The sequence below is a fragment of the Intrasporangium sp. DVR genome, assembly GCF_040365325.1.
Taxonomy (GTDB): Bacteria; Actinomycetota; Actinomycetes; order Actinomycetales; family Dermatophilaceae; genus Intrasporangium.
On sequence record NZ_BAABZW010000001.1, the window covers coordinates 339,075 to 553,521 of the forward strand.

186 protein-coding genes, 1 tRNA gene and 2 pseudogenes (1 of these 189 running past the window's edge) are annotated in these 214,447 nt (G+C 70.8%); 127 read left to right on the forward strand and 62 right to left on the reverse strand.

Annotated features, from left to right (window positions below; translation table 11 throughout):
- Window positions 1-2,128, forward strand: the 3' portion of a protein-coding gene (locus ABWV20_RS01615; RefSeq protein ID WP_353352998.1) for a glycosyltransferase. The gene continues 1,208 nt to the left of window position 1, outside the view; the window shows 2,128 of its 3,336 coding nt (coding positions 1,209-3,336); the start codon falls outside the window, past its left edge; its stop codon occupies window positions 2,126-2,128.
- Window positions 2,125-3,711 carry a DUF5719 family protein gene (locus ABWV20_RS01620; RefSeq protein WP_353352999.1) on the forward strand — a complete coding sequence of 529 codons (1,587 nt, stop codon included), beginning with the start codon at window positions 2,125-2,127 and terminating at the stop codon, window positions 3,709-3,711. The genes ABWV20_RS01615 and ABWV20_RS01620 overlap by 4 nt, the downstream gene beginning before the upstream one ends.
- A gap of 91 nt (window positions 3,712-3,802) precedes the next feature.
- Here the strand turns inward: ABWV20_RS01620 and ABWV20_RS01625 are convergent, their stop codons facing one another.
- Window positions 3,803-4,246 (reverse strand): metallopeptidase family protein, encoded by a 444-nt coding sequence (locus tag ABWV20_RS01625; RefSeq protein ID WP_353353000.1) that lies wholly within the window; start codon window positions 4,244-4,246, stop codon window positions 3,803-3,805.
- Window positions 4,247-4,320: 74 nt separating this feature from the next.
- Here ABWV20_RS01625 and ABWV20_RS01630 point away from each other — a divergent pair, with 74 nt between their 5' ends.
- The 15 genes from ABWV20_RS01630 to secA all read left to right on the forward strand — a co-directional run bounded on the left by ABWV20_RS01630 (window position 4,321) and on the right by secA (window position 22,104).
- Window positions 4,321-4,752 (forward strand): DUF3499 domain-containing protein, encoded by a 432-nt coding sequence (locus ABWV20_RS01630; protein ID WP_353353001.1) that lies wholly within the window; start codon window positions 4,321-4,323, stop codon window positions 4,750-4,752.
- Window positions 4,753-4,817: 65 nt separating this feature from the next.
- Window positions 4,818-6,278, forward strand: a complete 1,461-nt coding sequence (locus tag ABWV20_RS01635) for a phosphomannomutase/phosphoglucomutase (protein ID WP_353353002.1) — start codon at window positions 4,818-4,820, stop codon at window positions 6,276-6,278.
- Window positions 6,275-6,463 carry a Trm112 family protein gene (locus ABWV20_RS01640; protein WP_353353003.1) on the forward strand — a complete coding sequence of 63 codons (189 nt, stop codon included), beginning with the start codon at window positions 6,275-6,277 and terminating at the stop codon, window positions 6,461-6,463. Before ABWV20_RS01635 ends, ABWV20_RS01640 begins: the two co-directional genes overlap by 4 nt.
- Before the next feature lie 3 nt (window positions 6,464-6,466).
- Complete coding sequence (locus tag ABWV20_RS01645) at window positions 6,467-7,606, forward strand: SIS domain-containing protein (RefSeq protein WP_353353004.1); 1,140 nt, start codon at window positions 6,467-6,469, stop codon at window positions 7,604-7,606.
- Between the two features lie 24 nt (window positions 7,607-7,630).
- Window positions 7,631-8,566, forward strand: a complete 936-nt coding sequence (locus ABWV20_RS01650) for a DUF808 domain-containing protein (RefSeq protein WP_353353005.1) — start codon at window positions 7,631-7,633, stop codon at window positions 8,564-8,566.
- An 89-nt stretch (window positions 8,567-8,655) separates the two neighbouring features.
- Window positions 8,656-10,107: an adenosylhomocysteinase gene (gene ahcY / locus ABWV20_RS01655; protein ID WP_353353006.1), complete on the forward strand. Its 1,452-nt coding sequence runs from the start codon at window positions 8,656-8,658 to the stop codon at window positions 10,105-10,107.
- 158 nt (window positions 10,108-10,265) lie between these two features.
- A complete protein-coding gene (locus tag ABWV20_RS01660) occupies window positions 10,266-10,841 on the forward strand; it encodes a hypothetical protein (RefSeq protein WP_353353007.1) in 576 nt (191 codons plus the stop codon).
- A gap of 142 nt (window positions 10,842-10,983) precedes the next feature.
- Complete coding sequence (gene mtrA, locus ABWV20_RS01665) at window positions 10,984-11,661, forward strand: MtrAB system response regulator MtrA (RefSeq protein WP_353353008.1); 678 nt, start codon at window positions 10,984-10,986, stop codon at window positions 11,659-11,661.
- A gap of 40 nt (window positions 11,662-11,701) precedes the next feature.
- Complete coding sequence (gene mtrB / locus ABWV20_RS01670) at window positions 11,702-13,510, forward strand: MtrAB system histidine kinase MtrB (protein WP_353353199.1); 1,809 nt, start codon at window positions 11,702-11,704, stop codon at window positions 13,508-13,510.
- Window positions 13,511-13,599: 89 nt separating this feature from the next.
- The gene (locus tag ABWV20_RS01675; RefSeq protein WP_353353009.1) at window positions 13,600-15,396 is read left to right on the forward strand and encodes an LpqB family beta-propeller domain-containing protein; all 1,797 of its coding nucleotides are present in this window, start codon (window positions 13,600-13,602) and stop codon (window positions 15,394-15,396) included.
- A gap of 93 nt (window positions 15,397-15,489) precedes the next feature.
- Window positions 15,490-16,299 (forward strand): ComF family protein, encoded by an 810-nt coding sequence (locus ABWV20_RS01680; RefSeq protein WP_353353010.1) that lies wholly within the window; start codon window positions 15,490-15,492, stop codon window positions 16,297-16,299.
- 111 nt (window positions 16,300-16,410) lie between these two features.
- Window positions 16,411-17,046: a ribosome hibernation-promoting factor, HPF/YfiA family gene (gene hpf, locus ABWV20_RS01685; protein ID WP_353353011.1), complete on the forward strand. Its 636-nt coding sequence runs from the start codon at window positions 16,411-16,413 to the stop codon at window positions 17,044-17,046.
- A gap of 108 nt (window positions 17,047-17,154) precedes the next feature.
- Entirely contained in the window at window positions 17,155-17,862 is a 708-nt protein-coding gene (locus tag ABWV20_RS01690) for a response regulator (protein ID WP_353353012.1), read from the forward strand.
- A 9-nt stretch (window positions 17,863-17,871) separates the two neighbouring features.
- Window positions 17,872-19,080: a winged helix-turn-helix domain-containing protein gene (locus ABWV20_RS01695; RefSeq protein WP_353353013.1), complete on the forward strand. Its 1,209-nt coding sequence runs from the start codon at window positions 17,872-17,874 to the stop codon at window positions 19,078-19,080.
- 189 nt (window positions 19,081-19,269) lie between these two features.
- Window positions 19,270-22,104, forward strand: coding sequence for a preprotein translocase subunit SecA (gene secA / locus ABWV20_RS01700; RefSeq protein ID WP_353353014.1), 2,835 nt, complete (start codon window positions 19,270-19,272; stop codon window positions 22,102-22,104).
- An 85-nt stretch (window positions 22,105-22,189) separates the two neighbouring features.
- Here secA and ABWV20_RS01705 read toward each other — a convergent pair whose 3' ends face one another.
- Both ABWV20_RS01705 and ABWV20_RS01710 read right to left on the reverse strand, forming a co-directional pair.
- Entirely contained in the window at window positions 22,190-22,735 is a 546-nt protein-coding gene (locus ABWV20_RS01705; protein ID WP_353353015.1) for an Rv3235 family protein, read from the reverse strand.
- Window positions 22,732-23,541 (reverse strand): LysM peptidoglycan-binding domain-containing protein, encoded by an 810-nt coding sequence (locus tag ABWV20_RS01710; RefSeq protein WP_353353016.1) that lies wholly within the window; start codon window positions 23,539-23,541, stop codon window positions 22,732-22,734. The genes ABWV20_RS01705 and ABWV20_RS01710 overlap by 4 nt, the downstream gene beginning before the upstream one ends.
- A 190-nt stretch (window positions 23,542-23,731) precedes the next feature.
- Between ABWV20_RS01710 and ABWV20_RS01715 the strand changes: the two genes are divergently transcribed.
- Entirely contained in the window at window positions 23,732-24,295 is a 564-nt protein-coding gene (locus ABWV20_RS01715) for a hypothetical protein (protein WP_353353017.1), read from the forward strand.
- A gap of 24 nt (window positions 24,296-24,319) precedes the next feature.
- On the opposite strand, the gene ABWV20_RS01720 is transcribed toward ABWV20_RS01715, so the two are convergent.
- A complete protein-coding gene (locus ABWV20_RS01720; protein ID WP_317180512.1) occupies window positions 24,320-24,547 on the reverse strand; it encodes a helix-turn-helix domain-containing protein in 228 nt (75 codons plus the stop codon).
- A 373-nt stretch (window positions 24,548-24,920) separates the two neighbouring features.
- On the opposite strand from ABWV20_RS01720, the gene ABWV20_RS01725 reads away from it, so the two are divergent.
- Window positions 24,921-25,532 (forward strand): CpaB family protein, encoded by a 612-nt coding sequence (locus ABWV20_RS01725; RefSeq protein WP_353353018.1) that lies wholly within the window; start codon window positions 24,921-24,923, stop codon window positions 25,530-25,532.
- Window positions 25,529-27,040: a CpaE/TadZ family protein gene (locus tag ABWV20_RS01730; protein WP_353353019.1), complete on the forward strand. Its 1,512-nt coding sequence runs from the start codon at window positions 25,529-25,531 to the stop codon at window positions 27,038-27,040. The genes ABWV20_RS01725 and ABWV20_RS01730 overlap by 4 nt, the downstream gene beginning before the upstream one ends.
- On the opposite strand, the gene ABWV20_RS01735 is transcribed toward ABWV20_RS01730, so the two are convergent.
- Both ABWV20_RS01735 and ABWV20_RS01740 read right to left on the reverse strand, forming a co-directional pair.
- Window positions 27,001-28,359 carry a hypothetical protein gene (locus tag ABWV20_RS01735; protein WP_353353020.1) on the reverse strand — a complete coding sequence of 453 codons (1,359 nt, stop codon included), beginning with the start codon at window positions 28,357-28,359 and terminating at the stop codon, window positions 27,001-27,003. The two genes, ABWV20_RS01730 and ABWV20_RS01735, sit on opposite strands and share 40 nt — an antisense overlap.
- A gap of 9 nt (window positions 28,360-28,368) precedes the next feature.
- Window positions 28,369-28,746, reverse strand: coding sequence for a hypothetical protein (locus tag ABWV20_RS01740; protein WP_353353021.1), 378 nt, complete (start codon window positions 28,744-28,746; stop codon window positions 28,369-28,371).
- A gap of 40 nt (window positions 28,747-28,786) precedes the next feature.
- Here ABWV20_RS01740 and ABWV20_RS01745 point away from each other — a divergent pair, with 40 nt between their 5' ends.
- From ABWV20_RS01745 to ABWV20_RS01780, 8 genes and pseudogenes are all read left to right on the forward strand, one after another.
- Window positions 28,787-30,208: a WS/DGAT/MGAT family O-acyltransferase gene (locus ABWV20_RS01745; protein ID WP_353353022.1), complete on the forward strand. Its 1,422-nt coding sequence runs from the start codon at window positions 28,787-28,789 to the stop codon at window positions 30,206-30,208.
- Window positions 30,208-30,657 carry a DUF6912 family protein gene (locus ABWV20_RS01750; protein WP_353353023.1) on the forward strand — a complete coding sequence of 150 codons (450 nt, stop codon included), beginning with the start codon at window positions 30,208-30,210 and terminating at the stop codon, window positions 30,655-30,657. Before ABWV20_RS01745 ends, ABWV20_RS01750 begins: the two co-directional genes overlap by 1 nt.
- A gap of 72 nt (window positions 30,658-30,729) precedes the next feature.
- Window positions 30,730-31,254: an NUDIX hydrolase gene (locus ABWV20_RS01755; RefSeq protein WP_353353024.1), complete on the forward strand. Its 525-nt coding sequence runs from the start codon at window positions 30,730-30,732 to the stop codon at window positions 31,252-31,254.
- 48 nt (window positions 31,255-31,302) lie between these two features.
- On the forward strand, window positions 31,303-31,899 hold the full coding sequence (locus ABWV20_RS01760; protein WP_353353025.1) for a TetR/AcrR family transcriptional regulator: 597 nt from the start codon (window positions 31,303-31,305) through the stop codon (window positions 31,897-31,899).
- 59 nt (window positions 31,900-31,958) lie between these two features.
- Window positions 31,959-32,933: an alpha/beta hydrolase gene (locus ABWV20_RS01765; RefSeq protein ID WP_353353026.1), complete on the forward strand. Its 975-nt coding sequence runs from the start codon at window positions 31,959-31,961 to the stop codon at window positions 32,931-32,933.
- An 86-nt stretch (window positions 32,934-33,019) separates the two neighbouring features.
- Window positions 33,020-33,733, forward strand: coding sequence for an SGNH/GDSL hydrolase family protein (locus ABWV20_RS01770; RefSeq protein ID WP_353353027.1), 714 nt, complete (start codon window positions 33,020-33,022; stop codon window positions 33,731-33,733).
- A 105-nt stretch (window positions 33,734-33,838) separates the two neighbouring features.
- Window positions 33,839-34,240, forward strand: coding sequence for a DUF4870 domain-containing protein (locus ABWV20_RS01775; protein ID WP_353353028.1), 402 nt, complete (start codon window positions 33,839-33,841; stop codon window positions 34,238-34,240).
- A 119-nt stretch (window positions 34,241-34,359) separates the two neighbouring features.
- Window positions 34,360-35,819 (forward strand): annotated as a pseudogene (locus tag ABWV20_RS01780) (aldehyde dehydrogenase family protein).
- Between the two features lie 130 nt (window positions 35,820-35,949).
- Here ABWV20_RS01780 and ABWV20_RS01785 read toward each other — a convergent pair.
- From ABWV20_RS01785 to ABWV20_RS01795, 3 genes are read right to left on the reverse strand one after another with little or no spacing between them, the layout of a single operon-like run.
- Window positions 35,950-36,447, reverse strand: coding sequence for a DUF2505 domain-containing protein (locus ABWV20_RS01785; protein ID WP_353353029.1), 498 nt, complete (start codon window positions 36,445-36,447; stop codon window positions 35,950-35,952).
- Window positions 36,448-36,503: 56 nt separating this feature from the next.
- Window positions 36,504-36,992 (reverse strand): hypothetical protein, encoded by a 489-nt coding sequence (locus ABWV20_RS01790; protein ID WP_353353030.1) that lies wholly within the window; start codon window positions 36,990-36,992, stop codon window positions 36,504-36,506.
- A complete protein-coding gene (locus ABWV20_RS01795; RefSeq protein WP_353353031.1) occupies window positions 36,989-37,333 on the reverse strand; it encodes a hypothetical protein in 345 nt (114 codons plus the stop codon). Before ABWV20_RS01795 ends, ABWV20_RS01790 begins: the two co-directional genes overlap by 4 nt.
- Window positions 37,334-37,614: 281 nt before the next feature.
- Between ABWV20_RS01795 and ABWV20_RS01800 the strand changes: the two genes are divergently transcribed.
- Window positions 37,615-42,708 (forward strand): NAD-glutamate dehydrogenase, encoded by a 5,094-nt coding sequence (locus ABWV20_RS01800; RefSeq protein ID WP_353353032.1) that lies wholly within the window; start codon window positions 37,615-37,617, stop codon window positions 42,706-42,708.
- A gap of 137 nt (window positions 42,709-42,845) precedes the next feature.
- The gene (locus tag ABWV20_RS01805) at window positions 42,846-44,330 is read left to right on the forward strand and encodes a sensor histidine kinase (protein ID WP_353353033.1); all 1,485 of its coding nucleotides are present in this window, start codon (window positions 42,846-42,848) and stop codon (window positions 44,328-44,330) included.
- Window positions 44,331-44,440: 110 nt separating this feature from the next.
- On the opposite strand, the gene ABWV20_RS01810 is transcribed toward ABWV20_RS01805, so the two are convergent.
- Window positions 44,441-44,689: a WhiB family transcriptional regulator gene (locus ABWV20_RS01810; protein WP_013493302.1), complete on the reverse strand. Its 249-nt coding sequence runs from the start codon at window positions 44,687-44,689 to the stop codon at window positions 44,441-44,443.
- Between the two features lie 360 nt (window positions 44,690-45,049).
- Here ABWV20_RS01810 and ABWV20_RS01815 point away from each other — a divergent pair, with 360 nt between their 5' ends.
- On the forward strand, window positions 45,050-45,499 hold the full coding sequence (locus ABWV20_RS01815; RefSeq protein WP_353353034.1) for a hypothetical protein: 450 nt from the start codon (window positions 45,050-45,052) through the stop codon (window positions 45,497-45,499).
- 93 nt (window positions 45,500-45,592) lie between these two features.
- Here the strand turns inward: ABWV20_RS01815 and ABWV20_RS01820 are convergent, their stop codons facing one another.
- From ABWV20_RS01820 to ABWV20_RS01840, 5 genes are all read right to left on the reverse strand, one after another.
- Entirely contained in the window at window positions 45,593-46,420 is an 828-nt protein-coding gene (locus tag ABWV20_RS01820; RefSeq protein ID WP_353353035.1) for a GDSL-type esterase/lipase family protein, read from the reverse strand.
- A 3-nt stretch (window positions 46,421-46,423) separates the two neighbouring features.
- A complete protein-coding gene (locus tag ABWV20_RS01825; RefSeq protein WP_353353036.1) occupies window positions 46,424-46,597 on the reverse strand; it encodes a DUF6104 family protein in 174 nt (57 codons plus the stop codon).
- A 198-nt stretch (window positions 46,598-46,795) separates the two neighbouring features.
- Window positions 46,796-50,731 (reverse strand): multifunctional oxoglutarate decarboxylase/oxoglutarate dehydrogenase thiamine pyrophosphate-binding subunit/dihydrolipoyllysine-residue succinyltransferase subunit, encoded by a 3,936-nt coding sequence (locus ABWV20_RS01830; RefSeq protein WP_502901744.1) that lies wholly within the window; start codon window positions 50,729-50,731, stop codon window positions 46,796-46,798.
- Between the two features lie 183 nt (window positions 50,732-50,914).
- Window positions 50,915-51,718, reverse strand: a complete 804-nt coding sequence (locus ABWV20_RS01835) for an ABC transporter permease (protein WP_353353038.1) — start codon at window positions 51,716-51,718, stop codon at window positions 50,915-50,917.
- Window positions 51,715-52,770 (reverse strand): ABC transporter ATP-binding protein, encoded by a 1,056-nt coding sequence (locus ABWV20_RS01840; RefSeq protein ID WP_353353200.1) that lies wholly within the window; start codon window positions 52,768-52,770, stop codon window positions 51,715-51,717. The genes ABWV20_RS01835 and ABWV20_RS01840 overlap by 4 nt, the downstream gene beginning before the upstream one ends.
- Before the next feature lie 196 nt (window positions 52,771-52,966).
- On the opposite strand from ABWV20_RS01840, the gene ABWV20_RS01845 reads away from it, so the two are divergent.
- Genes ABWV20_RS01845 through larC form a run of 3 tightly spaced genes read left to right on the forward strand, consistent with a single transcriptional unit; the run spans window position 52,967 to window position 56,694 of the window.
- On the forward strand, window positions 52,967-54,313 hold the full coding sequence (locus ABWV20_RS01845) for a hemolysin family protein (RefSeq protein WP_353353039.1): 1,347 nt from the start codon (window positions 52,967-52,969) through the stop codon (window positions 54,311-54,313).
- Window positions 54,306-55,343 carry a hemolysin family protein gene (locus ABWV20_RS01850; protein ID WP_353353040.1) on the forward strand — a complete coding sequence of 346 codons (1,038 nt, stop codon included), beginning with the start codon at window positions 54,306-54,308 and terminating at the stop codon, window positions 55,341-55,343. The genes ABWV20_RS01845 and ABWV20_RS01850 overlap by 8 nt, the downstream gene beginning before the upstream one ends.
- Window positions 55,344-55,371: 28 nt before the next feature.
- Window positions 55,372-56,694 (forward strand): nickel pincer cofactor biosynthesis protein LarC, encoded by a 1,323-nt coding sequence (larC, locus tag ABWV20_RS01855; RefSeq protein ID WP_353353041.1) that lies wholly within the window; start codon window positions 55,372-55,374, stop codon window positions 56,692-56,694.
- 6 nt (window positions 56,695-56,700) lie between these two features.
- Here the strand turns inward: larC and larB are convergent, their stop codons facing one another.
- The 3 genes from larB to gnd are packed head-to-tail and all read right to left on the reverse strand — an operon-like array spanning window position 56,701 to window position 59,808.
- Complete coding sequence (gene larB / locus ABWV20_RS01860; RefSeq protein WP_502901738.1) at window positions 56,701-57,480, reverse strand: nickel pincer cofactor biosynthesis protein LarB; 780 nt, start codon at window positions 57,478-57,480, stop codon at window positions 56,701-56,703.
- Window positions 57,473-58,345: an ATP-dependent sacrificial sulfur transferase LarE gene (larE, locus tag ABWV20_RS01865; RefSeq protein ID WP_353353042.1), complete on the reverse strand. Its 873-nt coding sequence runs from the start codon at window positions 58,343-58,345 to the stop codon at window positions 57,473-57,475. The genes larB and larE overlap by 8 nt, the downstream gene beginning before the upstream one ends.
- A gap of 26 nt (window positions 58,346-58,371) precedes the next feature.
- Window positions 58,372-59,808: an NADP-dependent phosphogluconate dehydrogenase gene (gene gnd / locus ABWV20_RS01870; protein WP_353353043.1), complete on the reverse strand. Its 1,437-nt coding sequence runs from the start codon at window positions 59,806-59,808 to the stop codon at window positions 58,372-58,374.
- Window positions 59,809-60,097: 289 nt separating this feature from the next.
- On the opposite strand from gnd, the gene ABWV20_RS01875 reads away from it, so the two are divergent.
- Window positions 60,098-62,455: a glycoside hydrolase family 3 protein gene (locus ABWV20_RS01875; protein WP_353353044.1), complete on the forward strand. Its 2,358-nt coding sequence runs from the start codon at window positions 60,098-60,100 to the stop codon at window positions 62,453-62,455.
- A 103-nt stretch (window positions 62,456-62,558) separates the two neighbouring features.
- Here the strand turns inward: ABWV20_RS01875 and ABWV20_RS01880 are convergent, their stop codons facing one another.
- A complete protein-coding gene (locus ABWV20_RS01880) occupies window positions 62,559-63,617 on the reverse strand; it encodes a LacI family DNA-binding transcriptional regulator (RefSeq protein WP_353353045.1) in 1,059 nt (352 codons plus the stop codon).
- A gap of 118 nt (window positions 63,618-63,735) precedes the next feature.
- Between ABWV20_RS01880 and ABWV20_RS01885 the strand changes: the two genes are divergently transcribed.
- Window positions 63,736-64,809 carry a LacI family DNA-binding transcriptional regulator gene (locus tag ABWV20_RS01885; RefSeq protein WP_353353046.1) on the forward strand — a complete coding sequence of 358 codons (1,074 nt, stop codon included), beginning with the start codon at window positions 63,736-63,738 and terminating at the stop codon, window positions 64,807-64,809.
- Here the strand turns inward: ABWV20_RS01885 and ABWV20_RS01890 are convergent.
- Window positions 64,710-66,011 (reverse strand): lactate racemase domain-containing protein, encoded by a 1,302-nt coding sequence (locus ABWV20_RS01890; RefSeq protein WP_353353047.1) that lies wholly within the window; start codon window positions 66,009-66,011, stop codon window positions 64,710-64,712. The genes ABWV20_RS01885 and ABWV20_RS01890 overlap by 100 nt on opposite strands.
- 98 nt (window positions 66,012-66,109) lie before the next feature.
- Here ABWV20_RS01890 and uxaC point away from each other — a divergent pair, with 98 nt between their 5' ends.
- The 3 genes from uxaC to ABWV20_RS01905 all read left to right on the forward strand — a co-directional run bounded on the left by uxaC (window position 66,110) and on the right by ABWV20_RS01905 (window position 70,517).
- Window positions 66,110-67,534 (forward strand): glucuronate isomerase, encoded by a 1,425-nt coding sequence (uxaC, locus tag ABWV20_RS01895; RefSeq protein WP_353353048.1) that lies wholly within the window; start codon window positions 66,110-66,112, stop codon window positions 67,532-67,534.
- A 92-nt stretch (window positions 67,535-67,626) separates the two neighbouring features.
- Window positions 67,627-68,967, forward strand: coding sequence for a mannitol dehydrogenase family protein (locus ABWV20_RS01900; protein ID WP_353353049.1), 1,341 nt, complete (start codon window positions 67,627-67,629; stop codon window positions 68,965-68,967).
- Window positions 68,964-70,517 carry a gluconokinase gene (locus tag ABWV20_RS01905; protein ID WP_353353050.1) on the forward strand — a complete coding sequence of 518 codons (1,554 nt, stop codon included), beginning with the start codon at window positions 68,964-68,966 and terminating at the stop codon, window positions 70,515-70,517. The genes ABWV20_RS01900 and ABWV20_RS01905 overlap by 4 nt, the downstream gene beginning before the upstream one ends.
- 23 nt (window positions 70,518-70,540) lie before the next feature.
- Here the strand turns inward: ABWV20_RS01905 and nhaA are convergent, their stop codons facing one another.
- From nhaA to ABWV20_RS01930, 4 genes are all read right to left on the reverse strand, one after another.
- The gene (gene nhaA / locus ABWV20_RS01910; protein WP_353353051.1) at window positions 70,541-71,812 is read right to left on the reverse strand and encodes a Na+/H+ antiporter NhaA; all 1,272 of its coding nucleotides are present in this window, start codon (window positions 71,810-71,812) and stop codon (window positions 70,541-70,543) included.
- Window positions 71,805-73,130, reverse strand: a complete 1,326-nt coding sequence (locus ABWV20_RS01920) for a TRAP transporter large permease (RefSeq protein ID WP_502901739.1) — start codon at window positions 73,128-73,130, stop codon at window positions 71,805-71,807. The genes nhaA and ABWV20_RS01920 overlap by 8 nt, the downstream gene beginning before the upstream one ends.
- A gap of 12 nt (window positions 73,131-73,142) precedes the next feature.
- Entirely contained in the window at window positions 73,143-73,649 is a 507-nt protein-coding gene (locus ABWV20_RS01925) for a TRAP transporter small permease (RefSeq protein WP_353353052.1), read from the reverse strand.
- A gap of 168 nt (window positions 73,650-73,817) precedes the next feature.
- Window positions 73,818-74,864, reverse strand: coding sequence for a TRAP transporter substrate-binding protein (locus ABWV20_RS01930; protein WP_353353053.1), 1,047 nt, complete (start codon window positions 74,862-74,864; stop codon window positions 73,818-73,820).
- A 356-nt stretch (window positions 74,865-75,220) separates the two neighbouring features.
- Here ABWV20_RS01930 and ABWV20_RS01935 point away from each other — a divergent pair, with 356 nt between their 5' ends.
- Complete coding sequence (locus ABWV20_RS01935) at window positions 75,221-75,490, forward strand: hypothetical protein (RefSeq protein ID WP_353353054.1); 270 nt, start codon at window positions 75,221-75,223, stop codon at window positions 75,488-75,490.
- 68 nt (window positions 75,491-75,558) lie between these two features.
- On the opposite strand, the gene ABWV20_RS01940 is transcribed toward ABWV20_RS01935, so the two are convergent.
- Window positions 75,559-76,170: an ASCH domain-containing protein gene (locus tag ABWV20_RS01940; RefSeq protein WP_353353055.1), complete on the reverse strand. Its 612-nt coding sequence runs from the start codon at window positions 76,168-76,170 to the stop codon at window positions 75,559-75,561.
- Window positions 76,171-76,246: 76 nt separating this feature from the next.
- Window positions 76,247-76,891, reverse strand: a complete 645-nt coding sequence (locus ABWV20_RS01945) for a hypothetical protein (protein ID WP_353353056.1) — start codon at window positions 76,889-76,891, stop codon at window positions 76,247-76,249.
- A 70-nt stretch (window positions 76,892-76,961) separates the two neighbouring features.
- Here ABWV20_RS01945 and ABWV20_RS01950 point away from each other — a divergent pair, with 70 nt between their 5' ends.
- The gene (locus tag ABWV20_RS01950) at window positions 76,962-77,354 is read left to right on the forward strand and encodes a hypothetical protein (protein ID WP_353353058.1); all 393 of its coding nucleotides are present in this window, start codon (window positions 76,962-76,964) and stop codon (window positions 77,352-77,354) included.
- Window positions 77,355-77,471: 117 nt separating this feature from the next.
- On the opposite strand, the gene ABWV20_RS01955 is transcribed toward ABWV20_RS01950, so the two are convergent.
- Window positions 77,472-77,888 (reverse strand): Hsp20/alpha crystallin family protein, encoded by a 417-nt coding sequence (locus ABWV20_RS01955; protein WP_353353059.1) that lies wholly within the window; start codon window positions 77,886-77,888, stop codon window positions 77,472-77,474.
- Here ABWV20_RS01955 and ABWV20_RS01960 point away from each other — a divergent pair.
- On the forward strand, window positions 77,878-78,162 hold the full coding sequence (locus ABWV20_RS01960) for a hypothetical protein (RefSeq protein WP_353353060.1): 285 nt from the start codon (window positions 77,878-77,880) through the stop codon (window positions 78,160-78,162). The two genes, ABWV20_RS01955 and ABWV20_RS01960, sit on opposite strands and share 11 nt — an antisense overlap.
- Before the next feature lie 322 nt (window positions 78,163-78,484).
- Entirely contained in the window at window positions 78,485-78,940 is a 456-nt protein-coding gene (locus tag ABWV20_RS01965; RefSeq protein WP_353353061.1) for a VanZ family protein, read from the forward strand.
- An 18-nt stretch (window positions 78,941-78,958) separates the two neighbouring features.
- Here ABWV20_RS01965 and ABWV20_RS01970 read toward each other — a convergent pair.
- Window positions 78,959-79,192: pseudogene (locus ABWV20_RS01970) on the reverse strand (inositol monophosphatase family protein); the annotation flags it as partial.
- Between the two features lie 317 nt (window positions 79,193-79,509).
- Window positions 79,510-79,581: transfer RNA gene (locus ABWV20_RS01975), tRNA-Arg, on the reverse strand.
- Between the two features lie 182 nt (window positions 79,582-79,763).
- Between ABWV20_RS01975 and ABWV20_RS01980 the strand changes: the two genes are divergently transcribed.
- The 6 genes from ABWV20_RS01980 (at window position 79,764) to rho (ending at window position 88,074) form a co-directional block, all read left to right on the forward strand.
- A complete protein-coding gene (locus ABWV20_RS01980) occupies window positions 79,764-80,597 on the forward strand; it encodes a DALR anticodon-binding domain-containing protein (protein WP_353353062.1) in 834 nt (277 codons plus the stop codon).
- Between the two features lie 2 nt (window positions 80,598-80,599).
- Window positions 80,600-82,018: a diaminopimelate decarboxylase gene (gene lysA / locus ABWV20_RS01985; RefSeq protein ID WP_353353063.1), complete on the forward strand. Its 1,419-nt coding sequence runs from the start codon at window positions 80,600-80,602 to the stop codon at window positions 82,016-82,018.
- A gap of 106 nt (window positions 82,019-82,124) precedes the next feature.
- Window positions 82,125-83,498: a homoserine dehydrogenase gene (locus ABWV20_RS01990; RefSeq protein ID WP_353353064.1), complete on the forward strand. Its 1,374-nt coding sequence runs from the start codon at window positions 82,125-82,127 to the stop codon at window positions 83,496-83,498.
- Window positions 83,498-84,592 (forward strand): threonine synthase, encoded by a 1,095-nt coding sequence (gene thrC, locus ABWV20_RS01995; protein ID WP_353353065.1) that lies wholly within the window; start codon window positions 83,498-83,500, stop codon window positions 84,590-84,592. Before ABWV20_RS01990 ends, thrC begins: the two co-directional genes overlap by 1 nt.
- Window position 84,593: 1 nt before the next feature.
- On the forward strand, window positions 84,594-85,547 hold the full coding sequence (thrB, locus tag ABWV20_RS02000; protein ID WP_353353066.1) for a homoserine kinase: 954 nt from the start codon (window positions 84,594-84,596) through the stop codon (window positions 85,545-85,547).
- A gap of 406 nt (window positions 85,548-85,953) precedes the next feature.
- Entirely contained in the window at window positions 85,954-88,074 is a 2,121-nt protein-coding gene (rho, locus tag ABWV20_RS02005; RefSeq protein WP_502901740.1) for a transcription termination factor Rho, read from the forward strand.
- Window positions 88,075-88,173: 99 nt separating this feature from the next.
- Here the strand turns inward: rho and ABWV20_RS02010 are convergent, their stop codons facing one another.
- Entirely contained in the window at window positions 88,174-89,121 is a 948-nt protein-coding gene (locus ABWV20_RS02010; protein ID WP_353353068.1) for a putative endonuclease domain-containing protein, read from the reverse strand.
- Between the two features lie 251 nt (window positions 89,122-89,372).
- Between ABWV20_RS02010 and rpmE the strand changes: the two genes are divergently transcribed.
- From rpmE to ABWV20_RS02090, 16 genes are all read left to right on the forward strand, one after another.
- Window positions 89,373-89,588, forward strand: a complete 216-nt coding sequence (gene rpmE, locus ABWV20_RS02015) for a 50S ribosomal protein L31 (protein ID WP_353353069.1) — start codon at window positions 89,373-89,375, stop codon at window positions 89,586-89,588.
- A gap of 90 nt (window positions 89,589-89,678) precedes the next feature.
- A complete protein-coding gene (prfA, locus tag ABWV20_RS02020; protein WP_353353070.1) occupies window positions 89,679-90,755 on the forward strand; it encodes a peptide chain release factor 1 in 1,077 nt (358 codons plus the stop codon).
- Entirely contained in the window at window positions 90,752-91,627 is an 876-nt protein-coding gene (prmC, locus tag ABWV20_RS02025; protein WP_353353072.1) for a peptide chain release factor N(5)-glutamine methyltransferase, read from the forward strand. The genes prfA and prmC overlap by 4 nt, the downstream gene beginning before the upstream one ends.
- A gap of 43 nt (window positions 91,628-91,670) precedes the next feature.
- Complete coding sequence (locus ABWV20_RS02030; RefSeq protein ID WP_353353073.1) at window positions 91,671-92,480, forward strand: L-threonylcarbamoyladenylate synthase; 810 nt, start codon at window positions 91,671-91,673, stop codon at window positions 92,478-92,480.
- Window positions 92,481-92,537: 57 nt separating this feature from the next.
- A complete protein-coding gene (gene glyA, locus ABWV20_RS02035) occupies window positions 92,538-93,818 on the forward strand; it encodes a serine hydroxymethyltransferase (protein WP_353353074.1) in 1,281 nt (426 codons plus the stop codon).
- A gap of 78 nt (window positions 93,819-93,896) precedes the next feature.
- On the forward strand, window positions 93,897-94,994 hold the full coding sequence (locus ABWV20_RS02040; RefSeq protein WP_353353075.1) for a glycosyltransferase family 4 protein: 1,098 nt from the start codon (window positions 93,897-93,899) through the stop codon (window positions 94,992-94,994).
- A gap of 112 nt (window positions 94,995-95,106) precedes the next feature.
- Window positions 95,107-95,547, forward strand: a complete 441-nt coding sequence (locus tag ABWV20_RS02045; RefSeq protein ID WP_353353076.1) for a Cg1360 family ATP-synthase-associated protein — start codon at window positions 95,107-95,109, stop codon at window positions 95,545-95,547.
- 24 nt (window positions 95,548-95,571) lie between these two features.
- Window positions 95,572-95,889, forward strand: coding sequence for a hypothetical protein (locus ABWV20_RS02050; RefSeq protein ID WP_353353077.1), 318 nt, complete (start codon window positions 95,572-95,574; stop codon window positions 95,887-95,889).
- A 148-nt stretch (window positions 95,890-96,037) separates the two neighbouring features.
- Window positions 96,038-96,850, forward strand: a complete 813-nt coding sequence (atpB, locus tag ABWV20_RS02055; RefSeq protein WP_353353078.1) for a F0F1 ATP synthase subunit A — start codon at window positions 96,038-96,040, stop codon at window positions 96,848-96,850.
- A gap of 105 nt (window positions 96,851-96,955) precedes the next feature.
- Window positions 96,956-97,156, forward strand: a complete 201-nt coding sequence (locus ABWV20_RS02060) for an ATP synthase F0 subunit C (RefSeq protein ID WP_272461940.1) — start codon at window positions 96,956-96,958, stop codon at window positions 97,154-97,156.
- Between the two features lie 86 nt (window positions 97,157-97,242).
- Window positions 97,243-97,809 (forward strand): F0F1 ATP synthase subunit B, encoded by a 567-nt coding sequence (locus ABWV20_RS02065; RefSeq protein WP_353353203.1) that lies wholly within the window; start codon window positions 97,243-97,245, stop codon window positions 97,807-97,809.
- A complete protein-coding gene (locus ABWV20_RS02070) occupies window positions 97,809-98,621 on the forward strand; it encodes a F0F1 ATP synthase subunit delta (protein WP_353353079.1) in 813 nt (270 codons plus the stop codon). The genes ABWV20_RS02065 and ABWV20_RS02070 overlap by 1 nt, the downstream gene beginning before the upstream one ends.
- A 114-nt stretch (window positions 98,622-98,735) precedes the next feature.
- Window positions 98,736-100,367 carry a F0F1 ATP synthase subunit alpha gene (atpA, locus tag ABWV20_RS02075; protein ID WP_353353080.1) on the forward strand — a complete coding sequence of 544 codons (1,632 nt, stop codon included), beginning with the start codon at window positions 98,736-98,738 and terminating at the stop codon, window positions 100,365-100,367.
- Between the two features lie 196 nt (window positions 100,368-100,563).
- The gene (locus ABWV20_RS02080; RefSeq protein WP_353353081.1) at window positions 100,564-101,505 is read left to right on the forward strand and encodes a F0F1 ATP synthase subunit gamma; all 942 of its coding nucleotides are present in this window, start codon (window positions 100,564-100,566) and stop codon (window positions 101,503-101,505) included.
- Between the two features lie 29 nt (window positions 101,506-101,534).
- Window positions 101,535-103,004 (forward strand): F0F1 ATP synthase subunit beta, encoded by a 1,470-nt coding sequence (gene atpD, locus ABWV20_RS02085; protein WP_353353082.1) that lies wholly within the window; start codon window positions 101,535-101,537, stop codon window positions 103,002-103,004.
- 89 nt (window positions 103,005-103,093) lie between these two features.
- Window positions 103,094-104,485: an NAD(P)/FAD-dependent oxidoreductase gene (locus ABWV20_RS02090; protein ID WP_353353083.1), complete on the forward strand. Its 1,392-nt coding sequence runs from the start codon at window positions 103,094-103,096 to the stop codon at window positions 104,483-104,485.
- A gap of 185 nt (window positions 104,486-104,670) precedes the next feature.
- On the opposite strand, the gene ABWV20_RS02095 is transcribed toward ABWV20_RS02090, so the two are convergent.
- Window positions 104,671-105,111 carry a DUF6918 family protein gene (locus tag ABWV20_RS02095; RefSeq protein ID WP_353353084.1) on the reverse strand — a complete coding sequence of 147 codons (441 nt, stop codon included), beginning with the start codon at window positions 105,109-105,111 and terminating at the stop codon, window positions 104,671-104,673.
- 179 nt (window positions 105,112-105,290) lie between these two features.
- On the opposite strand from ABWV20_RS02095, the gene ABWV20_RS02100 reads away from it, so the two are divergent.
- Both ABWV20_RS02100 and ABWV20_RS02105 read left to right on the forward strand, forming a co-directional pair.
- Window positions 105,291-105,575 carry a F0F1 ATP synthase subunit epsilon gene (locus ABWV20_RS02100; RefSeq protein WP_353353085.1) on the forward strand — a complete coding sequence of 95 codons (285 nt, stop codon included), beginning with the start codon at window positions 105,291-105,293 and terminating at the stop codon, window positions 105,573-105,575.
- Between the two features lie 9 nt (window positions 105,576-105,584).
- Window positions 105,585-106,022, forward strand: a complete 438-nt coding sequence (locus ABWV20_RS02105; RefSeq protein WP_353353086.1) for a DUF2550 domain-containing protein — start codon at window positions 105,585-105,587, stop codon at window positions 106,020-106,022.
- Between the two features lie 44 nt (window positions 106,023-106,066).
- Here ABWV20_RS02105 and ABWV20_RS02110 read toward each other — a convergent pair whose 3' ends face one another.
- Complete coding sequence (locus ABWV20_RS02110; protein WP_353353087.1) at window positions 106,067-106,696, reverse strand: cob(I)yrinic acid a,c-diamide adenosyltransferase; 630 nt, start codon at window positions 106,694-106,696, stop codon at window positions 106,067-106,069.
- Between the two features lie 73 nt (window positions 106,697-106,769).
- Between ABWV20_RS02110 and murA the strand changes: the two genes are divergently transcribed.
- The 5 genes from murA (at window position 106,770) to ABWV20_RS02135 (ending at window position 111,974) form a co-directional block, all read left to right on the forward strand.
- The gene (gene murA / locus ABWV20_RS02115) at window positions 106,770-108,059 is read left to right on the forward strand and encodes a UDP-N-acetylglucosamine 1-carboxyvinyltransferase (protein WP_353353088.1); all 1,290 of its coding nucleotides are present in this window, start codon (window positions 106,770-106,772) and stop codon (window positions 108,057-108,059) included.
- 157 nt (window positions 108,060-108,216) lie between these two features.
- Window positions 108,217-108,603 carry an STAS domain-containing protein gene (locus tag ABWV20_RS02120; RefSeq protein WP_353353089.1) on the forward strand — a complete coding sequence of 129 codons (387 nt, stop codon included), beginning with the start codon at window positions 108,217-108,219 and terminating at the stop codon, window positions 108,601-108,603.
- Between the two features lie 41 nt (window positions 108,604-108,644).
- Window positions 108,645-110,732, forward strand: coding sequence for an ethylmalonyl-CoA mutase (locus tag ABWV20_RS02125; RefSeq protein WP_502901741.1), 2,088 nt, complete (start codon window positions 108,645-108,647; stop codon window positions 110,730-110,732).
- Window positions 110,733-110,804: 72 nt separating this feature from the next.
- Window positions 110,805-111,152 carry a hypothetical protein gene (locus ABWV20_RS02130; RefSeq protein WP_353353090.1) on the forward strand — a complete coding sequence of 116 codons (348 nt, stop codon included), beginning with the start codon at window positions 110,805-110,807 and terminating at the stop codon, window positions 111,150-111,152.
- A gap of 51 nt (window positions 111,153-111,203) precedes the next feature.
- Window positions 111,204-111,974, forward strand: coding sequence for a DUF554 domain-containing protein (locus tag ABWV20_RS02135; protein ID WP_353353091.1), 771 nt, complete (start codon window positions 111,204-111,206; stop codon window positions 111,972-111,974).
- Between the two features lie 131 nt (window positions 111,975-112,105).
- Here ABWV20_RS02135 and nucS read toward each other — a convergent pair whose 3' ends face one another.
- Window positions 112,106-112,801: an endonuclease NucS gene (gene nucS / locus ABWV20_RS02140; protein ID WP_353353092.1), complete on the reverse strand. Its 696-nt coding sequence runs from the start codon at window positions 112,799-112,801 to the stop codon at window positions 112,106-112,108.
- Window positions 112,802-112,907: 106 nt separating this feature from the next.
- Here nucS and ABWV20_RS02145 point away from each other — a divergent pair, with 106 nt between their 5' ends.
- Both ABWV20_RS02145 and ABWV20_RS02150 read left to right on the forward strand, forming a co-directional pair.
- Window positions 112,908-114,686: a 3-hydroxyacyl-CoA dehydrogenase family protein gene (locus ABWV20_RS02145; protein WP_353353093.1), complete on the forward strand. Its 1,779-nt coding sequence runs from the start codon at window positions 112,908-112,910 to the stop codon at window positions 114,684-114,686.
- Window positions 114,687-114,796: 110 nt separating this feature from the next.
- Window positions 114,797-115,105, forward strand: coding sequence for an Rv1322 family protein (locus ABWV20_RS02150; RefSeq protein ID WP_353353094.1), 309 nt, complete (start codon window positions 114,797-114,799; stop codon window positions 115,103-115,105).
- 98 nt (window positions 115,106-115,203) lie between these two features.
- Here ABWV20_RS02150 and ABWV20_RS02155 read toward each other — a convergent pair whose 3' ends face one another.
- The 7 genes from ABWV20_RS02155 to ABWV20_RS02185 form a co-directional block, all read right to left on the reverse strand.
- Window positions 115,204-116,298 carry a calcium:cation antiporter gene (locus ABWV20_RS02155; RefSeq protein ID WP_353353095.1) on the reverse strand — a complete coding sequence of 365 codons (1,095 nt, stop codon included), beginning with the start codon at window positions 116,296-116,298 and terminating at the stop codon, window positions 115,204-115,206.
- Window positions 116,299-116,348: 50 nt separating this feature from the next.
- Entirely contained in the window at window positions 116,349-117,632 is a 1,284-nt protein-coding gene (locus ABWV20_RS02160) for an AI-2E family transporter (RefSeq protein ID WP_353353096.1), read from the reverse strand.
- 91 nt (window positions 117,633-117,723) lie between these two features.
- Window positions 117,724-119,061 carry a crotonyl-CoA carboxylase/reductase gene (ccrA, locus tag ABWV20_RS02165; protein ID WP_353353098.1) on the reverse strand — a complete coding sequence of 446 codons (1,338 nt, stop codon included), beginning with the start codon at window positions 119,059-119,061 and terminating at the stop codon, window positions 117,724-117,726.
- A gap of 366 nt (window positions 119,062-119,427) precedes the next feature.
- Window positions 119,428-122,340 (reverse strand): FtsX-like permease family protein, encoded by a 2,913-nt coding sequence (locus tag ABWV20_RS02170; protein WP_353353099.1) that lies wholly within the window; start codon window positions 122,338-122,340, stop codon window positions 119,428-119,430.
- A gap of 7 nt (window positions 122,341-122,347) precedes the next feature.
- The gene (locus ABWV20_RS02175; protein ID WP_353353100.1) at window positions 122,348-123,070 is read right to left on the reverse strand and encodes an ABC transporter ATP-binding protein; all 723 of its coding nucleotides are present in this window, start codon (window positions 123,068-123,070) and stop codon (window positions 122,348-122,350) included.
- The gene (locus ABWV20_RS02180) at window positions 123,070-123,693 is read right to left on the reverse strand and encodes a PadR family transcriptional regulator (RefSeq protein WP_353353101.1); all 624 of its coding nucleotides are present in this window, start codon (window positions 123,691-123,693) and stop codon (window positions 123,070-123,072) included. The genes ABWV20_RS02175 and ABWV20_RS02180 overlap by 1 nt, the downstream gene beginning before the upstream one ends.
- Window positions 123,694-123,799: 106 nt before the next feature.
- Window positions 123,800-124,585, reverse strand: a complete 786-nt coding sequence (locus tag ABWV20_RS02185; RefSeq protein WP_353353102.1) for a polysaccharide deacetylase family protein — start codon at window positions 124,583-124,585, stop codon at window positions 123,800-123,802.
- A 123-nt stretch (window positions 124,586-124,708) separates the two neighbouring features.
- Between ABWV20_RS02185 and ABWV20_RS02190 the strand changes: the two genes are divergently transcribed.
- A complete protein-coding gene (locus tag ABWV20_RS02190) occupies window positions 124,709-125,905 on the forward strand; it encodes a glycoside hydrolase family 15 protein (RefSeq protein WP_353353103.1) in 1,197 nt (398 codons plus the stop codon).
- 71 nt (window positions 125,906-125,976) lie between these two features.
- Here ABWV20_RS02190 and mce read toward each other — a convergent pair whose 3' ends face one another.
- Window positions 125,977-126,420 carry a methylmalonyl-CoA epimerase gene (gene mce / locus ABWV20_RS02195; protein WP_353353104.1) on the reverse strand — a complete coding sequence of 148 codons (444 nt, stop codon included), beginning with the start codon at window positions 126,418-126,420 and terminating at the stop codon, window positions 125,977-125,979.
- Window positions 126,421-126,664: 244 nt separating this feature from the next.
- On the opposite strand from mce, the gene ABWV20_RS02200 reads away from it, so the two are divergent.
- From ABWV20_RS02200 to ABWV20_RS02220, 5 genes are all read left to right on the forward strand, one after another.
- Window positions 126,665-127,867: an acetyl-CoA C-acetyltransferase gene (locus tag ABWV20_RS02200; RefSeq protein WP_353353105.1), complete on the forward strand. Its 1,203-nt coding sequence runs from the start codon at window positions 126,665-126,667 to the stop codon at window positions 127,865-127,867.
- A 29-nt stretch (window positions 127,868-127,896) separates the two neighbouring features.
- Complete coding sequence (gene meaB, locus ABWV20_RS02205; RefSeq protein WP_353353106.1) at window positions 127,897-128,865, forward strand: methylmalonyl Co-A mutase-associated GTPase MeaB; 969 nt, start codon at window positions 127,897-127,899, stop codon at window positions 128,863-128,865.
- A 276-nt stretch (window positions 128,866-129,141) separates the two neighbouring features.
- The gene (locus ABWV20_RS02210) at window positions 129,142-129,474 is read left to right on the forward strand and encodes a thiamine-binding protein (RefSeq protein ID WP_353353108.1); all 333 of its coding nucleotides are present in this window, start codon (window positions 129,142-129,144) and stop codon (window positions 129,472-129,474) included.
- Window positions 129,475-129,621: 147 nt separating this feature from the next.
- The gene (locus ABWV20_RS02215) at window positions 129,622-130,605 is read left to right on the forward strand and encodes a hypothetical protein (protein WP_353353109.1); all 984 of its coding nucleotides are present in this window, start codon (window positions 129,622-129,624) and stop codon (window positions 130,603-130,605) included.
- Between the two features lie 14 nt (window positions 130,606-130,619).
- Window positions 130,620-131,594: a tetratricopeptide repeat protein gene (locus ABWV20_RS02220; protein WP_353353110.1), complete on the forward strand. Its 975-nt coding sequence runs from the start codon at window positions 130,620-130,622 to the stop codon at window positions 131,592-131,594.
- A gap of 81 nt (window positions 131,595-131,675) precedes the next feature.
- On the opposite strand, the gene ABWV20_RS02225 is transcribed toward ABWV20_RS02220, so the two are convergent.
- Window positions 131,676-133,433: a S8 family peptidase gene (locus ABWV20_RS02225; protein WP_353353111.1), complete on the reverse strand. Its 1,758-nt coding sequence runs from the start codon at window positions 133,431-133,433 to the stop codon at window positions 131,676-131,678.
- 222 nt (window positions 133,434-133,655) lie between these two features.
- Between ABWV20_RS02225 and ABWV20_RS02230 the strand changes: the two genes are divergently transcribed.
- The gene (locus ABWV20_RS02230; protein ID WP_353353112.1) at window positions 133,656-134,087 is read left to right on the forward strand and encodes a hypothetical protein; all 432 of its coding nucleotides are present in this window, start codon (window positions 133,656-133,658) and stop codon (window positions 134,085-134,087) included.
- A 7-nt stretch (window positions 134,088-134,094) separates the two neighbouring features.
- Here ABWV20_RS02230 and ABWV20_RS02235 read toward each other — a convergent pair whose 3' ends face one another.
- From ABWV20_RS02235 to ABWV20_RS02260, 6 genes are read right to left on the reverse strand one after another with little or no spacing between them, the layout of a single operon-like run.
- Window positions 134,095-134,631, reverse strand: coding sequence for a hypothetical protein (locus ABWV20_RS02235; protein WP_353353113.1), 537 nt, complete (start codon window positions 134,629-134,631; stop codon window positions 134,095-134,097).
- Window positions 134,628-136,274, reverse strand: a complete 1,647-nt coding sequence (gene pgm, locus ABWV20_RS02240) for a phosphoglucomutase (alpha-D-glucose-1,6-bisphosphate-dependent) (protein ID WP_353353114.1) — start codon at window positions 136,272-136,274, stop codon at window positions 134,628-134,630. The genes ABWV20_RS02235 and pgm overlap by 4 nt, the downstream gene beginning before the upstream one ends.
- On the reverse strand, window positions 136,271-138,691 hold the full coding sequence (glgB, locus tag ABWV20_RS02245; RefSeq protein ID WP_353353115.1) for a 1,4-alpha-glucan branching protein GlgB: 2,421 nt from the start codon (window positions 138,689-138,691) through the stop codon (window positions 136,271-136,273). The genes pgm and glgB overlap by 4 nt, the downstream gene beginning before the upstream one ends.
- A complete protein-coding gene (locus ABWV20_RS02250) occupies window positions 138,688-140,130 on the reverse strand; it encodes a maltokinase N-terminal cap-like domain-containing protein (protein ID WP_353353116.1) in 1,443 nt (480 codons plus the stop codon). Before ABWV20_RS02250 ends, glgB begins: the two co-directional genes overlap by 4 nt.
- Window positions 140,130-141,836 carry a maltose alpha-D-glucosyltransferase gene (gene treS / locus ABWV20_RS02255; RefSeq protein WP_353353117.1) on the reverse strand — a complete coding sequence of 569 codons (1,707 nt, stop codon included), beginning with the start codon at window positions 141,834-141,836 and terminating at the stop codon, window positions 140,130-140,132. The genes ABWV20_RS02250 and treS overlap by 1 nt, the downstream gene beginning before the upstream one ends.
- A gap of 3 nt (window positions 141,837-141,839) precedes the next feature.
- Window positions 141,840-144,032 carry an alpha-1,4-glucan--maltose-1-phosphate maltosyltransferase gene (locus tag ABWV20_RS02260; protein ID WP_502901742.1) on the reverse strand — a complete coding sequence of 731 codons (2,193 nt, stop codon included), beginning with the start codon at window positions 144,030-144,032 and terminating at the stop codon, window positions 141,840-141,842.
- A 267-nt stretch (window positions 144,033-144,299) separates the two neighbouring features.
- Here ABWV20_RS02260 and glgP point away from each other — a divergent pair, with 267 nt between their 5' ends.
- Window positions 144,300-146,888 carry an alpha-glucan family phosphorylase gene (glgP, locus tag ABWV20_RS02265; RefSeq protein WP_353353119.1) on the forward strand — a complete coding sequence of 863 codons (2,589 nt, stop codon included), beginning with the start codon at window positions 144,300-144,302 and terminating at the stop codon, window positions 146,886-146,888.
- Between the two features lie 93 nt (window positions 146,889-146,981).
- Here the strand turns inward: glgP and glgX are convergent, their stop codons facing one another.
- Complete coding sequence (gene glgX, locus ABWV20_RS02270; protein WP_502901745.1) at window positions 146,982-149,105, reverse strand: glycogen debranching protein GlgX; 2,124 nt, start codon at window positions 149,103-149,105, stop codon at window positions 146,982-146,984.
- A 136-nt stretch (window positions 149,106-149,241) separates the two neighbouring features.
- Here glgX and ABWV20_RS02275 point away from each other — a divergent pair, with 136 nt between their 5' ends.
- From ABWV20_RS02275 to ABWV20_RS02295, 5 genes are all read left to right on the forward strand, one after another.
- On the forward strand, window positions 149,242-149,754 hold the full coding sequence (locus tag ABWV20_RS02275) for a T3SS (YopN, CesT) and YbjN peptide-binding chaperone 1 (protein WP_353353121.1): 513 nt from the start codon (window positions 149,242-149,244) through the stop codon (window positions 149,752-149,754).
- Window positions 149,754-150,533 carry an enoyl-CoA hydratase/isomerase family protein gene (locus tag ABWV20_RS02280; RefSeq protein WP_353353122.1) on the forward strand — a complete coding sequence of 260 codons (780 nt, stop codon included), beginning with the start codon at window positions 149,754-149,756 and terminating at the stop codon, window positions 150,531-150,533. Before ABWV20_RS02275 ends, ABWV20_RS02280 begins: the two co-directional genes overlap by 1 nt.
- Window positions 150,530-150,931: a YqfO family protein gene (locus tag ABWV20_RS02285; RefSeq protein WP_353353123.1), complete on the forward strand. Its 402-nt coding sequence runs from the start codon at window positions 150,530-150,532 to the stop codon at window positions 150,929-150,931. The genes ABWV20_RS02280 and ABWV20_RS02285 overlap by 4 nt, the downstream gene beginning before the upstream one ends.
- A gap of 183 nt (window positions 150,932-151,114) precedes the next feature.
- On the forward strand, window positions 151,115-151,906 hold the full coding sequence (locus tag ABWV20_RS02290; protein WP_353353124.1) for an electron transfer flavoprotein subunit beta/FixA family protein: 792 nt from the start codon (window positions 151,115-151,117) through the stop codon (window positions 151,904-151,906).
- 30 nt (window positions 151,907-151,936) lie between these two features.
- Window positions 151,937-152,896, forward strand: coding sequence for an electron transfer flavoprotein subunit alpha/FixB family protein (locus ABWV20_RS02295; protein WP_353353126.1), 960 nt, complete (start codon window positions 151,937-151,939; stop codon window positions 152,894-152,896).
- 97 nt (window positions 152,897-152,993) lie between these two features.
- Here ABWV20_RS02295 and ABWV20_RS02300 read toward each other — a convergent pair whose 3' ends face one another.
- A complete protein-coding gene (locus tag ABWV20_RS02300) occupies window positions 152,994-153,452 on the reverse strand; it encodes a hypothetical protein (protein WP_353353127.1) in 459 nt (152 codons plus the stop codon).
- A gap of 67 nt (window positions 153,453-153,519) precedes the next feature.
- On the reverse strand, window positions 153,520-153,666 hold the full coding sequence (locus tag ABWV20_RS02305; protein ID WP_353353128.1) for a hypothetical protein: 147 nt from the start codon (window positions 153,664-153,666) through the stop codon (window positions 153,520-153,522).
- A gap of 22 nt (window positions 153,667-153,688) precedes the next feature.
- On the opposite strand from ABWV20_RS02305, the gene ABWV20_RS02310 reads away from it, so the two are divergent.
- Complete coding sequence (locus ABWV20_RS02310; protein ID WP_353353129.1) at window positions 153,689-154,876, forward strand: cysteine desulfurase family protein; 1,188 nt, start codon at window positions 153,689-153,691, stop codon at window positions 154,874-154,876.
- Window positions 154,873-155,976 (forward strand): tRNA 2-thiouridine(34) synthase MnmA, encoded by a 1,104-nt coding sequence (gene mnmA, locus ABWV20_RS02315; protein WP_353353130.1) that lies wholly within the window; start codon window positions 154,873-154,875, stop codon window positions 155,974-155,976. Before ABWV20_RS02310 ends, mnmA begins: the two co-directional genes overlap by 4 nt.
- 94 nt (window positions 155,977-156,070) lie before the next feature.
- Here the strand turns inward: mnmA and ABWV20_RS02320 are convergent, their stop codons facing one another.
- Window positions 156,071-156,976, reverse strand: coding sequence for a GNAT family N-acetyltransferase (locus ABWV20_RS02320; RefSeq protein WP_353353131.1), 906 nt, complete (start codon window positions 156,974-156,976; stop codon window positions 156,071-156,073).
- Window positions 156,977-157,056: 80 nt separating this feature from the next.
- Here ABWV20_RS02320 and ABWV20_RS02325 point away from each other — a divergent pair, with 80 nt between their 5' ends.
- The 4 genes from ABWV20_RS02325 to ABWV20_RS02340 all read left to right on the forward strand — a co-directional run bounded on the left by ABWV20_RS02325 (window position 157,057) and on the right by ABWV20_RS02340 (window position 161,985).
- Window positions 157,057-158,034, forward strand: a complete 978-nt coding sequence (locus ABWV20_RS02325) for a uroporphyrinogen decarboxylase/cobalamine-independent methonine synthase family protein (protein ID WP_353353132.1) — start codon at window positions 157,057-157,059, stop codon at window positions 158,032-158,034.
- A gap of 192 nt (window positions 158,035-158,226) precedes the next feature.
- The gene (locus ABWV20_RS02330; RefSeq protein ID WP_353353133.1) at window positions 158,227-159,555 is read left to right on the forward strand and encodes an acyl-CoA dehydrogenase family protein; all 1,329 of its coding nucleotides are present in this window, start codon (window positions 158,227-158,229) and stop codon (window positions 159,553-159,555) included.
- 77 nt (window positions 159,556-159,632) lie between these two features.
- Entirely contained in the window at window positions 159,633-160,886 is a 1,254-nt protein-coding gene (locus ABWV20_RS02335; RefSeq protein WP_353353134.1) for an acyl-CoA dehydrogenase family protein, read from the forward strand.
- A gap of 43 nt (window positions 160,887-160,929) precedes the next feature.
- The gene (locus ABWV20_RS02340) at window positions 160,930-161,985 is read left to right on the forward strand and encodes a DMT family transporter (RefSeq protein WP_353353135.1); all 1,056 of its coding nucleotides are present in this window, start codon (window positions 160,930-160,932) and stop codon (window positions 161,983-161,985) included.
- A 24-nt stretch (window positions 161,986-162,009) separates the two neighbouring features.
- On the opposite strand, the gene ABWV20_RS02345 is transcribed toward ABWV20_RS02340, so the two are convergent.
- Window positions 162,010-163,251, reverse strand: a complete 1,242-nt coding sequence (locus ABWV20_RS02345) for a L,D-transpeptidase (RefSeq protein WP_353353136.1) — start codon at window positions 163,249-163,251, stop codon at window positions 162,010-162,012.
- Between the two features lie 302 nt (window positions 163,252-163,553).
- Here ABWV20_RS02345 and ligA point away from each other — a divergent pair, with 302 nt between their 5' ends.
- The 10 genes from ligA (at window position 163,554) to ABWV20_RS02395 (ending at window position 175,949) form a co-directional block, all read left to right on the forward strand.
- Window positions 163,554-165,704 (forward strand): NAD-dependent DNA ligase LigA, encoded by a 2,151-nt coding sequence (gene ligA, locus ABWV20_RS02350; RefSeq protein ID WP_353353206.1) that lies wholly within the window; start codon window positions 163,554-163,556, stop codon window positions 165,702-165,704.
- 219 nt (window positions 165,705-165,923) lie between these two features.
- Window positions 165,924-166,682 carry an ABC transporter ATP-binding protein gene (locus ABWV20_RS02355; RefSeq protein ID WP_353353137.1) on the forward strand — a complete coding sequence of 253 codons (759 nt, stop codon included), beginning with the start codon at window positions 165,924-165,926 and terminating at the stop codon, window positions 166,680-166,682.
- A complete protein-coding gene (locus tag ABWV20_RS02360) occupies window positions 166,675-167,391 on the forward strand; it encodes an ABC transporter ATP-binding protein (RefSeq protein ID WP_353353138.1) in 717 nt (238 codons plus the stop codon). The genes ABWV20_RS02355 and ABWV20_RS02360 overlap by 8 nt, the downstream gene beginning before the upstream one ends.
- Before the next feature lie 131 nt (window positions 167,392-167,522).
- A complete protein-coding gene (locus ABWV20_RS02365; protein ID WP_353353140.1) occupies window positions 167,523-168,776 on the forward strand; it encodes an ABC transporter substrate-binding protein in 1,254 nt (417 codons plus the stop codon).
- 92 nt (window positions 168,777-168,868) lie between these two features.
- A complete protein-coding gene (locus tag ABWV20_RS02370) occupies window positions 168,869-169,738 on the forward strand; it encodes a branched-chain amino acid ABC transporter permease (protein ID WP_353353141.1) in 870 nt (289 codons plus the stop codon).
- On the forward strand, window positions 169,735-170,757 hold the full coding sequence (locus ABWV20_RS02375; protein WP_353353142.1) for a branched-chain amino acid ABC transporter permease: 1,023 nt from the start codon (window positions 169,735-169,737) through the stop codon (window positions 170,755-170,757). Before ABWV20_RS02370 ends, ABWV20_RS02375 begins: the two co-directional genes overlap by 4 nt.
- Window positions 170,758-170,839: 82 nt before the next feature.
- Complete coding sequence (gene gatC, locus ABWV20_RS02380; RefSeq protein WP_353353143.1) at window positions 170,840-171,136, forward strand: Asp-tRNA(Asn)/Glu-tRNA(Gln) amidotransferase subunit GatC; 297 nt, start codon at window positions 170,840-170,842, stop codon at window positions 171,134-171,136.
- A 91-nt stretch (window positions 171,137-171,227) separates the two neighbouring features.
- Entirely contained in the window at window positions 171,228-172,757 is a 1,530-nt protein-coding gene (gene gatA / locus ABWV20_RS02385; protein WP_353353144.1) for an Asp-tRNA(Asn)/Glu-tRNA(Gln) amidotransferase subunit GatA, read from the forward strand.
- A gap of 1 nt (window position 172,758) precedes the next feature.
- Window positions 172,759-174,327 (forward strand): Asp-tRNA(Asn)/Glu-tRNA(Gln) amidotransferase subunit GatB, encoded by a 1,569-nt coding sequence (gatB, locus tag ABWV20_RS02390; protein WP_353353145.1) that lies wholly within the window; start codon window positions 172,759-172,761, stop codon window positions 174,325-174,327.
- Window positions 174,328-174,422: 95 nt separating this feature from the next.
- Window positions 174,423-175,949 (forward strand): glyceraldehyde-3-phosphate dehydrogenase, encoded by a 1,527-nt coding sequence (locus ABWV20_RS02395; RefSeq protein ID WP_353353207.1) that lies wholly within the window; start codon window positions 174,423-174,425, stop codon window positions 175,947-175,949.
- 120 nt (window positions 175,950-176,069) lie between these two features.
- Here ABWV20_RS02395 and ABWV20_RS02400 read toward each other — a convergent pair whose 3' ends face one another.
- From ABWV20_RS02400 to ABWV20_RS02410, 3 genes are all read right to left on the reverse strand, one after another.
- Complete coding sequence (locus ABWV20_RS02400; RefSeq protein WP_353353146.1) at window positions 176,070-176,795, reverse strand: DUF937 domain-containing protein; 726 nt, start codon at window positions 176,793-176,795, stop codon at window positions 176,070-176,072.
- A gap of 109 nt (window positions 176,796-176,904) precedes the next feature.
- Entirely contained in the window at window positions 176,905-178,104 is a 1,200-nt protein-coding gene (locus ABWV20_RS02405) for a PQQ-dependent sugar dehydrogenase (RefSeq protein ID WP_353353147.1), read from the reverse strand.
- Window positions 178,105-178,134: 30 nt separating this feature from the next.
- On the reverse strand, window positions 178,135-178,806 hold the full coding sequence (locus tag ABWV20_RS02410; protein ID WP_353353148.1) for an MOSC domain-containing protein: 672 nt from the start codon (window positions 178,804-178,806) through the stop codon (window positions 178,135-178,137).
- A gap of 42 nt (window positions 178,807-178,848) precedes the next feature.
- Here ABWV20_RS02410 and ABWV20_RS02415 point away from each other — a divergent pair, with 42 nt between their 5' ends.
- From ABWV20_RS02415 to ilvD, 5 genes are all read left to right on the forward strand, one after another.
- Window positions 178,849-179,790 carry a 2-hydroxyacid dehydrogenase gene (locus tag ABWV20_RS02415; RefSeq protein WP_353353149.1) on the forward strand — a complete coding sequence of 314 codons (942 nt, stop codon included), beginning with the start codon at window positions 178,849-178,851 and terminating at the stop codon, window positions 179,788-179,790.
- Between the two features lie 116 nt (window positions 179,791-179,906).
- A complete protein-coding gene (locus tag ABWV20_RS02420; RefSeq protein WP_353353150.1) occupies window positions 179,907-180,986 on the forward strand; it encodes a WD40/YVTN/BNR-like repeat-containing protein in 1,080 nt (359 codons plus the stop codon).
- Between the two features lie 32 nt (window positions 180,987-181,018).
- Window positions 181,019-181,312: a ubiquitin-like small modifier protein 1 gene (locus ABWV20_RS02425; RefSeq protein WP_353353151.1), complete on the forward strand. Its 294-nt coding sequence runs from the start codon at window positions 181,019-181,021 to the stop codon at window positions 181,310-181,312.
- A 133-nt stretch (window positions 181,313-181,445) separates the two neighbouring features.
- Window positions 181,446-181,970 carry a SixA phosphatase family protein gene (locus tag ABWV20_RS02430; RefSeq protein ID WP_353353152.1) on the forward strand — a complete coding sequence of 175 codons (525 nt, stop codon included), beginning with the start codon at window positions 181,446-181,448 and terminating at the stop codon, window positions 181,968-181,970.
- 134 nt (window positions 181,971-182,104) lie between these two features.
- A complete protein-coding gene (gene ilvD, locus ABWV20_RS02435; protein ID WP_353353153.1) occupies window positions 182,105-183,805 on the forward strand; it encodes a dihydroxy-acid dehydratase in 1,701 nt (566 codons plus the stop codon).
- Between the two features lie 89 nt (window positions 183,806-183,894).
- Here ilvD and ABWV20_RS02440 read toward each other — a convergent pair whose 3' ends face one another.
- Window positions 183,895-184,830, reverse strand: coding sequence for a GNAT family N-acetyltransferase (locus ABWV20_RS02440; protein WP_353353154.1), 936 nt, complete (start codon window positions 184,828-184,830; stop codon window positions 183,895-183,897).
- A 314-nt stretch (window positions 184,831-185,144) separates the two neighbouring features.
- On the opposite strand from ABWV20_RS02440, the gene ABWV20_RS02445 reads away from it, so the two are divergent.
- The 11 genes from ABWV20_RS02445 (at window position 185,145) to ABWV20_RS02495 (ending at window position 196,902) form a co-directional block, all read left to right on the forward strand.
- On the forward strand, window positions 185,145-187,013 hold the full coding sequence (locus tag ABWV20_RS02445; RefSeq protein ID WP_353353155.1) for an acetolactate synthase large subunit: 1,869 nt from the start codon (window positions 185,145-185,147) through the stop codon (window positions 187,011-187,013).
- Window positions 187,010-187,522, forward strand: a complete 513-nt coding sequence (ilvN, locus tag ABWV20_RS02450; protein ID WP_353353156.1) for an acetolactate synthase small subunit — start codon at window positions 187,010-187,012, stop codon at window positions 187,520-187,522. Before ABWV20_RS02445 ends, ilvN begins: the two co-directional genes overlap by 4 nt.
- A 112-nt stretch (window positions 187,523-187,634) precedes the next feature.
- Window positions 187,635-188,663 (forward strand): ketol-acid reductoisomerase, encoded by a 1,029-nt coding sequence (gene ilvC / locus ABWV20_RS02455; protein ID WP_353353157.1) that lies wholly within the window; start codon window positions 187,635-187,637, stop codon window positions 188,661-188,663.
- 161 nt (window positions 188,664-188,824) lie between these two features.
- On the forward strand, window positions 188,825-189,418 hold the full coding sequence (locus ABWV20_RS02460) for a hypothetical protein (RefSeq protein ID WP_353353158.1): 594 nt from the start codon (window positions 188,825-188,827) through the stop codon (window positions 189,416-189,418).
- Between the two features lie 115 nt (window positions 189,419-189,533).
- Entirely contained in the window at window positions 189,534-190,151 is a 618-nt protein-coding gene (locus ABWV20_RS02465; protein ID WP_353353159.1) for a copper chaperone PCu(A)C, read from the forward strand.
- Window positions 190,151-191,374 carry a Dyp-type peroxidase gene (locus tag ABWV20_RS02470; RefSeq protein WP_353353160.1) on the forward strand — a complete coding sequence of 408 codons (1,224 nt, stop codon included), beginning with the start codon at window positions 190,151-190,153 and terminating at the stop codon, window positions 191,372-191,374. Before ABWV20_RS02465 ends, ABWV20_RS02470 begins: the two co-directional genes overlap by 1 nt.
- Window positions 191,375-191,604: 230 nt before the next feature.
- Window positions 191,605-193,188 carry a phosphoglycerate dehydrogenase gene (gene serA, locus ABWV20_RS02475; RefSeq protein WP_353353161.1) on the forward strand — a complete coding sequence of 528 codons (1,584 nt, stop codon included), beginning with the start codon at window positions 191,605-191,607 and terminating at the stop codon, window positions 193,186-193,188.
- Between the two features lie 356 nt (window positions 193,189-193,544).
- Window positions 193,545-193,634 (forward strand): 3-isopropylmalate dehydrogenase, encoded by a 90-nt coding sequence (locus tag ABWV20_RS02480; protein ID WP_353353162.1) that lies wholly within the window; start codon window positions 193,545-193,547, stop codon window positions 193,632-193,634.
- Window positions 193,635-193,746: 112 nt separating this feature from the next.
- Window positions 193,747-194,820 carry a 3-isopropylmalate dehydrogenase gene (locus tag ABWV20_RS02485; RefSeq protein WP_353353163.1) on the forward strand — a complete coding sequence of 358 codons (1,074 nt, stop codon included), beginning with the start codon at window positions 193,747-193,749 and terminating at the stop codon, window positions 194,818-194,820.
- Between the two features lie 175 nt (window positions 194,821-194,995).
- Window positions 194,996-196,090, forward strand: a complete 1,095-nt coding sequence (locus ABWV20_RS02490) for a branched-chain amino acid aminotransferase (protein WP_353353164.1) — start codon at window positions 194,996-194,998, stop codon at window positions 196,088-196,090.
- Entirely contained in the window at window positions 196,069-196,902 is an 834-nt protein-coding gene (locus ABWV20_RS02495; protein ID WP_353353165.1) for a Cof-type HAD-IIB family hydrolase, read from the forward strand. The genes ABWV20_RS02490 and ABWV20_RS02495 overlap by 22 nt, the downstream gene beginning before the upstream one ends.
- Window positions 196,903-196,950: 48 nt before the next feature.
- On the opposite strand, the gene ABWV20_RS02500 is transcribed toward ABWV20_RS02495, so the two are convergent.
- Window positions 196,951-198,534 (reverse strand): amino acid permease, encoded by a 1,584-nt coding sequence (locus tag ABWV20_RS02500; protein WP_353353166.1) that lies wholly within the window; start codon window positions 198,532-198,534, stop codon window positions 196,951-196,953.
- Between the two features lie 190 nt (window positions 198,535-198,724).
- On the opposite strand from ABWV20_RS02500, the gene ABWV20_RS02505 reads away from it, so the two are divergent.
- The 5 genes from ABWV20_RS02505 to ABWV20_RS02525 all read left to right on the forward strand — a co-directional run bounded on the left by ABWV20_RS02505 (window position 198,725) and on the right by ABWV20_RS02525 (window position 203,854).
- Window positions 198,725-199,444, forward strand: coding sequence for a FadR/GntR family transcriptional regulator (locus ABWV20_RS02505; RefSeq protein ID WP_353353208.1), 720 nt, complete (start codon window positions 198,725-198,727; stop codon window positions 199,442-199,444).
- Window positions 199,445-199,488: 44 nt separating this feature from the next.
- Window positions 199,489-200,856: a glutamine synthetase family protein gene (locus ABWV20_RS02510; protein WP_353353167.1), complete on the forward strand. Its 1,368-nt coding sequence runs from the start codon at window positions 199,489-199,491 to the stop codon at window positions 200,854-200,856.
- 86 nt (window positions 200,857-200,942) lie between these two features.
- Window positions 200,943-202,316, forward strand: a complete 1,374-nt coding sequence (locus ABWV20_RS02515) for an aldehyde dehydrogenase family protein (protein ID WP_353353168.1) — start codon at window positions 200,943-200,945, stop codon at window positions 202,314-202,316.
- A gap of 20 nt (window positions 202,317-202,336) precedes the next feature.
- Complete coding sequence (locus ABWV20_RS02520) at window positions 202,337-203,104, forward strand: 3-oxoacyl-ACP reductase (RefSeq protein WP_353353169.1); 768 nt, start codon at window positions 202,337-202,339, stop codon at window positions 203,102-203,104.
- A gap of 9 nt (window positions 203,105-203,113) precedes the next feature.
- Window positions 203,114-203,854 (forward strand): gamma-glutamyl-gamma-aminobutyrate hydrolase family protein, encoded by a 741-nt coding sequence (locus ABWV20_RS02525; protein WP_353353170.1) that lies wholly within the window; start codon window positions 203,114-203,116, stop codon window positions 203,852-203,854.
- A 64-nt stretch (window positions 203,855-203,918) separates the two neighbouring features.
- On the opposite strand, the gene ABWV20_RS02530 is transcribed toward ABWV20_RS02525, so the two are convergent.
- Window positions 203,919-204,821: an SGNH/GDSL hydrolase family protein gene (locus tag ABWV20_RS02530; RefSeq protein ID WP_353353171.1), complete on the reverse strand. Its 903-nt coding sequence runs from the start codon at window positions 204,819-204,821 to the stop codon at window positions 203,919-203,921.
- Window positions 204,822-205,226: 405 nt separating this feature from the next.
- Here ABWV20_RS02530 and cimA point away from each other — a divergent pair, with 405 nt between their 5' ends.
- Entirely contained in the window at window positions 205,227-206,807 is a 1,581-nt protein-coding gene (cimA, locus tag ABWV20_RS02535) for a citramalate synthase (RefSeq protein ID WP_353353172.1), read from the forward strand.
- Here the strand turns inward: cimA and bioD are convergent.
- The 3 genes from bioD to bioB are packed head-to-tail and all read right to left on the reverse strand — an operon-like array spanning window position 206,771 to window position 211,081.
- A complete protein-coding gene (bioD, locus tag ABWV20_RS02540) occupies window positions 206,771-208,699 on the reverse strand; it encodes a dethiobiotin synthase (protein WP_353353174.1) in 1,929 nt (642 codons plus the stop codon). The two genes, cimA and bioD, sit on opposite strands and share 37 nt — an antisense overlap.
- Complete coding sequence (locus tag ABWV20_RS02545) at window positions 208,696-210,027, reverse strand: adenosylmethionine--8-amino-7-oxononanoate transaminase (RefSeq protein ID WP_353353175.1); 1,332 nt, start codon at window positions 210,025-210,027, stop codon at window positions 208,696-208,698. The genes bioD and ABWV20_RS02545 overlap by 4 nt, the downstream gene beginning before the upstream one ends.
- Window positions 210,020-211,081 carry a biotin synthase BioB gene (gene bioB / locus ABWV20_RS02550; RefSeq protein ID WP_353353176.1) on the reverse strand — a complete coding sequence of 354 codons (1,062 nt, stop codon included), beginning with the start codon at window positions 211,079-211,081 and terminating at the stop codon, window positions 210,020-210,022. Before bioB ends, ABWV20_RS02545 begins: the two co-directional genes overlap by 8 nt.
- Before the next feature lie 99 nt (window positions 211,082-211,180).
- On the opposite strand from bioB, the gene ABWV20_RS02555 reads away from it, so the two are divergent.
- Window positions 211,181-211,759 carry a TetR family transcriptional regulator gene (locus ABWV20_RS02555; RefSeq protein WP_353353178.1) on the forward strand — a complete coding sequence of 193 codons (579 nt, stop codon included), beginning with the start codon at window positions 211,181-211,183 and terminating at the stop codon, window positions 211,757-211,759.
- A 69-nt stretch (window positions 211,760-211,828) separates the two neighbouring features.
- Window positions 211,829-213,451 carry an RHS repeat-associated core domain-containing protein gene (locus ABWV20_RS02560; protein ID WP_353353179.1) on the forward strand — a complete coding sequence of 541 codons (1,623 nt, stop codon included), beginning with the start codon at window positions 211,829-211,831 and terminating at the stop codon, window positions 213,449-213,451.
- Window positions 213,452-214,447 lie beyond the last annotated feature (996 nt).

Genomic DNA, 214,447 nt, shown 5'->3' on the forward strand with positions numbered 1-214,447 from the left:
CGGACCCGCGTCCGAGGAGACGGAAGCTTTCGGGGTGCTCCCTCCGGCGCTGCCGCAGCGCCTTGCCTCGCATCCGGGATTCCTCGCCGTGGCGACCACGCTCCTCATCAGCGCAGTGGCCTGGCGTGACGCCATTCGCGCCGCGGCGCTCTCCCCGACGCGGACGGGTGTTGCGGGGGGCGAGCTGCGGCCCGTCGCCACCGACGCGTCCGGGCTGTGGAGTGCGTTCCGGGACTCCTGGCACGGTGCCGGGCTCGGCACGAGCGCGGAGTCGGGTCCTCACCTCGCCGTCCTGTCCGGGATCACGTGGGTTGCCGAGCTCCTGCCGGGCATGTCGGAGAGCCGCTCGAGTGCCGGGGTGACCCTCGCCTGGCTCCTCTTCCTCGCACCGACCCTGTCCGCGTGGTCCGCCTACCTTGCGGCCCGCGTCGTGACACCCTCCCGGGTCCTGCGCGCCGTCGTGGCGCTCGCGTGGGCGGCCTCGTCCGTCGTCACGACGGCGATCTCCGAGGGCCGGCTCACCGCCGCACTGGGGCACGTTCTCCTGCCCCTCGTCATGGCCGGCTTCGCGCTCGCCGCCCGCCGGGACGCGACATACACGGCGACCTTTGCCACCGCGCTGGCGGCCGCCGTGCTCGCTGCCGTCGTGCCGCCCTTCCTCGCGGTCTCCTCCGTGCTTGCCCTCGGGCTGTTGCTCTTCGGCCCGGGCACTCGACGGGTCCGGGCACTGGTGCTGCTCCTCGTCCCACCAGCGCTCCTGGGCACGTGGGTCGCAGCGATCGTCGACGACTGGCGGCTGCTCCTCTCCGGTCCCGGGCTGCTGTCCACGGCCGGCGCCACCGAGCCGTGGTGGCTGCTGCTTGGGCACCCGGGTGAGTCGGACGTGCTCTCACTGGCCCGAGCGGGGCAGGAGCTGGTCAGCGGGCTCACGCAACCAGAAGTCGTGGTCTGGGCCACCGTGCCCCTCGTCGTCGTCGGCGTGCTGGGCTTCGCCGTGCGGACCCGCGGGCGGGCCGAGATGATCGGTGTCCTCGTCACGGGCCTGCTCGGACTGGTCGGCCTCGCCGCAGCGCTGACCTCCGGGCGGGTCGCGCTCGGCTCGGCCGAGACCGCCGTCGGGATCTCGGCCCCGGCTCACCTGTGGGCCGGAGTCGGGCTCGAGCTCTGGACCGCAGCCATCCTCGTCGGCCTCCTGCTCGCCGGCCGCGAGGCTGTGGCGGACCGGGCGAACGCTTCGGGCACAGCACGTCCTGACCGGTGGAGGGCGGCGCGCTCGGTCACCCTCGGAGCCACGGTCATCGTGCCCGTCCTCGTCATGCTCGGTGCGTGGGGTGTCTCCGGCGTCGGTCGCACCCTGACGGTGGGCGAGGCCACCCTTCCGGCTGTTGCCGTCGAGCAGTCCAAGGACCCCTCGAGCAACCGGCTGCTGCTCCTGCGCCCGTCCGAGGACGTGGTGGACTTCGTGCTGGTCGGCCGGGAGCCGGGCGACCTCCTGCGTGACCTGGACCGACCGGCGAACGCCGATGGCCGGCCGCTCGTCGATGCCGTGGCCCGTCTGGTCGGAGGTCGCTCAGCGGACGCGCTCGACGCGTCGGAGCTCGCCGACTGGGGCGTCGCCTTCGTCCAGGCCAAGGCTGCCGGCGGAGCCCCGCTCACCCGCCGGCTCGATGCCACCCGTCGACTCAGCCGCCTCGGCACCAGCGAGCAGGGGATCCTGTGGAAGGTGCTACCGCCGCCGGCCGCCCCCGGTGCAGCGACGGCGACCGCACCCTCGAGGCTGCGCATCGTCGACCCAGAGGGGCTCGACCTCACCATGGTCCCCACCAATGGTCCCCACGGTGCCGCAGAGTCGTCGGTCCCGGCGGGATCCGGGGGCCGGCATCTGGTGGTCGCCGAGACCGTCGAGTGGTCCGAGCATGCCGTGGTCACGGTGGACGGCGGCCGCCTGGTGCCCGACGCCGGAGAGCCACTGCCGACCTACGAGCTTCCAGAGGCCGGTGGTCTGCTGCGCGTCGACCTGTCGCCCTCGCACCCCTGGGTGCGCCTGGGCCAGGGACTCGTCCTGGCGTTCGTCGTCTTCATGGCCTTGCCGTTCGGCAACCGTCGGTCGAGGAGGCCGCAGTCGTGAGCCCAGTCCCAACCATCCTCTCCCGACGGCCCCGTCTGCCCCGCTCCTGGAGCCGCGCCGGTCTCGTGCGCGCCGCCGTCATCGCCGCGACGGCGACCGGGTTGACGGTCGCGGGGAGCACGGTCGACGGGACGGTGCGGCTCGCTCGTCCGAGCGAGCTCGCCGGGTTGCCGCAGTCGTCTGCCGGGCTCGTGGACTCGGCCTCATTGGTCTGCCCGGGACAGCAACGGGTCGGCACGCAGGGGATGCGTGACGTGTCAGGCACCGTGCAGGTGTCCACCGCAGGAGCGCCGGCTGCGGCGCTGGCCGGCATCCCCTCCGTGGGCAGGGTGGGCAGCGTGGGCACGGTGGGACCTGCCGGCACCGGACCCGGGCTCGTCTCACTGGCCGGGCCGGGAGGGCAGCTGCTCGCCTCGACGGAGCAGCGGTTCGAGCCGGTGACCGCCCCGACCACCGGGCAGTCCCATGTGATCGCCAGGGGAGAGCGCGGGCTGGCGCCCGGGATCGCGGCCACGCAGGGCTGGTGGCACGTGGGGGACGACGATCGCGGCCTGGCGCTCACCCCCTGCGCCGAGCCGACCGCGGACGTGTGGCTGGTGGGGGGCGGCGGTGGCCCTTCACGCACCGAGCGCGTCGTCATCATCAACCCCGGGGCCAACCCCGTGAGCGTCCGTGTCGAGGTCTTCGGCGCCGAGGGCCCGGTCGCGGCCTCCGACCGGGCGGCCGTCTCGGTGCCGCCGCAGTCCCGGATCTCGCTGTCCCTCGATGCTCTCGCGCCCGATGAGCTGCGGCCGGCAGTGCACGTGGTTGCCACGGGAGGCGTGGTGTCAGCGGTGCTCAGCGATGCGTGGATCGACGGCGCGACAGCTCGTGGCGTCGACGACGCCACGGCGGCGGCGGCCCCGGCTCGGGACGTGCTGGTGCCGGGAGTCGAAGCGGCGGCCGCCGGTCAGGGTGAGACGATCCTGAGGATCGTCAACCCTGGGGCCAGCGAGGCGCTCGTTCGGGCGACCGTGCTCACCGCGAAGGGGCCGCGTCAGCCGGCCGAGCTGCGTGCCGTGCGCGTCGGGGCCGGCTCGACCCTCGACGTTCCGCTCGCCTTGGCAGGGGGCGAGAACGCCGTGCGCCTGACCGCCGACCAGCCGGTCTCCGCAGCGGTCTTCCTCGATCGCCGCCGGCCACCCCGGGCCGGCCCCGACATCGACCGAGAGGGCGACTTCGGCTGGGCCCCAGGGTTGCCCGCGATCCAGGGGACCGGTGGGGTCGTCATCCCCGCACTGGTCCGCCCGGGAGCGACGCGGACCCTCCACCTGGCCGCAGGCGTTGCCGGCGGCACGGTGACCACGACCATCGGCGCCGGAGCCGACGAGCGGCAGGTCACCTCCGAGCTGGCGCCACTCACCTCCGTCATCGTGGCCCTGGGCGACGCCGACCGGGTCTGGGTCTCCACGCAGTCACGCCAGGTCCGGGCTGCCGTGACCGTCACGGTGGTCGACCGAGGAGTTCCGTACTTCGCCGTCGTGCCGATCCGGAGCGCTCCGACGACCGAGACGGCGGTGCCGGTCCGTCAGGTGACCAGCTGACCAGCAGCGCGACCGACCGGGCGCGCCGGCCCGGCACCGTCGCGGACGGTGGTCCCGACCACCAGCGGTGCGATCCGGCCGCTGGCCTGCGTCACTCGCCGAACCCGGGGTCGAGCTCCTCCGGGCTGACCCCCATCAGCCCGGCGACCTGCTCGGTCACGATGTCGGAGACGAGGGCCGCCACGTCTCTCGGATCGGAGACCCGTGTCTCCACCGGCCGACGGTAGACCACGATGCGGGCGGGGCGGCTGCCGGTGGCGGGGAACAGGCGGCCGAGGGGTACCTCGCGGTGCTCCCACGGTGCCGGGCCGCGCGGCACGTCCTCCACGGCGAACTCCACCACCGGGAAGGCCCGTCCACACGTCGCCTCCAGGCGGGCGGCGGCATCGAGGACGAAGTCGTCGAACTGGTCGCGCCGCGTCGTCATCGCCGGCACCGGCGGCCACGCCATCGGCCCGCGCGGACCACGCCCGTGCCGGTCCCGCCGGCGGGACTGCGCCGTCCGGCCCGGGACCTGCCGATGACTCGTGCTCACATCCACACTCTAGATCCGCCGGGTCGGCGTGGTGTGTCGTCACTGCCGCCCGGGCGCGACTAGAGTCCCCAATCGTGGGTCTCACACGTGGTTGCTCCAAGACCGGTTGCGCTCGCCCCGCGGTCGCGACCCTGACCTACGCCTACGCCGACCGGGCCATCGTCCTGGGACCACTCGCCACATTCGCCGAGCCGCACACCTACGACCTCTGCCGCGACCACGCGGAGCGGCTCACCGCGCCGCGAGGATGGGACGTGGTTCGGGTCGGGAGCGAGTTCGCCGAGCCGGTCCTGGCGGCGGACGACCTTCTGGCACTCGCCGACGCGGTCCGCGAAGCGGGCCGACCCGGGTCGCGACGCCCGCCGAGCGCCGGGGCGGGCACCGGCACCGCAGGCCCCCAGCCGCAGGAGCTGCCCACACCCCGTGGCCAGGCCAGCGCGGAGGCCCGGTCCGGGGTCGTGGAGGGGCGCCGTCGCGGGCATCTGCGGGTCCTGAAGGACTCCTGACCCCGCCCGCTGCGCGGCCGAGGTCTGCCGACGTCGCCACCCCAGCTGACCACTAAGGTCGTCCCGTGCCCCGACTCACTGACTTCGTCAAGGCCTACGACGTTCGCGGTCTCGTCCCGGAGCAGCTCTCCGAGGACGTCGCCCACGCCCTCGGGACGGCCTTCGCCGAGGTGATCGCGCTCCCGGACGGAAAGCACCGTGTGGTCATCGGGCACGACATGCGTCCGAGCTCACCGACCTTGTCGGCCGCCTTCGCCGCCGGCGTGGCCGAGCGAGGTGTCGACGTGACGCTCATCGGGCTCTGTTCCACCGACGGCCTCTACTACGCCAGTGGCGCCCTCGACGTCCCGGGCGCGATGTTCACGGCGAGCCACAACCCCGCCAGCTACAACGGCATCAAGCTCTGTCGCGCTGCGGCCCAGCCGGTCGGACAGGACACGGGCCTGACCGAGGTCCGTGACCTCGCCCAGTGGCTGCTCGACGGCAGATCGGGGCTGCCGACCACCCCGAGCGGCCGTGGCACGGTGGAGGCGCGGGATCTCCTCGCTGACTACAGCTCCTTCCTGCGCGGTCTGGTCGACCTCAGCGGCTCGAGACCGCTCAAGGTCGTCGTCGACGCCGGCAACGGGATGGGCGGGCTCACGGTCCCGGCGGTGCTCGGCACCGCCGCCGGGCTGCCTGCCCTGCCCCTCGAGATCATCCCCCTGTACTTCGAGCTCGACGGGACCTTCCCGAACCACGAGGCCAACCCCCTTGACCCCGCCAACCTCGTCGACCTCCAGCAAGCCGTCCGGGCGCACGCGGCCGACGTCGGGCTGGCCTTCGACGGCGACGCCGACCGGTGCTTCGTCGTCGACGCCGCCGGCGAGCCGGTCTCTCCCAGCGCGATCACCGGGCTCGTGGCCGACCGGGAGATCGCGCGAGCCCGGGCCGCGGGGGATCGGGACGTCTCCGTCGTCCACAACGTCATCTCCAGCGCAGCCGTCCCGGAGGTGGTCCGAGAGCACGGTGCGGTCCCGATCCGCACCAGGGTGGGGCACTCCTTCATCAAGGCCGAGATGGCTCGCGCAGGAGCCGTCTTCGGGGGTGAGCACTCGGCGCACTACTACTTCCGGGACTTCTGGTTCGCCGACACCGGGATGCTCGCCGCGATGCATGTCCTGGCCGCGCTCGGGGAGCAGGACCGCCCCCTTGCCGAGCTCGCCCACGGCTATGAGCGGTACGTCTCGTCCGGGGAGCTGAACTCGACGGTCGCCGACCAGGCCGAGGTGCTGGAGCGCATCCGGGCGTGGGCCGTCGTCCGAGGTGCCGGCGTCGACGAGCTCGACGGGGTCACCGTCACCGCCCCCGAGGCCTCGAGGCCGATGTGGTGGTTCAACGTCCGTGCCTCGAACACCGAACCCCTGCTCCGACTCAACGTCGAGGCCGGAGACCGTGAGACGATGACGCAGATCCGTGACGAGCTCCTCGAGCTCATCAGGGCCGAATCCATCTCAGCCGGAGAGCAGCAGGAGCGTCCCGAATGACCAACGAGACCATCGAGCCGTGGCTGCGCGAGATTCTGCGCTGCCCGCGCTGCAAGGGAGTGCTGACCGACGCGCAGGGGCCGAGCGGCCCCGAGCTGTTGTGCCCCTCGTGCAGACTGGCCTACCCGGTCGAGGACGGCGTGCCCGTCCTGCTCGTCGACCTCGCTCGCCCCACCAGCGACTGACACGTGTTGGACGAGGCCCGGCTCGATGATGTCGAGGCGCTCGAGCGCCTCGACTCACGCGGGACCCTGCGTGCGCTGGCGGGAGCCGGCGCGAGTGTGCGTCGCGCGCTCCAGCTGTCCCAGGAAGCGGGACTGGAGCGACTCGGCGACCTTGAGCCGCGAGCGGTCGTGGTCGCGGCAGCGGGCGGGTCGGCGTGTGTCGCCGAGCTCTTCGAAGCGGTCGCGCGCGGGGGAGGGGCCATCCCGGTGCAGAGCTGCACGAGCGCCCCTCTGCCCGGATGGGTCGGCGCACTGGATCTCGTCGTCGCGGTCTCGCAGTCGGGGCGGGCAGCCGGCCCCTTGGCGCTCGCGGCCGAAGCGGCCCGTCGAGGAGCGATGCTGCTCACCGTGGGTGCGCCGAGCTCTCCCCTGGCGGAGATCAGCGCCCGCGCCCGCGGCATCCACGTGCCGCTCGCCGTCCCCGGCTCCTCGTCGCGCACCGCGATGTGGGCGCACGCGACCCCACTGCTGCTGGCGGCCGACACCCTCGGTCTCTCGTCCATCTCCGCCGCGACGGTGACGGCTCTGGCCGATGAGCTGGACCGGCGGGCGCAGGAGGTGGGCCCGTCTGCGGAGTCCTTCGAGAACCAGGCGAAGACCCTCGCCGTCGACGTCGCCGAGTCCGCGACGATCATCCTGGGGTCCGGCCATCTCGGCGCCGTCTCGGCCCGCCGGGCTGTGGCCATGCTCGGGCGGACGGGCCGCGTTCCCGTCGCGTTCGGGGTCCTCCCGGACTCCGCGAGCCAGATCGTCGCCTGTTTCGACGGCCCCTTGGCCGGCGGTGAGTCGAACGGCGACGCCGACATCTTCGCCGACCCGTATCTCGACGGCCCGAAGCGTCCCCCGCTCCGCCTCGTCATGCTCCGGCACGCATCCGAGGCGGGGACCGACCTGCAGCTGCTGGCCGACCGCGTCGTGGCGGCAGCAGAGGACGCCGGAGTCCGCGTGTCCCTCCTCGACGCCGAGTCCGACGACCCGTTGCTGCGCGTGGCCTCCCACGTCGCACTCACCGACTTCGCCGCGACCTACCTGGCGCTCGGACAGGGATTCGACCCGGCGACCTCGCCACACGTCCGCCTCCTGAGGGACATCCCGGAGGACTGAGGAGCCGCCCCTACGATGTAGCCCATGGCAGGTGGACTCGTCGCGCTCCTCGATGACATCGCGGCGCTCGTGAAGCTGGCGGCAGCCTCGGTGGACGACGTGGGCGCAGCGGCCGCCAGGGCGAGCGCCAAGGCCACGGGGGTCGTGGTCGACGACACGGCCGTGACGCCGCGCTACGTCCAGGGCCTCCACCCGGAGCGCGAGCTGCCGATCATCAAGCGGATCGCCATGGGGTCGCTCCGCAACAAGCTGCTCATCATCCTGCCCGTCATCATGGTGCTCAGCCAGTTCGTGCCCTGGCTCCTGACCCCGATCCTCATGGTCGGCGGGGCCTACCTGGCCTACGAGGGTGCCGAGAAGGTCTGGGAGGCCGTGACCGGCCACCACGAGGACGAGGTCCCCGCCTCGCTCGACGAAGCTCAGGAGGACACCGTCGTCTCCGGGGCGATCCGCACCGACTTCATCCTGTCCGCAGAGATCATGGTCATCGCCTTGAACGAGGTCGCCGACGAGGCGTTCGTCTCACGGTTCGTCATCCTCGTCGTCGTGGCCCTGCTCATCACCGGCCTCGTCTACGGCGTCGTCGCGCTCATCGTGAAGATGGACGACCTGGGCCTGCGGCTCTCCGAGCGCGACTCGTCCGCCTCACAGGCCATCGGCCGGGCGCTCGTCAAGGGGATGCCCGCCCTGCTCAGCATCCTCTCCACGGTCGGCATCGCCGCGATGCTGTGGGTGGGCGGCCACATCCTGCTCGTCGGCGTCGACGAGCTGGGTTGGCACGCGCTGTACGACGTGGTCCACCACCTCGAGGAGGCGGTCCGGGGCGTGGCCGGTCTGGGCGGCGTTCTCGCCTGGTTGGTCAACACCGTCGCCTCGGCCCTGCTCGGCCTCTTCGTGGGGGCGGTGGTCGTCGCGATCATGCACCTGCTTCCGCGCCGAGGTGGAGCTGCAGCGCACTGACGGTAGAATCGTCCACTCCGGCGTGGGTGAGGACCCGCGAGACCCAGAGGGGCGCGCCGGGTCAGCACACCAATCCGAGGAGATCTTCCATGTCCTTCGACCACAAGGTGGCCGACCTGAGCCTCGCGACGGCCGGGCGCCACCAGCTCCGGCTCGCCGAGCACGAGATGCCCGGACTCATGGCGCTCCGCGCCGAGTATGCCGACAGCCAGCCCCTGAAGGGGGCGCGCATCGCCGGCTCCCTGCACATGACCGTCCAGACCGCGGTTCTCATCGAGACGCTGACCGCGCTGGGCGCTGAGGTCCGGTGGGCCTCGTGCAACATCTTCTCCACCCAGGACGAGGCGGCCGCGGCCGTCGTCGTCGGCCCGGACGGGACGCCCGACGACCCGAAGGGCGTGCCGGTCTTCGCCTGGAAGGGCGAGACGCTCGAGGAGTACTGGTGGTGCACCGACCAGATCCTCACCTGGCCGGGTGAGGCCGGCCCGAACATGATCCTCGACGACGGCGGCGACGCCACCATGCTGGTCCACAAGGGCGTCGAGTGGGAGAAGGCCGGTCAGGTGCCGCTGACGACCGAGGAGGACTCCGAGGAGTTCGGTGTCTTCAAGGAGCTGCTGCGGCGCAGCCTCGGAGCCGACCCGCAGAAGTGGACGCGAGTGGCCGCGGGCATCAAGGGAGTGACGGAGGAGACGACCACCGGCGTCCACCGGCTCTACCAGCTCGCGGAGGCCGGCGCCCTGCTCTTCCCCGCGATCAACGTCAACGACTCCGTCACCAAGAGCAAGTTCGACAACAAGTACGGCTGCCGCCACTCCCTCATCGACGGCCTCAACCGCGCGACCGACGTGCTCATCGGCGGCAAGATGGCGGTCGTGTGCGGCTACGGGGACGTGGGCAAGGGCTGTGCGCAGTCGCTCGCCGGTCAGGGCGCCCGTGTCGTCATCACCGAGGTGGACCCGATCTGCGCGCTCCAGGCCGCGATGGAGGGCTACCAGGTGCAGCGGCTCGAGGACGTCGTGGGTCAGGCCGACATCTTCATCACGACCACCGGCTGCTACGACGTCATCACGGCCGAGCACATGACCCAGATGAAGGACAAGGCCGTCGTGGCCAACATCGGTCACTTCGACAACGAGATCGACATGGCGGGGCTCGCCCGGGTTCCGGGTGTCACGAAGACCGAGATCAAGCCGCAGGTCCACGAGTGGAGCTTCGCTCCGACGGACGGCCGCCCGGCAACATCCATCATCGTTCTCTCCGAGGGTCGCCTGATGAACCTCGGGAACGCGACGGGGCACCCGAGCTTCGTCATGAGCAACAGCTTCTCGAACCAGACGATCGCCCAGATCGAGCTGTTCACCAAGAACGACGACTACGCCAAGCAGGTCTACACCCTGCCCAAGGTGCTCGACGAGAAGGTGGCCCGCCTCCACCTCGACGCACTGGGGGTCCGCCTCACCGAGCTGACCAAGGGCCAGGCCGAGTACCTCGGCGTCGACGTCGCCGGACCGTTCAAGCCCGAGCACTACCGGTACTGACCGGCGTCGCCGGCCAGCCACCCCGATGACGTATGCCGCTGAGCTCGCCGAGCCCAGCGGCATACGTCATGCTGTGGTGTCGTCCACAGACCCGTGACCGCAACCGAGCGAACGACCGCCGGGCCCGGTGCCCCGGCGCACAGGAGATGAACGCAACGATGAGGAAGCTGGTGACCGGCTCACTCGCCCTCGGCCTTTCCCTGAGCCTCGGCGGGTGCTCGACACTCGAGGAGGCTCTCCTGAGCCCGGGCCCCATGGCGTCGGTGCAGGAGCCGTCGGCCGGGCCGACCCCCACGGCCACAGCGGGGACGACCACCGCGGGGACGACCACCGCGGGGACGACCTCGGACGGCTCGACCGAGTCGGCCACGAGGACGACGACACCGACCGTCCGGCCCGTCGACCAGACCACTCCGGAGGCAGCCATGGAGTCGTGGCTCGCCGCCCTCGTTGCAGGCCAGGGTGAGGACGTCTGCAGTCTCATGGCGAGCGACGGACGGGCCGTGGAGAGCATCAAGGGGGCCGCCGCGGCCTGCGGCGAGGCCCTCACGCCGCTCCTCAGCTCCTTGCAGGAGCTCAACGGCATGTTCGAGGACGTGGAGATCGCCGGTGCGACCGTCGTCGAGGACCTCGCCACGTTCGAGGCGGCCACCACCAAGCCTGCTCTGGCGGCCCAAGTGATCCACCGGTTCAAGGCCGTCAAGATCAAGGAGAAGTGGTTCGTGACGGAATGACGGTCGCTCTGTTTCGCCGCGGCTCGTGGGGCAGCCGGGGTGGGTCGCGGCTCGCCCCTCGGGCCGCTCTGGCGACCGCCGGGCTGTGTGATGATGTCGCCATGAGCTGCGGGCCCACCGGGGACCGCGAAGGGAGAAGGACGTGAAGGGTCGGGTTCTGATCGTCGACGATGATCTCGCACTCGCCGAGATGCTCAGCATCGTGCTGCGCAACGAAGGTCTCGAGGTCACGCACGTGGCCGATGGCACGGATGCGATCGCGGCCTTCCGCGAGGCTCGGCCTGACCTCGTCCTCCTCGACGTCATGCTCCCGGGGCTCGACGGCATGGAGGTCTGCCGTCGGATCAGGGCCGAGAGCGGCGTCCCGATCGTCATGTTGACGGCACGGACCGACACCGTCGACGTCGTCGTCGGGCTCGAGTCCGGGGCGGACGACTACGTGGTCAAGCCGTTCAAGCCCCAGGAGCTGATCGCCCGGATCCGCGCACGCCTGCGCCGCGGCGACGAGCCTGCTCCCGAGAAGCTCTCCATCGGAGACCTGGACATCGACGTCGCGGGGCACTCGGTGAAGCGGGACGGCAAGCCACTGTCCCTGACCCCGCTCGAGTTCGACCTGCTCGTCGCCCTCGCCCGCAAGCCGTGGCAGGTCTTCACGCGCGAGGTCCTGCTCGAGCAGGTCTGGGGATACCGCCACGCGGGCGACACCCGCCTGGTCAACGTCCATGTCCAACGGCTCCGGTCCAAGATCGAGCACGACCCGGAGCATCCGGAGATCGTCGTGACGGTGCGGGGTGTGGGCTACAAGGCCGGTCCGTCCTGACGACGTCAGCGGGCTCGAGGGGTGGGCATGAGTGACTGAGATGGCCGAGATGGCCGAGATGGCCGGGGCCCCGCGGCCCCGGACCCTGCCGAGCCGACTGGTCCACCTGCTCGGCGGGCTGTGGCGTCGACCGCTCCGGCTCTGGCGCGCCTCGCTGGGCTTCCGCGTGGTGGTTGCGACGATGCTGCTCGGGATCCTCGTGCTCACCGCTGTCGGGACCTACCTCTACGGATCGATCGCCCAAGGTCTCGTCGACGGCAGACAGCGAATCGCCGCCCTCGACTCCCAGCGCGACGCGAAGGACACCCAGGACTACTTCCAGTACACCGACAAGGTCGGCTCGACCGCCGAGGTGAGCCAGGGGGCGACCGACCAGATCCGGTCGCTGCAGCGGGACAGCGGGACCGAGATCCGCTACGTCGTGCTGGCGCGTCTCGAGACCAACGACAACCCCAACATCATCGGCCCGATCGAGAGCGGCGTCATCGGCGCCCGGTTCATCCCGGCAGAGCTGTCCAGGGCGGTCGCCGAGAACCCCGACCGGCAGCAGATCCAGATCGCGACCATCGAGCAGGGCGACGGCACCGTCTCGGCCCTGATCGTCGGGCAGCAGGTTGCCCTGCCCGTGGTCGGGCAGTACGGGCTCTACTTCATCTATCCGATGCAGCGTGAACGCGACATCATCAACCTCGTCGGGCGGACCTTCCTCTTCGGCGGGATCGCGCTCATCCTCCTCGTCGGCGCGGTCGCGTTCGTCGTCACCCGGCTCGTCGCGGACCCGGTGCGTCGCGCCGCGATCGTCGCCGAGCGGTTCGCCGAGGGCAAGCTCAACGAGCGGATGAGGGCCCGGGGTGAGGACGACCTCGCTCGGCTCGGCAACTCCTTCAACGCCATGGCGGCCTCCCTGCAGCAGCAGATCGCGCAGCTCGAGAACCTCTCCCGGGTCCAGCAGCGATTCGTCTCCGACGTCTCGCACGAGCTGCGCACACCGCTGACGACGATCCGGATGGCGGCCGACCTCATCCACGGTTCCAAGGCGTCGTTCGACCCGACCGTCGCGCGGTCCGCCGAGCTGCTCATGGGTGAGCTGGACCGGTTCGAGTCGCTCCTGACGGACCTGCTGGAGATCTCCAGGTTCGATGCCGGAGCCGCGGTTCTCGACCTCGAGGCCAACGACCTGCGGCGGTGTGTCGAGCGCGCGGTCGACGCCCATCGCACCCTGGCCCAGCGCAAGGGCACCCAGCTGGTCGTCCACGAGCCCAGCGCGCCGGTCGTCGCCGAGACCGACTCACGCCGGATCGAGCGAGTGCTGCGCAACCTCATCGCCAACGCGATCGAGCACGGGGAGGGCCGCCCCGTCGAGGTGACCCTCGGCGCCAACGACTCAGCCGTGGCCGTGACCGTCCGGGACCACGGCGTCGGCCTGCGGCCCGGGGAGGCCGCCCTGGTGTTCACCCGCTTCTGGCGCGCTGACCCGGCCCGCACCCGGACGACCGGCGGAACGGGCCTCGGGCTGGCCATCTCGCTCGAGGACGCCCGGCTCCATTCCGGCCGCCTGGAGGCATGGGGGGCTCCGGGGGAGGGCTCGTGCTTCCGCCTGACCCTGCCCAGGCACGCCGACGCGACGATCACGAGCTCACCGCTGCCGCTCAGCCCCGTCGCGGCCGAGGCCGCGCGGGACTCCGACGGGACCGACGACCTCGATGGCCCTGGTGGTCCGAGCGGTCGCCGCCGGCGCGCGAGCGAGGACACCGTCAAGCTGCGCCGGATCACCCGTTCCGAGGCGTCGCTGGGCACGTCGACGGGCAGGTCGACGGCCACGTCCACCGAGCCCGGGCGTCCGACATGAGGTGGGGAATGCCCCGACTCGGGCAGCGGGCGACTCGATCGAGTGGTCGACCGGCTGATCGGGCGCGTGGACGAGCGCGGAGCGTCGCCGTGGTCCTCGTGCTGGCCGCCACGACGACCGCGTGCGGCGGACTTCCCGAGAGCAGCTCGATCTCCGACGGACGCCGGCTCGACGAGCCCATCAACGAGCAGATCCGGGTGGCGGCGCAGGCGCCGGTGCCGGGGGCGTCACCTGAGCAGATCGCCCGGGGCTTCATCCGGGCCGGTGAGGACCAGGGCGAGACCCATGCCACGGCCAAGGGCTACCTCAGCCACTCGTCCGTGGACCTGTGGCGCTGGGCGTCCGAGGAGACCGTCATCTACAACCGGGCCAGTGACCTGACGGTCAAGCGCACCGGCGACACCTCGGTCGAGGTGAGCGTCTCCCCGGTAGGCGTGCTCTCCACGGATGGCCGCTATCGCGACGTCGCAGCCGGCACCGTGGTGCGGGCGACCTTCGGGCTGACCCGAGTCTCGGGCGAGTGGCGGCTCGAGCTCCCCCGGGAGGGGTTCGGCCTGTGGCTCGAGGCCAGCGCCTTCGACAACCTCTACGTGGCGGCACCGCTGCACTTCGTCACGCCGTCGGGCCGCGAGCTCATCCCGGACACCCGGTGGTTCCCCAAGGGCCCGCGCCTGGCCACGAGCCTCGCCCGCGCGCAGCTCGAGCCGGTTCCACCGCACCTCGCCGGTGCGGTGACCACCGGGTTTCCCGCCACCACGCGTCTGGCGGTCAACTCCGTGCCGGTCGAGGCCGGCCATGCCCAGGTGGACCTCAGCGCGGCGGCCCTGTCGGCGGGGGCGGAGGACCGGCGCGCGATGTGGGCCCAGCTGTCGGCCACGCTGACGAGGGCTTTCGTGACCTCGATCTCGGTCTCGGTGGAGGGCACCGAGCTCGAGCTTCCCGGCCTGGGAACGACCCTGAACAGCCCACAGGAGGTCGGCTACGGCTTCACTCCTCCGCTGCTGTCTGACTCCGCCCTGTTGCGCAGTGCCGGGACCTTCAAGCGGATCAACCCGTTCTTCATCCCCGACGACGCGAAGGCGCAAGGCCGGCGCGGCACCGAGTCCCTCAGGCCGAACGACCGGACGGAGCTCCCGACCGTCTGGATCCGCCTGGCGATGTCCCGCGACGAGGACCAGATCGCGGCCGTGGGCGGCGACCTCAAGGAGCTGTCCATCTGGCCGGCGCAGGATGAGCCGGTCCGCCTCAAGACCGGCTGGAGCGGCCTGATCCGGCCGGCGTACGACCGGAACCAGTACCTCTGGGTCGCGGGGCAGGGACAGGGCGGGCCCCGCATCTGGACGGTGAACACCGCATCCCTCGTTCCGCCACCGGAGCCGAACCCCGTCGACGCGCCATGGCTCGGTGACGATGACGTGGTCGCCCTGACGGTGTCGGCGGACGGCACGCGCGTTCTCCTCATCACGCGAGACCAGGCGTCGGGTGCCGAACGCCTGCTCCTCACAGGCGTGGTCCGCGCGCCCAACGGTCAACCCGAGGCGCTCGCCGAGCCGCTGCCGCAGGCGCAGCCGCTGATGGCGATGAAAGACGTCGTCTGGCTCGACAGCGAGGCGTTCGCGGTCCTCGGTCAGCTCACGGATCGGGACAAACGGAGGCCGTGGGTCGGCCAGGTGGGCGCCGGCCTCGACGGCCTGCGAGTGCGCTACGGCCAGGCCGACCCGTCCCGGGAGCGTCTCCAGCCGATCCCCGGGGCGCGCACGATCACGACCGCCGGCAGCCTGCGCGGCCTCATCTGCCTGACCGACCAAGGGCAGGTGCTGGCCAAGGCCGGCCTCAACTGGCGGGCCATCGGGAGCGGTTCGGACCTGCTCGTTCCCGGGCGATGAGCGTCATCCACAGCCACTGAGGGACGGCAGGTCCGTCCACAGGCAGCCCGGCACCTTGGCGAGTCGCGGCTCCGTGCCGATCGGATGGTGCTCGTGCGCCGACTCGTCTCGTCCCTGCTCGACCTCGTCCTGCCGCTCCACTGCGCGGCCTGCGGCCGCCCGGGCGCCGCCTGGTGCCGGAGGTGCTCACGGGCGCTCGCCCGGTCTCGGCTGCCGACCGGGGCCCGCCGGGTCCGCCCAGACCCCGTTCCCCGAGGTCTGCCGGACTGCTACGCGTGGGGCAGCTACTCCGGCCCGCTCCGCGCCGGGATCCGGGCCTGGAAGGATGGGGACCGCCGGGATCTCGACCGCGGACTGGCCGGCCTGCTCGCCGGGGCGATGGACGAGGCGCGCCAGGCGCCCGGGTGGCCGTCGGGTGGGGTCCTCGTCGTCCCGATCCCGTCGTCACGCAGGGCCGACCGGCTCCGCGGGGACCGCCCTCTCGTTCGAGTGACCACCCTGGCGGTCGCTCGCTGCGGTGGCGCCCCGGGGCCCGGCTCCTCCTTCCCACCCAGCGATGCCCTCTGGTTGGAGGGCCCGGTGCTCGCCTTGCGGCACCGGAGGTCCGTTGCGGATCAGGCGGGACTCGGTGCCGTCGCTCGTCTCACGAACCTGCACGGGTCGATGGAGGTGCGGCCGCGTGCGGCCACCCTGGTTCGTGATCGCACCTGCCTCCTGGTCGACGACGTCATGACCACCGGAAGCACCCTCGCGGAGGGCGCCAGGGTCCTGCGGGACGCCGGAGCGGCCCACGTTCGGGCGGCGGTCATCGCGGCGACCCCCCGCTTCCCAGAGCCGACGCGGCGAAGTACTGTCGTCGAAAGAGCCCCAGTCCCGGGGACGCCGTCATCCGGACGGGCGTGACCCCGGGGGCCTGATCGAGGGAAGGGGTGGTGCCGAGGTGACGCGTGGGCCTGTCCCGGCCCCCCCAGAGCACGAGCACCGAGCGCCGCTGAGCGCGATCTAGGAGGAACCGTGGAGATTGTCGTGACTGGACGCCACGTCCAGGTCCCTGACCGATTCCGTGAGCTGTTGAACGAGCGCCTGGCCAAGGTGCCATCGCTGGCGCCGAAGGTGCACCGGGTCGACGTCGTCGTGACGCACGAGCGAGTCGCTCGAGGTCGCGGATCCGAACGAGTCGAGATCACTTGTCGCGCAAAGGGGCCCGTCATTCGCGCCGAGGCTGCGCTCGATGACAAGTACGCCTCCCTGGATGCGGCGGTGGACAAGCTCATGGAACGGCTGCGCAGGGTCAACGACAAGCGCCGCGTGAGCCGCGGGCGACGGGTGCCCGAGTCCGTCGCACAGGCGACCGCCCGGATCGACTCGAGCGACGGGGCGCAGCCGCCCCGCACCGAGGATGTCCGCACCGAGGAGACCGACCGTTTCGGTGCCGTCGGCAACTCACCGATCGAGGTTCGCGAGAAGGTGCACACGGCCGCGCCGATGTCCCTCGAGGACGCCGTCAACCAGATGGAGCTCGTCGGCCACGACTTCTTCCTCTTCCACGACATCGACACCGACCAGCCAAGCGTGGTCTACCGGCGACGCGGCTGGAGCTACGGGGTGCTGCACCTCGAGACGGAGCCGGCGGTCGCCGCGACCGGCTGAGCGAGCACGCCCGGGGGCACGAACGAGGACGCCCACCCGTGCTGGTGGGTGTCCTCGTTCGTGCCCACGGACGTCCGGGATGTCGGCGCCCCCTGCCAAGATGGGCTGGTGAACTCCGCCACCGCCGACGTGACGCCCCCGGACCTGATCAGAGTCCTCATCGTCGATGACCATGCCCTCTACCGGCGGGGCCTCCAGACGGTGCTCGCGACCGAGGACGGCATCGAGATCGTCGGCGAGGCTGCCGACGGCAACGAGGCGGTTCACCTGGCCGAGGAGAGGCTGCCCGACGTCATCGTCATGGATGTCGGCATGCCGAAGCGTGGTGGTATCGAGGCCTGTCGAATGATCAAGCAACGCGTCCCGTCCGCGCGGATCATCATGTTGACGAGCTCTGATGACGAGGCGAACCTCTTCGAGGCGGTCCGGGCCGGCGCCAACGGCTACCTGCTCAAGGATGTTCCGCCGGAGGAGGTAGCGGCTGGCATCCGGGGGGTGTTCCACGGCCAGTCGCTCATCTCCCCGATGATGGCCTCCAAGCTGCTTCAGGAGTTCGCCCACATGAGCCGCGTCGGCAGCTCCGGTCCGGCGCCCACGCCGGAGCTCGAGCTGCCCCGGCTCACCGACCGTGAGCTCGGGATCCTGCGCCTGGTGGCCCGGGGCAGGCTCAACCGCGAGATCGCCAAGGAGCTGTACATCTCCGAGAACACGGTCCGCAACCACATCCGCAACATCCTCGACAAGCTCCAGATGCATTCACGGATGGAGGCGGCGATGTATGCCGTGCGGCAGCGGCTCATCGAGCCGGGGGAGTGACGAGAGATCGTGCACGCGGGGTCAGCCCGACGACTCACCCGCGCCCAGGCACGGCGCGTCGCCATCGCCGCGCAGGGGTTTCTCGATCCACGTCCTGCGCCGTTCGCCGCAACGATGCGCCACGTCCAGCGGGTCGTCGACCGGGTGGGTGTCGTCCAGATCGACAGCGTCAACGTGCTGACGCGGAGCCACTACCTCCCGTTCTTCTCCCGTCTCGGTCCCTACGACCGGGCTCTCGTCGACCGCGCCCGTGACCGTGCTCCACGACGTCTCGTCGAGTACTGGGCGCACGAGGCGAGCCTGATCCCGCCCGAGACGTGGCCCCTGCTGGACCACCGGATGCGGGTCGCCGCGGAGACGGCCTGGGGTTCGATGCGTCGGGTCCTTGCCGAGCGGCCCGATTTCGTCGACCTCGTCCAGGCCGAGGTCGAGGCACGCGGGCCGATGACCGCTCGGGAGGTCGAGGCGGCGCTGGAGCACGACCGGCCCAGGGTGCGCGACAACTGGGGGTGGAACTGGTCCGAGGTGAAGCAGGCTCTGGAGTACCTCTTCTGGGCCGGCCGGATCAGCTCGGTCGGCAGGACGACGCAGTTCGAGCGCAGGTACGCCGCGCTCGCGGCGACGGCGCCGCCGCACCTGCGCCGAGCCTGGCTCGAGCGAGCGGGGCCCGGGGCGGACCCGCAGCGCTTCGTCGAGCTGGTCCGGATCGCCGCCCGCGCACACGGCATCGGGACCGAGCTCTGCCTGGCCGACTACTTCCGGCTCAAACGCGTCGACGCCCGTCCCGCGATCCAGCGGCTCGAGGCAGCGGGCGAGCTCATCCCCGTGCACGTGCCCGGCTGGCGACCAGCCTGGCTCCATGCCGACGCCCGCATTCCCCGCCGGGTCCACGCCGAGGCCCTGCTGAGCCCCTTTGACTCGCTCGTCTGGCAGCGCGACAGGGTCCACGACCTCTGGGACTTCCACTACCGGCTGGAGATCTACACCCCGGCCCACAAGCGGGTCCACGGCTACTACGTCCTGCCGTTCCTGCACGGCGACGCCCTCGTCGCCCGGTGCGACCTCAAGGCGGATCGGGCGGCTGGCGTCCTCCGATGCCACGCGGTGACGTGGGAGCCGCACACTCCGCCGGAGGCTCGGCCGGCCCTCGAGCGTCAGCTCGGCGCGATGGCCGAGTGGCTGGGACTCGACCACGTCGCCGTGGGCACGCGCCCGTGAAGCGAGCCCAGCGGCATACGGGATGGTCCTGTCCGACCGTCGCCACCGTGGGAACTCCGACGCGCGCGCGGTCCGTTGGTGGGGAAGGCTGGGCTACGACTAGCCTAGGCAGGTCCCGTGACGCACACGGGCGATCGTGCCCGCGCACCGGCGGGTGGCATGACGTTGAGTCGGGAGTGAGTACGCACCATGGTCTTGGGCATCGACAAGCTGCTCCGCGCGGGCGAGGGCAGGACCCTGAAGAAGCTCCAGGGCATCGCCGAGCAGGTCAACGCACTGGAGGCCGACTTCGAGAAGCTCACCGATGACGAGCTGCGCGAGGAGACGCCCAACTTCCGCAAGCGCCTCGAGGCCGGTGAGAGCCTCGACGACCTGCTGCCGGAGGCGTTCGCGGCGGTCCGCGAGGCGAGCAAGCGCACCCTGGGCAAGCGGCACTTCGACGTCCAGCTCATGGGCGGCGCCGCGCTCCACCAGGGCAACGTCGCCGAGATGAAGACCGGTGAGGGCAAGACCCTCGTCGCGACGCTGCCCTCCTACCTCAATGCCCTGACGGGCAAGGGTGTGCACGTCATCACCGTCAACGACTACCTCGCCGAGTACCAGTCCGAGCTCATGGGCCGCATCCACCGCGCCCTCGGCATCGAGACCGGCTGCATCCTCGCGTCGATGACCCCGGAGCAGCGTCGGGCTGAGTACGCCAAGGACATCACCTACGGGACCAACAACGAGTTCGGCTTCGACTACCTGCGCGACAACATGGCGTGGGAGCCGTCCGAGCTCGTCCAGCGCGGTCACCACTTCGCGATCGTCGACGAGGTGGACTCCATCCTCATCGACGAGGCCCGCACGCCGCTGATCATCTCCGGACCCGCCGACATCGCCACCAAGTGGTACGTCGAGTTCGCGCGGATCGCCGCCCGCCTCACCCGCGGTGAGGACGGGCGGGGCGACTACGAGGTCGACGAGAAGAAGCGGACCGTGGGCGTCCTCGAGGCCGGAATCGCCCGCGTCGAGGACCTCCTCGGGATCGAGAACCTCTACGACACGGTCAACACCCCGCTCATCGGCTACCTGAACAACTCCATCAAGGCCAAGGAGCTCTTCAAGCGGGACAAGGACTACGTGATCCTCAACGGCGAGGTCCTCATCGTCGACGAGCACACGGGCCGCATGCTGCCCGGCCGCCGCTACAACGAGGGCATGCACCAGGCGATCGAGGCGAAGGAGGGCGTCGAGATCAAGAACGAGAACCAGACCCTGGCGACGATCACCCTCCAGAACTACTTCCGCATGTACGACAAGCTCTCGGGCATGACGGGAACCGCGCAGACCGAGGCGGCGGAGCTCAACTCCATCTACAAGCTCGGCGTCATCCCGATCCCGACGAACAAGCCGATGATCCGCAAGGACCAGGCAGACCTCGTCTACCGCACCGAGGTCGCGAAGTTCAACGCGGTCGTCGACGACATCGTCGAGCGGCACACCGTCGGCCAACCCGTCCTCGTGGGGACCACCTCGGTCGAGAAGAGTGAGTACCTCTCGCAGCAGCTGAAGAAGCGCGGCATCAAGCACGAGGTGCTCAACGCCAAGCAGCATGAGCGGGAGGCGGCCATCGTCGCCGAGGCGGGCCGCAAGGGCGCCGTCACCGTGGCGACGAACATGGCCGGTCGAGGCACCGACATCATGCTCGGCGGCAACTCCGAGTTCCGGGCGGTGGCCGAGCTCAAGCGTCGAGGACTCGACCCCGAGCAGACCCCCGAGGAGTACGAGGCGGCGTGGGACGCGGCGCTCACCGCGGCTGAGGCCGCCGTTGCTGCGGAGCACGACGACGTCACCTCCCTGGGCGGCCTCTACGTGCTCGGCACGGAGCGACACGAATCACGCCGGATCGACAACCAGCTGCGTGGTCGGTCCGGTCGCCAGGGGGACCCCGGCGAGTCCCGCTTCTACCTCTCCCTGCAGGACGACCTGATGCGGCTGTTCAACGCAGCCCTCGTCGACCGCTTCATGGTGTCCGCCGGCATGGAGGACGACCAGCCGATCGAGTCCAAGATGGTCACCAACTCGATCCAGAAGGCGCAGGGCGCCGTCGAGGCCCAGAACTACGAGATCCGCAAGAACGTCCTCAAGTACGACGACGTGATGAACCGACAGCGCCAGGTCATCTACGAGGAGCGGCGCGCCGTGCTCCAGGGGCAGGACCTCCACGAGCAGCTGCGCATGTTCGTCAACGATGTCGTCGGTGGCTACGTCGATGCCGCGACCGGGGATGGGTTCGCCGGCGACTGGGACCTCGAGCGCTTGTGGGAGGCGCTCCGTCAGGTCTACCCCGTCTCGCTCACGATCGACGAGGTCGAGGAGCAGGCCGGTGGTCGCAACGCCATCAGCGCCGAGTTCCTCCGCGAGCAGCTCATGTCCGACGCCCACCACGCCTACGACGAGCGCGAGGAGTCCCTCGGCCCGGACACCATGCGGGAGGTCGAACGGCGGGTCGTTCTCTCCGTCCTGGACCGTAAGTGGCGCGAGCACCTCTACGAGATGGACTACCTGCAGGAGGGCATCGGGCTGCGGGCCATGGCCCAACGCGACCCCCTCATCGAGTACCAGCGCGAGGGCTTCCAGCTCTTCGAGGCGATGATGGACGCCATCAAGGAGGAGTCGGTCTCCCACATCTTCTCCGTCCAGGTCGAGGTGAGCCCCCCGGCCCCACAGGTCGGCGTCGCACCGGTTGCGGTCGGTGACCTCGTCGGGGGCCTCCAGGGAGCCGGCCCGGTCGCCGCGGCGCCGTCCACCTCGCGCTCGGGCGGGGCTCGGACCGCGGTGGCCGACGAGGCAGTGTCGGCGCGCGAGGCCGACGGCGCAGTCAAGGTGTCGGGAGTCGACCTCGCGCCGGCCTCCCAGCGGCCGTCCGCGCTGCGTTACACCGCTCCCGGGGAGGACGGCAGGGCGGTCGAGACAGGGCAGCAGCCGGTCGAGCGCAAGGCGGACCGGCGCGGCAAGAAGGTCAAGCGGCGCCGGCGCTGAGGCCGGACGGCGACAGTAGCCAGCGGGTGTGCAACGCCGAGGGCCCGACCGGACGTGGTCGGGCCCTCGGCATGCCTGACATGGCTCAGCCCAGTGCCACCTGGGTCATCAGCCAGCGCCCGTCGAGGCCCTCGAGGCGAAACGCCAACGCGCGCACCCGACCGTGCGAGACGACGACCGCACAGGCCTCCACCACGCCGTCGGTGGGCTCGCAGACACGGACGCGACGGACGCGGGCACGGCGTCTGGGGCCCGCGGACAGGCGTCGGCTCGAGACCAGGGCGCGCCGGGCGAGCAGGGAGTAGACCGTCGGGCTCGTGTGCCGGATGAGCTGGGTGGCCGGCCGCTGCCCTGAGATGACCTCGACGACCGCTTGGGCCATCTTGGCGACGAACGGCTCCGGCTCCGGCAGCTCGCTCGAGCGAGTGGGCCGTCTCTCGAAGTCGTCCTCGCCTGCCGGGAAGAAGTCGAGTGCGAGGGCCTGCTGGGTGTATGGCGCCGCCTCGAAGGTCCAGGCATCGTCTGCGCTGATCCGACGCGGCGACACGTCCGGTATGTGTCTCACCGTGAAGGCGGCTGCGGGTCCGGTGGAGTGGAGCGTGAGCCCTCGCGACGGCGGTGCCTCGGTCACCTGGTCACCTCCGCGACCGGGGCCCGCAGCAGCTGACCCGGAAGGATGACGTCGGGGTCGTCGCCGATGACGTCCCGGTTGGCCTCGAACCAGCGTGGCCACTCCGCCGCAACGTCCGCGGTGCTCGCACCGGGACCCAGATGGCGCTCTGCAATCGTCCAGAGCGAGTCGCCCCGGCGCACCGTGACGGTGTCGACGACGGTGCCGGAGGGCCGCAACGGGCTGCCGAGCAGCCTGGTCGTCTCCGGACGGGTGACCGAGAAGGGCCGGTCCGGAACCCACCCGGGACGAGGGACGGCAGGCGCCGGGGCGACATCACCGCGGGACTCATCGAGCAGGAGCCCCGGCGTTCGGGGGGCGTTCGGCGTGCCCGGCTGCGAGACCGACCGGGACCCGCGGTGCTGGTCGGCGGCCGTGGCGGACCCGCTGGGCGCAAAGCCCGGGAGGGGGACGGGCACCTCCGTCGCTGCGTGGGGGCTCGGGGTGTCGGCCGCTGCGATGGCCATGGGTGCAGGCAGCACCACGGTGCCGACGGAGACGCCGAGCGAGAGGGCGAGCATTCGGCGCGCGAAGTGGGGAGCCAGTCGATCGGCGAGCCGTCGGAACACAGCTCCGAGCGCTCCCGGCGCGGTGCCCAAGGCCACGATCGAGAAGGTGACCGCGAGCCAGCCGGTGAGGGCCACGGCACCCCAGAGCAACCCGCCACTGAGCACCTCCTCCACAGTGGCTGGCCCGCTCGAGGACCGGGCCGGCCAACCCCGCACGGCCAGCTGGGCCAGCGCCCACGCGAGGGCGGCGCTGGTCACGGGCCAGCCAACGGCTCTGAGGAGGGACGCCTGTGGCGGCCCAGCGGACGGATGCACCCCTGAACGTGTCATGCGTGCATTTAATTTCGTTTGATGTCGTTTGGCAACAGTTGCGCGCCACTGCTCTGGACAGGGGCTAGGCTGCCTCGCAGCTCACGGATCGCCGCCGCACGACTGCAAGGAGCGTGAGATGCGCTGGGATCGACTCTTCGAGGACCTCGAGGCGCTTGCGGATGCCGACCTGGGCGTCGAACGCGACGCCGAGGTGGCCGACCGGACCCGGCGCGAGCGCGCCCTCGTCGGTCTGCACGCGCGCCTGCTCGCCAACGTGGGCGGGCCCGAGCTGTCCATCCGGCTGGCGCGGCCCTCGCACACCGCTGAGGGGCTGGTCACCGGAACACTCGGCGACGTGGGTCCGGACTGGCTCCAGCTGTCGGAGGGTGGGAGACAGTCACTCCTCGTGCCGCTGGCCGCGGTCAGGGGAGTCGTGGGGCTGCGGGCCGGCGCTCACGAGCCGACGATCGTCGCCCGGCGGTTCACCCTCGGAGCGGTCCTCCGCGGCCTGAGTCGGGGACGGGTCCCCGTGGAGGTGAGTGACCTGGATGGGCGCACCCTGACCGGGACGGTCGACGCCGTCGGCGCGGATCACCTCGACCTGGCCGAACACCCCCTCGACGAACCGCGTCGACGGGAGCACGTCGTCCGCTGCCACGTCCTGCCCTTCGTCGCGCTCAGCTGGATTCGCCACCCCTGAGACCTGCTCCTGCCGGCGCGCTGGTCACTCCTCCCCGGCGCCCCCGAACGGGTGAGCCTGCACGAAGGAGCGGGTCTCGGCGTACATGCGCTGGATGTAGTTCTCGAGCTCGGTGACCTCGACCCGCCACTGGCCGCGACCGCCGATCTTGATGGCGGGCAGCTCGCCCGAGCGCACCAAGGCGTAGGCCTGCGCTGAGGAGATGTTGAGGATCTCCGACACCTCGGCCAGCTGGAGGAACCTTTGGGCCACGATCGCTCCTTCACTCCGTTGCCGCAGAACGACGGCACGTGCGTCGTTGAGCAACTCATACCCCGGGCTGGGTCCGGTGCACACGACCCGTCCCGCCCGGGACCATGCTAGGTGCCATTTCGGCACGATGATTTAGTTTTCCACAGTTTTCTTCCTCCAGAGGCGGTTTGACCGCGGATACGGCACTATGTTTCCCGGCTGGTCCGGTGACTGCACCGGACGACGATGCCGCAGCCGATGTCCGACGGCTCGCCGCCTCTCCGGGGCGCGGGTCGGCCCGACGTGTCACCAGGGGGTTGTCCGACCAATGAGCGAACATGCCGCACCGACCGCCAAACGTCTCGAGAGACCCACGTGGCGGGACAGTCGCCTCGTGGTGGGCGTGGTCCTCGTGCTCGTGTCCGCGGCTCTCGGCGCACGGCTCGTCGCAAGCGCCGACGACCGGGCTCCGTACTTCGTCGCTGCGGACGACCTCGTGGCCGGTGACGAGGTGACGGCGGCATCCTTCAGGCGCGTCGAGGTCGCCCTGTCCGACGGGATGGGGCAGTACGTCCGAGCGGACGCTCCGGCGCCTGAGGGCCAGCTGCTGACCCGGGACCTGCGGGCCGGCGAGCTCGTCCCGACCTCGGCCCTCGGCTCGCCCGGCGAGCTCGACCTGCAGCGGGTCACCGTGCGCGCGGACGCCGTCTCCGCGGCCGGCCTCGACCGCGGTCAGCGGGTGGACGTCTATGTCACCCCCGACTCCGCCGTGCGCGTCGGCGATGGGGAGAAGGAGGATGTCCCCGGCACCGCCCGGCTGCTCCGAGCGGTCGCGGTCGTCAACGTCCTCGCGAATGAGGGCGGGCTGGGCGCCGCGGCCCAGACCTCCGTCCAGCTGTACGTGCCTGCGGATCAGGTGATGGCGGTGGTCGAGGCAGTGGACCACGACGCCAAGATCACGCTGGTGCCGGTGTCCGGAGCCGGCGGCGGGGCGAGAGACGCATGACCGACGTCATCACCGGACTCAGCCCGGAGTGGGAGGCCGTCGTCGCCACCGCCCTGGAGTCGGCAGCCGGTGTCACCGTGACCCGACGGTGCGCCGATGTCCCCGAGATGCTCTCGGTGGCCGAGGCAGGGCTCGGCGAATGTGCCGTGGTGAGCGCGGACCTGCGTGGCCTGGACCTGACGACCCTGCGGCGCCTCTCGCAGGCGGGACTCTCGGTCATCGGCCTCTGCCCGCCGGGGGACGAGGGTGCGGAACGCCGGCTGCGCCAGCTGGGAGTGGCGACGGTCCTGCCCGTCGACGCCGACCCGGCCTCCTTCGCCGCCTCGGTCCAGCGGCGTGCCGGCGGTCCGACCCCGGCCGGCCTCCCGACCGACGGCCACGGGTCGGGCGGTCCCGGCTCCGCCGGGGCCGTCACCATTCCCGACCATGTCCCCGACGATCTCCTCGACGCTCCGGCGCGGCGCTCCGGCCCGGTCAGCGTCCCGCAGGTCGGTGGGCTGGTGTCTCCCGCCTCGATGCCGGAGCTCCCGGCCGGAGCCCCGGCAGCTGAGGGCTGGCAGCCGCGGGGCGCCGAGACCGACGTCCACGCCGGCGGGTCCACGGGCGAGTGGGACACGGGCGACCCGGGCCGCGCAGTCAGGTCGACCATCCTGGCTGTCTGGGGTCCGACAGGTGCGCCGGGGCGCACCACCGTCGCGGTCAACGTGGCCGTCGAGCTGGCATCGAGGGGGCAGGAGGTCCTCCTCGTCGACGCGGACACGTATGGCGGCTGCATCGCCCAGGCCCTCGGACTGCTCGACGAGGCGCCGGGCCTGGCGGCGGTGTGCCGAGCCGCCGACCAGGGCACCTTGGACCTTCCCGCGCTGGCTCGCCTCGCGCCCGTCGTGACACCGGGGCTGCGCGTGCTCACGGGGCTGCCCAGGGCGGAACGATGGCCGGAGCTGAGGGCCGCTGCTCTCGAGCGGGTCTTCGACCTTGCGCGCGAGCTCACCCAGATCGTCGTCGTCGACTGCGGCTTCTGCCTGGAGGACGACGAGGAGCTGAGCTACGACACCGCGGCCCCGCGTCGCAACGAGGCCACGCTCACGGCGCTGGCCCGAGCCGACACGATGCTCGCCGTGGGCGGCGCCGACCCCGTGGCGCTCCAGCGGTTCGTGCGGGCCCTGCAGGAGCTCGGTTCGGTGCCCTCGCCGCCGCCGGTCCCGGTGGTCAACCGCGTCCGGAGCAGTGCCGTCGGTTCCCGCCCGGAGGAGCGGATCGCGGAGTCGCTGCTGCGCTTCGCGGGGCTCGACGGGCTCCATTTCGTGCCCGACGACCCGGACACCGTCGATGCGGCCCTGCTCGCTGGTCGCTCGGTGGTCGAGCACGCTCCGGACTCGCCCCTGCGTGGAGCGTTCGGGGAGCTCGCTGCGGCGGTGGCGCCGTGGACGCGGACGCGCGCAGGGGGACGTGCCGGCCGGCGATGGGGTCAGGGGGCGAAGAGGATCGTCAGACCGGCGAAGGTGTAGAAGAGCATGGTGACCATGAGGGGCACCTGGCCCACGATGGCCGACCGCCGGTCGAGGACTGACACTGCCCGCTCGTGGGCGGCGAGCACGCCGAGGAGGTGCCCGGCGACGATGCTCACGGCCTGGATGGTGGCCACCAGGGTCGCTTGGACGAGGGTGTCGTCGGGCCGGATCCCGGCGGTCCCGAGCAGGTCCGCTCCGGTGCCGAGCGGGTCGCTGAGCAGGGCGAGGCCCACCGGAGTCTGGTAGACGAAGAGCGACCAGTAGTGCGCGACGACGTACCCGCCTGCGATCGGGATGAGGGAGGGGGCGATGTCGGACACGAAGTGGAACGACTCCCGGATCGGGCGTCGGGCCAGCGCCATCGAGACCGCGGAGGCGACCCAGAGAGTGAGCGCCACGGCCGCGAAGAAGGCGAGGAGGGTCGCCGTCTTGAGGAGCGAGGCGGAGATGCTCGACGTCTGCACGAACGTCGCCCAGGCGAGGTTGGCGGAGAAGCCGTCGTAGGCGGTGCTGCCGAGCATCACCGCGACGGTGGCGACGAGACCTCGCTCACCGCGAAGCTCGTTGATCCCGTGGAGCGGCGTGCGCAGCACCCACCGACCGTCCGTGCGCCGACCGAGGGGGGACAGGGCGCCGAGCAGCCGAGACCAGGCCTCGAAGGGGTCCGCGCGGTCGAACCAGGAGCGGCCGAAGAGGCCGGCACCCAGGACCGAGACGAGGAGGAAGGCAAGGATGAGCAGCCGCAGGAACGGGATGCTGGTGTTCTCGGTCGCGACGAGCTCGACCCAGGTGAACAGGCCCAGTCCCACGGCTGCCGGCCACCAGCCGGCCCGGTAGGGCAGGACGGCGAGGTCGGGGGAGACGCGGGCGAGGCGCAGCAACCCGCTGTGCAGCAGGCGCAGCGGGTTGATGATGCGCCAGACGGGTCCGAGCACCATCGACACGAGGGCGAGGCCGACCCAGAGCCATACGTAGACAACGTGCGGAACGGGGTTGCGGGCGCTGTCGGGCCCGGCGAGCAGGGCCACGAGGGTCCACAGCGTCAGGGCGACGGACACCACCTGGGCGACGCGACGCACCCAGCGGGAGTCGAGGACGACTGCGATGCCGCTGGGGAGGAGGACGCCCTGTGAGCCGCTCAGGCGTGGCTCGCGCCACAGCACGCCGATCGCGAGGAAGGAGATCACGAGCGCCACGAGGGCGCTCACGAGGAGGGCGACGAAGGGCAGCGGCAGGTCGCTCCGACTTCCGACCCCGTGCGTCGGGAGCGCGCCGAGGAGGGTGGAGATGCTGCCGTATGCCGCTGGGCTGGCCACCGCTCGTGCCTACCGAACCGCGACGGTGAGGATGGTCAGGGCGGGGTCGTGCGTCTCGACCTCGAACACCCCCGATTCGGTGCCGACGAGCTTGACCGTCGTGGGCACGCCTGCCTTCAGGTCGGCCTCCGTCCCGTTGAACCCGTGGGCGTGCAGCTCGTCCCCGTGGTCGACGGTCACGGTGAGCTCGAGGGCCTGCCCGATGCCGAGGTCGACCTGGGTGGGCGGCGGTGTGATCGTCGTGCCGGTGACCGTGATGTCGATCCGCTCCGCGACCGGTGCGCTGGCGACTGCCTCCGGAGACAGGGAGTCGGGGGACCCGCACCCGACGGCTCCGGACAGCGCGAGGAGGCAAGCGGCATACGGCAGGACACGATTCACACGCATGGGGCGGATCCTACGGGCAGCGGTCTGGCAGAGTGTGAGCATGTCGGACCGGCTGACCTCTCTCGACGCGTCCTTCCTCTATCTCGAGCAGTCGACGACGGCGATGCACGTGGGGTCGGTCATGATCTTCCAGCCGCCGGGCGAGGGCTTCGACCACGACAAGCTGGTCCGGATCATCGAGAACCGGATCGGGGCGATCCCGCGGTTCCGCCAGAAGGTCCGCGACGTCCCCGGCCGGATCGCCAACCCCGTCTGGGTCGACGACGAGGCCTTCGACATGAGCTACCACGTCCGCCGCACCGGACTGCCCCGTCCCGGGACGGACCGTCAGCTCCAGGACTTCGTGGCCCGCGTCCAGCCGCGCAAGCTGGACCGGACGCGGCCGCTCTGGGAGGTGTACTACGTCGAGGGGCTCGAGGGCGGTCGCTTCGCCATCGTCACGAAGACGCATCATGCGCTCATCGACGGGGTCAACGCGCTCGACATCGCTCACGTCATCGTCGACGCCACCCGAGGTGAGGGGCTGGCTGACGGGCAGGTGCCGTGGGAGCCGGAAGCGTCGCCGTCCTCGATCGAGCTCGTGGCCGGGGCCGTCGTCGACGCGGTGCGTCGCCCCACACAGGTCCTCGACCTCGTCAGGGGTGGCCTCAACGATGCCCTGCAGGTCGGCGTGCGGGCCGTGGAGTCGGTCGGCGCCGTGGTGTCCACGGTGGCGCGCACGGCGGCCCGCCCGGCGCCGCCATCACCGTTGAACGCCGAGGTCGGGTCGGCTCGCCGCTGGGTCATGGTCTCGACGGACCTCGAGGACTACCGGACGGTCCGCAGGCGGCTCGCGAAGGGCGCATACGCAGAGGACGTCACCATCAACGACGTCGTGCTCGCGACCATCACGGGCGGCTTCCGCAGCTGGCTCCTCGGTCGGGGGGAGCCAGTCCACCGCGGCAGCGTGGTGCGGGCGATGGTGCCGGTCAGTGTCTACGGCGACGACCCGGCCGGGATGTACGCGAACCAGGTGATGGCGTGCGTGGTCAACCTGCCCGTCGGCGAGCCGGGCGCCTCGATGCGGCTGCACCAGATCGCCTTCGCGATGCGCCAGCAGATGGAGGGCGGGCAGGCGGTGGGCGCCACGTCCCTCGCCAACCTGGCCGGCTTCGCGCCGCCGACGCTGCACGCCCTCGGCGCCAGGCTGGGTTCCGCGGTGTCACGCCGCCTCTACAACGTCATGATCACCAACGTGCCGGGACCGCAGGCCCCGCTCTACGCGGGCGACGCGGAGATGTTGTCGACCTACCCGGTGACTCCACTGGCTCGGGGGCAGGCTCTGTCCATCGGGATCACGTCCTACAACGGTGGCGTCTACTACGGCCTGAATGCCGACCGCGACGCCATGCCTGACGTGGACGAGCTTGCCGCCTCGATCGTCGAGGCCTTGACCGAGCTGAGGAGTGGGAGGGAGTCCTGATGCCTGTGGTCCGGATCTATCTGCCGATCGGCCGGCGTGACCTCGATGACCTCGTCGAGACGGGTCTGCTCGATGCGTCTGCCGCGAGCCCGCGCGAGGCCTTCGGTGTCACCGAGGGGCTCCGGTCACGGGCCACCGGCCTCGACGTGGAGGAGCTGGAGTACGCCGCGTTCGCCGACGCGGTGGCTGCCTCGGCGGCCGCACGGTCGGCGCCGGGCGCGCGTCGTGTCGTGGCCGCAGCCGATGCCGATCCGGCCTGGGTGGTGGACCGTGCCGGCGGAGCCGTGAGCTCTCTGAGCGTGGTCGCCCCTGTGCCGGGCGCGCGAATCGCCTCGTTCCACGTGGACGAGCAGGCCGGCGTCGCCGGCGACAGTGCAGCGACCGAGGCCGGGGAGCTGCTCTGGTATGACGTGACCGAGCTGGACGAGGTCCGCAGGATGCTCGCGTGACTCGTGGACGCTCCGCGGTGGCGACACGGTCTCACCAGTGCGGTGCAGGCAGGTGGTCACCGGAGGGGCGTCGTGGACGACGAGCTCATCGCCCACTGTGACCCGGACGGTCACGTCGTCGGTGCTGTGCCGCGGTCGCTCATGCGTCGGCACAACCTTTGGCACTGTGCCTCCTCCGTCGTCGTGCGCGGCGACGCCGGTCGGGTCTACGTCCACCGGCGCACCGAGACCAAGGACGTCTTTCCCGGCCTCCTCGACTTCGCGGCGGGGGGAGTCGTCCTGGCCGGCGAGGAGCCGGCAGCCGGCGCCGTCCGTGAGCTCGACGAGGAGCTCGGGATCCGGGGGGTCGCGCTCACCCCACTCGGTGTCGTCCGGTACGCCGACGACCACACGCGCTACCACGCCCATCGCTTCGTCGTGGCGTGGTCCGGCCCGGTGCGATGGCAGGCAGAGGAGGTGGCGTGGGGGGAGTGGGTCAGCGTGACGGACCTCGTCGGGAGGGTCGAGGCGCAGCCCGCTGCCTTCGTGCCCGACAGCGTCGACGTGTGGCTGGCGCTCCTGCGCATCTGGCGCACCCGGGAGGAGACCTCGGGTTGACCGTAAAACCCATTGCGACCGGCCGAACGATCGTGCTTTTATTGGGGAGTGACCAAAGGCGAGCAGACCAAGACGGCGATCCTCGGGGAGGCGAGCGAGCTGGCCTCCCGAGTCGGCCTCGGCGGGCTCACCATCGGCACCCTCGCCACCGCCACCCGGCTGTCCAAGAGTGGCCTCTACGCGCACTTCGCGTCCAAGGAGTCCCTCCAGGTCGAGGTGCTGCAGTTCGCCCGCGACCTCTTCACCGACAACGTCCTGCGACCCGCCGTGCGGGCGCCGCGTGGCGAGCCTCGGCTCCGGGCCTTCTTCGAGCACTGGCTCACGTGGCAGTCGAGCCGGTTCGTGGGTGGCTGCATCTTCGTCAATGCGGCGAGTGAGTTCGACGACCAAGAGGGTCCGGTCCGGGATGAGCTCGTCCGGGCCGAGCGCGACAAGCAGGACTCCATCGCCCTCGTCATCCGCACGGCAGTCGTGGAGGGCCACTTCCGGCCTGACGTGGATGCCGCGCAGGTTGCCTATGAGCTGGAGGGCATCCTCCTGGCGCACCACCACGCGCGCCGCCTGATGCGCGACCCCCGCGCTGAGGGCCACGCCCGGCAGGCCTTCGAGCGGTTGCTCGAGGGCTGCCGCGCAGCACCCGCCTGACGGCGGTTCCACCTCCACCGGCGCGCCTGAGCGCGCGTCACCACCACAGGGAGATCGACATGACTGAGTCATCACCAAAAATAAGCACGATCGGTCGTTCTATTGTCCGTCGCGCGGTCCCTGCCGCGTTCCGCGCCGTCGACGCAGTCGCACCCCCTCTCGCCGCTGCGTGGGCCTACCGCCTGTGGTTCCGGCTCCCGCCGCCCGCGCGGGTGGCCCCTGCCGTGGACGAGGGGATTCGGGAGCTGTTGGGCGAGCCGTTCGAGGTGGGTCTGCGGGGCCGGCGGATCCGCGGCTGGGTCTGGGGAGAGGGACCGGTGGTCTACCTGGTCCACGGCTGGAGCGGGCACGCCGAGCAGCTGCGGCCCCTGGTCCGGCACCTGCTCGAGCACGGGCTGAAGGTCATCGCCTTCGACGGACTGAGCCACGGCCACTCGGACGCCGGCGAGCACGGGCCCACATCGAGCGACGCGGTGGAGCTGGGCCGTTCGCTGGACGCCGTGGCCGCCCGCTTCGGTCCGGCTCGAGCCGTCGTCGCCCACTCCATGGGGGCGCTGTCCACGCTGCTGGCGCTGCGTGACGGCTGGCTGGCCACCGAGCGGCTCGTCCTCATCGCCCCCGTCGAGGGGGTCCCCGACTTCCTCGAGAGGTTCCGGGCCCTGCTGCGCTTCGGCCCCCGGACCGAACGCCGCCTCGTCGCTCGCGCGGAGCGCCGCACCGGCTACCGCATCTCGGCGCTCGACGTCGGCGGGCTGGCCCGGCAGCTCCATCCGCGACCTGACCTGCTCGTCGTCCATGACCTCGACGACCGCGAAACCCCTCACGGACCGTCGGCGCGACTCGTCGCCGGGTGGCCGGGCGCCCAGCTCTACTCGAGCGTCGGGCAGGGGCACCGGCGGATCATCGCCGATGCGGCCGTCGGGGGAGCGGTCGCCCGCTTCGCGGCCCGGCTCCCGGTGGAGCCGTCGCTGCACGGCGGGGAGGTGCCGCAGCCCATCGCCCGGCTCGGTGCGCAGGAGAGCAGCGTGGCCTGACCGCAGGCCGCATGAAGGGGACGCCGGCTGTCCAGCCCGTGAGAGGCGATGGGCCACGCTCGAGGGCGCCTTGTTACCGTGCGTCAATGGACTTCACCGCCGACGAGTACGCCCGCCGTGATGCTGAGCGCCTGCGTCAGGTTCTCGCCGGGCCGCCGGTGACGTGGACGTTCATCGGCGACAGCATCACCCAGGGCGTCGTGCACACCCATGGCTGGCGCAACTACGTCGAGCTCTTCGCCGAGCGAGTCCGTGGCGAGCTCGGCCGGCTGGGCGATGCAGTGGTCAACTCTGGCGTGTCAGGAGCGACCGCTCAGGATCTGCTCGGTGAGTTCCACTGGCGGGCGGGGCGGTTCGCTCCCGATGTGCTCTTCGTGATGTTTGGCACCAATGACATGCTCGACTCGGAGGAGGGCGTGCGCGGGTTCCGGTACCGGCTCGACCAGATCGTCCAGCAGGGGAGGGACGTGGGTGCCACCGTCGTCCTCCAGACGCCACCTCCCGTCCTCGCCGACGGCCCACGCACTCCGGAGCTGATGGCTCGCTACGCAGCGGCCGTCCGAGAGGTGGCCGAGGCGCTGGGCGTGGTTCTCGTCGACCACGCGGCGGCATGGGAGCGATCGGCCCGCCGGGTGGGAGCCGAGGTCGCCCCCTCCGGCTGGCTCGACGACGCCTTCCATCCGAGTCCGCGCGGGCACCAGGCGCTGGTCCGCACCCTCCTCGAGACGCTCGACATCGACGACCCCGGCAGCCCGGTGTACCGCCTCGCCGACCGCTCAGAGGTGGCCGCACAGGTCTGAGGGGGTTGCTCCCACGGCCGCAACCTCGAGTCCCAGGGTGGTCTCAGGGTGGTCTCAGGGAAAACCTCCATGGCAGGGGAGCAGTCGGGGTTGCAGACTGGAGACATGACGTACCCCTACCAGCCGGACCCGACCCGCGACGCCGTCGCCGTGACTGATGACGAGCGCACGTGGGCCGTTCTCGGCCACATCTCCACCATCGTCGCCGCGGTCCTCTCCGTCGGCTGGCTCTCCTTCGTCGGTCCGCTCGTCGTCTGGGCGCTCTACAAGGACCGGAGCGCCTTCGTCCGGCAGTCGGCCGCCGGCGCCTTCAACTTCAACGTCCTGATCTGGGCGGTGACGATCGTCGGCTGGATCTTCTTCATCACGCTCATCGGCATCCCGATCGCCATCATCCTCTGGATCGTGGCCTTCGCCGCGAGCGTCTACTGCCACGTTCGTGGTGCCGTGCTCGCCAGCCGCGGAGAGCTCTACCGATACCCGTGGGGCATCACCGTCCTGCGCTGACGCGCACCGCTGCTCCGCTCGCACTCCGTCGGGGTCGCCGTGGAACGATGGGGTGGTCGCCCACGAGGTGACCACCCCATCGGCGTTCCACGGCGCCGACGCACACAGCAGGAGTCTCGATGGATGCAGTGACCCACGTGCCTGCACCGGTCAACGAGCCGGTGCTCGACTACGCCCCCGGATCCCCGGAGCGTTCGGCGTTGGAGGCCGCCCTGGCGGAGCTGGGCTCCACGCAGGTGGAGCTGCCGCACATCATCGGGGGCAGCCGGGTCATGGGCGGCGGCGAGGAGATCGTCGTCCGGCAGCCGCACGCCCACGCCAAGGTCCTCGGCACCATGCGTGGTGCCACCGCGGACGACGCGGGCGGAGCAGTCGCCGCGGCGAAGGAGGCCGCGCCGATGTGGCGCGAGCTGTCCTTCGACGACCGGGCCGCGATCCTGCTCAAGGCCGCCGAGCTGCTCGCCGGCCCGTGGCGCGCCCGGCTCAACGCCGCGACGATGCTCGGCCAGAGCAAGACGGCCTACCAGGCCGAGATCGACGCCGCGTGCGAGCTGATCGACTTCTGGCGGATCAACGTGCACTTCGCCCGCCAGATTCTCGAGCAGCAGCCGCCGCTCAACTCCAAAGGTGTGTGGAACCGCTCGGACTACCGCTCACTCGAGGGCTTCGTCTACGCGATCACCCCCTTCAACTTCACGTCCATCGCGGGCAACCTGCCGACCGCGCCCGCGTTGATGGGCAACACCGTCGTCTGGAAGCCGGCGCCGACGCAGCAGCGGTCGGCCACGCTCATCATGGAGGTCCTCGAAGCGGCCGGGCTGCCGCCGGGCGTCATCAACATGCTCACCGGCCACGGCGCCGCTGTCTCCAAGGTGACCTTGACCGATCCTGACCTCGCCGGGATCCACTTCACGGGGTCGACGCCGACGTTCCAGCGCCTGTGGAAGGACGTCGCGACCAACCTCCACCGCTACCGCACCTACCCGCGCCTGGTCGGCGAGACGGGCGGCAAGGACTTCATCCTCGCGCACCCCTCGGCGGACCCGGCCGTGCTGCGGACCGCGATGATCCGCGGGGCGTTCGAGTACNNGACGCCATCGACCGGGCCCGGGCGACGGACGGCGTCGACATCATCGCCGGGGGCACCTACGACGACTCCGAGGGCTACTTCATCAGGCCCACGATCTGGGAGGCGAGCGACCCCGAGGACGAGTGCTACACCACTGAGTACTTCGGGCCGATCCTCTCAGTGCACGTGTTCCGGGACGGGGACTACGACCGAGTGCTCGACCAGATGGAGGGGATCGCACCGTACGCGCTGACCGGGTCGATCATCGCCCAGGACCGGGCCGTGATCGCGGACGCGACCCGCCGGCTGCGCTTCGCCGCCGGCAACTTCTACATCAACGACAAGCCCACCGGCGCGGTCGTCGGCCAGCAGCCGTTCGGCGGGGGCCGGGCCTCGGGCACGAACGACAAGGCCGGCGCGGCCCAGAACCTGCTCCGCTGGACGAGCGTGCGCTCGATCAAGGAGACCTTCGTGCCCCCGACCGACCACCGCTACCCGCACATGGGCTAGCCCGAGGCCCGGGCTGACCCGAGCGAGCCACGTTGCCGGCCAGCCCCCGCCGGGAAGCGAGCCCAGCGGCATACGGCATGTCGTATGCCGCTGGGCTGGGTCACCCGGCCACGTGACCCTGACGCCTCGGTCAGGCGCGCTCGTCGAGCCAGCGCCGACCCGACTCGTGCTCGCTGCGCAGCGCCTTGATGAAGGCAGGCGCGGCGGCCTTCTCGATCCTGCTGCCGATGAGCGGGACATGCGCCTTGAGGTCCCCGTCGATGGTCAGGTGCGTCGCTCCATCCTCCGGATCCATCCGGACCGTGCCCCGCATCGCGACCGGCGCGCCGGCCGCCTCGACCGTCAGCGTGCCGTCGCGTGACCCGTCGGGGCCGGCGGGGCCCCACCGGTAGGTCTCGGTCACCGAGAGCCGAGCGCCGACGATGGACCGCACGAAGTCCGGCAGGCCGTCGGTCGACAGGTCCCGGCGGGTCACGACCACCGCGCCATCACCGTTGTCGCGCACGGCGACATCGTGCTGCAGCGCGCCCGAGTCGGCGCACTTGCGCTCCTGGAACTCGGGGCTGGTCTTCATCGCATACACCACGTCCACCGGGGCGTGGTAGATGATCGTCTCGGTGATCCGCATGCCCCAACGCTAAGGCACGGTGCCCGAGCGAGCCGCCCAGAGCCGGCCGAAGACCCTCACGACCCGAGGCGGCAGCGCTCGCTCACTGCGGCGAGGGCGGGGCCGGAGCGGGCCAGCTCACGCGCGATCCGCCCCAGCTCCTTGCCCTCGGCGGCGGTCACGCGGTTGAGCAGCTCCTGCAGCCGCTCTCGGGCCCGGAGGCGGGCCACCGGGTCGACCCGGCTCGGCCCGGGTGGCTCCACGACGAGGCTGCCGTCGACCACGAGGTCCGCCCGGGCGGCCTCGGTGGACAGCTCTCGGACCCGCGCGGACCCGGCCAGCACCGTGGCCGTGAAGGACTGGAGGGCAGCTCCGACCGAATCGAGCTCGTGGGCGACCCGGCTGAGCAGGTCCCGCTCGCGGGCGGTGACATCCGGTCGTCCGGCTCGCCCCGCCCGCTCGGCAGCCTCGGTCAGGTCGACGACGAGGTCGGCGAGGGTGATGGCCTGCTGGCGCAGTGCACCGCCCAGGGCCGACGTCGAGCCGGGGTCACCGAGTGAGCTCATGTCGCGTCGCTGCCGCGCGCCGCCGAGGGGTGGGGCGTCGTCGGTGTGGTCCGGGCGGCCGGGCCGGACCACACCGTCGGTCCCGGAGCGGCCCGGCCGACGTCGATCAGCCGCTCCTCGAGTGCCTCTGACACGGCCCGGAGGGTGTCTGCGGCCTGCTCGACCCAGGTGTCCAGGGCCCGCTGAGTGCCGATGTCGCCCAGATCGGGCAGGTGAGTGAGCAGCTGGTCGGCCAGGTCGTCGCTGACCCGCCGCCCGCGGTCGAGGGCGCGCAGGGTCGCTGGGTCGGCCACCGCACCAGCGGCAGCCGCATCGGTCCCGAACCCGGGCCTGCCGGTCATGGCTCCACTGTAGGGACTTGCCGCCGGATGGCGCCGCGGTTCTCCACCGTCGCCAGCCGCCACCCGCCGCCGCCACCACCCGCCGCCGCCACCACCCGCCGCCGCCACCACCCGCCGCCGCCACCACCCGCCGCCACGCCCCGGCACCGAGCGCCGCTCGTTGGCGGCGCGATCGGCGGGCCGGTACGGGGGCGAAGTCCAGCGGATATAGGCTCACATCATGAGATGCGCGCACGACGGAGTGACGCGCACGGGCCCATGATGAGGAACAAGAGCATCGCATGTCTGCGCCACTCGAGCAGTCCCGGATCGACGTTCTCCAAGCCGCTGCCGCGGCCCTGACCGCCACCAGCGCCAAGGCCACGACCAAGCTGGCCGCGCGGGGGAGGGGCCGGGGCAGAACCGGCCCGAAGGACGGCTCGGACGCCTTCCTCAAGGCCTACTACCGCCTCGTCGCGACCGAGGACCTGATCGCCCGCGACCCGGCTGAGCTGGCCGCAATCGCCGTGGGGCACAAGGAGTTCGCCCAGCACCGGCCCGTCGGCACCTTCAACGTCCGCGTGGTCAACCACGACGTCGACGCGAGCGGCCACGACGTCAAGTACACCGACGTCGACATCGTCGTGGACGACATGCCCTTCCTCGTCGACTCCGTCGTGGCCGCGTTGGGCGGCTTCGACCGCGGCGTGCACATCATCGTCCACCCCCAGATGAACGTCACCCGCACCGTGACCGGCGAGCTCGTCGACGTCGTGACGGACCCCACCACGCAGATCCCCGACGACGTCGCACAGGTCCGTGAGTCGTGGATGCACCTCGAGATCGACCGACTTCCCGCCTCCGCGATCCCCGACGTCGAGGACCGCCTGCGACACGTGCTCCAGAACGTTCGCGACGCCGTCGAGGACTGGCCCAAGATGCGGGCCCATGCCCTGACCATCGCCAGCGAGCTCAAGGCCGCGGCGCCCCCCGGCACGAGCCCGCACGACGCCCGCGAGGCCAGTCGGTTCCTCGAGTGGCTCGCGCACAACAACTTCACGTTCCTCGGCTACCGCGAGTACTCCCTCAGCCGAGAGGACGGCCGGGACGTCTCGCGCCAGGTCCCCGGGACCGGGCTGGGGCTGCTGCGCTACGACCGTCCGCAGGCCGGCACGGGCATCGTCCTGACCCCGGCTGCGAGCCGCGCCGCGCGCGACGCGAACATCCTCATCATCACCAAGGCCAACTCCAGGGCAACGGTCCACCGCAACGTCTACCTGGACTACATCTCGGTCAAGAAGTTCGATGCGAGAGGCGAGTGCGTGGGCGAGCAGCGGTTCCTCGGGCTCTACGCCTCACCGGCCTACAACGACACGATCCACGACATCCCGCTCCTCGACGTCCGCGCCCAGGAGGTCCTGCGCCTCACCGGGCTGACGGCGGAGAGCCACTCCGGCAAGGACATCCTCCAGATCCTGGAGACCTACCCTCGCGACGAGCTCTTCCAGACCAGCGCGGCCCAGCTCGCCGAGGTCGCCACGGCGGTGCTGCACATCCAGGAGCGCCGCAAGACCAAGCTGTTCCTCCGGCGGGACGAGTTCGGACGGTTCATGTCCTGCCTGGTCTACCTGCCCCGGGACCGTTACAACACCACGGTCCGGCTCAAGATCCAGGCCCTCCTGCTCGAGACCTTCGGTGGCGAGACGATCGACTTCACCACCCGCGTGAGCGAGTCGACCCTGGCCCGGCTGCACTTCGTGGTGCGCATGCCCTCCGGCATCGAGATCCCCGAGGTGGACGAGGCCGCGCTGGAGCAGCGGGTCATCGACGCCACGCGCACCTGGGACGAGGATCTTGTCGAGGAGCTCAGCCGCCGGCGTGATGCCGAGGGCGCGGCCCGAGCCATGGCGGAGTACGCCAAGGCGCTGCCGGAGGCCTACAAGGAGGACTTCGGTGTCGACATCGCCGCCGAGGACCTGGACCGGGTCGAGGCGCTGGGCGACGGCCCGTCCGCCACCTCCCTGCACCTCTACCGGGACCCGAACTCCACCGACCCGCAGGAGCGCCGGTTCAAGCTCTACCGCCGGGGGCGTCTCTCCCTGACGCAGGTGCTGCCGTTGTTCACCCACCTCGGGGTCGAGGTGACCGACGAGCGTCCCTATGGGTTCCAGGGCCCGGACGGCGCGGAGCTGCACATCTACGACTTCGGGCTCCGTGTCGACTCCGGCCAGTGGTCCGACGGCGCTGCGGCGACGGACGTCAGGGCCCGTTTCGAGGAGGCCTTCCGGGCTGTCTGGTCGGGCGAGACGGAGTCCGACGGCTTCAACGCCCTCGTTCTCGTGGCCGGGCTCACCGCCCGACAGGTCGTCATCCTGCGGGCCGTCGCGAAGTACCTGCGCCAGTCCGGCTCGACGTTCTCTCAGGAGTACGTCGAGTCCGCTCTCGTCGCCCATCCGATGATCTCCCGGCGCCTGGTGGAGCTCTTCGAGACCAGGTTCGACCCCGACCGTTTCCCGGACAGCGAGGCAGGCCGTGCCAAGCGGGAGTCCCGAGCCAAGGCCCACGTCGCCAAGATCCGGGAGGCACTCGACGACGTGGCGAGCCTCGACCACGACCGGATCATCCGGGCCCTGCTCGGCGTGATCCGGGCCAGTCTGCGCACGAACTTCTACCAGGTCGACGAGTCCGGCGCCGCGAAGCCCTACGTGGCGATCAAGCTGGACCCCAAGCGTGTTCCGGACCTGCCGGCCCCGCGCCCGATGTTCGAGATCTGGGTCTACAGCCCGCGCGTCGAAGGGGTGCACCTGCGTTTCGGCAAGGTGGCGCGTGGAGGACTGCGCTGGTCCGACCGCCGCGAGGACTTCCGCACCGAGGTGCTCGGGCTCGTCAAGGCCCAGATGGTCAAGAACGCCGTCATCGTCCCGACCGGCTCCAAGGGCGGGTTCTATCCGAAGCAGCTGCCCAACCCGTCGGTCGACCGCGGGGCCTGGCTCGAGGAAGGGATCGCGTCGTACCGGATGTTCATCTCCGGGCTGCTGGACGTGACGGACAACCTCGTGTCCGGTGCGGTCGTCCCACCCGAGCGGGTCGTGCGGCACGACGACGACGACACCTACCTCGTCGTCGCCGCGGACAAGGGCACCGCGAAGTTCTCCGACATCGCCAACGGCATCTCGGCGGACTACGGCTTCTGGCTGGACGATGCGTTCGCCTCCGGGGGCTCGGCCGGATACGACCACAAGGGGATGGGCATCACCGCCCGGGGGGCCTGGGAGTCGGTCAAGCGTCACTTCCGGGAGATGGGTGTCGACACCCAGACCCAGCCCTTCACGGTCGTCGGCGTCGGTGACATGAGCGGAGACGTCTTCGGCAACGGCATGCTGCTCTCCGAGCACATCCGGCTCGTCGCTGCCTTCGACCACCGCCACATCTTCGTCGACCCCGATCCGGACCCGAGCAGCTCGTTCGCCGAGCGACGTCGCCTGTTCGACCTGCCGGGTTCCTCGTGGGCCGACTACGACCGCGGCCTGATCTCGAAGGGCGGCGGTGTGTTCGACCGGTCCCTCAAGTCAGTTCCCCTCACGCCGCAGATGACCCAGGCGCTCGGCCTGCGACCGCAGACCAAGAGCCTGACGCCCGCCGAGCTGATGAAGGCCATCCTCCTGGCCCCCGTGGACCTGCTCTGGAACGGCGGCATCGGCACCTACGTCAAGGCCAGTGGGGAGACCAACTCCGAGATCGGCGACCGCGCCAACGACGCGATCCGCGTCAACGGCGCAGACCTGCGGTGCAAGGTGGTGGGCGAGGGCGGCAACCTCGGCGCCAGCCAGCTCGGCCGGATCGAGGCGGCCCTGGCCGGCGTCCGGATCAACACCGACGCCATCGACAACAGCGCGGGGGTCGACACCTCCGACCACGAGGTCAACATCAAGATCCTGCTCACCGAGCTGACCCGCTCCGGCAAGATGACGATGAAGCGCCGCAACACGCTGCTCGCATCGATGACCGACGAGGTGGCCCAGCAGGTCCTGCGTGACAACTACGAGCAGAACGTCCTCCTCGGCAACGCCCGGGCCCAGCAGCACGCCATGCTGCCGGTCCACGAGCGGCTCATCCAGTTCCTCGAGGAGCACGGCGGGCTCGACCGAGCCCTCGAGTTCCTGCCGAGCGACGCCGAGATCGCCCGGCGCCAGAAGGACGGCAAGGGGCTGACGTCGCCGGAGTTCTCCGTCCTCGTCGCCTACGCGAAGCTGCACGTGAAGAACCAGCTGATCGACTCGGCGCTGCCGGACGACCCGTGGTTCACCACCACGCTGGCGGAGTACTTCCCCACGCCGCTGCGCCGCACCTTCGCCGAGCAGATCGCGGTGCATCCGCTGCGCCGCGAGATCGTCACCAACGCCGTGGCCAACAGCATGGTCAACCGGGGTGGGATCACGTTCACCTACCGGGCGGTGGAGGAGACCGGAGCCTCGCCGGAGCAGGTCGCGAGGGCCTACGTCGTGTGCCGCGAGATCTTCGACCTCGCCGGCTACGTCGCGCGGGTCGAGGCGACCGACAACGTCGTGACCACCTCGGCCCAGACGAGCCTCTACCTCGAGTTCCGGCGCCTGCTCGACCGATCGGTCCGCTGGTTCCTCACGACCCGGCCCGCCACGCTCGACATCGCCGCGGAGGTCGCCCGGTTCCGGCCGGGGATCGCTGCCCTCGGCGGCCGCATGTCCGAGCTGCTCCAGGGACGTGAGCAGGCGCGCCTGCTCACGCGGGCCCGGGAGTTCGAGAGCAAGGGCGTGCCCGAGGAGCTCGCCCTCTCCGCGGCCGCGCTGCTCGACTCGTACTCGCTGCTCGACTGCATCGAGATCGCCACAGACACAGGAGAGAGCCTCGACGACGTCGCCGCCGTCTACTTCCTCACCTCGGACACCTTCTCGATCGACGCCATGCTCAACCGGGTGACGTCGCTGCCGCGTGAGAACCGCTGGGATGCCATGGCCCGTGGGGCGCTGCGGGACGATCTCTACGCCGTCCTCGAGGTCCTCACGCGTTCCGTGCTCGAGGTGAGCCGACCGGGGACCCCGGCTGCACAGCGCCTCGCCCAGTGGTCCGAGCTCAACGCGGACGCGCTGACGAGGGCGAGGGCAGCTCTCGGTGGCATCGAGCGGATGTCCTACGCAGGGATCGCCGCTCTCTCGGTCGCCCTGCGCACCCTGCGCACCGTCACCAAGCCGGCGTCGTCGGGCACCGGCACCGGGAAGGCCACCGCGCCCAGGACCGCCCCTGCGTCGAAGCGGCCCGGGGCCACGTCCGCGCCCAAGGCCGCCGCGAGGTCCGCGGCCAAGCCAGCGGCCAGGAAGGGCACCCCGGCCCGGAAGGCCAGCCGACCGCCGGCCAGGTGACCTCCGTGGGACGGCCCCGGATCGGTCCCGAGACCTCCCTCTCGGCCCCAGCCCACCAGCCGGGCCAGAGGGAGGCGGGAGCGAGCCCAGCGGCATACGGCCAAGGACTCGAGGGCGTGTGCGCATAGGCTCACCCTGTGGCAACCCTGAGCGACCTCCTTCGCCGCCGGACCGTGCTCGGCGACCATGACGTGGAGTGGCTCCACCTGCTCGTCGGGGACTGGCAGCTGATCGCCGACCTCTCGTTCGCCGACCTGGTCCTGTGGATCCGCTCGACCGAGGGCACCTGGGAAGCGGTCGCCCACGTCAGGCCGACCACGGGTCATCTCGTGTTCGTCGACGACCAGGTCGGGCGGCACGCCGACGACGACCACACGGGCCCGTTGCTCGACGAGGCCGCGGACGAGCAGCGCATCCTGCGCGTGCGGCAGGTCGAGGTGCCGAGCGACTCCGGACACCAGTCCGTGCGTGAGGAGTACATCCCGGTCGTCCGCGACGGTCGGGTCGTCGCCGTCGTCACCCGCCACACCAACCTGTGGACGACCCGGACCCCCAGCCGGCTCGAGATCACCTACCTCGCGACTGCCGACGCGCTCTGCCGGATGGTGTCCGCGGGGGAGTTTCCCCACCTCGCTGCACCCACCGGCCTGCGTCGCGGCGCGCCGCGGGTCGGCGACGGGGTCATTCGCCTCGACATCGACGGCGTGGTGACCTACGCGAGCCCCAACGCCGTGTCAGCGCTGCACCGACTCGGGCATCTCGGCGAGGTCGTCGGGGCCAGCCTCGCCCAGATCGTCACCGACAACATCCGCGAGTCCTACCCGGTCGACGAGGGCCTGCCGCTGGTCGTCACGGGGCGCCAACCCTGGCGGACCGAGGTCGTCGGAGGAGGCACCACCGTCTCGATGCGGGCGATCCCCCTGACCGAGGCTGGCCAACGATTCGGCGCCCTCGTGCTCCTGCGCGACGTGGGCGAGCTGCGGCGTCGCGAGCGCGAGCTGATGACCAAGGAGGCGACGATCAGGGAGATCCACCACCGGGTCAAGAACAACCTCCAGTCGGTGGCGGCCCTGCTCCGGCTCCAGGCCCGGCGCGTGCCCGACGGCGAGGCTCGGGCGGCCCTCGAGGAGGCCGAGCGGCGGGTCGGGACCATTGCCATGGTGCACGACCAGCTGAGCCAGGGCTTCGACGAGACGGTCGACTTCGACGCCATCGCCATGCGCGGCCTGAAGGCCATCGTCGAGGTGTCCGCCAACGGCGCGCCGGTCCAGACGAGGGTCGAGGGGTCCTTCGGACGGCTCCGCGCCGAGGACGCGACGGCGCTGGCCATGATCATGAGCGAGCTGGTCCAGAACGCCATCGAGCACGGCCTGGGCGAACGCGGCGGGGACGTTGCCGTGACCATCGAGCGGCTCAGCGACGAGCGCGGCAGGGCCATGCTCATCGTGTCGGTCGTCGACGACGGAAGAGGGATCGACCCTGCTCGCCCGCCCGGGTCAGGGCTCGGCACCCAGATCGTCCAGTCCCTCGTCGCCGACCTGCAGGGCCGGATCTCCTGGGAGCCGGCGACCCCGAGGGGGACCCGGGCGCGGTTCACGGCGAGCCTGCGGGCTCCCAGCTAGCCGTCTCCCGGTTGGGGTAGCCAGCCCTCGAGGCCAGGGAAGGGCTCGGCCCGGGCACACGAAGGCCCGGTGACCGCGGGTCACCGGGCTCAACGTCTGTCGTGGGAGGGTCAGCCGGCGCGGCGGGCCCTCGCGTTGCGGCGCTTCAGGGCTCGGCGCTCATCTTCGCTGAGGCCACCCCAGACACCGGCGTCCTGTCCCGTCTCGAGGGCCCACTTGAGGCAGGTGTCGATGACCGGACAGGTTCGGCACACGGCCTTGGCCTCTTCGATCTGCAGGATGGCCGGACCAGTGTTGCCGATGGGGAAGAACAGCTCGGGGTCGGCATCCAGACAGGCAGCGCGGTCGCGCCAATCCATGTGGCTCGTGCTCCTTCATCATGTCGTTCGGCACCACGCAGGGGTGAGTGGTGGTGCGGTTCTCGGCGCCAGCGTCGTTGTCGGAGCCATTACTCGGGGGTGTTGGGTGGGCGTTTCGGTGTGACCCGGGATCACTCTTCCCCTGACCAACGGAAACGCGCACGAAGAGGTTCCGTACGCGTCTCTGGTCGTCAACCAGTGTGCCGAGAGCCCAGGAGGTGCAGCAAGGCTTTGGGCGCAGATCACACCAAGAGTTGATCCTATCTGCAGTTTGCGTTCAGATCCAGACCCACCTCCCGTCGGGTTGGCAGGTGAGCGGTCTCTCCAATCGTCACCTGCAGGGGCCACTAGGCTCGAACGGTGACCGATTCGACCCGTTCGAGCGACCCCCTCGAGCCCGGCGCGGCCCCGGCCTCAGCCGCTCGACGCCCCCGGGCGGCGGTGGCGGCGGCCCTGCTCACGCTCGTCGAAGCCCTGCTCCTGCTCCTCCTCGCCGGCTTCTACGGCTACGAGATCGGCATCGGCGCGGCAGACTCGCTGACGACGGCTGTCACGTCGGGCGCCCTCATCCTCGTGTTCGCCGTCGGCCTGCTCCTCGTGGCGCGCGGGTGGGCCCGCGGGGAGAGCTGGCCGCGGACGCCCACCCTGGTGTGGAACGCCCTGCTCCTCCCGGTCGCCTGGTCGCTGCGCGAGTCGGAGCAGACTGCCCTCGCGATCGGTCTGGCGGCGCTCGCCCTCGCGAGCCTGGTGGCAGCGCTCGCCACTCCGGCTCGCCACCCGGAAGGGCCGGGCCCCGCGCCGTCCCGGTGAGGGCCACCGGCTCGGTGCCGGTGTGAGCAGGACCACGCTCCGACACCCGGGCGCTCGCCGACCGTCTCCCCGCTGGTTCACAGTCGGGTCGCGTCAGCGCAGGGACAGCCAGTCGTTCCAGCCGTTGTGCAGGACCAGCCACGCGATGAGGCCATAGCCGGCCTGGCCCGGATGGGCTCGGTCCGGGCTCGCAGCCAGGTCGGCCATCCACTGGTCGTGGCTCGCCAGCGGCCGGAAGCAGTCGACATAGGTGATCCCCCGCCGGGCGCACACGTCGGCCTGGGCCTCCGCGAGCGCCTCGATGCGCCGGTTGAGCTCACCGTCGAGCGATGGGGTGAGGCCCACGACGAAGACGCCGATGCCGGCGCTCGTCGCCTCGTCGATCACGTTGGCCAGATTGAGCCGGGACCGCGCCATCGTCATGCCGCTGAGGATGTCGTCGGTGCCGAAGGACAGCACCAGGCGCCGCTCCGACCGGCCCTTCCACCGCGGCTGGGTCTCGGTCGCCCACCGCGCGACGACGTCGCCGGACGTGCTCCCGCGGATGCCGAGGTTGTAGGCCGTGAGGTCGATGTCCGGATGCTGGGTCCGGGCCACGACGCGGCCGACCCAGCCGAGGCCCTTGGGATCGCCATACCCGGCGGTCGTCGACGCGCCGACGAAGACCATCCCGACGTCGCGGACTCCCTCCGAGACGCTGAACTCCGTGGTCGGCGCGAAGTAGGGCTCCGGGGTGCTCTCGGCGGACGCAACGCTGGACTGTGCCGGAGGAGGCGGCTCCTCGGGGCTGGCGGGCGGCGGGGTGTCCGGCGCGGTGGTGCGCGCGGCGGTGGGGCCGCTGTCGAACCGCGGGTGTGCGGACGGATATGCCGGTCCCACGCCGAATGGCGGTCGGTCAGGGCCGTTGGCAGAGTTGGTCACGTCTCAGTCCTCGTCGTCGAGTCGGGCAAGCCACGTCGCCAGCCGGTCGATGGGGACCTCGAACTCGGGGTTGAGGTCAACGAAGGTCCTCAGGTGGTCGGCGAGCCAGTCCAGGCTCACCTCCTCCTCGCCGCGTCGACTGGCGAGCTCCTCGATGCCGCGGTCGGTGAAATACACCCTCGGAGATTATCGCGTGGGGTGGGCGCAGCAGCGGAGGCTCGGCGCGCGCAGGCCGGCAGGACCCGAGCCGTATGCCGCTGGGCGCGCTCCGCGTCGGAGGTGAGCGTGGCCGCCGGTGGGGCCCGGAACGGCCGGTGGCCGGCACCCCGCGCGTCGCGGGATGCCGGCCACCGGTGGTCGGGTCGGCGTGGGCGGTCAGCGCGACCGGGTGAAGGCCTGGTCCATCAGCTCGGCCTGCTCGGCGGCGTGCTTCTTCGTCGAGCCGGTCGCCGGTGAGGCAGAGGCCCGGCGCGCCACGACGCGCCAGGGGCGCGCCTCGCCCAGCTCGGACAGCTCCTCGTGCAGCCACTGCGCCATGAGCGGCCATGCGCCCTGGTTGCGGGGCTCGTCCTGCACCCAGAACAGCTCGGCGCCGGGGTAGCGGGCGGCGGCCTGACGGATCTCCTCGAGCGGGATCGGGTAGAGCTGCTCGACCCGGACGATGGCCGTGGCGCGGTCCTCCCGCTTGGCCCGCTCGGCGTCGAGCTCGTGGACGACCTTGCCCGACGCGAACAGGACACGGTCGACGTTGTCGGTCACGCCGTCGTGGTCGGCCAGGACCGGCTGGAAGCCACCCTGCGTGAAGGCCGCGACGTCGCTCGCCGCGGCCTTGCTGCGGAGCATCGACTTCGGCGTGAACACGACGAGCGGGGTGCGCGGGCGGGCGTAGGCCTGGCGCCGCAGGAGGTGGAAGTAGCTCGCTGCGGTGGAGGGGTAGGCCACGGTCATGTTGTTCTCGGCGCACAGCTGGAGATAGCGCTCGATCCGGGCTGAGCTGTGGTCCGGGCCCTGGCCCTCATAGCCGTGCGGCAGGAGCAGGACGACGGAGCTGCGCTGGCCCCACTTCTGCTCCGAGCTGCTGATGAACTCGTCGACGATGGTCTGGCCGCCGTTGGCGAAGTCGCCGAACTGGGCCTCCCAGAGGACGAGCGCGTCGGGCCGCTCGACGGAGTAGCCGTACTCGAAGCCCATCGCGGCGTACTCCGACAGGAGGGAGTCATAGACCCAGAACCGGGCCTGCCCCTCGCCGAGGTAGAGCAGCGGGGTCCACTCCTCCGCCGTGTTCTTGTCGATGAGCACGGCGTGGCGCTGGACGAAGGTGCCTCGCCGGCTGTCCTGCCCGGCGAGCCGGATCGGCGTGCCCTCCTTGAGGAGGGTCCCGAAGGCGAGCAGCTCGGCCATCGGCCAGTCGATACCGCCCTCGTGGACCATCTGGACCCGACGGTCCATCAGCTGCTTCAGCTTCGGGTGGACCGTGAAGCCGGCCGGCGGGTTGCCGAAGACGTCTCCGATCTGGGCGATCGTCTCGGCGGGCACGCCGGTGTTGTTCGACGAGCGGTGCGGGGCACGGTCGTCGAGGACCTGCGCCGTGGGCTTCTCGAGGCCGGCGTTGTCGGGCACCTCGGTGTCGGGGTCGGCCGGGGCGGCCTGCTGGGCCGACTCCTTGGCCGCCTCACGGGTCTCGATGAACACGCGCTCGAGCTGCTGCTGGTAGTCGCGCAGCGCCGCCTCGGCATCCTCGACGCTGATGTCGCCGCGGCCGATGAGGGACTCGGTGTAGAGCTTGCGGACGGATCGCTTGGCCTCGATGAGGTTGTACATCAACGGCTGGGTCATCGACGGGTCGTCACCCTCGTTGTGCCCGCGCCGGCGGTAGCACACCATGTCGACGACGACGTCCTTGTTGAACTCCTGACGGAACTCGTAGGCCAGCTCCGCGACCCGCACGCACGCCTCGGGGTCGTCGCCGTTGACGTGGAAGATCGGTGCCTGGATCATCCGCGCCACGTCGGTGGAGTACACCGAGGACCGGGACGAGCTCGGGGAGGTGGTGAAGCCGACCTGGTTGTTGATGACGATGTGGATGGTGCCGCCGGTGCGGTAGCCGCGCAGCTGCGAGAGGTTGAGCGTCTCGGCGACGACTCCCTGCCCCGCGAAGGCGGCGTCGCCATGGAGCAGGACCGGCAGCACGGTGAAGGACTCACCTGCGAGGTTGAGCCGGTCCTGCTTGGCCCGGACAATTCCCTCGAGCACCGGGTTGACCGCTTCGAGGTGGGACGGGTTGGCGGCGAGGTACACCTTGGTGTTCTTGCCGTCCTCGGTGTGGAACTCGCCCTCCGTGCCGAGGTGGTACTTCACGTCTCCCGAGCCCTGGACCGACTGGGGGTCCTGCTTGCCCTCGAACTCGCGGAAGATCTGGCCGTAGGACTTGCCGGCGATGTTCGCCAGGACGTTGAGGCGCCCCCGGTGCGGCATGCCGATGCAGACCTCGTCGAGGTCGTCGCCGGCAGCGCGCCAGAGGATCCGGTCGAGCAGCGCGATCACCGACTCGCCACCCTCGAGGGAGAAGCGCTTCTGGCCGACGAACTTCGTCTGCAGGAAGGTCTCGAACGCCTCGGCGGCGTTGAGCCGCCGCATGATCCGCAGCTGCTCCTCGCGCGAGATCTTCTTGTAGGGCACCTCCATCTTGTCCTGGATCCACTTGCGCTGATCCGGGTCCTGGATGTGCATGTACTCGATACCGACGGTGCGGCAGTAGGAGTCGCGCAGGATTCCGAGGATCTTGCGCAGCTTGAGGAAGGGTGCCCCGCCGAACCCTCCGGTGGCGAAGGTGCGGTCGAGGTCCCACAGCGTCAGGCCGTGGGTGGTGACGTCGAGGTCGTGGTGCCGACGCTGCTTGTACTCGAGGGGGTCGGTGTCGGCCATGAGGTGGCCCCGCACCCGGTAGGCGTGGATCAGCTCCTGGACCCGGGCCACCTTGTTGATGTCGTCGTCGTGCGACGAGTCGATGTCCTGGACCCAACGGACCGGCTCGTACGGGATGCGCAGGGACTCGAAGATCTCGTCGTAGAACCGGTTGCCGCCCAGCAGCAGCTCGTGGATCACACGGAGGAAGTCGCCGCTCACCGCGCCCTGGATGATCCGGTGGTCATAGGTCGAGGTGAGCGTCAGGATCTTGCTCACCGCATTGCGGTTCAGCGTCTCGTTGCTCGCGCCCTGCCACTCGGCGGGGTAGTCGAGGGCCCCGACGCCGATGATCGTGCCCTGCCCCTTCATGAGACGGGGGACCGAGTGGACCGTGCCGATCCCGCCGGGGTTCGTCAGCGAGATGGACGTGCCCTGGAAGTCCTCGACCGTCAGCTTGTTGTTGCGGGCCTTCTTGACCATGTCCTCGTAGGCGGTCCAGAAGTGGACGAAGTCCATCTCCTCCGCCGACTTGATGGAGGGCACGACGAGGGTGCGGGAGCCGTCGGGCTTCTGCAGGTCGATGGCCAGGCCGAAGTTGACGTGGGCGGGCTGGAGGACGGCGGGCTTGCCGTCCCTCTCCGCGTAGCTGTAGTTCATCTCCGGCATGACGGCGAGGGCCTTGACCATGGCGTAGCCGATGATGTGCGTGAAGCTCACCTTGCCGCCACGCGAGCGGGCGAGGTGGTTGTTGATGACGACCCGGTTGTCGATGAGCAGCTTGGCCGGCACGGCCCGGACGCTCGTGGCGGTGGGGATTTCGAGCGACGTCTCCATGTTGGCGACCACGCGGGCCGGGGCGCCGCGCAACGGGCTGAGGACGTCCTCGTTGACCGGACCGGTCTCCTTGACGGCGGGGATGTCACGCGGCTTCGGGGAGGCGCCGTCGCCCGTGGCGGCGGGAGCTGCAGGCGCTGCCGGCGCTGCCGGAGCAGTGGGAGCGGTCGGGGCGGCCTTGGCTGCGGTGGGGCTGGGGGCGGTGGGGCTGGGGGCGGTGGGAGTGGACGCGGTGGGGCTGGGCTTCGAGGCCGTCGGCGCCTTGGCCGCGGTCTGCGACGGCTGGGCCTGGGACGCAGCGGCGGGTGGGGCGCTCTGAGCCGGCTGGACCGGGGCACCCTGGCTCGCCGCGGACGCGGCCGGGGTGGCGCTCCCGGTCGCGGGCGCGGCTGCCGCTGCCTTGGCCGGCGGCGCGCCGTTGCCGCGGGCTGCGTCCCTGCGTGCGTCTGCGTCGTGCGGACTGTAGTCCTCGAAGAACTCCCACCAGGCGCGGTCCACCGAGTTCTTGTCAGTCAAGTACTGCTGGTAGAGCTCGTCTACGAGCCAATCGTTCGGTCCGAAGGATGCCATCGGGTCACCGGACGTGGACTGTTCAGACACGGCGAATGCGCCTCTTTCGTTGCCTGGGATGCGTCAATGCGGAGTACAGGGTCAGCCTAGCCCTCAACCATCGGGCACCCGACAGACGTCTGAATGGCGAAAGCCGGCCGCTGCTGGCCCGACGAGGGGGCTGCGGCCGCGTCGCTGGGGTCGTCAGGAGATGTCGGCGCGGACGGTCCGGACCGTCCCGATGAGGGCCATGACGACGGCGTATCCGGTCAGCACGAGAGCGCCGCCCCACCACGTCAGCTGGTCGGCGACCGGGCCACTGAAGCCGACGTTCTGGACGTCCAGGGTCGCGTTCGTCGCCTGGGAGGGCAGGTATCGGGCGATGGTGGCGCCGACGTCGAGCAGCGGCAGGACCGCACCGACGATCGGCTCGACGATCCAGGCGACCCCCACCGCGATGAGCAGGGCAGCCACCTGGTTGGGGATGAGGATGCCGGCACCGAGGCCGATCAGACCCCAGAGGCCGAGCACGAGCAGCGAGAGAGCGAGAGTGCGCCAGATCGTCGGGTCGGTGAACGGCTGGTGCCCGCGCGAGGACAGGATCGCCGCACCGGTGGCGACGGAGGCCGCCAGCGACGCGACGCCGTACATGGCCCCGACGACGAGCAGCAGGACCACCTTGGCGCCCATGACGACGCTGCGCTTCGGCTCGGCGAGGAAGGTGGCGGTGATCGTCTTGTGTCGGTACTCGGACCCGACGGTCATGACGCCGATGGCGAGGGTGAGCAGGTAGCCGACGCTGATCCCACTCGTGAACGTCGTCCTGGCGAGCTCCGCGTCGGTGGTGGGGACGCCGACACCTCCGTCCCCCATCACGGTGTCACTGGTGAAGAGGAAGGCGAACAGGCCCGCGAAACCAGCCCCGGCGACGACGACCGCGATGAGCATGCCCCACCACAGTCGGGTCGTGAAGAACTTGCGGAACTCCGCCTTGATGGCCTTCTTCACGACCGCTCCTCCCTCGTCGTGCGGGCCGAGCCCTCGGTGGCTGCGACCGGCACGGTGGTCTCCGTCGCCGGTGTGGTCTCGACCGGGGGGCCGACCGGCGGCGGCAGCCGGTCCAGGTCCAGGTCGGGGCCGCCCCGCGCACCGAGGTTGCGGTTGCGGTACTGGTCCTGGTCGGTGAGGTTGAAGTACAGCTCCTCGAGGTGGGTCTTCTCGGCGCGCAGCTCGTGCATCGCGATGTCGGCAGCGTGGGCGAGGTCGCCGAGCATGGCGAGGTCGCTCGTCGTCACGTGGAGGCCTCCGTCCCTTCGTGTGACGCTCAGCCCCCGGCCCGCGAGGGTGCTGGCCAGCCGGTCGGGGTCGGAGGTGCGGACGAAGGCGGTCGGGGCTCCGCGGAGCTCCTCGACAGTGCCCTGTGCCACCCGTCTGCCGTTGGCGATGATCACGACGTCGTCGACCGTCTGCTCGACCTCCGACAACAGGTGGCTCGAGATGAGCAGGGTGCGCCCCTCACCAGAGAGGTGGCGCAGGAAGCCGCGCAGCCAGCGGATCCCGTCCGGGTCGAGACCGTTGGCCGGCTCGTCGAGGATGATGACGCGGGGGTCCCCGAGAAGTGCGCCGGCGAGGCCCAGCCGCTGGCGCATTCCCATCGAGTAGCCGCCCGCTCGCTTGCTCGCGGCGGCGGGAATGCCGACGAGCTCGAGCAGCTCGTCGACCCGCGGCTTGGGGATGTCGGCTGCGTCGGCGAGGGCCCGCAGGTGGTTGCGACCACTTCGTCCCGGGTGGAAGTTGGTCGCCTCGAGGGCCGACCCCACGACGGTGAGGGGGTTGCGGATGTCGTGGTAGCGACGCCCCTCGATGGTGGCTGTCCCCGCGGTGGGTCGGATCAGGCCGAGCAGCATCCGGAGCGTCGTCGTCTTGCCGGCGCCGTTGGGACCGAGGAAGCCGGTGATGCGACCGGGGACGACGTCGAGGTCGAGGTGGTCGACGGCGGTGAAGCGGCCGAACCGCTTGGTGAGCCCGCGCACCTCGATCCGACCTCTCACCGGGTCCACCAGCAGACTGGGGCCGCCGGTGGGGGGCTGGGCGGGTCTCCCGGCCGACGCGGCTGTCACGTGACGCCTCCTTCAAGGCCCTCGAGGGCGGACTCGTGCTGTGCGCCCTAACTCAACCACACCGCACCGACCCGCCACCGGGGTCCATATAGTGGGCGCCCATGAGGGCCGGATGGGTCGCGGATCGGAGGCTGCGGTGACCGAGTGGCTGCTGCTCGCCGCCGCCGTCCTGCTGACCGCTGGCACTGCGGTGTTCGTCGCCGCCGAGTTCTCACTCGTCGCTCTCGACCGACCGACCGTCCAACGAGCCATCGACGCGGGAGACAGCCGCGCACGGGTCGTCCTGCAGTCGCTCAAGCAGCTGTCCACGCAGCTGTCCGCGGCACAGGTCGGCATCACGATCACGACCCTCGTCGTCGGCTACCTCGCACAGCCGTCGATCGGGCGTCTTCTCGCGGGGCCGCTGGGCGGCCTGGGTCTCTCGCCCTCGGCCGTCGAAGCCGTTTCCAGCGCCACCGCGCTCGTGCTCGCCACCGCGCTGTCGATGGTGTTCGGGGAGCTGCTACCGCAGTTCCTCGGCATCTCCGCGCCACTGGCGACGGCGAAGGTCGTCGCGCATCCGGTTCGGGTGTTCGCGACGGCGGCCAAGCCGCTGATCCTCGTCCTCAATGGGTCGGCCAACGCGTTCCTGCACGCGGTCGGGATCGAGCCGCAGGAGGAGCTGTCCGGCGCGCGCACCCCGCAGGAGCTGGCGAGTCTCGTCCAGCGTTCCGCAGAGGCCGGCACCCTGGAGCTGACGACCGCGCGGCTGCTCACCAAGACCCTGGGCTTCGGTGAGCGCACCGCCGACGACGTCATGACGCCGCGGGTCCGGTGCGCCGGGATCCACCGGGACGAGTCGGCGGATGACGTCCTCCGCTTGTCGAGACGCACGGGACACTCCCGCTTCCCCGTCCTCGGGAACGACTGGGACGACATCGACGGGGTCGTTCACGTCAAGCGCGCCATGGCCGTGCCGCACGACCGTCGCAAGGACGTCCCCGTCTCCGCGCTCATGTCCGACCGCCTCGTCGTGCCCGAGACGATCCAGCTGCAGCCGCTGCTGCGGCAGCTGCGGGAGGGCGGGTTCCAGATGGCCGTCGTCGTCGACGAGTACGGCGGCACGTCCGGCATCGTGACTCTCGAGGACGTGGTCGAGGAGATCGTCGGCGAGGTCGCGGACGAGCACGACCACCGCCGCCAGAGCGGACGCGAGCTGACCGACGGGTCCTGGACGGTGCCCGGACTCTGGCGGCCCGACGAGGTCCGCGACGCGTTCGACGTCGACGTGCCGGACGGCGCGAGCTACGAGACGATGGGTGGCTTCGTCATGGAGCGGCTGGGGCGGGTCCCCGTCGTGGGCGATGTCGTCGACGTCCCCGGTTGGCAGATCCACGTGACCGGTATGGCGCGTCGCCGGGTCGACCGGCTCCGTTTCGTCCCGGATTCACCGGTCGCCGGGACGCTCGAGCCGGACCTGGGCCGGGAGCACCGCCATGAGTGACGTGTGGGTCTACCTCGTCTCCCTCTTCCTCCTCCTCGCCAACGCCTTCTTCGTCGGTGCTGAGTTCGCGGCGATGGCGGTGCGGCGCTCGAGCCTCGAGCCCCTCGCGGATGCCGGCAGCAAGCGTGCGGCAACCAGCCTCGAGGCGCTCGAACGGCTCGGCTCGATGCTCGCCACCGCCCAGCTGGGCATCACCGTGTGCTCCGTCGGCCTCGGGGCGCTGGCGGAGGCCGCTCTGCACCACCTGCTCGAGCCGGTGTTCGTCGCCTGGGGCCTCCCGGAGGTGTGGGCCGGCGGGGTGGCGCTCGCGGTGGCCCTGCTCATCGTGTCCTACCTCCACGTCGTCGTCGGCGAGATGATCCCGAAGAACCTCGCCATCGCCGGTCCCGAGCGGGCCGCGCTCGTCCTCGTGCCGCCGCTCTATCTCGTGACCCGCACCCTGCGTCCGGTCGTCTTCGCGATGGAGGCTGCGGCGAAGGGTCTCGTCCGCGCCTTCGGTATCGAGCCGAAGGACGAGATCGCCTCTGCCTACACGGCCGAGGAGGTGGCGCACATCGTCGGTGAGTCACACCGCGAGGGACTCATACCCAAGGAGCGGCACGGACTCGTCGCCAAGACGCTGGAGTTCTCCGACAAGCTCGCGAGTGACGTCGCCGTCGGCCTCGACGCCCTGACGACGGTGCAGCTCGGGGTGACGCCCGCTGACATCGAGCGACTGGTTGCGCGGCAGGGGTTCTCGCGATACCCGGTCATCGACGCAGCCGGCGACCTGGCCGGCTACCTCCACCTCAAGGACGTCCTCTACGCCGACGACGAGCGCCACGACCTGCCGATCCCTCCCAAGCGGGTGCGCCGCCTCGCCACGGTGCGCAGGGATGACGAGGTCGAGGACGTCCTCGCGACGATGCAGCTCACGGGAGCGCACCTCGCGCGGGTCATCGACGTCGAGGGTGAGGTGACCGGCGTCGTGTTTCTCGAGGACGTCCTCGAGGAGCTCGTCGGCGAGGTCACCGACACGACCCAGCGTTGAGGCCGGGCGAGGGCCTAGCCTGAGGCGCATGCCTGCGACCCCACCGAGCTCACCCGAGACTCCGGGCTCGAGCCTCTGGATCGATGCGTCCGCCGGGGTGGCCGGGGACATGTTGCTCGCGGCTCTCGTCGACGCGGGCGCCTCCCTCGACCACGTCCGCGCCTCGGTCGAGGCCGTGGCTCCCGGAGCCGTTCGGATCGCTGCGTCGGACACCATGCGTGCGGGCATGCGGGCGCTGAAGGTCGATGTCGAGCCCGTCACCGCGGACCAGCCGCACCGACCGTGGGCCGAGGTGGAGCGCCTCATCGGGGAGGCGGCCCTGCCCGCAACGGTCGCGGAACGAGCCCACGCGGCCTTCGCGGCGCTGGCCCGGGTCGAGGCCGAGGTCCACGGTGTCGACGTCGGCGACGTCCACTTCCACGAGGTCGGGGCCTGGGACTCCATCGCTGACGTCGTCGGCGTCTGCGCCGCCCTCGACGACCTCCGCGTCGACGACGTCGCGGTCGGTGTCATCGCCGTCGGGTCGGGGTTCGTGCAGGGCGCGCACGGCCGCCTTCCGGTGCCGGTTCCCGCCGTCCTCGGCCTGTGTGCCGGCTGGGTGGTCGACTCGGTCGGTGAGGGGGAGCTGACCACCCCGACCGGTGCCGCACTCGTCACGACGCTGGCCGGCCGACAGGGCCCGTTGCCTCGGATGGAGGTCACCGCCATCGGCGTCGGAGCCGGGACCAAGGACACACGGGGTCGCGCCAACGTCGTCCGGGTGGTGCTCGGGCGTCCGGTGCCGGCAGGCGACGGAGGGCGCGTCCCCGGTGGGGAGCTCGCCACCGGAGGGAGTCGGTTGGCGACCGGTTCGCCTGCAGGTGAAGGAGAGCCGGGCGACGGGGTGGAGCGGTCGACGATGGTCGTGCTCGAGGCCAACGTCGACGACCTTGACCCCCGCGTCTGGCCGACGGTGCTCACCGCCCTCCTGGACGGTGGCGCCGCCGACGCCTGGCTCGCGCCGATCCTGATGAAGAAGGGGCGCCCGGCACACACCTTGTCGGTCCTGTGCAGCCCGGAGGTGGAGATGCGCCTCCGCGACCTCGTCCTGACCTTGACGAGCACCATCGGGGTGCGCCGCACCATTGTCGACCGCTGGGCCCTGCCGCGGCACTGGGTCGACGTCGACGTGGACGGCCAGCGCATCGGCGTCAAGGTGGCGCACCGGGACGGCAGGATCGTCCGGGCGACGCCGGAGTTCGCAGACGTCGAGGCCGCGGCCCGGGGGCTCGGGCGCCCGGTCGGGGCCGTCCTCCAGGCTGCAGTGGCCGCCGCGGTGGCGGCTGGCCTCGTCCCGGGCGCGAAGACCTGACTCGGGTCAGGCAGACCGTGGTGGGGGTGCCGCGATCTGGGCGGCGAGGTGCCCCGCGCCGTAGCCGTTGTCGATGTTGACGACGCCCACCCCCGGCGCACACGCGTTGAGCATGGACAGCAGCGGGGCGAGCCCCTCGAAGGCGGCGCCGTAGCCGACCGAGGTCGGCACCGCGACCACGGGCGCGCGGGCGAGGCCGGCGACGACCGAGGCCAGCGCGCCGTCCATGCCGGCGACGACGACGATCGCGCGGGCCTCGTCGATGAGGTCCTGGCGGGCCAGGACCCGATGGAGACCCGCCACGCCGATGTCGACGACGAGCTGCGTCGGGCGGCCGAGGTAGGTCAGGGTCAGGAGGGCCTCGCGGGCGACGGGCAGGTCCGAGGTCCCGGCGCACAGGACGGCGACGAGACCGCCGGTCGGCTCGGGCGCTCGCGGGGGCCAGGCGAGGATCCGCGCCGTCGGGTCGTGCACCGCGTCGGGAAGCACCGCGAGGACGGCTTCGGCATGGGCTGCCGAGGCGCGGGTGAACAGCACCGAGCCGGACGTCGTGCCCGACTCGACCGCGTCCCGAACCGCGCCGGCAATGGCCGCGACGTGCTCCGGCGCCTTGCCCTCGCAGAAGATCGCCTCCGGGTAGCCACGACGGGCCGCGCGGCCCAGATCGAGCTCGGCGACGCCGGAGAGGCCGCCGACCCCGCCGCCCCCGACGACCCCGCCGCCGACGACCCCGCCGCCGACGACCCCGCGCTGGTCAGGGAGGCCCTGCGCCTCGGGCTCAGCCACGACGCACCTCGACGAGCGGCAGCGTGAACGCCCCGGACTGGATCCCGGCGACGTCGACGGCGACGAACGCGAAACCGGCCGACAGCCCGGCGTCCCGGATCGCCACCCGTAGGCCCGGCTCCATCGCGCGGAGCAGGTCCCCCTCGGGCAGCTCCACGCGGGCCACCTCGCCGTGGTGCCGCACCCGGCAGTCGGCGAAGCCGAGGGCGCGCAGCCCGCGCTCGGCCGCTTCGACCTGGGCGAGCTTCTCGGGGTCGACCTCCGAGAAGTGCGGGATCCGGGAGGCGAGGCAGGGGGCCGCGGGCTTGTCGGCGTTGGGGAGGCGCAGTGCCCTCGCGAGGCGGCGCACCTCCACCTTCGTCAGCCCGGCGTCGGCCAGCGGCCGCAGGACGTCGTGGTTGGTCGCCGCTCGGGCCCCGGGCCGGTCGGGCCGCCTCGCGTCGTCGGCGTTCTCGCCGTAGGCCACGGCGACGAGCCCGTGCGCCCCGGCGACCTCGTCGGAGATCCGGGTGAACAGCTCGTCCTTGCAGAAGAAGCAGCGGTCCGGGCCGTTGGCGCGGTACATCGGGTGGTCGCCCTCGTGGGTGGCCACCTCGACGACCGGGGCCCCGATGGCGGCCGCGACGTCCCTCGCTCCGTGCAGCTCGTCGCGGGCGAGGCTGGGGGAGATGCCGATCACGGCGAGCACCCGCTCGGCTCCCAACGTGCGGACGGCGAGCGCGAGGAGGAGGCCTGAGTCCACGCCCCCCGAGAAGGCGACGCCGAGGCGCCCGACCGAGCCCAGCGGCATACGGCCCACGAGGTGTCGGGCGACGGCGTCGGCCGGCGCCGCGAGCGCGGGAGGAAGCGGCGCGTGGACGTCCATGGGGACAGTCTCGCTCATGGCGGCCCTCAGAGCTGGACCTCGGTGCGGTCGGTCGACCAGACCGTGTGGAAGGCTCCCTCGCGGTCGACGCGGCCGTAGGTGTGCGCTCCGAAGTTGTCGCGCAACCCCTGGACGAGCGCGGCGGGCAGGCGCTCGGCCCGGACCGTGTCGTAGTAGGCGAGGGCGCTGGAGAAGCCGGGGACGGGGACCCCGGCGGTCGCGGCGGCCGCGACGACACGGCGCCAGGCTCCCTGCCGCTCGGCCAGGCCCGCCTGGATGCTGGGAGCGACGAGAAGCGTGGCGAGCCCGCCGACGGCGTACTCCTCGCTGATCTGCTTGAGCAGCCGGGCCCGGATGATGCAGCCGCCACGCCACAGCCGCGCCACCGTGGCGATGTCGACGCCCCAGTGGAACTCGTCGCTCGCCTTGCGGATCTGCTCCAGTCCCTGCGCGTACGCGACGACCTTGGACGACCACAGCGCGTCCCGGACGTCGTCGACGAGCTGGCGCCGCTCGACGGGCGGAAGGACTCGGTCGGGGCCGGAGAGCACTCCCCGGGTGGCGTCGCGGACGGCCCGGTCGCCGGACGCGGAGCGGGCGAACACCGACTCGGCGATGGTCGAGACGGGCACGCCGAGCTCGAGCGCGGTCTGGACCGTCCACCGGCCCGTGCCCTTCTGCTCGGCGGCGTCGACGATGACCTCGACGAGGGGCCGGCCGGTCGCTGCGTCGACCTGGTCGAGGACCTCGGCCGTGATCTCGACGAGGAACGAGTCCAGCTCGCCGGTGTTCCACTCGCGGAAGACCCCCGCCACCTCCGGGGCCGTCAGGCCGGCCGCGGTCAGCACGTCGTACGCCTCGGCGATGAACTGCATGTCGGCGTACTCGATGCCGTTGTGGACCATCTTGACGAAATGCCCCGCCCCGTCCGGGCCGAGGTGGGCGCAGCACGGCTCGCCGTCGACCTGGGCGGCGATCGACTCGAGGATCGGGCCGAGGGCCGCGTAGGACTCCGTCGAGCCGCCCGGCATGATCGACGGTCCCTCGAGCGCCCCGACCTCGCCGCCGGAGATCCCCGTCCCGACGAAGTGCAGGCCCACCTCGCGGAGGCGGGCCTCGCGGCGGCGGGTGTCCTCGAAGTGGGCGTTGCCGCCGTCGACGATGATGTCGCCCTCCTCGAGGAGGGGCGCGAGCTGGTCGATCACCGCGTCGGTGCCCGGGCCCGCCTGGACCATGATGATGACCCGTCGCGGGCGGATGAGCGACGCGACGAACTCCTCGAGGGTCTCAGCACCGACGAAGGCCCCCTCGGCACGGTGCGACTCGAGGTGCGCGAGGGTCCTCGCGTGGGTCCGGTTGAAGACGGCGACCGTGTGCCCGTGGCGGGCGAGGTTGCGGGCGAGGTTGCTGCCCATGACGGCCAGGCCGATGACGCCGATGTTGGCTGTCGCCGAAGTGCTCACGGTGTTCCTTTGCGCTGAAGGGGTTTCGAGGAGGACCAACCAGCGGTCGTATGCCGCTGGGCTGGCTGGGCGCGCCCGACGCGCCACGTGGGTTCCTCCCATTCAGGCAGAGCGCGTCGACGGTGGAAAGGGCTTGCCACGAGTTGCCGACCGTTGCCGTCCGGAGGACCGCTGCAACTCATGGCAACTCGTTGGGGTGCCGGGCCTGCGGACGCGAGCGTGTGCCAACCATCCCTCCGACACGTCTCGCACACCGGTATCCCTTCGAGCTCACAGAGGAACCAGACTGATGAAGACACGAACTCGCCACGCCCGCCGTGGCGGCATCCTCGGGGTCGCCGCGGCCCTGCCCCTCGTCCTGGCGGTGGGCCTGGGGGCCACGGCCGCCCCCGACGCGGCCGCCGCCGACGAGGGCAACCACGGGCGCCCGCCGGTCCTCGACGCGCGGGTCAAGGACCTCATCACCATCAAGGGCCGCACCTTCAAGGACCTCAACGACAACGGCCGGCTCGACCCGTACGAGGACTGGCGCAAGCCGGCCGCGGACCGGGTCGCCGACCTCGTCGACCGGATGACGCTCGAGGAGAAGGCCGGCCTCATGCTCATCGACACCCTCAACGCCTCGTGCGACGTCGCGACGGGGGAGCGCGGGACGGTCCCCGCGGTTGCGAACGACTACATCGGCAACCAGAAGATGCACCGCTTCGTCTTCCGCAACACGGTGACCAGCCCCGACCGGGCCCTGTGCACGGCGGAGACCGGCGGCTTCGGGACGCGCATCTCCGTCACCCCGGCCGAGGCGGCGACGTTCACCAACAGGGTCCAGCGGCTGAGCGAGGCCACCCGGCTCGGCATCCCGTCGCTGTTCAAGTCCAACGCCCGCAACCACATCGACCCGGACGCGCGGGCGGGCATCAACGAGTCGGCAGGCGCCTTCTCGGCCTTCCCGAAGGAGGCCGGGATCGCCGCGGCCGCCCTCGGTGAGGAGGCGAAGCGCACGGGCGCCGATCCGACGACGGGCGAGATGTCCGTCGTCAGGGACTTCGCCGAGGTCATGGGGCAGGAGTGGGCCTCGATCGGGCTGCGTGGCATGTACGGCTACATGGCCGACCTGTCGACCGAGCCGCGCTGGTACCGCACCCACGAGACGTTCACCGAGGATGCGGACCTCGCCTCCGGCATCATGGAGACCCTGGTCCGGACGCTCCAGGGGCCGGTGGGCGCCGACGGCACCTCGTTGAGCCCCGAGACCGACGTCGCGCTGACGCTCAAGCACTTCCCGGGCGGCGGGCCTCAGGAGCTCGGCCTCGATCCGCACTACGCCTTCGGCAAGACGCAGGTCTACCCCGGTGACGGCTTCGGCTACCACCTCAAGCCGTTCGAGGCGGCGATCAACGCCGGCGTCGCGGCGATCATGCCGTACTACGGCGTGCCGATGGACGTCACCCACGACGGCGTCACGTACGACCAGACGGGGATGGCCTTCTCGTCGCAGATCGTCAACGACCTGCTCCGTGACCGGCTCGGCTTCCAGGGCTACGTCAACTCCGACACCGGCATCATCACCGACCGGGCCTGGGGCCTCGAGACCGCGACGGTTCCCCAGCGGGTGGCGGCGGCGATCAACGGTGGCACCGACACCCTCTCCGGGTTCCACGACGTCAAGACGATCACCGACCTCGTCGGCGCGGGTCTGGTCTCGGAGGAGCGGGTCGACCTGGCCGCGACCCGGCTGCTCGACCCGATGTTCCGGATGGGTCTCTTCGAGGACCCCTACGTCGACGAGGCCGTCGCGACGGCGACCGTCGGCAACGAGGCGAACCGAGCGGTCGGCCTCGACCTGCAGCGCACGTCTGCGGTGCTGCTGCAGAACAAGGACGCCGCCGACGGAGGCAAGGTGCTCCCGCTGACGCCGGGATCGAAGGTGTACGTCCTCGGTGACTTCAAGGAGGAGACCGTCGCCGGGCACGGCTACGAGGTCGTCAACGGGAACGTCCCGGCGGGGACGCCCCGCCCGAGCGCGGCTGGCGCGGACTACGTCATCATCTCGATGACGGCCAAGAACAAGAACGGCGCCGCCTACCGCAGCAACGACCCCGCGACCGGACTCAACCCGGAGCACCTCAACCCGGTCGTCATGCCGGGCACCGCCGGCCTCGACGGCCAGAGCCCGTACGGGACGTCCGACGCCTGCGTCTCCTACGGTGCGACGGCCTGCACGGACAGCGGGCTGCGGTTCGGTGGCTCCTACCCGTGGGAGTCGAGCATCCTCGACTTCAGCGGCATGGAGACCTCCGAGTCGTGGCAGGTGGTGCCCTCGCTCGACACGATCCAGCAGGTGATGGCCGAGATCGGCGGCCCGGACAAGGTCGTCCTGCACGTCTACTTCCGCCAGCCCTTCGTGCTCGACGAGGCCAGCGGCCTCAGGGACGCGGGTGCCATCGTCGCGGGCTTCGGGATGAGCGACACCGCGCTCATGGACGTGCTGTCGGGCGACTTCGCGCCGCAGGGCCGGCTGCCGTTCGCGCTGGCCGGGACCCGGGCAGCGATCGAGGAGCAGCGAAGCGACCTGCCCGGCTACAACGACACCGCGGACGGGCCGCTCTATCCCTACGGGTTCGGCCTGACCTACGAGGACCGGGGCTGACCGGGGCTGACCGGGGCTGACCGCGGTCCGCATCGGATCCACGACTGAGGGACCCCGCCGGGCGGGGTCCCTCAGCCGTCCTGCCAGCAGCCTGCTCGGACGCTCAGGGTCGTGCGGCGGCCTGGCTCGTCGAGCCCCGCACGACGAGCAGGGAGGGCAGCACTACCAGCGGGTCCGGTCGTCGGTGTCCGGTGAGCATCCCGATGAGCCCGCTCACGCCGGTGGCTCCGAGGGAGTCGAGCGGCGCCGCCACCGTGGTGATGCCCGGCGTGACGAGGTCGGCCACCAGGGTGTTGTCGAAGCCGATGACGCTGACGTCCTCGGGAACGCGCGCGCCGAGCAGCCCCAGGCCCCGGATGAGCCCGATGGCCAGCTGGTCGTTGTAGCAGAGCACCGCGGTGCTCGGGAGGCCGGAGAGCTCGGTGAACGACTGGGCGGCGTAGACGCCCGCGTCCACGGTGGGTGCGAACGGACCGATCCGCTGCACCCTCATCCCCAGGTCGTCGGCGGCCTCACGCGCGGCTATCCACCGCTGACCGTCGGCCCACGACGCCTCCGGACCGGCCACGTAGGTGAGCGAGGTGTGTCCGAGCTCGACGAGGTGCTCCACGGCCCGGCGCGCGCCTGCCCGGTTGTCGGTGACGACGCTCGGAACGCCCGCGACCTCCCGGTTGAGCACGACCAGGGGGGTTCGTCGGGAGACCTCGACGATGTCGGCGTCATCCATGCGGGTGCTCGTCAGCAGCAGACCCGCGACGATCGCGCTCGTCCGCTCGAGCGCGTCCCGCTCGAGGCGCCGGGACTCCTGGGTGTCGGAGAGGACGAGCGTGTGGCCCGCCTCGGACGCCGCTCGCTCCGCGCCGCGGATGATCTCGAAGTAGAACGGGTTGGTGATGTCGGGGACGATGAGGGCGATCATGCGAGCCGCCGGGCGATCGGTGTCGCCGTGGGTCGCGCCGCCGCGGCCCAGGCCGGTTCCCGCGGGTCCGGCCGAGCCGGCGCCCTGGCGGGACCGTTCGTACCCGAGCGAGGCGCCCACCCTGAGGATGCGCTCGGCCGTGGCGGCGTTGAGGCGCCCCGGGCGGGAGAAGGCTCGGGAGACCGTCGACGGCGCGACGCCGGCAGCCCTGGCCACGTCGTAGATCGTCACGGCCTTCTCCATGCGAGCCAACGTAGGCAGGGGGGTGGATGCCAGCACACGGGTTGCCACGTGTTGCCGTCCGCCGCGCCGGTGTGCGGTGGCAATTGCCGGGGCCTGTCGGCGCCCCTAGATTGACCGCATGGATCGCCGACCGACGATCTACGACGTGGCCCAGGCCGCAGGCGTCGCTGCCTCGACCGTGTCGCGGGCGTTCGCGCGACCTGGCCGGGTCAAGGCCGAGACGGCGCGACGGATCTTCGAGGCCGCCGAGCAGCTGGGCTACCGCTCGACGATGCTGCCCGGACTCGTCTCGAGCAGGACGAGGACACTCGCGCTCGTCGTCACGGACATCACCAACCCGTTCTACGGCGACATCATCCGCGGCGCGCACGAGGCGGCCCACGACCTCGGCTACACCCTCCTGCTCTCCCACACCCAGGAGGACGCGCAGCTGGAGCGGGAGTGGACCGAACGCGAGCTGACCGCGGTCGAGGGCGTCCTGCTCGCGAGCTCACGCATGTCGGACAGTGCGATCCGGATGATGGCCAAGCAGAAGCCGGTCGTCGTGCTCAACCGGCGGTTGCCGGAGGTGCCCTCGATCCTCGTCGACAACGGCCGCGGGATGCGCCGCGCGGTCGAGCACCTGACCGAGCTCGGCCACGACGCGGTGACCTATGTCGCCGGTCCCGAGTCGAGCTGGACCGACGGTGCCCGGTGGCTGGCCCTCAGGGAGGCAGCCATGGAGCTCGACATCCGCGTCCGACGCATCGGTCCGTGCAACACGCCGACCGTCCACGCCGGCTTCGGTCGGGCGCGCGAGGTCGTCGGGGTGTCGTCGACGGCTGTCATCGCCTACAACGACGCGGTGGCGATCGGTGTCGTCAAGGGACTGACCCGCCTCGGGGTTCCGGTGCCCGAGGCCGTCAGCGTCGTCGGCTTCGACAACACGTTGCTCTCCGAGATCATCGAGCCGGAGCTGACGACCGTGGCCGCCCCGCTGCAGGCCATGGGGGCGACCGCGGTGAAGAACCTCGTGGCGATGATCGGCGGTGCCGTGCCGAGCCGGGAGCCCATCGTCATGCCGGTCCGCCTCGTCGTGCGCCGGTCGACGGGTCAGCGCAGCCGGAACAGGGTCTCGCCGGCGTTGGGCACGACGAACGTCTCGTCGTCGGCCTCGGCCGCGGCCAGGTCGACGGAGTCGGGGTCGAGGTAGCCCAGGTTGGCGGCGCGGCACACCTCCTCGGGGATCCGGGTCGCGAGCGTGACCTTGACGCGCAGCCGCTCCTCGCCGGTCTCGGCGTCGTACGTGCCCGCCCCCCGGAGGTGGGTCGAGTGCGCCAGCGTGCCCCAGTGGATGTGCTTGAAGCGGTCCCACTGCTTCACGAAGTAGTCGCGACAGTGGTAGCCGATCTCGTTGATCTCCGGGTGGCTCGTCGAGATCTCGGTGATGTGCGGTGCGTAGAGGATCACCTCGCCGCCGTCGGCCACGGCCGGCTCGAGCTTGTAGAAGCCCTTGGCCCCGGTCCAGATGTCCTCGTACATCGTCGGGATGACGGAGATGACCCGCCGGACCGGCTCGTGGAGGTAGGTGACGTGGGTGGCGGCGCACACCTCGGCGGCGTTGGCCCAGGCCGAGTCGGTGTCGCCGAACGAGACCGAGTGCAGGTCGAGCGAGCCGCTCTCGCCGACGACGCAGAAGGCGAGCTTGTCGGCAGGCACGAGGGAGGCGCCCTCGTTGATGAGGGCACGGACGGGGGTGATGGCCGTCGTGCCGATGATCTCCGCGGACGTGATGAGTGCGCCGATCCAGTGGGACACGTCGATGATCTGCTGCCCGGCGACGCCGGGGAAGAAGTACTTGTTGCCTCCGGAGATCCCGACCACCTCGTGGGGCAGGACCGGTCCGACGACGAGCGCCACGTCGTGCTCGACGACGGCGCGGTTGAGCAGGACGGGCACGTCCATCGCCAGGCGTCCCTCGGACAGCTCCGCGAGCCGCGCCGCGGGGATCGTGCCGAGGTCGGCGAAGGTCTCCGGGTCCCACCAGGCGTGGTTGAGGACGGTCATCCCGGGATAGGTCTCCTCGAGGCGACCGGCCGCGTAGCCGAGGTGCCGCGCGAGGGCGGCCTCACTCATCGGCTGGTGCGTGCCCAGCGCGATGAGCGTCGTCATCCTCGAGGCCCGGCCGTGGAGCGCACGGTGCACGGCCCCGAGCAGCAGGGGCATCGGGCAGGTGCGGGTGGCGTCGGGGACGATGATGCACACGCTCTTGCCGTCGAGGTCGACGCTGTCGAGCTGCTCGACGATGAACCGCTGCACGGCCTGAGGGTCGAGCACTCCGTCCGCACCGCCGAGGCGGGCGGCCCGCCTCGCAGCCAGCTCGGGGGGCTCGTGGGTCGGGGGCGCGGTCGTCATGGCCCCACTGTCGCCTCGCGGCGCGCACGTGACAACCCCGGCTGGCAACTCGTGGCAACACGTGGTCCCCCCGTCGCCGGGTCACCCACGATGGGGGCATGACCGCGACCGCAGCCCGACCGCTCGTCCTCGACCCGGACCGTCTCTTCCCCGCAGAGCCGGCGGTGCGGTCGGTTGCCCGCCGTCTCCACGAGGCCGTCCGCGACCTGCCCATCATCTCCCCGCACGGGCACGTGCCGCCGCAGTGGATCGCCGACGACGTCCCGTTCGGCGACCCGACGTCGCTGCTCATCTCACCGGACCACTACATCTACCGGCTGCTGCACGCGCAGGGGGTGGCCCTCGAGGACCTCGGGGTCGGCGGCCGGGTGTTGGACGAGGCGCAGTCGCGCCGGGCCTTCCGTCTCCTGGCGGAGCACTGGCCCGCGTTCCGGGGCACGCCCAGCCGGTTCTGGCTGGAGAGCGAGCTGGGTGACGTCTTCGGCATCGACCAGCGGCTGCACGTCGACACCGCTGACGCGATCTACGACGAGATCGCTGCTCGTCTCGCCTCGCCGGACTACCGGCCGCGTGCGCTGATGGACCGGTTCGACATCGAGGTCCTCGCGACGACCGACGACCCCGCCGACGACCTGCGTCACCACGCAGCGCTCCGGGACGATCCTTCGTTCACGCGCCGGGTGATCCCGACCTTCCGACCGGACCGCTACCTCGAGCCGGCACGGGCCGACTTCGCCGAGCTGACAAGCGCCCTCGGTCGCGCCGCCGATGTCGACACGAGCACCTACGCCGGCTACATCGCAGCGCTCGGGGAGCGCCGGCGGGCCTTCAAGGCGCTCGGGGCCGTCTCGTCCGACCACAGCCACGCCGACGTCGTCACCCTGTCCCTCGACGAGGCCGACGCCGCCCGCATCTACGCGGCGGCGCTGCGTGGTGAAGCCACGGAGGCCGAGTGCACCGCGTTCCGGCGGCACATGCTCGTCGAGATGGCGCGGATGGCGACCGAGGACGGGCTCGTCATGACGCTCCACCCCGCCGTCCACCGCAACCATCACACGGCCACGCTCGAGCGCTTCGGACCCGACAGCGGCCACGACATCCCATACGCCACCGAGTTCACCAAGGGCCTGCAGCCGCTGCTCAACCGGTTCGGCACCGCCGCCGGGTTCCACTTCGTCCTGTTCACGGTGGACGAGACGGTGTACTCGCGCGAGATCGCCCCGCTCGCGGGCTTCTACCCCAGTGTCTACGTCGGCGCCCCGTGGTGGTTCCTCGACGCCCCTGAGGCGATCCGACGCTTCCGTGGCGCGGCGACGGAGACCGCCGGCTTCTACCGCACGTCGGGCTTCATCGACGACACGCGCGCCTTCATGTCCATCCCCGCGCGGCACGACATGTCCCGTCGACTCGACAGCGCCTACCTCGCCCAGCTGGTCGCCGAGCACCGGCTCGACGAGGAGGAGGCCCTGGAGACGGCGGTCGACATCGTGACGACGATCCCACGGAAGACCTTCAAGCTGTGAGCCCTTCGTCGTATGCCGCTGGGCCCGGTCCCGCAGCTGGCTCCCCGCCGCGCCGGTTGAGTCGACGGACGGACGGGCGCCCCGCCGCGCCCGTGCGGATCGTCCACCTCGGTGTCGGCAACTTCTTCCGCGCCCACGCAGCCTGGTACACGGAGCACGCCACGGACTCCGGCGAGTGGGGGATCGCCGCCTTCACCGGCCGGTCCGCGGCCACGGCCGAGGCCCTGGCGGCCCAGGACGGGCTCTACACCCTCCTCGTCCGCGGCCCCGGCGGTGCCCGCCCCGAGGTGATCTCGAGCATCAGCGCCGTCCACCCGGCGGGCGACCTGGACGCCTTGCGCAGCTACGTCGCCGACCCGCACGTCACGGTCGTCACGACGACGGTGACCGAGGCCGGCTACCGGAGGAGTGCGACGGGCGGCCTCGACGCGACAGCCGACGACGTCGCCGCCGACATCGCGGCCCTGCAGTCCGATCCTGCGTCCGGGCGCGTCACGACGACCCCCGGTCGGCTCGTCGCGGGCCTGCTGGCCCGCCGCGCCGCCGGTGCCGGTCCGCTGGCCGTCGTGCCCAACGACAACGTCCCCGACAACGGTGACATGGTCGCCCGCGTCGTCGGTGACCTCGCCGGCGCCGTCGACCCGGGGCTGGGGGAGTGGATCTCCGCGAACGTCTCCTTCGTCACGACCATGGTCGACCGGATCACGCCCCGCACCACCGACGACGACCGTGCCGAGGCGGTGCGTCGGCTCGGGATCGACGACCCCGCAACGGTGCCCACGGAGCCCTTCTCGGAATGGGTCCTCTCCGGCTCCTTCCCGGGCGACCGACCCGACTGGGAGGCCGCCGGGGCTCGGTTCGTCGAGGACGTGGCGCCCTTCGAGCAGCGCAAGCTCTGGCTGCTCAACGGCTCGCACTCCCTGATGGCCTACGCCGCGTCGGCCCTCGGTCACCGGACCGTCGCCGACGCGATCGCCGATCCCGAGGTCAGGTCGTGGGTGGAGGAGTGGTGGGACGCAGCCTCCCCCCACCTGCCGCTGCCCGCCGACGAGGTCGACGCCTACCGGAGCGCCCTGCTCGACCGGTACACCAACCCGTCGATCCGCCACCTCCTCGCCCAGATCGCGGCGGACGGGTCGCAGAAGATCCCGATCCGGGCGGTTCCCGTGGTCCGGGCGGAGCTGGAGGCAGGTCGGGTGAGCCGGGGTGCGCTGCGCCTCGTGGCCGCCTGGATCGCCCACCTGCGCGGGGTCGGAGCTCCGGTCAGCGATGCGCACGCCGAGGAGGTCCTCGCCCTCGGCGCAGGAACGGTCGACCAAGCCACTCGGCGGACCCTCGCACGGCTCGGCCTCGACGCCGGCGACCGGGCCGAGGCGGTCGTGTCCGAGGTCGTGCGTCTCGTGGAGGGCCTCGAGGCACGAGCTCGCTCATGACGCCCGGGGTCGTCATCGGGATCGACGTCGGCACCACGGCCGCGAAGGTCGTCGGCTTCCAGGTCCTCGGCCCCGACGACCGGGGCGCAGAACCGCAACGGTGGACGGCTCAGCACGAGTACCCGTTGGTCCGGCCCCAGTCGGGGTGGCGGGTTCAGGACGTCGACGTCGTGCTCGAGGCCACGCTCCGCTCCGTGGCCGAGGTCGTCGAGCAGCTCGACGGTGCAGCGGTCCTCACGGTGGCGGTCAGCTCTGCCATGCACGGCCTGATCGGCCTGGACGCCGGACAGCGGCCGCTCACCCCGCTCGTCACGTGGGCCGACGCACGTGCTCGGGAGGTCGCTCGTGAGCTGCGGGCCACGGCGCTGGCGTCCACCCTCCACCAGCGCAGCGGGACCCCCGTCCACTCGATGTCACCCCTGACCAAGCTGCGTTGGTTCTCCAGGCACGAGCCGGAGCTGACCGCCTCAGCGCGCTCCTGGGTCGGGCTCAAGGACGTCGTCATCCTCGCTCTCACGGGGCAGCTGGTCACCGAGCTGTCCTCGGCGAGCGGGACCGGGCTGCTGTCCCTCGCGACTCGAACGTGGGACCCGGAGGCGCTCGACCTGGCCGGCGTGCGCCGCGACCAGCTGCCGGAGGTGCTCTCGACGACGGCGAGTCTTCCGCTCTCCCGGGAGGCGGCGGCCCGAGTCGGCCTGCCCGCCGGGACGCCGGTCGTGCTCGGCGCGGGTGACGGCCCCTTGGGCAACCTGGGCACGGGTGCCATCCGCCCCGGCGTGGCCGGCCTGTCCCTGGGCACGAGTGGAGCGCTGCGGCTCGTCGTCGACGGCCCACGCGCCGACTCCTCGGGCAGGCTCTTCTGCTACGCGCTCACCGATGACGCCTGGGTCGTCGGCACTCCGATCAGCAACGGCGGCGCCGTGGTGCGCTGGGCCGGATCGGTCTTTGCCGCTGAGCGGCCGGGCTCCCCCGAGGATCCCGCGGCGCAACCGGTTGGTGATGCTGCGGTCCTGGCCCTCGCGGAGCAGGTCGCTCCCGGGAGCGAGGGCCTGGTCATGCTGCCCTTCCTCCTCGCCGAGCGCGGGCCGCTCTGGGACGCCGACCTGCGTGGCGCGTTCCTCGGCATCCGGCAGCACCACCACCGGGGGCACTTCGTCCGGGCGGCCGTCGAAGGCGTGGCCTTCCAGCTGGCCACGGTGCTCGACGGGTTGGACGCCGTCACCCCGGTCGGCACCATCCGCGCCACTGGCGGGGTCTTTCGCAGCGCCCTGTGGCGTGACGTCCTCGCCGGAGCCCTCGCGCGACCGCTCGTCGTCACCGGGGGAGCGGAGGGCTCGGCGCTCGGCGCAGCGGCCCTGGGCCTCATCGGGATCGGCGCCAGCGAGGGGCTCGAGTCCGCCGTCGAACGACTGTCGCCCGGCCTGCTCGAAGGCCACCACGACGCGACGGTGGTTGCCTCCGAAGCGAGCTCAGCGGCATACCGAATCGCCCGCGCCTCAACGGTGACGCGGCTGCGCGAGCTGGCCACGGCAGCCGAGCTGCTCGCCTGAGTCCAGCGGCGCGAGCCGTCTCCTCAGCTTGCCGGCACGGGGTCCCCGCGGCGCTCGTGCACCCGGGAGCGCCACACGAGCAGCGCAGAGCCGAGGATCGCGGAGGTCACGGAGGCGACGAGGATGCCGGCCTTGCCCACCTCACCCGCTCCGTCCTGGAACGTCAGGGAGTTGACCAGGAGCGAGACGGTGAAGCCGATCCCGGCGGTGCAGGAGACGGCGAGCAGGTCGAGCCACGCACCCCTCGCCTCCGGGTGCAGGCGGAGCGCGCGCGCCCCGAGGAGGGTCGCGGTGACGATGCCGATGGGTTTGCCGACGACGAGGCCGAGCATGATGCCGATCGCAACCGGGTTGCTCAGCGACTCGCCGATCGTGGCCGGGTCGATGCGCATCCCGACGGCGAAGAACGCGAACAGCGGCACGGCGAAACCGGCCGTGAACGGACGCCAGACGTGCTCGAAGCGCTCGGCGCGGGACTCCTCGTCGCCGCCGCGGGGGGTCGCCGGGACGGTGAAGGCGAGGGCGGCACCCGTGATGGTCGCGTGGATGCCCGACGAGTGGACGGCCCACCACGCCAGCACGCCGACGAGGAGGAGCACCCCGGGGTGCGCCCGGCGCCGCACCAGCCAGGCGAAGGCGGCGATCCCCCCGACGCCCGCAAGGAGCGCGGGGAGGTTGAACCCGTGGGCGAAGACGGTCGCGATGATGATGATCCCGCCGAAGTCGTCGGCGACGGCCAGGGTGAGCAGGAAGGCGCGCAGCGCCGTGGGCAGCCGGCGCCCGAAGGCCGAGATGACAGCGACGGCGAAGGCGATGTCGGTCGCCGTCGGGATCGCCCAGCCCCGCGGCTCCCCGGCGGCGAGCACGTTGACGGCGAGGTAGATCGCTGCCGGCGCCGCCATCCCGCCGAGGGCGGCGATGACGGGAAGCGCAGCACGGCGCGGGCTGCTCAGCTCGCCCACGGTGAACTCGCGCTTGAGCTCGAGGCCCACGACGAAGAAGAAGAACGCGAGCAGGCCGTCGGTGGCCCAGGTGGCGATGCTGAGGTCGAGCCCGAGCTGCTCGGGACCGATCCGGACGTCGGAGATGGCTCGGTAGGTCGACTCCCACGGGCTGCTCGCCCAACCGAGGGCGAGGACGCTGACGACGAGCAGGAGGAGGGCGCCGACGTTCTCGGCGCGCAGGGTGTCGAGGAAGTTCCGCTCGCCACCACGGGTCAGCGGGCCGAAGAGGACCCGGCCGTTGCCGTTCCTCCGTCCCTTGCTGCCGGGGCCGGGTGGGCGGGAGTCAGCCACGGACGGTCACGGGCTCATCAGACCCATCTGGATCGGCAGCCACGTCGAGATGGCCGGGGTGAACACGACGACGAACAGCCCGATGACGAGCGCGACGAGGAAGGGGACCAGCTTGGCGACGACCGGCTCGATCCGCAGCCCGGCCACCCGCGCCCCGACGAAGAGGACGTTGCCGACGGGCGGCGTGATGACGCCGACACAGAGGTTGTAGACGATCATCGTGCCGAAGTGCACGGGGTGGATGCCGAAGGACGTGACGATCGGCAGGAAGATCGGCACGAAGATGAGGATGGCCGGCGTCGGGTCCATGAAGGGTGCCGACGACGAGCAGGATCGCCATCATGATGACGAGGATCGCGACCGGGCTCGTCGTCAGCCCCAGCAGGGCCTCCGACACGAGCTCCGGGATCCGGGCGAACGACATGACGAAGGACAGGGCGGACGACACGCCGACGAGGAGCATCACGATCGCTGTCGTCCGGGACGCGTCGAGGACGATCCGGGGCAGGTCGGCCACCTTGATGGCCCGGTAGGCGAAGCCCAGGACGAGGCAGTAGACGACCGCGATCGCCGACGACTCGGTGGCCGTGAACACCCCCGCGATGATGCCGCCGATGACGATGACCATCATGAGCAGCGAGGGGACGGCACGCCAGAGGACCAGCGCCGCCTGCCCGGCCGTCGGGCGCACCGGGGTCTCCGGGTTGGAGTTGCGGCGTGACCAGATCAGCGCGACCGCCATGCAGGCCAGGGCCCAGATGAGGCCGGGACCGACTCCGGCCATGAAGAGCGCGGCGATCGAGGTGCTGCTGACGAGGGAGTAGACGATGAAGGTGTTGCTGGGCGGGATGAGCATGCCCGCAGGGGCCGACGCGACGTTGACGGCCGCGGAGAAGGCCTTGTTGTAGCCCTCCTTCTCCATGCGCGGGGTCATCACGGTCCCGACGGCGGCTGCTGCGGCGACGGCTGCGCCGCTCACGGCCCCGAACATCGCGTTCGCGACGATGTTGGTCTGGGCCATCGAGGCCGGCAGGCGCCCGACGAGCACCATCGCCGCGTCGATGAGGCGACTCGCGATGCCGCCGTTGTTCATCAGCACCCCGGCGAGGACGAAGAAGGGGATGGCCAGCAGGGGGAACGAGTTGATGCCGGCGAACATCCGCTGCGAGATGGCGAGCGCCGCACCCTCGGGTCCGATGAGGACGGCGGCGGCGCCGAGCGACGACAGGCCGATGCCGACCGCGATGGGCACGCTGACGAGGATGCTGACGGCGATCCCCAGGGCGAGGATCAGGGCGGCGAGGGTTGCGGGATCCATGGTGTCTGCTCCTCAGACCGGCTCGGCGGCGTCGTTGATCTCGAAGGCCTCTTCGGTCCGACGGATGATGGCGGTGACGTGGTAGAGGGCGTAGAAGGTGATGATGACGCCCGTCAGGGGCAGCACCAGGTACATCTGGCCGACCGAGAAGGGCAGGGCGGAGAGCTCCTGCGTCCACGCGCGGCCGGCGGCGCGCCAGCCACCCCAGATGAGGATGAGGGCCGCGAAGGCGATGATGACCACCTGGACGAGGATCGAGATGAGCCGTTGCACCGACTCGGGGAACCGGCGGACGACGAAGTCGACGGCGATGTGCCCGCGCTCGCTGAACACGAGTGCCGTGGCGAACAGGCCGAGCCAGACGAACGTCAGGCGGGCCGCCTCCTCGGTCCACGTCGCCGGGTCCTGGGTCACCTGACGGGTGAACACCTGCCACACGACGATCACGACCAGCAGGGTGAAGAGGGCGACCGAGGCGGTGGCCAGGACCCTGTCGAGCCAGCGTTTGATCAGGCGCATCGTTGCACTTCCTTCGGCGGTCGTGGTTTGTGGTGCCGGCTCCGTGCCCTAGCGGGGGTCAGGGCACGGAGCCGGCGGGTGGCGGTCCGCGACGGAGGGGCGCGGACGACCTCTGGGTTCAGCTGGTCACTCTCGGGTCGTCGGTGGTCAGCGTGAACCGATGGTCTCTCACTTGGAGGCGCTCTGCGCGGCGTCGTAGAGCGCCTTCTGGCCCTCGGTCTTGAGGTACTGCGCGGTGAGGGGCTCGAGAGCCTTGCGGAACGCGTCGGCGTCGACCTCGTTGAACTTTGCGCCGGCGGCCTCGGCCGTCTTGACGGCCTTGTCGGTCTCCGCCGCCCAGAGCTGGGTGTGCTCCGCGAAGGTGGCGGCCCACTCCTTGTCGAACGCGGCGCGGTCCTCGGCGGAGAGGCCGTTGAGCAGGGGGCTGTTGATGATCAGGTAGTCCAGGCCCACGAGGTGGTTGGTCCGGGAGTAGAACTTGGCCACCTCGAGGTGCTTCTGCGTCACGTAGGACACCTCGTTGTTCTCGGCGCCGTCGATGACGCCCGACTGGAGCGCCGTGTAGACCTCGCCGAACGCCATCGGGGTGGCGGAGGCGCCCATGGCCTCGACCATGGCGATCGCGAGCGGGCTGTCCTGGACGCGGATCTTCTGGCCCTTGAGGTCGGCCGGCGTGTTGACCGGTCCCTTGCTCGTGTAGACGCTGCGGGTGCCCTGGGTGAAGCCACCGACGACGGTGATCTGGTTGGACGACTCGAGCGACGTGTAGAGGTCGCCGACGACGTCGAGGTTGTTGACGACCTTCATCTGCGACTCCACGGAGTCGAAGACGAGGGGGAGATTGAAGACGGAGAAGTCCTGGTTGAGCTTCTCGAGCTGCGAGCCCGAGACGATCGCGAGGTCGACCGAGCCGTCGCCGACCAGCTGCAGCGCCTCGGCCTGCGCACCGAGCGTCTCGTTCGGGTAGACCTGGATTCCGAGGCGGCCGTTGGTCGCCTTCGCGAGCCGCTCACCGAAGTGCTTCAGCGCGACGTAGGAGGGGTGCTGCTCGGTCTGGTTGAGCGAGAGTCGCAGCGTCTTCTCTGCAGCGGCGGCCTGGGTCGAGCCGCCGCCGTTGCCGGCGCCGGTGGCGGGGCCGGTCCCGGCGCTGCACGCGGCGAGGGCGAGGGCGGAGAGGCCCGCGACAACGCTCGCGGCCAAGGTCTTCGGTGACATGTGGGCAACTTCCTTTCCAGTCCTGCGCGACGTCCTTGGCCACGCAGGTGGGGCATCATGGGTGGCTGTGCTCCCGGCGGGGGCCATCGCTCCGGGATCAGTGAGCCACGCGCGCCGCTCCACGGAGAACGAGTTGCCATCAATTGCCTCCGTGCGGAGCGTCGCCGGACACCTCTCTCACGCGTGGGGCCGCCCGGGCCGGCAACCACGGCAACAGCGTGGCAACCCATTGTCCTCCTCCCGCGAGTTCTGCGATTCCACTGCCGGGCGCCGCAGCGCATGGGAGCCTCGTGAGCACTCGGGGTCAACGGAGTTCAGGCCCTTCCCCGTGGGGGAGGCAGACGGAAGGGAAACCCATGCGCCTGATCAGGTCCACGGTGTCCATCGTCGGTGTCGCTGCGGTGGCGTCGCTCGCCCTGGCCGGGCCGGCTGCCGCCGACCCCGCGCCAGGTCCCGACTCGCATGCCTCGTGCATCGGGCTGGTCTTCCGGCCCCAGGCGGTGGGGGAGCCGCGAACGATCGCCGACCGCATCGCCTACATCAAGGCCAACGAGCTGGCGGAGGGGGAGAGCTTCGGCAACGTCATCGGGGGCTGGTTCGCCCACGCCGACTGCTCCGGTGGGTGACGTCGGACTGCTGACCGAGCCCAGCGGCATCCGGATCATTCCGTATGCCGCTGGGCTCGCTTCGCCGGTCAGCCGGCGTCCAGTGCGGCCAGGTAGGCCACCCCGCGCGGCGCCAGCTCGTAGCCGACCTCGTGGCTGATCGTCAGGCCGAGCGCCTTGAGCCTGCGGATGTCGGCCTTCATCGGGAGCAGCTCGACCCCGCGCAGCGCCGCGAGCTCCTTCGAGACGACGCGCGGGTGGTCGCGGATCCACTCCAGGGTCTGCCGGGTCCAGGGGCCGGAGGGGCGGGCGTCGAGCCGGCCGAGGCGGCGACGTAGGTCCGCGAGCTCCGCAGCGTCGGGGATGGTGTCGCGCAGCTGCACCCGCGGGTCCGCGCCCACCCACTCGAGGTGGACGCGGTAGACGGTGGCGCCGCCCCGGCTGCCGCGTGGACCGGGCTTGCGGTCCTTCGGGGCGAGCGCCTTGCGCAGGGCGGCAGCGTCCTTCATCCCGGCGGCTCGCGCCGCCCGGTCCGAGATCCGGCCGACGTCGGGGACCCGCGTCACGCGGGTGAACCTGACCAGGCCGGCCGCCGTCAGCTGCGTGCCGCCGACCTTGACCCGGGGAGCGTCCCAGCGGCGGTACTGGGTCGTCACCCGACCGTCGCGGATGGCCTCGGCCACCGGTCTGGAGATCAGCACGGCACCATGCTGCCAGAGCGCCGGTCGCGGGGCCGCTCACCTCGTCCGCGGTCCCGTGGGGCCCGTCGCGGCACCGCTAGTCGCCGACCGAGTCGACGATCTCTCCCGAGGGCAGCCGGCGCAGATGGGTCGTCCCGGGGTGGCCGTCGACGAAGCCGACGTTCACCTCGAAGCCCCCGGAGGCCGGGCCGACGAGGCGGACGGACCACTGGCCGTCGACGTGCTCCTCTGCCGCGACCGAAAGGCCGAGGGCGCCTGACTCCGGGGCGACCTCGGCCACCCGGCGGCGGGCCAGGGCGAGCGCGGCGTCGTGGGCGAGGTCCCCGGGACGCGGGGCCGGGCACTGCGCGATGAGGGTGCGAAAGGCGGAGGCGACCGCGGCCGCGATGGCCTCCTGCTGCTCGGACCGCTCTCCGGGGTCGGTCTCGTCCGCGCGGACGCTGGGCGTCGGGAGGGAGACCGACACGTCCACGGCGCTCATCGGTCGGTCGCCGAGGCGGTGCTCTCGGCCGATCCGCACCAGGCATCCCTCCGTCGAGTCCACCAGCGCCACGACGGGGGAGAGCGCCGCGAGGTAGGCGTCCTCCGACAGGGCGCGAACCCGCTTGTCCAGATGCAGGTCGAGGAGGTAGACGTCCTCCGGCCCCTCCGTGCCCTCGAAGGTGACCGCGACGTGGACGTCATCGACCATGCTGAGGTCGCTCAGGGGTGGGGGCGCCATGGGATCAGGGTCGCCGCTCGACGCGCGCCGGTCAACGACGCAGCCGGCGCGTTCCACGTACCGTGGGTGGATGATCAGTGTCGACCTCGCTCGCCGGCTCGTCGCAGAGGGCGTGCTCTGGGAGCCACGGCCTGGCGACCGGTTCATGATCGACCAGCCGACCCTCGTCGACGACGTGTTCTGGATCAGCGAGCTGACCATCGACGTGCACACCTACCACGGTCAACCGCTGCTCGGTTTCAACGGCACGACGGAGTGGGCCCTCGACTCCGTGACCCTGGACAAGGCCGTCTGGCTACCGCGGGAGGACCAGCTCCGGGAGCTGCTCGGCCACCGGTTCGTCGCGCTGAGCCGGGTCGACGGCGGCTGGCGGGTCACCGTCGCGGCAGCCCCGGGGGACCGGGACTTCGACGCCGCCGACGTCGAGGACGCCTACGCCCTCGCGCTGCTCAGCTTCACGTGAGGCCCGACCGGTCGGTCGCGGCTGCTCCCTCCCACGGCCACGCACGCCAACGGCACGCGAAGGGCTCGCCGGGTGCCTGCCGCCCGGCGAGCCACACTCGTCCCCCTGGTCGGTCCGTCACTCCTTGCGAGTGACCGGGATCCTCCTCGTCGGCCGCTCCGGCGCCCCGACGGGCACCCGGATCTCGAGGACACCGTCGACGTAGGTCGCGTTGACGTCCTCGGCAGACACCTCGTGCGGCAGCCGGATGCTGCGGGTGAAGGAGCCGTAGTGCATCTCGCTGCGGTTCTTCTCCCGCTTCTCCTCCCGTCGCTCCCCGGTGATCGTCAGGACGTCCCCCTCGATCGCCACCCTGACGTCCCGGTCGGGGTCGACACCCGGCATCTCCGCCCGGACGACATAGGCGTCGTCCTCGACGAAGTCCTCCACATGGAGGTACGGCGAGAGCCCCATGCCGCGGAGGTTCAGACCGTTCTCGAACCAGTCGAGCACCTCGGCGAACGGGTGCGTCGGCCTCGTTGCGATGCTCGTCATCACCACCACCCTCCTCGCTGCGGATCCGTCGGACCCGGCCCGCAGCGTCATCCTCGGACGGGTGCAGAAGGCTGCCAAGGGACCAAGGTCCCGCTTCCTCCGGGCCCGGGTGCGGGAGACGATGAACATGGAGGGGACCCCGGTGCTGGTGTTCCTCGTCTCGGCACTCTCCATCGACGCGGTGTCTGCCCCGATCCATGGCGTGCAGTTCGTCGTCTGCACTGATGGCGTGGGGTGCACCACGTCCGCGTACTACGACAGTCCCGCCAGCTGAGCCAGCGATGACTACTGGTGCCGGCCCCGGAAGGAGCTATGCCCACAGCTAGCGATCTCATCGCTTTGCCAATCCTCCTCGTTGCTGCACTTGCGGGAGCGCTGATATCCCGACTTGGGAATCGCCGTTCCTGGCCAAAGGCCCTGATCACCTTGCCGCTGGTTCTACTGGGCTGGGCAGGCATGGTGCGTGAGGGAATGATTGACAACTTCGTGCGCTGGCTCTCACCGGCGTGGAGTTGGCCTCTGGCAACGATCGCTTTCGCGAGCCTACTGCTGGGCCTCATCTTGTTTCTGCAGAAAGTGCCGAAGATCGTTGCGGCATGGATTTCACTAAGCGCTGCCTTTGTCGCGACATTCACCCTCACGAACGCTCGAGGCGGGCGCGGAAGGGAGTTGGTAGTTGCTTCGAAGCCGCCGAGCGCTTCATTCCGGTCTCATTCCGAGAAATGATCCTCGATGTGTTGCCGAATGTTGCGCTCTATGCGCCCCTCGGCTTCGGTCTCGCGGCACTCGGTTTAGGAGCGCGTAAACTTACTTTGCTGTCTGGGCTTACGGCGGCAATGGTTGAGTTGGCTCAAGCCGTGGTAACGGATCGCGTGTGCGCCCCTCGCGATGTGTTCGCCAATGTGCTGGGCACGCTCTTTGGGGCCTTCGCCTTGGCGTGTTGCCTAGTCCGGCTTGGCGGGGTAGGGCCGGGACTGAAGAATGGTGATGGTGGCCGTCCGGGTCCGGACGTGCATGCTGTTCACGACGGCATCAGCAGCGGCCGCACCTAGTCTTGGTAGACGGACGTTTCAGCCAGGCCCGATGGCCCCTCTCAAGAGGCTCACCAGCTGCCCCGACAGCGCCTGCGGAGCGGCTACGAGCCCTGTAGAACCCAGCGTGTGCGGAGAGCCATTGAGGTCAGTGACGGTGACTCCTGCTTCACGAGCGATGGCAACGCCCGCGACGACATCCCACGGGTTGTTGGAGTGGATCACAACGGCATCGAGGTACCCGGCGGCCACCCAGGCGAGGTCCGTCGCAGCTGAGCCGACAGCGCTGTTTAGCTCGAGACCGGCGGAGGCCGAGCTCGGCGCCGCTCCATAGGGAGAGGAGCTGGTCTAGGTGGCCCGCCTCGACTGTGGGATCACGCCGGTGGTTCACCATCCAAATGGTCTCGATCTCTCGTCACAGGCTCCGCCGCCAGCAAACCAGGCGAGACCCTGACGATGGTCTGCGCACGCCCTTGACACAGACAGCCGGATTCGGGCGGTTTCGGCCGTACCTGGCCGGACATGCAACAGGCCCCTGACTTGCGGTGTTCCCGCAGGTCAGGGGCCTGTTCGCGCCTGTCTTTCAAGGGTGCCCCCGGCAGGATTCGAACCTGCGCTCCCGCCTCCGGAGGGCGGTGCTCTATCCCCTGAGCTACGGGGGCGGTCGTGCACTCTTCGTGCGCCCCGTGAGGTTAGCAGCACTGGGCCCGGAACGCGGAATCACCCCGGCCGATGCGGCTGTGGGAGCACCGGGAGGAGCGACACCGCGCCTGACCGGGGACGGAGCTCAGCGGCATACGGCAGGCGGGTGGGTGGGGGCGAACGCCGTCAATAGACTCCACGCATGACTCCCGAGGCGCTGCGTCGGCTGCTCGAGCAGGTCGCCGCCGCGGCCGCGCGGGTGGGGGAGCTGCCCGACGAGGCGGAGGCCGGGCCGCCGGCCGGACCGATCTTCCGGCCAGTCGACGCGCGGTCCTCCGGGGTCGTCGCCGACTGGGTGACGCCGGTCGCCCAGCGGTGGGCACCCGAGCTCGACCTCGAGCCGGTCGAGCTCGGGCGGGTGCTGGCCCACCGTCTCGCCGACGACCCCGCGATCACTGCCGTCGAGGTCGCACCCACCGGGCTGCTCTCAATCACCCTGGCCGACCCCGAGCGATCGGCCATCATCGACGAGGTCCTCGAGCGCGAGGAGACCTATGGCCTGCTCCCCGGCCAACGCGTCCCCGACCCTCAGCTCGACCCCGACCCGGCGCTCGAACGCGACCGGCCCGACGACCTGCCCGCCTGGCTCGGCGACGACCCCTCCCTGCGCCCCGCTCAGCTGGCCCACGCCCGCCTGCACCGCCTCATCCGCACGGCCCGGGCCGCCGGTGTCCAGATCCGGCCGACCGACCGCCGAGAGGAGCTCGGCCACGTCGCCGAGCGACTCCTGCTCGTCGCGCTCGCCGACTTCCCGCAACGCATGGACCGCCACGAGGGCGACCCCGTCCAACAGGTCCGGGCCGTCACCGAGCTCGGCGCGCTCGCGGACGGCTGGACGCAGCCGATCCGGCCGCGCACCATGGGGGAGCACACCCGCGGAATCCACGGAGCGCGGCTGGCCCTCGCGACCGCCACCGCCATCGTCTTGCGCAATGGACTGACGCGGCTCGGTGCCGCAGCCCCCGAGAGGATGTGAGCATGCGCGCACACGAAGCCGGCGCCCTGCACGCCGAGGGATACCGTGGGCCGACCTGGCTCGAGCCCCCCGGCGACGTCAACGCGCTCGTGCCGTCCCTCTGGGCCTCGTCCGTCGGGCGGGCAGCCGATGGCATCCTCACTGTCGGTGGGGTCAGCGTCCTCGACCTGGCCCGCGAGTTCGGCACGCCCGCCTACGTCCTCGACGAGGACGACTTCAGGACGCGGGCGCGTGAGTTCAAGCAGACCTATGCGGAGGTCTTCGACGACCTGTGCGGCGGCGCAGACGTCTACTACGCCGGGAAGGCCTTCCTGTGCACCGAGGTCGCGCGGTGGATCCGCGACGAAGGCCTCTTCCTCGACGTGTGCACCGGTGGGGAGCTCGCCGTCGCCATGCGCGCCGGTGTGCCCGGCTCCAGCATCGGGATGCACGGCAACAACAAGAGCGTCAGTGAGATCCGAGCCGCGCTCGACTACGGCGTCTCGCGCATCATCGTCGACTCGTTCGAGGAGATCGAGAGGGTCTCCGCCATCGCCGCCGAGCTCGGCGTCGTCGCCCCGGTCCTCGTCCGTGTCACGGTCGGGGTCGAGGCCCACACGCACGAGTTCATCGCGACGGCCCACGAGGACCAGAAGTTCGGGTTCTCGCTCACGGGGGGCCACGCCATCGAAGCGGTCCGACGCATCCTCGACCGGCCCGACACCCTGCGCCTGCTCGGCCTGCACAGCCACATCGGCTCGCAGATCTTCGACACGGCCGGCTTCGAGGTGTCCGCCCGGCGCGTCCTCGGCCTGCACACCCAGGTCGCCCGCGAGCTCGGCGTCGAGCTGCCCGAGCTCGACCTCGGCGGCGGCTTCGGCATCGCCTACACGACCGAGCACGACCCGCAGCCGCCGAAGGCGCTCGCCGTCGGGATGGCAGAGATCGTCGAGCGCGAGTGCCGCGCGGACGGGGTGGCCGTCCCGCGGATCTCGATCGAGCCCGGCCGCGCCATCGCGGGCCCCAGCACCTTCACCCTCTACGAGGTGGGCACCGTCAAGCCGGTCGAGCTCGACGGAGGATCGAGCCGCCTGTACGTCTCCGTCGACGGGGGGATGAGCGACAACATCCGCACCGCGCTCTACGACGCCGACTACTCCTGCACGGTCGCCAACCGCCGGTCGGAGGCGACGCCCTCGCTCGGTCGCGTCGTCGGACGGCACTGCGAGAGCGGGGACATCGTCGTCAAGGACGAGTTCCTTCCCGGGGACGTCGGGCCCGGCGACCTCATCGCCGTCCCCGGGACCGGCGCCTATTGCCGGGCCCTGTCGAGCCAGTACAACCACACGCCCCGCCCGCCGGTCATCGCCGTGCGGGACGGCCGGGCCCGGGTCATCGTGCGTCGTGAGACGATCGACGATCTGCTCGCGCTCGATGTCTGACCTGCGCAGATCCTGCGCGAAGATGTCCGGATCCCGATACGAACAACGCCCAGGAGCCCCCCGAACGGCAGGATTCGCACGTGGACACTGATGTGAGGACCGTGCTGTGAGCGCCCGCCAGCCCCTCCGCGTCGCCCTCCTCGGTGCCGGCGTCGTCGGCGGTGCCGTGGCCCGACACCTCACGCAACGCGCCGACGACATGGCAGCGCGAGTCGGTGTGCCGCTCGAGGTCGTCGGCATCGCGGTGCGCCGGGCCGGCCGGGACCGCTCCGAGCTCGGCGTCGACGCCTCGCTCTTCACCACCGACGCAGAGGAGCTCGTGACCCGCGCCGACCTCGTCGTCGAGGTCATCGGTGGCATCGAGCCGGCCCGCTCGCTCATCCTCCGGGCGATGGAGCACGGCGCCTCCGTCGTCACCGCCAACAAGGCCCTCCTCGCCGAGGACGGCCCGCGACTCTACGCGGCCGCGGCCAAGCACGGCGTCGACCTGTACTACGAGGCCGCGGTCGCCGGGGCGATTCCCCTGCTCCGGCCGCTGCGCGAGTCGCTCGCGGGCGACGAGGTCCGCAAGGTGCTGGGCATCGTCAACGGCACCACCAACTACGTCCTCGACAAGATGGACACGACGGGCGCGGGTTTCCAGGACGCGGTCGAGCAGGCCCAGGCGCTCGGCTACGCGGAGGCCGACCCGACCGCCGACGTGGAGGGCTTCGACGCCGCCGCCAAGGCCGCCATCCTCGCTTCCCTCGCCTTCCACACCAGGGTGTCGGGCAGCGACGTCTACCGCGAGGGCATCACCGAGGTCTCGGCCGCGGACGTCGCCGCCGCCCGTGAGATGGACTGCGTCGTCAAGCTGCTCGCCATCTGCGAGCGCACCGACGGCGGGGTCTCGGTCCGGGTGCACCCGGCGATGATTCCCCGGTCGCACCCGCTCGCAGGGGTCCGGGAGGCCTTCAACGCCGTCTTCGTCGAGGCCGATGCCGCCGGACAGCTGATGTTCTACGGACGCGGGGCGGGCGGCGAGCCGACCGCCTCGGCCGTCCTCGGGGACCTCGTCGCCGTGGCCCGGCACCGGGTCGGCGGCGGGCTCGGGCCGGGAGAGTCGAGCTACGCCGACCTGCCGATCCTGTCGATGGGCGACGCCCAGACGCGCTACCACGTCAGCCTCGACGTGGCCGACCGCTCCGGTGTCCTGGCGAAGGTCGCGGCTGCGTTCGCCGCACACGACGTCTCGATCGAGACCGTGCGCCAGCAGCTCGTCCCCGCTGACGACGACGCCGACCCAGCGGGTGGCGCGACCGGCGGCGGTCCCGACGCCAGCGGCGCTCGCAACGGCACCGGCGCGGGTACTGGCCGGGCCAACCTCATCATCGTCACGCACACCGCCACGGACGCAGCGCTGTCCGCGACCGTCGCGAGCCTCCGGACTCTCGACGTGGTCCGTGGCGTCAACTCCGTCATGCGCGTGGAAGGCTCCTGATGGCTCACCAGTGGCGCGGAGTGATCCGCGAGTACGCCGACCGGCTGCCCCTCCTCGAGGGTGCCCCCGTGGTCACGCTCCACGAGGGTGGCACGCCGCTGATCCACGCGGCGAAGTTGTCCGAGCGCGTCGGCGCCGAGGTCCACCTCAAGTACGAAGGACTGAACCCGACCGGCTCGTTCAAGGACCGCGGCATGACCACGGCGATCAGCGTCGCCGCCAAGCACGGTGCCCGGGCCGTCATCGCGGCCAGCACCGGCAACACGAGTGCCTCGGCCGCCGCCTACGCCACCAAGGCAGGCATGGCCTGCGGCGTGCTCGTCCCCGACGGCAAGATCGCCATGGGCAAGCTGAGCCAGGCGATCGCACACGGTGCGACGCTGCTGCAGGTCGAGGGCAACTTCGACGACTGCCTGACCCTGGCCCGCAAGCTTGCCGAGGCCTACCCCGTGGAGCTCGTCAACTCGGTCAACCCGGCCCGGATCGAGGGGCAGAAGACGGCCGCCTTCGAGATCGTCGACGCCCTCGGTGACGCGCCGGACATCCACTGCCTGCCCGTGGGCAACGCCGGCAACATCACCGCCTACTGGAAGGGCTACCGCGAGTACTCCGCGGATCCCGCGGTCAGCGAGCAGCCGGGTCCCGCGAGGCAGCTGCCGCGGATGTGGGGCTTCCAGGCTGCAGGCGCAGCTCCCCTCGTGCTCGGCCACCCCGTCGACCACCCCGAGACCATCGCCACGGCGATCCGCATCGGCAACCCCGCGTCGTGGGGCCAGGCCATCGCTGCCCGCGACGAGTCGGGCGGCCGCATCGACGCGGTCACCGACGAGCAGATCCTCGAGGCGCACCGCTACCTCTCTGCCGAGGAGGGCGTCTTCGTCGAGCCCGGCTCCGCGGCCTCGGTGGCGGGCCTGCTCGCGAGCCATGCCGCGGGCCTCGTCCCGGCCGGTGCGCGGATCGTCTGCACGGTCACCGGTCACGGGCTCAAGGACCCGCAGTGGGCGCTGCGGACGGCCGACGGCTCAGACGTGACCCCGACCCGCATCCCCCTCGACGCCTATACCGCAGCGCACGCCCTCGGGCTCGAGGACTGACGTGACCACCGCGGCACGCTCGGTGCGGATCCGCGTCCCGGCGAGCACGGCCAACCTCGGTCCAGGTTTCGACTCCATCGGCCTGGCGCTCGGACTGTGGGACGAGTACGTCGCCACGGCCCTCGACACCCCGACCCTCGAGGTCCAGGTGACGGGGGAGGGGTCCACTGAGGTGCCGACGGACGAGTCGCACCTCGTCGTGCGCACCATGCGCCACACGTGGGAGGTGCTGGGCGTCACCGCCCCGGCGGGGCTCCGGCTGGCAGCGTGCAATGGCGTCCCCCACGGCCGCGGCCTGGGCTCGTCCGCCACCGCGATCGTCGCGGGCGTCGTTGCGGCACAAGCATTGTCGTATGCCGCTGAGCTCGCTCCCGGCGCGCCCGTGCCCCTTGACCTCGTGGTGGCGTCCCACCTCGCGAGTCTGCTCGAGGGCCATCCGGACAACGCGTCCGCCAGTGTCTACGGCGGTCTCACCGTGAGCTGGATGCCGGACGGCACCGGCGCCGACCTCGGTGAGACGACGGTGACCGCCCGCCCGGTCCTGCATCCTGATGTCGACGTCGTCGCCTTCGTCCCGGACCAGCAGCTGGCCACTCGACACGCCCGGGCCGTCCTCCCGTCGTCGGTGCCGTTGCAGCACGCCGCCGCCAACAGCGGGCGGGCTGCGCTCCTCGTCCACGCCCTGACGACCGAGCCGGTGCACCTGCACGCCGCCACCCGGGACTGGTTGCACCAGGAGCCCCGCCGCGCGTCCTACCCCGAGTCGATGCGGCTCGTCGACGCCCTGCGCGCCCAGGGGCACGCCGCCGTCATCTCCGGAGCCGGCCCGACCGTGCTCGTCCTGACGACCCGCGACCGGGCGTCCCTCGTCGTGGCGCCAGCCGGGCTGCACCAGTGGGCCAGGTTGACCCCCGGCATCCCGACGACCGGCGTCACCGCAGTCGTCGCCACCTGAGCCGCAGGGCCCTGCACCACACCGGGCACCCTGCCACGCCCCGGGATCCGGCGTCGTGCGTGGCACGGCAGCCGCTGTGGTGCCGTGGGCGGGCGGGAGGAGCGGGAGGAGCGGGAGGGGCGGGGACCTGGGAACGAGCCCAGCGGCATACGGTGTGACCGGGCGGACGCGCGAGGCTGGGACGGCGGTGCTAGAGTGAGGGCGCACCAAGGCCGCACGACGCAGGCTGGTGCATTCACCCCCACACTGAGGCGATTGTCTCTCGGCGCTGTGCGCCGACGTGGATCTCGATAGGCCAGAGTCACTGGCCCCAGTCCGGCCCCGTGGGATCTCCCGGGCCGCAAACGAGGGGGAAGGATCCTTCGTGTCAGAAACCACCACCCGTCCCGTGTCAGGTCTTTCCGCAATGAAGCTGGACGAGCTCAAGACCGTGGCCACGTCGATGGGAATCAAGGGCACCGCGAGGATGCGCAAGAGCGATCTCGTCGAGGCCATCAAGGCTCGGCAGTCCGGCGGCTCGCCGGCTCCCGAAACGGCTCCGTCCGACGCCTCCGCCCCAGCGCGGGCTCCGCGGCGAGCGAGCCGCGAAGCCGGTTCGGCCAGCGCGCCGGCAGACCAGGTGTCGCGGGAGAGCGCTCCGCCGAGCGTCGAGCCGGCACCCCAGCAGGCACCCCAGCAGGCACCCCAGCAGGCACCCCAGCAGGCACCCCGGCAGGACAACGAGCGGGGCGCCGGCCGGCCGGACCGAGCGACCGGTCGTCGTGCCGGCCAGCCGGACCGGGCGGAGCGCGCGGCCGAGGCCGTGGCAGCCGTCTCCGTCGAGGCCGGCGTCCGGCAGGACCGCACCGGGTCCCGTCCCGAGGCGTCTCCGGAAGCGGACGTCCGCGGGTCCGAACGGCCGGGCCGCGAGCGACCTGAGGGGGACCGCCAGGAGGCCGACCGCCAGGAGCACGAGGGCCGACGCCAGCGCGAGCGCCGTGACCGCCGTGACCGGCAGCAGGACCGCGACATCCGGCAGGACAACCGGCAGGACGCCCGTCAGGAGAACCGGCCGGAGAACCGTCAGGAGAACCGGCAGGAGAACCGGCCGGACAACCGGCAGGAGAACCGGCAGGAGAACCGCCAGGACTCCCGTCAGGACGACCGGCAGGGCCGCGAAGCCCAGGACCGTGGCGACCGCGACGGTCAGGAGGCCCGGGACAGCCGGGACGTCCGGGACGGCCAGCAGGTGGGCGGCAGATACGACGACGACGACCGCGGCGGCAACCGTCGCAGCCGCAACCGTCAGCGCAGCCGGGACCGCAAGCGCGGCCGCGGGGTCCCCGGTCAGGAGTGGACCGAGGCGGAGCCCCAGATCGGTGACGACGACGTCCTCGTCCCGGTGGCCGGAATTCTCGACGTGCTCGAGAACTACGCCTTCGTCCGCACCTCCGGGTACCTGCCCGGCCCGAGCGACGTCTACGTCCCGCTCGGCATGGTCAAGAAGCACGGCCTGCGCAAGGGTGACGCCGTCACGGGCGCGGTCAAGGCGCTGCGTGAGGGTGAGCAGCCGACCGGCAACGTCGGGCGCCAGAAGTTCAACGCGCTCGTCCGCCTCGACAGCGTCAACGGGCAGAGCGCCGACGACGCGCTCAAGCGGGTGGAGTTCGGCAAGCTCACCCCGCTCTACCCGCAGCAGCGGCTGCGGCTCGAGACCGAGCCTGGCCAGCTGACGACCCGGATCATCGACCTCGTCGCGCCGATCGGCAAGGGCCAGCGGGGCCTCATCGTCGCCCCGGCGAAGGCCGGCAAGACGATGGTCATGCAGGCCCTCGCCAACGCCATCACGACGAACAACCCCGAGTGCCACCTGATGGTCGTCCTCGTCGACGAGCGACCCGAAGAGGTCACCGAGATGCAGCGCGCCGTGAAGGGCGAGGTCATCGCCTCGACCTTCGACCGTCCGGCCGACGACCACACGACGGTCGCCGAGCTCGCCATCGAGCGGGCCAAGCGTCTCGTCGAGCTCGGCCACGACGTCGTCGTCCTCCTCGACTCGATCACCAAGCTGGGCCGCGCCTACAACCTGTCGGCACCGGCAAGCGGCCGGATCCTCTCGGGCGGCGTGGACTCGGCCGCGCTCTACCCCCCGAAGAAGTTCTTCGGGGCGGCGCGCAACATCGAGAACGGCGGTTCCCTGACGATCCTCGCCACGGCTCTCGTCGAGACCGGGTCGAAGATGGACGAGGTGATCTTCGAGGAGTTCAAGGGCACCGGCAACATGGAGCTCAAGCTCGACCGGCAGCTGGCCAACCGGCGCATCTTCCCCTCGGTCGACATCAACGCGTCGGGCACGCGTCGCGAGGAGATCCTGCTCGCCAGCGAGGAGCTGAAGATCATGTGGAAGCTCCGCCGCGTCCTGGGCGGGCTCGACAGCCAGCAGGCGATCGAGCTGCTCCTCGACCGACTCAAGAAGACGAAGACGAACTACGAGTTCCTGACCCAGGTCCAGGCGACGAGCAGCAGCAAGCTCGACGACGAGGCCTGACCCGACTCCGTGGGTCCGTGGGTCCGTGGGTCCGTGGGTCCGTGGGTCCGTGGTGCCAGGCGAACAGCCAGTTGTTCGCCTGGCACCACTTTCATGGGGTCATGCCGCTCGCAGCGCCCGATGCCCCTGGACGACTTGGGCCATGAACCGGTCCGGGGCGAGGCGCAGCCCCAGCACGGGAATCCGCAGCACCGCAGCTCCGGCCAGGACCACCGCGTTCTGGCGGAGCGCATCGTCGACCGGAGACAGGGCGAGGGCGTGGTGGCCGCCGTCGATCTCGATAACGAGGCCGATGTCCTCCCACGCCACATCGAGATAGACCCTCCCACCCGGCAGCGTGCGGACGACCTGTCGGCTCGGCTCCGGGAGGCCGTACTCGCGGCACAGGCGCGCGAAGTCCAGCTCGCCCAACGACTGGGCGCCGTCGCACACGTCTCGGATCACCCGCCCCAGAATGGACTCGCGTGGACGCCTCGCCAGGGCGGTCCAGGCGGCCAGGATTCGCTCCGGTGGGACGAGCCGTTGCTGGAGGACCAGGCACACGATGAGGGCTGCCTGGCGGTCCGACTTCGCCCAGCCCGCCGCCCGCAGCGTTGCGACCTCGGGCCTTACCCTCGGCAGGCCTGCCGTGATGGTCTGGCCGACCACACGGCGCCGATGAAGCCGCACGCCCTGGACCTGGTGATGCCGGTTGTTGGCCGGCATCGTGACGTCGACGCAGTCGGCGCTGAAGCCCTTGAGGCCGGCTGCGATCAGGGCTGACACGCCGTCCAGCACCGCACCGCTCCCGCTCTCCCAGAGCGCCTGCCACAGGACGCCCTCCCCACGCGGTGCCTCGGTGCCGATGACGACCGTCTGTCGGCCGGCCAGGCGCCACCGACCCGCCGCCACCTCCGAGGCGACGTCGAACCTCGTCAGACCCACGGCGCGCAGGGCACGGCGGTGCGCGACTCCACCATGCATCTCGGCGATCGCCTGCGCCTTCTCGTGCCGGACCGCCCGACTCGTGCGCCAGGTCCGCTGCGCGGATTCTCGCTCGGCAGGCATGTCCACGATTGTGGGTGACCAGTCACCTCCCGCGCGGGGCCCCTGTGGACGGCGACGCTCTGTGCTGCCAAGCGAACAACCTGATGTTCGCTTGGCAGCACGGGGAAGAGCACTGCCGGGCCGAGAGGGCTGGGGAATGCCGGCCGCCGTCCAGGCGTTTTGGGCAAGGTGCGCCATCTCTGGCACACTCTTCCTTTGGACCGGTTCACGGCATGCGCGCCGACCCGGCCACTCAAACCAAGGAGACTGTCTTGAAGAAGGACCTTCACCCCGAATACGTGGAGACCCAGGTCACCTGTACCTGCGGCAACACCTTCACGACCCGCAGCACCGCGAAGAACGGCGCCATCCACGCTGACGTCTGCTCGCAGTGCCACCCGTTCTACACGGGCAAGCAGAAGATCCTCGACACCGGTGGCCGCGTGGCCCGGTTCGAGGCCCGTTACGGCAAGAAGGCCGCCAAGTAGGTCTCCCGCTCGCCGGCTCCCACGACTACGGTCGTCGGGGGCCGGCGTTCGTCTTTTCCAGCGGCACCGGCCAGACCAGAGGTGGACACCATGCTCGAGTCAGTCCAGGCGATTCTCGATGAGTACGCCGACCTCGAGGCCCGCCTCGCCGACCCGGCGGTCCACGGCGACCAGAGCCTCGTCCGCACGCTGAACAAGCGCTACGCCGCCCTCGGGCCGACGGTCGCGAGTGCACGGGCCTGGCAGGCGGCCCGCGACGACCTCGAGGCCGCCCGCGAGCTGGCGACCGAGGACAGCGCCTTCGCCGAGGAGGTCCCCGCACTGGAGGAGACCCTCGCCGAGGCGGAGGAGCACCTCCGGCGCCAGCTCATCCCGCGCGACCCCGACGACGACCGCGACGTCATCCTCGAGGTCAAGGCGGGGGAGGGCGGTGACGAGTCGGCCCTCTTCGCCGGCGACCTGCTGCGCATGTACCTCCGTTACGCGGAGCGACGGGGCTGGAAGGTCGAGGTGGAGGACGCGACCGAGTCCGACCTGGGCGGCTACAAGGACGTCCGCGTCTCGATCAGGGCCAAGGGCACGCCGGGCCCGGGGGAGGCTCCGTGGGCCCGGCTCAAGTACGAGGGAGGGGTCCACCGGGTCCAGCGGGTGCCGGTCACCGAGTCGCAGGGCCGGATCCACACGAGTGCTGCCGGTGTGCTCGTCATGCCGGAGGCGGAGGATGTCGAGGTCACCATCGACCCCCACGACCTGCGCATCGACGTCTACCGCAGCTCTGGGCCCGGTGGGCAGAGCGTCAACACGACCGACTCCGCGGTCCGGATCACCCACCTGCCGACGGGTCTCGTCGTCTCCTGCCAGAACGAGAAGAGCCAGCTGCAGAACAAGGAGGCCGCTCTCCGTGTGCTGCGCGCGCGCCTGCACCAGCTCGCGAAGGACGAGGCGGACGCCGAGGCCTCCGCGGCCCGCCGCAGCCAGGTGCGCACCGTCGACCGGTCGGAGCGGATCCGCACCTACAACTACCCGGAGAACCGGATCGCCGACCACCGCACGGGCTACAAGTCCTACAACCTCGACGCGGTCCTCGACGGGGACCTCGACCCGGTCGTCCAGTCCGCGCTCGAGGCGGACGAGGCGGCCCAGCTCGCCGCCCTGGTCGAGTCATGACCGAGCTGCGCGATGTTGTCCGCGCGGCCACCTCGACGCTGCGGGAGGCCGGCGTCGCGTCTCCCGACGTCGATGCGGTCGAGCTGGCGGCCCATGTCCTCGGCGTCGACGCGGCCGAGGTGCGGCGGCTCATGATCGTGGGGGGATCGCTGACCGACCTCTTCGAGCAGTCGTACGCCGCTGTGCTCGCTGAGCGCGCCCGGCGGGTCCCGCTCCAGCACCTCACCGGACGCGCCCACTTCCGCACCCTGACCCTGCACGTGGGGCCCGGGGTCTTCGTGCCTCGCCCGGAGACGGAGGTCCTCGTGGAGCTCGCCCTCGCGGAGGTCGACCGCATCCGGGGGACCCGGCCCAGCGGCATACGGCTGGTCGACCTGTGCTCCGGCTCGGGAGCGATCCCCTTCGCCGTCAAGGCGGAGCGCCCGCACGTCGAGGTGCGCGCCCTCGAGCTCTCCGGGGACGCGGTGGCGTGGGCCACGGCGAACCGGGACCGGCTCGGCCTCGACGTCGAGATCGTCGAGGGCGATGCGACGGAGCCGGCCTTCGAGGACTGGACGGGGAGCGTCGACCTCGTCACGGTGAACCCGCCCTACATCCCCACGACCTCCGTCCCCATCGACCCCGAGGTGCGCGACCACGACCCGGAGGTGGCGCTCTACGGCGGCAGCGAGGACGGGCTGGCGATCCCCGTGCTGGTCGCGGCGGCGGCGGCGCAGCTGCTCGGGCCGGGGGGCCTGCTCCTCATGGAGCATGCCGACACCCAGGGAGAGTCGCTGCCCGACCGGCTGGCCCGCACCGGCCACTGGAGCGGCGTCGTCGACCACGACGACCTCTCCGGTCGTCCCAGGGTGACCGCAGCCCGGCGAGCCTGACGCCGGCACGGGACGCGGGCCCCGTCGCAGTAGGCTCTGCCGCGTGAGTGAGCGCTACGACTGCACCGACCCGACGGGCCGAGCGGACGGCATGGCTGCGGCGGGAGCCGCGATCCGCACCGGCCGGCTCGTCGTCCTGCCCACGGACACCGTCTATGGCGTCGGGTGCGACGCGTTCGACGCCGACGCGGTCGCTGCGGTCCTCGCTGCCAAGGGGCGCGGCCGTGACATGCCGCCGCCGGTCCTCATCCCGACCGCGCGCACCGCGCACGGCCTGGCGACGCAGCTCCCGGACTACGCGCAGAGGCTGATGGAGCATTTCTGGCCCGGCCCGCTCACGCTCGTCCTCAAGGCGCAGACGTCGCTGCACTGGGACCTCGGCGACACCAACGGCACCGTCGCCCTCCGCGTCCCCGACAACGAGATCGCCCTCGAGCTGCTCCGGGACATCGGGCCGATGGCCGTCACGAGCGCCAACACCACCGGCGCGCCGGCGGCCCGGACCGCCGCCGAGGCGCAGGAGATGCTGGGCGAGTCGGTCGCCGTCTACCTCGACGGCGGCACGAGCACCGACGCGGCCCCGTCGACGATCATCGACTGCACCGGAGCCGAGCCGCGCACGCTTCGACTCGGTGCGCTGTCGCAGGCGCAGATCGACGCCGTGCTCGCCCCCGAGCCCGAGACGGAGCCAGAGCCCGTGTCGGAGCCCGTGTCGGAACCCGTGTCGGAGCCCGTGTCGGAGCCCGGGACGGAGGATGCGCCCGTGGGGGAGGACGCGCCCGTGGGGGAGCCCGACCCGCAGGACGCCCCATCGACGGAGAGCCCTGAGCACGGCACCGGGCCCACGGCCTAGAGTTGGCCTGCACAGCGCCACCTCGAACGCACCCAGCATCAGCTACGGAGATCTCCCATGCCTGACGACCCGACGTTCTACGGCTCCGACTTCGGGGCCCTCCAGTCCTTCGACCCGGAGATCGCAGGAGTGCTCCTCTCGGAGCTCGACCGCATCCGCGGGGGACTTCAGCTCATCGCGAGCGAGAACATCAGCTCCCCGGCCGTGCTGACCGCGCTCGGCTCCGTGCTGTCCAACAAGTACGCCGAGGGCTACCCGGGCCGGCGCTACTACGGCGGCTGCTCCGAGGTCGACAAGGCCGAGCAGATCGCCATCGACCGGGCCAAGGAGCTCTTCGGGGCCGAGCACGCCAACGTCCAGGCCCACTCCGGTGCCTCGGCCAACCAGGCCGTCTACGGCGCCTTCATGCAGCCGGGCGACACGCTCCTGGCGATGAGCCTGCCCATGGGTGGCCACCTGACCCACGGGTCCAAGGTGTCCTTCTCCGGCAAGTGGTTCAACGCCGTCGGCTACGGCGTCGACCGCGAGACCGAGGACATCGACTACGCCCAGGTCGAGGCGCTCGCCAAGGAGCACCGCCCCAAGGTGATCTGTGCGGGCGGCTCGGCGATCCCGCGCCTCATCGACTTCGAGCGGTTCCGCGCCATCGCCGACGAGGTCGGGGCGATCCTCTGGGTCGACGCGGCGCACTTCATCGGCCTCGTCGCGGGGCGGGCGATCCCGTCGCCCGTGCCGTACGCCGACGTCGTGACCTTCACGACCCACAAGGTCCTCCGCGGCCCGCGGTCCGGCGCACTGGTCTGCAAGGCCGAGCACGCCGCGGCCCTCGACAAGGCGATCTTCCCGATGATGCAGGGCGGCCCGCAGATGCACACCATCGCGGCGAAGGCGGTCAACTTCAAGGAGTGCGCCACCCCCGAGTACGCCCAGTACGCCAAGGACGTCATCGCCAACAGCAGGCAGCTGGCCCAGTCCCTCAAGGAGGTCGGCATCCGGCCGACCACCGGCGGCACGGACACGCACCTGGCCCTGCTCGACCTGCAGGGGATCGGCGTCACCGGCAAGGACGCCGAGGCTCGCTCCGACGCGGCCGGGATCGTGCTCAACAAGAACGCCATCCCGTTCGACCCCCAGAAGCCGAACATCGCGTCCGGCATCCGGGTCGGCACCCCGTCGGTGACGACCCAGGGGATGGGCCTCGAGGAGATGAAGACCATCGCGCGCCTGATCCACACCGCCGTCACCAAGGGCGACGGTGACCCCGCCTCGGTGGTCAGCCAGGAGGTCCGGGCCGAGGTCACCGACCTCGTCACGCGGTTCCCTGCCTACCCGCGCTGAGAGCCGGTGCCACAGACCAAGCCGGCGTATGCCGCTGGGCCAGCTCAGCGGCATACGCCCTCGTCGTTGGGTGGCTGAGTGCACGAATACGTCCTGATCCTCATCGTCGCGGCCGGCGTGACGTACATCGCCACCCCCTTCGTGCGCAGCCTCGCCGTCGCGACCGGGGCCTTCACCGCCGTGCGGGATCGCGACGTCCACACGACCCCGATCCCGCGCCTCGGCGGTGTCGGGATCTACCTCGGCTTCGTGGCGGCGGCGCTCGTCGCCCGCAACCTGCCCTACCTCGGCACCCTGTTCGGCGACCGGCAGATCCTCGGGGTGCTCGCAGCCGGGGGCATCGTCTGTCTGCTCGGGGCGTTCGACGACATCCGCGAGCTCGACTGGCTCACCAAGCTCGCCGGGCAGATCCTCGCCGCCGGCCTGATGGCCTACGCCGGGGTGCAGCTGCTGTCGCTGCCGATCTCGGGGACGACGATCCTGCCGACCCCGGTCCTCGTCCTCTTCACCGTGCTCGTCGTCATCGCGTCCACGAACGCCGTCAACTTCATCGACGGGCTCGACGGTCTCGCGGCCGGCGTCGTCGGGATCGCCGCGCTCGCCTTCTTCATCTACAGCTACATCGTCTCCCGCGACTTCGTCCCGGCCAACGTCTTCTCCGTCGCCACCCTCATCTCGGCGGCGCTGGTCGGGTGCTGCGCCGGCTTCCTGCCGCACAACTTCAACCCGGCCCGGCTCTTCATGGGCGACTCCGGCGCCCTGACGCTCGGACTGCTCCTGTCCGCGGCGACGATCACCCTCACCGGCAACGTCGACCCGAGCGAGGTGACGGCCAACCAGGTGACCGCCGTCTTCCTGCCACTGCTCGTGCCGATCGCGGTCCTGCTCCTGCCGTTCCTCGACATGCTGCTGGCGGTCATCCGCCGGACCCGGGCCGGCAAGCGGCCCTGGCATCCCGACGCCCTGCACCTGCACCACCGGATGCTGCGGATCGGGCACAGCCACCGGCGGGCCGTGCTCATCATGTACCTCTGGGCGGCCATCGTCGCGCTCGGCTCCGTCTCGTTCGTCGTGTGGGAGGGGTGGCGGCCCCTGGGGGTCATCTCGGTGGCCACCGTGATCGGGGTGCTTCTCACGGTGTGGCTGCCGAAGTGGAGGCCGCACCAGCGCTTGTGATACCTTTCACAAGCACCGGGAGGCGTCATCGATGCTGCTCGCCCTCCGGCCTGATCGCCCCCTTTCGCCACCCGATCCCCACCCGATCCCCACCCCGTGAGGTAGCTCAGTCGTGAGGACCAGCCAGAGCCGCGCCCGTGCGTCGTCGCCGGTCCGCTCGATGCTCCGGACCTCCCTGCTGCTCTCCGCGGTCAGCGTGCCGGTGATCACCCTCGGCGCCTGGCTGCTGCGCGGGGCGGACGGCATGGCCTCGGCCCTCATCGGAGCCGGTGTGGCCGTCGCCTTCTTCGTCGTCGGCGGGCTCGGCATGCGTGCCGTCATCGCCGGCGAGGCCGCGCTGTCGATGGCCGGCGCGCTCGTCGTCTACATCGGCCAGCTCATCGCCCTGGTTGCGGTCTTCCTCGTCCTCCGTGGGGCCGACTGGCTCGACGGACGCGCCTTCGCCGCCGCCGCGATCATCCAGACCCTCGTCTGGCAGGTCGGCCAGGTCGTCGGGTTCCGGCGGGGCCGGCACGAGATCTACCCCGACGTCACCCTGCCCTCGGGATCGTGATGTCCATCTCACCCGGAGGTCGCCATGACCGTTCCCCAGCCACCGTCGGACGACCGTCCAGCCCGGCCCGACCAGCCCGACCAGTCCCGGCAGCAGCCGCCGCCGGCCTCGTCCGCGGACGAGCAGCAGCCGGAGAACGTAGTGATCACCGCGGGGAAGTTCGCCTCCGACCAGACCTCGGCCAGTGTGATCGCGTATCTGATCACCGGCCCGGCCGTCTTCGGCGGGCTCGGCCTGCTGCTCGACCGCTGGCTGGGGACCGGCTTCTTCGTGCTCCTCGGCCTGCTCGGTGGGATGGCCCTGTCGTTGTACGTGATCTGGCTCCGGTACGGTACGCCGTAGCATTCTCGGCTGAACGCAACCTGAGCGGTGCGCCGGGCGGGGCCGGTTCGACGGCACACTTCCCACGCGCCCGGGTCGCGACTCGTGACCGCCCCACCCCGAACCGTTCGGCCCGTAGGTGTTCGACATTCATGACCAAGGAGAGCTTGTGAGCTTCAACGTGCTGGCGTCTCCGCTGGGCACCATGGCCCCCGCGGAGGAAGTGAGCCACTTCCCGCCCACGCCCGAGATCTTCTGGCAGCCGATGTTCTCCCTCGGCCCGGTCACGGTCACCCGGGCCATGATCGTCGCCGCGATCTCCGTGGTCGGCATCGCGTGGTGGCTCATCGCGACGACCCAGCGCGCCGCGGTCGTCCCGTCCAAGGGGCAGTTCCTCACCGAGGGCATCTACGGGTTCGTCCGCAACGGCATCGCCAAGGACATGATCGGCAGCAAGGACTTCCTGCGGTTCGTCCCGCTGCTCTTCGCCCTCTTCATCTTCATCCTCGTCAACAACCTCTTCGGCATCACGCCGTTCATCCAGATGCCGACGATGTCCCGCATCGGCTTCCCGATCGCGCTCGTCCTCATCGTCTACGTCGTCTACCACGCCATCGGCATCCAGAAGCGCGGCCTCGTCGGCTACTTCAAGTTCCTCGTCCCGGGCGGCCTGCCGGGCTGGATCGCGCCGTTCATCTTCGTGCTGGAGTTCATCACCTTCTTCATCACGCGCCCGCTGACGCTCGCCCTGCGACTCTTCGGCAACATGTTCGCCGGGCACATGCTCCTCGTCGTCTTCATCGTCGGCGGGTGGGAGCTGTTCCTGGCGGACAGCTTCTTCCTCAAGCTCGCCGCCCTGCCGTCCTGGGTGCTCGCCTTCGCCTTCACCCTGTTCGAGGGCCTGGTGCAGTTCCTGCAGGCCTACGTCTTCACCCTGCTCGCCGCCTCCTACATCGGTGGCGCGCTCGCCGACGAGCACTGATCGTCGGACCCCCGGGCCGGCTCGTCCGGCCCAGCTGAAAACCCCACAGACATCTGGACGGCACGGTGCCGGCAGATCACCAAAACACACGAAAGAGGAAACATCGTGGAAGGCAACCTCTCGCTCGTCGGCTACGGACTCGCGACCATCGGCCCGGCCATCGCCGTCGGCCTGATCTTCGCCGCTTACATCAACGGTGTCGCGCGCCAGCCGGAGTCCGGCAAGCTCCTCCAGCCGATCGCCATTCTCGGCTTCGCCCTCGCCGAGGCGCTCGCGATCTTCGGCCTGGTGCTCTTCTTCCTCTGACGGTCCCGCTCCGGCTCGTCACGCACCGTTCGCAGCACTAGGCACAAGGAGTATCCGTGCAGCTCAATGCCATCCTCCCGGCTCTGATGCCGGGTCAAGAAGAGGAGCCCTCGGCAAGCCTGCCGATCCTCCCGTACCTTCCCGAGCTGGTCTTCGGCCTCATCGCCTTCGCCATCATCTATTGGGTGGTGCAGACGAAGGTCGTCCCGAACCTCGAGAAGGCCTATGCCGAGCGCACCGAGGCCATCCAGGGCGGCATCCTCAAGGCCGAGGAGGCCCAGGCCCAGGCCCAGGCCGCCCTCGAGCAGTACCAGGCCCAGCTGACCGAGGCCAGAGCCGAGGCGTCGCGCATCCGTGAGGACGCCAAGGCGCAGGGCTCGCAGATCATCGCCGAGATGCGTCAGCAGGCCGCCGCGGAGGCTGCGCGCCTCACGGACATCGCCCACAAGCAGATCGAGGCCGAGCGCCAGCAGGCGGTCGTCTCGCTCCGCAACGACGTGGGCCGCATGTCCACCGAGCTGGCGAGCCGCATCGTCGGCGAGTCGCTGCACGACGAGACCCGGCAGAAGGGGATCGTGGAGCGCTTCCTGGCCGAGCTCGAGGCGGGCGACGTCGTCCGTGAGAAGGTCGGCAGCAAGGGTGAGGACGCCTGATGCAGGGATCCTCACGCGTAGCTGCGGCCGGGAGCCGGGAGGCGTTCACCGGCGCCCTCGCGGCGACTGCGGACCGTTCGCGGTTGGCCGAGGAGCTCTTCGCCGTCATCGGTGCCCTGGATGGCAATGCCACCCTGCGCCGGGCCCTCGCCGACCCGTCGCGTGAGGGGGCGGACAAGGCCGCCCTGGCCGAGAAGCTCTTCGCCGGCAAGGTGAGCGCCGAGACGCTCGTCGTCGTCAAGGGTGTCGTCGGGCAGCGCTGGAGCACGGAGCGCGACCTGTCCGACACCCTCGAGGGCTACGCCGTCGAGACGGTCATCGCGTCGGCAGAGGCCGCCGACCACGCCGACCGGGTCGAGGACGAGCTCTTCCACTTCGAGCGGATCGTCGCTGCCGACGAGCAGCTGCGAGGCGCGCTGGGCGACCAGACGGCATCAGCCGAGCGGCGCGCCACACTCGTCGACTCCCTGCTCACGGGCAAGGTGTCCGACGAGACACTCACCCTGGCCCGCCAGGCCGTCGTCGCTCCCCGGGGCCGCCGGTTCGACCGCACCATCAGCCGCTTCCTCGACACGGCCTCGGCCCGTCGCGAGCAGCAGACCGCGACGGTCACCTCCGCCGTGCCGCTCACCGAGGACGACCGCGCCCGTCTGGCCGCGGGCCTCTCGGAGATCTACGGTGGCAAGGTCCACCTCAACACCGTCGTCGACCCCAGGGTCCTCGGCGGCGTCAAGGTCGAGATCGGCGACGAGGTCATCGACGGAACGATCATGCGCAAGCTCGACGCGGCTCGCCGCGCGATGGGCGCGTGACCCACGACCTGCGGAGCCGCGCCGGCCAACCGAGCGTGACAGCCACAGAAACCACCCAGCTTTGGAACACCACCGACTCGCTGACTGCGGGTCGAAACGAGGAGAAGATCTGACATGACGGAGCTTTCGATCCGTCCGGAGGAGATCCGGGAAGCGCTGGACTCGTTCGTCCAGTCCTACGAGCCCGGCGCGGCCTCCCGCGAAGAGGTCGGCCGCGTCACCGACGCCGGTGACGGTATTGCTCACGTCGAGGGTCTGCCCTCGGCCATGACCAACGAGCTGCTGCTGTTCGAGGACGGCACGCGCGGGCTCGCCCTCAACCTGGACGTCCACGACATCGGCGTCGTCATCCTCGGTGACTTCGCCGGGATCGAGGAGGGCCAGACGGTCAAGCGGACCGGCGAGGTCCTCTCGGTGCCGGTCGGCGACGACTTCCTCGGCCGCGTCATCGACCCGCTCGGCAACCCCATCGACGGGCTCGGCGAGATCGCCTCCGAAGAGCGCCGTGCGCTCGAGCTCCAGGCCCCGACCGTCGTCCAGCGCAAGTCGGTGCACGAGCCGCTCCAGACCGGGATCAAGGCCATCGACTCGATGACCCCGATCGGCCGTGGCCAGCGACAGCTCATCATCGGCGACCGCCAGACCGGCAAGACGACCGTCGCCGTCGACACGATCATCAACCAGAAGCGCAACTGGGAGTCCGGCGACCCCGACCAGCAGGTCCGCTGCATCTACGTCGGCATCGGCCAGAAGGGCTCGACCATCGCAGCGGTCCGGGCCACCCTCGAGGAGGCCGGCGCGCTCGAGTACACGACGATCGTCGCCGCCCCCGCCTCCGACGCGGCCGGCTTCAAGTACCTCGCGCCCTACACCGGCTCGGCCATCGGCCAGCACTGGATGTACCAGGGCAAGCACGTCCTCATCGTCTTCGACGACCTCTCCAAGCAGGCCGAGGCCTACCGCGCCGTGTCGCTGCTGCTCCGCCGGCCGCCGGGCCGCGAGGCCTACCCCGGCGACGTCTTCTACCTGCACTCGCGGCTCCTCGAGCGCTGCGCGAAGCTGTCCGACGACCTCGGTCACGGCTCGATGACCGGCCTGCCGATCATCGAGACCAAGGCAGGCGACGTGTCGGCCTACATCCCGACCAACGTCATCTCGATCACCGACGGCCAGATCTACCTGCAGGCCGACCTCTTCAACGCCAACGTCCGTCCCGCCATCGACGTGGGTGTGTCGGTGTCCCGAGTCGGTGGCGCCGCGCAGATCAAGGCGATGAAGGATGTCGCCGGCCGTCTCAAGCTCGACCTCGCGCAGTTCCGGGCCATGGAGGCCTTCGCCATGTTCGCCTCCGACCTCGACCCCGCCTCGCGAGCCCAGCTCGCCCGCGGTGCCCGCCTCGTCGAGCTGCTCAAGCAGCCCCAGAGCAGCCCGTACCCGGTCGAGGAGCAGGTCGTCTCGATCTGGTCCGGAACCACCGGCCGGCTCGACGACATCGCCGTCGAGGACGTGCGCGGCTTCGAGGCCGAGCTGCTCGAGACGCTGCGGCGCGACGGGTCGATCCTCCAGACGATCCGCGAGACGAAGAAGCTCGACGCCGACACCGTGAACGCGCTCGAGAAGGTCGTCGACGACGTGAAGTTCACCTTCAAGGGCACCGGGCGTGAGGGCCTCGAGGCAGGTCACGAGGAGTTCGACGAGCTCGAGTCCGACGAGATCACCCAGGCCCAGATCGTCAAGAGCAAGTAACTCCACGGGGGCTCACGGCCCTGACGGGCCGGTGCCCCCGTGATCCCCCGGGAGCCCGCGTCGCCGGGCTCCTCGGGGGGAGGGTGCCGGGGTCACCTCTGACACACGAGCCAGCCCAGCGGCATACGGAAACCTGGGCCTGCCGGCCCCACGAACTGAACGTCCACAGCTTTCACGACCAAGAGAGGCGGAGCACATGGGAGCGCAGATGCGGATCTACCGCCAGCGCATCAAGTCCGTCCAGTCCATCAAGAAGATCACCAACGCGATGGAGCTGATCGCGGCCGCGCGCGTCGTCAAGGCCCGGCAGCGGGCCGTCGAGGCGATGCCGTACACGACCGCACTGACGCGTGCCGTCTCCGCCGTGGCGAGCCACACCAACGAGGACCACCCGCTGACGACGGCGAAGGAGACCGTCCAGCGGGCCGGCGTCGTCATCATCACCTCGGACCGGGGCCTCGCCGGGTCCTACTCCGCGTCGGCGCTCAAGGAGGCGGCCGAGCTCGTCGCCCGGCTGCAGAGCGAGGGCAAGGAGGTCGTGCCCTACCTCGTCGGTCGCAAGGCCGTGGCCTACTACAAGTTCCGCAAGCGGCCGTTCGCCGCGGAGTGGAGCGGCTTCACCGACGCCCCGCGCTTCGAGCACGCGAGCGAGATCGCCGACCGGATCACGGCCGACTTCCTCAAGGAGACCGAGGACGGCGGCAACGACGAGATCCACGTCGTCTACACCCGGTTCCGCTCGATGGTGCGGCAGGACCCGCACGTGCTGCGACTCCTGCCCCTCGAGGTCGTCGAGGCCGACGCCGCCGAGAGCGACACGGGCCTGGACTTCTCGGTCCAGACCTACGAGGAGGGACAGCTCGTCCCGCAGTACGAGTTCGAGCCCAGCGCCGACCAGGTGCTCGACCTGCTCCTGCCGAAGTACGTCCGCAACCGGATCTTCACCTGCCTGCTCAGCTCGGCGGCCTCGGAGCTCGCCGCCCGCCAGCGCGCGATGAAGTCCGCGACGGACAACGCCGGCGAGCTCATCAAGAAGTACGAGCGCCTCGCCAACCAGGCCCGCCAGGCCGGCATCACCCAGGAAATCAGCGAGATCGTGGGCGGCGCCAACGCCCTCGCCGACTCGAAGAAGAAGTAACCCGTACTAGGTAATAAGGAAGATCCACCATGACTGCAACTGTCAGTGACAACGTGGGGGCGGCCGGTCAGGGGCCCAGTGCGGGCGGCATCGGACGCATCTCTCGCATCATCGGCCCGGTCGTCGACGTCGAGTTCCCGAGCGACGCGATGCCCGAGCAGTACAACCTGCTCACCACCCAGGTCGCGCTGGGCGGCGACACGAAGAACATCAACCTCGAGGTCGCCCAGCACATCGGCGACAACATGGTGCGGGCCATCTCGCTCCAGCCGACCGACGGCCTCGTCCGCGGCACGGCCGTGCAGGACACGGGCGGTCCGATCACCGTCCCCGTCGGCGACGTCACCCTCGGCCACGTGTTCAACACCACCGGCGAGTGCATGAACCTCGCCGAGGGCGAGACCCTCGAGGTCACCGAGCGCTGGGGGATCCACCGCAAGGCCCCCGCCTTCGACCAGCTCGAGTCCAAGACCCAGATGTTCGAGACGGGCATCAAGGTCATCGACCTGCTCACCCCGTACGTCCAGGGTGGCAAGATCGGCCTCTTCGGTGGCGCCGGTGTCGGCAAGACCGTCCTCATCCAAGAGATGATCGCCCGGGTCGCGCGCGACCACGGTGGTGTCTCGGTGTTCGCCGGTGTCGGCGAGCGCACCCGTGAGGGCAACGACCTCATGGTCGAGATGGAGGAGGCCGGCGTCCTCGGCCAGACCGCCCTCGTCTTCGGCCAGATGGACGAGCCGCCGGGCACGCGCCTGCGCGTCGCGCTGTCGGCACTGACCATGGCGGAGTACTTCCGCGACGTCCAGAAGCAGGACGTGCTCCTCTTCATCGACAACATCTTCCGCTTCACCCAAGCGGGCTCGGAGGTCTCCACCCTGCTCGGCCGGATGCCCTCCGCCGTGGGCTACCAGCCCACGCTCGCCGACGAGATGGGCGTGCTGCAGGAGCGGATCACCTCGACGCGTGGCCACTCGATCACCTCGATGCAGGCGATCTACGTGCCGGCGGACGACTACACCGACCCGGCTCCGGCGACGACGTTCGCGCACCTCGACGCGACGACCGAGCTCTCGCGTGACATCGCGTCGATGGGTATCTACCCGGCCGTGGACCCGCTGACCTCGACGTCGCGGATCCTCGACCCGCGCTACGTCTCCGCCGAGCACTACAGCACCGCGGTGCGGATCCGCTCGATCCTCCAGCGCAACAAGGAGCTGCAGGACATCATCGCGATCCTCGGCATCGACGAGCTCTCGGAGGAGGACAAGATCCTCGTCAACCGGGCTCGCCGGATCCAGCGCTTCCTGTCGCAGAACACCTACGTCGCCAAGCAGTTCACCGGCATCGAGGGTTCGACCGTCCCGCTGGCGGACACGATCGAGGCCTTCACGAAGATCGCCGACGGCGAGTACGACCACGTCGCCGAGCAGGCCTTCTTCATGTGTGGTGGCCTCGACGACGTCGAGCGCCAGTGGGCGGAGATCCAGAAGAACCTCTGAGCCCTCGCCCCGCCCTCGGGCGGTGAGCACCGGTTCGGACCGTCAGGCCGGCACCTCGTGGTGCCGGCCTGACGCCGTAGAGTGACCGGATGAGGGCGAGCAACTCTTCCGGCCGTCATCGGGTGGTCGTCGTGGGGTCGGGTTTCGGGGGGCTCTTCGCGACCCAGCGGCTCAAGCGGGCGGATGTCGCGGTCAGCCTGATCGCCCGGACCACCCACCACCTCTTCCAGCCGCTGCTCTACCAGGTGGCGACCGGCATCCTCTCCGAGGGCGAGATCGCCCCGTCGACGCGCGAGGTGCTCGCCCGGCAGCGCAACGCCGAGGTGCTGCTCGGCGAGGTCACCGCGATCGACCTCGCCGCCCGCACCGTGACCCACGAGTACGTCGGGCGGGCCACGGTGACGCCGTACGACTCGCTCGTCGTGGCCGCTGGAGCCGGGCAGTCGTACTTCGGCAACGACCAGTTCGCCCGCCACGCCCCGGGCATGAAGTCGATCGACGACGCCCTCGAGCTGCGCGGTCGTATCTTCGGCTCCTTCGAGCTGGCGGAGCTCGCCTCGACCCCCGCCGAGATCGAGCGGCTCATGACGTTCGTCGTCGTCGGGGCCGGCCCCACCGGCGTGGAGATGGCGGGCCAGATCGCCGAGCTGGCGCACCGCACCCTCAGCCGTGACTTCCGTCGGATCAACCCGCGCGACGCCCGGATCATCCTGCTCGACGCGGCACCGCAGATCCTCGGTTCGTTCGGCGAGAAGCTCGGCGGCAGGGCGCGGCGCCGGCTCGAGCAGATGGGCGTCGAGGTGCGCCTCGGGGCGAAGGTCGTCGATGTTGACCTCACCGGCATCGAGGTCGAGCACACCGACGGGAGTCGCGATCGGATCGAGTCGGTGTGCAAGGTCTGGGCAGCGGGCGTCAGCGCGTCACCGCTCGCCGCGCACCTCGCGGAGCAGACCGGCGCCGGCGTCGACCGCGCAGGTCGGATCGAGGTGCTACCGGACCTGACCCTACCGGGCCATCCGGAGGTGTTCGTCGTCGGCGACATGATGGCGCTCGACAGCCTTCCCGGCGTGGCGCAGGTCGCGATCCAGGGTGGACGCTACGCGGCCGACCAGATCGTTCGACGCCTCGCGGGGGAGCCGCCGAAGGAGCCGTTCCGCTACGTCGACAAGGGGTCGATGGCGACGATCTCGCGGTTCTCGGCGGTCGCGTCGATCGGCAAGGCGCGGTTCAGCGGGTTCCTCGCCTGGCTGCTGTGGCTGGGTGTGCACCTGCTCTACATCATCGGGTTCAAGCACCGCATCACGACGCTGCTCCACTGGGCGATCAGCTTCGTCGGTCGCGGTCGCGCCGAGCGCGTCGTCACGCAGCAGCAGGTCTTCGCCCGGACGGCGATCGAGGACCTCGGCGACCGGTTCCGCCCGGAGCTTCCGCGCGTGCCGGGGGACCGCCCGCAGGACCGGTCCCGGCCGCCGGCCGACTGACGACCCCGTATGCCGCTGGGCTCGCTCCCGCTCGGCGGTGACCGGTCGCAGGGGCCGAGTCCACAACCACCGCAACACACCCGCGTACCGCGTGACACACCGGCCTGGATCCGGGTGTGTCGCACGGTACGCGGGTGTGTTGCGCCTGGGTGAGGTCAGCGGCATACGGCCACTGAGCCGCGCGGTCAGCTCTGGACGAGGCGCTCCACCGTGGCGCCGAGGCGCGGGAGGGCCGCCACGACCTGCTCCTTGGCCTTGCTCCGCATCGCGCCGTAGACCTTCTTGGCGGCGGTGTGCGACGTCGCCTCGGCCTTGGCGTCGGTGACGGCGAGGAGCGCGTTCGCAGCCTCCTCGGACCGAGCCTGGAGGTACGCCGCGAACGGCGCGGCGCCCTTGCTGGCCCACAGGGGATCGAGGGCCGCGGCGAACTGCGGAAGGAGACGGTCGGTCGCGCTGGGGACGAAGTCGCCCCCCAGCTTCTTCGCGGCGGCGTAGCCGGCCTTGACGGCCGTCCCGCCGATGCCCGACTTGTCGGCGACCTCGGCGTCGATCACCTGGGTCAGGGCGGACACGGCCGCCGGGCGGCGGGTCTCGTCGAGGAGGGCATCGGACACAGCAGTGCTCACTGAAAGGCTCCTTGGAGTGGTGGAGGTGATGGAGGGAACTCGCGACGTCGTCGGCAGGACCGGCCCCGGGACGGGGTCCGGCCCGTCTCGGGTGTGATCCCGGACGCCTGACGTCGCGTACGGAGCATCCTTCCAGAGGCACTAAACTTCTCAGCACACCCCACGATCCGGAGGAACACGTGAGTTCACTCAAGGTTGAGATGGTTGCTGCCGACCGCAAGGTCTGGGAGGGCGAGGCCAACTTCGTGCGCGCTCGCTCGATTGCGGGAGAGCTCGGCATCCTGCCCGGCCACACACCCCTGCTCGGCGTTCTCGTCGAGGGCGACGTCACCATCGAGGCCTCGGACGGCAGCCGGTCAACGGTGACGGTCGACGGTGGGTTCCTGTCGGTCGACTCCGACGTCGTCACCATCGTCGCCGAGCACGTCGACGCCTCGTCGATGCAGACCACCACCACGAACTGAGGTCCGCCCGTGCCGTCCGTTCTCGTTTCCACCGAGATCGTGATCGGCACGCTCCTCGTCATCGCGCTGTTCGTCCTCGGGGCGACCTATCTCCGGCGTCGCTACATCGCCAAGGGCCAGCCGCTGACGCTCTGCGGCTTCCGCTCCGGCGGGGCCCAGCGCTGGCACCTCGGCCTCATGCGCCTGGCCGACAACGCCCTCGAGTGGTACACGCTCGGGGGCGTTTCGCTGCGTCCCAAGCGTCGCTGGCAGCGGCAGACCCTGCTGCTCGAGGCTCCTCGCGTGCTGGCGCCCGATGATGCGCTCGCCCTGCTCCCCGACGCCTACGGCGTCGCGTGCACGGACCGGGTCGACAGCTTCGAGCTCGCGCTGCAGGGTCCGGACTACACGGCCGTGCGGTCGTGGCAGGAGGCCGCGCCGCCGGGCTACAACGTCAACGTCGCCTGACCCACGACGTCACGTCGCTGACCCACGACGGGGTTCGCCGACGGTCAGCCCCGACGCTTGGAGGGCTTCTCGACCCGCCCGCCGCCGGGCTGCCACAGGATGTCGCCGCCGATGGGCAGGTTGGCCACCCGGGCGAGGATGAAGAGCAGGTCAGAGAGTCGGTTGAGGTACGTGGCCGTGAGGATGTTGACCCCGCCGTGGCCACGCTCGGTGCCGGGCTGCTCGCCGTGCGTCTCGATCGCGGCCCACGCGGCGCGCTCGGCCCGCCGCACGATCGTCGTGGCGAGGTGCAGGTGCGCGGAGCCGGGTGTCCCGCCCGGGAGGATGAACGAACGGAGCTTCTCCAGTCGGGCCAGGTAGTGGTCGCAGTCGCGCTCGAGGTCGTCGATCCACGGCTGGTCGACACGCAGGGGCGGGTACTCGTAGCTCTCCTGGAGCGGCGTGGCGAGATCGGCTCCGACGTCGAACATCTCGTTCTGGATCCGCAGGAGGGTGGCCTTGACGTCGTCGTCGAGGTCACCGCACGCGATGGCGATGCCGATCGCCGCGTTGGCCTCGTTGCTGTCGGCGTAGGCGTGCAGGCGGGCGTCGTTCTTGCTGGTCCGCGAGAAGTCGCCCAGACTCGTCGTCCCGTCGTCGCCGGTGCGGGTGTAGATCTTCGTCAGGTTGACCATGGGAGCACTCTCTCACTGACCGGCACTGACCCGTGGCCGGGGTCCACAGGGGCCGTATGGGTAGGGTCGCAGCGTGAGAGAGCGGTTCCGGGTCGTCGGCGGTGCACGTCTGGTGGGGGAGGTCGCCGTCGTCGGCGCGAAGAACAGCGCCCTCAAGCTGATGGCGGTCGCCCTGCTGGCGCAGGGACGCACCACCCTGACGAACATGCCTGCCATCGTCGACGTGCGCATCATGGCCGAGCTGCTCCGCCGACTGGGCGTCGTGGTCGACTATGACGCCGAGGCCGGGGTCGTCGTCATGGACGTCCCTGCGTCGCTCGGCCACCGGGCCGACTACGAGCTCGTCCGTGCCCTGCGCGCGTCGATCTCGGTGCTCGGCCCGCTCGTCGCCCGGATGGGAGAGGCCGACGTGGCCGTGCCCGGTGGTGACGCCATCGGCTCGCGGGGGCTGGACCTGCACGCGGCCGGCCTCGAGGCTCTGGGCGCGGAGGTCCACGTCGCGCACGGCTACCTCGTCGCCACCGCCCCGCACGGGCTCAGGGGAGCGGAGATCCGGCTGGAGTTCCCGAGCGTGGGCGCGACGGAGAACATCCTGATGGCCGCGGTGCTGGCCCGAGGTCGCACCATCATCGACAACGTCGCCCGCGAGCCGGAGATCGTCGACATCGCCGGGATGCTCGTCTCGATGGGCGCGCGGATCGACGGGGCCGGCAGCGGGCGGATCGTCGTCGAGGGAGTCGACGCGCTCCGCCCGACCGAGCACCGCGTCCTCCCGGACCGCATCGCCGCAGGCACCTGGGCGTTCGCGGCCGCGACGACGCGCGGTGACATCGAGGTCGTCGGTGGCGTGGCCGAGCACCTGGGCGTGCCCCTGCGGTGCCTCGCCGACGCCGGCTGCCACGTCGAGAGGACGGCCCGTGGCTTTCGGGTCGCGGTGCCGGACGAGGCCGCGCGACCGGCCGCCTTCGACGTGGCCACCTTGCCCTACCCTGGTTTCCCGACCGATCTGCAGCCGTTCGCCCTGGCCTACAACTCGGTCGCGGAGGGCAGCGCGATGGTGACCGAGAACCTCTTCGAGGCACGGTTCCGGACGGTCCAGGAGCTGGCCCGGCTCGGAGCCGACATGCAGGTCGACGGTCACCACGTGATGACACACGGCGTGCCCCTCCTGTCCGGCGCGCCGGTCGAGAGCAGTGACATCCGGTCCGGAGCGGCGCTCGTCGTGGCCGGCCTCGTCGCGGACGGCTACACCCTCGTCAGCGGCGTGCACCACATCGACCGGGGCTACCCGCGGTTCGAGGCGTCGCTGCGATCCCTCGGGGCGGACGTCAAGCGTGAGCCCGACGAGGACTGGTACGAGTAGTCCACATCCCGAGATACTCCGGATGTCTTGACGAGCGCTTGACGGTCTCTTGGTCTCCCGCAGGATTTCTTGACTCTTTGTTGACCTGGGCGGGCAACGTTTCGCCCGGCTGCGGCGTCATGATGAATGACGGCAGCAGCAGTTGAGAGGGGTCACGATGACGCTGAATGCCCACGCGAGGAAGAGGGCGCGTCTTCCGATTCAGGTGCTCGATGCGCCCGATGGGCATGACGTCATCATCGAGGGCCGACTGGACGTCCACACCGTCCCCGACATCCGTGACGCGATCCATGCCGTCATCGCCACCGGCGAGGGCGAGCTGCGCCTGCACCTGCGCGACGCCGAGATCGGCGACGCGACCGGCCTCGGCATCATCCTGCACCTCCACCGCCGCGCGACGCGGGCCCAGCGCCGACTCCTCCTCATCGACCCGAGTGAGCGGACGACCCGCCTGCTGCGCGGGTGTCGGCTCGACCGCATCCTCGCGTCCCGCTCCGGCTCGACGAGGGCGGTGTCGCCGACTGTGGCGCCTCTCACCGCCTGAGCGGGTCCCGGTCGGCGAAACCCGCAGGTACCTTCGGGTCCATGTCTGACGAGAGTGTTCCGCCCACCGCGGCCCGACCGACCCGTGAACGGCCCTGGGTCATGCGGACCTACGCCGGGCACTCCAGCGCCTCGGCGAGCAACGCGCTCTACCGTCGCAACCTGGCCAAGGGCCAGACCGGCCTCTCGGTCGCCTTCGACCTGCCCACGCAGACCGGCTACGACCCGGACCACGTCCTGGCCCGTGGTGAGGTGGGCAAGGTCGGCGTCCCGATCAGCCACATCGGCGACATGGAGGCGCTCTTCGACCAGATCCCGCTGCGCGAGATGAACACGTCGATGACGATCAACGCGACGGCGATGTGGCTCCTCGCGCTCTACCAGGTCGCCGCGGAGGACCAGGCCCAGGCCGCTGGCGAGTCACCGGCCGAGTGGGTGCACGCGCTGTCCGGGACGACCCAGAACGACATCATCAAGGAGTACCTCTCGCGGGGGACCTATGTGTTCCCGCCCGGGCCGTCGCTGCGCCTGATCACCGACATGATCGCCTACACGGTCCGCGAGATCCCGAAGTGGAACCCGATCAACATCTGCAGCTACCACCTGCAGGAAGCGGGCGCGACGCCGATCCAGGAGATCGCCTACTCGATGTCGACGGCAGTCGCCGTCCTCGATGCTGTCCGCGACTCCGGCCAGGTCCCCGAGGACGAGTTCTCCGACGTCGTCGCCCGTATCTCCTTCTTCGTCAACGCCGGCGTCAGGTTCGTCGAGGAGATGTGCAAGATGCGCGCCTTCGTCGAGCTGTGGGACCGGGTCACGCGCGACCGCTACGGCGTCACCGACGCCAAGGCACGTCGGTTCCGCTACGGCGTCCAGGTCAACAGCCTGGGTCTGACGGAGGCCCAGCCGGAGAACAACGTCCAGCGGATCATCCTCGAGATGCTCGCCGTGACGCTGTCGAAGGACGCCCGGGCCCGAGCCATCCAGCTGCCGGCCTGGAACGAGGCGCTCGGCCTGCCCCGACCGTGGGACCAGCAGTGGAGCCTGCGCATGCAGCAGGTTCTCGCCTTCGAGTCGGACCTGCTCGAGTACGACGACCTCTTCACCGGATCCCTCGTCGTGGAGCGCAAGGTGGCCGAGCTCGTCGAGGGCGCCAGTGCAGAGATGGCTCGGATCGAGGAGATGGGCGGCGCGGTCGCCGCCGTCGAGTCGGGTTACATGAAGTCCGCGCTCGTCGCGTCGCACGCCGAGCGGCGCCGCCGCATCGAGTCCGGCGAGGAGGTCATCGTCGGCCTCAACCGCTTCGAGACGACCGAGCCCAACCCCCTCACCGCCGACCTCGAGACGGCGATCCAGAGCGTCGACCCGACCGTCGAGAAGTCCGCCGTCGATGCCGTCCGGGCCTGGCGGGAGCGCCGGGACGCCGACCCCGTCCGCCGTGAGCGTGCCGTGGCTTCCCTGGAGCACCTCAGGGCCGACGCGGCTTCGGGCGTGAACCTCATGGCGGCCTCGCTCGAGTGCGCGCGGGCCGGGGTCACGACCGGGGAGTGGGCGGGGGCCCTGCGTGCGGAGTTCGGCGAGTACCGGGCGCCGACCGGAGTGAGTGGCTCCGTGGGAGTCGGGACCGCCGAGACCGGCGCGGGTGGCGGGCCCCTGGCCCAGGTCAGGGCGGCGGTCGCTCGGACGAGCGAGGAGCTCGGCGAGAAGCTGCGGATCCTGGTCGGCAAGCCCGGTCTCGACGGCCACAGCAACGGCGCCGAGCAGGTGGCGGTGCGCGCTCGCGACGCCGGCTTCGAGGTGATCTACCAGGGCATCCGCCTCACCCCGGAGCAGATCGTCGCCGCTGCGGTGGCCGAGGACGTCCACGTCGTCGGCCTGTCCATCCTCTCCGGGTCGCACATGGAGCTCGTCCCCGAGGTGATCCGCGGCCTGCGTGATGCCGGAGCCGGCGAGATCCCGGTCATCGTCGGTGGGATCATCCCCGAGTCGGATGCCGAGCAGCTTCGTGCCGCCGGCGTCGCGATGGTCTTCACCCCGAAGGACTTCGGGCTCAACGACATCATGGGCGAGATCGTCGGCGTCATCCGGGCCTCCCGAGGCCTGGCCCCGTTGGAGCCCGCTCAGACCTGAGGCCAGCGGCCGTCGGGCGGGCTTTCCGGGGTCCGGGACTCGGCGCGCCTCCGTCGGCATACAGTCAGGAGCATGAGCGACCTCCAGTGCGCGGCCCGCGTCATCGTCGTCACCCCCGTCGGGATGGGTGACGTGAAATGGCTCGCCTCCCAGCTCTACCGCGAGCGGGTCCAAGCGGTGTATGCCGCTGACGACGTTCCCGACACCGGCCCGGTCGAGACGTTGGCTGAGGACCTCGGCGTGCCGTGCCACAGCGGGCACGGTGACCTCGACGACGGGACGGACACCTTCGAGGAGATCGTCGACCGGCATCGGGGGGAGACGGTCGTCGTCGTCCGTGGGGGAGCGGCGACCGAGCCGGTGCTGATGCTCGTCGACGCCGATGGCACCAGCGTGCACAGCCTCGACGAGAACGTCTAGCGAGCGGGACGCCTCGTCGGGGGCAGCGGGCCGCACCCTACGCTGACCGGCATGGATGGTGGCTTCGCCGGGCTCGGCACCGTGGTCAACGTCATCGCCGTGCTGCTCGGCGCCACCTTGGGGATGGTGGCCGGGAACCGGTTGCCGGAGCGGGTCCGCCGCGTCGTCACGGACTGCCTCGGCCTCGTCACCCTGCTCGTGGCGGTCCTCTCAGCGCTCGATGTCACGTCGCCGGCCCTGGAGGAGACAGTGGGCTCCGGCGTGCCGGTGCTCATCGTGCTCGGCGGGCTGCTCATCGGCGGGATCGCGGGGGCCCTCCTGCGGATCGAGGAACGGCTCGAAGCGCTCGCCGGAGTCGTGCAGCGCTGGGTCCAGCACCGCGGCGCCAAGGGTGAGCACGACCACGCCGAGCGGGAGCGGTTCATCGAGGGCTGGCTGACGGCCTCCCTGCTCTTCTGCGTCGGTCCGCTCACCATCCTCGGCTCCCTGTCCGACGGACTGGGGCTCGGCATCGACCAGCTCGTGCTCAAGTCCGCGCTCGACTTCTTCGCCGCGATCGCCTTCGCGTCCACGTTCGGCGTCGGGGTGCTGCTGTCGGCGGTGTCGGTCGCCGTGGTCCAGGGCGGCCTGACGTTGCTCGGGGTGACCCTCGGGGCCGTGGTGCCCGAGGCCCACATCGCGGCGCTCACGGCCACCGGTGGCCTGCTCCTCGTCGGCATCGCCTTCCGGCTGCTCGGCGTCCGGCACATCCCCGTCGGCGACCTGCTGCCCGCCCTCTTGGTCGCGCCCCTGCTCGTCAGCCTGGTGGCTCAGTTCCGCTGACCTCCCCTTCAGTCGAGAGAGCACTTCGCGACACGTCCCGCGGGCCTCACCCGGCGGGAAGGTGTCGCGAAGTGCTCTCTCGATGGGCGAGTCCGGCTCTGATGGGTGAGTCCGGCTCTCTCGACGGGCGGTCAGAAGAGGCGGGACTCTGCGTCGTCGATCCCCCGGAGGGCGTCGTAGTCGAGCACGACGCAGCGGATACCGCGGTCCTCGGCAAGCGTGCGGGCCTGCGGCTTGATCACCTGGGCGGCGAACACGCCGGTCACCGGCGCGAGGAGCGGGTCGCGGTTCATCAGCTCGAGATAGCGCGTCAGCTGCTCGACCCCGTCGATCTCTCCGCGCCGCTTGATCTCCACGGCGACGCTCGCCCCGCTGTGGTCCTTGGCGAGGATGTCGACGGGTCCGATCGCCGTCATGTACTCGCGGCGGACCAGGGACCAGCCGTGCCCGAGGGTGTGGATGTGCTCCGCGAGGAGCTTCTGCAGGTGGGCCTCGACACCGTCCTTGACGAGCCCCGGGTCCACGCCGAGCTCGTGCGCCGAGTCGTGGAGCACCTCATGGATGTGCACGGTGAGCCGGTCCTCGGACTTGGCGTGCTGGACGCGCCACACTGCCACGACCCCATCGTCGGCCGGCAGGTCGGCCGGCGACAGCTCGACCATGCTGCACGGCGGCGACATCCAGTTGAGCGGCTTGTAGGAACCCCCGTCGCTGTGGACGAGGACGGACCCGTCGGCCTTGACCACGAGCAGGCGGGTGGCGAGGGGCAGGTGTGCGGTGAGCCGACCGTCATAGTCGACGCTGCAGCGGGCGATGACGAGGCGCACCGGCACACCCTAACGCGCGCGGGTCGGTGATCCGCGCCACCCGCGTGGGGAGCGTCACCCCGGGGACGGGTTTGAGCGGCATACGGCCTCTGGAAGACTCCACCCCATGGCTCGTGACTTCACCAAGGTTGGCGTGATCGGACTCGGCACCATGGGTGCCGGCATCGTCGAGGTCTTCGCACGCAACGGCATCGATGTCGTTGCGGTCGAGGTCAACGACGAGGCCGTCGAACGGGGACGGGAGCACCTGGAGAACTCAACGGGCCGCGCCGTCGCCCGCGGCAAGCTCTCGGATGAGGACCAGAGCGCGCTCATCGCGCGCGTGCAGTTCACCTCCGACATGGGCAACCTCGAGGACTGCCAGCTCGTCATCGAGGCGGTCCCGGAGCAGCTCGCACTGAAGAAGGAGATCTTCGCCAAGCTCGACCAGATCGTCGCCGAGGACGCGATCCTCGCCACGAACACCTCATCCCTGCCCGTCACCGAGATCGCCGTCGCCACGAGCAACCCCAAGCGGGTCGTCGGCATGCACTTCTTCAACCCGGCCCCGGTCATGCAGTTCGTCGAGGTCATCAAGACCGTCGTCACGGCCGACGACATCTTCGAGCGGGTCAAGGGCCTCGCCGAGCGGCTCGGGAAGAAGCCGGTCGTCGTGGGCGACAAGGCGGGGTTCATCGCCAACGCCCTGCTGTTCGGCTACCTCAACCACGCGGTGTCGATGTACGAGAGCAAGTACGCCACCCGGGAGGACATCGACGCGGCGATGAAGCTGGGCTGCGGCTACCCCATGGGGCCGCTCGCCCTGATGGACCTCATCGGCCTCGACACGGCCTACGAGATCCTCGACACGATGTACAAGCAGGGCCGCGACCGCCTGCACGCGCCGAGCCCGATCATCAAGCAGATGGTCAGCGCCGGCCTCAAGGGCCGCAAGACGGGCCGGGGCTTCTACACGTACGCGGCACCCGGCAGCTCCCAGGTCGTCGACGACGCCCAGACGCCCAAGCCCGAGGGTGAGCACGGCCTGCCCCTGCGGCCCATCTCGCGCGTCGGGGTCGTCGGCTCCGGCACCATGGCGACCGGCATCATCGAGGTCTTCGCCAAGGCCGGCTACGACGTCGTCTACGTCGCCCGCGCCGACTCCAAGGTGGAGGGCGTGCGCTCCGCCGTCACCAGGAGCCTCGAGAAGGCGGTGCAGCGCGGGAAGGCCACCGAGGAGGAGCGGGACGCGGCCCTCGGGAGGATCAGCGGCACCACGCGGCTCGACGACCTCTCCGACGTCGACATCGTCGTCGAAGCCGTCGTCGAGGACCTCGGTGTCAAGAAGGTCCTCTTCGAGAACCTCGACGAGATCTGCAAGCCCGGCGCGATCCTCGCCACGACGACGTCGTCGCTGCCGGTCATCGACTGCGCCTCGGCGACGACACGCCCGCAGGACGTCATCGGGATGCACTTCTTCAATCCCGCCCAGGTGATGAAGCTCGTCGAGGTGGTGCACACCGTCTCGACCGCCGACGACGTCGTCGCGACGCTCCAGGACTTGTGCCGCAAGGTGGGCAAGCACCCGGTGACGTGTGGCGACCGGGCCGGGTTCATCGTCAACGCGCTCCTCTTCCCCTACCTCAACGACGCGGTGAAGATGCTCGAGGCCAACTACTCGACGGCCGACGACATCGACACCGCGATGAAGACGGGCTGCTCGCTGCCGATGGGTCCCTTCGAGCTGCTCGACGTCGTGGGCCTCGACGTGTCCCTGGCCATCGAGCGTGAGCTCTACCTCGAGTTCCGTGAGCGGGGCTACGCACCGGCGCCGCTCCTCGAGCACCTCGTCACGGCGGGCTACCTCGGGCGCAAGACGGGCCGCGGCTTCCGTACGCACGCCTGACCCCGTAGCCGGGGCACATCCCCTCCGCAACACACCCGCTTGCCGTCTGCTGGGCCCGCCTGCAGCAGGGCAGAGCAGACGGCAAGCGGGTGTGTTGCGACAATGGGGGCATGCCCTCGCGACGACGACCGAGCAAGCACGCGCGCCCGCACGTGCCGCTCGACGTCGTGCGGATGCAGGGCGGCGCCACCCGGGAGGACAGCTACCGCGGCCTGCGGTGGACCGTCCGTGCGGTGAGCGGGGCCGCCGCGACCCGCGCCTACCTCTGTCCGGGGTGCCAGCAGGACATTCCGCCCGGGGTTCCGCACGTCGTCGTCTGGCCGGCGGAAGGGGTCGGCGGGCTCGGCGACCGCCGGCACTGGCACACCGGATGCTGGCAGCGCCGAGACGCCCGGCCGTCCGGCAGTGCCTACCGCTGACGCCCCAGCGGGCGCAGGGACCCGTCGTGCCGATCCTCGCGGACCCGGCCGCCCACGGAACCGGGCGCGGAGCGGGGGCGAGCCCAGCGGCATACGGCTCAGGGGTTGATGGCGAGGAAGAGGAAACCGGCGAAGAGGACCAGGTGCACGCTCGCCTGGAGCCGGGTGGCGCGTCCCGGCACGACGGTGAGGACACCGACGACGACGGTCAGCGCGAGCACGACCATCTGGGTGGCCCCCAGGCCGAGCTCCAGCGGCCCCTCGAGCCAGATCGACGCGACCGCGATGGCGGGAATCGTCAGGCCGATGCTCGCGATCGCCGACCCGAGGGCGAGGTTGAGGCTGGTCTGGACCCGCTCGCGCCGGGCGGCTCGGAGGGCAGCGAGGGTCTCCGGGGCGAGGACGAGCAGGGCGATGACGACGCCGACGAAGGACGGAGGGAAGCCAGCCGCCCGGACGGCCGACTCGATGGCCGGTGACTCGACCTTGGCCAGGCCCACGACGGCGCCGAGCGAGACGAGCAGCAACCCGAGGCTCGTCAGGGTCTGCCGTGACGTCGGTGGCGCCGCATGCTCGTCCTCGTCGACCAGCTCGCCTTCGTGCGTGACCGGCAGGAAGAAGTCCCGGTGCCGGACGGTCTGGGTGAAGATGAACACCGCGTAGAGCGCGAGCGAGGCCACGGCCGCGAAAGCGAGCTGCGGCCCGGTGAAGACCGGCCCCGGCTCACCGAGCGTGAAGCTCGGCAGGACGAGCGAGAGTGCGGCGAGGGTCGCGATGGTGGCGAGAGCTCCGCCGGTGCCCTCTGAGTTGAACCTCGAGAATCCGTGCCGCCGCGCCGCGACGAAGAGGGAGAGGCCGAGGATGCCGTTCGTCGTGATCATGACGGCCGCGAAGACCGTGTCGCGCGCGAGGGACGCGGACTTGTCGCCCCCGGATGACATCAGCGAGACGATGAGACCGACCTCGATGACCGTGACCGCCACGGCGAGGACGATCGAGCCGTACGGCTCGCCCACCCGGTGGGCCACGACCTCGGCGTGATGGACGGCGGCGAGCACCGCGGCGCCGAGGAGCAGGGCGACGAGGACCAACGCCACGACGTTGAGGTCCCGACCCCACGTCGCGACGAGCGCGAGCAGCGCGACGAGCGGGATCGTGGTCGTCCAGGGGAAGCGGCTGCGCAGATCGGCCATGCCGCATTCTCGCCGATGGCTGCGGTCGCCCCGACCTCAGCCCTCCGGCGCTAGTGGCGCAGCTGTCGGGGGACGAGCACTTCCTCGTAGATGAGCAAGGCGCCCGCGGCGAACGGGATGGCGAGGAGAGCGCCGAGGATCCCGAGGAGCGTCCCGCCCGCCAGCGCCGCCACCACGGTGAGTGCACCCGGCACCGCGACGGTCTGCTGCATGATCCGCGGCATGACGGCGTAGTTCTCGAGCTGCTGGTAGATGACGAAGTAGATGATGACGATGAGCGCCTTCTTCGGCTCGTCGAAGAACGCGACGAGCGTGACCACCGATGCTCCCAGCGTCGCACCGACCATCGGGATCAGGCCGAGGAGGCCGACGGCGACGGCGAGGACCGCAGCGAACCGCAGGTCGAGCAGGCTCATCATGATCCAGGCGAAGAACGCGTTGGTCGCTGCGACCGCGACCTGACCGATGGCGTACGAGCCGACCCGGCGCATGATCTCCTCGGCGAGGGAGATGAACCGCGGCCGGCGGCTCGCCGGCACGAGCGCATAGCCCGCCTGCTTGACCGACGGCAGCGACGCGAGGAAGTAGAGCGTCAGCACGAGCACGGTGAGGATGCTGAACACGCCCGACGCGATGATCCGCCCGGCGTCCAGCACCCCGCCGAAGACCCCCGCCCAGAGGTTGCCGTCGGCGATCCGGTGGTTGATCTCCTCCTGGATGCGCTGGACGATCTGGTAGCGGTGGTCGACGTCCTGGACCCAGGGGTTGCGCATCAGGTCGTCGAGCATCCGGGGAGCGTTCTCGGCGAGGTCGGTCCCCTGCGTGGCCACCGGCGGGACGACGACCATGCCGAGCAGCGTGAACACGCCGAGCAGACCGAGGAAGACGATCGTCACCGCGAGCCCGCGACGCATGTTCTGTCGGGTGAGCCCCTCGACGAGGGGGTTGAGCGCCAGGGTCAGGAAGAGCGAGACGACCAGGAGGGTGATCGTCGTGTCGAGGCGTCCGACCGCCTGCACGACCGCGTAGGCCGTGAGCACTCCGATCGCTCCGACGAACCCGACGTAGAAGGGGGACTGCCGGTTGAACGGCGTGCCCGCGCTGCCGTAGTCCCGGCCTCGCCGCGCGCGACCGCCCCTCGCCGCGTCCGGCCCCTGGCCGCCACCGAGCGGCAGGGTGTCGAACACGTCCTCCTGAGGGGTGTCGCTCGCTGCTGGCCCGTCGGGGCCCTCCGGTGGCGCGTCCGGCTCGGCCCCGTGCGGCTGGGCGCGCAGCAGTGCGATCCGCTCGCGCTGCGCACGCCGGTACTGCGTCCACCGTCGCCAGAAGGTCACGCCCGGAGCCTACGCGAGCGTCCTGACGGGGGAGGGGAGATGGTGGTGTGTCGTCCGGTGCCGACTCACCACCATCCCGGTCACGGCTCCGTCACTCCCCGCGGAAGCGGTTGATCTCCGCGGCGAACTGGGCCCGCTTGCCCGCGTTCGTCACCCCGAGGCCCTCCTCCGGCGAGAGGGTCAGCACGCCCACCTTGCCCTGGTGGGCATTGCGGTGGACGTCGAGGGCGGCCTGTCCGACCTCCTCGAGGCGGTACGTCTGCGAGAGGGTGGGGTGGATCAGCCCGCGGTTGATCAGCTCGTTGGCCTCCCACGCCTCGCGGTAGTTGGCGAAGTGTGACGAGACGATCCGCTTGAGGTTCATCCACAGGTACCGGTTGTCGTACTCGTGCATGTAGCCGGACGTCGAGGCGCAGGTGACGATCGTGCCGCCCTTTCGCGCCACGTAGACGCTGGCGCCGAACGTCTCACGGCCGGGGTGCTCGAAGACGATGTCGACGTCGTAGCCGCCGGTCAGCTCGCGGATCCGCTTGCCGAGGCGCTGCCACTCCTTGGGGTCCTGGGTCTGCTCGTCCTTCCAGAACCGGTAGTCCTCGGCGTTGCGGTCGATGATGAGGTCGGCGCCCATCGCACGGCAGATCTCGGCCTTCTCCGGCGAGGACACCACGCAGACCGGGGTCGCCCCGCCGGCGAGCGCCATCTGCGTCGCGTAGGAGCCGAGCCCGCCCGACGCGCCCCAGATGAGGACGCGGTCGCCGAGCTTCATGGCCGCGCCGTTCTTGGAGATGAGCTGGCGGTAGGCGGTGGAGTTGACGAGGCCGGGGGAGGCGGCCTCCTCCCAGGTGAGGTGGTCGGGCTTCGGCATCAGCTGGTTGGCCTTGACGATGGCCAGCTCGGCGAGGCCGCCGAAGTTCGTCTCGAAGCCCCAGATCCGCTGCTGCGGGTCGAGCATCGTGTCGTTGTGGCCGTCGGCGTCCTCGAGCTCGACGGACAGGCAGTGCGCGACGACCTCCTGTCCGGGCTTCCACTTGGCGACACCGGGGGCGACGCGGAGGACGACGCCGGCGAGGTCCGAACCGACGACGTGGTAGGGCAGGTCGTGGCGCTTGGCGTACGGGGACGTGCGGCCGTAGCGCTCGAGGAAGCCGAAGGTCGGCACGGGCTCGAAGATCGAGGTCCACACGGTGTTGTAGTTGATGGCGCTCGCCATGACGGCCACGAGGGCCTCGCCCGGCGCGAGCTCGGGGACGGGTACGTCGTCGATGTGAAGGGACTTGCGGGGGTCCTTGTCCTTGGTGGGGAGATCCTCGAACATCCCGATCTCGTCCTTGTGGACGGTCGCTCCCCGGTAGCTCTCGGGGATCTGGATGTTGCTGTAGGTCTCTTCGCTCCGGTCTCCGGAGAGGATGGCGTCGCGGATGGCCTGCATCTGAGGTCCTTTGGTCGCTGGCGTCATGGGATTACCCGAACGTAGTCATGTCTCATGTGAGGGGGAACCCCCTGAGATTCCCACCACAGGTGACCTGGGTCACGGATTTGGCGGAGTCACGCAGGCAGGTTTGGAGGTGCTCGGCGAGCCGATCGACAACGCTGCCGTATGCCGCTGAGCTCGCTCCCACAGGTCCGCGCGCTCCCGACCCTCCCGACCCAGGTCCCCACCACCTCGAGTGGCCCGCCTTCCACACCGGCACGGCCATGCGGACTCGTCCCAACTCGAGTGGCCCCGGTGTCCACAGCACGAACCTGTGGACACCGGGGCCACTCGAGTTTGGATGGAGGTCAGCGGAGGGGTGGGTCAGGTGAGGCGGCGGGTGACCGTGGGGTGGCGGCGGATCGAGACCCAGGCGACGGCAGCAGCCAGCAGCGGCACGACGACGACCGGAGCCAGCAGCTGGGCCCACGGGATGACGATGATCGGGTCGGTGAGGCCGTTCTGCCGGGCCTGCCAGCTGGTCACCGTGCTCGACCAGGCGACCGCGACGCCGGGGACGAGGCCCACGAGGACCCCGAGGACCATCCCGAGCAGGGCGAAGAGACCGGCCTGTGCTGCTGCAAGGCTGCGCCGGGTCAGGCGGGTGGCTCCGACCGCCGCGAGCGTGCCGGACATGGCCTGGCCCTCGGCCTGCGACAGGGCAGTGGCGATCAGCGTCGCGACGAGGATGATGAAGCCGACCACGCCCACGGCGATCGTGAAGACGAGCGCCGTCTCGGGACGGAAGCCACGCTCGACGTAGACGTCACTGTCGGGGGCGCCCTCCCCCAGAGCGGCTCGGATGGCGTCCTCGTCGGCGGCCGTCACCCCGCCCGGTGAGTCCAGTGCGATGCTGGAGAAGTTGAGCGGGAAACCGGTCTTCTTGGCGGTCTCGGGGGTCATGACGGCGCCGACATCCCGGTTGGGGAAGGCGGTGGCGAAGGCGGTGCGCGGGGCGTATGCGGCCGGCACGGACGCGAAGGGCGACACCTCACTGACCTCGGGGCCTCGGTCGGCCCAGGTGACGACGTAGCGCTCGAACGACACGGTGCCGTCGACGATGTCCACCTGAGCGTGGGGTGGGTTCGTCGTCCAGCCATCGCTCATCGGGACGACCTCTTCGGGAATGCCCTTGCCGTCGGCCGCAACGAGGCCCCCGGACTCGAGCACCTGGACCTGCTCGGGAGTCAGGGCGAGCCGCTGTGCGAGGAGCGCGGCGTCCGCGACGGCGATGGCGGAGAACTGTCCGTACGGCATCGTTCCGAGCGTCGCACACGTCGTCGTGGGCGGGAGCGGCTTGCCGTCGGCGCCCGTGGTGACTTCTGGGTCCATGCTGCCGGCGCCTGGTTTGCAGCCGCGCCGGGCGGCGTCGATGTGGACCTCGTTCTGGCCACCAACGGCGGTCATGGGGTCGAAGGGCGCCGCGGCCCGCCACATCGGGGTCGCACTGACGCCCGGCGCGGCGTCGCGGACCAACCGCAGGACGTGGTCCGTCGAGTGCTGGGTGGTGACCACGCCAGCCCCCGCAGCGGTGCTCGGAACGTAGAACCGTGCGTCGAGGGCGGTGCTGCTGGCGAAACCGACGAGGATGGTGCACAGGGCGGCGGCGCCAGCGAGGATCGCCGCGACGGTCGGGGTGGCCCGTCCTCGTTGACGTGCTGCTTCGCGGGTCGCCATGCGCACCGCGACCGGCGCGCGGCCCGTCAGGCGGGCGAGCCAGAGCAGCAGCAGCGGGACGATGAGAAGCGTTCCGAGGACCAGGGCAACCGAGCCGGCCGCCACGGTGTTGGGGCTGTCCCCTGTCGCACCCCACAGGGTGGCGGCCGCTCCGACGGCAGCGACGAACAGGCCGGCCGCCGGGACCCGCCGGCGCAGCCGCGGTGACACGTTCTGTCCGCGCAGGACCGCCACGATGTCGAGCCGCGCCAAGCCCTTGGCGGGAAGCAGCGCCGAGACGACGCTGCTGACCACCGCGGCCACCACGACGACGATGACGGCGAGCCATGGGATGTCGAACGGGCCGAAGAACTCCGCGGGACGGGCTCCGCGCAACCAGGTGACGACGGCCCAGGCGCCGGCGACGCCCAGGGCCAGCGACGCGAACGTCGCGCCGACCCCGAGCACGAGCGCCTGGCCGAGGACGGTCCGCCTGAGCTGCCTCCGTTCGGCACCGTTGCTGGCGGCGAGGGCAAGGGTGCGCCGCTGCCGGGCCGCGCTGACCGCGAAGGCCGGCCCGGCGAGCAGGCTCGTCAGCAGGAGCAGCCCGACCCCGGCGAGCGCGGCGACCCCGGCGAACTGGACGTCCTTGCGCTGCCTGAAGTCCGCGTCCTCGAGCCCGATGACTGGGGACAGGCTGCTCGGGTCCGTCACCACCGCGCGGCTGAGAACGAGGATGCCGTGCTGGTTGAGCCGCTTGACCTCGTCGGCCAGGACCGGCTCCGGGCGATCGAGGAGGTACTCAGGTCCAATGTTGTCGAAGACCTCCACCGTTGTCGGCAGGCCGATGATCTCGGCCCGGGCGACGTGGCCGTACCGCTGGACGAATCCCGATCCCGTCCCGACGACGGTCAGGTCGCGGACCTCGTGGTCGGCTCCCTCGATGCGCAGTCGCATCGTCCCGGACGAGGGGAGTCCTTGGTCGATTCCGGTCTTGGTGACGATCACCTCGTCCGGGGAGGCGGGCCAGCGGCCGGTCAGCAGGCGGACCCGCTCCCCGCCGGCTGTCCAGTTCGCGCCGTCGATACCGAGGTAGTCGACCCGGTGCACCCTGGACTCGAGCGAGACAATGGCGCTCGCGTTGGTCACGGCAGTGACGCGGCCACCGGTCAGCGCCGACAATGCGGCCGCCTCCGAGCCGGGCCCGAAGCCGGGGATCGGTTTCGCGGGCGCCTGCTCGTTGCCCATGCCCTCGAGATTCGCATCCTGGACGGCGACGGAGGCCCCCGGAACGTAGTACAGGGACGCCTGAGCTCCTCCGAGGGCGAAGGGCAGCCGCTCCTTCGCGTCGAGGTCGCTCGTCGCGTAGAGGACCGCGCCTCCGACGAGCGCGACCACGGGCAGGGCCACCATGAGCGCGATCAGGACACTGCGCCCCTTGTGGCGCCGCACGTCGCGGCGCGCCATCCGGAGGGCGACGCGCCACGACGACCGCCACTGGGCCCAGCGGCTGCCTTCGGGGTGGTCCGAATCCGTGCGGTCCGTGGTGGACGCCTCGCTCAGCGCCTCTGTCATCACCATGGTCGCCTCAGTTCGCGGTGCCGAGCAGGAGCTCGGGCTCGTCGGGTGAGCCGGTCGAGTCGACGATGCGTCCATCACGAAGGAAGACGACGCGGTCGGCCCACGCGGCGTGTCGTGCCTCGTGGGTCACGAGCAGCCCTGCCGCGCCGGCGTCGACGCGCGACCGCAGCACGCGCAGCACGCCCTCGCCGGTCGTGGAGTCAAGAGCCCCGGTCGGCTCGTCCGCCAGCACGAGCCGACGCGAACCCACGAGCGCCCGGGCGATCGCAACGCGCTGCTGCTGACCTCCGGACATCTGGTCGGGGTAGCGGTCGGCCAGCTCCCGCAGCCCGAGCTGGTCGAGCGCGTCCAGCGCGTTGCGCCGGGAACGCCGCACCGAGTCGCCGTCGAGCTCCAAGGGCAGGCCGATGTTCTCGGCCGCGGTGAGGGAGGGGATGAGGTTGAGGTCCTGGAAGACGAAGCCGACCTTGCGTCGGCGCAGCTTGGCCAGGTCGTGGGCGCCGAGCGTCCCGAGCTCGGTCCCGGCCACGGTCACCGACCCGGACGTCGCCCGGTCGAGTCCGCCGGCGAGGTTGAGCAGCGTCGACTTCCCCGAGCCGGACGGCCCCATCACGGCGACGAGCTCACCCGTCGACACGGTGAGACTCACGCCGTCCAGGGCGCGGACCTCGGTCTCCCCTGACCCGTGCACGCGGGTCACGTCCTCGATGACCAGCATCGGCGTCCCCATCACTTCTTCCCCTTCGAGGCGCCTTGCGCACCAACAGTTTCGGACCCCGCCCCGTCGTCAAGCTCACCGCACAGCGTCGCCGGGCCCCGCGGCATACGGCCTCGGTGGCGGGCCAGCGCGGACTCGATGTGGTCGAGCCAGCGGGCCTCCGCCTCAGCGGCGAAGAGATGGTTCTCCAGGACGAGGGACCAGGCGAGGTCACGGCCGTCGGCCGGCTCGTCGGCCCGCGCCTTGAGGCGGGTGAGGTCACGCAGGTGCCTCAGGGTCGCGGTGCGCTGGGCCTGGACGACGGCAGCGACGTCGACCCCCGGCAGCGTCACCGCGAGCGCGAGCTTGATGACGAGCTCGTCGCGGGGGGAGGCGTCGCGGGTCACCGGTGTCAGCCACCAGCGGGAGGTCTCGGCCCGGCCCGAGTCGGTGAGGGCGTACTCGATGCGTCCCTCGTCGTCGCCCCCTGAAGCGACGACGAGGCCATCCCGCTCGAGCCGGGCGAGCGTCGTGTAGACCTGCCCGACGTTGAGCGGCCACGTGCCGCCCGTCCGGGCCTCGAACTCGGCGCGCAGCCGCGCCCCGTACATCGGCTCCTGCGCGAGGAGGGCCATCAGCCCCTGCCTGACGGACATCGTCTCCCCCTGTATACCGAGTATCTACTCCGACGTCCGCAACGTATACCGAGTATGTCGAGGGGTCAAGACCGTCCTCGGGCGAGCCTGCGCGCTCAGCACGCGGTCAGACGGCGGCCAGCAGCTGCGAGACGGTGACGAGCTCGTAGCCGTCCGCTCGGAGACGGTCGATGAGCCGGTCCAGGTGGTCGATGGTGCGGAGACGAGCGGGCGACCCCGTGTCGTGGGCGAGGATGATGCTGCCCGGGCGGACCTGTCGGGCCAGGTCGTCCACGGCGCCGTTGGGGTCCGCCACCGCCATGTCCTCCCGCGCCTGCGCCGACCAGAACACCATCGTGAGCTCGGCCTCCGCTGCCGCGAGGAGCGCCGCCCCGCCGAGGTGGCCGTAGGGCGGGCGGAAGAGCGTGGGTCGCTGGCCGTAGGTGCGCTCCATGAGGTCACTGGTGCGGCCGATCTCGTCCTGGCAGCGTTCCAGGGCGAAGCGGGCCAGGTCGGGGTGCTCGAAGGTGTGGTTGCCGAGTTCGTGAACGCCGAGGCTGTCCGCGTGGATCGGACCGTGGTCCCGCACCTTGCGGCCGACGCAGAAGAAGGTCGCGGGGGCAGCGGCCCTGCGGAGTGCCGCCAGCACCCGGGGCGTCCAGTCGGGATCCGGGCCGTCATCGAAGGTGAGCGCGACCCGCCGGCCGGTCCCGGTTCCTCCCCAGGCGACCTTCGTCACGGTGGCCGAGGTCGGCGAGCGGTCCGCGTGGACGTCGCTCTCCGGACCGCCGTAGAGGGGCAGCGGGGTGTCCGCGGCCAGACCATCACCGACCAGCTGTCCGGCCCGGGTCACAGCGCCTCCGACGACGGCGGCGCCCCCGAGGGCCAGCGCTCGGCGCCGAGAGATGTGCATAGCCGGATTATGGGCCGTCCCGGCCGCCGGCACCGGGGGTTCGTGACCTGGGCCGCGCACGGGCGATTCCGGGCCGCGCGATACCACTCCCATGACACACTGCTGCCAGGTCTAGGGGGTGCAGTGCGGCGTCGTCGTGCCTGGGTGTCCCTCCTCGCGCTCCTGGTCGTGGGCGCCGGGGGCTCGTTCGCCGTGCCGAGCGAGCCGGAGCCACTGCCGCTCCTCGCCAACGGCGGGTCGTGGGCCAGCGGCCGCACGGATGACGCGCCCGGCCGAGACGCGGCTCGGGCCTGGCTCGACTCGGGCACGGTGCCGGGCCTGGCCCCGCAGCGTGAGGTCGTCGAGCGGGCCCTCCTCGACCTCCGCGCGCTGACCCGCCCCAACGGTGCCGTCGCGGCCGGACCGACCGGACCCTGGGCCTACGCCTGGCCGCGGGACAACGCCTTCGTCGCCGTGGCCTACGCCGTGACGGGGCATGCCGACGACGCCTGGCGCGTCCTCCGGTTCTTCGTCCGGGCGCAGCTCGACGACGGCGGCTTCGATGCGCGCTACACCCTCGACGGGTCCGGCGTGCCCGACAACCGGCCGCGTCAGACCGACGGGGCCGGGTGGCTGCTGTGGGCGATCGACGCCGTCCGACGCGAGACCGGCCAACCCGTGCCGGCCGACCTCCGCGCGCTGCGGGACCGGGCCGTCGCCCGCGTCCTCGCCCTGACTGCCGCTGGCCGACAGCTCCCGCCGGCGTCCCCCGACTACTGGGAGGTGCCCGAGCGACGGGTCACCCTCGGGACGGTCGCGCCACTCGCGGCGAGCCTCGAGGCGGCGGCGAGAAGCTATGCGGCCGAGGGTGACCCAGTCCGCTCGCACGCGTCGGCCACAGCCGCGGCGGGCCTTCGGTCGGTGATCCGAGACCGTTTCGGGCCCGCCTACGAACGGCACGGTGACCGCGGCGGCCTCGACGCGGGCGCGGCGATGCTCCTGCCGCCGTTCGCCTCGTCGGCGGACCCAGCGGTGCTCGCCGCAGTCCGCGGCTACGCCGAGCAGGCCGTGCGTCCCGCCGGCGGGCTCGCCCCGGGCGTCGCGTGGAAGTCGGACGGGGTGTCCTGGACACCCGAGACGGCGCTCGTCGCCTACACGGCGGCGGTCTCGGGCGACCGTGCCCTCGCCACGCGGTGGCGCGACTGGCTCGCCGCCCACGCCACGGGCTGGGGCAGCCTGCCCGAGAAGGTCCTGCCCGACGGTCGCCCCGCCGGACCGGCGCCGCTCGCGTGGACCGCTGCCCTGTTCGTCCTCATCGAGGCCGAGCTCGCCGCGCTCTGAAACACACCCGGTTGTCGACTGCCCCCGCCGCCTGCAGGGCGCCGGACCGGTCGCTAGGCGGGTGTGTTGCGTCAGTGGTGGGCGTCCGCCGCCGGCTCGACGAGCTCGACGAGCACCCCGCCCGCGTCCTTCGGGTGGATGAAGTTGACCCTGCTGTTGCTCGTCCCCCGCTTCGGCACGTCGTAGAGCAGCCGCAGGCCCCGCTGCCGCAACGTGTCGCACACGGCGTCGATGTCGGTGACCCGGTAGGCGAGCTGCTGCATCCCCGGCCCGCTGCGGTCGAGGAACTTCGCGATCGTCGACTCGGGCGAGAGGGGTGCGAGGAGCTGGATGCACGACCCGGAGTCCCCGACGCCCATCATCGCCTCACGGACGCCCTGCTCCTCGTTGGTCTCCTCGTGGAGCATCGTCATCCCGTACTTCTCCGAGTAGAACGCGATCGCCTCGTCGAGATCCGGGACCGCGATGCCGACGTGGTCGATGTGGGTGAAGAGGGGGCCGGGGAGTGTCGTCATGCGGCCCAAACTAAGGCGGATGCCCGTGGGTGACCAGCCGCGGACCGCGTGCCCTTCGCCACGCGGCGGCGGGAGGGCTGGGACCCGGGCGTGGGCACCCGAGCGAGCTCAGCGGCATACGGACGATGCCGTATGCCGCTGAGCCCGCTCCCGCGTGTGGCTCTCGTCATGCGGTGGGGGGCCTTCTCAGGCGCCGCGTCTAGAGTGGACCGGACATCACCAAAGACGTTGGAGAGGCATTTCCATGACTGACCGTCCCGTGTCCGTGATCGTTGCCGGAGCCCGCACCCCGATGGGCCGGCTGCTGGGATCGCTCAAGGACTTCTCCGGCGCGGACCTCGGTGGCATGGCCATCAAGGGCGCCCTCGAGAAGGCTGGGGTCGCTCCCGATCAGGTCGACTACGTCATCATGGGCCAGGTGCTCCAGGCCGGCGCCGGGCAGATCCCGGCCCGCCAGGCCGCAGCCAAGGCCGGCATCCCGATGACCGTCCCCTCGATCACCATCAACAAGGTCTGCCTGTCGGGCATCAACGCCATCGCCATGGCCGACCAGCTCATCCGCGCCGGCGAGTTCGACATCGTCGTCGCCGGCGGCCAGGAGTCGATGACCAACGCGCCGCACCTGATGACCAAGTCCCGCGAGGGCTACAAGTACGGCGACGTGACGATGCGCGACCACATGGCCTACGACGGCCTGTGGGACGCCTTCACCGACCAGGCCATGGGCCTGCTCACCGAGCAGGCCAACACCGGCGAGCAGGCCTTCACCCGCGAGGAGCAGGACGAGTTCTCCGCCCGTTCGCACCAGCTCGCCGCCAAGGCCTGGAAGGACGGGCTCTTCGACGACGAGGTCGTCGCCGTGTCCATCCCGCAGCGCAAGGGCGACCCCATCGAGTTCAAGTCCGACGAGGGCATCCGGGCCGACACGACCGCCGCCTCGCTCGCCTCGCTCCGCCCGGCCTTCGCCAAGGACGGCACCATCACCGCCGGATCCGCATCGCAGATCTCCGACGGGGCCGCCGCGGTCGTCGTCATGAGCAAGGCCAAGGCCGAGGAGCTCGGCCTGAGCTGGGTCGCCGAGATCGGCGCCCACGGCGTCGTCGCCGGGCCGGACTCGACGCTGCAGCAGCAGCCGGCCCGCGCCATCGCGAGGGCCTGCGAGAAGGAGGGCATCACGCCCGCCGACCTCGACCTCGTGGAGATCAACGAGGCGTTCGCCGCCGTCGGCCTCGCCTCCGCCAAGGAGCTCGGCATCGACGTCGAGAAGATCAACGTCAACGGCGGCGCCATCGCGCTCGGGCACCCGATCGGCATGTCCGGTGCGCGCATCGCCCTCCACCTCGCGCTGGAGCTCAAGCGGCGCGGCGGTGGGGTCGGCGCGGCCGCACTCTGTGGTGGTGGCGGCCAGGGCGACGCCCTGATCGTCCGGGTTCCCAAGACCGCCTGATCACCGGCGCTGCGCGTTCGTCCGCACAGGTGAGCTCACGTCGCTCCGTTGATGTGCCCGCCCTGGTCGAGTCGGCCAGGGCGGGCTCTCCGCGTGCCGTCGCGCGCCTCATCTCCCTCGTCGAGGACGGCCACCCGGCCCTCCGCGAGGTCATGGCGGCGCTCGCTCCGTACACCGGAAGGGCCTGGGTCATCGGGCTCACCGGGTCGCCCGGCGTCGGCAAGTCCACGTCGACGACGATGCTGGTCGGCGCCTTCCGGGCGCGCGGGCTGAGGATCGGGGTCCTGGCCGTCGACCCCTCGTCGCCGTTCTCCGGTGGCGCCCTGCTCGGCGACCGGATCCGCATGCAGGACCACGCCCTCGACCCGGAGGTCTACATCCGGTCGATGGCCTCGCGCGGCCACCTCGGCGGCCTGTCCTGGTCCACGCCCCAGGCGATCCGCGTCCTCGACGCCGCCGGCTGCGAGGTGATCCTCGTCGAGACGGTCGGGGTCGGGCAGTCCGAGGTCGAGATCGCCGGGCTCGCCGACACCTCGGTCGTGCTCCTCGCCCCGGGCATGGGCGACGGCATCCAGGCCGCCAAGGCCGGGATCCTCGAGATCGGGGACGTCTTCGTCGTCAACAAGGCCGACCGCGACGGCGCCGACGCGACGGTGCGGGACCTGCGACACATGATCTCGCTGGGTGACCGGACCGAGCCCGGTCTCTGGCGGCCACCGGTCGTCAAGACCGTGGCGGCGCAGCAGATCGGACTCGACGACGTGATGGAGGCGCTCGACAAGCACCTGGCCCACATCGACGCCAACGGAGACCTCCGGCGCCGCCGTGAGCGCCGCGCCGCCGACGAGATCGAGTCCATCGCGCTTGCCGCCCTCCGCACCCGGTTCGGGCACGTCGGTGGACACCAGGGCCTCGGCACGCTCGCAGCCCGCGTCGTCGACGGAGCGACCGACCCCTACAGTGCGGCCGACACGCTCCTGACCCAGCTCGACATCTGACCGGCGGGTGCGCGCGACTTTCCCGCACGCGCGGGAGTGGCGCGGTCTGGGCCGGCCGGTGCGCGCGACTTTCCCGCACGCGCGGGAGTGGCGCGGTCGGGGGCCGGGGGGTGCGCGCGACTTTCCCGCACGCGCGGGAATGGCGCGGGCTGGGCCGGCGGGTGTGCGCGACTTTCCCGCACGCGCGGGAGTGGCGCGCGCCGGGCTCGGCACCTGCGGCAGGAGCGGGACGGCACCGGCGGTCCGGGAGCGAGCTCAGCGGCATACGGTGTGGGCATGTTGATCGCCTTCTCCGTCGCTCCTGCCGTGGCCGCTGACGACACCGGCTCAGTGAGCGACGCCGTCGCCAGAGCCATCTCCGTCGTCCGCGAGTCGGGACTGCCCCACCGCACCGACGCCATGTTCACGACCATCGAGGGGGAGTGGGACGAGTGCATGGCCGTCGTCAAGCGCTGCTGCGACGTCATCGCCGAGGCCTCCCCCCGCGTCGGCCTCGTCCTCAAGGCCGACATCCGGCCCGGCTTCACCGGCGAGCTCGACGGGAAGCTCGCCCGGCTCGAGGCTGCGATCGAGCGCCGGACCGGCGTCCCGGCCCCGCAAGACGCCTGATCCACGGCTCAGCCCGAGCCCTCAACACCACGCCTCTTACCACATCGATTTGCGAAGCCCCTGCGGGCCTTGCGTATGGTTGAGGGCGGCCGTCCCCGGCCGCACGGTCGTGTCACCCCGACCGACGTGTCACCGAAAGGCTCCTCTATGCCCCGCCCCGCCAGCCGCCGACGCGCTCTCGTCGCGGCGCTCGCCACCCTCGTCGTGCTGAGCGCCTGCACCGGGAACGCCGACGAAGGCGTGGAGACGCAGCCGACCCCCGTCGTCGCGGCCACCGCCGCGACGATGACAGCGGACACCAGCCTGGCCGCGGCCGTCGCGGCCCTGGAGGACTCGACGCCGGCGGGGGAGGCCGCGCGCGAGGCGGCATTCACCGGCCCGGCCCTCGAGTCGGCGCACGCGTGGGCCACGACGCTGCCCGCCAAGACGGCTCAGCAGAAGGCCGACGCCCGGCTCTCGGCGAGCGGGGCGAAGGTCATCGGGGTCTCCCGGGTGGGTGACGAGCCCCGGCAGATCCTCGCGCAGACGACCTTCGAGAAGACGAAGGCACCCGTCCTCGCTCTCCTCGTCGCCGAGGCTCCAGGCTCCGACTTCAAGGTCGCGGCTCTCACCCCGATGCTCGCCGAGTCCCGTGTCGATGCCCTCGACCCCACGTCGGTCGGGTCCGAGGCCATCGGCGACGGTGCAGGGCTCGCTGCCCGGCCCGCAGATGTGATGCAGGCGTTCGCCGACTCCGTGGCGTTCCCGGACCCCAAGGAGACGACCCTCCTCGTCGAAGACCCCCTGACGGCGCAGCTGCGGCAGTCTGCCCGAGCCCAGGCCAAGGCGGTCTCGGCGAGCGGCAGCTTCGCGCAGTCCCACGAGCCGGGGGATGTCATCGGCGGCCTGCGCCTCAAGGGCGGCGACGGAGCCATCGTCTTCGCCAACATCGTCCGCTCCGACAACATCGCCCTGCGCCGAGCGTCGAAGCTCACCCCCTCCAAGGACTTCACGCGGCTGACCGGGATCAAGCGGATCACCAGCGAGGCCAGCCTGACGTCCAACCAGATCATCGCCTTCGTCATCCCGGCCACCGGCGCCGCCCGGATCGTCGCCGCCACGGACCAGCTGGTCGCAGGCACAGGACGGTGAGGCAGGATTGATCCATGAGCCAGCAGCCCTTCACCGCAGCAGCCTTGCGCGGTGCCGTCGACCTCTCCTCACTCAAGCGTCCGGCCCCGTCGGCTGGCCCCGCATCCTCCGCGGGTGCCGACCCCACCACCTCCGGGGTCGCTGCCGGCGTCATCGTCGAGGGTTCTGACGCAACGATCCGTGACGTCATCGCCGCGAGCACGCGTCACCCGGTCGTTCTCGTCCTCTGGTCGTCGCGGCTCCCCGAGTCCGGCACCTTCGTCACGACGGCCAAGCAGGTCGCCCAGCGGTACGCCGGCCGGTTCCAGCTCGTCACCGTCGACGTCGACACCAACCCGGCCACTCTGCAGGCCTTCCAGGTCCAGGCGGTGCCCGTCAGCTTCGCGCTGATCCAGGGCCAGCCCGTGCCGCTCTTCGAGGGGGTGCAGCCCGAGCAGCAGCTCGCGGCCGTCATCGACCAGGTCCTCGCGCTGGCGGCCAAGAACGGCCTGACGGGGCGCGTGACCGCCGCGCCAACGGACGAGACCGGGGCGGGGGCCGGCGAGGACGGCGCGGAAGCCGAGGACGCGGCCGCGCTCCCGCCACTGCACCAGAAGGCCTTCGACGCGATCGAGGCCGGCGAGCTCGACGAGGCCGCCGACGCCTACCGGGAGGCGCTGGCCCAGAACCCCGCCGACACCGATGCCAAGCTCGGCCTGGCCCAGGTCGGACTGCTGCAGCGCACCGCCGGCGTCGACCTCGCTGCTGCCCGGGCCGCTGCGGCTGCGTCCCCGACCGACGTCGACGCGCAGGTGCTCGTGGCCGACCTCGACCTGCTCGGCGGGCACGTCGAGGACGCCTTCGCGCGTCTGATCGACACGGTGCGGGCCACGGCGGACGCCGACCGCAACAAGGCTCGCGAGCACCTCGTCGAGCTGTTCGACGTCGTGGGGACCACCGACGAGCGCGTGGTCAAGGCGCGCAAGGCCCTGATGAGCGCCCTCTTCTGAGGACGACGATGCCGCCCGCTCGAGGTGAGCGGGCGGCACCGGGTGGATCGTCAGGGGCGCCGACTGCGCCCCCAGGTCGGACTACTCGACCGCGTTGGCGGCGTTGACGATGCCGTCACCGTAGAAGCCGTTGAAGTCCTCAGTGCCGACGCAGGTCGCGTCGAACTCCGCCGACCGGCCGACGTTGGTGTACGACTGCGTCCCGCCCTCGGGGCAGGCGTGGTCGCGAGCGGTGTCCATGAGGATGCTGCGGGTCATGGCGGCAGCCAGCCCGAAGTCCTCGACCGACGTCCCGGAGCCGTGGGCTCCGACGACGAGCGCCGCAACACCGGAGGCGTGGGGGGCCGCCATCGACGTGCCCTGGAGCCACTGGTAGTACCCGCACTCGGCGGTGTTCTCGTTGTACTTGCCGTTGGTGCACGACTTCAGCACGCCGAAGCTGCGGCCCAGATGGGTGATGTTGCCGTTCTTGTCCACCTCACCCGACGCCTGGAGCACGTGGAGCGGGGCCGCCGACAGGATGAGGTTGCCGTTGGTCCGGTACGAGCTGGTGCCGAGACCATCGCGGTACCAGCCACCGGGGGCCGAGACCTCGATCTCACCGGAGGTGAGGTCGGTCGTGTAGTTGGAGAAGTCCGACTTGCGCTCGGACGGGCCGAGGGCGGAGACGCCGATCACGCTCGGGCCCTCCGTCGGCAGGTCGAGACACTTGGAGTTGTCGATCGTCCGCTCCCACGGCGTCGTGTCCCAGTCGTAGACGGGGTTGTCGTAGTCGGGAGACGAGAAGTCGTGGCGGGGCTTCGACAGGTCCTCGTGGTTGTTGCCGAGGGCGCCCACGAGTGCCACGCCGTGCTCAGTGGCGTAGCCGAGGGCTCGGGTCATCGCGTCGATGATGAGGTTCTGCTCGGCAACGGCCTCGGGGAACTGCTGGTCCTCGGGCGCGCCACCGCGGCAGTTGTAGAGCCACGGGTCGACGTAGAACGACATGTTGACGACGTCGATGCCGGTGTCACCGGCGTAGGTGAGGGCGTTGACCACGGGGCCGAGGAAGAAGTAGCCGCTGTCCTGGCCACCGCGGATGTTGACGATGCTGGCGTCGGGGGCGATGCCACTGATGCCCACTCCGTTGAGGGCGGCACCGATCGTGCCCGCGACATGGGTGCCGTGGCCGTTGTCGTCCACATTGGCCGGGTCGATGCAGTCACTGGTCTCGCACGGGCCGTCGATCGCCTCGATGTCGGTGGTGAAGTTGCGGGAGAGCGCGTTGTCGAAGTTGGGTGCGATGTCCAGGTGCTCGCCGTCGACGCCGGTGTCGAGGATGCCGACCCGGACCATGTCGCCGGTCTCCGTCGCGCGCGCCGCGAAGGCGTCCACCATCTCGTGGCCCCACAGCAGGCCGTCGAGGGGGTCCGCACCCTCAGGAGCGGCGGGAACCTTCGTGCTGCCGTTGGCCCGGCTCTTGTCGAAGACGTGCTCCTTCTCCACCGGGTCCGGCTTGGCCTTGAGAGCGGTCGGTGCCTGACCCACGGCGCGGTTGAGGGCGGCGCCCTGGACGCCCTTGAGGCTGCGCGCCTTGCTGGCGAACCGGGCATCGGTCGACGTCACCGTGACGAGGCCGATGGCGGCATTCTTGTTGGTGACCTTGGCTCCGGCCCGGGTCAGCTGGCTGGCGAGCTCTGCGGCAGACACACCGCTCTTCGCCAGGACGTAGTACGTGCGGGCCGCGCTGGTGGCCTGGGTTGTCGCCGTGGTGGCCCCTGCGCTGGCTGCCAGGCCTCCCAGACCGGCCGTGGCCAGCGCAACGGCGCTGGTGACCGCGATCATGCGAGATCGTCGCATCCCAAATCTCCTCCGTCTGGATGTGGGCACACCGTCGTGCCCACGGGGTCAACCTAAGCCCTCGCCCCGACCGTCGGAGCGTTAGCGGCGCACCAAATGCGAGCGGAGTCGCGTCGAGTTCTGCGATATCGCGGACGCCGACGGGCTCGAGCGGTGATCATCGGTTGTGACGCAGGTCACCACGCGGGGTGGTCTCGGGGCGTCGACCAGAGGGGAGAGAACATGCTCGGACGTACGACACGGCGGCTGGCCGCGGGAGCGGCACTGGCGGGGGGACTCGTTCTCGGCACCGGCGCGGGGGCTTGGGCACACGAGTGCATCAACTCGAGCCGGTCCGACCGCGGGAGCGAGATGGCCGGTTCGCGCTCGCAGGCCTGGTTCACGATCCACGTGGACGAGGCGATCCAAGGTGACGTGGCCGACGGGTTCCTGACCCCCGAGCAGGGAGCCTGCATCCTCCAGGCCTATGCAGCGACGGGGTCCCCGATGTCGTTCACGATCCACGTCAAGGGGGCCAACGGCAACGACGGCACGCTCGCGGCGAACAACCCGAACGACGGGCTGATGGCCAACGGTCGCGGCGTCGACTCCTTCTTCGCGCTCTACGGCGAGGCGATCTTTGGCGCCTTCGCCGGCTGCGGCGTGGAGTTCTGAGCGAGGGTCACGCTGGGCGGCCGCCGTCGTGGGGATCTGCTGGCTCGGCCGTGAGGACGACGGCCTCGTCGAGCCGAGCCAGCACGGCGGCGGCCGTGACGTCCGGGGCAGGCGCGGGGTCGAGCCAGAGCCCCCACCTCGGTGTCGTCGACCCGATGGGGTCGCCGATCACGATGACGTGCACGGGCTCCGGGGCAGCGAGGTCGAGGAAGTCCTCGAGGTGATCGCCGAGCACGACGTCGTGGACGACGACGTCGAAGCCCTCGAGCTGGAACGTCTCGGCGAGGGCGAGGCAGGCGGACCAGCGCAGCAGCAGCTGCCCGGCGACCGCCGGGTCGGTGGCGGCCCGCAGGGCATCGCCCGCCTCATCGGAGAGCGGCTCGGCTGCGCGTCCCGTCACCACCATGGCGTCCACGACACCGCCGCCGACCACGGCGCACCTCGGCAAGGTCTGCCCGAGCGCTGCCGCGACCTCACCCGCGGTCGCCGTGGACGCGGACGTGACCAGGATCAGCCGGCCCCGAGCCTCCTCCTGATCGCTCATCCCCGCAGCGCCGCGTCGACGACCTCCTTGGCCTCCGCCTGCACCTGGGCCAGGTGCTCGGCGCCGCGGAACGACTCCGCATAGATCTTGTAGACGTCCTCGGTCCCGGAGGGCCGGGCCGCGAACCACGCGCTCTCGGTGACCACCTTGAGCCCACCGATGCGGGCGCCGTTGCCGGGCGCCTCGGTCAGCTTGGCCGTGATCGACTCGCCGGCAAGGGAGTCGGCGGCGACATCGGTGGCGGCGAGCGCCGCGAGCTTGGCCTTCTGGTCCCGGTCGGCCGGGGCGTCGATCCGCGCGTAGGCGGGGGCGCCGTGGCGCGCGGCGAGGTCGGCGTAGTGCTGGCTCGGGGTCCGGCCGGTCGCGGCGAGGATCTCCGAGGCGAGCAGGGCGAGGATGATGCCGTCCTTGTCGGTCGACCACACCGTGCCGTCGAAGCGGAGGAAGCTCGCCCCCGCGGACTCCTCCCCTCCGAAGCCGACGGACCCGTCGAGCAGCCCGGGGACGAACCACTTGAACCCGACCGGCACCTCGAGCAGGGTCCGTCCGAGGTCGGTGGCGACGCGGTCGATCATCGACGAGGAAACCAGCGTCTTGCCGATCGCCGTGCCGGCGCCCCAGTGTGGGCGGGCGCCGCCGTAGAGGTAGTGGATCGCGACGGCGAGGTACTGGTTGGGGTTCATCAGTCCGCCGTCGGGGGTGACGATCCCGTGCCGGTCGCTGTCGGCGTCGTTGCCGGTGGAGATGTCGTAGGCGTCCTTGGTGCCGATGAGCGACGCCATCGCCCAGGGGGAGGAGCAGTCCATCCGGATCTTGCCGTCCCAGTCGAGGGTCATGAACGACCACCGCGGGTCGACGTCGGGGTTGACGACGGTGAGGTCGAGGCCGTGGCGCTCGGCGATCTCGCCCCAGTAGGCGACGGCTGCACCGCCGAGGGGGTCGGCGCCGATGCGCACGCCGGCGTCCTTGATGCGGGCGAGGTCGACGACGGTGGGCAGGTCGTCGATGTAGGTCCCCATGAAGTCGTATGCCGCTGAGCTCGCTCGGGCGCGCTCGTAGGGCACCCGATGGACGTCCTTCAACCCCCCGCGGATCAGCTCGTTGGCGCGCGCCGCGATCACGGACGTGGCGTCGGTGTCCGCCGGCCCCCCGTGGGGCGGGTTGTACTTGAACCCGCCGTCGGCGGGCGGGTTGTGGGACGGGGTCACGACGATGCCGTCGGCCAGGCCGGAGGGGCCGGAGCCCTTGCCCCGGTTGGCGCGCAGGATCGCGTGGGAGACGGCCGGAGTCGGGGTGAAGCCGTCACGGTCGTCGACGAGGACGTCCACGCCGTTGGCGACGAGGACCTCGAGGGCCGATCGCCAGGCGGGCTCGGACAGGGCGTGGGTGTCTCGACCGATGAAGAGCGGGCCGTCATAGCCCTGCTTCCTCCGGTAGTCGCAGATGGCCTGGGTGGTGGCGAGGATGTGGTCCTCGTTGAAGGCGGTGGCGAGGCTGGACCCTCGGTGGCCCGACGTGCCGAACGAGACCTGCTCGTCAGGGTTGTCCACGTCGGGGTGACGGTCGTAGTAGGCACTGGTCAGCGCGTCGAGGTCGACGAGGTCCTCTGCCCGGGCGGGCTGCCCGGCGCGGGGGTGGGTCATGGGTTCTGTCCTTCGCGTTGGGCTTCGTCCGGCAGTGATGCCGGCGCGGTGGCCTCCGGGGCCGGTCCCGCAGTGGGGTCCGCAGTGGGGTCCGCAGTGGGGTCCGCAGTGGGGTCCGGAGTGGGTCCGGCCGCGGTCTCCGGGGAGCGCACTGCACTGGGTTGGCTGCTGTCGGGTGCGGCCTGGGCGGCAGCGGGCGGCGACTCCGGGATGAGCCAGACCGCGGAGAGTCGCGGCACGGTGATCGTCGCCGTGTGGTCCTGGCCCTGCCAGGCCTCCGGGTGTGACTCGACGATGACCCCCGTGCTGCTCGGCGCGCCCGGGTGGTAGCCGGCGGTGTCGAGGACGACGCGCCAGGACCCTCCACGCGGCAGGCCGACTCGGTAGCCCTCCTGGGTCTCGCCGCTGAAGTTGACGACGCAGGCGACGACAGCGGCGTCGTCGGCGCGGTCGCCCGTGCCGAAACGCAGCCAGGCGAACGTGTTGTGTGCCGCGTCATCGGCATCGAGCCACTGGAAGCCGGACGGGTGCGAGTCCAGCTCCCACAGCGCGGGGTTGGCGCGATAGATCCCGTTGAGGTCCTTGACGAGGTTGTGGACCCGGTAGTGCAACGGCTGGTCGAGCAGCCACCAGTCGAGGCTGCGGCCCTCGGACCACTCGGACTCCTGGCCGAACTCGCAGCCCATGAAGAGCAGCTGCTTGCCGGGGTGGCCCCACAGGTAGGCGAGGAAGGCGCGCAGAGTCGCCACCTGGTCCTCGCGTGAGCCTCGCGACTTGCGGAGCAGGGAGCCCTTGCCGTGGACGACCTCGTCGTGACTGATCGGCAGGACGAAGTTCTCGGTGTAGGCGTACATGAGCGAGAACGTCAGCTTGCCGTGGTGGTGGCTCCGGTAGATCGGGTCCTGGCCGAGATAGCTCAGGGAGTCGTTCATCCAGCCCATGTTCCACTTGAAGCCGAAGCCGAGCCCGTCCTGGTCGGTCGGCTTGGTCACGCCCGGCCACGACGTCGACTCCTCGGCGATGGTGACGATGCCACGGACCCGCTTGTAGGCGGTTGCGTTCGTCTCCTGCAGCAGCGCCACGGCCTCGAGGTTCTCGCGCCCGCCGTGCCGGTTGGGCACCCACTCGCCGGCGTTGCGCGCGTAGTCCAGGTAGAGCATCGAGGCAACGCCGTCGACGCGCAGGCCGTCGACGTGGAACTCCTCGAGCCAGTAGAGCGCGTTGGCGACGAGGAAGTTGCGCACCTCCGGTCGGCCGTAGTCGAAGATGTTGGACCCCCACTCGGGGTGCCAGCCCAGACGTTTGTCGGGGTGCTCGTAGAGCGGCTGCCCGTCGAACCGCGCCAGGGCCCACTCGTCGGTGGCGAAGTGTCCCGGCACCCAGTCGAGGATCACGCCGATCCCGGCCTGGTGGAGCGCGTCGACCAGATGGCGGAAGTCGTCGGGCGTGCCCCACCGCGAGCTCGGAGCGTAGTAGCCGGTCACGTGGTAGCCCCATGAGGGGACGTACGGGTGCTCCATGACCGGAAGGAACTCCACGTGGGTGAAGCCGGCGTCGCGGACGTAGTTGACGAGATGCTCGGCGAGCCCGCGGTAGCCCAGACCCTGGCGCCAGGAGCCGACGTGCACCTCGTAGACGCTCATCGGCCCGACGTGGGGGTCGGAGCTGCGGCGCTGCGCCATCCACTCGTCGTCGTGCCATGCGTAGTGGGACTCGGTGACGATGGCTGCCTGCTTCGGGGCGACCTCCGTCATCCGGGCCATGGGGTCGCTCTTGAGCCGGACGATGTCGTCGGCGCCGCGGATCGCGAACTGGTAGTTCATGCCCGCCTGGGCCCCCGGCAGGAACAGCTCCCAGACCCCTGACTCGCCGAGTGCCCGCATCGGGTGTGACAGGCGGTCCCACCCGTTGAAGTCGCCGATGACGTGCACCGTGCGAGCGCGCGGCGCCCACAGCGCGAACGACACACCCCAGACGTCGCCGAGGGGACCTGCGTAGTGGCGCCGATGCGCACCGAGGACCGTCCAGAGCTGCTCGTGCCGTCCCTCATTGATCAGGTGCCGGTCGATCTCGCCGAGGGTCGGGGCGAAGCGGTAGGGGTCGTCCTGCTCGTGCTCGACGCCGTCGTCGTAGGTGACGAGGAGCCGGTAGTCGTGGGTGCTCGTGAAGTCGGGTGAGGTCATCGACCAGATGCCGTCGCGGACGTGGAGGAGGTCGACCTCGGCCCCGGTGTCGAGTCGGGCCCGCACCGAGCGGGCCAGCGGCCGGTAGCAGGTGATGGTGAGCCCGCCGGGCCCGACATGGTGGCCCAGCAGGTCGTGCGGCTGGCCGTTCCTGCCGTGCAGCAGAGCGTCGATGGCACCGTCGTCGAGCGTCGGTCGAGGGGTGGGGGGCCCGCCGGGGAGTTCTGGGCTCATCGTGCAGGGCCTTTCTCGGAGAGGATCCGGTCCACAGCGTGGACCGGGATCTGCAGCCACGACGGGCGGTTGCGGGCTTCGTAGACCACCTCGTAGAGCGCCTTGTCGAGCTCGAGCACCCGGACGAGGGTGCGGCCGTCGGCGTCGAACTCGCCGGCCACGGACTCGTAGCCGGCGAGGAACGCCTGCCGGCAGTCGGCGGCCCACGCCTCGGGTGCCGCGTCGGCACGCCCGGCGTCGGTGAGCCGCACCGAGCCGGCGGCGTAGTCGAACGACCGGAGCATGCCGGCGATGTCGCGTTGGACGAGGTCCGGACGGACTCGCTCCGACAGCGGCCGGAGCGGCTCTCCCTCGAAGTCCAGGGCGACCCAGCCGCGCTGCGGCACGTCGAGGACCTGGCCGAGATGGTAGTCACCGTGGATCCGTTGCAGCGGCGGCCACCTCACCGTCCGCACCCGGCCGAGCAGGTTGTCGACGTCGGCCGCGCGGGAGGAGAGGTCGGGGACGGCGGCCACGGCAGCGGCATACCTCTCGCGCATCGAGCGCAGCAGGGCGTCCTGAGCCTCCGGTGTGGCCTCCTCACGGCCCAGGCTCGCGGCCAGGGAGCGATGGATCTCGGCCGTCGTCACCCCGAGGTCCTCGGCGCGCGCGGTGAAGTCGGTGCCGGCGGCGGCCGCGACGAGAGCGACGCGCCAGGCGTCCTCGACCCCGGGGATGAACTCCTGGGCGAACGCCAGGTGGCCGCGCTGCTCGGCCCCCGAGCCCGTGGGGTCGTCCCAGGCCCCGGACAGGTGCCCGAAGGCAGCCGGGACTCGGGTGGAGCCGTCCCTCGTCAGGGCGGACTGGACGACCACGTCCGGGTTGTCACCGTGCTGGACGATGCGGAACACCTTGACGATGAGCGGCTCGGCCGGGCCGCCGCCGGGCGCGGACATGCGGCAGATGATCGACGTGTTGGACTGCTCGCCCGAGAGCACCGTCGACGAGGTGACGGAGCCGGCTGCCAGACCGGTCGGCGCGCCGACGGCGACCGCGTTGCCCCCGTGGGACGCCTGCGCCGAGTCGCTTCGCCCACCACTGAGGATGGTGTCGACCAGGCCGGCCACGTAGACCGGGTCGTGCGGCCCGTCGTAGACCCAGCGCGGGCCGAGCACACTGTGCTCCATCGTCCCGACGAGGGCGGACTCGGCGCCCTCCAGCGGCGCGCCGCGGTAGGTCAACGGCACCTGGTAGACGACGACCGGGGACGCGGACCGGTCGGCGACGAGGAGCACCTCGACGCCGACCTCGCCCTCGGGATCCTCGAAGCGGAAGCCCCCGACCCGCTCGAGCTGTGGCACCTGCCCCTTCCCGGCATACCACCGTTGCTGCGGCATCCACCGGGTCAGCAGCTCCAGCTTGCTCGGGACGATCGACGCGCCCTTGTGCACGATCGCCATCAGGGCAGCTCCTCTCCGCCGCGCAGCTGGAGCCAGAAGAAGTCCCTGGACCCCAGCGTGATGGTCACCCTGCCGTCAGGTGCGACCCACGGGAACCCGCTGCCTCCGAAGAGGTCGACGAGCTGCCGGCCGGAGAGGCGCTCGGGCAGGGTGATCGTCGCCGCCTGGGGTCGGCTGGAGAGGTTGTTGATGCAGAGCACGGCCTCGGCGGGGTCGTTCCCGTCAGCGTCCATCGCGCGGGTGAAGGCGAGGATCGCCTCGTTGTCGGCCTCGACGACCTCGAAGTCACCCAGCCCGAAGACCGGGTGACGGCTGCGGACCTGGAGCATCCCGCGCAACCAGTGGAGCAGCGAGGCCGACGAGGCCATCTGCGCCTCGACGTTGACGTTGTTGTAGTGGTAGACGAGGCTCGAGATCACCGGCAGGTAGAGCTTGCCCGGGTCGACGCTCGAGAAGCCCGAGTTGCGGTCCGGCGTCCACTGCATCGGCGTCCGCACCGCATCGCGGTCGGTGAGCCAGATGTTGTCGCCCATGCCGATCTCGTCGCCGTAGTAGAGGCACGGAGAGCCGGGCAGGGACAGCAGCAGGGCGTGGATCAGCTCGATCTCCGGCCGCGAGTTGTCGAGCAGGGGAGCGAGCCGCCGACGGATGCCGACGTTGGCGCGCATCCGCGGGTCAGGGGCGTACCAGCCGTACATCGCCGCCCGCTCCTCCGGGGTCACCATCTCGAGGGTCAGCTCGTCATGGTTGCGCAGGAAGGTGCCCCACTGGGTCATCGGCGGGATCGAGGGCGTGTCGGCGAGCACCGAGATGATGGGCTGCGCCTTCTCCTCCCGGAGGGAGTAGTAGAGGCGCGGCATGACGGGGAAGTGGAAGCACATGTGGCACTCAGGGGCCTCCTCGGTGCCGTAGTAGTCGACGACCTCCGCGGGCGGCTGGTTCGCCTCGGCGAGCAGGATCCGGCCCGGGTACTCCTCGTCCACCATCGCGCGGAGCCGGGCGAGGAACTCGTGGGTCCTCGGCAGGTTCTCGCAGTTGGTCCCCTCCTCCTCGAAGAGGTAGGGGACGGCGTCGAGCCGGAAGCCGTCGATGCCGAGGTCCATCCAGAAGCGGACGATGTCGAACATCGCCTCCTGGACGGCTGGGTTCTCGAAGTTGAGGTCGGGCTGGTGCGAGAAGAACCGGTGCCAGAAGAACTGACGCCGCACGGGGTCGAAGGTCCAGTTCGAGACCTCGGTGTCGACGAAGATGATGCGGGCGTCGGGGTACCCGTCGTCGGTGTCCGACCAGACGTAGAAGTCGCCGTACGGACCGTCCGGCTCCGCGCGGCTCGCCTGGAACCACGGGTGCTGGTCGCTCGTGTGGTTCATCACGAAGTCGGTGATGATCCGGATCCCCCGGGCATGGGCCTGGGACACCAGCTCGGTGAACTCGGGGAGCGTGCCGAACTCCGGCAGCACCGCCTTGTAGTCGGCGATGTCATAGCCACCGTCGCGCAGCGGGGAGGCGTAGAACGGGGGGAGCCAGAGACAGTCGACGCCCAGCCACTGGAGGTAGTCGAGCCGACCGATCAGGCCGGTGAAGTCACCGGCGCCCGAGCCCTTGGAGTCGGAGAAGGCTCGGACGAGCACCTCGTAGAAGACCGCCTTGCGAAACCACTGGGGGTCGTGCTTCAGGCCGGGTTGGGCGAGGTTGAGTCCCTGCATGGATCAGTGGCTCCTCACGCTGAAGATGTGGACGGGCTCCGAGTCGGGGCCCAGGCGCACGAAGTTGTCCTGGCGCCACTCGAAGCTGTGGCCCTGGACGTGGTCGTGGGCCTCGAAGGTCGACCACGTCGCCATGCCCAGGGCCTCCATGTCGAGGTGTACCCACGTCTCGCGGGTCGCGTGCGGATCGAGGTTGGCCACGACGAGAACGGTGTCGCGCTGGCCGTCGACGAGGCGGGTCTTGGAGTACACGAGGAAGCTGTCGTCGTCGGCCCGGTGGAAGTGCAGGTTGCGCAACCAGCGCAGGGCCGGGTGCCAGTCACGGATCTCGTTGAGCCGCTTGAGATACCACGCGAGTGACCGTCCGTCGAGGGGGCCGCCGGGCTCGTAGAGGTGCCACTGCCGGTCCTTGTACTCGTACTTCTCGTTGTCGAGCTGCTCCTCGGCGCCCGGGCGAGCGACGTGCTCCATCAGCTCGTAGCCGGCGTAGATCCCGTAGGTGGGCACCATGGTCGCCGCGAGTGCGGCCCGCAGCTTCCACGCGGTCGGGCCGCCGTACTGCATGTAGGGCGTGAGGATGTCGTGGGTCGTCGGCCAGAACGACGGGCGCATGTAGGCCGCCGCATCCCCGGCGAGCTCGCGGCCGTACTCCTCGAGCTCCCACGCGGCGTTGCGCCACGCGTAGTAGGTGTAGCTCTGCTGGAAGCCGGCCTTCGCCAGCGCGTGCATCATGGCCGGCTTGGTGAAGGCCTCCGAGAGCCAGATCGTCTCGGGGTGGTCGGTGGCGACGTCGGCGATCAGCCACTGCCAGAAGGCGACCGGCTTGGTGTGCGGGTTGTCGACGCGGAAGATCCGGACGCCGTGGTCGAGCCAGACCTGGATAACGCGACGCACCTCGGCGTAGGCGCCGGCGGGGTCGTTGTCGAAGTTCAGCGGGTAGATGTCCTGGTACTTCTTGGGTGGGTTCTCGGCGTAGGCGATGGTGCCGTCCGCGCGGGTGGTGAACAGCTCGGGATGGGTCTGGACCCAGGGGTGGTCGGGGGAGGCTTGCAGGGCGAGGTCCAGCGCGACCTCGAGGCCGTGGCGCTCGGCCTCCGCGACGAAGAAGTCGAAGTCCTCGAAGGTGCCGAGGTCAGGGTGGATGGCGTCGTGGCCGCCGTCGGGGGAGCCGATGGCGTAGGGCGACCCGGGGTCGCCCGGCTCGGCGGCGAGGGTGTTGTTCCTGCCCTTGCGGGCCGTGGTGCCGATCGGGTGGATCGGCGTGAGGTAGACGACGTCGAACCCCATGTCGGCGATCGCCGGGAGGCGCTGCGCAGCGGTGCGGAAGGTGCCGGAGGTCCACTCGCCGGTCTCGGGGTCGCGCTGCGCGCCCTCGGAGCGGGGGAAGATCTCGTACCACGCGCCGTAGAGGGCACGCTCGCGCTCCACGAGGAGGGAGTAGCGCCGGGTCGGTGAGACGAACTCGCGCAGCGGCATCCACGTGGCCAGGCCCTTGATCTCGGGCGAGGTCGCCGAGCCGAGCCGGTGCGCCGCCGGGCGTGTCTCGTCGCGCAGGGCCGCGACGCCCTTGTCGATCTCGCTGGCATCGACGCCGAGGCCGCGGACCGACTCGGCGAAACGCTCGAGCACGCGGGCTCCCTCTGCGCACATCAGCTCTTCGTCGACCCCGGCGCCGATCTTGATCTCGGCGTCGTGGACCCAGGTGGCGTAGGGGTCGGACCAGCCCTCGACCCGGTAGGTCCACCAGCCGGGGCGGTCGGCCCGGACCGTCGCGCTCCACTCCGAGAGCCCGACGTTGTCGCAGTGCATCGCGAAGTAGTGGTCGGCGCCGTCGGGGTCGGTCAGCACGACCGAGGCGTTGACGGCGTCGTGCCCCTCGCGGAACACCGTGGCCCGAACGACGAAGTCCTCCCCGACGACCGACTTGGCGGGCCGCTGGCCACAGTCGACGAGGGGTCGGACGTCCATGACGGGGATGCGCCCGATGGGGGTGGCCCCACCCGGCATCCCCTCGACCGTCGGGGGCGCGCTGACCTGGTGGGCCGGGGCCAGGTGGACGGCTCCTGCCTCGTTGTCGTCGGTCACCCCGGCCTCCGCGACGGGCATCGCGGTGGGGTCGGGGACGGGCTGCGGGCTCGCCGTTGCGGGCGGTTCGAGGGGCTGGTTCGGACGGGATGTCAAAGGGGAGCCAGTCACGTCATCGACCGTATCGAATGTGGGTCGATTCTCACCCCCCGTGCAGCCTGTGGACTTCTTCCGGCGCGTCGAGCAGGCCGTATGCCGCTGGGCTCGGTCAGCGACACCCGCACCGTTCCTGCCGGGTCCCGCCGAGGACCGGAAGGGAGCGGCCGCTCACGGGTGGCGTGGGTAGGACCGAGCCCAGCGGCATACGACATCACGTTTCTGAAAAGCGTCTGCAAGCACTGCAAGAACTTTCTGCGGGCACCCGTATGCTGTCCCCTCGTGAAGGCAATCCGTCGCTTCAGCGTCCGCACCGTCCTGCCGGCCCGCATCGAGGGTCTCGGCGTCCTGGCGAGCAACCTCCGGTGGTCCTGGCACCCCCCGACCCGGGACCTCTTCGCCAGCATCGACCCGCAGAAGTGGGCTGCGACGAAGGAGGACCCCGTCCGGCTCCTCTCCAGGCTCTCTGCCGAGCAGCTCGACGCGCTGGCCGCCGACGACGACTTCGTCGCGCGGGTCGTCGCGGCCAATGCCGACCTCCACTCGTACCTCACCAACGAGCGCTGGTACCAGAGCTGGAGCCGGGAGCAGGAGGCCGCTGGGCGCGCCGCTCCGTCGGCGATCGCCTACTTCAGCCCGGAGTTCGGCATCACCGCCGTCCTTCCGCAGTACTCCGGCGGGCTCGGCATCCTCGCCGGCGACCACCTCAAGTCAGCCTCCGACCTCGGCGTGCCGATCGTCGGCGTCGGCCTCTTCTACAAGACCGGCTACTTCAAGCAGTCGCTGTCCTGGGACGGCTGGCAGCTCGAGTCCTACCCGGTCCTCGACCCCGACGGGCTGCCCCTCTCCCTCGTCCGCGAGGCGGACGGCACCCCAGCCGTCGTCTCGATCGACCTGCCGGCCGGGCGGATCCTCCACGCGCACATCTGGCGGGCCCAGGTCGGGCGGGTGCCGCTGCTCCTGCTCGACTCCGACGTCCCCGGCAACGACGAGCAGACCCGCAAGGTGACCCAGTCGCTCTACGGCGGGGGCGGCGACACGCGCCTCGAGCAGGAGCTGCTCCTCGGCGTCGGCGGGGTGCGGGCCCTGCGCACCTGGTCCCGGCTCACCGGCGCGCCGGCGCCGGAGGTCTACCACACCAACGAGGGCCACGCCGGCTTCCTCGGCGTCGAGCGGATCACCGAGCTCGTGCGGGACCACGGGCTCAGCTTCGACGAGGCGCTCGAGGCGGTCCGCTCCGCGACCGTCTTCACGACGCACACCCCGGTCCCTGCGGGCATCGACCGCTTCGACGCCCACAAGATCGAGCTCTTCTTCGGCGGTCCCAACGCCATCCCGGGCGTGCCGGTCGACCGGCTGCTGGCGCTCGGCGCCGAGGACTACGAGGGTGGCCAGCCCGGCATCTTCAACATGGCCGTGATGGGCCTGCGTCTCGCCCAGCGCGCCAACGGCGTCTCCCAGCTGCACGGCCACGTGAGCCGCGAGATGTTCGACGGCCTGTGGCCCGGCTTCGACGAGGACGAGGTCCCGATCTCGAGCATCACCAACGGCGTGCACGCGCCGACCTGGGTCGATCGCGCCGTCTACGACGTGGCCCGGCAGTATCTCGGCACCGCCGACATCGCCGGCGCGAACGCCTGGGAGCGGATCGACGAGGTGCCCGCCCGGGCCATCTGGGAGACCAAGCGGGCCATGCGCGAGGGCCTCGTCGCCGACGTGCGGCGGCGCGTGCGGTCCTCGTGGCTCAAGCGCGGCGCCACCGAGGCCGAGCTGGGCTGGGTCGACGACGTGCTCGACCCCGCGGTGCTGACGATCGGCTTCGCCCGGCGCGTGCCGACCTACAAGCGCCTCACCCTGATGCTGAGCGACAAGGCGCGGCTCAAGAGCCTCCTGCTCGACCCGGTGCGTCCCGTCCAGCTCGTCATCGCCGGCAAGTCACACCCGGCCGACGAGACCGGCAAGCGCCTCATCCAGGAGATGGTGCAGTTCGCCGACGACCCCGAGGTCCGCCACCGCATCGTCTTCCTGCCCAACTACGACATCGCGATGGCCCAGCACCTCTACCCCGGATGCGACGTCTGGCTCAACAACCCGCTGCGCCCCTTCGAGGCGTGCGGCACCTCGGGCATGAAGGCGGCACTCAACGGCGGCCTCAACCTGTCGATCCTCGACGGCTGGTGGGACGAGTGGTTCGACGGCCACAACGGCTGGGCGATCCCGACCGCCGACGGCGTCGACGACCCCGACCGCCGCGACGACCTCGAGGCGGCCGCGCTCTACGACCTCATCGAGAACAACGTGGCTGCCGCGTTCTACGACCGCGACGAGGCCGGCCTGCCGCACAGCTGGATCTCGATGATGACGCACACCCTGAAGACGCTGGGGCCCAAGGTCCTCGCGAGCCGGATGGTGCAGGACTACACCGAGCAGCTCTACAGCCCCGCCGCCGGTGCCGGTCGCGCACTCAACGGCCCGGAGTTCAAGGGGGCGCGGGAGCTCGCCGCCTACAAGGCCCGGGTCCACGCCGCCTGGCCGAAGGTCCGCGTCGACCACGTGGAGCCCTCCGGCGTCTCGGACAGCCCCCAGATCGGCGACACCCTGCACGTGCGGGCCTACGTCGACCTCGGCGGTCTGACGCCCGAGGACGTGGAGGTGCAGCTCGTGCACGGACGCGTCACCGACACCGACCAGCTGCGGGAGACGTCCGTCTCACCGCTGGCCTTCGTCGAGGGTTACGACAACGGGATCCACCAGTTCGCGGGGTCGCAGCACCTCACGCGCACCGGCTCGTTCGGCTACAGCATCCGTGTCGTGCCGAAGCACCCGGCGCTGGCGTCCTCCGCCGAGCTGGGCCTGGCCCGCACCGCCTGATCGAGAGAGCAGTTCGCGACACCGCGTACTCCCATCGAGAGAGCAGTTCGCGACGGACCGTGTCGCGAACTGCTCTCTCGATGGGCACGTGGGCTAGCTCGGGTCGACCGCTCGCCAGACTCGCATCGACGACGCGGCCATCGTCACCTCTGACCCAGCGGCCAGCCGCGGACCCCTCGGACCCGGGCGCTCCTCGGCGCTGTCCCAGAGCAGCTCGTACGCCGCGGCTCCCGGCGCGGTCGGGAGCGTCACCTCGGCCAACCACGCGCTGCCGTTGAGCGACAACAGAACCGACTCGTGGCCCACGACGCTCCCGTTGAACAGTGCCTGGAGGGTGTCGACGGCAGGGCCGTCCCAGCGCCGACCCATCTCCTGCCCGTCCCCGCCGAACCAGGCCAGGTCGGTCGACCCATCCCGGTGCACCTGCCGGCCCGAGAAGAAGCGACGCTGGCGAAGGACCGGGTGCTGTCGCCGCAGCGCGACCAGGTGCCGGACCGTCTCGAGCAGGTCGCCCTGCCACGGCTCCAGCTCCCATGACGTCCAGGAGATCTCGTTGTCCTGGCAGTAGGGGTTGTTGTTGCCGCGCTGGGTCCGGCCGACCTCGTCGCCGGCGTTGATCATCGGCACGCCGCTCGAGAGCAGGAGGGTGCCCATGAGGTTGCGCATCGACCGGCGCCGGGTCGCCCCGACGGTGTCGTCGTCCGTGGGCCCCTCGACGCCGTGGTTCCAGGACCGGTTGTCACCCGACCCGTCCGCGCCGCCCTGGCCGTTGGCCTCGTTGTGCTTGACGTCGTAGGCGGTGAGGTCGGCCAGGGTGAACCCGTCATGAGCCGTGACGAAGTTGATCGAGGCGATGGTGCCGCGGTCGCGCACGCCGAAGAGGTCCTGCGAGCCGGCGAGTCGGGTGGCGAGGTCGCGGACACCGTGGCCGGTCTCGCCGGCCGAGGACGCAGCCAGGTCCCGCAGCCAGAAGGTGCGGACACTGTCACGGAAACGGTCGTTCCACTCGGAGAACGGTGGCGGGAACTGGCCGGTGCGCCACCCGTGCAGTCCCACGTCCCACGGCTCCGCGATGAGCTTGACGCGGGAGAGGACCGGGTCGGCCCGCAATGCCACGAGGAACGGGTGCGTGGGGTCGTAGGCGTCGTCCCGACCTCGTGCCAGGGCCACGGCGAGGTCGAACCGGAACCCGTCGACGTGACACTCCTCCACCCAGTAGCGAAGCGAGTCGAGGACCATGGCCACGACGATGGGGTGGGTCAGGTCGAGGGTGTTGCCACACCCGGTGACGTCGATGTCCTGCCCTCTCGCGTCGAGGCGGTAGTACGCGCGGGCGTCGAGTCCTCGCCAGGACAGGGTCATCCGGTCCTGGGACTGCTCGGCGGTGTGGTTGTAGACGACGTCGAGGATGACCTCGATGCCGGCGGCGTGGAGCAGCTTGACCATGCCCTTGAACTCGTCGACGACTCCCTGCGGGTCGTCGGTGGCGGCGTATCCGGCGTGCGGCGCGAAGAAGCCGAGGGTGTTGTAGCCCCAGTGGTTGGTCAGCCCGCGGACGACGAGCTCGGGCTCGTGGGTGAAGGCGTGGACCGGCAACAGCTCGACGGCAGTGACGCCGAGGCCCGACAGGTGCTCGATGAAGGCGGGGTGCGCGAGCCCGGCGTAGGTGCCCCGCAGCCGCTCCGGGATGCCGGGGTGGAGGGCGGTCGCATTCTTGACGTGGACCTCGTAGAGCACCGAGTCGGTCAGGGAGCGTCGGGGCGGGTGGTCGTCGCCCCAGTCGAAGGCGTCGTCGACGACGACGCAGCGAGGCAGGTATGCCGCTGAGTTGCGTCCGTCGGGCACCGTCAGGTCACCCGTGAGGTCGGGTCCCACGTGGTGGGCGAAGAGCGCCGGGTCCAGGGTCACGTCCCCCTCGATGGCTCGCGCGTACGGGTCCAGGAGGAGCTTCGCGTCGTTGTAGCGCTGGGCCCGGCCCGGGTCCCAGGGCCCGGTGGCGCGGAAGGCGTAGCGCTGGCCCGCCCCGACACCCGGCACGACGTCGAACCACATCCCGTGCGCCCGATGACCGAGCGGGACCCGCCGCTCCGTCTCGTGGCCCGTCGCGTCGCGGTCGAAGAGGCACACCTCCACGCCGGTCGCGTGCCCGGCGTAGACGCAGAACTCTGCGCCGCCGGCGGTGAGGCGCGCGCCCGGCAGGGGAGGGACGTCGGGCATTCCGGGGGGAGGTGGCGGCACGGGGATCAGCCTAGAGCGGGGGCGAGCGGGGTCGCGCGACCCAGCCCAGCGGCATACGACCCTTTGGTGGCTGCCTCCATGTGACTCGACCTGCGTCGCTCGTTACGGTGGGCCCATGACCGATCCGACTTCGCTGCCCAACTTCCAGCCGCACGTGCCAGCGGGCCCGCCGAACGGCGCCGGCAAGAGCGAGACGCCCGTGCGCGACCGCATCCTCGCCGCGCTGGCTGAGCTCGGGGTGGAGGCCAAGGTGGACAAGGACGGGGACCTCGAGTTCACCGTCAACGACCAGACCCTCTTCGCGCGCGTCGCCGAGGGTGAGATCCCGCTCGTGCGCTTCTTCGGCCAGTGGCAGCTGCAGGAGCCGGTGTCACCCGACCGCAACGAGCGGCTGGCCCGCTGCAACGACATGACCCTGCAGCTCAACGTCGTCAAGATGTGCCTGGTCCAGGAGAGCCTCGTCGTCTCCGCCGAGCACGTCGTCCCCGAGTGGGCCGACCTCAAGCTGCTCACGCCGCTGTCGATCAACCACATCCTCCAGGCGGTCCAGTTCTTCTTCCAGTCGTGGCTGCCGGCCGACGACCAGCCGCTCCCCGGTGCGGACGGCGCGCAGCAGGGTGGCCAGTGATGGGCGAGTTCGTCCGGCTCGAGGTGGAGGACGGCATCGGCACGATCCGGCTCGACCGGCCGAAGATGAACGCCCTCAACGTCCGGGTGCAGGAGGAGATCCGCGAGGCGGCCCTCGAGGCGACCACCCGTGAGGACGTCAAGGCGGTCATCGTCTACGGCGGCGAGAGGGTCTTCGCGGCCGGGGCGGACATCAAGGAGATGCAGACCATGTCCTACACCGACATGGTCGACCGGTCCGGCGCGCTCCAGTCCTCGATCACCGCCGTGGCCCGGATCCCCAAGCCGGTCATCGCCGCGATCACCGGCTACGCCCTCGGCGGCGGGTGCGAGCTCGCGCTGGCCTGCGACTTCCGCATCGTGGCCGACGACGCCAAGCTCGGCCAGCCAGAGATCCTGCTCGGCATCATCCCGGGCGCCGGTGGCACCCAGCGGCTCTCGCGCCTCGTCGGGCCCGCGAAGGCCAAGGACATCATCTTCAGCGGCCGGTTCCTCGACGCGCAGGAGTCGCTCGCCATCGGCCTGGCCGACCGGGTCGTCCCCGCCGCCGACGTCTACAGCGCGGCTCGCGAGTGGGCCGGTCAGTACGTCGGTGCGGCCACGTACGCGGTCCGGGCGGCCAAGGAGGCCGTCGACCGGGGCGTCGAGGTGGACCTGGAGACGGGGCTGGAGATCGAGCGGATGCTCTTCGCAGGGCTCTTCGCCACCCGCGATCGCGAGATCGGGATGGCGTCCTTCGTGGAGCAGGGACCGGGCAAGGCGATCTTCGAGGGCAAGTGACCTCGGATCGAGAGAGCAGCTCACGACAGCCGGACCGGGCCGAGCCTGGCGCTGACGTGTCGCGGGCTGCCCTCTCGCTCGACGTCCTCGTCTTCTACTCGCCCGTCGAGTCGACCGAGCAGGTCCTCGCGGCGGTTTTCGCGGCGGGCGCGGGAGCGATCGGTGACTACACCGAGTGCGCCTGGTTCACGGTGGGCACCGGTCAGTTCCGGCCCGGTCCCGGCGCCGCCCCCGCCATCGGGTCGGTCGGCGCCCTCGAGCGGCTTCCGGAACACCGGGTCGAGGTGACCCTGCCGCGGGCATCCCGCCGGCAGGTCGTCGCGGCCCTGCGTCGGGCCCACCCCTACGAGGAGCCGGCCTTCCACATCATCGAGGCCGCCGCTCCCGACCTGCCCTGAGGCCGCAGCCCTCCCACCGCGGCCGGCTTCGTGAGCCAGCCCACGGGTGGTGAGTGTCACGCCCGGGCGGTGCTGGGTATGCGAGCGCTCAGTGACAAGATGGACGGCAATGCCGGGGCGGGCCTCCGGACATCATCCGAGCACCCCCGCTCACCCACCAGCTACGGAAGAGGACGTTCACCCATGAACATCGTCGTCTGTGTCAAATACGTGCCTGACGCGCAGGCGGACCGCACGTTCAACGCATCTGACAACACGACTGACCGCGAGAACGTCGACGGCCTGCTGTCTGAGCTCGACGAGTACGCCGTCGAGGAAGCCCTCAAGATCGTCGAGGCCGGAGAGGGCGAGGTGACGGTCGTCACCGTCGGTCCGGACCGGGCCGCCGACGCGATCAAGAAGGCTCTTCAGATGGGCGCCCACAAGGGCGTGCACATCAAGGACGACGCGATCCACGGGTCCGACGCGCCGGCCACCTCGCTCGTGCTCGCGGAGGCCATCAAGAAGCTCACGGCCGACGCGCCCGCGGACCTCGTCATCACCGGGATGGCGTCCACGGACGGCACCATGGGTGTCGTCCCGGCGATGCTCGCCGAGCGCCTCGGCCTCCCGGCGGTGACCTACGCCGCGGAGCTCACGGTCGAGGGTGGCAAGGCGACGATCCGCCGCGACGGCGACGTGTCGACGCAGACCATCGAGGCCACCCTCCCGGCCCTCGTCTCGGTCACTGACCAGATCAACGAGCCGCGCTACCCGTCGTTCAAGGGGATCATGGCCGCGAAGAAGAAGCCGGTCGAGCAGTGGAGCCTCGCGGACCTCGGGATCGACGCAGGCCAGGTCGGCCTCGACGCCGCGTGGACCCGCGTCGACTCCTTCGCCGCTCGTCCGCCTCGCCAGCAGGGCACCATCGTCACCGACGAGGGTGACGGCGGGCAAAAGCTCGCGGCGTTCCTCGCCGAGCGCAAGTTCATCTGATCGCAGCAGCCGTTAGAAGGAGACATAGCAATGGCTGAAGTTCTCGTGCTCGTCGACCACGTCGACGGCAAGGTCCGCAAGACCACGTCCGAGCTGCTGACGATCGCCCGCCGCCTCGGCGAGCCGTCGGCCGTGTTCATCGGCTCCGGTTTCGACGCCGCGAAGGAGACGCTGGCGAAGTACGGCGCCGCCAAGGTCTACCGCGTCGAGTCGGACGAGGTGCTCTCTCACCTCATCGTCCCGCAGGCCGAGGTCCTCGCCCAGCTCGTCGGGTCGGCCTCGCCCGCGGCGGTCCTGCTGCCCTCGAACACCGAGGGCAAGGAGATCGCAGCGCGCCTCGCGATCAAGACCGACTCGGGCCTGATCACCGACGCGGTCGACGTCAAGCCCGGCGAGGGCGGTGGCGTCTCGACGACGCAGTCCGTCTTCGCGGGCTCCTACACGGTCGAGGCGACCGTCACCAAGGGCACCCCGGTCGTCACCGTGAAGCCGAACTCTGCCGCGCCGGAGGAGGCTCCCGCGGCCGCCGCCGACGAGGTCGTGGACTTCACGCCGTCCGAGGCCGCGCGCGCCGCCCGGATCACGGAGTCCAAGGAGAAGCAGGCGACGGGTCGTCCCGAGCTGACCGAGGCGGCGATCGTCGTGTCCGGTGGCCGGGGCACCGGCGGTGACTTCTCGCCCGTCGAGGCGTTCGCCGACTCCCTCGGCGCTGCTGTCGGCGCCTCGCGTGCGGCCGTGGACGCCGGCTGGTACCCGCACACCTCGCAGGTCGGCCAGACCGGCAAGCAGGTCAGCCCCCAGCTCTACGTCGCATGCGGGATCTCCGGTGCCATCCAGCACCGCGCCGGCATGCAGACCTCGAAGACGATCGTCGCGGTCAACAAGGACAACGAGGCCCCGATCTTCGAGCTCGTCGACTTCGGTGTCGTGGGTGACCTCTTCCAGGTGCTGCCGCAGGCCACCGAGGCGGTCAAGGCCGCCAAGGGCTGAGCCCCGCCACATCGCGCAGGGCCCCCGACCCAGTGGTCGGGGGCCCTTCCGTCGTGGCGAGGGTCGACGCGGCCGTATGCCGCTGGGCCGGCTCGCGCTACGCCGCCGCCTGGTCGTCCGGCTGAGCTCGGGGAGCCGTGCGCACCCAGCTGCGCAGCTCCTCGCGGTTGCGGGCGTAGGTCCTCGAGGCCGTGCCCAGCGTCCACCACGGCGCGCGCAGGGACTCGGCGGGAGAGCGGGTAGGACGGGTGCGACCGTGGTGCCACTCGATGCGACCGCTCTCCGGGACCCGGCGCACGTCGGAGCGTCCGATCGTCGACGAGACGAGCGTGTTGTGGATCCGCATCGACTCGTCCTCCAGCTCGATGCGTGCGGCCCACGCCCGGTAGCCGAGCAGCACGGCCACGACGAGGCAGACCGCGTAGACCGGACGCTCGGGAAGGGTCAGGAGCTCGAGCAGGAGACGCGCCACGAAGTAGCCGATCACCGGGCTCGCCAGGGCGGCGACGGCACGGTGGACGGCCGGCGCTCTGAGGGTGCGGTTGGCATACCTCATGCGCCCGATCATAGGCAGACCGGCTCGCGACGACAGCGACCGCCGCGCGTGCTGTGGACGAGCGCTGTCAGGGCTCGCGCTTGCCGAACGACCCGGCGGCCAGCACCTGTCCGGTCCGGCGCCTGCCCGTCCCGCCGAGCCAGCCACGTCGGGCCAGCGGGGGGACCCGGTGAGCGGGCCCAGCGGCATACGGCCGTCGTTTCTGTCGCGGCAACCAGCCAACCTAGAATCGGTGGGTGACTGCCTACCTCGACCATGCGGCGACGACGCCGATGCTCCCCGTCGCCGTCACGGCGATGACCGAGCAGCTGACTCAGGTCGGCAACGCGTCGTCCCTGCACCGCACGGGTCGCGCGGCGCGCCGGGTGGTCGAGGAGTCGCGGGAGAAGATCGCCAAGGCGATCGGCGCGCGGCCGTCGGAGATCCTCTTCACCTCAGGCGGCACGGAGTCGGACAACCTCGCCGTCAAGGGCACCTTCTGGGCCCGCCGGGACGCGGACCCGGCGCGCACCCGCCTCGTCGTCAGTGCGATCGAGCACCACGCCGTCCTCGACTGCGTGGAGTTCCTCGTCCGGCACGAGGGCGCGAAGGTGACGTGGGTCGAGCCGACTGCAGAGGGCTTCGTCGAGCCCCAGTCGGTACGACGCGCCATCGAGGAGGACCCGGGATCCGTGGCGCTCGTCTCGGTCATGTGGGCCAACAACGAGGTGGGCACGATCCAGGATGTCCGCTCCATCGCCGAGGTCGCCCACGAGTTCGCGATCCCGTTCCACACCGACGCCATCCAGGCAGTGGGACACGTCCCGGTGGACTTCGAGGCGAGCGGCGCCGACCTGCTCTCCGTGACCGCGCACAAGCTCGGCGGTCCGATCGGTGTCGGCGCGCTCGTCGCCCGCCGCGACGTCCGGCTCGTGCCCTTGTCGCACGGTGGCGGCCAGGAGCGGCAGCTGCGCTCAGGGACCCTCGACGCGCCGGCGATCCGGGCCTTCGCGGCCGCCGTGGTCGCCTCGACGGAGACCCTCGATTCCGAGGTGCCTCGCCTGACCAACCTGCGCGACCAGCTCATCGAGCGAGCCACCGGCCTCGGCCTGGGCATCCGCCCCGGCGGTCACTGGGCGGCGGGCGACCACGAGCGCCGCCTCCCGGGCAACGCACACCTGCTCATCGAGGGCTGCGACGGAGACTCGCTGCTCTACCTGCTCGACGCCGCCGGTGTGTCCTGCTCGACCGGCTCCGCCTGCCAGGCGGGCGTCCCACAGCCGAGCCACGTCCTGCTCGCCATGGGCATCTCCGAGCGGGACGCCCGCGGCGCCCTGCGCCTCTCGCTCGGCCACACCTCGACCCCGTCCGATGTCGACGCGGTCATCGACGCCCTTCCCGGCGCGGTCGAGCGGGCCCGTCGCGCACGGAGGGCGACGTCGTGAGGGTCGTGGCCGCGATGAGCGGGGGAGTGGACTCGGCCGTCGCCGCCGCCCGCATGGTCGACGCCGGCCATGACGTCGTGGGCGTGCACCTGGCGCTCTCGCAGAGCGCGGCGACGCTGCGGGAGTCGGCCCGGGGCTGCTGCACCATCGAGGACTCCGGAGATGCCCGGCGGGTCGCGGACGTGCTCGGCATCCCCTTCTACGTGTGGGACATGGCCGAGCGGTTCCGGCGCGACGTCGTCGAGGACTTCACGGCCGAGTACGCCCGCGGCCGCACACCCAACCCGTGCCTGCGGTGCAACGAGAAGATCAAGTTCTCCGCCCTGCTCGACAAGGCCCTGGCGCTGGGCTTCGATGCGGTGGCCACGGGCCACTACGCGCAGGTCGTCGAGACCGCGGACCGCGCCGGCGGGGTCCGGCGAGAGCTGCACCGGGCCGTCGACGCGGCCAAGGACCAGAGCTACGTCCTCGGCGTCCTCGACGCGGAGCAGCTGGCGCACGCCTTCTTCCCCCTGGGCGACACGACGAAGCCGCAGATCCGCGAGGAGGCCGCGGCCCGCGGCTTCTACGTCGCGCAGAAGCCCGACAGCCACGACATCTGCTTCATCCCCGACGGCGACACCCGGGCCTGGCTCGGCAGGGCACTCGGCGAGGCTCCCGGCGACATCGTCGACACCGACGGCACGGTGCTGGGCCGGCACGCGGGGGCGTTTGCCTACACCGTCGGGCAGCGCAAGGGCCTCGGGCTGAGCCGGCCGGCGCCCGACGGGGAGCCCCGCTACGTCGTCGAGGTGCGGACCGAGACCAACCAGGTCGTCGTCGGCACGTCGGACCTGCTCGGTGTCAACGCGATCACCGGCGACCACGCGCGCTGGTGCGGTCCCGCGCCCGAGGGTGTGGTCCGCGTCGGTGCCCAGGTCCGGGCCCACGGGGCGGAGGTCCCCGGCGCCGCCTGGGCCGACGGCGACCGGGTCGAGGTGCGCCTCGACGAGCGCATCCGGGGTGTGGCCCCTGGCCAGTCGGTCGTGCTCTACGACGGGACAAGGGTCGTGGGGTCGGCGACGATCGCCGCCGCCCGCCTCGAGCGCAGCGGCACCTGACCACACCCGACCGCCCGGCGAGCCCCGCGGCACACGGCCTCGAGTGGCCCCGCCATCCACAGGGGATGCCGGCTCGATCGGCCGGGGCTGACGGTCAGTCCATGGACCTCGTCCACGTCACCGTCCGGGCCACCGGGCGGAAGCCCAGCCGCTGGTAGAGGCGCCGCGGACCCGGGTGGTCGGCGTCGCCCCGCGGGCTCACCAGCCCCGTGTGTGCGCCGAGGGCGCGGGCGCGGTGCAGCGCCGCCAGGGTGACGGCTCCCGCCAGCCCGCGGCCCCGGTGCGGGGGCACGCACCCGACCGGCTCGACGAGCGCGACGCCGGTCGCGTCGTCCAGCCAGACGATCACCGAGGCCACGAGGTGGCCGGCGGCGTCGGCGGCGACCCAGTCGAGGTCACGGCGATAGGGCCAGGCGTGGCAGACCTGCTCGTAGGCGTGCGTGGTGACTCGGGAGGGCCCGACGTCCGACCAGGCGGCTCGGTGGACCTCCGCCCGCGCGTCGGCCTCGTGCGGCCCGACCGGCCGCAGGGAGTACCCGGGGACGTGGGGCACCGGAGGCAGCTCGCTCAGGTGGAGCAGGTGGTGCGTGAAGTGCCACGCGTCCGGCTCCGGCCGGAAGCCGGCCTCCTCGAGGACCGGCTCGGACAGGTCTCCCTCCATCACGAGCGCAGACTGCCGGGGGGCGTCACTCCAGTCCTCGAACCACTCGATGATCTCGGTCGAGACCGTGCTGGCGGTCCCGGGGTGACGAGGGTCGAGCTGCAGCTCCAGCCAGTCGGGCGCCTCCGCCCAGGCGAAGCCGGCGACCTCGCCGTCGACCCGCCAGAGCGAGATCGCCTCACCGGGTCCGGGTCGACTCGGGTCGACCGGCTGGGAGTAGCGGTTCCACGCGAGCTGGCCCGGGTGGAACCGGGCGTTCGGCGACCAGACCCGGGAGCACATCGCCTGCATCGCACGCAGGTCGCCGGGGCCGGAGAAGTCGCTCCGCGTCGTCGGCACGCGGCCACCCTAACGACGTTGCTCCCTCAACACGCCCACCAGGTGACCGAGCGAGCCCGGGCGGGCCTAGGGTGGGGCGCGTGACTCAGGCAACCGGGATCGGCTCGTGGCCGGGGACGTCGGTGCGCGACGCGCTGGCCCAGGTGGGTGAGCTCCTCGACGGTCACCTGCCCTACCTGCCCGAGCTGCCCGCCCGGGGGCCGGGCGCGGACCTCATCGGCCGCTCGGCGGGCCTGCTCGTCGAGCTCCCCGTCGACCTCCAGCCGACCGGATGGCGCCTCGTCGACCGGCCCGGCCAGGACGCCGGCCGCACCTCGGCCCTGATGCGAGAGGACCTCGACGAGCTGGCGGAGGCGTTCGACGCCTACACCGGTCCGCTCAAGCTGCAGGTGGCCGGACCCTGGACCCTCGCCGCCTCGCTCTGGCTGCCGCGCGGCGAGCGGGCCATCGTCGACCAAGGGGCGTGCCGTGACCTCGTCGACTCCCTCGCTGAGGGCGTGCGGTCCCACGTCGCGACGGTGCGACGGCTCATCCCGGGAGCGGCGATCACGCTCCAGGTCGACGAGCCCTCGCTCGCGACGGTGCTCGCCGGACGGCTGCCCACGGCGTCGGGCTTCGGGAGGCTGCCCTCGCTCGACCCCCACGTCGCGGCAGCCGGCCTGAAGGCGGTGCTCGCCGCCCACGACGGCGACACCGTCATCCACGCCTGCAGCGCCAACCCGCCGGTGCCCCTCCTGCGCGCCGCCGGACCGCGCGCCCTGTCGCTCGACACGGCCCAGCTCGGACCCCGCGGCTGGGAGGGTGTCGCCGTCGCCGTCGAGGACGGCATCCGGCTCTTCGCCGGCATCGTCCCGACGGACGGGTCCGACACGAGAGCGGTCGAGCTAGCCGGCCGGTTCGTCGAGGCGTGGACGAGGGTCGGTATGCCGCTGGGCTCGCTCACCGACGTCGTCGTGACCCCCACGTGTGGCCTGGCTGGGGCGCCCCCCGACACGGCGCGCGCCATCCAGCGCGCCGCGGTCGACGCGGCTGGCGAGCTCGCCCAGCGCGCTGCCTGACCGCCGAGCTCTCGGTGAAGCTTGGTGGCACTCGGTGCCGCTCGGTGCCGCTCCGTGGCGCTCCGTGGCGCTCCGTGACGGTCGGTGGCGCTGTGGGGGTGGGCCACTCCAGGGCCGTAACCTACTCGGCGTAAGATCGTTGTAGCGGGTGACGTCCACCGCCGCGAACCTCGAGCCGAAGGAACCTCCTCCATGGCCCTCAACGCCCTCAACCTCGCCGACCGGGGACAGCGAATCGGGCTGCGACTGATCACCCGCGCCGGGTCGCTGCCCCTGCTGCACAACCCGGAGGTCCGCCGGACCGTCGAGCACCTGCTCTACCGCGGGAGCAAGGGCGCGTTCGTCGCCCTCGACCGCGCCACCAGGCGGTCCTTCCCCGCCCGGTCCGGGAGCGGAGCCGCGAAGCGGACCACGGCGGCGGCACCGCGGCGGGAGTTCGACCTCACGCCGTCGGAGGACCAGGACATGATCCGCTCGGCCGCTGCGGGACTGGCCGACGACGTGATCCGACCGGCCGCCGCGCAGGCCGACGCCGACCGGTCGGTGCCCGAGGAGGTGCGCCGCGCCGCCGCAGACCTCGGCCTCCCGCTCATCGGGGTCCCCACCGACCTCGGAGGCATCGCCGAGGAGCGCTCGGCCGTCACCACGGTCCTCGTGCTCGAGGAGCTCGCCCGCGGTGATCTCGGCATCGCCACGGCCCTGATGGCTCCCGCAGCAGTGGCGACGGCGCTGGCCAACTACGGCTCGAGCGCGCAGCAGGCCACCTACCTGCCGGCCTTCACCGGGGACGGGCTCCCGGCCGGCGCGAGCCTGGCCCTGATGGAGGAGGGCCCGCTGTTCGACCCGCTCTCGCCGAGCACCACCGCGACGAGCCGTGGCGGCGACCTCGTGCTCAACGGCCGCAAGACCCTTGTCGTCGGGGCCGCCGAGGCCGACCTCCTCGTCGTCTCCGCCCTCGTTGACGGCGAGCCCCGGCTCGTCCTGGTCGAGGCGGGCACGCGCGGCGTGTCGGTGGCCGACGACCCGGCGATGGGGATCCGGGCGGCACGGACCGGGCGCATCGACCTGGACGACGTCGTCGTCCCGGCCACCCACCTGCTCGGCACGACCGACGACCATCTCGACGCGGTCCGGCGGGCCCGCCTCGCATGGGCCGCCGCCGCGTGCGGCACGGCGCAGGCCGCCGTCGACCAGCTCGTGCCCTACGTGACGACCCGACACGCCTTCGGCGAGCCGATCGCGCGGCGCCAGGCCGTGGCCTTCGGCGTCGCCGACGTCGCCATCGAGCTCGCCGGGCTGCGCCTCGTCGTGTGGCGTGCCGCCGCCCGCCTCGACCAGGGCAAGGACGCGTCGCGTCTGATCGCCAACGCGCGCCAGCTGACCGCCAGGCACGGAGCGCAGATCGGGTCGCAGGCCGTCCAGTTCCTCGGCGGCCACGGGTTCGTCAAGGAGTTCGACAACGAGCGCTGGTACCGCGACCTGCGCGGCGCAGGCGTCCTCGAGGGAGTGCTGCTCGTCTGAGCGCACGCCCGGCCACCCACCCGGGCGCAGCCAGCAGCGAGAGCCAGCCCAGCGGCATACGACAAGGAGTCCCAGCCATGATCAACCTCGAGGTCCCCCGCAAGTTTCTCCCCCTGATCAGCCAGACCCGCGGCTTCGCCGAGGAGGTGATGCGCCCGATCTCGCGCAAGTACGACCGGGCCGAGCACAGCTACCCGGTCGAGCTCGACCTCGTCTCGGCCGTGATCGACGGCCTGACGGACTCGGGGACCGGTCACGGAGCCGGTGCCGCGGGTGCCACGCGGACCAACGACGCCCCTGCCCAGGTGGCGGGGGTGGGCGCCGGCCGGAAGGAGCCACGGGGCAGCGGGAACCGCAACGGCACCAACCTCTCCTCGGTGCTCTCCGTCATGGAGACCTGCCGCGGCGACGTGGGGCTGGCCCTGTCCATCCCTCGGCAGGGCCTCGGCAACGCCGCCATCGCCGCCGTCGCCAACGACGAGCAGAAGGCCCGCTACGGCAAGCGCTGGGCCGCCATGGCCATCACCGAGCCGGACGCCGGGTCCGACTCAGGCGCCATCCGCACCACCGCGGTCAGGGACGGCGACGACTACGTCCTCAACGGCGAGAAGATCTTCGTCACCGCGGGGGAGCGGGCCGAGCTCGTCGTCGTGTGGGCGACCCTGGACCGCAGCCTCGGCAAGAAGGCCATCAAGTCCTTCGTCGTGGAGCGGTCCAACCCCGGGCTCACGCTCGTCCGCCTCGAGCGCAAGCTCGGCATCCGTTCGTCGGACACGGCGGCCTTCCACCTCGACAGCTGCCGCGTCCCGGCAAGGGACCTGCTCGGTGATCCCGAGATCTCGACGGAGGCGGGCTTCGGCGGCGCCATGGCGACCTTCGACAACACGCGCCCCCTCGTGGCTGCCATGGCCGTCGGGCTGACCCGTGCGTGCCTGGACACGACCACGGAGCTGCTCGGCCGGGCCGGTGTCACGGTCGACTGGGACCGCCCACCGCTCACCCAGAGCGCGGCGGCCGCCCGGCTCGCCGAGCTGGAGGCGGAGTACCAGTCGGCCTACCTGCTCATGATGCGAGCCGCCTGGATGGCCGACAACGGCCGCCCCAACTCGATGGAGGCCTCCATGGCCAAGGCCAAGGCGGGCCGCACCTGCGTCGACGTCGCCCTCGCCTGCGTCGAGCTCGCCGGACCGACCGGCTACGCCGAGACCGAGCTCCTCGAGAAGTGGGCCAGGGACGCCAAGATCCTCGACATCTTCGAGGGCACGCAGCAGATCCAGCTCCTCGTCGTCGCGCGCCGGCTCCTCGGGCTCACCTCCGCCGAGCTGAAGTAGGAGCTCACGAGAGCCGGTCGGCGCGCGTCGCTATCGTGTGCGAGTGACGCGAGAGACGACGACGGTGGGCGGCAGCGCGGCGGCAGGGCGCCAGGGACTCCCGGCGCCCTCGGCGCTCTCGACACGACGGCAGCGCGTGCCGTGGCAGGTGAAGTTCGGGTCGCTCGCCATCATCTGGGGAGCGAGCTTCCTCTTCATGAAGGTCGGGCTCCGGTGGTTCTCACCGGTGCAGATCGCGACCGGCCGCATTCTCCTCGGCGCCGTGACCGTGGTCCTGCTGCTCCACCTCACGGGCGGCCGGCTGCCGCGCTCGTGGACCGTCTGGCGCCACCTGTTCGTCGTCGCGGTCTTCCTCGCCTCGCTGCCCTTCGTCCTCTTCCCGCTCGGCGAGGAGCGAGTCAGCTCGGCGCTCGCGGGCATCGGCAACGCGATCACCCCGATCGCCACGGTCCTCGCGACGATGGCGATGGTCCCCTCCGAGCGGCTGCCGGGGCGGCGCATCCTCGCGATCCTCGTCGGTTTCGTCGGGGTCGGCCTCATCGCGCAGCCGTGGGAGTCGGCCGGCCAGCCGGACCTCGTCGGCTTCGGCCTGACCCTGGTGGCCGGCGCGTCCTACGGCTTCGGGTGGACGTGGGTGCGCAAGTACCTCGCCCACACCGACCTCGGCGGGCTCCAGCTCCCGGCGGCGCTGCTGACCGTGGCGGCCGGCCAGATGCTCGCCGTGCTCGGCGTCTGGTGGGTCTTCCACCGGGACCGTTTCGCGGCCCCCTGGGCGCCCGCTGACGACGCGGTCGGCTCCGGCACCGGACCGGTCCTCTCGCTGCTCGCGCTCGGCATCCTCGGGACGGGTCTGGCCTACCTCTTCCAGTTCGACGTCTTCCGCGCGGTCGGCCAGCAGGTGGGGTCGCTCGTGACCTACCTCATCCCGGTCGTGTCCGTCGGGCTCGGCTATCTCGCGCTGGGGGAGCGGCTCGGTCCTTGGCAGCTCGCCGGGGCGGCGCTGGTCCTCGGCGCCGCAGTCGTCGTCACCCGTCCCACCCGAGACACCCGGCGGGACCGACGCGAGCGAGCCCAGCGGCATCCGGCCCGACCGGCCTGACCGGCCAGCCGGCACGTCGTCGCGTCAGAGCGCGGAGCCCTGCTGCCAGGAGTCCCAGCTGAGGTTCCAGTCGGCGTAGCCGTTGCCCAACGTCATCGGCTTGTCCGAACCCACCGTCTCGACGACGTCGCCGACGCGCATCTGGTCGTAGACCCAGATGGAGTTGGCATCGCTCATGCCGGTGCAGCCGTGGCTGACGTTGTCCTTGCCCTGCTGGCTGACCGACCACGGCGCCGAGTGGAGGAACTCGCCGCTGTGCGTGATGCGCAGGGCGCGCTTGACCTTGACGTCCTCGTAGTAGTCCTTGTCGCCTTCCTTGAGGCCGATCGACTCCGCCTTCATGGTGAAGTTGGTGAACTTCTCCATGATCACCTTGACGCCCGAGCGGGTCTCCCACCCCGGACGGCCGCCGGAGATGGGGATCGTCCGCGCCTTCCGGCCCTCGATGAAGACATCCATCTGGTGCGTGTCGAGGTTCACCTTGGCGACGACCGACCGGCCCACCGTGAAGTCACTGACGACCGACTGCTCGCCCCAGCGCCCACCGCCCGCCGGCACCCCGTTGAGGTTGGCCTCGACGTGGACCTGGGACCCCGGCTTCCAGTAGGTCTTCGGCCGCCAGTGGGCCTCGCGGTCGGACAGCCAGTACCACGACCCGGCCTGTTTGGGCGTCGAGGTCACCTTCATGTGCTTCTCGAAGCCGGCCCTGTCGACGACCGGGAGGTCGAAGGTGACGATGACCGGCATCCCGATCCCGACGGTGCCGCCGTCCGGGTAGACCTTGGTCCAGATCTGGTCGTCGAGGGTGAGGTCGGCGGTCGTGAAGGAGCGTTTGGTGCGTTTGGTCTGGCCGTCCTCGTTCTTGGCGGTCAGCTCGAAGGTGTACTTCACGCCGGGCTCGAGCAGGTCGCTCGACGTCCACGTGCCCGACTCGAGCCACCCGTCGACCGCGACCTCCTCGCCCTTCTTGCTGAGGTAGGAGAGCGTCGCCTCGGTCAACGTGCCGTTCTCCGTCTTGGCGGAGACGCGCGTGTCGACCGAGACCTCCTTCGCGCCGGGGCGCGGCGTGGTGATCCACGTGACGGGCGTGGTCGTCGGCGTCGGCTTGGCCGTCACCGCGGGGGCGCTGGCCCCCGACGACGCCTGTGGGCCGGCCGCGCTCGGCGGCGCGTCGGACGAGCACGCGCTCACCGTGAGCAGGCCGACGACGGCGAGCACGGCGATGATCGCCGCGCGAACAGAACGGATGGTGGCCTTCACGCGCATCTTCCCCTCGGACCTGTCACCGCCTCGACCCCCTGTCGCAGGGTGGCAGGCCAGCTGAACCCACGGGAAAGTGTCTCCGATGGAGGGCCCAACCCCCAAACCCATCCGCTCGTGCCGCCCGGATCGTGATCGCGTCGTTGCCAGCAGACGGGTGAGCCGTATGCCGCTGGGCTCGCTCGCGCTCCCAGCTGACCGTCGGCGACGGCTGGCAGGATGAGCGGGTGAGCGACATCACCGGGAGCCAGGTCAGCGCGGACGAGACGAACGACGCCGAGAGCGCGGACGACGAGCTCGGTCCGGGGCTGGCCCCCGCCGCGGCGAGCGGCTCCGTCATCGAGGACACCATCCCCGATGAGGCCCACCAGGAGTGGGCCGACCTGGCCGAGCAGGCCAGTGCGGCGCAGTTCGCCTACCACGTCAAGGACGCGCCCACGATCAGCGACGCCGAGTACGACGGTCTCATCCGGCGGCTCAACGAGCTGGAGCAGCAGTGGCCGTCGCTGCGCACCCCCGAGAGCCCGACGCAGAAGGTCGGCGCCGCGACGTTCGCCACCGGTTTCGAGACGGTCGACCACCTGGAGCGGATGCTGAGCCTCGACAACGCGTTCTCCTTCGATGAGCTGCGGGCGTGGGCCGAGCGGGTCGAGCGGGAGGTGGGCGCGGGGGCGCACTTCCTCACCGAGCTGAAGATCGACGGGCTGGCGGTCAACCTGCTCTATGAGAAGGGACGCCTCGTGCGGGCTCTCACCCGCGGCGACGGCCGCACCGGCGAGGACGTCACCAACAACGTGCGCACCATCGCCGGCGTCCCCGAGCGGCTGTCCGGCGACGACGTTCCTGAGCTCGTCGAGATCCGCGGTGAGGTCTTCTTCCCCACCGCGGGCTTCGCCGACCTCAACGCCTCTCTCGTCGCGGCGGGCAAGGCTCCCTTCGCCAACCCCCGCAACGCCGCCGCGGGGTCGCTGCGGCAGAAGGACCCGAAGGTCACGGCGAGCCGCCCGCTCCAGCTGCTCGTCCACGGGATCGGGGCGCGACGCGGATTCGACATCGAGCGGCAGAGCGAGGGCTACGAGGCGCTGCGAGCGTGGGGGCTGCCGACGTCCGAGCAGGTCAAGGTCCTCGACGACATCGCGCAGGTGGAGGAGTTCGTCACCTACCACGGCGAGCACCGGCACGACGGCCTGCACGAGATCGACGGCATCGTCGTCAAGGTGGACGAGGTCGCCCTCCAGCGCCAGCTCGGCACGACGTCGCGCGCCCCTCGGTGGGCGATCGCCTTCAAGTACCCGCCCGAGGAGGTCAACACGAAGCTCCTCGACATCCGGGTCAACGTCGGGCGAACCGGCCGGGTCACCCCCTACGGCGTCATGGTGCCGGTCGTCGTCGCCGGGTCGACGGTCGAGCAGGCGACGCTGCACAACCAGTACGAGGTCGAGCGCAAGGGCGTGCTGATCGGCGACACCGTGGTGCTCCGGAAGGCGGGTGACGTCATCCCTGAGATCGTCGGTCCCGTCGTGGACCTGCGTGACGGCACCGAGCGGGCCTTCGTGATGCCCACGGAGTGCCCGGCGTGCGGCACGCCCTTGGCCCCGGAGAAGGAGGGGGACAAGGACATCCGCTGCCCCAACTCCCGGTCCTGTCCCAGCCAGCTCCGGGAGCGCGTCTTCGCGCTGGCCTCCCGCTCCGCCCTCGACATCGAGGCCCTCGGTTGGGAGGGCTCGATCGCCCTGCTCGACTCCGGGATCATCACCGACGAGGGGGACCTCTTCGCTCCACCGCCGGACAGCGCCGAGGCGGGCGACTACGGAGTGACGCGGCAACGGCTCTCGACCGTGGGGCTCTACACCCGGGCCGCGAAGAAGACCGACCCACCCGAGCACGTCCTCGACGGGCGGGTCCTGTCCGCCAATGGCGAGAAGCTGCTCACCGAGCTGGAGAAGGCCAAGAGCAAGCCGCTGTGGCGGGTCCTCGTCGCACTCTCGATCCGGCACGTCGGGCCGACCGCCGCCCGGGCCCTGGCGACGACGTTCGGCTCGATGGACGCCATCCGGTCGGCCTCGACCGAGGAGCTGGCCGAGGCCGAGGGTGTCGGCCAGATCATCGCCGAGTCCGTGACCGCCTGGTTCGGCGTCGACTGGCACGCCGAGATCGTCCGCAAGTGGGCGGCGGCTGGTGTCCGCATGGAGGACGAGGTGGACGCCTCCGTCGCCCGGACGCTCGAGGGCAGGACGGTCGTCGTCACCGGGTCCCTCGAGGGCTTCTCCCGGGACGAGACCAAGGAAGCCATCATCACGCGCGGCGGCAAGGCGGCCAGCTCGGTCTCACGCAAGACCGACTGGGTCGTCGTGGGAGCCAACGCCGGGTCGAAGGCGGCCAAGGCCGAGGAGCTCGGGCTGCCCCTCCTGGACGAGGCCCAGTTCCTGCGCCTCCTCGAGACCGGTTCACCGGACTGAGGGCCACGCCGCCTCGGGAGCGAGGGGTCCGTGACGGGCCATCGCCGCCTGACATGTGCCCCCCTGCCATAGGCCCGCGGCAGGTGTGTGTCCAACAACCGTGTCCTGCGTCTCGGTGCCTCCTAGAGTTGCCGGAGTCAGGACGCCCGTCCCGACCGCGCCGGATCCAGCCAGATCGGGCCAGACCGGACAGGCCACGCGTCGCACGAGGAGGTGCAGGTGTCACCAGGCACGCCACTGCTCGAGACCCGCTCCCTGACCAAGGAGTTCCGGGGGTTCAAGGCGGTCTCCGACGTCAACATCTCGGTCGAGGACGGCACCGTCCACGCCCTCGTCGGACCCAACGGAGCCGGCAAGACGACGCTGTTCAACCTGCTGACCGGGTTCTTGACCCCCACGTCCGGCACCATCGTCTACGACGGCCAGGACATCACGGGCAAGTCTCCTGAGCAGATCGCCCACCTCGGCATCGCGCGCTCCTTCCAGATCACCAGCCTGTTCGACCAGATGACGCTCCGCGAGCACCTGGAGCTGGCTCTGGCGAGCCCCACCGGTATGGGGATGCAGTTCTGGCGGTCGGTCAAGCGGATGGCGATCTTCAAGGACCGCTCCATGGACCTGCTCGACCAGGTCGGGCTCGCCGACCGGGCCGGCGCGCCGGCCGGCTCCCTCGCCTACGGCCAGAAGCGGGCCCTCGAGCTCGCGATCGCCATGGCGCTCGACCCCAAGCTGCTCCTCCTCGACGAGCCCACGGCCGGGATGGGCATCGAGGACGTCGACCGGACCATCGCCCTCGTCAAGCAGATCGCCGCCGGCCGCACGGTCGTCTTCGTCGACCACAACATGCACGTCGTCGGCTCGCTCGCCGACACGGTGACGGTCCTCCAGTCGGGGCAGGTCCTTGCCGAGGGGAGCTACGAGCAGGTCCGCACCGACGAGCGCGTCATCACCGCCTACCTCGGAGCGACCCATGAGTGAGACCCGCACGCGGACGACCCTCGAGGTCACCGGCGTCTCGGCCTGGTACGGCGAGGCCCGCGTCCTCACGGACGTCAGCCTCCAGATCGGCCAGGGCGAGGTCGTCACGCTCGTCGGACGCAACGGCGCGGGCAAGACCACGCTCCTGCGCTCGATCATGGGCCTGCACAAACAGGTCCAGGGTTCCGTCACCTTCGAGGGCGTCGAGCTGGTCAAGCGGTCGGCCGACAGTCGCGCGCGTCTCGGCATCGGCTGGGTGCCGGACGACCGGGGCATCTACGCCACGCTTTCCGTCGCCGAGAACCTCACGCTCCCGCCGGTCGTCCACGACGACGGCTGGGCACTCGAGCGGATCTACGAGTTCTTCCCGGCGCTCTACGAACGCCGCGACTTCCCCGGCACCAAGCTGTCGGGCGGTGAGCAGCAGATGCTCGCCATGGCGCGGGTGCTGCGGATGGGGGCACGCCTGCTCCTGCTGGACGAGCCGAGCGAGGGACTCGCCCCGGTCATCGTCCAGAGCATCGGGGAGATCATCCGCGAGATCAAGGCCCACGGCGTGGCGGTGCTGCTCGTCGAGCAGAACGTCAAGTTCGCGGCCACGGTGGCCGACCGTCACTACCTCCTCGCCCAGGGGAGGGTCGTCGAACACCTCGACAACGAGGAGTTCCACTCACGCGAGAGCGAGCTGCTCACGTATCTCGGGATGTAGGCACCAACCAGCTCCACCCGATGCAGGACCGGCACGACCACGCACCACACGCACCACGACATGCACGACGACATGCACGACGACATGCACGACATCACGCACCACCCCAGCACGACATCCCAGGAGGGGACATGAGTGGCAGGAACAGGATCACGGGCACCGTGGCCATCGCGGCCTCGGCATCGCTGGCACTGGCCGCCTGCGGCGGCGGCACCGGCGGTCCGCAGACCGGAAGCGACTCCAAGCTGAGCAACGACAAGGTCGTCATCGGCCTGCTCAACGACCAGTCCGGTGTCTACAAGGACCTGTCCGGGCCCAACTCCGCCGTCGCCATCCAGATGGCGATCGACGACTACAAGGCCAAGTACGGCAACGACGCCGTGGCCAAGACGATCGAGGTGGTTCAGGCCGACCACCAGAACAAGCCCGATGTCGCCAACACCAAGGCCCAGGAGATGTACGACCGGCAGAACGTCGACGTCATCCTCGACGTGCCGACCTCGTCGGCCGCGCTCGCCGTCGCGACCCAGGCCAAGACCAAGAAGAAGCTGTTCATCGACATCGGCGCCGCGACGACGGCGCTCACCGGCGCCTCGTGCAACAAGTACACCTTCCACTGGGCCTACGACACCTACATGCTGGCCCACGGCACGGGCTCTGCGACGGTGAAGAACGGCGGCAAGAAGTGGGCGATCGTCTACCCGGACTACGCCTTCGGTCAGGACATGAACAAGTCGTTCACGACCGCGGTCCAGGGGGCCGGCGGGGAGGTCGTGGAGTCGATCCCGACGCCGTTCCCCAACGACAACTTCGCCACCTTCATCACCAAGGCCGCAGCGACGAACCCCCAGGTCATCGGCACGATGGCCGCCGGCGGTGACCTCATCAACTTCGTCAAGCAGTACAACCAGGCCGGCCTCCAGGACAAGCACACCCTCGCCGTCGGCCTGATGTTCATCACCGACATCCACTCCCTGGGCGTCGAGCAGTTCTCCGGCACCCAGTTCACCGATGCCTGGTACTGGAACTTCGACGAGGAGAACCGCAAGTGGGCGGACCGCTTCACGGAGAAGACGAAGACCCGCCCCTCGTTCGCCCACGCGGGCAACTACTCGGCCGCGCTGCAGTACCTCGAGGCCGTGCAGGAGGCCGGCACCGACGACGCAGACGGGGTCGTCGGCAAGCTCGAGGGCAAGAAGGTCAACGACGTCTTCCTGCGCAACGGTGAGATTCGCGCCGCGGACCATCGGGTCCTCCACGACGCCTACCTGGCCAAGGTGAAGACGAAGGACCAGGTCAAGGAGGACTGGGACTACCAGGAGATCGTGGCGACGATTCCGGCGGCAGAGGCCTTCGGGCCGGTGTCGGACGCCTGCAAGATGTGACCTGATCCCACGACGAGGACGGAGGTGCCGGGCGCTGGAAGGCGAGCGGCACCCCGTTCCACACCGGGACCGATGACGAGAAGGTCGGCAACATGAGCGCTTTCATCCAGTACACCCTCCAGGGACTCGCGGCCGGAGGCTTCTACGCCGTCTCCGCCCTGGGGCTGGCCGTGATCTTCGGCGTGCTGGGCGTCGTCAACTTCTCGCACGGCGCCGTCTACATGCTGGGGGCCGTCCTGTCGGCCGTCCTCCTCGCGGAGCTCAACGTCAACTTCTGGCTCGCCCTCATCCTCGTGCCGATCATCATGTTCGGCTTCGGGGTGCTCATGGAGCGAGCCCTCGTGCGGTGGCTGCTCCAGCTGGACCCGCTCTACAACTTCCTGCTGACCTTCGGGCTCACCCTCGTCATCGTCGAGGCGGTCAAGCAGAAGTACGGCGTCTCCGGCCTCCCCTACGAGATCCCGCCCGGCCTGGGTGGTCAGGTGCGCGTCGGCGACGTCGGCCTGCCCACCTACGCGATCTTCGCCTGTCTCTTCGCGGTCGCCGTCTGCGTCGGTGTCGGGCTGCTCCTCACACGCACGCGCATCGGGATGATCGTCAGAGCGGCGACCGAGGCGCCCGAACGCACCCGGGCGCTCGGCATCAACGTGGGCCGGTGGGTCACCCCCGTCTTCGGTTTCGGCATCGCCCTCGCCGGGCTCGCGGGAGTCCTCGCCGCCCCGAGTCGCGCCATCACGGCCGAGATGGGCAGCAACTTCGTCATCATCCTGTTCGCCGTGGTCGTCATCGGCGGCCTGGGCTCGATCCTCGGCGCCGTCGTCGCCGGCTTCCTCGTCGGACTCGTCGAGGCCTACGGCGTCGCCTACGCCCCCGCGTACGCTCAGATCGTCATCTTCATCCTGATGGCCCTCGTCGTCCTCGTCCGGCCCGCAGGGCTCTTCGGACGGGAGGAGATCGCATGACCGACCAGCAGCTCACGGCCCGGACCGACGTCGACCTCGCCCAGCCGTCCATCCTGTCCCGACGCAGCCCCTGGCGCTACATCCTGCTGCTCGCCGGCCTCGCCGTCATCGTGCTCCTGCCCTACCAAATCTACCCACCGGTCGCGATGGACATCCTCTGCTGGGGACTCTTCGCGATCAGCATCGACCTGCTGCTCGGCTTCACCGGCCTGCTCAGCTTCGGGCACGCGGCCTTCTGGGGTGGGTCGGCCTACGTGACCGGCCTGCTGGCGATCAACACCGGGTGGCCGTTTCCGCTGGCCGTTCTCGTCGGCGCCCTCTTCGCGATGGTCATCGCCGTGCCGATCGGCTACCTGTCGGTGCGGCGGACCGGCATCTACTTCGCCATGGTCACCCTGGCGTTCGCCCAGATGCTCTACTTCATCGTCAACCAGTGGCGTGACCTCACCGGCGGGGAGAACGGCCTGCAGGGGATCCCCAAGACCTTCTTCGGCATCGAGCTCGTCGAGACCGACTCGTTCTACTTCTACTACGCCGGTGCAGTGGTCGTCCTCATCGGCGTGTTCATCGCCTGGCGCGTGGTCAACTCGCCGTTCGGCCGGGTCCTCACGGCCATCCGGGACAACCCGGCCCGGGCGCGCGCACTCGGCTACGACGTCGAGCGCTACAAGATCGTCGTCTTCGTCCTCTCGGCCGGCCTCGCCGGTCTCGCCGGCGGGGTCTTCTCGATCAGCCACGGGTTCGTCTCCCTCCAGGAGGTCGCCTGGACCACGAGCGGCAAGGCCGTGCTCATCACCGTCCTCGGCGGGATCGGCACCCTCTGGGGCGGCCTGGTCGGCGCCGGTGTCGTCGTCTACCTCGAGGACTTCCTGGCCTCGGCGGGCGTCAAGGGCATCGCGATGATCACCGGGGCGATCTTCGTCCTCATCGTCCTCCTCTTCCGCCACGGCATCTGGGGCACGGCCCGCAACCTCGTCCGCGAGCAGGTCATCGAGCGGCGCAACCGGCCCCGGGGCTGAGCCGCCCGGAGCCGGCGTCCATCCCCTCCGCCCAGCGGTCCGCCGTCCGGAGCACGCTGCACCGCCCCATAGACTGGCAGGCATGTCCTCCCTGTCCCGCGATGACGTCGCCCACCTCGCCGGGCTGGCCCGCATCGACCTGTCGGACGCCGAGCTCGACCGGATGGTCGGCGAGCTGTCGGTGATCCTCGAGTCGGTGGCGAAGGTGCAGCAGGCCCCCATCGAGGACGTCGCCCCCATGTCGCACCCGATGCCGCTGACCAACGTCACCCGCCCGGACGTCGTCCGTCCCGGGCTGACGCCCGAGGAGGCGCTCTCCGGCGCACCGGAGCAGGAGCTCCAGCGCTTCGCGGTCCCGCGCATCCTCGACGAGGACTGAGCCGTCGACCGACGGCGCGTTCTCCCGATCACCGAGCCCAGCGGCATACGGCACCTTTTCGTGAACTCCCTTACCGACGAAGGCAACTGACGTGAACACTGACCTGACCCGAGCCTCTGCGGCCGAGCTCGCGGAGGGGCTGGCGAGCAAGACGTTCTCCTCGGTGGAGGTGACCCGGGCGCACCTCGACCGGATCGCGGCCGTCGACGAGCACGTGCACGCCTACCTCCACGTCGACGCCGAGGGAGCGCTCGCGACCGCCCGCGCCATCGACGAGCGACGGGCCGCGGGTGAGACCCTGCCGACGTTGGCCGGCGTCCCCATCGCCGTCAAGGACGTCATGACGACCAAGGGCCTGCCCACGACCTGCGGCAGCCGCATCCTCGAGGGCTGGATCCCGCCGTACGACGCGACCGTGGTGCGCCGGATCAAGGACGCGGGGATGCCGATCCTCGGCAAGACCAACATGGACGAGTTCGCGATGGGCAGCTCGACCGAGCACTCCGCCTACGGGCCGTCGCGCAACCCGTGGGACCTCGAGCGCATTCCCGGTGGCTCGGGCGGCGGGTCGAGCGCCGTCGTCGCCAGCTTCCAGGCGCCGCTGGCCACCGGCACCGACACGGGCGGCTCGATCCGCCAGCCGGCCGCGGTGACCGGGACCGTCGGCACCAAGCCCACCTACGGCGGTGTCTCGCGCTATGGGCTCGTCGCCCTCGCGAGCTCGCTCGACCAGGCCGGACCGTGCGCGCGGACGGTGCTCGACACCGCCTTGCTCCACGAGGTCATGGGCGGGCACGACCCGATGGACTCCACGTCCATCGACGCGCCCGTCCCGCCGGTGGTCGAGGCGGCCCGCCGCGCAGACGTCACGGGCATGCGGATCGGTGTCGTCAAGGAGCTGGGCGGCGAGGGCTACCAGCCCGGGGTCCGGGCGCGTTTCGAGGAGTCCGTCGCGCTGCTCGTCGAGCGCGGCGCCGAGGTGGTCGAGGTGAGCTGCCCCAACTTCGACTACGCCCTGGCGGCCTACTACCTCATCCTGCCGAGCGAGGCGTCGAGCAACCTCGCCAAGTTCGACGCGATGCGCTACGGCATGCGTGTCCTCCCCGAGGGCATCGACGCCCCGACGGCCGAGCAGGTGATGGCGGCCACCCGCGACGCCGGCTTCGGCGCCGAGGTCAAGCGCCGCATCATCCTGGGCACCTATGCCCTCAGCTCCGGCTACTACGACGCCTACTACGGCTCGGCGCAGAAGGTTCGCACGCTCATCGCCCAGGACTTCGAGCGGGCCTACGCCCAGGTCGACGTCCTCCTCAGCCCCACCGCCCCGACGACCGCCTTCCGGCTCGGTGACAAGCTCGACGACCCGATGGCGATGTACCTCAACGACATCGCGACGATCCCGGCCAACCTCGCCGGAGTGCCCGGTATGTCGATCCCGTCCGGCCTCGCCGACGAGGACGGCCTGCCGACGGGCATCCAGATCCTCGCCCCGGCCACCAAGGACGAGCGCCTCTACACCGTCGGCGCAGCGCTCGAGCAGGCGCTCCTCGAGCGCTGGGGCGCGCCGATCCTGTCCCGGGCACCCGAGCTGGCCGCTGACCTCACCGTGAAGGGAGCCTGAGATGGCTGTGACGTCCGCCGCTGTGGATCGGGTCCTCGACTATGACGACGCCGTCGCGAAGTTCGACCCGGTCATGGGCCTCGAGGTCCACGTCGAGCTGCACACCGAGACGAAGATGTTCTGCGGGTGCCCGACCGCCTTCGGTGCCGAGCCCAACTCCCAGGTCTGTCCCGTGTGCCTCGGTCTGCCCGGTGCGCTTCCCGTCGTCAACGAGAAGGCGGTCGAGTCCGCGATCCGGATCGGTCTCGCCCTCAACTGCGAGATCGCCGACTGGTGCCGGTTCGCCCGGAAGAACTACTTCTACCCGGACATGCCGAAGAACTTCCAGACCTCGCAGTACGACGAGCCGATCGCCTTCAACGGCTACCTCGACGTCGAGGTCGACGACGGCGCCGGTGGGACCGAGGTGTTCCGCGTCGAGATCGAGCGCGCCCACATGGAGGAGGACACGGGCAAGTCGCTCCACGTCGGCGGGTCGACCGGCCGCATCCACGGCGCCGAGTACTCCCTCGTCGACTACAACCGCGCCGGCATCCCGCTCATCGAGATCGTGACGAAGCCGATCACCGGTGCGGGGGAGCGGGCGCCCGAGGTGGCGAAGGCCTATGTCTCCGCGCTGCGCGACCTCCTGCGGGCCCTGGACGTCTCGGACGTGAAGATGGAGCAGGGCTCGATGCGCTGCGACGCCAACGTCTCACTGCGGCCCCGCGCGGGCGACGACCCGCGCGGCGCCGCGCAGCTCGCGGTCCCGTTCGGCACCCGGACCGAGACCAAGAACGTCAACTCGCTGCGCTCGGTCGAGCGGGCGGTCCGCTACGAGATGTCGCGGCAGGCGGCGATCCTCGAGTCGGGCGGGTCGATCCTCCAGGAGACGCGTCACTGGCACGAGGACACGGGCATGACGACGTCGGGTCGCGTCAAGTCCGACGCCGACGACTACCGCTACTTCCCGGAGCCGGACCTCGTCCCGGTCGCGCCGACCCGCGAGACGGTGGACGCGCTGCGGACGACGCTGCCGGAGCCGCCGGGGCTGCGCCGCAAGCGCCTGCAGACCGACTGGGGCTTCAGCGACCTCGAGATGCGCGACGTCGTCAACGCGCGCGCCGTCGAGCTCATCGAGGAGACCGTGGCCGCGGGCGCGAGCCCGGCCGCCGCGAAGAAGTGGTGGCTGGGCGAGCCGTCGCGGCGCGCCAACGCCGAGGGCCAGGACCTGCTGACGTATGCCGCTGGGCTGGGTTTCGCTCCAGCGCATGTCGCGGAGCTCGACCGTCTCGTGACGAGCGGTCGCCTCAACGACTCGATGGCCCGGCAGGTGCTGGACGGCGTCCTTGCGGGAGAGGGCACGCCGACCGAGGTGGCCGACGCGCGCGGGCTCGAGCTCGTGGCGGACGACGGTGCACTCGAGGCGGCGGTCGACCGCGTCATCGAGGCCAACCCCGACATCGCGGCGAAGATCCGCGGCGGGAAGGTGCAGGCCGCTGGCGCGCTCATCGGTCAGGTGATGAAGGAGATGAAGGGGCAGGCCGACGCGGGTCGGGCGCGGGAGCTGATTCTGGCCCGGTTGGGCTGATCTCGGCGGGTTGGGGCTCGTGAGATTGCTCACGAGCCCAGCAGGCGGGGGTCCGAATGGGTGTGGCGGCGGCCGTAGTCTCGTCGCTCGTGACAATGACGCACTCCGTGACCGACCAGTCGACCGCCCCTGCAGACCCGGCCGACGCCGCTGCCGCTGCTGACGAGCACTACGAGGACTGGTCGGAGCGCCAGGCCCTGGCCGAGGCGATGATCCCGATCATCGGCCGCCTCTACCGCCAGAACAGCGTCGTGACCTCCATCTACGGCCGGCGCCTGATCAACGAGAACGCGATCCACATCATCAAGGCCCACCGGTTCGCCCGGCGCGTCGACGAGGTCGAGCTGGACCTGCAGGACACCCTGCCGATGCTCCAGGCGCTGGCCGCGGCCGACCCCGGCGCGGCCTCGGTGGACCTCGGTCGCCTGACCCGCAAGTACAAGCAGGACGGGGACGGCGCGGACCTCAGCGAGTGGGTTCGGGCGGAGCTCGGCGAGGTCGCGGGGCGCAAGGGCGCGACCGGCGGACCCGACGGCGACGCCCGGCGCCGGGGGACTGACGTCGTGCTCTACGGCTTCGGGCGGATCGGCCGCCTGCTGGCCCGGATCCTCGTCGACCACGCGGGCAAGGGCGACGGCCTCAACCTGCGCGCCATCGTCGTCCGTCGAGGAAGCGACGACGACCTGATGAAGCGGGCGAGCCTGCTGCGTCGAGACTCCGTCCACGGGTCCTTCCAGGGCACCATCGCCGTCGACGAGGAGGCCAACACCATCCTCGCCAACGGCACCTTGATCCAGGTGATCTACTCCGACGACCCCGCGAGCGTGGACTACACCGCCCACGGCATCTCCGACGCGATCGTCGTCGACAACACCGGTCGCTGGCGGGACCGTGAGGGCCTGTCCCAGCACCTCCGGTGCCCGGGCGTGGCGCGGGTGCTGCTGACCGCTCCGGGCAAGGGCGACCTGCCCAACATCGTCGCCGGGATCAACGAGGGCATGATCGCCTCCGCCGACGCCAGCGAGGAGCCGATCCTGTCGGCCGCGTCGTGCACGACGAACGCCATCGTGCCCGTGCTCAAGGCGGTCAACGACGAGTTCGGCATCGTCGGCGGCCACGTCGAGACGGTGCACTCGTTCACGAACGACCAGAACCTCATCGACAACTTCCACAAGGGCGAGCGTCGCGGCCGCTCCGCTGCCCTCAACATGGTGCTCACCGAGACCGGCGCGGCCAAGGCGGTGGCCAAGGCCCTGCCCGAGCTCGCCGGCAAGCTGACCGGCAACTCGATCCGGGTGCCCACGCCGGACGTGTCGATGGCGATCCTCAACCTGACGCTCGAGCGCGGGACGACGCCCGAGGAGATCAACACCTACCTGCGGCGCACCGCGCTCCACTCGGCGCTGCACAAGCAGATCGACTACATCGACAGCCCGGAGGTCGTGTCGACGGACTTCGTCGGTTCCCAGTACGCCGGCATCGTCGACGGCCGCGCGACGATCACGGCGGACGACCGCGTCGTCCTCTACGTCTGGTACGACAACGAGTTCGGCTACAGCTGCCAGGTCGTGCGCGTTCTGGAGACGATGGCGAAGGTCCACCCGCCGGCTTTCCCGCGCTGATTCCGGCTCCCTGCCCCTACCCCTGACGACGCGACACACCGTTCACCGTGCAACACACCGCGATCCGACGCCGGTGTGTCGCACGGTAGACGGGTGTGTTGCGCGAGCGGTCCGTGCGGGTCAGGCGCGGCGGCCTGAGCCGAACAGGTCGCCAAGAATCCCTCCGAGTCCACCTCCGCCGCCGGACCCACCACCAAGGAGGTCGCCGAGGACGTCCTGGATCGGGTTGGACCCCGTCGGCGCCGACGAGCCGGTCGAGCCTGCGCTCCCCGGGGTCCCAGCCGGCGGTTGCGTCGGAGCGCTCTGGGACCCCTGTCCGCCGGGGAAGAGGGGGCCGCTGTCGATCTCAGCCGGGGTCTGTTCGGAGCCGGTGGTCAACCCGCCCCCCGTGCTCCCGATCTGGCCGCCCGCCTGACCCCCCAGCAGGTCGCCGAGGATGCCCCCGAGCCCGCCCCGACCGCCGAGCTTGCCGGCGAGCCACGACAGGACGATCGGCGCGAGGATGGGCAGCAGCTTCTTGACGAGCTCACCCGACACGCCGCCCCCGAGCCCACCGAGGCGGCTCATCACCTGGTCGGTGTTGTCGCCGTAGATGTTGGCGACGATCTTGCGCCCGTCCTCCACGTCGACCTCTCCGAGGTCGCGCGGCACCCCGCCCTGGTGCTCGCTCAGGGCGACCGCGATCGACTGGGCCCCGGCGGGGTCGGCTGCGTTGGCGCGCAACCCGCCGAGGAGCGCCGGGAGCGCGCGCTCCGCGGCCTCTCGGATGTCAGCCTCCGTCACACCGTGCTCGGCCGCGAGCTGGCTGACCGGAATCTGGTCCAGGATCTCGTCGTACTGGGGCATTCGTGCCTCCTTGGCATCCAACGGGCGTGCTCGATCCCTGTCCCAGCACCCTAGCCAGTCCGCGCGCGCTGAGGGGCCGGAGCGAGCTGCCGGCAGCCGTGGGCGGGAGTCAGCCCGCGCCGACGTCGGAGAGCGGCACGGAGATGAGGCGGTCGTCCGAGCCGTTGCTCGTGGTCAGCCAGAGCCGGTCCGAGACGAAGAGGACGTCACGGATGCGGCCGTAGGTGGCGTGGAGCGTGCGCTGGGGCTCGCCGACGCTGCCGTCGGACCGGATCGGCACCCGCCAGACCGACTCGCCGCGCAGCGCGGCCATGTAGACCGCGCCGTCGGGGCCGATCGTGATCCCGCTCGGCGACATGTCCGCGGTCGGCCACTGGGCCACCGGGTCGACGAAGTCGGGGTTGCCTGCCTTGCCCTCGACCTCGGGCCAGCCGTAGTTCCCGCCCGGTTCGATGAGGTTCAGCTCGTCCCACGTCTGGGCTCCGAACTCGCTCGCCCACATCCGGCCCTCGCGGTCCCAGGCGAGGCCCTGGACGTTGCGGTGGCCGTAGCTCCAGATCGGTGAGCCGCCGAAGGGGTTGCCCGGTGCCGGCTTCCCCTCGGCCGTGATCCGCAGGATCTTGCCGCCGAGGGACTCGCGGTTCTGGGAGAGGGAGGTGTCGCCCGCCTCGCCGGTGCCGACGTAGAGGTAGCCGTCGGGTCCGAACGCGATGCGACCACCGTTGTGGTTGGTCCCGCGGGGGATTCCGTCGAAGATCACCTCGGGCTCGCCGATGCGGTCCCCGCGCCACGGCACGGCGGCGATCCGGTTGTCGCTGTCCGTCGAGTAGTAGGCGTAGAGGACGGGGTTGACGTCGAAGTCCTCGGGGACCGCGAGGCCGAGCAGGCCGCCCTCCCCGCTCGTCCGCTCGATCGGGATCCGGCCGACGACCCGCGGACCGCCTCCGGAGCCGGGGGCCGGGACGTGGTGGAGGTCGCCGGTGTTGCGCTCGCTGACCAGCGCCGAGCCGTCGGGCAGCAGGACCACCGACCAGGCGATGTCGAGACCGTCCAGCAGGACGCGGGCCGGACCGGTCTCGCGTGAGGTGGCGCTGTGGCTGGTCGTGGGCTGGCTCGTGGCCCGGCTCGTGGGCTCCGTCGTCGTGCTCGGCTGGGTGCTGGTCGTCACGGTGGGTGCCGTGCGGAGCCCGGTCGTCGCCGTGTCGCTGCCGCCGTCCGCGGCGTCACCAGTGCAGGCCGAGAGAGCGAGCAGCATGCCGGCGATGCCGAGGACGAGCCGACGAGTGGTCAGGCGGGAGCGGGGCGGCATACCTCATTCTGGCCCATGGGTCGGTGCCGGCTACCGGCTGCGTCGGGCCACCTTGTCGGCCAGCCAGGCGTGCTCGTCGGGGTGGAGCACGCCGGCGCCGAGCACCCGTGCCGCGGCATCCAGGTCGCCCATGGCGGCCCGGAAGCTGGTGAGCAGGTCGATGTCGTGGTCGGGCCGCTCCACCTCGACGGCGACGCCGGTGCTGATCACGCCCGGGTTGATGACGGACAGGTAGGCACCGGTCCGGCCCTCGTCGCTGAACCGCTTCACCCAGCCGGCGATGCCCATGTGCCCGGCGAACGTGGCGCAGGGGATCCGGGGGACCTCCACCTTGAGGACGACGTCGCCGAGCCGCCACACCTCGCCGATGAGCGCGTGGGTCGTGTCGACGCCGACGGTGGTGAGGTTCTCCCCGAAGGTGCCCGGCGGGATGGGCCGGCCGAGCTCGACTTCCCACCACTGCTGGTCCTCGCGGGCATACGCGTAGACGGCCTGCTGGGCTCCACCGTGGTGCCGGCGGTCACCGACGTCGTCGCCGGCGACGCCGCTGCCGAGACCGCCGCGCTTCGGCCCGGGGTCGCGCAGCTCGACGACGGTGTCCGGGGCCACGGGGCCCTTGTCGATGGCCGTGGTGGGCCCGCTGGCGTAGGGCCTCGGCACGCCCCTGCCGACGTTGATGGAGATGACGTGCGCTCGCTTCACCCGACGAGCGTAGTGGGGCGGCCGGGACGTAGGTTGGCCCCCATGAGCGCCGTTCGTCCCGTCGTGGTGGCCGTCCCCGAGGAGTCGTATGCCGCTGGGCTGGCCGGCGTGGACGGCGTCGAGCCCGTCGTGTGGGACCTCTCAGACCCCCATCCGCGTGGGGCGGAGATCCGACTGGTCGTCCCTCCGTACATGGGCGCGCCACCGGCGCGGCAGCGGCTCGAGGAGCTGCCCCGCCTGCAGGCCGTCCAGCTGTTGACGGCCGGCTACGAGACGGTCCTGGGCTCGATCCCCGACGGCGTCACCCTGTGCAACGGCGCCGGAATCCATGACGCGAGCACGGCCGAGCTCGCGCTCGCGCTCATGCTCGCGTCCTGCCGAGACCTGCCGCAGCACGTCCACGCCCAGGCCCGGGGGGAGTGGGCGCCGTCCCGGATCTGGGGGGCGTTGGCGGACAAGCGGGTCCTCGTCGTGGGGTACGGCCAGATCGGTCAGGCGATCGTGCGTCGACTGCTGCCCTTCGAGGTCGAGGTGACGGTCGTCGCGTCACGGTCGCGGGCCGGGGACGAGCTCGTCGAGGCCGTGCACGGGATCGACGAGCTGCCCGAGCTGGCGGCCGACGCCGAGATCCTGGTGCTGATCGTGCCGCTGAGCACGGCGACCCGGCGGCTCGTCGACGCGGAGCTCCTGGCCCGCCTGCCGGACGACGCTCTGGTCGTCAACGTCGCTCGGGGTGCGGTGGTCGACACCGAGGCACTGCTCGCGGAGTGCACCTCGGGACGCCTGCGGGCGGCGCTCGACGTGACCGACCCGGAGCCGCTGCCACCGGACCACCCGCTCTGGACGGCGCCCGGCGTGCTCATCACGCCGCACGTCGGAGGTGCGACCACGGCGATGGCGCCGCGGGCGGTCAGCCTGCTCCGCCGGCAGGTCGAGGCGCTGCGCGACGGCCGTCCCCTCGACAACGTCGTCACCCACCCCTGATCGAGAGAGCAGTTCGCGACAGGCCGCCGCCGGGGCACCCCGGCGTCACCGTGTCGCGAACTGCTCTCTCGATCGTGAGCCTTGTGGCTGTCAGTGGCCTAGTGGACACTGTGAACATGGTTGAAACGATCGTGGCAATCGGCACGCGCAAGGGACTCTGGCTCGCTCGCAGCACCGACCGGCAGACGTGGTCGGTCGAGGGACCGCACTTCCTCATGAGCGAGGTGGCCTCGGTGGCCGTCGACACCCGCGCCGGCCGCCGGACGGTGCTCGCCGGTGTCAAGTCCTGGCACTGGGGGCCGACGGTCCAGGTGAGCGAGGACGCGGGGCGCACGTGGACCGAGAGCGCCGAGCGCGCGCTCGCCTTCCCCAGCGACACCGAGACCGCACTCGAGCGGGTGTGGCAGCTGACACCCGACCCCAACGACGACGAGGTCGTCTGGGCCGGCGTCGAGCCGCACGCGCTGTTCCGGAGCGCCGACCGGGGTGAGAGCTTCGAGCTCGTGCGCGGGCTGTGGAACCATCCGCACCGGCCGCAGTGGGAGCCCGGCTTCGGTGGGGGAGCGGTGCACACGATCGTCCCCGAGCCGGGCTCACCCGAGCGGATGCTCGTCGCCATGAGCGCCGGGGGTGTCTACCGATCGGCAGATGCGGGCGAGACGTGGGAGCCGAGCAACCCCGGGATCCGCGCCTACTTCCTGCCCGACAACGAGTACCCCGAGTTCGGCCAGTGCGTCCACAAGGTGGCCCGCGGCGCCGACGGAGAGCTCTTCGCGCAGAACCACAAGGGCGTCTACCGGTCCGGCGACGGCGGAGGCTCCTGGGAGTCCATCGCAGACGGGCTGCCGACGGACTTCGGTTTCGCGATCCTCGCCCATCCGCGCAGACCCGGCGTGGTGTGGAACGTGCCGGTCCAGGACGACGGCGAGCGGATCCCGCCGGGGACCCAGCTCCAGCTGCAGCGATCGGACGACTCCGGCCGCACGTGGCGGCGGCAGGCGCAGGGGCTCCCGGATCACAGCTACACCTGTGTCCTGCGCGACGCGGCGGCGCTCGACGGCGGCGATCCCGTCGGCATCTACGTCGGCACCCGCAACGGCGACGTCTTCGCCTCGGCTGACGAGGGCGAGAGCTTCACGCGCATCGCGACGCAGCTTCCCGACGTCCTGGCCGTTCGCGCGGCACAGGTCGACTGACCACCACCGACGACCGGCGCCAAGGAGGTTCGATGACCGTCACGACGACCCGCGTCATACTCCCGGGGCTCCTGCGTGATCTCGTCGGGCGGGGTGAGATCGAGGTGGCGGCGACGGACGGCGAGCAGACCGTGGCCCAGCTGCTCGACGCGGCCTTCAGTGAGCACCGGATCCTCGACGGCAAGGTTCGGGACGAGACGGGCCGGCTGCGCCCTCACGTCAAGGTCTTCGTCAACGGTGAGGACGCGACGCGGGGGAGGGGTCTCGAGACCCCCGTCCCGGCAGGGGCGCGGGTGCACATCATCAACGCCGTCTCCGGGGGTTGACCCCAGGCCAGCCAGCGGGTGCGAGGGGTCCGGGCGACGGGGCCGCGTCCCCGGTTCGGGGCCGGGGCCGGATGTGGCATGTCTCGCTCGCACAGGGCTGACAACCCCCTTCCGGTAGGGGCATGCTCGGAGCATGAGCAGCGCAGCGCGAGAGAAGACCCTCATCCTCATGCGTCACGCGAAGGCCGAGGACGGCGCCGGCAAGGCGGACCACGACCGCGAGCTCATCGGCCGAGGCCGACGCGACGCCACCGCCGCCGGGGTCTGGCTCAAGGAGCAGAGCCTCGTTCCCGACCTCGTCATCTGCTCGACGGCCGTGCGGACCCGTCAGACGTGGGACGCGGCCTGCAAGGGTGGCGCTCACGCCGAGTTCGTCGAGTACCGCAAGAGCGTCTACACCGGTGGGGTCGCGGAGGCCCTCGAGACGATCCGCGAGGACGCCGGAGAGACCGCCTCGGTCCTCGTCGTCGGTCACAACCCGACCATGGCCCAGCTGACCAGTCTGCTCAGCGACGGCGACGGCTCCCGCCAGGCCCATGAAGCGCTCGCGGCCGGCTTCGCGACGAGTGGTGTTGCCGTGTTGCGCTATGCCGGCGACTGGGCCGACCTCGACTGGGGCAGCTGCGAGCTGCAGCGCTTCCACGTGAGTCGCGGCTGACGCGAGGGCGCGCCGATCGAGGACCGCTCAGGTGCGCCTCTCCTCTCCGCCCATTCACAGCGGAGGATCAGCCGGGCGTGATCGTCGGATGAGATGGCGTGTCCACGCACCGGACCCAGTCCTATGCTGCGGACATGACGCAAACGCCGGACATCAAGCCACGCAGTCGTGACGTCACGGATGGTCTCGAGAAGACCGCGGCGCGAGGAATGCTCCGAGCCGTCGGCCTCGGCGACGACGACTTCGCAAAGCCACAGATCGGCATCGCGAGCTCCTGGAACGAGATCACTCCCTGCAACCTGTCGCTCGACCGGCTCGCCAAGGCGGCCAAGGACGGCGTCCATGCAGGGGGTGGCTACCCCTTGGAGTTCGGCACCATCTCCGTGTCCGACGGCATCTCGATGGGCCACGAGGGGATGCACTTCTCTCTCGTGTCGCGCGAGATCATCGCCGACTCCGTCGAGACGGTCATGAGCGCCGAGCGACTCGACGGCTCAGTGCTGCTCGCCGGGTGCGACAAGTCGCTGCCCGGGATGCTCATGGCGGCAGCGCGACTCGACCTGGCCTCCGTCTTCCTCTACGCCGGCACCATCCTCCCGGGCGTCGCCAAGCTCTCCGACGGCACGGAGAAGGAGGTCACGATCATCGACGCCTTCGAGGCGGTCGGTGCCTGCAACGCCGGCCTGATGTCGCGCGAGGACGTCGACGCCATCGAGCGAGCCATCTGCCCGGGGGAAGGCGCGTGCGGCGGCTTCTACACCGCCAACACCATGGCCGCCGTCGCCGAGTCGATCGGCATGTCGATGCCCGGGTCGGCGGCCCCGCCTGCGACGGACCGACGCCGCGACGCCTACGCGCGCAAGTCCGGCGAGGCCGTCGTCAACCTCCTGCGCCAGGGCATCACCGCCCGTCAGATCATGACCAAGCCGGCCTTCGAGAACGCCATCGCCGTCGTCATGGCCTTCGGCGGCTCGACGAACGCGGTGCTGCACCTGCTCGCCATCGCGCACGAGGCCGAGGTCGACCTGACGATCGGCGACTTCCAGCGCATCGGTCGTCAGGTTCCGCACCTGGCCGACGTGAAGCCCTTCGGCTCGTTCGTCATGAAGGACATCGACCACATCGGTGGCATCCCCGTCGTCATGAAGACGCTCCTCGAGGCCGGTCTGCTCGACGGTGACGCCCTCACGGTGACCGGCAAGACCGTCGCCCAGAACCTCGACGAGATCAAGCCGCCGCACATCGACGGCCGGGTGATCCGCGAGATGTCCCGGCCGATCCACAAGACGGGTGGCCTGACCATCCTCACCGGCTCCCTCGCCCCTGAGGGCGCAGTGGTGAAGTCGGCAGGGTTCGACGAGGATGTGTTCGAGGGCACCGCTCGGGTCTTCGACGGCGAGCGCGGCGCGATGGACGCGGTCGAGGCGGGCACGCTGAGGAGCGGAGACGTCGTGGTCATCCGCTACGAAGGTCCCAAGGGCGGTCCGGGGATGCGTGAGATGCTCGCCGTCACCGGCGCCATCAAGGGGGCGGGGCTCGGCAAGGACGTGCTCCTGCTGACGGACGGGCGCTTCTCGGGTGGCACGACGGGGCTCTGTGTCGGCCACGTCGCGCCCGAGGCGGTCGACGACGGCCCGATCGCGTTCGTCCGTGACGGCGACCCGATCCGTCTGGACGTCGCGAACGGCACTCTCGACCTGCTCGTCGACGCGGACGAGATGGCTCGGCGGGTCGCTGCAGGCGTCACCCACCCGGAGCCGAAGTACACGCGTGGGGTCCTCGCCAAGTACCGCAAGCTGGTCGGCAGCGCCAGCCGCGGCGCCGTCTGCGACTGACCATCGACGGAGCACGTCGCGACATCTGGGGTGTCGCGACGTGCTCTCTCGATCGAGGCCGTGTCGCGAAGCGCTCTCTCGATCGGGGTTCAGGAGGCGGTGCGGGTGGCGGTGTCGATGGCGAGGTGGTGCCACGTCGAGGTGACCTGCATGCCGACCTTCTCGTAGAGGCCGAGCGCCCCGGTGCGCGAGTCGGTGGAGAGCTCGGACCGGGTCGCGCCGCGCTCTCGGGCGACGGCGAACGAGTCGACGAGCAGGGCCCGGGCCAGACCACGGTTCCGACGGTCGCGACGGACCGCCAACCGGCTCACATACCCGCAGTCCTCGGCCAGCTGGAGGATCGACGTGCCGACGACCTCGCCCGACGGACCCGTCATCAGCCGGATCTGCCACGGCTCGAAGCCGGGCCGCAGGACCACCTGCGCCGCGAAGTCCTCGTAGGTCTCCCGCTCGCGCTCCGACCACTCGAGGAAGGCGTCCTCGACGACGACGTGAGCGGCGCGGAAGTCGGCCTCGTCCTGCGCGGGCCGGACGGTAAAGCCGTCCGGGACCGGCTGCGGCTCGATCGTGGCGCCCTCGGGCATCTCCAGCACCCAGGAGGTCCACAGTTCCCGATAACCCAGCGAGCGCAGGAGCCGCTCTCCCGGTGAGTCGTGCGGCACCGGCTGACCGACGAGACCGCTGCCGTCGCGCCGGCTGACCCGCTGCGTCCATTCGGCGAGGGCCGTGCCGATCCCGCGGCGCCGGTGGTCCGCAGCGACCGCCGCGTCGGCCCGCCGGCCCATCGACACCTCGGCATACCCGACGAGGCGCGCGCCCGCGAAGACCCCGATGCTCTGGGTCGCCAGGTCGAAGCTCGGGCGCTGCCAGTCGCTGACGATGTCGGCCTCCTCGATGGCGACCACCCCGATCGTCTCGAGCTCACCAGCGGCCATCAGCTCGTAGACCGCCGGGGCATCCTCGGGCGTCAGGGGCCGGACGTCGTAACCAGCGAGGCCGAGGTCGTTGATGTCGGGGGTGATCACCGGACCAGTGTCCCGACGCGGCACCCAGCCGCTCAAGCGCCTTTCCGCGGCTCACGTCGGTGGACAGTAGGTGAGATCACATCACCACATGGTGAGACGCGCAGCACGGTCGATTGACTTCCCCCAAGGCGCGTAGGACGGTGGACCCGTGGCCCGAATTCTCGTACTTCCCTAGCGCGCCGACCAGCAGCACCGGTCAGCGCGCTTCCCTTCCGTCCGCCACAGGACTGAGGGGTTTTTTTGTGGCCGCACCCGGGGGTCCGCCCCCACCAGGACCGAGACAGGCATCCCTGCCGAATGAACCGGAGAGAACCGTGAGCGAAACCACGAAGCAGGCACCTTCGCCCGCGGACGTGGCCCAGCGGGCCCGCCCGAAGCACCCCGCCGACACGACGAGCGCCGCCCCGGTTGCTCCCGTCGTGCCCGCAATCGAGGTCACCGGCGCCCAGGCTCTCGTACTCGCCCTGGAGGCGGTCGGTGCGGACACGGTCTTCGGCATCCCGGGGGGAGCCATCCTCCCGGCCTACGACCCGATGCTCGACTCGAGCAAGGTGCGCCACATCCTCGTCCGTCACGAGCAGGGCGCCGGCCACGCGGCGGAGGGCTACGCCTCGGCGACGGGCCGGGTCGGCGTCTGCATGGCGACGTCGGGGCCGGGCGCGACCAACCTCGTGACGGCGATCGCCGACGCGCACATGGACTCGGTGCCGATGGTGGCCATCACCGGCCAGGTGTCGAGCGCCAGCATCGGCAGCGACGCCTTCCAGGAGGCGGACATCCGCGGGATCACGATGCCGATCACCAAGCACAACTACCTCGTGACCGACCCCGCGAAGATCGCGCAGGCCATTGCCGAGGCCTTCCACGTCGCCAGCACCGGCCGGCCCGGTCCCGTCCTCGTCGACATCAGCAAGGACGCGCTCCAGGCGACGACGACGTTCAGCTGGCCGCCCCAGATCGACCTGCCCGGCTACCGCCCGGTGACCCGGCCGCACAGCAAGCAGATCCGTGAGGCGGCCCGCCTCATCGCCGCGGCGCGGCGACCCATCCTCTACGTCGGCGGAGGCGTGGTCCGGGCGAGGGCCAGCGACAAGCTGCGCGAGCTCGTCGAGCTGACGCAGATCCCGGTGACGACGACGTTGATGGCGCGGGGCACCGTTCCCGACAGCAACCCCCTCAACCTCGGGATGCCGGGCATGCACGGCACGGTGGCCGCCGTCACCAGCCTGCAGAAGTCCGACCTCATCATCGCCCTGGGCGCCCGCTTCGACGACCGGGTCACCGGCCAGCTGTCGACGTTCGCCCCGCACGCCAAGGTGATCCACGCCGACATCGACCCAGCTGAGATCTCGAAGAACCGGGTCGCGGACGTGCCGATCGTCGGCGACGTGGGCGAGGTCATCGGCGACCTCATCGAGCAGATCCGCGCCGACCAGGGCACCGGCGGAGCCGAGGCCGGCAGCTGGGACTACGCAGGGTGGCGCGAGCAGGTCAGCGGCTGGAAGCAGACGTTCCCCCTCGGCTGGACCGAGACCGATGACGGCACCCTGTCACCCCAGTACGTCATCCAGCGGATCGGTCAGCTGACCGGCCCCGACGGCACCTATGTGGCCGGCGTCGGACAGCACCAGATGTGGGCGGCGCAGTTCGTCCAGTACGAGCGACCCAACGCCTGGCTCAACTCCGGCGGGCTCGGAACCATGGGGTATGCCGTCCCCGCCGCCATGGGTGCCAAGGTGGCCGAGCCGGAGCGCACGGTCTGGGCGATCGACGGCGACGGGTGCTTCCAGATGACGAACCAGGAGCTCGCCACCTGCGTCATCAACAACATCCCGATCAAGGTCGCCATCATCAACAACAGCTCCCTCGGCATGGTCCGGCAGTGGCAGACGCTCTTCTACAACGAGCGCTACTCCAACACCGACCTCCAGCCGATGCAGCAACGCGTCCCCGACTTCGTCAAGCTCGCCGACGCCTACGGGTGCCTCGGCCTGCGGGCGGAGACGCCCGAGGAGGTCGACGCGGTGATCAAGCAGGCGCTCGAGACGAACGACCGACCTGTCGTCATCGACTTCGTCGTCCACCGCGACGCGATGGTGTGGCCGATGGTGCCCGCCGGCGTGAGCAATGACAAGATCCTGGCTGCCCGCCACGAGGCACCTGTCTGGGAGCGTGAGGAATGAGCAAGCACACTCTGTCCGTCCTCGTCGAGAACAAGCCGGGCGTCCTCACCCGCGTCGCGGCCCTGTTCTCGCGCCGGGGCTTCAACATCGACTCCCTCGCGGTCGGTCCGACCGAGATCCCGGAGATCTCGCGGATGACCGTCGTCGTCGAGGTCGAGGGCAGTGCCCTCGAGCAGGTGACCAAGCAGCTCAACAAGCTCATCGAGGTGCTCAAGGTCGTCGAGCTCGACCCGGCGTCCTCCGTCCAGCGAGAGATCATCCTCGTCAAGGTCCGGGCCGACGCGACGACACGCGGCCAGGTCATCGACACGATCCAGCTCTTCAAGGCCAAGGTCGTGGACGTGACGACGGATGCGCTCGTCGTCGAGGCGACCGGCACCTCGGACAAGCTCAAGGCGCTGCTCGACGTCCTCGAACCCTTCGGCATCAAGGAGCTCGTGCAGTCCGGCATGGTCGCCGTCGGTCGTGGTGGGCGGTCGATCACCGACCGCAGCCTGCGCAGCGCCTGAGACCGAGCCCGCGCGCGAGCGAGCTTGCGTGCGGGGCGAGCCCAGCGGCATACGGCTCAATGCTTCAGTCCCCGAACCCAACCCCATCACAACGAACCAAGGAGAGGCCCCCATGGCCGAGATGTTCTACGACGACGACGCCGACCTGTCCATCATCCAGGGCAGGAAGGTCGCGGTCATCGGCTACGGCAGCCAGGGCCACGCCCACGCACTCAACCTGCGCGACTCCGGCGTCGACGTCCGCGTCGGTCTCGCCGAGGGCAGCAAGAGCGTGGCCAAGGCCGAGGCCGAGGGGCTGACGGTCAAGAGCGTCGCCGACGCCGTGAAGGAGGCCGACCTCGTCGTCATCCTCACACCCGACCAGGTCCAGCGCTCCGTCTACGCCAACGAGATCCAGCCGAACCTCCGCGACGGGGCAGCGCTCCTCTTCGGCCACGGCTTCAACATCCGCTTCGGCTACATCAAGCCCGAGGCGGACGCCGACGTGCTCATGGTCGCGCCGAAGGGCCCCGGCCACATCGTCCGTCGTGAGTTCGCTGACGGCCGTGGCGTCCCGGTGCTCCTCGCCGTCGAGCAGGACGCCACGGGCACGGCGTGGGACCTGGCCAAGTCCTACGCGAAGGCCATCGGCGGCCTGCGGGCCGGCGGCATCGGCACGACGTTCACCGAGGAGACCGAGACCGACCTCTTCGGCGAGCAGGCGGTCCTCTGCGGTGGAGCCAGCCAGCTGGTCATGTACGGCTTCGAGACCCTCGTCGAGGCGGGCTACCAGCCTGAGGTCGCCTACTTCGAGTGCCTCCACGAGCTCAAGCTCATCGTCGACCTGATGATCGAGGGCGGCATCGCCAAGCAGCGCTGGTCGGTCTCCGACACGGCGGAGTACGGCGACTACGTCTCCGGCCCGCGCGTCATCGACCCGCACGTCAAGGAGAACATGAAGGCCGTCCTCACCGACATCCAGAACGGCTCCTTCGCCAAGCGCTTCATCGACGACCAGGACGCCGGGGCGCCGGAGTTCAAGGCCCTGCGCGAGAAGGGCGCCCAGCACCCGATCGAGGCGACCGGCCGCGAGCTGCGCAAGCTGATGGCGTGGGTCAAGCAGACCGACTCCGACTACATCGAGGGCTCCGCCGCCCGCTGAGTCCCGCTTCAGCACGTCACGACATGGAGGGTATGCCGCCGGGCTCGGTCCCGCGGCATGCCCTCCGTCGCGTCCCGGCGGGGCCGACGGAAGGGCCGCCTCGGTCCATGGGCTCGTGGTCGGGCACGAGGGCGCCAAGGGGAACTCGTAGGATCGGCCCCATGGTCGAGCCGGGCACAGGAGCGGTGCGTGCCCTGCGTGCCCTGGTGTTCCTCGCCATCGCGACGGCGTTGAGCCTCGCTGGTCACGTGCTCGGCGGGGGGTCGGCATCCCTGGTTGGCGTGGGGGCGCTCGTGGTCCTCACCTGGCCGCTCGCTCTCCTCGGCTCGCGCCGCCAGCGTGGGGTGCGGCACCTCTTCCCCGTGCTCGTCGCGGGACAGCTCGCCGGGCACGTGGTGCTCGCCTACCTCGGCTCTGCTCTCACCAACACCTCCCCGGCGGCCGGATGCACCACGGTGCACGCGCACCACGGACCTCCGCTCCTCGACTGCGGTCAGGCAGCAGCGGCGACGAGCGGGCACGGCGCGACACCGACGATGACGGTCGCGCACCTCGGCGCGGCACTGGTGCTGGCGGTTGTGCTCGCGCGGGGGGAAGCGCTCCTGTGGCGTGTCGTGGACCTCGCGGTGCCGGTCCTGCCCCGCTTGCGGCCGCTGGTCATCCGACCCCTGCGCGCCGCCTTCGTGGTGCACCGCGGGCTGCGCGGGATCGATGTGGCCGTCGTCCCGGGGCGCGGGCCACCGGTGGCTGCCTGACCCGAGAGCCCCCGGCGCCCCGGCGCCGGAGGTCACGACGCGTGTGCTGGTGCGCCCGCGTCGGGGTCGCGCATGCCGACGCCGCCCGACACCGCTCCACACCGAAGGACCGTCAATGAACCGCCCCCTGCCCCTGCCCCTGCCCCGCCCCCTGACCCGACCCCTGACCCGACCCCTGCGCCGACGTGGCCGCTCAGCCGCCATGGCCACGGCCGTCCTTGCCGCTGCGCTCACCGTTGCCTCCTGCGGCACCGCCGCGGATCCCGCCTCACCTTCGGCCGTGCCCGGAGCGGCCACCGCGACCTCGTCCACGACCGAGAGCGAGGCGTCCCGCGACGGGACGGTCGCTCTGGAGTCGGGCTGGGCGAAGGCCGGCGCCGGCATGACGGCCGTCTTCGGCACCGTCGTCAACCGCACCGACGCGGACGTCACGATCGTCGGCGGGTCGAGCCCCTCGGCCGGCGAGGTGCAGGTGCACACGATGGCGAAGCAGCCGGACGGCTCCATGAGGATGGTCCAGAAGAAGGGCGGGCTGACCGTGCCGGCGGGCGGCTCCGCGGAGCTCGCGCCGGGCGGTGACCACATCATGCTCCTGGCGCTCGCGGCCCCACTCGTCAACGGTGACGACGTCGCGCTGCGCATGATCACGAAGGAGGGCACGCAGCTCGAGTGGACGGTGCCGGTCCGGTCGTTCGCCGGCGCAGAGGAGACCTACGTCCCCGAGGACCACTGATGGACGGCGTCGACCGGAGGACCGTGCTTCGCACCGGCCTGCTCGCCGGTGGGGTCGGGGCGGCCGCGGTCGCCGCGACGCAGCTCGCCTCCAACCGCGAGGCCACCCCGGAGGAAGTCGCACCCTCGCCGCCGCAGGAGCCGCCCGTCACCCTGCCGTTCCGGGGGCCGCGTCAGTCAGGCGTCATCGACGAGCCTCAGCCCTTCGCTGCCTTCGTCGGTCTGGACCTGCCGAAACACGCGACCAGACAGACCTGTCGACGGCTCATGCGGGTGTGGACGGACGACATCGAACGACTCATGGCGGCACGAGGTCCGCTGACCGACCTCGAGCCGGAGCTTGCCGCCGTCCCGTCCCGCCTCAGCATCACCGTGGCTGTCGGTGCCGGCTTCTATGCGGCGGCCGGTCTGGCGGCGTCACGCCCGTCGTGGCTGGCACCCTTGCCTGCTTTCGCGGTCGACCGGCTCGAGCCGGACTGGCCACAGACCGACCTGCTGCTCCAGATCCGAGCCGACTCTCCGGTGGCGGTCGCGCACGCCCAGCGCCGGCTCGTCGTCGGGGCGGACCCGCTCGCGGTGCAGCGCTGGGTCCAGCGCGGCTTCCGCGAGCCCCTCACGGCGACGCGGCCGGGGATGCCGTTCCGCAACCTCCTGGGCCAGGTCGACGGGACGGTCCAGCCGGCGACGCACGGGCCGGACGACGCCTTGATCTGGCTCGGGGCCGGCGAGGCGCCGGCGCCGACGGGCCTGGCTGGCGGGACGTCCCTCGTCATCCGCCGTATCGCCATGAACCTCGACAGCTGGGACGAGGTCGACCGGGCCGGGCGGGAGAACGCGATCGGCCGTCGACTCGCCTCCGGGGCCCCGCTCACGGGCCGGGCCGAGTCGGACGTCCCCGACCTCGGTGCGACCGACGAGCTGGGGTTCCCCGTGATCGACCCGGTGTCGCACATGCGACGGGCGATGCCCGCGGCGCCCCACGAACGGATCCTTCGCGCGCCGTACTCCTACGACGATGCTCCGGCGCCGGGGCATCGCTCGAACAGCGGGCTCGTCTTCGTCTCCTTCCAGGCCGACCCGGTGCGCCAGTTCGTCCCCATCCAGCGGCGGCTCGCCGATGCGGACCTGCTCAACATCTGGACCACGCCGGTGAGCAGCGGCGTCTATGCCGTGCTGCCGGGGGCCGAGGCAGGGGAGGACCTGGCAGCTGCCCTCCTCGGCTGAGCTCAACGGCCCCGCGGGCCGGGGAGGGCCGGGACGCATCGTGTCCGTGATGTGGACGGGCAGTTCCACCTCGTGATACGCGTCACGCGAGCGCCCATTCCGTTCACATGCTGGTTACACCTGATGACCTCGACCGTTGCCTGCGCCTAGACTTCTGGCGGCACATCGCGGTGCCGATGAATGGCCCGCGTCCTTCCTCGGGCCGCGCACCCGCCCCGAAAGGATCCCTTGTGACCAAGCCCGTTGTCCTCCTCGCCGAAGAGCTGTCACCCGCCACGATCGAGGCCCTCGGACCGGACTTCGAGGTCCGCACCTGCGACGGAGCCAACCGCGACGAGCTTCTCCCGGCCCTGGCGGACGTCGATGCGATCCTCATCCGCTCCGCGACGAAGATGGACGGCGAGGCCATCGCCGCAGGCAAGCAGCTCAAGGTCATCGCCCGAGCCGGCGTGGGGCTCGACAACGTCGACGTCCAGGCAGCGACCCGGGCCGGCGTGATGGTCGTCAACGCCCCGACCTCCAACATCACCTCCGCCGCCGAGCTCGCGATCGCGTTGCTGCTGGCGACGGCCCGCAACATCGCACCGGCCAACCAGGCCCTCAAGGGTGGCGCGTGGAAGCGGAGCAAGTACTCCGGTGTCGAGCTTCTCGACAAGACGGCCGGCGTGGTGGGCCTCGGCCGGATCGGCGCCCTCGTCGCCGAGCGCCTCAAGGGCTTCGGGATGAAGGTCATCGCGTACGACCCCTACGCATCGCCCGCCAAGGCGGGGCTCGTCGGCGCGCAGCTCGTCAGCCTCGACGAGCTGCTGGCCCAGTCCGACTTCATCACGATCCACCTGCCCAAGACGCCGGAGACGGTCGGGCTCATCGGCGAGGACGCGCTCTCCAAGGTCAAGCCGTCGGTCCGGATCATCAACGCCGCTCGAGGTGGCATCGTCGACGAGGCGGCGCTGGCCCGAGCCGTCGCCGAGGGACGGGTCGCAGGTGCGGGCATCGACGTGTTCGCGACCGAGCCCACCACCGAGTCGCCGCTCTTCGAGCACGAGTCCGTGGTCGTGACCCCGCACCTCGGCGCGTCGACCGAGGAGGCTCAGGAGAAGGCCGGCATCTCGGTCGCGAAGTCGGTCCGGCTGGCCCTGTCGGGCGAGCTCGTTCCCGACGCGGTCAACGTCTCGAGCGGCTTCATCGCCGAGGAGGTGCGCCCGGGGATTCCGCTCGTCGAGAAGCTGGGGCGCATCTTCACCGCGGTCGCCGGCGCCGTTCCGGCCCAGCTCGACGTCGACGTCCGTGGTGAGATCACGGAGCACGACGTCAGCGTGTGGAAGCTCGTCGCCCTCAAGGGCCTGTTCACCGACGTCGTCGAGGACGCGGTGACCTACGTCAACGCGCCGGTCCTCGCCGAGCAGCGGGACTGCCAGGTTCGCCTGCTCACCGATGCGGCGGCCGGCGACTTCCGCAATGTGACCACGCTGCGCGGCACGCTGAGCGACGGCACGATCGTCAGCGTGTCGGGGACGCTCACCGGCCCGAAGATGGTCGAGAAGCTCGTCGGCATCAACGGTTACGACCTCGAGGTGCCGCTCTCGGACCACATGCTCATCTTCGAGTACTCCGACCGGCCGGGGATCATCGGTGCGGTCGGCCGGATCCTCGGCGACTCGGACATCAACATCGGCGGCATGCAGGTGTCCCGTCAGGCGGACCAGGCCATTGGCGTGCTCAACGTCGACAGCGCGGTCTCGGCCCAGCTGGCCGGCGAGATCGCCGCCGCGGTGGACGCCAAGACGTTCACCGTCGTCAACCTCGAGGACTGAGGCCACCTGCCCGTATGCCGCTGGGCTGGGACCGCGCGTTGGGCGCGGACCCAGCCCAGCGGCATACCTGCTGCTCGTGTGGCGTGCTGGGGTTCGGTGAGGTCCGTCACATGACGGAGATCTTCCGCCTGCATGGCGGGCACCGCGTCTCATTTCTTGGAAACCCCCTGTACGCCCGGGTAGGCGGGCGTAGCGTGAATTGCATGACGCGGCAGCTCGTACTCCTTATTGCCAGCCGCGGCGAGTTTCAGTAGTCAGCTACCTCGCCGCGGAGATCCCGCGTTCCCTCCGAGCTGACGGCTCGCCCACCAGGGCTAGAGCACTGAAACCACCACGTTCGACCTGCCAAGAAGGAAATGATTGCCATGAGCGAAGACGCCAAGGCCGCCCGCCAGGCGCTGCAGGAGTCCATGGACCTGCGCGACCAGGGCCACACCGACGACTGAGCCGGCTCGTCCGGCGCTGAGGCCCTCTCCCGTTCGTGGGGCGAGGGCCTCAGGCATGTCAGGAACTGAGACGTCGGTTCCACATCACAAGACGATCCATACGCTTGGGCGCATGGCAGCAGTGCAGCGCTCAGCGGATGTCAAGGAGTACTCGATCGCCGTCGTCGGTGGCGACGGGATCGGTCCGGAGGTGGTCGGCGAGGGGCTCAAGATCCTCGAGGCTGCGACCGCGGGGAGCGGCGCCACGTTCTCCACGACGGACTACGACCTCGGTGCTCGCCGCTGGCACGCCACCGGCGAGCTCCTCCCGGACTCCGTGCTGGAGGAACTGCGCGGTCACGATGCGATCCTCCTCGGCGCCATCGGTGACCCGACCGTGCCGAGCGGGGTGCTCGAGCGCGGGGTCCTGCTGCCCATCAGGTTCGCCCTCGACCACTACGTCAACCTTCGTCCGGCCAAGCTCTTCCCCGGCGTGGCCAGCCCGCTCGACGTCTCGCGGGTCGCCCCCGACGGCATCGACTTCGTCGTCGTGCGGGAGGGAACCGAAGGCCCGTACGTCGGCAACGGCGGCTCGCTGCGCGTGGGCACACCCCACGAGATCGCCACCGAGGTGAGCGTCAACACCCGGTTCGGCGTCGAGCGCGTCGTCCGCGACGCCTTCGCCCGCGCCCAGGCTCGGCCCCGCAAGCACCTGACCCTCGTGCACAAGCACAACGTCCTCACCCACGCCGGGCACCTGTGGCGCCGCACGGTCCAGGAGGTCGCGTCCGAGTTCCCCGAGGTCGAGACCGCCTACCAGCACGTCGACGCCGCCACGATCTTCATGACCACCGACCCGGGCCGCTTCGACGTGATCGTCACCGACAACCTCTTCGGCGACATCATCACCGACATCGCCGCCGCCATTGCCGGCGGGATCGGCCTCGCCGCCTCGGGCAACATCAACCCGGCCCGCACGACCCCGAGCATGTTCGAGCCGGTGCACGGCTCGGCCCCCGACATCGCCGGCCAGGGCAAGGCGGACCCGACCGCCGCGGTCCTGTCGGTTGCCATGCTGCTGTCGCATCTCGGCCTCGTCGACGAGGCCGACCGGGTCGAGGCCGCCGTCGCCGCTGACCTCGCCGCGCGGGATCGGGCCGTCCGCTCGACGTCCCAGGTGGGGGACGCCATCGCCGCGCTCCTCTGATCATCGAGAGAGCACTTCGCGACAGTCGAGAGAGCACTTCGCGACATGGCGGCCCCCGGCTGCCCGGGCGGGCGTGTCGCGAACTGCTCTCTCGATCGGGGCCTTTTCGCCGTCTCACCATGTGGGCGATAGCCTGCAGTGGATCACCGCTGATTTGCCGCTACGGAGGTTTGCCATGGCCCAGTTGTCCTTCGAGGTCACCCGTCGTGAGGACGTCACATCGTCCGAGCGGATCGCCGAGGTGCTGGAGAACCCCGGCTTCGGCAAGACCTTCACCGACCACATGGTCGTGATCGACTGGAGCGCCGCCGACGGGTGGACGGGCGCGAGGGTCAAGCCCTACGGCCCCTTCCAGCTCGACCCGGCCGCGGCCGTCCTGCACTATGCGCAGGAGATCTTCGAGGGGATGAAGGCCTACCGCCACGCCGACGGGTCCGTCTGGACGTTCCGACCCGAGGCCAACGCGGCGCGCTTCGCCCGCTCGGCCCGGCGCCTGGCCCTGCCCGAGCTGCCCGAGGCGGACTTCATCGAGTCCCTGCGACAGCTCGTCACCGTCGACCAGGACTGGGTCCCCGGGACTGATGGTGAGAAGAGCCTCTACCTGCGCCCGTTCATGTTCGCCTCCGAGGCATTCCTCGGGGTCCGACCCGCTCAGCAGGTGACGTACTCGGTCATCGCCTCACCGGCCGGCTCCTACTTCACCGGCGGGCTCAAGCCCGTGACGCTGTGGATCTCGACCTCCTATGCCCGCGCCGGCGCCGGCGGCACCGGCGCCGCCAAGTGCGGCGGCAACTATGCCTCGTCACTGGCGGGACAGCTCGAGGGCGCCGAGCACGGGTGCGACCAGGCTGTCTTCCTCGACTCCTCGACGCACACGTACATCGAGGAGCTCGGCGGGATGAACCTCTTCTTCGTCACCAAGGACGGCAAGATCGTCACGCCGGAGCTCACCGGCACGATCCTGGAGGGCGTCACCCGCTCGTCGATCCTCGAGCTGGCCAAGGAGCTCGACCTCCAGCCCGAGGAGCGCCGGATCCGGATCGACGAATGGAAGGAGGGCGCGGCCTCCGGCGAGATCGTCGAGATCTTCGCCTGCGGCACCGCCGCCGTCGTCACACCCGTCGGTGAGCTGCGCTGGGACGGCGGCTCGGTGGACCACCGCCGCGACGGCCACGAGGACACGGTGGCCACGGCAATCCGCAACCGGCTGCTCGACATCCAGTACGGCCGAGCCGAGGACTCGCACGGGTGGATGACGCGCCTCGTCTGATTGCCACCGACCTCGACGGCACGCTGCTCCGGTCCGACGGGACGCTCTCCCCTCGGACCGGTGCGGTCCTGGCGGCGGTCGAGGAAGCCGGCATCGAGGTCGTCTTCGTCACGGCACGCCCGCCGCGCTGGCTCGACGAGCTCGCTGCCGCGGTGGGTGGCCACGGCACGGCCATCTGTGGCAACGGGGCCTTCGTCTACGACGTCGCGGCGAGGAGGGTGCTGTCCAGCTCCGGCTTCGAGCATGGGCTCGTCCACGACATCGTCGCTGACCTGCGCCGAGCCGTGCCGGACGTCGCGTTCGCCGCGGAACGGGGGAGCGGCCTGTGGTTCGAGTCGGACTTCCCGCACGACCCGTCCCACGTCGTGCCCGGTGACGCCGTCGAGGCTCCCATCGACGACCTGGACGGGGAGCCGGTGGGCAAGCTGCTCGCCAAGTCAGCGACGGTCGGCGACGACGAGTTCCTCGAGCGGGCGGCGGCCGTGGTCGGCGACCGCGCCCATGTCGCCTTCTCCGGGGCGGGCGGACTCGCCGAGATCAACGCGGCGGGCGTCACGAAAGCGGCTGCGCTCGAGCGATGGTCTGCACGGCTCGGGATCGCAGCGCGCGACGTGTGGGCTTTCGGCGACATGCCCAACGACCTGCCGATGATCCGCTGGGCCGGGGTCGGCTGGGCCGTCGCCAACGCACACTCCGAGGTGCGGGCGGTCGCCGATCGGATCTGCCCGTCCAACGACGACGACGGCGTGGCGCAGACCTTGGAGCACCTCCTGGGTTGGCACACGCAGGCCGATGGCGAGCGCCCGGGCTGACGCTCGTCAACCCGGGCGCTCGCGTGCCCCTCCCTCAGCGCCGCTGGCTCAGCGCGGCTCGTCCTCCCGATCGCCGGACTCGAGGATCTGCTCGGTGACGTCGTACCCCTCGGTCTCGGGGTGGCCGTGCTTGCCGTGCGTCATCGCGAACTCCTCCTCGGGGGAGAGCACGAGGCGGTGGCGGCCGAACAGGCCGAAGTAGAGCAGGCCGGCAATGAAGAACGCGGCGACACCGACGACCACCGACCGGTAGCTCTCGTTGAACGGCAGGATGACCAGGGTGAGGCCGGCGATGACCGCGGCGACGACCGCGCCCCACTGGCCCACCGGGCTGGCGTAGGGCCGCACGACGTCGGCGTACTTCCGGCGCAGGATGAGGAAGGCGAGCATCTGCAGGAAGTAGGCGATCACGGCGCCGAAGACGGCGATGTTGAGCAGCTGGCCGGCGACGGCGACCTGGGCGTCCTCCAAGGTCTCGCCCGGCTCGTTGCGGATCGTCCCCAGGCCGAAGACGAGCGCGACGCCGATGATGGCCGAGACGATGAGGGCGACGTAGGGCACCTTCCGCCCGCCGGTCAGCGACAGGACCTTCGGGTAGTACCCGGCCCGGGAGAGGGAGTACATGTTGCGCCCGGCAGCGAACATGATGCCCTGGAACGACGCGACGAGACCGGCGAGAGCGAAGAGCGAGAGGAGTGACGCGATGTTGCTGCTCGGGAAGATCGCGCGGAAGCCATCCAGGATGGGCTCACCGCTGCTCCCGATCTCCTTGGCGCCGAGCACTGCCGGGTTGAGCACCAGGACGAGGAATGCCGTGACGAGGAGCGTCCACATGCCCATCAGGGACCCCCGGGGGATGTCGCGCTGTGGCGTGTGGGTCTCCTCGGCGGCCAGGGGCAGCTCCTCGATGCCCAGGAAGAACCAGATCGCGAAGGGCAGTGCAGCGAGGACGCCGGCGATGCCCATCGGCAGGAAGGTGCTGCCGCCGGCCTCGGGCTCGATGTTCCAGAGGTTGTCGAAGTCGACCTTGCCGGAGACGATCGCCGAGATGAAGAAGAAGGCGAGCACTGCCAGCGAGATGACGGCGATCACGACGGCGAACTTGAACGACGCCTCGGCTCCGGCCGAGTTGAGAGTGACGAAGATGGCGTAGAAGACGACGACCCAGAGCCACAGCGGCATGGTGAAGTCGAAGAGGTCCTCGGTGATGGCGTCGGCGTAGAGGCCGGCGAAGGTGCCGACCACCGCTGTGGTGATGACGTACTCGATCGTCTCGGCAAGTCCGGTGACATAGCCGCCCCACGGCCCCATGGCCGAGCGGGCGAAGGAGTAGGCGCCTCCGGTGTGCGGCATCGTCGCGGACATCTCGGCGATGCTGTAGATCATCAGCAGGTACATCAGGCCGATGGCGACGGTGGCGATGAGCATGCCGCCCCAGCCGGCCTCTCCGATGCCGAGGTTCCACCCGGAGAAGTCGCCGGAGATGACGGCGGCGACCCCGAGGGCCCAGAGCGACCAGGCGCCGGCGTGCCGCCTGAGGCCCCGCTTCTCGAAGTACTCCGACCCGGCGTGAGCGTAGGTGACACCGCCGCCCGTCCTGACCTGCCGGCCGCCTGCTGGCTCTGTGGCCATCGTCTGGGGTTCCTCTCGTGACGTGGTGGAGTTCGAACGAGATGGTGCGACAGAGGACCTTTTGAGATGGAGATCACAAGGCTCCGTGGCTAGTCGGAGGCTAGACCGCGCGCCAGATCCCGGTCAATGGCTGGAAGACAGACCATTTGACAGCGTGGGGTCTGACGTCAAGACTCGGGCCGTGACCGCGATGCCGCAGCTCCACCTCGCAGAGACGGCGTTGCAGGCCGTCCGCGGCAGCAACGCGTTCGAGGCGACGGTGGAGCACCTCGCCCGGGCCATCCGGCTGGGTGTCCTCTCCGATGGCCAACAGCTGCCGCCCGAGCGCGAGCTGGCCGAGCGGCTCGGCGTGTCCCGCAGCACGTTGCGCGATGCCATAGCGGCCCTTCGCGAGTCGGGGCTGGTGACGACGCGCCGCGGACGAGGCGGTGGCACGTGGGTGACGTATGCCGCTGAGCTGCCTTCCTCTCCCGCGCGCGGTCAGGCGCGGAGCGGGGCTGCGATGAGCGACGCGCTCGACTTCCGTCGGGTGGTGGAGCCGGGTGCAGCGTGGCTCGCCGCAACGAGGTCGCTGGCCAGTGACCAGCGGGCCTGGTTGGCGGAGAGCCTGGCCGCCGTTGCTGACGCGGAGGACCCAGCGGTGCACCGGCTGGCCGACTCGCGCCTCCACCTCGCGATCGCGACCCTGGCCGGCTCACCGATGCTCATCGACGCGGTGACCCGCGCCCAGTCCGCGCTCCACGACATGCTCGGGGCCATCCCCGTGCTGCGCCGCAACATCGAGCACTCGAACGACCAGCACGAGCAGGTCGTCGGGGCAATCCTCGCCGGCGATCCCGAGACCGCGCGGGCGGTGATGGAGGAGCACTGCGATGCCACCTCCGCCCTGCTGCGTGGTCTCATCGGGTGACCCGGGACGGCACCGACCAGTTCCGAAGCGTCAGGAGGCACAGCATGGCGGCACCACCAGGGCTCACTCTCGACCAGCTCCGGGCGGAGATCGAGGACGGGGGAATCGACACCGTCGTCGTCGCCTTCACCGACATGCAGGGGCGGCTTCAGGGGAAGCGTCTGCACGGGCACTTCTTCCTCGACCACGTGCTCGAGCACGGCACCGAGGGGTGCAACTACCTGCTCGCGGTGGACGTGGACATGAACACCGTCGACGGCTATGCGATCTCCTCGTGGGAGCGCGGCTACGGCGACATGTTCTTCGACCTGGACCTGACGACCCTGCGGCGCACGCCGGGCGCCCCGCACTCGGCGACGATCCAGTGCGACCTGACCTGGCTCGACGGCAGCGGGATGGTGGCCCAGGCGCCACGCAGCGTGCTCAAGGCGCAGGTTGAACGGGCTGCGGCACTCGGCCTCACCGGCTACTGCGGGACCGAGCTGGAGTTCATCGTCTTCGAGGACTCCTTCGACGCGGCCTGGGACCGCGGCTACACCGGGCTGACCCCGGCCAACCGCTACAACGTGGACTACTCGATCCTCGGGGGCGACCGGGTCGAGCCGCTGCTCCGCGAGATCCGCAACGAGATGTACCGCGCCGGAGTGGTCGTCGAGGGAGCCAAGGGGGAGTGCAACCTCGGCCAGCACGAGATCGCATTCCTCTACGACGAGGTGGTCCGCACCTGCGACAACCACGTCGTCTACCGCAACGCAGCGAAGGAGATCGCCGCGCGGCACGGCCAGTCCTTGACGTTCATGGCCAAGTTCGACGAGCGCGAGGGCAGCTCCTGCCACATCCATCTGTCCCTCCGCGGCTCGGACGGCTCGATTGCCTTCGCAGACGAGGACCGGCCGCACGGCCACAGCGAGCTGTTCGACCACTTCATGGCGGGGATCCTCGCGACGATGCGAGAGCTGACCTACTTCTACGCGCCGAACATCAACTCCTACAAGCGCTTCCAGCCCGGCTCCTTCGCGCCGACGACCATCGCCTGGGGTCACGACAACCGGACATGTGCGCTGCGCGTCGTCGGCCACGGCTCGGCGCTCCGGGTCGAGAACCGCGTCCCGGGCGGCGACGTCAACCCCTACCTCGCGGTTGCCGCCATGTTGGCAGGAGGCCTGCACGGGATCGAGGAGCGACTCGAGCTCGAGCCCGCCTTCGAGGGCAACGCCTACACCTCGGGCCGCGAGCAGGTGCCGACCACCCTGCAGCAGGCCCGGGACCTGCTCGACGGCTCGGCGCTCGCGCGGCGCGTCTTCGGCGACGCGGTGGTGGACCACTACGTCAACGCGGCCGACGTCGAGCTGCGGGCCTACAACGCCGCCGTGACCGACTGGGAGCGGCGCCGCGGCTTCGAGCGGCTCTAATGGAAAGGCGTTCACACCATGGGTCGATGTGATCGATCGAGGCACGACTCGATCGATCACATCGAACGAAGGAGGTTCAGCACCACATGACGACGACGCATGACGTCATCAACCCGGCCACGGAGGAGCTCGTCCGCACCATCGAGCTCACGACGATCGAAGGCACGGACGACGCGATCGCCGCCGCCGTGGCAGCGGGACCCGCGTGGCGGGCCGTGGCTCCGGGCGACCGGGCGAGACTGCTCCGGCGCTTCTCCGACCTCGTCGGGGAGCACCAGGAGGAGCTCGCCCAGCTCGAGGTCGCCAACTCCGGCCACACCATCGGCAACGCCCGGTGGGAGGCGGGCAACGTCCGCGACGTCCTCGCCTACTACTCCGCGGCGCCTGAGCGGAACTTCGGTAAGCAGATCCCGGTGCCCGGCGGCATCGACGTCACGTTCAAGGAGCCGCTCGGCGTCGTCGGCATCATCGTCCCCTGGAACTTCCCCATGCCGATCGCGGGGTGGGGGTTCGCCCCGGCGCTCGCGGCCGGCAACACGGTCGTGCTCAAGCCGGCCGAGCTGACGCCGTTGACCGCGATCCGGCTCGGCCAGCTCGCCCTCGAGGCGGGGCTGGCTGAGGGCGTCTTCACCGTCCTGCCCGGCAAGGGGTCCGTCGTGGGGGAGCGGTTCGTCACCCACCCCGACGTCCGCAAGGTGTGCTTCACCGGGTCCACGTCCGTGGGGCAACGGATCATGCGTGGCGCCGCCGACCAGGTCAAGCGGATCACCCTCGAGCTCGGCGGCAAGAGCGCCAACATCGTCTTCGCCGACGCCGACATTCCCAAGGCCGCGGCGGCGGCGCCCTACGGCGTCTTCGACAACGCGGGGCAGGACTGCTGTGCGCGCAGCCGGATCCTGGTGCAACGCAGCGCCTTCGACGAGTTCATGGAGCACTTCGAGACCGCCGTCCACAACGTCGTCGTGGCCGACCCGCGGGACGAGGCCACCGAGATGGGCCCGCTGATCAGCGCCGGCCAGCACGAGACGGTCGCGTCCTACGTCGAGAACTCCGACGAGGACGTCGAGGTCGCCTTCCGTGGAGCGGCCCCGGAGGGCAAGGGATTCTGGTACCCCGCGACCGTCGTCCTCCCACGCACGACCCGCGACCGGGTCTGGCAGGAGGAGGTCTTCGGTCCCGTCGTGGCCGTCATGCCCTTCGACGACGAGGCCGACGCGATCGCCAAGGCCAACGACACGGCCTACGGACTGTCGGGCTCGATCTGGACTCGTGACCTCGGCACCGGGTTGCGGGTGGCTCGCGGGGTCGAGGCCGGCAACCTCTCGGTCAACTCGCACAGCTCAGTCCGATACTGGACGCCGTTCGGCGGCTTCAAGCAGAGCGGCATCGGCCGGGAGCTCGGTCCGGACGCGCTCGACGCGTTCACCGACGTCAAGAACGTCTTCATCAGCACCGAGTGAGCTCGACGAGGAGGAGAGACATGGCAGGCAGGTTGGCAGGCAAGGTCGCGGTGGTCACGGGCGGGTGCTCGGGGATCGGGCTGGCGACCGTGCGGCGGTTCGCGCAGGAGGGGGCCAAGGTCGTCATCGGCGACGTCGACGAGACGCAGGGCCCGCAGGTCGCCGCTGAGGTGGGCGGCACCTTCGTCAAGGTCGACGTGACGAGCAAGGAGGAGGTCGACGCGCTCTTTCGCACGGCGAAGGAGACGTACGGCTCGGTCGACATCGCCTTCAACAACGCGGGCATCAGCCCTCCCGAGGACGACTCGATCCTCGACACGGACCTGGACGCGTGGCGGCGCGTGCAGGAGGTCAACCTGACCTCGGTCTACCTGTGCTGCAAGGCTGCGCTGCCCTACATGCTCGAGCAGAAGCGCGGCTCCATCATCAACACGGCGTCGTTCGTCGCAGTCATGGGGGCGGCGACCTCACAGATCTCCTACAGCGCGAGCAAGGGTGGCGTCCTGTCGATGTCGCGCGAGCTGGGCGTCCAGTTCGCCCGGGACGGCATCCGCGTCAACGCGCTCTGCCCGGGCCCGGTCAACACGCCATTGCTCCAGGAGTTGTTCGCCAAGGACGAGGAGCGGGCCGCACGCCGGCTCGTCCACGTGCCGATGGGCCGCTTCGGGGAGCCGGAGGAGATGGCCAACGCGGTCCTCTTCCTCGCCTCGGACGAGTCGAGCTTCATCACGGCCTCGACGTTCCTCGTCGACGGCGGCATCTCCGGCGCGTACGTCACCCCGTTGTGAGGCTGGCTGATGACGAGCAGGCCCGTCATCGGGATCACGACCTACGTTGAGTCTGCGTCGCAGGGCGCGTGGATCGACGTGCCGTCGGCCCTGATCCCGCACTCCTACGTCCGCAAGGTCGAGGAGGCCGGTGGGATCGCGCTGCTCATCCCTCCCCGTCTCGACGGTGAAGAGGAGCTGGTTCAGAGCTTGCTAGCACGGTTCGACGGCATCGTCATCGCCGGTGGTGTCGACGTTGCTCCCGAGCTGTATGCCGCGGACCGGCACCCCAGCGTGCAGGCCTCTCGGCCGGACCGCGACGCGATGGAGATCACCATGGCGCGGGTGGCCGCCGACCTCGACCTCCCGGTCCTGGGTATCTGTCGGGGCATGCAGGTGATGGCCGTGGCGGCCGGGGGAGAGCTGGAGCAGCATGTGCCGGAGCGGGTCGGGCACGACGACCACGCGCCGGCGCCGGCGACGTTCGGCAGACATCCGGTGGAGATCGTCCCGGGCACCGTGACCTCCTCGATCCTGGGCGCCGAGGTCGACGTGCCGAGCTACCACCACCAGTCCGTCCTCACCCATCCCGGCTACGTCGCGTCAGCCTGGGCGCCCGACGGGACGCTCGAGGCGATGGAGGACCCCTCAGCCGGCTTCCGGCTCGCCGTCCAGTGGCACCCGGAGGAGAGCTCGGACCCGCGCCTGTTCGTGGCGCTCGTCACGGCAGCGAGGTCGTATGCCGCTGGGCGGGCTCCCACAGCCCGCTGACCTCAGGCCGCGATCGAGTCGAGTGTGCAGCTCGTGTCGGCAGGAGCTGCACACTCGACGTGCATCAGCCCTGGGTAGCTGCTACCCAGGCCGTCGTGAACGCGGTCGTGATCTTCGCGTAACCGGACTCGTCCGGGTGCTTGCAGTTGGCGAAGTCGCCGTCGCCGAGCTGGCCGTAGACCTCAGCGGGGACGGCGTCGTAGACGGCGGAGATGGTGCGGATGACACCGTTGAGGCCGTTGCCCACCGGGGTCGCGATCTGCTCGAGGACGAGGTTGCCGTAGTAGTGGCCGACGTTCGGGTCAGTGAAGAAGCCGCAGTAGGGCAGCGGGTTGAAGTACGTCATCGTCAGGATCTCGGCGTCCGGCCCAGCCGCCGCACGCAGGCGAGCGAGGATCTGGTTGTAGTTGCCGATGAAGGTGCCGAAGGCTGCGGCCAGGACCTGTTCGTCACCCGTCATGAAGGCGTCGAAGATCTCGTTGCCGCCCACCGTGAGAGTGACGACCTCGACGTCGTTGCGCGGGTTGTCGTCCTGGTTGCGCGCCTTGAGGATCGCCTCGGCACGACCGAGCTGCTCCTGGATGAAGAGCGTCGACGTCACGCCCGGCTTGCTCGGCTGGCTGCCGTCAGCCGGCACGGCGGAGCGGGCTAGGTTGGTGAGCTGGAGGTTGCGGCAGCCGTCCGCAGCCTTGTCGCTTGCCGCCGGAAGGCAGTTCATCGCCCCCTTGAGGTAGGCCGTGAGCGGCGTGACGTAGCCGTTCGCGCGCCAGGCCGCGACTGCGACCCAGTAGTCGTCGACGTCGGCCGGGGCGTTGGAGTTCTCGCCGTTGGCGATCGAGTCGCCCAGCGCGAGATAGAGCGGAAGGCCCGGCGGTGGGGCCGGCGGTGCGGCGGTGGCTGCGGCCGTGCCGGCGGAGCCTGCGGCGACGAGGGTGAGGATGGCGACGAACCTGGTGAGACGCTTCATGGTGTCCTCCCTCGGACCAAGAGCCTCTCCCCACGCTAGGACCACGTAGCGCATCGGTCTGGAGAACCGCTGGGAACGGGCACGCACGCCGGTGTGATGTCCGGCACACCGGGCCCGGCAGCGGGTCCACCATGCGGACGAGCGGTTTCGGGCGCCGCGGCGGGCTGCCACGATGACCGCGTGACGCACCTCCTCAGGCCTGCCACAAGCACGCTCATTATCGTGTAGCGCGACGAGAGACCCTCGTCGCGCAGACCTCCCTACCCGGGGGGTCTTTTTGTTTCCCCGGCCACAAGCGGGGGAGAGCCGCACAGCACACCCAGCCCAGCGGCATACGGATGAATGAGAAGGACCGAGGAGCGAACGGCCACGCCGACCCCACCGAGTTCAAGGACAATGAAGGCCATGGAAGCGCTCCACGTCTACGACACCAGCCTGCGCGACGGCGCCCAGCAAGAGGGGCTCAACCTCTCGGTGTCGGACAAGCTCGCCATTGCCGGGTTGCTCGACGACCTCGGGGTCGACTTCATCGAAGGCGGATGGCCCGGGGCGAACCCGAAGGACACGGAGTTCTTCGAGCGCGCCAAGACCGAGCTGCACCTGCGTCATGCGACGCTGGCCGCTTTCGGGGCAACGCGGCGTGCGGGTTCTTCGGCCGGAGAGGACCCGCTCGTCGCCGCCCTGCTCGAGGCCGGCACTTCGGTCGTCTGCCTCGTCGCCAAGTCACACGTGCGACACGTCGAGGAGGCTCTGCGGACCACACTCGAGGAGAACCTCGCGATGGTGCGCGACACGGTCACCCACCTCGTGGCGGCCGGACGGCGCGTCTTCCTCGACGCAGAGCACTTCTTCGACGGCTGGCACCTCAACCGGGACTACGCGCTGTCGGTCGTGCGCACGGCGCACGAGGCCGGCGCGGAGGTCGTCGTGCTCTGCGACACCAACGGCGGGATGCTGCCCCACGTCGTCGAGCAGGTCGTCGCCGACGTCATCTCCGCCACGGGGGCCCGGGTCGGGGCCCACTGCCACAACGACACCGGCTGCGCCGTGGCGAACTCGGTCGCCGCCGTGCGGGCCGGCGCCACCCACGTCCAGGGCACTCTCAACGGCTACGGCGAGCGCACCGGGAACGCCGACCTGGTCACGGTCGCCGCGAACCTCCAGTTCAAGCTCGGCCTCGACGCGATGAGCGGGGAGTCGCTGCGCAAGGCCATGCACATCGCCCACGCGATCAGCGAGATCACCAACGTCCCGGCCTACAGCCGGCAGCCCTATGTCGGTGCGAGTGCGTTCGCCCACAAGGCGGGCCTGCACGCCAGTGCGCTCAAGGTCGACCCGGACCTCTACCAGCACCTCGACCCGGCGCTCGTCGGTAACGGCATGCGGACTCTGGTGTCCGACATGGCCGGCCGGGCCAGCATCGAGCTCAAGGCCAAGGAGTCGGGGCTCGACCTGTCGGACCGGCCCGACGTCGTCGCCTCGGTGCTGCAGGAGGTCAAGGACCTCGAGCAGCGCGGCTGGACCTTCGACGCCGCCGACGCGACGGTCGAGCTCATGGTCCGGGAGGCCCTCGAGCCCGGCAGCACCACGTACTTCGAGGTGGAGTCGTGGCGGGTCATGACCGACTCGTCGGCCCACGGCGACGCGACGTCCGAGGCCACCGTCAAGCTCGTCGCCGATGGCGCCCGCCACCTCGCGGTCGGCGAGGGCAACGGCCCGGTCAACGCACTTGACCACGCGATCCGGGAGGGGCTGACCAAGGCGTACCCCGAGATCGAGAAGCTCGAGCTGATCGACTTCAAGGTCCGCATCCTCGACGCCTCCCACGGCACCGATGCCATCACGCGGGTGCTCATCGAGATGTCCGACGGCGAGACGTCCTGGGACACCATCGGCGTTGCCGGCTCGATCCTCGCTGCCTCGTGGCGGGCCCTCACGGACGGGATCGTCTACGGGCTGATCCGGCAGGGCGTCCCCAGGCGCTGACCCAGCCCGGCCAGCCACGTCGGCGCCTGGTCGCTGAAGTCGCCCCGGCTCGGCGCGCCCTCGGGGACGAACCCGAGGAGGCCCTCGGGCCGGGCCGCGAGATGGTCGCGGTTGGTCAGCTCGAGGTGGGTCGGCGCGCTCGGCCAGGATCCGATGACGGTCCCGATGCTTCGGATTCCCCTCGAGCGCAGGGCTTCTTGCGTGAGTGTGGTGTGGTTGAGGGTGCCGAGGGCGCTGCGGGCGACGACGATCACCGCGGCGTCGGGGAGCGCCTGAGCCAGGTCGGCAAGGGTTTCGCCTGCTCCGGTGAGCTCGACGAGCAGGCCGCCCGCGCCCTCGACGAGGACGTGGTCATGCTCGGTGGCCAGCTTGCTGATCGTGTCGACGTGGTCGGCGAGCGTGGGGAGAGCGGCGTTCTCGAGCGCGGCCGCGGGGCGCGGGGCCATGGGCGCGCGCAGCCGGGCGCCCTCCCGGACGGGGATGCCCGCCAGCCGCTCGACCTCACCCATGTCGCCGGGCTCGCCGGGTGTCACGCCGGTCTGGACGGGCTTGTATGCCGCTGGGCTCAGTCCCGCACCCGCCAGCACAGCCGCAGTGGCTGCGGTGACGACGGTCTTGCCGACCTCGGTGTCGGTGCCCGTGATGATGAGCACCCGGGGCATGTCCCCGCCCCCCTCTGGTCGAGTGTGCAGTTCTCGCGCGGGAGCAGTCCGCAGGTTGTGCACACTCGACTGGCTCTTGGGTCGGGTGTGCAGCCTGTGTGCCGCTGCGACCTCGGCGACGAGGTTGGCTGCCTGCTCCACGTCGGTGGGGGAGAGGTCGGCTCTTGCCGTGACTCGGAGCCGCGAGATCCCGTCGGGCACGCTCGGCGGGCGGAAGCAGCCGACGAGCACGCCGCGCTCGCGCAGGTCGAGACACGCCGCGACCGCGACCTCTGGCGACGGCATCGGGATGGACTGGACAGCCCCGGAGGACTGGTCGATGCCGCATTTCGCCGAGATGCTGGCCGCGTTGGACCGGACCCGAGCCGCGAGGGTCGGGTCGGCGGCGATGAGCCGGGCAGCCTCGGCGGCGGCACCGGCCGCTGCGGGCGCCAGGCCGGTGTCGAAGATGAAGTTGCGGGCCGTGTTGACGAGGTGCCCGCGGATTGCCGGGGAGCCGAGCACCGCACCACCCTGGGCGCCGAGCGACTTGGAGAGGGTGGCCGTCACGACGATGTTCGGCGCGCCGACGAGGCCGAGCTCGGCCACGAGCCCGCGCCCCTGCCCGGCGACGCCGATGCCGTGGGCCTCGTCGACGACGAGCAGGGCGTCGTGTCGGGCGGCCACCTCGGCGAGCGCCACGAGGGGCGCGGCGTCCCCGAGCACCGAGTAGATCGACTCGACTGCGACGACGACCCGCGACCCCTGCCGCGTCTCGAGCGCGGCGTCGAGGTCGTCGATGTCGTTGTGGCGGAAGGTCGCATACGGCACGCGGGACATGCGGGCCGCGTCGTGCAGCGAGGCATGGGCGTGTTCGTCGAGGAGGATCTCGGCGCCGCGGCCGGCCATCGCGGTGAGGACGCCGAGGTTGGCCGCGTAGCCGGTGGAGAAGGCGAGGCCGCTGGGTTGCCCGGTGAGGGCGACGAGTGCCGACTCGAGCTCGCGGTGGATCGGCAACGTACCGGTCACGAGCCGCGAGGCGGTTGCGCCGGCACCGTGGCGCTCGATCGCGGCCTTCGCAGCCGCCATGACCCGAGGGTGCCGGGACAGGCCGAGGTAGTCGTTGCTGGCCAGGTCGAGCCGCGCCCGCCCCCCGGAGTCGCGCAGGACCGGGTCGGCCCGGACCGTCCCACGCTCGACCCGCAACGCGGCGCGCTCGGCGAGCCAGTCGTCCCACACCGTGCCGCTCATCGGCCGTGCACCTCCTCGACGGCGCCGACGATGGCGGCCCCGATCGTGGCGACGTCGGCCTCGGACGTGATGTAGGGCGGCATCGTGTAGACGAGGTCGCGGAACGGGCGGACCCAGACACCTCGCTCGAGCGCGGCGCGCGTGACCCGCATGACGTCGACGGGCCGGTCGAGCTGGACGACGCCCACCGCTCCGAGGACACGGACGTCCTGGACGGACGGCAGGTCTCGCGAGGGAGCCAGCCCGGCGACGAGTCCCCGCTCGACGCGGCCGACCTCGGCCTGCCAGCCGCGATCGAGCAGGTCGAGCGAAGCCCCCGCGACCGCACACGCCAGAGGGTTGGCCATGAACGTCGGCCCGTGGAGCAGGGCCCGGAACTGCGAGCGCGTGATGACCTCGCCGACGTCTGCCGTCGTGAGCACCGCGGCCAGGGTGAGGTAGCCACCGGTCAGCGCCTTGCCGACGCACATCACGTCGGGCGCGACGCCGGCCCAGTCGCACCCGAACATCCGCCCGGTGCGCCCGAAGCCCGTGGCGATCTCGTCCGCGACGAGGAGCAGCCCGTGCTCGTCGGCGACCTCACGCATGACGCGCAGGCACTCGGGGTCGTAGACGTACATCCCCCCGGCCCCTTGGAGGACGGGCTCGACGACGATGGCGGCCAAATCGTCCGTATGCCGCTGGGCGAGCTCCCGGAAGCCAGTGGCCCAGGCGTCGACCTCCTCGACCAGCGCCGCCGGCCGCTCGGCGTCCAGCGGCAGCCGGGCTGCGGGCGGGCGCGGGGCGAAGACGTGCCGGGCCAGGACGCCGGGAAAGGCCGAGTGCATCCCGTCGACGGGGTCGCAGACGCTCATCGCCGCGAAGGTGTCGCCGTGGTAGCCGCCCCGGACGGTGAGGAACCGCTGCCGGCCGGCCCGGCCGCGCGCCGCCTGGTACTGCAGGGACAGCTTGAGGGCCACCTCGACCGAGACCGAGCCGGAGTCGGCGAAGAAGACGTGCGCCATGCCGGGGGCGAGCGCGACGAGGCGCTCGGCGAGCGACACGGCCGACTCGTGGGTCAGCCCGCCGAACATCACGTGGCTGAACCGGTCGATCTGCTCGTGCGCGGCGGCGTCGAGCGCCAGGTGGCGGTACCCGTGGATCGCGCACCACCACGACGACATCGCGTCAATGGCCTCGAACCGGTCGTCCCCAGCCCCGCGCAGGGTGAGCCGGACCCCGGAAGCGGACTCAGCGGCATACGGCATCGGCCCGTCGAGGGGGGCGTAGGGGTGCCAGACGAGCCCGCGGTCGCGCTCGCTGACCGAGCGCACGGCGACGTCAGGCATTGGGGGCGAACTCGGTGCCCGCGCCGCGGCGGCGGATCGACGGGTCGTGCCCGCCCGCCGACATCGCAGCGTCCTCAGCGCCGAGCACGACGAAGCCGTTGTCACGGATGAGCTCGAGATCGGCCTCCGCGGCCTGCCCCTCGGAGGTGAGGTAGTCGCCGAGGAAGATCGAGTTGGCGACATGGAGGGCGAGGCCCTGGAGCGACCGGAGGTGCATCTCGCGGCCACCCGCGACGCGAATCTCCTTGTCGGGGCAGACGAACCGCGCCATCGCGAGGATCTTGAGACAGCGCGCGGGGGACAGCTCCCACGTCCCCTCGAGGGGTGTCCCGTCGAAGGGCATGAGGAAGTTGACAGGGATCGAGTCGGACCCGAGGTCTCGCAGCGCGAAGACGGCCTCGACGAGCTGCTCGTCGGACTCGCCCAGCCCGGCGATGAGGCCGGAGCAGGCGGAGAGTCCGGCGCCCTGGGCCCGCTCGACGGTGTCGACGCGGTCGGCGTAGGTGTGGGTGGTGACGATGTCGTCGTGGTGCGACTCGGCGGTGTTGATGTTGTGGTTGTAAGCGTCGACGCCCGCCTCGCGCAGCCGCTCGGCCTGGCCGTCCTTCAGCAGGCCGAGGCACGCGCACACCTCGACGCCCGGGTGCTCGGCCTTGAGCGCGCCGACCATCCCGGCGACCCGCTCGACGTCCCGGTCCGTCGGGCCGCGGCCGCTGCTGACCATGCAGACGCGGGTCGCGCCCCCGCGCAGACCAGCGGTGGCCTGCTCGATTGCCTCATCCGTCTTGAGCCACGTGTACTTGAGGATGTCGGCGCCCGAGCCGAGCCGCTGCGAGCAGTAGCCGCAGTCCTCGGGGCACAGGCCGGACTTGAGGTTGACGAGGTAGTTGACCTTGACCGTGTTGCCGAAGTGGGCGCGACGCAGGCGGCCGGCGGCGGCGACGAGGGGGAGGAGGTCGTCGTCGGCCGCCTGGAGCGCGGCGAGCGCGTCGGCCGGCGTCGGCGGCGTCCCGGCGAGCACGGAGTCGGCGAGCTGGTCGAAGGTGGTCGGCATGGCGCTCCTGTCCTGAACGGCGTTCAATTGAACAGCGTTCAGTATGCCGTCGGGACATGGCACGATGTCAATCGCGCCCACGTGAGGAGGAGGTGACGTGTGGCACTCACCCGCGAGCACGTCGTCTCCACCGCTGTCGAGCTGCTCAGGCGCTACGGTCTGGCCGACCTGTCGATGCGCCGCTTGGCCCGCGAGCTCGAGGTCCAGCCCGGCGCGCTCTACTGGCACGTCGCGAGCAAGCAGGAGCTCCTCGTCGAGGTCGCCGCGGCCCTGCTCGAGGAGGTCCCCAGCGCGGGATCGGGCGGGTCACGGCGAGCCGCACAGGCCGCCCTGGTCGACCTGGCCACGGCGGTCCGACGCGCCCTCGCTCCGGTGCCCGACGCTGCCGATGTCGTCGGGATCGCGTATGCCGCTGAGCGCGGATCCGTCACCGCGTTGGGGGAACTGCGTGGCTTGGTGGAGCGCGCCGGGGTGCCCGCCGCCTCGCGTGACGCGGTGACCGACCTACTCGTCCACCACATCCTCGGCTCCGTCGCGCTGGAGCAGAACGAGCGTCAGGTGGCCGGCGCCGACCCCTCGTACGTCGGGCGCGACGTTGCCGAGGTGGCCACGTCGTTCGCGACGGGACTTGATGTCATCGTTCGCGGCATGGTCGCCACAAAGGTCAGCAGTTCGTAAATTCTTCGCCAAGGTTTGGTCCGGTTCGAGACGAGGAACGACACGTGCTGTGCGCTGCCCTTTCCGTTGGTGGCGACGACCTCGACCTACACGTTCGACCCTTTGGACCGGGTCGCCACGGTCACCAAGACGGGGGCGGGGGCCGGCAGCGAGTCGTACACGCATGACGCGAACGGCAACGTCATCGCCCAGAGCATCGGCGGGGTCGCGACCTCGTTCGCGTATGACCGGAACCGGCTGCTCACCTGGGCCAGCGGGACCACCTCGGCGAGCTACACGTATGACCCGTTCGGTCGGCTGGAGTCGGTGACCTCGGCCGGTAAGCAGCTCGAGCGGAAGGTGTACGACGGGTTCGACCATGTCATCGAGCACCGCAAGGTCACCGACGCGGGGGCGCTGGCGACGACGCGGTACGGGTTCGACGCGCTGGACCGGACGGTGTCGAAGACGACCGGGGCGGGCACCGCGGACGCGACCACGACCGAGTTCGCGTACCTGGGGTTGACCGGGCAGCTGCTCGAGGAGCTGGACGCGGCCACCGGCGCGGTCGAGGCGAGGTACACGTACTCGGCGACGGGCGAGCGGCTCGGGCAGTCGAGGAAGACGAGCGCGGGGGTGTGGGAGGACTCGTTCTACGGGTACAACGCGCACTCGGACGTCGAGACCCTCACCAAGGCGGATGGGTCGACGCGGTCGACGTACGGGTACACCGCGTACGGGAGCGACGACACGGCGCGGTTCACCGGGGTCGACAAGCCGTCCGTGGCAGAGCCCGGTGCCGAGGCGTACAACGTGTACCGGTTCAACGCGAAGCGGTGGGATGCCGCCTCGGGTGAGTACGACATGGGCTTCCGTGACTACAACCCGGGGTTGAACCGCTTCACCACCCGGGACATGTACAACGGCGCCCTGGCCGACCTGAACCTGGCCGCTGACCCGTGGAACAGCAACCGGTACGCCTTCGCCGGCGGCAACCCCATCAACCGCATCGAAACCGACGGACACGTCAACGAGGTCGGCGTGGGCGGGTTCTCGCCCTTGGGTTACACAAGTCCCGAGGAGGAGCAGCTTGGCGAGCAGGTGACGACGGAAGTCGTCCGGCTGGGGGCCAAGGCTGGCACGCTCGCTGCAACTACGGCCGGTGCCGCTGTCGCGTGCGTCGGATCGTTTGGCATCGGCTGCGCTGGTGCGCTCTTCGCTGCCGGCGCGGCCAACGAGGCCGCGTTCTCGCTGCTCGATGGCCGGCCTGTGGAGCCCGCCCGGGTGGCAGTGGCAGGCGCCCTGGAACTTGCAGTCGGGGTACTGCCGGCACTGGCGCCGGTGGCAGCGACCGCCGCGGCAAGGTGGTTCCGCGGCTTCGCACGAAGGTCCGATGACGCAACTCAATCCGCGAACGCGGCGGCGACGGTGGCGCACAGCACCGATGACGTCCTTGCCAATTTCCGCGCGTTGTCGCGCGGTAAGCAAAGCTCGGTCAGGACCGTTCCCTCTGCGGACGAATTGCGCGGTCTGTTTGAGAGCTGGACCACCGGAGCCGAGCGGTTGGCCTCTCGAGGGCCTAAGATCCCAGACGTCTTCAGATTGCGCGACGGTACAGTTATCCAGTGGCGAACGACATCGGCATCAGGAGGCGAAACGATTGACATCTTTCCCATGGACGGAAACCCGCTCAAGGTGCACCTCGATGGCTAACCGGGATGCTGTCGACAAGCTTCTCCAACTTGGCAGCGATGATTGGGTGAGTGCTGACGAGGTGATCTGGACTGCGGCTGGGGGCGATATAAGCGCAACCGGGCAGGCGCTGGTTTTCGAATTTCTCGAAGACCTCTACCGAAACGGGCTAATGGTGCCGGGTCATCTCGGTGAGTCGGGGTTTGAGGACTGGACGGTTCCGAAGGATGAATACTTGGCTCGATCTAAAGCCGAACTCGAACGACACGCGTGGAGGCCAATGGGTGCCGGATTCTGGCTACGGCTAACCGAACGAGGGGCGGCCCGGGTGCGTGAGTAACCAGGTGGGTCCGGGCTTCGTAGCGTACGACGTTTGCGAGCTCCACGTGCTCGTGGCCCCCGAAGAGATCCGGAGGCATCCGTGATAGCGAGCGACTCGCGGAAGTTGCCCAGACGCACTGCGGCGCATACGGCTTCGACGTTTGCGACGCACTCTCATACCAGCTGCCGCGCTCCCTCCCTGAGGATCTCTACGGTGCTCTAGCCGCTTGGTCAGAAGCCCTTTCCCACTAATGCGCCCAGCCAGGTCTGGCCGCTGGTTGCGCCTGAACCAGGAGGAGGGACCGTTTGAGAACTTTGGGTCTCCTCCACGAAGGGAGGCGGGGGGCTCGGGCGTACGCGTAGGGCTCGGCAGTCCGCTTCTAAACTTGAGCGTTAGTTGGTAATCCATTTGTGCTGTGCCGCAGCGTGTGTCATCCGCGGTGCGTCCGCGGAGATCCGAGCGTTGTGGACACGGTCACACTCAAAGAGGCTCTCCGCATTTGAGCGGGGCGGGTGCTGATTCATGCCGCTGGTCTCTGCCCTCGGGTGAGGGCGATGTGGACCATGATGCGCCTTCTGTAGTTGTCCATGTTGGTGAAGCCGCATCCGACCCGCTTGGTCTGCTTGACCTGAGTTGCTTCAGATTAGTGACCACCCTGGGCGAGGTCGTCGATCACTCGTTGCGCGTCGTCGGGG

Excerpts from the sequence above, each read along its gene's own strand:
- ABWV20_RS01640 (WP_353353003.1), top strand. The coding sequence starts at position 6,275 with ATGACCAACGAGACCATCGAGCCGTGGCTGCGCGAGATTCTGCGCTGC.
- ABWV20_RS01650 (WP_353353005.1), top strand. The coding sequence starts at position 7,631 with ATGGCAGGTGGACTCGTCGCGCTCCTCGATGACATCGCGGCGCTCGTG.
- ahcY (WP_353353006.1), top strand. The coding sequence starts at position 8,656 with ATGTCCTTCGACCACAAGGTGGCCGACCTGAGCCTCGCGACGGCCGGG.
- ABWV20_RS01660 (WP_353353007.1), top strand. The coding sequence starts at position 10,266 with ATGAGGAAGCTGGTGACCGGCTCACTCGCCCTCGGCCTTTCCCTGAGC.
- mtrB (WP_353353199.1), top strand. The coding sequence starts at position 11,702 with ATGGCCGAGATGGCCGAGATGGCCGGGGCCCCGCGGCCCCGGACCCTG.
- secA (WP_353353014.1), top strand. The coding sequence starts at position 19,270 with ATGGTCTTGGGCATCGACAAGCTGCTCCGCGCGGGCGAGGGCAGGACC.
- ABWV20_RS01715 (WP_353353017.1), top strand. The coding sequence starts at position 23,732 with ATGCGCTGGGATCGACTCTTCGAGGACCTCGAGGCGCTTGCGGATGCC.
- ABWV20_RS01730 (WP_353353019.1), top strand. The coding sequence starts at position 25,529 with ATGACCGACGTCATCACCGGACTCAGCCCGGAGTGGGAGGCCGTCGTC.
- ABWV20_RS01740 (WP_353353021.1), bottom strand. The coding sequence starts at position 28,746 with ATGCGTGTGAATCGTGTCCTGCCGTATGCCGCTTGCCTCCTCGCGCTG.
- ABWV20_RS01745 (WP_353353022.1), top strand. The coding sequence starts at position 28,787 with ATGTCGGACCGGCTGACCTCTCTCGACGCGTCCTTCCTCTATCTCGAG.
- ABWV20_RS01750 (WP_353353023.1), top strand. The coding sequence starts at position 30,208 with ATGCCTGTGGTCCGGATCTATCTGCCGATCGGCCGGCGTGACCTCGAT.
- ABWV20_RS01765 (WP_353353026.1), top strand. The coding sequence starts at position 31,959 with ATGACTGAGTCATCACCAAAAATAAGCACGATCGGTCGTTCTATTGTC.
- ABWV20_RS01770 (WP_353353027.1), top strand. The coding sequence starts at position 33,020 with ATGGACTTCACCGCCGACGAGTACGCCCGCCGTGATGCTGAGCGCCTG.
- ABWV20_RS01775 (WP_353353028.1), top strand. The coding sequence starts at position 33,839 with ATGACGTACCCCTACCAGCCGGACCCGACCCGCGACGCCGTCGCCGTG.
- ABWV20_RS01785 (WP_353353029.1), bottom strand. The coding sequence starts at position 36,447 with ATGCGGATCACCGAGACGATCATCTACCACGCCCCGGTGGACGTGGTG.
- ABWV20_RS01790 (WP_353353030.1), bottom strand. The coding sequence starts at position 36,992 with ATGAGCTCACTCGGTGACCCCGGCTCGACGTCGGCCCTGGGCGGTGCA.
- ABWV20_RS01795 (WP_353353031.1), bottom strand. The coding sequence starts at position 37,333 with ATGACCGGCAGGCCCGGGTTCGGGACCGATGCGGCTGCCGCTGGTGCG.
- ABWV20_RS01800 (WP_353353032.1), top strand. The coding sequence starts at position 37,615 with ATGTCTGCGCCACTCGAGCAGTCCCGGATCGACGTTCTCCAAGCCGCT.
- ABWV20_RS01810 (WP_013493302.1), bottom strand. The coding sequence starts at position 44,689 with ATGGATTGGCGCGACCGCGCTGCCTGTCTGGATGCCGACCCCGAGCTG.
- ABWV20_RS01830 (WP_502901744.1), bottom strand. The coding sequence starts at position 50,731 with ATGGCATCCTTCGGACCGAACGATTGGCTCGTAGACGAGCTCTACCAG.
- ABWV20_RS01850 (WP_353353040.1), top strand. The coding sequence starts at position 54,306 with ATGAGTGACGTGTGGGTCTACCTCGTCTCCCTCTTCCTCCTCCTCGCC.
- larC (WP_353353041.1), top strand. The coding sequence starts at position 55,372 with ATGCCTGCGACCCCACCGAGCTCACCCGAGACTCCGGGCTCGAGCCTC.
- larE (WP_353353042.1), bottom strand. The coding sequence starts at position 58,345 with ATGGACGTCCACGCGCCGCTTCCTCCCGCGCTCGCGGCGCCGGCCGAC.
- ABWV20_RS01875 (WP_353353044.1), top strand. The coding sequence starts at position 60,098 with ATGAAGACACGAACTCGCCACGCCCGCCGTGGCGGCATCCTCGGGGTC.
- ABWV20_RS01880 (WP_353353045.1), bottom strand. The coding sequence starts at position 63,617 with ATGGAGAAGGCCGTGACGATCTACGACGTGGCCAGGGCTGCCGGCGTC.
- ABWV20_RS01885 (WP_353353046.1), top strand. The coding sequence starts at position 63,736 with ATGGATCGCCGACCGACGATCTACGACGTGGCCCAGGCCGCAGGCGTC.
- ABWV20_RS01890 (WP_353353047.1), bottom strand. The coding sequence starts at position 66,011 with ATGACGACCGCGCCCCCGACCCACGAGCCCCCCGAGCTGGCTGCGAGG.
- uxaC (WP_353353048.1), top strand. The coding sequence starts at position 66,110 with ATGACCGCGACCGCAGCCCGACCGCTCGTCCTCGACCCGGACCGTCTC.
- ABWV20_RS01905 (WP_353353050.1), top strand. The coding sequence starts at position 68,964 with ATGACGCCCGGGGTCGTCATCGGGATCGACGTCGGCACCACGGCCGCG.
- ABWV20_RS01920 (WP_502901739.1), bottom strand. The coding sequence starts at position 73,130 with ATGGATCCCGCAACCCTCGCCGCCCTGATCCTCGCCCTGGGGATCGCC.
- ABWV20_RS01925 (WP_353353052.1), bottom strand. The coding sequence starts at position 73,649 with ATGCGCCTGATCAAACGCTGGCTCGACAGGGTCCTGGCCACCGCCTCG.
- ABWV20_RS01930 (WP_353353053.1), bottom strand. The coding sequence starts at position 74,864 with ATGTCACCGAAGACCTTGGCCGCGAGCGTTGTCGCGGGCCTCTCCGCC.
- ABWV20_RS01935 (WP_353353054.1), top strand. The coding sequence starts at position 75,221 with ATGCGCCTGATCAGGTCCACGGTGTCCATCGTCGGTGTCGCTGCGGTG.
- ABWV20_RS01945 (WP_353353056.1), bottom strand. The coding sequence starts at position 76,891 with ATGGCGCCCCCACCCCTGAGCGACCTCAGCATGGTCGATGACGTCCAC.
- ABWV20_RS01950 (WP_353353058.1), top strand. The coding sequence starts at position 76,962 with ATGATCAGTGTCGACCTCGCTCGCCGGCTCGTCGCAGAGGGCGTGCTC.
- ABWV20_RS01960 (WP_353353060.1), top strand. The coding sequence starts at position 77,878 with ATGCTCGTCATCACCACCACCCTCCTCGCTGCGGATCCGTCGGACCCG.
- ABWV20_RS01955 (WP_353353059.1), bottom strand. The coding sequence starts at position 77,888 with ATGACGAGCATCGCAACGAGGCCGACGCACCCGTTCGCCGAGGTGCTC.
- ABWV20_RS01965 (WP_353353061.1), top strand. The coding sequence starts at position 78,485 with ATGGATTTCACTAAGCGCTGCCTTTGTCGCGACATTCACCCTCACGAA.
- ABWV20_RS01980 (WP_353353062.1), top strand. The coding sequence starts at position 79,764 with ATGACTCCCGAGGCGCTGCGTCGGCTGCTCGAGCAGGTCGCCGCCGCG.
- lysA (WP_353353063.1), top strand. The coding sequence starts at position 80,600 with ATGCGCGCACACGAAGCCGGCGCCCTGCACGCCGAGGGATACCGTGGG.
- thrC (WP_353353065.1), top strand. The coding sequence starts at position 83,498 with ATGGCTCACCAGTGGCGCGGAGTGATCCGCGAGTACGCCGACCGGCTG.
- rho (WP_502901740.1), top strand. The coding sequence starts at position 85,954 with ATGAAGCTGGACGAGCTCAAGACCGTGGCCACGTCGATGGGAATCAAG.
- ABWV20_RS02010 (WP_353353068.1), bottom strand. The coding sequence starts at position 89,121 with ATGCCTGCCGAGCGAGAATCCGCGCAGCGGACCTGGCGCACGAGTCGG.
- prfA (WP_353353070.1), top strand. The coding sequence starts at position 89,679 with ATGCTCGAGTCAGTCCAGGCGATTCTCGATGAGTACGCCGACCTCGAG.
- prmC (WP_353353072.1), top strand. The coding sequence starts at position 90,752 with ATGACCGAGCTGCGCGATGTTGTCCGCGCGGCCACCTCGACGCTGCGG.
- glyA (WP_353353074.1), top strand. The coding sequence starts at position 92,538 with ATGCCTGACGACCCGACGTTCTACGGCTCCGACTTCGGGGCCCTCCAG.
- ABWV20_RS02050 (WP_353353077.1), top strand. The coding sequence starts at position 95,572 with ATGACCGTTCCCCAGCCACCGTCGGACGACCGTCCAGCCCGGCCCGAC.
- ABWV20_RS02065 (WP_353353203.1), top strand. The coding sequence starts at position 97,243 with ATGCCGGGTCAAGAAGAGGAGCCCTCGGCAAGCCTGCCGATCCTCCCG.
- ABWV20_RS02070 (WP_353353079.1), top strand. The coding sequence starts at position 97,809 with ATGCAGGGATCCTCACGCGTAGCTGCGGCCGGGAGCCGGGAGGCGTTC.
- atpA (WP_353353080.1), top strand. The coding sequence starts at position 98,736 with ATGACGGAGCTTTCGATCCGTCCGGAGGAGATCCGGGAAGCGCTGGAC.
- ABWV20_RS02080 (WP_353353081.1), top strand. The coding sequence starts at position 100,564 with ATGGGAGCGCAGATGCGGATCTACCGCCAGCGCATCAAGTCCGTCCAG.
- atpD (WP_353353082.1), top strand. The coding sequence starts at position 101,535 with ATGACTGCAACTGTCAGTGACAACGTGGGGGCGGCCGGTCAGGGGCCC.
- ABWV20_RS02090 (WP_353353083.1), top strand. The coding sequence starts at position 103,094 with ATGAGGGCGAGCAACTCTTCCGGCCGTCATCGGGTGGTCGTCGTGGGG.
- ABWV20_RS02110 (WP_353353087.1), bottom strand. The coding sequence starts at position 106,696 with ATGGTCAACCTGACGAAGATCTACACCCGCACCGGCGACGACGGGACG.
- ABWV20_RS02120 (WP_353353089.1), top strand. The coding sequence starts at position 108,217 with ATGACGCTGAATGCCCACGCGAGGAAGAGGGCGCGTCTTCCGATTCAG.
- ABWV20_RS02125 (WP_502901741.1), top strand. The coding sequence starts at position 108,645 with ATGTCTGACGAGAGTGTTCCGCCCACCGCGGCCCGACCGACCCGTGAA.
- ABWV20_RS02130 (WP_353353090.1), top strand. The coding sequence starts at position 110,805 with ATGAGCGACCTCCAGTGCGCGGCCCGCGTCATCGTCGTCACCCCCGTC.
- ABWV20_RS02135 (WP_353353091.1), top strand. The coding sequence starts at position 111,204 with ATGGATGGTGGCTTCGCCGGGCTCGGCACCGTGGTCAACGTCATCGCC.
- ABWV20_RS02145 (WP_353353093.1), top strand. The coding sequence starts at position 112,908 with ATGGCTCGTGACTTCACCAAGGTTGGCGTGATCGGACTCGGCACCATG.
- ABWV20_RS02150 (WP_353353094.1), top strand. The coding sequence starts at position 114,797 with ATGCCCTCGCGACGACGACCGAGCAAGCACGCGCGCCCGCACGTGCCG.
- ABWV20_RS02155 (WP_353353095.1), bottom strand. The coding sequence starts at position 116,298 with ATGGCCGATCTGCGCAGCCGCTTCCCCTGGACGACCACGATCCCGCTC.
- ccrA (WP_353353098.1), bottom strand. The coding sequence starts at position 119,061 with ATGCAGGCCATCCGCGACGCCATCCTCTCCGGAGACCGGAGCGAAGAG.
- ABWV20_RS02170 (WP_353353099.1), bottom strand. The coding sequence starts at position 122,340 with ATGGTGATGACAGAGGCGCTGAGCGAGGCGTCCACCACGGACCGCACG.
- ABWV20_RS02175 (WP_353353100.1), bottom strand. The coding sequence starts at position 123,070 with ATGGGGACGCCGATGCTGGTCATCGAGGACGTGACCCGCGTGCACGGG.
- ABWV20_RS02180 (WP_353353101.1), bottom strand. The coding sequence starts at position 123,693 with ATGTCCGTCAGGCAGGGGCTGATGGCCCTCCTCGCGCAGGAGCCGATG.
- ABWV20_RS02185 (WP_353353102.1), bottom strand. The coding sequence starts at position 124,585 with ATGCACATCTCTCGGCGCCGAGCGCTGGCCCTCGGGGGCGCCGCCGTC.
- mce (WP_353353104.1), bottom strand. The coding sequence starts at position 126,420 with ATGACGACACTCCCCGGCCCCCTCTTCACCCACATCGACCACGTCGGC.
- ABWV20_RS02200 (WP_353353105.1), top strand. The coding sequence starts at position 126,665 with ATGACTGACCGTCCCGTGTCCGTGATCGTTGCCGGAGCCCGCACCCCG.
- ABWV20_RS02210 (WP_353353108.1), top strand. The coding sequence starts at position 129,142 with ATGTTGATCGCCTTCTCCGTCGCTCCTGCCGTGGCCGCTGACGACACC.
- ABWV20_RS02215 (WP_353353109.1), top strand. The coding sequence starts at position 129,622 with ATGCCCCGCCCCGCCAGCCGCCGACGCGCTCTCGTCGCGGCGCTCGCC.
- ABWV20_RS02220 (WP_353353110.1), top strand. The coding sequence starts at position 130,620 with ATGAGCCAGCAGCCCTTCACCGCAGCAGCCTTGCGCGGTGCCGTCGAC.
- ABWV20_RS02225 (WP_353353111.1), bottom strand. The coding sequence starts at position 133,433 with ATGCGACGATCTCGCATGATCGCGGTCACCAGCGCCGTTGCGCTGGCC.
- ABWV20_RS02230 (WP_353353112.1), top strand. The coding sequence starts at position 133,656 with ATGCTCGGACGTACGACACGGCGGCTGGCCGCGGGAGCGGCACTGGCG.
- ABWV20_RS02235 (WP_353353113.1), bottom strand. The coding sequence starts at position 134,631 with ATGAGCGATCAGGAGGAGGCTCGGGGCCGGCTGATCCTGGTCACGTCC.
- pgm (WP_353353114.1), bottom strand. The coding sequence starts at position 136,274 with ATGACCCACCCCCGCGCCGGGCAGCCCGCCCGGGCAGAGGACCTCGTC.
- glgB (WP_353353115.1), bottom strand. The coding sequence starts at position 138,691 with ATGAGCCCAGAACTCCCCGGCGGGCCCCCCACCCCTCGACCGACGCTC.
- ABWV20_RS02250 (WP_353353116.1), bottom strand. The coding sequence starts at position 140,130 with ATGGCGATCGTGCACAAGGGCGCGTCGATCGTCCCGAGCAAGCTGGAG.
- treS (WP_353353117.1), bottom strand. The coding sequence starts at position 141,836 with ATGCAGGGACTCAACCTCGCCCAACCCGGCCTGAAGCACGACCCCCAG.
- glgX (WP_502901745.1), bottom strand. The coding sequence starts at position 149,105 with ATGCCCGACGTCCCTCCCCTGCCGGGCGCGCGCCTCACCGCCGGCGGC.
- ABWV20_RS02275 (WP_353353121.1), top strand. The coding sequence starts at position 149,242 with ATGACCGATCCGACTTCGCTGCCCAACTTCCAGCCGCACGTGCCAGCG.
- ABWV20_RS02280 (WP_353353122.1), top strand. The coding sequence starts at position 149,754 with ATGGGCGAGTTCGTCCGGCTCGAGGTGGAGGACGGCATCGGCACGATC.
- ABWV20_RS02290 (WP_353353124.1), top strand. The coding sequence starts at position 151,115 with ATGAACATCGTCGTCTGTGTCAAATACGTGCCTGACGCGCAGGCGGAC.
- ABWV20_RS02295 (WP_353353126.1), top strand. The coding sequence starts at position 151,937 with ATGGCTGAAGTTCTCGTGCTCGTCGACCACGTCGACGGCAAGGTCCGC.
- ABWV20_RS02300 (WP_353353127.1), bottom strand. The coding sequence starts at position 153,452 with ATGAGGTATGCCAACCGCACCCTCAGAGCGCCGGCCGTCCACCGTGCC.
- ABWV20_RS02330 (WP_353353133.1), top strand. The coding sequence starts at position 158,227 with ATGGCCCTCAACGCCCTCAACCTCGCCGACCGGGGACAGCGAATCGGG.
- ABWV20_RS02335 (WP_353353134.1), top strand. The coding sequence starts at position 159,633 with ATGATCAACCTCGAGGTCCCCCGCAAGTTTCTCCCCCTGATCAGCCAG.
- ABWV20_RS02345 (WP_353353136.1), bottom strand. The coding sequence starts at position 163,251 with ATGCGCGTGAAGGCCACCATCCGTTCTGTTCGCGCGGCGATCATCGCC.
- ABWV20_RS02360 (WP_353353138.1), top strand. The coding sequence starts at position 166,675 with ATGAGTGAGACCCGCACGCGGACGACCCTCGAGGTCACCGGCGTCTCG.
- ABWV20_RS02365 (WP_353353140.1), top strand. The coding sequence starts at position 167,523 with ATGAGTGGCAGGAACAGGATCACGGGCACCGTGGCCATCGCGGCCTCG.
- ABWV20_RS02370 (WP_353353141.1), top strand. The coding sequence starts at position 168,869 with ATGAGCGCTTTCATCCAGTACACCCTCCAGGGACTCGCGGCCGGAGGC.
- ABWV20_RS02375 (WP_353353142.1), top strand. The coding sequence starts at position 169,735 with ATGACCGACCAGCAGCTCACGGCCCGGACCGACGTCGACCTCGCCCAG.
- gatC (WP_353353143.1), top strand. The coding sequence starts at position 170,840 with ATGTCCTCCCTGTCCCGCGATGACGTCGCCCACCTCGCCGGGCTGGCC.
- gatB (WP_353353145.1), top strand. The coding sequence starts at position 172,759 with ATGGCTGTGACGTCCGCCGCTGTGGATCGGGTCCTCGACTATGACGAC.
- ABWV20_RS02395 (WP_353353207.1), top strand. The coding sequence starts at position 174,423 with ATGACGCACTCCGTGACCGACCAGTCGACCGCCCCTGCAGACCCGGCC.
- ABWV20_RS02400 (WP_353353146.1), bottom strand. The coding sequence starts at position 176,795 with ATGCCCCAGTACGACGAGATCCTGGACCAGATTCCGGTCAGCCAGCTC.
- ABWV20_RS02405 (WP_353353147.1), bottom strand. The coding sequence starts at position 178,104 with ATGCCGCCCCGCTCCCGCCTGACCACTCGTCGGCTCGTCCTCGGCATC.
- ABWV20_RS02415 (WP_353353149.1), top strand. The coding sequence starts at position 178,849 with ATGAGCGCCGTTCGTCCCGTCGTGGTGGCCGTCCCCGAGGAGTCGTAT.
- ABWV20_RS02420 (WP_353353150.1), top strand. The coding sequence starts at position 179,907 with ATGGTTGAAACGATCGTGGCAATCGGCACGCGCAAGGGACTCTGGCTC.
- ABWV20_RS02425 (WP_353353151.1), top strand. The coding sequence starts at position 181,019 with ATGACCGTCACGACGACCCGCGTCATACTCCCGGGGCTCCTGCGTGAT.
- ABWV20_RS02430 (WP_353353152.1), top strand. The coding sequence starts at position 181,446 with ATGAGCAGCGCAGCGCGAGAGAAGACCCTCATCCTCATGCGTCACGCG.
- ilvD (WP_353353153.1), top strand. The coding sequence starts at position 182,105 with ATGACGCAAACGCCGGACATCAAGCCACGCAGTCGTGACGTCACGGAT.
- ilvN (WP_353353156.1), top strand. The coding sequence starts at position 187,010 with ATGAGCAAGCACACTCTGTCCGTCCTCGTCGAGAACAAGCCGGGCGTC.
- ilvC (WP_353353157.1), top strand. The coding sequence starts at position 187,635 with ATGGCCGAGATGTTCTACGACGACGACGCCGACCTGTCCATCATCCAG.
- ABWV20_RS02460 (WP_353353158.1), top strand. The coding sequence starts at position 188,825 with ATGGTCGAGCCGGGCACAGGAGCGGTGCGTGCCCTGCGTGCCCTGGTG.
- ABWV20_RS02465 (WP_353353159.1), top strand. The coding sequence starts at position 189,534 with ATGAACCGCCCCCTGCCCCTGCCCCTGCCCCGCCCCCTGACCCGACCC.
- ABWV20_RS02470 (WP_353353160.1), top strand. The coding sequence starts at position 190,151 with ATGGACGGCGTCGACCGGAGGACCGTGCTTCGCACCGGCCTGCTCGCC.
- ABWV20_RS02480 (WP_353353162.1), top strand. The coding sequence starts at position 193,545 with ATGATTGCCATGAGCGAAGACGCCAAGGCCGCCCGCCAGGCGCTGCAG.
- ABWV20_RS02485 (WP_353353163.1), top strand. The coding sequence starts at position 193,747 with ATGGCAGCAGTGCAGCGCTCAGCGGATGTCAAGGAGTACTCGATCGCC.
- ABWV20_RS02490 (WP_353353164.1), top strand. The coding sequence starts at position 194,996 with ATGGCCCAGTTGTCCTTCGAGGTCACCCGTCGTGAGGACGTCACATCG.
- ABWV20_RS02500 (WP_353353166.1), bottom strand. The coding sequence starts at position 198,534 with ATGGCCACAGAGCCAGCAGGCGGCCGGCAGGTCAGGACGGGCGGCGGT.
- ABWV20_RS02505 (WP_353353208.1), top strand. The coding sequence starts at position 198,725 with ATGCCGCAGCTCCACCTCGCAGAGACGGCGTTGCAGGCCGTCCGCGGC.
- ABWV20_RS02510 (WP_353353167.1), top strand. The coding sequence starts at position 199,489 with ATGGCGGCACCACCAGGGCTCACTCTCGACCAGCTCCGGGCGGAGATC.
- ABWV20_RS02515 (WP_353353168.1), top strand. The coding sequence starts at position 200,943 with ATGACGACGACGCATGACGTCATCAACCCGGCCACGGAGGAGCTCGTC.
- ABWV20_RS02520 (WP_353353169.1), top strand. The coding sequence starts at position 202,337 with ATGGCAGGCAGGTTGGCAGGCAAGGTCGCGGTGGTCACGGGCGGGTGC.
- ABWV20_RS02525 (WP_353353170.1), top strand. The coding sequence starts at position 203,114 with ATGACGAGCAGGCCCGTCATCGGGATCACGACCTACGTTGAGTCTGCG.
- ABWV20_RS02530 (WP_353353171.1), bottom strand. The coding sequence starts at position 204,821 with ATGAAGCGTCTCACCAGGTTCGTCGCCATCCTCACCCTCGTCGCCGCA.
- cimA (WP_353353172.1), top strand. The coding sequence starts at position 205,227 with ATGGAAGCGCTCCACGTCTACGACACCAGCCTGCGCGACGGCGCCCAG.
- bioD (WP_353353174.1), bottom strand. The coding sequence starts at position 208,699 with ATGAGCGGCACGGTGTGGGACGACTGGCTCGCCGAGCGCGCCGCGTTG.
- ABWV20_RS02545 (WP_353353175.1), bottom strand. The coding sequence starts at position 210,027 with ATGCCTGACGTCGCCGTGCGCTCGGTCAGCGAGCGCGACCGCGGGCTC.
- bioB (WP_353353176.1), bottom strand. The coding sequence starts at position 211,081 with ATGCCGACCACCTTCGACCAGCTCGCCGACTCCGTGCTCGCCGGGACG.